216 protein-coding genes, 2 tRNA genes, 2 pseudogenes, 1 riboswitch and 1 other annotated feature (2 of these 222 running past the window's edge) are annotated in these 230,686 nt (G+C 54.4%); of the genes and pseudogenes, 81 read left to right on the top strand and 139 right to left on the bottom strand.

What is annotated here, in order from left to right; all coding sequences use genetic code 11:
- The 10 genes and pseudogenes from IPM31_08365 to IPM31_08320 all read right to left on the bottom strand — a co-directional run.
- Window positions 1-273, bottom strand: the 5' portion of a protein-coding gene (locus tag IPM31_08365) for a sigma-70 family RNA polymerase sigma factor (GenBank protein MBK9006996.1). 1,320 nt of this gene lie to the left of the window's left edge; the window shows 273 of its 1,593 coding nt (coding positions 1-273); the start codon lies at window positions 271-273; its stop codon lies beyond the left edge, outside the window.
- Between the two features lie 151 nt (window positions 274-424).
- Entirely contained in the window at window positions 425-2,380 is a 1,956-nt protein-coding gene (locus IPM31_08360; GenBank protein MBK9006995.1) for a DNA primase, read from the bottom strand.
- A 135-nt stretch (window positions 2,381-2,515) separates the two neighbouring features.
- Window positions 2,516-2,776, bottom strand: a complete 261-nt coding sequence (locus tag IPM31_08355; GenBank protein MBK9006994.1) for a hypothetical protein — start codon at window positions 2,774-2,776, stop codon at window positions 2,516-2,518.
- Window positions 2,777-2,939: 163 nt separating this feature from the next.
- Window positions 2,940-3,212, bottom strand: coding sequence for a hypothetical protein (locus IPM31_08350; GenBank protein MBK9006993.1), 273 nt, complete (start codon window positions 3,210-3,212; stop codon window positions 2,940-2,942).
- Window positions 3,212-6,262, bottom strand: coding sequence for a glycine--tRNA ligase subunit beta (locus IPM31_08345; GenBank protein ID MBK9006992.1), 3,051 nt, complete (start codon window positions 6,260-6,262; stop codon window positions 3,212-3,214). Before IPM31_08345 ends, IPM31_08350 begins: the two co-directional genes overlap by 1 nt.
- 157 nt (window positions 6,263-6,419) lie before the next feature.
- Entirely contained in the window at window positions 6,420-7,766 is a 1,347-nt protein-coding gene (locus tag IPM31_08340; protein ID MBK9006991.1) for a toll/interleukin-1 receptor domain-containing protein, read from the bottom strand.
- Complete coding sequence (locus IPM31_08335; protein MBK9006990.1) at window positions 7,763-7,990, bottom strand: hypothetical protein; 228 nt, start codon at window positions 7,988-7,990, stop codon at window positions 7,763-7,765. Before IPM31_08335 ends, IPM31_08340 begins: the two co-directional genes overlap by 4 nt.
- A gap of 184 nt (window positions 7,991-8,174) precedes the next feature.
- Window positions 8,175-8,387: pseudogene (locus IPM31_08330) on the bottom strand (type II toxin-antitoxin system HicA family toxin).
- A gap of 2 nt (window positions 8,388-8,389) precedes the next feature.
- Window positions 8,390-8,587, bottom strand: a complete 198-nt coding sequence (locus tag IPM31_08325; protein MBK9006989.1) for a type II toxin-antitoxin system HicB family antitoxin — start codon at window positions 8,585-8,587, stop codon at window positions 8,390-8,392.
- A 35-nt stretch (window positions 8,588-8,622) separates the two neighbouring features.
- The gene (locus IPM31_08320) at window positions 8,623-8,736 is read right to left on the bottom strand and encodes a toll/interleukin-1 receptor domain-containing protein (GenBank protein MBK9006988.1); all 114 of its coding nucleotides are present in this window, start codon (window positions 8,734-8,736) and stop codon (window positions 8,623-8,625) included.
- A 227-nt stretch (window positions 8,737-8,963) separates the two neighbouring features.
- Between IPM31_08320 and IPM31_08315 the strand changes: the two genes are divergently transcribed.
- From IPM31_08315 to IPM31_08300, 4 genes are read left to right on the top strand one after another with little or no spacing between them, the layout of a single operon-like run.
- Window positions 8,964-9,437 carry a hypothetical protein gene (locus tag IPM31_08315; protein ID MBK9006987.1) on the top strand — a complete coding sequence of 158 codons (474 nt, stop codon included), beginning with the start codon at window positions 8,964-8,966 and terminating at the stop codon, window positions 9,435-9,437.
- A 13-nt stretch (window positions 9,438-9,450) separates the two neighbouring features.
- Window positions 9,451-11,691, top strand: coding sequence for a tetratricopeptide repeat protein (locus tag IPM31_08310; GenBank protein MBK9006986.1), 2,241 nt, complete (start codon window positions 9,451-9,453; stop codon window positions 11,689-11,691).
- Complete coding sequence (locus IPM31_08305) at window positions 11,684-13,387, top strand: hypothetical protein (protein ID MBK9006985.1); 1,704 nt, start codon at window positions 11,684-11,686, stop codon at window positions 13,385-13,387. The genes IPM31_08310 and IPM31_08305 overlap by 8 nt, the downstream gene beginning before the upstream one ends.
- Before the next feature lie 47 nt (window positions 13,388-13,434).
- Window positions 13,435-14,415 carry a diguanylate cyclase gene (locus IPM31_08300; GenBank protein ID MBK9006984.1) on the top strand — a complete coding sequence of 327 codons (981 nt, stop codon included), beginning with the start codon at window positions 13,435-13,437 and terminating at the stop codon, window positions 14,413-14,415.
- A gap of 342 nt (window positions 14,416-14,757) precedes the next feature.
- Here the strand turns inward: IPM31_08300 and IPM31_08295 are convergent, their stop codons facing one another.
- Entirely contained in the window at window positions 14,758-15,582 is an 825-nt protein-coding gene (locus IPM31_08295; protein MBK9006983.1) for a hypothetical protein, read from the bottom strand.
- Window positions 15,583-15,853: 271 nt separating this feature from the next.
- Between IPM31_08295 and galK the strand changes: the two genes are divergently transcribed.
- The 11 genes from galK to IPM31_08240 all read left to right on the top strand — a co-directional run bounded on the left by galK (window position 15,854) and on the right by IPM31_08240 (window position 28,497).
- Window positions 15,854-17,023, top strand: a complete 1,170-nt coding sequence (galK, locus tag IPM31_08290; protein MBK9006982.1) for a galactokinase — start codon at window positions 15,854-15,856, stop codon at window positions 17,021-17,023.
- Window positions 17,024-17,034: 11 nt separating this feature from the next.
- Window positions 17,035-17,187 (top strand): hypothetical protein, encoded by a 153-nt coding sequence (locus tag IPM31_08285; protein ID MBK9006981.1) that lies wholly within the window; start codon window positions 17,035-17,037, stop codon window positions 17,185-17,187.
- Between the two features lies 1 nt (window position 17,188).
- Entirely contained in the window at window positions 17,189-17,494 is a 306-nt protein-coding gene (locus IPM31_08280) for a hypothetical protein (GenBank protein ID MBK9006980.1), read from the top strand.
- 850 nt (window positions 17,495-18,344) lie between these two features.
- Complete coding sequence (locus IPM31_08275; GenBank protein ID MBK9006979.1) at window positions 18,345-18,737, top strand: response regulator transcription factor; 393 nt, start codon at window positions 18,345-18,347, stop codon at window positions 18,735-18,737.
- Window positions 18,734-19,585, top strand: a complete 852-nt coding sequence (locus IPM31_08270) for a c-type cytochrome (GenBank protein MBK9006978.1) — start codon at window positions 18,734-18,736, stop codon at window positions 19,583-19,585. Before IPM31_08275 ends, IPM31_08270 begins: the two co-directional genes overlap by 4 nt.
- Before the next feature lie 145 nt (window positions 19,586-19,730).
- Window positions 19,731-23,390 carry a nitrate reductase subunit alpha gene (locus IPM31_08265; GenBank protein MBK9006977.1) on the top strand — a complete coding sequence of 1,220 codons (3,660 nt, stop codon included), beginning with the start codon at window positions 19,731-19,733 and terminating at the stop codon, window positions 23,388-23,390.
- 75 nt (window positions 23,391-23,465) lie between these two features.
- The gene (narH, locus tag IPM31_08260; GenBank protein ID MBK9006976.1) at window positions 23,466-24,980 is read left to right on the top strand and encodes a nitrate reductase subunit beta; all 1,515 of its coding nucleotides are present in this window, start codon (window positions 23,466-23,468) and stop codon (window positions 24,978-24,980) included.
- A 143-nt stretch (window positions 24,981-25,123) separates the two neighbouring features.
- Window positions 25,124-25,732 carry a nitrate reductase molybdenum cofactor assembly chaperone gene (gene narJ / locus IPM31_08255; GenBank protein MBK9006975.1) on the top strand — a complete coding sequence of 203 codons (609 nt, stop codon included), beginning with the start codon at window positions 25,124-25,126 and terminating at the stop codon, window positions 25,730-25,732.
- 17 nt (window positions 25,733-25,749) lie between these two features.
- A complete protein-coding gene (gene narI, locus IPM31_08250; protein ID MBK9006974.1) occupies window positions 25,750-26,424 on the top strand; it encodes a respiratory nitrate reductase subunit gamma in 675 nt (224 codons plus the stop codon).
- Window positions 26,425-26,634: 210 nt separating this feature from the next.
- Window positions 26,635-27,249 carry a TraR/DksA C4-type zinc finger protein gene (locus IPM31_08245; GenBank protein ID MBK9006973.1) on the top strand — a complete coding sequence of 205 codons (615 nt, stop codon included), beginning with the start codon at window positions 26,635-26,637 and terminating at the stop codon, window positions 27,247-27,249.
- A 174-nt stretch (window positions 27,250-27,423) separates the two neighbouring features.
- On the top strand, window positions 27,424-28,497 hold the full coding sequence (locus IPM31_08240) for a tellurite resistance/C4-dicarboxylate transporter family protein (GenBank protein ID MBK9006972.1): 1,074 nt from the start codon (window positions 27,424-27,426) through the stop codon (window positions 28,495-28,497).
- Window positions 28,498-28,513: 16 nt separating this feature from the next.
- Here IPM31_08240 and IPM31_08235 read toward each other — a convergent pair whose 3' ends face one another.
- From IPM31_08235 to IPM31_08130, 22 genes are all read right to left on the bottom strand, one after another.
- Window positions 28,514-29,053, bottom strand: a complete 540-nt coding sequence (locus tag IPM31_08235; GenBank protein ID MBK9006971.1) for a hemerythrin domain-containing protein — start codon at window positions 29,051-29,053, stop codon at window positions 28,514-28,516.
- Between the two features lie 114 nt (window positions 29,054-29,167).
- A complete protein-coding gene (locus IPM31_08230; protein MBK9006970.1) occupies window positions 29,168-30,238 on the bottom strand; it encodes a 3-isopropylmalate dehydrogenase in 1,071 nt (356 codons plus the stop codon).
- 96 nt (window positions 30,239-30,334) lie between these two features.
- Window positions 30,335-32,404, bottom strand: a complete 2,070-nt coding sequence (locus IPM31_08225; GenBank protein ID MBK9006969.1) for an AMP-binding protein — start codon at window positions 32,402-32,404, stop codon at window positions 30,335-30,337.
- A 173-nt stretch (window positions 32,405-32,577) separates the two neighbouring features.
- Complete coding sequence (gene leuC, locus IPM31_08220) at window positions 32,578-33,834, bottom strand: 3-isopropylmalate dehydratase large subunit (GenBank protein ID MBK9006968.1); 1,257 nt, start codon at window positions 33,832-33,834, stop codon at window positions 32,578-32,580.
- A gap of 228 nt (window positions 33,835-34,062) precedes the next feature.
- The gene (locus IPM31_08215) at window positions 34,063-35,916 is read right to left on the bottom strand and encodes an aldehyde ferredoxin oxidoreductase family protein (GenBank protein ID MBK9006967.1); all 1,854 of its coding nucleotides are present in this window, start codon (window positions 35,914-35,916) and stop codon (window positions 34,063-34,065) included.
- Window positions 35,917-36,170: 254 nt separating this feature from the next.
- Window positions 36,171-36,422, bottom strand: a complete 252-nt coding sequence (locus IPM31_08210) for a MoaD/ThiS family protein (protein MBK9006966.1) — start codon at window positions 36,420-36,422, stop codon at window positions 36,171-36,173.
- Window positions 36,419-37,738, bottom strand: a complete 1,320-nt coding sequence (locus tag IPM31_08205) for a 2-isopropylmalate synthase (GenBank protein MBK9006965.1) — start codon at window positions 37,736-37,738, stop codon at window positions 36,419-36,421. The genes IPM31_08210 and IPM31_08205 overlap by 4 nt, the downstream gene beginning before the upstream one ends.
- 96 nt (window positions 37,739-37,834) lie before the next feature.
- Window positions 37,835-38,476, bottom strand: a complete 642-nt coding sequence (locus tag IPM31_08200) for an indolepyruvate oxidoreductase subunit beta (protein MBK9006964.1) — start codon at window positions 38,474-38,476, stop codon at window positions 37,835-37,837.
- On the bottom strand, window positions 38,473-40,221 hold the full coding sequence (gene iorA / locus IPM31_08195) for an indolepyruvate ferredoxin oxidoreductase subunit alpha (GenBank protein MBK9006963.1): 1,749 nt from the start codon (window positions 40,219-40,221) through the stop codon (window positions 38,473-38,475). The genes IPM31_08200 and iorA (IPM31_08195) overlap by 4 nt, the downstream gene beginning before the upstream one ends.
- 56 nt (window positions 40,222-40,277) lie before the next feature.
- Entirely contained in the window at window positions 40,278-41,129 is an 852-nt protein-coding gene (locus IPM31_08190) for an amidohydrolase (GenBank protein MBK9006962.1), read from the bottom strand.
- A 78-nt stretch (window positions 41,130-41,207) separates the two neighbouring features.
- Complete coding sequence (locus tag IPM31_08185; GenBank protein ID MBK9006961.1) at window positions 41,208-42,233, bottom strand: zinc-binding dehydrogenase; 1,026 nt, start codon at window positions 42,231-42,233, stop codon at window positions 41,208-41,210.
- Window positions 42,230-42,649 (bottom strand): acyl-CoA thioesterase, encoded by a 420-nt coding sequence (locus IPM31_08180; GenBank protein MBK9006960.1) that lies wholly within the window; start codon window positions 42,647-42,649, stop codon window positions 42,230-42,232. The genes IPM31_08185 and IPM31_08180 overlap by 4 nt, the downstream gene beginning before the upstream one ends.
- Window positions 42,650-42,734: 85 nt before the next feature.
- Entirely contained in the window at window positions 42,735-43,934 is a 1,200-nt protein-coding gene (locus IPM31_08175) for a thiolase family protein (protein MBK9006959.1), read from the bottom strand.
- Between the two features lies 1 nt (window position 43,935).
- Window positions 43,936-44,703 (bottom strand): 3-oxoacyl-ACP reductase FabG, encoded by a 768-nt coding sequence (gene fabG / locus IPM31_08170; GenBank protein ID MBK9006958.1) that lies wholly within the window; start codon window positions 44,701-44,703, stop codon window positions 43,936-43,938.
- Between the two features lie 29 nt (window positions 44,704-44,732).
- Entirely contained in the window at window positions 44,733-45,188 is a 456-nt protein-coding gene (locus IPM31_08165; protein ID MBK9006957.1) for a MaoC family dehydratase N-terminal domain-containing protein, read from the bottom strand.
- 126 nt (window positions 45,189-45,314) lie between these two features.
- Window positions 45,315-46,079: an enoyl-CoA hydratase/isomerase family protein gene (locus tag IPM31_08160; GenBank protein MBK9006956.1), complete on the bottom strand. Its 765-nt coding sequence runs from the start codon at window positions 46,077-46,079 to the stop codon at window positions 45,315-45,317.
- Window positions 46,080-46,189: 110 nt separating this feature from the next.
- Window positions 46,190-47,227, bottom strand: coding sequence for an enoyl-CoA hydratase/isomerase family protein (locus tag IPM31_08155; protein ID MBK9006955.1), 1,038 nt, complete (start codon window positions 47,225-47,227; stop codon window positions 46,190-46,192).
- Between the two features lie 149 nt (window positions 47,228-47,376).
- Window positions 47,377-48,219, bottom strand: coding sequence for a hypothetical protein (locus tag IPM31_08150; GenBank protein MBK9006954.1), 843 nt, complete (start codon window positions 48,217-48,219; stop codon window positions 47,377-47,379).
- A gap of 33 nt (window positions 48,220-48,252) precedes the next feature.
- Window positions 48,253-49,080, bottom strand: coding sequence for a 2-hydroxyglutaryl-CoA dehydratase (locus IPM31_08145; GenBank protein ID MBK9006953.1), 828 nt, complete (start codon window positions 49,078-49,080; stop codon window positions 48,253-48,255).
- Window positions 49,077-49,892, bottom strand: coding sequence for a 2-hydroxyglutaryl-CoA dehydratase (locus IPM31_08140; protein MBK9006952.1), 816 nt, complete (start codon window positions 49,890-49,892; stop codon window positions 49,077-49,079). Before IPM31_08140 ends, IPM31_08145 begins: the two co-directional genes overlap by 4 nt.
- 137 nt (window positions 49,893-50,029) lie before the next feature.
- On the bottom strand, window positions 50,030-51,328 hold the full coding sequence (locus IPM31_08135) for a 2-hydroxyacyl-CoA dehydratase (protein ID MBK9006951.1): 1,299 nt from the start codon (window positions 51,326-51,328) through the stop codon (window positions 50,030-50,032).
- Window positions 51,329-51,379: 51 nt separating this feature from the next.
- Window positions 51,380-52,546 (bottom strand): 2-hydroxyacyl-CoA dehydratase, encoded by a 1,167-nt coding sequence (locus tag IPM31_08130; protein MBK9006950.1) that lies wholly within the window; start codon window positions 52,544-52,546, stop codon window positions 51,380-51,382.
- A gap of 218 nt (window positions 52,547-52,764) precedes the next feature.
- Between IPM31_08130 and IPM31_08125 the strand changes: the two genes are divergently transcribed.
- Both IPM31_08125 and IPM31_08120 read left to right on the top strand, forming a co-directional pair.
- Window positions 52,765-53,046: a type II toxin-antitoxin system RelE/ParE family toxin gene (locus IPM31_08125; protein MBK9006949.1), complete on the top strand. Its 282-nt coding sequence runs from the start codon at window positions 52,765-52,767 to the stop codon at window positions 53,044-53,046.
- 14 nt (window positions 53,047-53,060) lie between these two features.
- Window positions 53,061-53,360, top strand: a complete 300-nt coding sequence (locus IPM31_08120) for a HigA family addiction module antidote protein (GenBank protein ID MBK9006948.1) — start codon at window positions 53,061-53,063, stop codon at window positions 53,358-53,360.
- 48 nt (window positions 53,361-53,408) lie between these two features.
- Here IPM31_08120 and IPM31_08115 read toward each other — a convergent pair whose 3' ends face one another.
- The 15 genes from IPM31_08115 to IPM31_08045 form a co-directional block, all read right to left on the bottom strand.
- A complete protein-coding gene (locus tag IPM31_08115; GenBank protein ID MBK9006947.1) occupies window positions 53,409-55,064 on the bottom strand; it encodes a hydantoinase B/oxoprolinase family protein in 1,656 nt (551 codons plus the stop codon).
- Window positions 55,065-55,247: 183 nt separating this feature from the next.
- Window positions 55,248-57,326 carry a hydantoinase/oxoprolinase family protein gene (locus IPM31_08110; GenBank protein MBK9006946.1) on the bottom strand — a complete coding sequence of 693 codons (2,079 nt, stop codon included), beginning with the start codon at window positions 57,324-57,326 and terminating at the stop codon, window positions 55,248-55,250.
- A 108-nt stretch (window positions 57,327-57,434) separates the two neighbouring features.
- On the bottom strand, window positions 57,435-59,036 hold the full coding sequence (locus IPM31_08105) for a methylmalonyl-CoA mutase (GenBank protein ID MBK9006945.1): 1,602 nt from the start codon (window positions 59,034-59,036) through the stop codon (window positions 57,435-57,437).
- Between the two features lie 105 nt (window positions 59,037-59,141).
- On the bottom strand, window positions 59,142-59,549 hold the full coding sequence (locus IPM31_08100; GenBank protein MBK9006944.1) for a cobalamin B12-binding domain-containing protein: 408 nt from the start codon (window positions 59,547-59,549) through the stop codon (window positions 59,142-59,144).
- Window positions 59,550-59,647: 98 nt separating this feature from the next.
- Entirely contained in the window at window positions 59,648-60,802 is a 1,155-nt protein-coding gene (locus IPM31_08095) for an acyl-CoA dehydrogenase family protein (GenBank protein ID MBK9006943.1), read from the bottom strand.
- Between the two features lie 224 nt (window positions 60,803-61,026).
- Complete coding sequence (locus IPM31_08090; GenBank protein ID MBK9006942.1) at window positions 61,027-62,229, bottom strand: CoA transferase; 1,203 nt, start codon at window positions 62,227-62,229, stop codon at window positions 61,027-61,029.
- A 93-nt stretch (window positions 62,230-62,322) separates the two neighbouring features.
- On the bottom strand, window positions 62,323-62,757 hold the full coding sequence (locus IPM31_08085; GenBank protein ID MBK9006941.1) for a VOC family protein: 435 nt from the start codon (window positions 62,755-62,757) through the stop codon (window positions 62,323-62,325).
- Complete coding sequence (hisC, locus tag IPM31_08080; GenBank protein MBK9006940.1) at window positions 62,754-63,875, bottom strand: histidinol-phosphate transaminase; 1,122 nt, start codon at window positions 63,873-63,875, stop codon at window positions 62,754-62,756. The genes IPM31_08085 and hisC overlap by 4 nt, the downstream gene beginning before the upstream one ends.
- Window positions 63,876-63,987: 112 nt before the next feature.
- Window positions 63,988-66,324: a xanthine dehydrogenase family protein molybdopterin-binding subunit gene (locus IPM31_08075; GenBank protein MBK9006939.1), complete on the bottom strand. Its 2,337-nt coding sequence runs from the start codon at window positions 66,322-66,324 to the stop codon at window positions 63,988-63,990.
- The gene (locus IPM31_08070) at window positions 66,321-66,788 is read right to left on the bottom strand and encodes a (2Fe-2S)-binding protein (GenBank protein ID MBK9006938.1); all 468 of its coding nucleotides are present in this window, start codon (window positions 66,786-66,788) and stop codon (window positions 66,321-66,323) included. Before IPM31_08070 ends, IPM31_08075 begins: the two co-directional genes overlap by 4 nt.
- The gene (locus IPM31_08065; GenBank protein ID MBK9006937.1) at window positions 66,785-67,630 is read right to left on the bottom strand and encodes a xanthine dehydrogenase family protein subunit M; all 846 of its coding nucleotides are present in this window, start codon (window positions 67,628-67,630) and stop codon (window positions 66,785-66,787) included. The genes IPM31_08070 and IPM31_08065 overlap by 4 nt, the downstream gene beginning before the upstream one ends.
- Before the next feature lie 48 nt (window positions 67,631-67,678).
- Window positions 67,679-68,329: a 2-oxoacid:acceptor oxidoreductase family protein gene (locus tag IPM31_08060; protein MBK9006936.1), complete on the bottom strand. Its 651-nt coding sequence runs from the start codon at window positions 68,327-68,329 to the stop codon at window positions 67,679-67,681.
- A gap of 248 nt (window positions 68,330-68,577) precedes the next feature.
- The gene (gene iorA, locus IPM31_08055; GenBank protein ID MBK9006935.1) at window positions 68,578-70,473 is read right to left on the bottom strand and encodes an indolepyruvate ferredoxin oxidoreductase subunit alpha; all 1,896 of its coding nucleotides are present in this window, start codon (window positions 70,471-70,473) and stop codon (window positions 68,578-68,580) included.
- The gene (locus IPM31_08050; GenBank protein MBK9006934.1) at window positions 70,466-71,299 is read right to left on the bottom strand and encodes a ParB N-terminal domain-containing protein; all 834 of its coding nucleotides are present in this window, start codon (window positions 71,297-71,299) and stop codon (window positions 70,466-70,468) included. Before IPM31_08050 ends, iorA (IPM31_08055) begins: the two co-directional genes overlap by 8 nt.
- Before the next feature lie 87 nt (window positions 71,300-71,386).
- The gene (locus IPM31_08045; GenBank protein ID MBK9006933.1) at window positions 71,387-72,769 is read right to left on the bottom strand and encodes a TrpB-like pyridoxal phosphate-dependent enzyme; all 1,383 of its coding nucleotides are present in this window, start codon (window positions 72,767-72,769) and stop codon (window positions 71,387-71,389) included.
- 549 nt (window positions 72,770-73,318) lie between these two features.
- Between IPM31_08045 and IPM31_08040 the strand changes: the two genes are divergently transcribed.
- Window positions 73,319-73,627: a hypothetical protein gene (locus IPM31_08040; GenBank protein MBK9006932.1), complete on the top strand. Its 309-nt coding sequence runs from the start codon at window positions 73,319-73,321 to the stop codon at window positions 73,625-73,627.
- Window positions 73,628-73,672: 45 nt separating this feature from the next.
- Here the strand turns inward: IPM31_08040 and IPM31_08035 are convergent, their stop codons facing one another.
- The 3 genes from IPM31_08035 to IPM31_08025 form a co-directional block, all read right to left on the bottom strand.
- Window positions 73,673-74,122, bottom strand: coding sequence for a hypothetical protein (locus IPM31_08035; protein MBK9006931.1), 450 nt, complete (start codon window positions 74,120-74,122; stop codon window positions 73,673-73,675).
- A gap of 260 nt (window positions 74,123-74,382) precedes the next feature.
- Window positions 74,383-75,072 (bottom strand): phosphate signaling complex protein PhoU, encoded by a 690-nt coding sequence (gene phoU, locus IPM31_08030; protein MBK9006930.1) that lies wholly within the window; start codon window positions 75,070-75,072, stop codon window positions 74,383-74,385.
- A 417-nt stretch (window positions 75,073-75,489) separates the two neighbouring features.
- Window positions 75,490-76,155: a hypothetical protein gene (locus IPM31_08025; GenBank protein ID MBK9006929.1), complete on the bottom strand. Its 666-nt coding sequence runs from the start codon at window positions 76,153-76,155 to the stop codon at window positions 75,490-75,492.
- A gap of 165 nt (window positions 76,156-76,320) precedes the next feature.
- Here IPM31_08025 and IPM31_08020 point away from each other — a divergent pair, with 165 nt between their 5' ends.
- Complete coding sequence (locus IPM31_08020; protein MBK9006928.1) at window positions 76,321-78,126, top strand: hypothetical protein; 1,806 nt, start codon at window positions 76,321-76,323, stop codon at window positions 78,124-78,126.
- A gap of 143 nt (window positions 78,127-78,269) precedes the next feature.
- On the opposite strand, the gene IPM31_08015 is transcribed toward IPM31_08020, so the two are convergent.
- The 16 genes from IPM31_08015 to IPM31_07940 form a co-directional block, all read right to left on the bottom strand.
- Window positions 78,270-78,704: a type II toxin-antitoxin system VapC family toxin gene (locus tag IPM31_08015; GenBank protein MBK9006927.1), complete on the bottom strand. Its 435-nt coding sequence runs from the start codon at window positions 78,702-78,704 to the stop codon at window positions 78,270-78,272.
- The gene (locus tag IPM31_08010; GenBank protein MBK9006926.1) at window positions 78,701-78,976 is read right to left on the bottom strand and encodes a type II toxin-antitoxin system prevent-host-death family antitoxin; all 276 of its coding nucleotides are present in this window, start codon (window positions 78,974-78,976) and stop codon (window positions 78,701-78,703) included. Before IPM31_08010 ends, IPM31_08015 begins: the two co-directional genes overlap by 4 nt.
- Before the next feature lie 1,020 nt (window positions 78,977-79,996).
- On the bottom strand, window positions 79,997-80,431 hold the full coding sequence (locus IPM31_08005) for a hypothetical protein (protein ID MBK9006925.1): 435 nt from the start codon (window positions 80,429-80,431) through the stop codon (window positions 79,997-79,999).
- 89 nt (window positions 80,432-80,520) lie between these two features.
- Window positions 80,521-81,801, bottom strand: a complete 1,281-nt coding sequence (locus tag IPM31_08000; protein ID MBK9006924.1) for a hypothetical protein — start codon at window positions 81,799-81,801, stop codon at window positions 80,521-80,523.
- Window positions 81,802-81,812: 11 nt separating this feature from the next.
- A complete protein-coding gene (locus IPM31_07995; protein MBK9006923.1) occupies window positions 81,813-83,024 on the bottom strand; it encodes a DUF711 family protein in 1,212 nt (403 codons plus the stop codon).
- Complete coding sequence (locus tag IPM31_07990) at window positions 83,021-83,506, bottom strand: hypothetical protein (GenBank protein ID MBK9006922.1); 486 nt, start codon at window positions 83,504-83,506, stop codon at window positions 83,021-83,023. Before IPM31_07990 ends, IPM31_07995 begins: the two co-directional genes overlap by 4 nt.
- A gap of 14 nt (window positions 83,507-83,520) precedes the next feature.
- Window positions 83,521-84,360 carry an RNA methyltransferase gene (locus tag IPM31_07985; protein ID MBK9006921.1) on the bottom strand — a complete coding sequence of 280 codons (840 nt, stop codon included), beginning with the start codon at window positions 84,358-84,360 and terminating at the stop codon, window positions 83,521-83,523.
- On the bottom strand, window positions 84,357-84,920 hold the full coding sequence (locus IPM31_07980; protein ID MBK9006920.1) for a macro domain-containing protein: 564 nt from the start codon (window positions 84,918-84,920) through the stop codon (window positions 84,357-84,359). The genes IPM31_07985 and IPM31_07980 overlap by 4 nt, the downstream gene beginning before the upstream one ends.
- Before the next feature lie 139 nt (window positions 84,921-85,059).
- Window positions 85,060-85,401, bottom strand: coding sequence for a 50S ribosomal protein L20 (gene rplT / locus IPM31_07975; GenBank protein ID MBK9006919.1), 342 nt, complete (start codon window positions 85,399-85,401; stop codon window positions 85,060-85,062).
- Window positions 85,402-85,517: 116 nt separating this feature from the next.
- Window positions 85,518-85,745: a 50S ribosomal protein L35 gene (locus IPM31_07970; protein MBK9006918.1), complete on the bottom strand. Its 228-nt coding sequence runs from the start codon at window positions 85,743-85,745 to the stop codon at window positions 85,518-85,520.
- Window positions 85,746-85,870: 125 nt separating this feature from the next.
- Entirely contained in the window at window positions 85,871-86,440 is a 570-nt protein-coding gene (locus IPM31_07965; protein MBK9006917.1) for a translation initiation factor IF-3, read from the bottom strand.
- 238 nt (window positions 86,441-86,678) lie between these two features.
- On the bottom strand, window positions 86,679-88,673 hold the full coding sequence (locus IPM31_07960) for a serine/threonine-protein kinase (protein ID MBK9006916.1): 1,995 nt from the start codon (window positions 88,671-88,673) through the stop codon (window positions 86,679-86,681).
- 152 nt (window positions 88,674-88,825) lie between these two features.
- The gene (folD, locus tag IPM31_07955) at window positions 88,826-89,704 is read right to left on the bottom strand and encodes a bifunctional methylenetetrahydrofolate dehydrogenase/methenyltetrahydrofolate cyclohydrolase FolD (GenBank protein MBK9006915.1); all 879 of its coding nucleotides are present in this window, start codon (window positions 89,702-89,704) and stop codon (window positions 88,826-88,828) included.
- Window positions 89,685-91,049 carry a tRNA (N(6)-L-threonylcarbamoyladenosine(37)-C(2))-methylthiotransferase MtaB gene (mtaB, locus tag IPM31_07950; GenBank protein MBK9006914.1) on the bottom strand — a complete coding sequence of 455 codons (1,365 nt, stop codon included), beginning with the start codon at window positions 91,047-91,049 and terminating at the stop codon, window positions 89,685-89,687. Before mtaB ends, folD begins: the two co-directional genes overlap by 20 nt.
- A gap of 162 nt (window positions 91,050-91,211) precedes the next feature.
- A complete protein-coding gene (locus tag IPM31_07945) occupies window positions 91,212-91,847 on the bottom strand; it encodes a hypothetical protein (protein ID MBK9006913.1) in 636 nt (211 codons plus the stop codon).
- 22 nt (window positions 91,848-91,869) lie between these two features.
- Window positions 91,870-93,252: a tetratricopeptide repeat protein gene (locus IPM31_07940; protein MBK9006912.1), complete on the bottom strand. Its 1,383-nt coding sequence runs from the start codon at window positions 93,250-93,252 to the stop codon at window positions 91,870-91,872.
- Window positions 93,253-93,269: 17 nt separating this feature from the next.
- On the opposite strand from IPM31_07940, the gene IPM31_07935 reads away from it, so the two are divergent.
- The 11 genes from IPM31_07935 (at window position 93,270) to IPM31_07885 (ending at window position 106,278) form a co-directional block, all read left to right on the top strand.
- Complete coding sequence (locus tag IPM31_07935; protein MBK9006911.1) at window positions 93,270-95,690, top strand: GAF domain-containing protein; 2,421 nt, start codon at window positions 93,270-93,272, stop codon at window positions 95,688-95,690.
- Between the two features lie 3 nt (window positions 95,691-95,693).
- Window positions 95,694-96,551: a LysM peptidoglycan-binding domain-containing protein gene (locus tag IPM31_07930; protein ID MBK9006910.1), complete on the top strand. Its 858-nt coding sequence runs from the start codon at window positions 95,694-95,696 to the stop codon at window positions 96,549-96,551.
- Window positions 96,548-98,026: an LCP family protein gene (locus tag IPM31_07925; protein MBK9006909.1), complete on the top strand. Its 1,479-nt coding sequence runs from the start codon at window positions 96,548-96,550 to the stop codon at window positions 98,024-98,026. Before IPM31_07930 ends, IPM31_07925 begins: the two co-directional genes overlap by 4 nt.
- 62 nt (window positions 98,027-98,088) lie before the next feature.
- Entirely contained in the window at window positions 98,089-98,466 is a 378-nt protein-coding gene (locus IPM31_07920; protein ID MBK9006908.1) for a RidA family protein, read from the top strand.
- Between the two features lie 72 nt (window positions 98,467-98,538).
- Window positions 98,539-99,852: a DUF4147 domain-containing protein gene (locus IPM31_07915; protein MBK9006907.1), complete on the top strand. Its 1,314-nt coding sequence runs from the start codon at window positions 98,539-98,541 to the stop codon at window positions 99,850-99,852.
- Window positions 99,853-99,922: 70 nt separating this feature from the next.
- A complete protein-coding gene (locus tag IPM31_07910; protein MBK9006906.1) occupies window positions 99,923-101,155 on the top strand; it encodes an ROK family transcriptional regulator in 1,233 nt (410 codons plus the stop codon).
- A gap of 76 nt (window positions 101,156-101,231) precedes the next feature.
- A complete protein-coding gene (locus tag IPM31_07905; protein ID MBK9006905.1) occupies window positions 101,232-102,569 on the top strand; it encodes an extracellular solute-binding protein in 1,338 nt (445 codons plus the stop codon).
- A gap of 75 nt (window positions 102,570-102,644) precedes the next feature.
- Window positions 102,645-103,532 (top strand): sugar ABC transporter permease, encoded by an 888-nt coding sequence (locus IPM31_07900; GenBank protein ID MBK9006904.1) that lies wholly within the window; start codon window positions 102,645-102,647, stop codon window positions 103,530-103,532.
- On the top strand, window positions 103,529-104,347 hold the full coding sequence (locus tag IPM31_07895) for a carbohydrate ABC transporter permease (protein MBK9006903.1): 819 nt from the start codon (window positions 103,529-103,531) through the stop codon (window positions 104,345-104,347). The genes IPM31_07900 and IPM31_07895 overlap by 4 nt, the downstream gene beginning before the upstream one ends.
- A gap of 79 nt (window positions 104,348-104,426) precedes the next feature.
- Window positions 104,427-105,962: a YifB family Mg chelatase-like AAA ATPase gene (locus IPM31_07890; GenBank protein MBK9006902.1), complete on the top strand. Its 1,536-nt coding sequence runs from the start codon at window positions 104,427-104,429 to the stop codon at window positions 105,960-105,962.
- A 73-nt stretch (window positions 105,963-106,035) separates the two neighbouring features.
- A complete protein-coding gene (locus tag IPM31_07885; GenBank protein ID MBK9006901.1) occupies window positions 106,036-106,278 on the top strand; it encodes a hypothetical protein in 243 nt (80 codons plus the stop codon).
- Between the two features lie 699 nt (window positions 106,279-106,977).
- On the opposite strand, the gene IPM31_07880 is transcribed toward IPM31_07885, so the two are convergent.
- The 11 genes from IPM31_07880 to IPM31_07830 form a co-directional block, all read right to left on the bottom strand.
- Complete coding sequence (locus tag IPM31_07880) at window positions 106,978-108,069, bottom strand: RHS repeat-associated core domain-containing protein (GenBank protein MBK9006900.1); 1,092 nt, start codon at window positions 108,067-108,069, stop codon at window positions 106,978-106,980.
- A 158-nt stretch (window positions 108,070-108,227) separates the two neighbouring features.
- Complete coding sequence (locus IPM31_07875) at window positions 108,228-109,124, bottom strand: hypothetical protein (GenBank protein ID MBK9006899.1); 897 nt, start codon at window positions 109,122-109,124, stop codon at window positions 108,228-108,230.
- Entirely contained in the window at window positions 109,121-110,203 is a 1,083-nt protein-coding gene (locus IPM31_07870) for a hypothetical protein (protein ID MBK9006898.1), read from the bottom strand. The genes IPM31_07875 and IPM31_07870 overlap by 4 nt, the downstream gene beginning before the upstream one ends.
- Before the next feature lie 505 nt (window positions 110,204-110,708).
- A complete protein-coding gene (locus IPM31_07865; protein ID MBK9006897.1) occupies window positions 110,709-111,011 on the bottom strand; it encodes a hypothetical protein in 303 nt (100 codons plus the stop codon).
- A gap of 9 nt (window positions 111,012-111,020) precedes the next feature.
- Window positions 111,021-111,545, bottom strand: a complete 525-nt coding sequence (locus IPM31_07860; protein ID MBK9006896.1) for a hypothetical protein — start codon at window positions 111,543-111,545, stop codon at window positions 111,021-111,023.
- Between the two features lie 168 nt (window positions 111,546-111,713).
- A complete protein-coding gene (locus IPM31_07855) occupies window positions 111,714-112,094 on the bottom strand; it encodes a nuclear transport factor 2 family protein (protein MBK9006895.1) in 381 nt (126 codons plus the stop codon).
- Window positions 112,095-112,135: 41 nt separating this feature from the next.
- Window positions 112,136-112,948: a CPBP family intramembrane metalloprotease gene (locus IPM31_07850; GenBank protein ID MBK9006894.1), complete on the bottom strand. Its 813-nt coding sequence runs from the start codon at window positions 112,946-112,948 to the stop codon at window positions 112,136-112,138.
- Between the two features lie 98 nt (window positions 112,949-113,046).
- The gene (locus IPM31_07845) at window positions 113,047-115,032 is read right to left on the bottom strand and encodes a beta-lactamase family protein (protein ID MBK9006893.1); all 1,986 of its coding nucleotides are present in this window, start codon (window positions 115,030-115,032) and stop codon (window positions 113,047-113,049) included.
- 14 nt (window positions 115,033-115,046) lie between these two features.
- Window positions 115,047-115,589 carry a hypothetical protein gene (locus tag IPM31_07840; GenBank protein ID MBK9006892.1) on the bottom strand — a complete coding sequence of 181 codons (543 nt, stop codon included), beginning with the start codon at window positions 115,587-115,589 and terminating at the stop codon, window positions 115,047-115,049.
- Window positions 115,590-115,626: 37 nt separating this feature from the next.
- Complete coding sequence (locus IPM31_07835) at window positions 115,627-116,565, bottom strand: hypothetical protein (protein MBK9006891.1); 939 nt, start codon at window positions 116,563-116,565, stop codon at window positions 115,627-115,629.
- Window positions 116,566-116,699: 134 nt separating this feature from the next.
- A complete protein-coding gene (locus IPM31_07830; GenBank protein ID MBK9006890.1) occupies window positions 116,700-116,864 on the bottom strand; it encodes a hypothetical protein in 165 nt (54 codons plus the stop codon).
- Window positions 116,865-116,973: 109 nt separating this feature from the next.
- Between IPM31_07830 and IPM31_07825 the strand changes: the two genes are divergently transcribed.
- A complete protein-coding gene (locus tag IPM31_07825) occupies window positions 116,974-119,526 on the top strand; it encodes a tetratricopeptide repeat protein (protein MBK9006889.1) in 2,553 nt (850 codons plus the stop codon).
- Between the two features lie 105 nt (window positions 119,527-119,631).
- Here IPM31_07825 and IPM31_07820 read toward each other — a convergent pair whose 3' ends face one another.
- Together IPM31_07820 and IPM31_07815 are read right to left on the bottom strand one after the other, a co-directional pair.
- Window positions 119,632-120,276: a response regulator transcription factor gene (locus tag IPM31_07820; GenBank protein MBK9006888.1), complete on the bottom strand. Its 645-nt coding sequence runs from the start codon at window positions 120,274-120,276 to the stop codon at window positions 119,632-119,634.
- Window positions 120,269-122,017, bottom strand: coding sequence for a sensor histidine kinase (locus tag IPM31_07815; GenBank protein MBK9006887.1), 1,749 nt, complete (start codon window positions 122,015-122,017; stop codon window positions 120,269-120,271). The genes IPM31_07820 and IPM31_07815 overlap by 8 nt, the downstream gene beginning before the upstream one ends.
- 113 nt (window positions 122,018-122,130) lie before the next feature.
- Between IPM31_07815 and IPM31_07810 the strand changes: the two are divergent.
- From IPM31_07810 to IPM31_07715, 20 genes and pseudogenes are all read left to right on the top strand, one after another.
- A pseudogene (locus IPM31_07810) lies at window positions 122,131-122,371 on the top strand (sulfurtransferase TusA family protein).
- A gap of 73 nt (window positions 122,372-122,444) precedes the next feature.
- Window positions 122,445-122,969, top strand: coding sequence for a DsrE/DsrF/DrsH-like family protein (locus IPM31_07805; protein ID MBK9006886.1), 525 nt, complete (start codon window positions 122,445-122,447; stop codon window positions 122,967-122,969).
- Window positions 122,970-123,091: 122 nt separating this feature from the next.
- On the top strand, window positions 123,092-123,493 hold the full coding sequence (locus IPM31_07800; GenBank protein ID MBK9006885.1) for a DsrE family protein: 402 nt from the start codon (window positions 123,092-123,094) through the stop codon (window positions 123,491-123,493).
- Window positions 123,494-123,578: 85 nt separating this feature from the next.
- On the top strand, window positions 123,579-123,728 hold the full coding sequence (locus IPM31_07795) for a hypothetical protein (protein ID MBK9006884.1): 150 nt from the start codon (window positions 123,579-123,581) through the stop codon (window positions 123,726-123,728).
- Between the two features lie 69 nt (window positions 123,729-123,797).
- The gene (locus IPM31_07790; protein MBK9006883.1) at window positions 123,798-124,505 is read left to right on the top strand and encodes a 4Fe-4S dicluster domain-containing protein; all 708 of its coding nucleotides are present in this window, start codon (window positions 123,798-123,800) and stop codon (window positions 124,503-124,505) included.
- A 192-nt stretch (window positions 124,506-124,697) separates the two neighbouring features.
- On the top strand, window positions 124,698-125,918 hold the full coding sequence (locus tag IPM31_07785; GenBank protein ID MBK9006882.1) for a heterodisulfide reductase subunit B: 1,221 nt from the start codon (window positions 124,698-124,700) through the stop codon (window positions 125,916-125,918).
- An 85-nt stretch (window positions 125,919-126,003) separates the two neighbouring features.
- Window positions 126,004-127,047, top strand: a complete 1,044-nt coding sequence (locus tag IPM31_07780) for a CoB--CoM heterodisulfide reductase iron-sulfur subunit A family protein (protein ID MBK9006881.1) — start codon at window positions 126,004-126,006, stop codon at window positions 127,045-127,047.
- A 29-nt stretch (window positions 127,048-127,076) separates the two neighbouring features.
- Window positions 127,077-127,850: a hypothetical protein gene (locus IPM31_07775; protein ID MBK9006880.1), complete on the top strand. Its 774-nt coding sequence runs from the start codon at window positions 127,077-127,079 to the stop codon at window positions 127,848-127,850.
- 226 nt (window positions 127,851-128,076) lie between these two features.
- On the top strand, window positions 128,077-129,357 hold the full coding sequence (locus IPM31_07770) for a (Fe-S)-binding protein (protein ID MBK9006879.1): 1,281 nt from the start codon (window positions 128,077-128,079) through the stop codon (window positions 129,355-129,357).
- 95 nt (window positions 129,358-129,452) lie between these two features.
- Window positions 129,453-130,208 (top strand): electron transfer flavoprotein subunit beta/FixA family protein, encoded by a 756-nt coding sequence (locus tag IPM31_07765; GenBank protein MBK9006878.1) that lies wholly within the window; start codon window positions 129,453-129,455, stop codon window positions 130,206-130,208.
- Between the two features lie 93 nt (window positions 130,209-130,301).
- Window positions 130,302-131,240 (top strand): electron transfer flavoprotein subunit alpha/FixB family protein, encoded by a 939-nt coding sequence (locus IPM31_07760; GenBank protein ID MBK9006877.1) that lies wholly within the window; start codon window positions 130,302-130,304, stop codon window positions 131,238-131,240.
- Window positions 131,241-131,327: 87 nt separating this feature from the next.
- Window positions 131,328-133,412: a (Fe-S)-binding protein gene (locus IPM31_07755; GenBank protein ID MBK9006876.1), complete on the top strand. Its 2,085-nt coding sequence runs from the start codon at window positions 131,328-131,330 to the stop codon at window positions 133,410-133,412.
- A gap of 9 nt (window positions 133,413-133,421) precedes the next feature.
- Window positions 133,422-133,763, top strand: coding sequence for a hypothetical protein (locus tag IPM31_07750; GenBank protein MBK9006875.1), 342 nt, complete (start codon window positions 133,422-133,424; stop codon window positions 133,761-133,763).
- A gap of 68 nt (window positions 133,764-133,831) precedes the next feature.
- Entirely contained in the window at window positions 133,832-134,269 is a 438-nt protein-coding gene (gene gcvH / locus IPM31_07745; protein ID MBK9006874.1) for a glycine cleavage system protein GcvH, read from the top strand.
- Window positions 134,270-134,340: 71 nt separating this feature from the next.
- Window positions 134,341-134,787: a glycine cleavage system protein H gene (locus IPM31_07740; GenBank protein ID MBK9006873.1), complete on the top strand. Its 447-nt coding sequence runs from the start codon at window positions 134,341-134,343 to the stop codon at window positions 134,785-134,787.
- Window positions 134,788-134,855: 68 nt separating this feature from the next.
- Window positions 134,856-135,941, top strand: a complete 1,086-nt coding sequence (locus IPM31_07735; GenBank protein MBK9006872.1) for a lipoate--protein ligase family protein — start codon at window positions 134,856-134,858, stop codon at window positions 135,939-135,941.
- Window positions 135,942-136,029: 88 nt separating this feature from the next.
- Window positions 136,030-137,730 carry a polysulfide reductase NrfD gene (gene nrfD / locus IPM31_07730; protein MBK9006871.1) on the top strand — a complete coding sequence of 567 codons (1,701 nt, stop codon included), beginning with the start codon at window positions 136,030-136,032 and terminating at the stop codon, window positions 137,728-137,730.
- Between the two features lie 10 nt (window positions 137,731-137,740).
- Complete coding sequence (locus IPM31_07725) at window positions 137,741-138,364, top strand: DUF3800 domain-containing protein (protein ID MBK9006870.1); 624 nt, start codon at window positions 137,741-137,743, stop codon at window positions 138,362-138,364.
- A 224-nt stretch (window positions 138,365-138,588) separates the two neighbouring features.
- Window positions 138,589-141,540, top strand: a complete 2,952-nt coding sequence (locus tag IPM31_07720; protein ID MBK9006869.1) for a molybdopterin-dependent oxidoreductase — start codon at window positions 138,589-138,591, stop codon at window positions 141,538-141,540.
- Between the two features lie 208 nt (window positions 141,541-141,748).
- Complete coding sequence (locus IPM31_07715; GenBank protein MBK9006868.1) at window positions 141,749-142,816, top strand: DUF2270 domain-containing protein; 1,068 nt, start codon at window positions 141,749-141,751, stop codon at window positions 142,814-142,816.
- A gap of 163 nt (window positions 142,817-142,979) precedes the next feature.
- Here the strand turns inward: IPM31_07715 and odhB are convergent, their stop codons facing one another.
- From odhB to IPM31_07665, 10 genes are all read right to left on the bottom strand, one after another.
- Complete coding sequence (gene odhB, locus IPM31_07710) at window positions 142,980-144,206, bottom strand: 2-oxoglutarate dehydrogenase complex dihydrolipoyllysine-residue succinyltransferase (GenBank protein ID MBK9006867.1); 1,227 nt, start codon at window positions 144,204-144,206, stop codon at window positions 142,980-142,982.
- 1 nt (window position 144,207) lies between these two features.
- Window positions 144,208-147,000: a 2-oxoglutarate dehydrogenase E1 component gene (locus IPM31_07705; protein MBK9006866.1), complete on the bottom strand. Its 2,793-nt coding sequence runs from the start codon at window positions 146,998-147,000 to the stop codon at window positions 144,208-144,210.
- A 54-nt stretch (window positions 147,001-147,054) separates the two neighbouring features.
- The gene (locus tag IPM31_07700) at window positions 147,055-147,381 is read right to left on the bottom strand and encodes a hypothetical protein (protein ID MBK9006865.1); all 327 of its coding nucleotides are present in this window, start codon (window positions 147,379-147,381) and stop codon (window positions 147,055-147,057) included.
- 153 nt (window positions 147,382-147,534) lie between these two features.
- Window positions 147,535-147,780, bottom strand: a complete 246-nt coding sequence (locus tag IPM31_07695) for a DUF2249 domain-containing protein (GenBank protein MBK9006864.1) — start codon at window positions 147,778-147,780, stop codon at window positions 147,535-147,537.
- A 228-nt stretch (window positions 147,781-148,008) separates the two neighbouring features.
- Window positions 148,009-148,359, bottom strand: a complete 351-nt coding sequence (locus IPM31_07690) for a DUF488 domain-containing protein (protein MBK9006863.1) — start codon at window positions 148,357-148,359, stop codon at window positions 148,009-148,011.
- Between the two features lie 89 nt (window positions 148,360-148,448).
- Window positions 148,449-149,534, bottom strand: a complete 1,086-nt coding sequence (locus tag IPM31_07685) for a DNA-3-methyladenine glycosylase 2 (protein ID MBK9006862.1) — start codon at window positions 149,532-149,534, stop codon at window positions 148,449-148,451.
- Complete coding sequence (locus IPM31_07680) at window positions 149,456-149,929, bottom strand: carboxymuconolactone decarboxylase family protein (GenBank protein ID MBK9006861.1); 474 nt, start codon at window positions 149,927-149,929, stop codon at window positions 149,456-149,458. The genes IPM31_07685 and IPM31_07680 overlap by 79 nt, the downstream gene beginning before the upstream one ends.
- Before the next feature lie 226 nt (window positions 149,930-150,155).
- Window positions 150,156-150,767 (bottom strand): DsbA family protein, encoded by a 612-nt coding sequence (locus tag IPM31_07675; protein MBK9006860.1) that lies wholly within the window; start codon window positions 150,765-150,767, stop codon window positions 150,156-150,158.
- 74 nt (window positions 150,768-150,841) lie between these two features.
- Window positions 150,842-151,501, bottom strand: coding sequence for a GTP cyclohydrolase I (locus IPM31_07670; GenBank protein ID MBK9006859.1), 660 nt, complete (start codon window positions 151,499-151,501; stop codon window positions 150,842-150,844).
- Between the two features lie 18 nt (window positions 151,502-151,519).
- Window positions 151,520-152,371, bottom strand: coding sequence for an isocitrate lyase/phosphoenolpyruvate mutase family protein (locus IPM31_07665; protein MBK9006858.1), 852 nt, complete (start codon window positions 152,369-152,371; stop codon window positions 151,520-151,522).
- A gap of 401 nt (window positions 152,372-152,772) precedes the next feature.
- On the opposite strand from IPM31_07665, the gene tpx reads away from it, so the two are divergent.
- The 3 genes from tpx (at window position 152,773) to pheA (ending at window position 155,407) form a co-directional block, all read left to right on the top strand.
- Window positions 152,773-153,297 carry a thiol peroxidase gene (gene tpx / locus IPM31_07660; GenBank protein MBK9006857.1) on the top strand — a complete coding sequence of 175 codons (525 nt, stop codon included), beginning with the start codon at window positions 152,773-152,775 and terminating at the stop codon, window positions 153,295-153,297.
- A gap of 50 nt (window positions 153,298-153,347) precedes the next feature.
- Window positions 153,348-154,526, top strand: coding sequence for a pyridoxal phosphate-dependent aminotransferase (locus IPM31_07655; protein MBK9006856.1), 1,179 nt, complete (start codon window positions 153,348-153,350; stop codon window positions 154,524-154,526).
- A gap of 68 nt (window positions 154,527-154,594) precedes the next feature.
- Window positions 154,595-155,407 (top strand): prephenate dehydratase, encoded by an 813-nt coding sequence (gene pheA / locus IPM31_07650; GenBank protein ID MBK9006855.1) that lies wholly within the window; start codon window positions 154,595-154,597, stop codon window positions 155,405-155,407.
- A 142-nt stretch (window positions 155,408-155,549) separates the two neighbouring features.
- Here pheA and IPM31_07645 read toward each other — a convergent pair whose 3' ends face one another.
- The 7 genes from IPM31_07645 to IPM31_07615 form a co-directional block, all read right to left on the bottom strand.
- The gene (locus IPM31_07645) at window positions 155,550-156,371 is read right to left on the bottom strand and encodes an SDR family NAD(P)-dependent oxidoreductase (GenBank protein MBK9006854.1); all 822 of its coding nucleotides are present in this window, start codon (window positions 156,369-156,371) and stop codon (window positions 155,550-155,552) included.
- Window positions 156,372-156,381: 10 nt separating this feature from the next.
- A complete protein-coding gene (locus IPM31_07640) occupies window positions 156,382-156,897 on the bottom strand; it encodes a hypothetical protein (protein MBK9006853.1) in 516 nt (171 codons plus the stop codon).
- Between the two features lie 65 nt (window positions 156,898-156,962).
- Window positions 156,963-157,499 carry an ATP-binding protein gene (locus IPM31_07635; GenBank protein ID MBK9006852.1) on the bottom strand — a complete coding sequence of 179 codons (537 nt, stop codon included), beginning with the start codon at window positions 157,497-157,499 and terminating at the stop codon, window positions 156,963-156,965.
- 156 nt (window positions 157,500-157,655) lie between these two features.
- Window positions 157,656-158,600 (bottom strand): lipoyl synthase, encoded by a 945-nt coding sequence (gene lipA / locus IPM31_07630; protein MBK9006851.1) that lies wholly within the window; start codon window positions 158,598-158,600, stop codon window positions 157,656-157,658.
- 38 nt (window positions 158,601-158,638) lie between these two features.
- Window positions 158,639-159,946, bottom strand: coding sequence for a nodulation protein NfeD (locus tag IPM31_07625; protein MBK9006850.1), 1,308 nt, complete (start codon window positions 159,944-159,946; stop codon window positions 158,639-158,641).
- Window positions 159,947-160,113: 167 nt separating this feature from the next.
- A complete protein-coding gene (locus IPM31_07620) occupies window positions 160,114-161,091 on the bottom strand; it encodes a squalene/phytoene synthase family protein (protein ID MBK9006849.1) in 978 nt (325 codons plus the stop codon).
- 154 nt (window positions 161,092-161,245) lie between these two features.
- Complete coding sequence (locus IPM31_07615; GenBank protein ID MBK9006848.1) at window positions 161,246-161,761, bottom strand: YbaK/EbsC family protein; 516 nt, start codon at window positions 161,759-161,761, stop codon at window positions 161,246-161,248.
- Window positions 161,762-161,818: 57 nt separating this feature from the next.
- On the opposite strand from IPM31_07615, the gene IPM31_07610 reads away from it, so the two are divergent.
- On the top strand, window positions 161,819-162,964 hold the full coding sequence (locus IPM31_07610; GenBank protein ID MBK9006847.1) for an MFS transporter: 1,146 nt from the start codon (window positions 161,819-161,821) through the stop codon (window positions 162,962-162,964).
- Between the two features lie 298 nt (window positions 162,965-163,262).
- Window positions 163,263-163,841 carry a class I SAM-dependent methyltransferase gene (locus IPM31_07605; GenBank protein MBK9006846.1) on the top strand — a complete coding sequence of 193 codons (579 nt, stop codon included), beginning with the start codon at window positions 163,263-163,265 and terminating at the stop codon, window positions 163,839-163,841.
- 157 nt (window positions 163,842-163,998) lie between these two features.
- Here the strand turns inward: IPM31_07605 and IPM31_07600 are convergent, their stop codons facing one another.
- Complete coding sequence (locus IPM31_07600) at window positions 163,999-164,457, bottom strand: GNAT family N-acetyltransferase (GenBank protein MBK9006845.1); 459 nt, start codon at window positions 164,455-164,457, stop codon at window positions 163,999-164,001.
- 75 nt (window positions 164,458-164,532) lie between these two features.
- On the opposite strand from IPM31_07600, the gene IPM31_07595 reads away from it, so the two are divergent.
- Both IPM31_07595 and hutU read left to right on the top strand, forming a co-directional pair.
- Window positions 164,533-164,856: an SCP2 sterol-binding domain-containing protein gene (locus IPM31_07595; GenBank protein MBK9006844.1), complete on the top strand. Its 324-nt coding sequence runs from the start codon at window positions 164,533-164,535 to the stop codon at window positions 164,854-164,856.
- 133 nt (window positions 164,857-164,989) lie between these two features.
- Complete coding sequence (gene hutU / locus IPM31_07590) at window positions 164,990-166,642, top strand: urocanate hydratase (GenBank protein ID MBK9006843.1); 1,653 nt, start codon at window positions 164,990-164,992, stop codon at window positions 166,640-166,642.
- A 107-nt stretch (window positions 166,643-166,749) separates the two neighbouring features.
- Here hutU and IPM31_07585 read toward each other — a convergent pair whose 3' ends face one another.
- From IPM31_07585 to IPM31_07560, 6 genes are all read right to left on the bottom strand, one after another.
- Entirely contained in the window at window positions 166,750-167,946 is a 1,197-nt protein-coding gene (locus tag IPM31_07585; GenBank protein ID MBK9006842.1) for an ABC transporter permease, read from the bottom strand.
- Between the two features lie 296 nt (window positions 167,947-168,242).
- Window positions 168,243-169,502 carry an ABC transporter permease gene (locus IPM31_07580; protein MBK9006841.1) on the bottom strand — a complete coding sequence of 420 codons (1,260 nt, stop codon included), beginning with the start codon at window positions 169,500-169,502 and terminating at the stop codon, window positions 168,243-168,245.
- A gap of 190 nt (window positions 169,503-169,692) precedes the next feature.
- Entirely contained in the window at window positions 169,693-170,628 is a 936-nt protein-coding gene (locus IPM31_07575; protein ID MBK9006840.1) for an ATP-binding cassette domain-containing protein, read from the bottom strand.
- Window positions 170,629-170,826: 198 nt separating this feature from the next.
- The gene (locus tag IPM31_07570) at window positions 170,827-172,710 is read right to left on the bottom strand and encodes a tetratricopeptide repeat protein (GenBank protein ID MBK9006839.1); all 1,884 of its coding nucleotides are present in this window, start codon (window positions 172,708-172,710) and stop codon (window positions 170,827-170,829) included.
- 29 nt (window positions 172,711-172,739) lie between these two features.
- Window positions 172,740-173,207, bottom strand: a complete 468-nt coding sequence (locus tag IPM31_07565; protein ID MBK9006838.1) for a hypothetical protein — start codon at window positions 173,205-173,207, stop codon at window positions 172,740-172,742.
- Between the two features lie 235 nt (window positions 173,208-173,442).
- Complete coding sequence (locus IPM31_07560; protein MBK9006837.1) at window positions 173,443-174,024, bottom strand: P1 family peptidase; 582 nt, start codon at window positions 174,022-174,024, stop codon at window positions 173,443-173,445.
- 65 nt (window positions 174,025-174,089) lie between these two features.
- Between IPM31_07560 and IPM31_07555 the strand changes: the two genes are divergently transcribed.
- From IPM31_07555 to IPM31_07485, 15 genes are all read left to right on the top strand, one after another.
- A complete protein-coding gene (locus tag IPM31_07555; GenBank protein MBK9006836.1) occupies window positions 174,090-174,932 on the top strand; it encodes a hypothetical protein in 843 nt (280 codons plus the stop codon).
- Window positions 174,933-175,089: 157 nt separating this feature from the next.
- On the top strand, window positions 175,090-175,791 hold the full coding sequence (locus IPM31_07550) for a TetR/AcrR family transcriptional regulator (GenBank protein MBK9006835.1): 702 nt from the start codon (window positions 175,090-175,092) through the stop codon (window positions 175,789-175,791).
- A 16-nt stretch (window positions 175,792-175,807) separates the two neighbouring features.
- Window positions 175,808-177,037: an ABC transporter permease gene (locus IPM31_07545; GenBank protein MBK9006834.1), complete on the top strand. Its 1,230-nt coding sequence runs from the start codon at window positions 175,808-175,810 to the stop codon at window positions 177,035-177,037.
- A gap of 165 nt (window positions 177,038-177,202) precedes the next feature.
- Entirely contained in the window at window positions 177,203-178,423 is a 1,221-nt protein-coding gene (locus IPM31_07540; GenBank protein ID MBK9006833.1) for an ABC transporter permease, read from the top strand.
- Between the two features lies 1 nt (window position 178,424).
- On the top strand, window positions 178,425-179,114 hold the full coding sequence (locus IPM31_07535; protein MBK9006832.1) for an ABC transporter ATP-binding protein: 690 nt from the start codon (window positions 178,425-178,427) through the stop codon (window positions 179,112-179,114).
- Window positions 179,111-179,977 (top strand): efflux RND transporter periplasmic adaptor subunit, encoded by an 867-nt coding sequence (locus tag IPM31_07530; GenBank protein MBK9006831.1) that lies wholly within the window; start codon window positions 179,111-179,113, stop codon window positions 179,975-179,977. Before IPM31_07535 ends, IPM31_07530 begins: the two co-directional genes overlap by 4 nt.
- On the top strand, window positions 179,974-180,786 hold the full coding sequence (locus IPM31_07525) for an efflux RND transporter periplasmic adaptor subunit (GenBank protein ID MBK9006830.1): 813 nt from the start codon (window positions 179,974-179,976) through the stop codon (window positions 180,784-180,786). The genes IPM31_07530 and IPM31_07525 overlap by 4 nt, the downstream gene beginning before the upstream one ends.
- 318 nt (window positions 180,787-181,104) lie before the next feature.
- Window positions 181,105-182,499: a hypothetical protein gene (locus IPM31_07520; protein MBK9006829.1), complete on the top strand. Its 1,395-nt coding sequence runs from the start codon at window positions 181,105-181,107 to the stop codon at window positions 182,497-182,499.
- Window positions 182,500-182,575: 76 nt separating this feature from the next.
- The gene (locus IPM31_07515) at window positions 182,576-183,142 is read left to right on the top strand and encodes a GNAT family N-acetyltransferase (protein ID MBK9006828.1); all 567 of its coding nucleotides are present in this window, start codon (window positions 182,576-182,578) and stop codon (window positions 183,140-183,142) included.
- Between the two features lie 283 nt (window positions 183,143-183,425).
- Complete coding sequence (locus IPM31_07510; protein ID MBK9006827.1) at window positions 183,426-184,595, top strand: ATP-grasp domain-containing protein; 1,170 nt, start codon at window positions 183,426-183,428, stop codon at window positions 184,593-184,595.
- Window positions 184,596-184,795: 200 nt separating this feature from the next.
- Window positions 184,796-185,086, top strand: a complete 291-nt coding sequence (locus IPM31_07505) for a virulence factor (protein MBK9006826.1) — start codon at window positions 184,796-184,798, stop codon at window positions 185,084-185,086.
- A gap of 72 nt (window positions 185,087-185,158) precedes the next feature.
- Window positions 185,159-187,192 (top strand): DUF4445 domain-containing protein, encoded by a 2,034-nt coding sequence (locus IPM31_07500; GenBank protein MBK9006825.1) that lies wholly within the window; start codon window positions 185,159-185,161, stop codon window positions 187,190-187,192.
- Between the two features lie 171 nt (window positions 187,193-187,363).
- Window positions 187,364-188,263, top strand: a complete 900-nt coding sequence (locus IPM31_07495) for a homocysteine S-methyltransferase family protein (GenBank protein ID MBK9006824.1) — start codon at window positions 187,364-187,366, stop codon at window positions 188,261-188,263.
- A 357-nt stretch (window positions 188,264-188,620) separates the two neighbouring features.
- A complete protein-coding gene (locus tag IPM31_07490) occupies window positions 188,621-190,018 on the top strand; it encodes a right-handed parallel beta-helix repeat-containing protein (GenBank protein ID MBK9006823.1) in 1,398 nt (465 codons plus the stop codon).
- A gap of 320 nt (window positions 190,019-190,338) precedes the next feature.
- On the top strand, window positions 190,339-190,851 hold the full coding sequence (locus tag IPM31_07485) for a transposase (GenBank protein MBK9006822.1): 513 nt from the start codon (window positions 190,339-190,341) through the stop codon (window positions 190,849-190,851).
- A gap of 216 nt (window positions 190,852-191,067) precedes the next feature.
- Here IPM31_07485 and IPM31_07480 read toward each other — a convergent pair whose 3' ends face one another.
- The 8 genes from IPM31_07480 to IPM31_07445 form a co-directional block, all read right to left on the bottom strand.
- The gene (locus IPM31_07480) at window positions 191,068-191,619 is read right to left on the bottom strand and encodes a DUF1697 domain-containing protein (protein MBK9006821.1); all 552 of its coding nucleotides are present in this window, start codon (window positions 191,617-191,619) and stop codon (window positions 191,068-191,070) included.
- Window positions 191,620-191,793: 174 nt separating this feature from the next.
- On the bottom strand, window positions 191,794-192,234 hold the full coding sequence (locus tag IPM31_07475; GenBank protein MBK9006820.1) for a VOC family protein: 441 nt from the start codon (window positions 192,232-192,234) through the stop codon (window positions 191,794-191,796).
- A gap of 98 nt (window positions 192,235-192,332) precedes the next feature.
- Window positions 192,333-193,007, bottom strand: a complete 675-nt coding sequence (locus IPM31_07470; GenBank protein MBK9006819.1) for a helix-turn-helix transcriptional regulator — start codon at window positions 193,005-193,007, stop codon at window positions 192,333-192,335.
- Window positions 193,008-193,084: 77 nt separating this feature from the next.
- Window positions 193,085-193,375, bottom strand: a complete 291-nt coding sequence (locus IPM31_07465) for a DUF4287 domain-containing protein (GenBank protein ID MBK9006818.1) — start codon at window positions 193,373-193,375, stop codon at window positions 193,085-193,087.
- Between the two features lie 72 nt (window positions 193,376-193,447).
- On the bottom strand, window positions 193,448-193,816 hold the full coding sequence (locus IPM31_07460; GenBank protein ID MBK9006817.1) for a DUF1801 domain-containing protein: 369 nt from the start codon (window positions 193,814-193,816) through the stop codon (window positions 193,448-193,450).
- Window positions 193,817-193,902: 86 nt separating this feature from the next.
- Window positions 193,903-194,388 (bottom strand): SRPBCC family protein, encoded by a 486-nt coding sequence (locus IPM31_07455; protein MBK9006816.1) that lies wholly within the window; start codon window positions 194,386-194,388, stop codon window positions 193,903-193,905.
- Window position 194,389: 1 nt separating this feature from the next.
- Window positions 194,390-194,722, bottom strand: a complete 333-nt coding sequence (locus IPM31_07450; protein ID MBK9006815.1) for a winged helix-turn-helix transcriptional regulator — start codon at window positions 194,720-194,722, stop codon at window positions 194,390-194,392.
- A gap of 80 nt (window positions 194,723-194,802) precedes the next feature.
- Entirely contained in the window at window positions 194,803-195,627 is an 825-nt protein-coding gene (locus IPM31_07445; protein ID MBK9006814.1) for a DUF2877 domain-containing protein, read from the bottom strand.
- Window positions 195,628-195,839: 212 nt separating this feature from the next.
- On the opposite strand from IPM31_07445, the gene IPM31_07440 reads away from it, so the two are divergent.
- A tRNA-Val gene (locus IPM31_07440) sits at window positions 195,840-195,913 on the top strand.
- Between the two features lie 36 nt (window positions 195,914-195,949).
- Window positions 195,950-196,200, top strand: a binding site (T-box leader).
- A 250-nt stretch (window positions 196,201-196,450) separates the two neighbouring features.
- Window positions 196,451-198,262 (top strand): threonine--tRNA ligase, encoded by a 1,812-nt coding sequence (locus tag IPM31_07435; GenBank protein ID MBK9006813.1) that lies wholly within the window; start codon window positions 196,451-196,453, stop codon window positions 198,260-198,262.
- A 120-nt stretch (window positions 198,263-198,382) separates the two neighbouring features.
- Here IPM31_07435 and IPM31_07430 read toward each other — a convergent pair whose 3' ends face one another.
- From IPM31_07430 to IPM31_07380, 11 genes are all read right to left on the bottom strand, one after another.
- Entirely contained in the window at window positions 198,383-198,679 is a 297-nt protein-coding gene (locus IPM31_07430; protein ID MBK9006812.1) for a hypothetical protein, read from the bottom strand.
- Window positions 198,672-198,923, bottom strand: a complete 252-nt coding sequence (locus IPM31_07425) for a UPF0175 family protein (protein ID MBK9006811.1) — start codon at window positions 198,921-198,923, stop codon at window positions 198,672-198,674. Before IPM31_07425 ends, IPM31_07430 begins: the two co-directional genes overlap by 8 nt.
- A gap of 293 nt (window positions 198,924-199,216) precedes the next feature.
- A complete protein-coding gene (locus tag IPM31_07420) occupies window positions 199,217-199,771 on the bottom strand; it encodes a hypothetical protein (GenBank protein MBK9006810.1) in 555 nt (184 codons plus the stop codon).
- A gap of 185 nt (window positions 199,772-199,956) precedes the next feature.
- Entirely contained in the window at window positions 199,957-200,184 is a 228-nt protein-coding gene (locus IPM31_07415; GenBank protein ID MBK9006809.1) for a hypothetical protein, read from the bottom strand.
- A gap of 126 nt (window positions 200,185-200,310) precedes the next feature.
- A complete protein-coding gene (locus IPM31_07410; protein ID MBK9006808.1) occupies window positions 200,311-200,952 on the bottom strand; it encodes a hypothetical protein in 642 nt (213 codons plus the stop codon).
- 12 nt (window positions 200,953-200,964) lie between these two features.
- Window positions 200,965-201,981 (bottom strand): hypothetical protein, encoded by a 1,017-nt coding sequence (locus IPM31_07405; protein MBK9006807.1) that lies wholly within the window; start codon window positions 201,979-201,981, stop codon window positions 200,965-200,967.
- Window positions 201,982-202,212: 231 nt separating this feature from the next.
- Window positions 202,213-203,265, bottom strand: a complete 1,053-nt coding sequence (asd, locus tag IPM31_07400; protein ID MBK9006806.1) for an aspartate-semialdehyde dehydrogenase — start codon at window positions 203,263-203,265, stop codon at window positions 202,213-202,215.
- Between the two features lie 114 nt (window positions 203,266-203,379).
- Window positions 203,380-204,816: an aspartate kinase gene (locus IPM31_07395; protein MBK9006805.1), complete on the bottom strand. Its 1,437-nt coding sequence runs from the start codon at window positions 204,814-204,816 to the stop codon at window positions 203,380-203,382.
- A 332-nt stretch (window positions 204,817-205,148) separates the two neighbouring features.
- Window positions 205,149-206,429, bottom strand: a complete 1,281-nt coding sequence (locus IPM31_07390; GenBank protein ID MBK9006804.1) for an O-acetylhomoserine aminocarboxypropyltransferase/cysteine synthase — start codon at window positions 206,427-206,429, stop codon at window positions 205,149-205,151.
- A 16-nt stretch (window positions 206,430-206,445) separates the two neighbouring features.
- Window positions 206,446-207,357, bottom strand: a complete 912-nt coding sequence (gene metA / locus IPM31_07385; protein ID MBK9006803.1) for a homoserine O-succinyltransferase — start codon at window positions 207,355-207,357, stop codon at window positions 206,446-206,448.
- A 73-nt stretch (window positions 207,358-207,430) separates the two neighbouring features.
- Window positions 207,431-208,720: an O-acetylhomoserine aminocarboxypropyltransferase/cysteine synthase gene (locus tag IPM31_07380; protein ID MBK9006802.1), complete on the bottom strand. Its 1,290-nt coding sequence runs from the start codon at window positions 208,718-208,720 to the stop codon at window positions 207,431-207,433.
- Window positions 208,721-208,819: 99 nt separating this feature from the next.
- Window positions 208,820-208,939, bottom strand: a riboswitch (SAM riboswitch).
- A 227-nt stretch (window positions 208,940-209,166) separates the two neighbouring features.
- On the opposite strand from IPM31_07380, the gene IPM31_07375 reads away from it, so the two are divergent.
- The 4 genes from IPM31_07375 (at window position 209,167) to IPM31_07360 (ending at window position 212,951) form a co-directional block, all read left to right on the top strand.
- On the top strand, window positions 209,167-210,063 hold the full coding sequence (locus tag IPM31_07375; GenBank protein ID MBK9006801.1) for a class D sortase: 897 nt from the start codon (window positions 209,167-209,169) through the stop codon (window positions 210,061-210,063).
- 168 nt (window positions 210,064-210,231) lie between these two features.
- Window positions 210,232-210,393: a hypothetical protein gene (locus IPM31_07370; protein ID MBK9006800.1), complete on the top strand. Its 162-nt coding sequence runs from the start codon at window positions 210,232-210,234 to the stop codon at window positions 210,391-210,393.
- Window positions 210,394-210,474: 81 nt separating this feature from the next.
- Complete coding sequence (locus IPM31_07365) at window positions 210,475-211,545, top strand: alanine--glyoxylate aminotransferase family protein (protein ID MBK9006799.1); 1,071 nt, start codon at window positions 210,475-210,477, stop codon at window positions 211,543-211,545.
- A gap of 86 nt (window positions 211,546-211,631) precedes the next feature.
- On the top strand, window positions 211,632-212,951 hold the full coding sequence (locus tag IPM31_07360; protein ID MBK9006798.1) for a class I SAM-dependent RNA methyltransferase: 1,320 nt from the start codon (window positions 211,632-211,634) through the stop codon (window positions 212,949-212,951).
- Window positions 212,952-213,113: 162 nt separating this feature from the next.
- Here the strand turns inward: IPM31_07360 and IPM31_07355 are convergent, their stop codons facing one another.
- From IPM31_07355 to IPM31_07330, 6 genes are all read right to left on the bottom strand, one after another.
- Window positions 213,114-215,084 carry a flotillin family protein gene (locus IPM31_07355; protein ID MBK9006797.1) on the bottom strand — a complete coding sequence of 657 codons (1,971 nt, stop codon included), beginning with the start codon at window positions 215,082-215,084 and terminating at the stop codon, window positions 213,114-213,116.
- A gap of 134 nt (window positions 215,085-215,218) precedes the next feature.
- Complete coding sequence (locus tag IPM31_07350) at window positions 215,219-217,123, bottom strand: NAD-binding protein (protein MBK9006796.1); 1,905 nt, start codon at window positions 217,121-217,123, stop codon at window positions 215,219-215,221.
- Window positions 217,124-217,375: 252 nt separating this feature from the next.
- On the bottom strand, window positions 217,376-218,032 hold the full coding sequence (locus IPM31_07345) for a hypothetical protein (GenBank protein MBK9006795.1): 657 nt from the start codon (window positions 218,030-218,032) through the stop codon (window positions 217,376-217,378).
- Window positions 218,033-218,050: 18 nt separating this feature from the next.
- A complete protein-coding gene (locus tag IPM31_07340) occupies window positions 218,051-220,093 on the bottom strand; it encodes an ABC-F family ATP-binding cassette domain-containing protein (protein MBK9006794.1) in 2,043 nt (680 codons plus the stop codon).
- 110 nt (window positions 220,094-220,203) lie between these two features.
- Window positions 220,204-220,425: a hypothetical protein gene (locus IPM31_07335; GenBank protein ID MBK9006793.1), complete on the bottom strand. Its 222-nt coding sequence runs from the start codon at window positions 220,423-220,425 to the stop codon at window positions 220,204-220,206.
- Between the two features lie 3 nt (window positions 220,426-220,428).
- Window positions 220,429-220,662 carry a hypothetical protein gene (locus IPM31_07330; protein ID MBK9006792.1) on the bottom strand — a complete coding sequence of 78 codons (234 nt, stop codon included), beginning with the start codon at window positions 220,660-220,662 and terminating at the stop codon, window positions 220,429-220,431.
- Window positions 220,663-220,945: 283 nt separating this feature from the next.
- Here IPM31_07330 and IPM31_07325 point away from each other — a divergent pair, with 283 nt between their 5' ends.
- Window positions 220,946-221,176 (top strand): hypothetical protein, encoded by a 231-nt coding sequence (locus IPM31_07325; protein ID MBK9006791.1) that lies wholly within the window; start codon window positions 220,946-220,948, stop codon window positions 221,174-221,176.
- A gap of 45 nt (window positions 221,177-221,221) precedes the next feature.
- On the opposite strand, the gene IPM31_07320 is transcribed toward IPM31_07325, so the two are convergent.
- Together IPM31_07320 and IPM31_07315 are read right to left on the bottom strand one after the other, a co-directional pair.
- On the bottom strand, window positions 221,222-221,590 hold the full coding sequence (locus tag IPM31_07320) for a hypothetical protein (protein MBK9006790.1): 369 nt from the start codon (window positions 221,588-221,590) through the stop codon (window positions 221,222-221,224).
- Between the two features lie 391 nt (window positions 221,591-221,981).
- Entirely contained in the window at window positions 221,982-222,611 is a 630-nt protein-coding gene (locus IPM31_07315; protein MBK9006789.1) for a uracil-DNA glycosylase, read from the bottom strand.
- Between the two features lie 227 nt (window positions 222,612-222,838).
- Between IPM31_07315 and IPM31_07310 the strand changes: the two genes are divergently transcribed.
- Complete coding sequence (locus IPM31_07310) at window positions 222,839-224,263, top strand: hypothetical protein (GenBank protein ID MBK9006788.1); 1,425 nt, start codon at window positions 222,839-222,841, stop codon at window positions 224,261-224,263.
- Between the two features lie 197 nt (window positions 224,264-224,460).
- Here IPM31_07310 and recO read toward each other — a convergent pair whose 3' ends face one another.
- From recO to IPM31_07270, 8 genes are all read right to left on the bottom strand, one after another.
- Window positions 224,461-225,225 carry a DNA repair protein RecO gene (gene recO, locus IPM31_07305; GenBank protein MBK9006787.1) on the bottom strand — a complete coding sequence of 255 codons (765 nt, stop codon included), beginning with the start codon at window positions 225,223-225,225 and terminating at the stop codon, window positions 224,461-224,463.
- A 55-nt stretch (window positions 225,226-225,280) separates the two neighbouring features.
- Complete coding sequence (cdd, locus tag IPM31_07300; protein MBK9006786.1) at window positions 225,281-225,688, bottom strand: cytidine deaminase; 408 nt, start codon at window positions 225,686-225,688, stop codon at window positions 225,281-225,283.
- Window positions 225,689-225,744: 56 nt separating this feature from the next.
- Window positions 225,745-227,112: a bifunctional UDP-N-acetylglucosamine diphosphorylase/glucosamine-1-phosphate N-acetyltransferase GlmU gene (glmU, locus tag IPM31_07295; protein ID MBK9006785.1), complete on the bottom strand. Its 1,368-nt coding sequence runs from the start codon at window positions 227,110-227,112 to the stop codon at window positions 225,745-225,747.
- A 116-nt stretch (window positions 227,113-227,228) separates the two neighbouring features.
- Window positions 227,229-227,302 (bottom strand) — tRNA-Gln (locus IPM31_07290).
- Between the two features lie 63 nt (window positions 227,303-227,365).
- The gene (locus tag IPM31_07285) at window positions 227,366-228,496 is read right to left on the bottom strand and encodes a response regulator (protein ID MBK9006784.1); all 1,131 of its coding nucleotides are present in this window, start codon (window positions 228,494-228,496) and stop codon (window positions 227,366-227,368) included.
- A gap of 12 nt (window positions 228,497-228,508) precedes the next feature.
- Complete coding sequence (locus IPM31_07280) at window positions 228,509-229,510, bottom strand: ABC transporter ATP-binding protein (GenBank protein MBK9006783.1); 1,002 nt, start codon at window positions 229,508-229,510, stop codon at window positions 228,509-228,511.
- Window positions 229,511-229,531: 21 nt separating this feature from the next.
- Window positions 229,532-230,545 carry an ABC transporter ATP-binding protein gene (locus IPM31_07275; GenBank protein MBK9006782.1) on the bottom strand — a complete coding sequence of 338 codons (1,014 nt, stop codon included), beginning with the start codon at window positions 230,543-230,545 and terminating at the stop codon, window positions 229,532-229,534.
- A 114-nt stretch (window positions 230,546-230,659) separates the two neighbouring features.
- Window positions 230,660-230,686, bottom strand: partial view of a hypothetical protein gene (locus tag IPM31_07270; GenBank protein MBK9006781.1) — the 3' portion only. It continues 1,902 nt past the right edge of the window; only the last 27 of its 1,929 coding nucleotides appear in the window; its start codon lies beyond the right edge, outside the window; it ends in the stop codon at window positions 230,660-230,662.

Here is a 230,686-nt window from a genome sequence, read left to right as displayed (position 1 = left end):
GATCTCGCGCAGGTACAAACGCACGGGATCGTCGGCAAGTTCGGCGGCGAACGCGGGGTCTTTCAGGTCGAGCGGTTCATCCTCAAGCAACTCTTCTTGTTGCGAAAGCGCGTTGACATCGGGGTCTGGAGAATCGTCGCGCGTCAATTCAGGCAGTTCGTTCAGCATGGCGTCCATGTCCACAGGCAGGGACGAATCGGAAAATTCCGCGTCGCGCGGTGTTCGTTCATCTTTTTGGTGATTGTCCGATGCGGCCCGTTTGTGTTCTGCCATAGTCCCATTTACCAGACGCCATCTCACTTGGATTGTTACGAGTACGAAAAATCGTTTTTACCACGAAGTACACAAAGGTCACGAAGGTTTAAACCCTAAAGTTTTAAAAACTTTGTGTACTTCGTGTCCTTTGTGGTTAAAAAGCCTTTTATTATTCCAACCTTTTGACCGCCATTTTTCGGTGCGCCTGATCCAGGTCGCGCAACAGCCGCGTATGCTGTAACACCAAGTCCTGATACGACGATGCGCGCGCATCCCCGCTCTCGTGCGCCTCTTCCTGCAAAAACCGCAACTGGTTGATGTTCTCCCCCGCCGCCACCCGCCGCAACTTGATCACGCCGCGCAATAATTCCTCGAGCAATTTTTCATCCAACTGTTTTTGCCTCTCCGCCTCTTTCACCAACTCGCGCGAACGCGCCTGCAGAGACTCGGGCAACGCCTCCACCACAAAATCGTGATGCTCCGTTTTATCCTGCTCCACCGACTCGCGGATCAACCCGAACAACAACTGATTGTCGGTATAGTCAAAATCTTCGGCGGTCAACGCGATCAAGCCGAACTCCTGCAACGACCGATCCAGCCGATACAACAACTCGGGCTTTCTGAACAACACGCCGATCACATATTCCTCGACCGCTTTACTGGACGAAACCGACACTGTGACAGGCGATACGGATTCGCGGACTTCAATCTTCTCAACCTGCCTCGGTCGCCTCACTCGCGGATACTTCGACCCGCTCAGTACGCCGCCTTGAGCCTGCGTCGCCAGTAGTGAACGTTCATCCACTCTCAGCATCCGCGCCAACGCCTGACGATACGTGTCGCGTTCCAACGCGTTGGGCAAGTCTTCAATTAAAGGAAGCACCTGCGCGGCGATACCATTCTTCACCTTCGGGTCGTTGATATTTTGTCCCGCCGCGAGAGTCTCCATCACATGCGTGACGATGGGCTTCGCGCCTTCGATCAACTTCTTCCATTCATCTTTATCGCGCGCGACGATCTCATCAGGATCGAGGTCATCAGGCATGGTCGCCACGCGCAAGTCTGCTTGCAAACGCGACTCATTTTTTAGTAATCCACGCGCATCAAATCCCAACTCCCCTTCTTTATCCATGGCTGAACGCGCCGCGTCGAGTCCGCGTAGCACGGCTTTCTGTCCTGCGGTGTCAGGATCAAGCGCGAGGACGATCCGCCGCGTGAATTTTTTCAACAGTCGCATCTGGTCTTCGGTCAACGCGGTGCCCATTGGCGAGACGACGTTTTCGTATCCCGCCTGATGCAAGGCAATGACATCGAGATAGCCTTCGACGATGACCGCTTGGTCGGCAGTCCGAATCGGTTTGCGCGCGCGATCCAGCCCGTAGAGCAGGCGTCCTTTTGAGAAGATCGGCGTTTCGGGCGAGTTCAAAAATTTCGGCACGTCGTTCGGGTCCACGATGCGCGCGCCGAATCCCGCCATGCGTCCCTGCTCGTCGCGGATGGGAATCATGATGCGGTTGCGGAAGCGGTCGAAAGAACGAGACTGGAGATTGGAGACTTGAGATTCCGATTCGCGGACGGAGAGCATACCCGAATCAATTAAGTCTTGTTCGGTGTAACCGCGTTGGGTGAAATGTTTGAGGAGGTTGTCGTAGCCTGCGGGTGCGTAACCCAAGCCGAATGTTTCGATGGTTGAGTCGGTCAATCTGCGTTTTGTGCGGAGGTAATCGAGAATATCCTTGTTGTTGAACAGATGAGTCCGATAATAAATGATCGCATCTTCCAACAACTTGCGGAGATTTTCATACGCTTCTTTTTGCTCAGGCGTTTCGCGCTGGTATTCTTTTAATTCCACGCCTGCGCGCGCGGCGAGTTTTTGCAGAGCCTCTTTGAAATCCAACCCCTCGCGCTTCATCACGAACTTGAAGATGTCGCCGCCCTCGTTGCATTGACCGAAGCATCGCCACGTCCCCGTCTCGGGCCAGACGACGAACGCGGGCGAATGTTTGTTATCGTGAAACGGGCAGAACCCCGTGTAATTCTTCCCCGCGTGGCGCAGTTTGACTCCCGCCTCCGAGACGAGGTCAACGATGTCTATTTTGGATTTGATTTCATCAATGGTGGACATGGGGTTGAAGTAAACAGTTATCAGTGATTAGTAAGCAGTGGCTGAATTATAGACGCAATCGAGAGTTTGACACATTAAAAGAAGAAGGGCAGACATTTGCCTGCCCTTGCTATAAACTTTGAACTTCAACTGACGTTAATCGTCTGGACTGTCGTGGTCGCAACCACCGCCTTCACCTTGATACGAACTATCGTTATATGAATTGAGGTTCTGTTGACCAGTGAAGCCCGCGCTCCGAACGTGGCTCATGTCGGGCAACAAGCCTGCGGTGGTGAAGGCTCGCTCCCCGCTCAGACTGGCTCGCGATGCCGCCGCTTGCACAGTCGCAAACACCGCTAGAACGACCACAATACCGATCAACAGGGAAACAGCGATCCGAACTTTTGACTTGGACATGATTTTCTCCTTTTCAAAAGACGTTGCATTGACGAAGAGAGCGATGCGCGAATTGGCTGGTTGCATCCCCGTTTGACGATGACGGGATTATACCCAACAATGTCCGATTAGACAAAACTCTTAAGCATCCCTAATTTATGAAGCCTTCGAGTTTGTTCGCCTGTTAAGCGGCAATCGGCACAAAGATGCTTGGTTCGGATGTGATTTTTTCCGAAATTGATTTAACTCGCGCCAAAACAACTGGCTTGTTCTGCCTGCCATGTTTCTTGAGTAATTCGAGATTGAATAAGGTGATCTCCTGATCATCTTCAGGTAATATCACCAATTCAAAATCATCAGGCAAGACCTCAAATACTTTTGGGTGGTCAAGCAAATAACTCATAATTTGTCTTGATAAGGCGAAGTTTCGCTCAACAATTTCAGAATTTGTTGTCATTAGAACCCTTCGAGTTTGCTCAGATCGGCGATGCCTTTTGATAGCACGGCGATTTGTTGCAGTAAGCCGAGACGATTCTCCTGCAATTTCTTGTCATCTGCCATCACCAACACTTTATCAAAGAACGCGTTGATGGATGGGGTTAGTTTGACGACGATCTCGAATAGTTCGTCCACAGTTGATGGTTGATGTTTGACAGTTTTCTGGAACGCGGCGAACAAATCTTTTTCTTCTTTTTCGACAAAGGCTTTCTCGGTGACTTTGAATGTCTTTTCCTGATCGCGCGTGATGCGGACACAACGCGCAAACGCGGGCAGGATCGTGGACCAGTCCTCGCGTCCGACCCACGCTTGAAGTTGCTTCACCGCCCGAGCGGACGCCGCAGGGTTGGCGGACTGCTCCGCAAGCACGGCTTCGACCACATCGTGCTTGTAACCAGCGTCTTTCAAGACAACAGATAAACGACCAGCGATGAATTCCAAAATAGTATTTTGGGTGCCATCGTCGACCTTTATGGGCTGTGTCAGCGCCGAACGCTTCACCGCTAGCGCAAGGTCAACAGCGATATCATGTTCGATCAACGGTTGGACAATCCCAATGGCGGCGCGGCGCAAGCCAAACGGGTCTTTCGCGCCTGTGGGAGCCAACCCTGCGGCAAAAAGCCCGACGAGTGAATCGATTCGATCAGTCAGCGCAACCGCCAAACCGATCTTCGAACGCGGCGCGGTTTGATATTGTTCGGCGATCGCTTGCGCCACCTCTGGAGCCTCTCCGCTCCGCAGTGCATATTCACCGCCGATGATTCCTTGCAACGATGTCATTTCGGTAACCATTTGCGTTGCAAGGTCTGCTTTACAAAGATACGCGGCGCGTCCGAGATGCTTGATCGTATTCAAGTCGCCTTGATATCCTAACAACGCGCCGATCTCCGCGCCAAGTTTCAGGATGCGGTCCGATTTATCGAGCATCGAGCCGAGTTTGGTGTGGAAGGTCAACGAGGCGAGTTTTGGGCGGAACTCTTCCAGTTTGAGTTTGAGGTCTTCGCGGACGAAGAAGTTGGCGTCGGTGAAGCGCGCGCTCAAAACGTGTTCGTTGCCCTGACGGACGATGTCCACGCCGATGTCGTCTCCGTTGCGGATGGCGATGAAGTGCGGGAGCAAGGTTGAAGGTCGAAGGTCGAAGATCGAAGGGTCGCCCGACTTTTGACCTTCGACTTTTGACTGGACTGGAAAGTATCTCTGGTGTTTCTTCATCACCGAGATCAGCACATCACGCGGCAATGAGAGGAATTCATCGTAGAATCCGCCCATGACGGCGGTGGGCATTTCGATGAGGTTGGCGACTTCGTTGAGCAGTCCATCTTCGATGAGCGCTTCCCCACCGACCAGCGACGCGGCTTGTTTGACCTGCTCCACGATGGATGCTTTGCGTTCTTCTTTATCGAGGATGATTCCTGCTTCACGGATAATACCGAAGTATTTATCTGCCGAGGGGATTTTGATTTCGGGAGAGTCGTATGGGCGAAGTCCGCGTGAGGTGTTGCTTGAAACCACGCCTGCATATTCAAACGGAATGACCATATCACCGAACAATGCCACATACCAGCGAATCGGACGCGAGAATGAAACGCCTGAATCATTCCAGCGCATGGATTTTTCAAATTTGATTTCAGCGATGAGTTTCGGCAACGCTTCGGCTAACACTTCGGGAGTCGGGCGTCCCTTTTGTTTGACGACGGCGAAAACGTATTTGCCCCCCGCTTGCGCGTGTTCGCGGACTTGGAGGTCTTCGACGTTGATTCCGTTTTTCTTTGCAAAGCCAATCGCCGCTTGAGTGTAAGTCAAACTTCCAGTTTGACCCGCAGACAAACTGGAAGTTTGTCGTACGATGGCTTTATCCGCGGGGGGACCTTTGACCTCCTCTTCACGGTCGGGCTGAGTCGGGGAAAGTGAATCAACCGCAATGGCGAGTCGACGCGGGGTTGCGTAGATGCGGATATTTTCGTGTTCAAGATAAAGTTCGTCGAGGAGATTCGGGATGCGAGTTACGAGATACGCTTGGGCGGAGTCCACATCGGCGGCGGGGAGTTCCTCAACTCCAATTTCCAAAACGAAGGTCGAAGGTCGAAGGTCGAAAGTCGCAGGAAGGTTTTGACCTGTAACCTTTGACTTTTGACTCTCTTTCAAGAGCGGATACTCCAACTCTTTGCGCTGTTCCTCATATCCCTCCGCGACGCGGCGGGCGAGTTCGCGCATCCGTCTGAAAAACGCCTGACGTTCGGCGACAGAGATCGCGCCGCGGGCGTCGAGGATGTTGAAGGTGTGCGAGGACTTGAGGACATAATCGTGCGCGGGAACGAGCAAACCTTGCGCGAGACAGGCGTCGGCTTCGGCGGAGAAAAGATCGTACATCTGACGGGCACGCTCGACGTCGGCGACTTCGTAATAATATTTGGAATGTTCGAACTCTTCGCGGCGGATGATCTCGCCGTAGGTGACGCCTGCGCCCCACTCTTCGTCCCAGATGGCTTTGGCGTTGTTGAGCGCGATGAGGATGCGTTCAAGCCCATAGGTGATCTCGACCGAGACGGGGTTGAGCGCCACGCCGCCCATCTGCTGGAAGTAGGTGAACTGCGTGATCTCCTGCCCGTCGAGCCAGACCTCCCAACCCAAACCCCACGCGGCGATGGCGGGCTGTTCCCAGTTGTCCTCCACAAAGCGGATGTCGTGCTGACGCGGGTCAATGCCGAGCGCCTTGAGCGAGTCGAGATACAACTCTTGCGGATTTCCTGTATCGGGCTTGAGGATGACTTGAAACTGCGTGTGCTTCTGAAAGCGATTCGGGTTCTCGCCATAACGCCCGTCATCGGGGCGGACAGACGGCTCGACGTACGCCACATTCCACGGTTCGGGTCCGAGCACGCGCAGGAAGGTGGACGGGTTCATCGTCCCTGCGCCGACTTGGGTGTAGTAGGGCTGGGTGATCAGGCATCCGTGCGATGCCCAGAAGGATTGGAGGTTGAGGATGATGGATTGGAAAGTTGAAGACATGAGTTATCAGTGATTAGTGATTAGTGATCAGTTTTGGGTGAGGGGATTATAACTGATGAAAAAGACAATGGACGATTGACCGTTGGCTGTGGTTTATCGTCCATCGTTTGAAATGCGGTTCACGCTACGGGGGAGGTTGATTTTGTTCTGGAAAGTTTTACTCGGCTGATATATTCACAGTATATTCGTAAATCTTATAGCCTGCCTCGAATGTTTCTCTGCCATCGTTAATTGCCTGTGAAATGGTCATCGTCTGAGTAAATACGTAAGTCCCTGGCTTCCAATCTCGCATGACGGTCTCGTAAGTCCGACACTTCCAACCTTCATAGATGGGATCAGAATTCTCAAATATGACTGTTGCTAGCTGTTCCTGCGGAATCACCTGACCATCCGCATCAAAGATGATGCTGATCTTTGTCATGTTTTGCTCCAACACCTCGTCGGTCACTGCACACCAAAACCAGCGCCAAAGAATCGGAACATCAGTAGTCGAGTTAACCGTGAAAGGTAATGTACTATTGATTCTGTTTCGCTCTTCTGTTGAATATTTCTCAACAGCCAATTGCCCCAAAGTTCTCAAACTTGGAGCTATTTCCAATACCTCTTGTGGGTCTACGATTGTGAATTTTGGTTCAGGGGCAAATGTCACTGTTGGCGATGGAGTGGCTGGGCGAGATGTCAATGTAGCAGTGACCGTTATTGTTTCGGTTGCAGAGGGTGCGAGAGGAAACCATTCTTCAACTATCGGCGAGCCAAGCAACGCGGCAATAATTGTACCAGCCAAACCAATCAAAGCAACAATGACTGCTGTATTCGGCTTGTGTGACGGTTTTGTTTTCTTGGGTTGCTGTTTTTCAGGCTCAGTTTTTTTCTGTTCGCCAATGTTGATCACATTGCCACTGCCTGAAACGATCACACTATCAGAAACATCACCACCAACACCAACTTTATCTTGTGAAGGCTTCGGTGTCTTAATTTCAGCCTTTTCTTCTTTCGGTTCGGGAGGTTTCTTTTCTTCAACAACCTTTTTTATCTCAGCGGTCGTTTCTCCCTTTTTTGGCAATTCCACTATCGCGCGTTCCAGTTGTGAGGCGCGCAGTTTGAGCGCTTGCATCAACTTTGTGTAACCCGCCTTTTCGTACAAATTCACTGTCTGGTATTTTTTCAAACCAAAAGGCAGGTCGCAATCTTCCAGCCGCGCAGGGATGATGAAGATGCGTCCCTCGGGCATTTCCATTGCCTTGTCCAGCGCGAACTTGATCTCTTTTTGAACATATCCCTCTTTGTCCACGGAGTTGGGAGAAAGGCAAATGATGATCGCATCCGAGGAAAGCAACGCCTTGGGTATCTCCACTTCCCAATTCTGCCCAGGGATCAAATCCTCCGCGTCCAGCCACGGTTGCACGCCGCGTCGCTTCAGGGTGCGGTACAACTCGCGCACCTTCGGCTTGTCCGCGGAGGCATGGCATAAAAATACTTTCAAGGGGCGTTTTGCGTCGGTCATGTCTGTCCCGTTTTGGCGTTCAGACTGGCTAACCGCGCCTGAAGTTCGATCATCGTCCGATTGCGCTCATTCCGAAACACGGACTCGGTCTCCCGCAGCCACGGTTCGAATTCAGCCATTAACGCAAAGAATTGCCGCGCACCCTCCTGCGGGGATAAAGCGCGCAATAAACGAGTCTCTTCGGCGTGAACGGCGTCCCAATTTGCGGGAATGTTTTTCAACATGATTTTTACAATTCTATTCGTACGTTCGATTTATTATACCCGTTCAATGTTGCACGCCGCGTCGCTTCAACCCTTCGATCGCGAAGCACTCAGGGCAGGCGTGCGGTACAACTCGCGCACCTACGGCTTGTCCGCGGAGGCGTGGCAGAGGAAGACTTTGAGGGGGCGTTTGGCATCGGTCATGTTAGAGTAATTTCTTGAACTCTTCGATGGTCAACCCCGCGTCTTTGATAATTCCGCCCATCGTGAAAGCATTGATCGGGTTATTGCGCGGGATAATGATAATGCGGTCATCTTTCGCCATCGAAATATGCTTCCCTTCACGGATGACACGAAACCCCGCTTTCTCAAAAGCTTTTACGGCTCACTGGTGTTGAACTCCCGCCAATTTGGGCATGATTACACGGGAACTTCAACCAAACGGGTTTCTTTATCTCGATTCAGAATATCAATGGTTTCAAGATAAGTTTGAATCGCATCTTTGATATTTTCAATCGCTTCCAGTTCGGTTTCCCCTTGCGACCAGCAACCTGGAAATCCAGGCACCCAAACGGCAAAGCCTTCGTCCGTTTCTTCGAGTCGGATTTTGTATTTCATGGTCAAATCTCCTGAACGATGTTGCAATTATACCTCTATGAATTTCCATTTCGTAATTTTGACGCGTCCAGCCACGGTTGCACGCCGCGTCGCTTCAGCGCGCGGTACAACTCGCGCACCTTCGGCTTGTCCGCGGAGGCGTCCCGCAAGGGGATGATATGGCAGAGGCTTGTCCTGAGCCTGTCGAAGGGAAAACTTTGAGGGGGCGTTTGTCCATAAAGGATGAATTATGAAGGATGAAGGATGAAAGGCGACGCGCTCATTTCAGAGACGCGTCGCTTCAAACTCCCAGACCATCATCCCCACCGTGATTTGAACGCCTGCGAGCGTAGCGTCTCATTCCTTCCTGTGCTACAATGAATCAACAGGAGGCGTTATGTTGGATGCGATCGAACTCCCTATTTTGTTGAAAGCGATTGACTTCATATTTGATGAGGGGCGTAAAATTCTGGAGGAACGTCGGGAACGGCGGAAGGCGAAGGACGCCCCTGCCCCCGCAGAGGAAAAGCCAGCCGAAGCCGAACCAGCCCTCCCCGCCGTTCGAAACGAGTCGAAGAGTGCGATGGAGACGAAGGCGGAATCCAAAGAGGAATTGCTTTCTGTCAAAGTGGATGAGGGTCTGTGGAAGAATTACGAGGCGGAAGTCGGGCATTTGGTGAGGCTGTTGCAAACGTACTCGCAGAATTATCAGATCGCAAAAGAACAATATGCGAAATGGGGAAGCGCACTCGTGCCTCCGATCGTGGTGCATACCATGACCGAGGCGGAAGACGCCATGATCGAAACCATCGAACAACTTGAGGCGGCGCTTTCCAAGTTGTATAACAAGGATATTCGGATCATCGAGTAAACCGAGGCTGTCTATGAATCAGGAAGATATTGCTCATCGTGAAAAGATGATCGATCTCCATAAAAAGAATCTCTACGCGCTCGAAGAGATGCTCGCAAAGTACGGCGCCGACCAGCCGCTGCATCTCATCAACAGCGTTACGATGGAACGGGAGGCGATCGCGCGCTACGCCAAAGAGATCGAGGGGTTGACCTCCAGCGGCGCGCGCGAAAGAACGGACTCGTTCTCGAACCTGCCGAGACGTCATTATTTTGTCGGGCGGGAACCAGAGATCAAGACCATCCTGCAATCGCTCAGCCCCAACAGCCGCACGTTTATCATCGGCATCGAGGGCATCGGCGGCGTGGGAAAATCCGCGCTTGCCATCGAAGCGAGTCATCGTTGTGTCGAGGCGGATTTGTTCGAATCGGTCATCTGGATCTCGGCGAAGGAATCGGTGCTCACCCTGCACGGCATCGAGCCGATCATTCCGGAAGCCAAATCGTTTTCCGATATCCTGATCACCATCGGTTCGAGTTTGGGGAATCCGACGATTGGGAATATGCCGATTCACGAGCAGATCAAGCAGGCATATAACCTGCTGGCGCGGCGCACCACGCTTCTTGTTCTGGACAATTTCGAGTCGCTCTCCAAAACCGAGCAACGCGACATCCTCGACTTTTTGCGGCGTTCGCCGATCACGCTCAAAGCGCTCGTCACCTCGCGCGAACGAGTGACCGAAGGGCAGATCATCCGCTTGCAGGGATTGTCGTTCGACGAAAGCAACGCCCTGCTGAAATGGGACGCTCAACAGAAAAACATCCAATTGACCAAAGAGCAAAATAAATATTTAGCGGAACACACCGGCGGGCTTCCGCTCGCGTTGTTGTGGGTACAGGGACAGATCGCCGTGCTGGGGTATTCCGCCGCGCAAGTGCTGGATAAATTGAGCATGGACGCGAATATTCCCGTCCTGCAATATTGTTTCAATCACAGTTGGGAGTTGTTGCGTCACCACAATGAAAAGAAATTGCTATATCTCCTTGCCTTGCAACCTGAAGCCGTTTCGAGGGAGGCGTTGAGGGAAATCTCCGGCATTGAAGATGAGGACAGTTTCGAGGTCGCCGCCAGCGATCTGTTGCAGTTCACCCTCATCGAACTCGAACCGGACCGGGATTATTTCAGCATCCTGCCTCTCACGCGCAGGTATATCCGCACCCAATTTACCGGTGATCGGAAATTCATTCAGCAGGCTGAGTTGAAGATCGCGCAGTATTATGCCGCGTTGATCTCGCAACGCAGTGACTTCACCGAGTGGCGCGGGTACGACAAACTCTTAGCAGACAGGAACAACATTTTGAGCGCCGCGCAATGGTGTTACAAATCCATACAGAAGAAACTGCCCGGCACAAGTTCCTTGACCAAGAAGACGAGGGGGATTGCCGAATTGCTGGTGCAGATCGGCGCCCAGTTCGGGAGCGTGCTGTGGCAACGCGCCTACTGGTACGACCGTCTCACGCTCGCGCACGCCTCGCTCCGCGCGGCAAACCTGCTCTCCGATTGGAAATCGGTCAGCACATTTGCGCGCAACATCAGTTGGATCTATTTTTATCAGGGCGATTATCTGCGGGCTTTGCGTTGGGCGGAGGAATCGCTCTCGGCAACCACGATCACGCGGGACGGGCTGTTGATCGCGGCCGCGCAGAGATTGATCGGCACCGTGGAACTTCGGCTGGGGAATTTCGAGCGTTCGGAACAAATGTTGATGGATGCGCTCACGACCAGCGAACAACACGCCGACGACGATTATGGGATCTACAGCAAAGGCTTTGCGCAGTTTGGTCTCGGCGATCTTGAGAATGAACGAGGCAACATCAAGCAAGCCGGGGCGTGGTACCAGAAAGCGCTGGAAACGTGGCAGGACCCCGTGCGGAAAGACCCGGTGCGCCACATCAGTTACGCGTACAACGGGCTGGGCTTTGTCGCGCTGAAGGAAAAAAAATACGAAGAGGCAGAGCGTCACTTCAAAGAGGGGATCCGCTCTGCCAATGAATTCGGTCGGGTGGAGGAACTGGCGCGCGGTCAACTGGGGCTTGCCGCGGTGTATCTTGAATCGAATGCCGAGCCCAACGCCGCGCTCAGCCTGGTTAACGAATCAATGGAAGGGTTTCAACGCCAGGGGATGCAACACGAGATTCGGCTGGGACAAGAGTTCCTGCAAAAGATATTCACGTTGCATCCGCACCTGGCGGTAAATCAACAACCGCATGGATAACGAGCAAAAAATTTTTCTGCAAGCCTTCAAAGAGTTAGAGACCTTGTTCGAGGCGTTACCGATCCATGAGGCGCAACGCCAGCCTTTGAAAAGTATCCTCTCCGGCATACTGAAAAATGCCAAAAATCTGGCGTTATACGATCCCATCACGCATGCGCTCAACTCGCGCGCGGAGAAATGGCTCATCCCCGCCGGGCATACAGGCATGGCAAAGGTGGACATTTACGACCTGCGACAGGCGAACAAAGTGTATGGCGCCGCGGCGGTGGACTTGGAACTGCATAAACTGGCGTTCCAATTTATGTACATCTTTACCTCCGACCAGGGCGACTTCGTCCGCAGGTCGCCGGGCAGCGACGAGTTCCGCATCACCTCCACATCGAAGACCCCGCGAGAGATCAAACGCATGTTGTCGAAGTTGTATGCGGATCAAGAACGCGACTCTCTCCTGACGTGGGACTTTGGCGCGGGGATGACCGAAACCGAGGCGGAGCATGAACTCCAGAAACAACGCCGAGCCTACCGCCCCATCGTCGTCAGGCAGACCATCCTGGAAAGCCATACCGAAATTCCCGCGCGCATGGAGGAAGTCAATCTCCATCAAAGTTGGCATGAGTTTAATATGCCTTACGAAACGCTTATCGATAAAATTTGTTTGTTGAACCTGCCGGTCAATTTGGAACAACAGGTGATCGAACAGGTTCGAATCACGCAGAGCGTTGTGGAAAGCATCGTCACCCGCGAACCGCTCACAGACACGCTCAATGGGTTGGGCGCGAGGTGGTACGTTGAAAATAAAGCCATCCAATGCATTGCCCTGACGGACATGATCAATATGCACGAGGGGAATGCCCGCTACGGAAGCGCCGCCATAGACCAGGATCTGAGGCGATTTTCAAATGTGTTGGTGAAACACTTCCCGAAAGATGAAGGGTTCCTGCTCTTCCGCTCGGAACGGGCGGGAGACGAATTCAAAATCACTTCCACCGCCGACGATCTGCCCAAACTGGAAGACAGGCTTCGTACCGTTTGGGAAAAAGACAAAAGTCACGGGTTGCTTGCGTGGAATTACGGCGCCGGCAGGAATATCAATGAAGCGCATGTGGCTTTGTATAGGAATCGCGTGAAGGAAACCGAAATTATGAACTTGTCATCGTCAGACGGTAAATCAACCTTCATCATTGTCCGGCCCGAGAGCGAAGACTACCCAAAGTTATTCCAACTTTCAGAAGATACTGCCCGCCTGATCAACGGGACGCCGATCATGGATATTCACATGACCATTCAGGCGATCCGCAATGTGAAGGATTTTTCGGCTTTGAAGGAGCGCCTGACGGAGTATGCGCGGAACTTGCCGCCCCTTGAGATCAGCGTCAGAAGCATTGCGCGGATGAATGTGCACAGCCAAAAGGGCAGGTTATGGCTGTTGGCTGAAAAAACACCGGCGTTGGAAAAAATCTACAACGAACTTGCCCACATCGCCCAAGACATGGGATACGAAGCGTATCCGTACGCGTCCAGCGATTGGCTGCCCCACATCAAGATCGTTGATATGCCGGAGAACATGTCGCCGCAGATCAAAGACCCCACGTTTGGAACCGGGCGAGGGTTATCCTTCACCGTGAGAAGTTTCGAATGGACCGTGCAGATGGGCGCCGAACGTTGGGATCTGCTGGACCAATTCCCCTTCGGGTAATGACCGGTTGAGCCCCCGGTCTGCGCTCCTCATCCGCGAATCATAGTATGGCAATCCTTCTCATCGTTGACAAGAACCCAACGGATCGCCGGGCATATACAACATTATTGGGGAATTATGGCCATCGCTTTCTCGAAGCCGAGGACGGCGTTCAGGCTTTGGAAGTCGCGCGCGCCGAACTCCCCGATCTGATCATTACCGATATTCTCATGCCAACCATGGATGGGTTTACACTGGTGCGCCGCCTGCGGGCAGAACCGTTGCTGATGGGAATCCCTGTGGTTTTCCAAACGTCCAATTATGATGAGACGGAGATACACAAATTGGCGCGCGCCAGCGGGGTGACGCACATTCTCCGCAAGCCCGCCGAGCCGCAAGCGATCTTGCGGGCGGTGAATGACGCGCTTAAGAATCCAACGATCCCTTCCCGGTTGCCGCAAACCGGTCAACTACAACGCGAACATTTGCAATTACTTGCCGATAAACTCTACGAAAAGGTTTCCGCGCTCGAAGATGCCAATGAGCGCCTGCGAAACCTATCCCTCATAGACGGCCTGACCGGGCTGAACAACCGCCGCGGCTTCATGATCCTGGCGACCAATTTATTGAAGTTTGCGCGGCGGGCAGGGTATGCCTCCTCCCTGATCTACATTGACCTGGACAGCCTGAAAGCCATCAATGACATGTTCGGTCACGCCGGCGGAGACGCGGCTCTGGTTAACTTTGCCCGCATCTTAACTTCCACATTTCACGATTCAGACGTGAGCGGGCGCCTGGGCGGCGACGAGTTTGTCGTCCTGATCGTGGATGCGACCCATAACGATCTCGTCAACATACAAGCGCTCCTGCAAAAGAACATAGACGCATACAACCGACAGATCGAACCCGAACGCGCCTTATCTTTCAGCATGGGAAGTATCCGCGTGGAATCCGATTCCACAATTTCTATGGAAGAGTTCCTCACGCAGGCAGATGAGGCGATGTACAAACACAAACAGAGTCGCAAACGGGCAGGGAATAAAACCTAGCCACCTGATAGTTAATAGGACTTACGCAGTTGAACCTGTTGCGCCGTAGTTGCGCTGCCGCGGCGGCACGATTTGCTTGGCAAATCGAACTGCCCGCCAACTGCGTAAGTCCTGGTTAAGAAACAGCCGCTCAGAGTTTTTCTCAGACTCTCTGCGCTCTCTGTGGCAAAAGAAATGTCAACCTTCCGACTAACTACCCGACACTTTCCTTTTTTGGACGCTGACCGCGAAGCGCGCTGAAAACGCTGATAAAAACTTTCGCCCGTTTTTTGAAAAATCCGCGTTTATCTGCGTTTTCTGCGTGAATCAGCGTCCCGATTTTGAAAGTATAAGGTCATCAACTCAACCCTCTTGTTTGGACGCGTCTCGGAACCGAAACAATGACCTCAACCCCTTCCACGGATTCTCCCCGCGTAGCATCGCGCGTCCATGCAGGAACAGGCTCACTTGCGACAGACCGAACCAAAGGAAGAAGACCGTCAGCGCAACGGACGCGATATCGATCCACACAGGCAGGTTCGTTTTGGCTTCCTCCACCTGCGCGCGCCAACCTGTCACCTTCTGCTGGTATCCATTCACTTCGGCAAGAAAACCCTCCAGGCTCGCGCGCGTTTCGTCAAAGTCTCCGCTGAAAAGTTGCGAAGCCGAATCAAGCAACACCGAAGCCTGCTCGGCAAGCTCGCTCAGATCGCCGATCTTTGATTCCAACGCATCGGCGGAATCGATCAGGTCGGTCAGGGTTTTATCGGGAATGTTGACATTGATGAACGGGACGATGTTCACCCCAAGGATCGTCACGCGCGCATTTTCGAGCGTATCACGCGCCGCGATCAGGCGCTCCTTCGCCGTTTTCAATTCGGGGACGAGTTCATCATCGAGCGTGGTCTGCACATCTTCGAAGAACGCTTGCGGATCGTTCCGCGTGAAGTCGTTCAACGCCTGTTCGGTGGAATCGAGAATGCCCAACGCGCGTTCCAACTCGACGCGCGAACGATCCAACGCTTCCTCGCCCTGACGTAAGGCTGTTTCGATCTCCCCAAGCCGCGCCACCCCCTCGCGCGTCAGCGGACCGTTCAACCACCACACCATCGGAATCCCAATCATGCTCAACAGCAGGAAGAACCCGCTCAAGACGATCAACGCGCGCGATACAATGTTGCGAGCCATACAGTCCTCCGATTCTCTTGCAACCGATCCAAAATGATATTACGACCTCTCTACCGTACATTTGCACCGCTAAGTGTCGCCATGGCGCCATGCGACACCCGCAAAGAACGCAAAGAAAACCTTTTTCACTTGGCGACCTTAGCGTGCTTTGCGGTAAAAATCTTCTCATGTACGGTAGAGAAATTACGACAAATCTACAACTTGCGCAGGTTCAGGTACACTTATGGCAGACCTCGGCGCAAGCCACGCCGGGTTCACCGAATGATACACAATGGACATGAATTCCGCCACATCACAATTTAAAGATCGCTTTGGTTATTCCCCGGCGCATATTATCCGCGCGCCCGGGCGCGTTAACCTGTTGGGCGAACACGTGGACTATAACGATGGACTCGTTCTCCCCGCCGCCATCGACCGCGCCACGCACATCGCCTTCTCCCCCTCTACCGCGAATCATTCCACCATTGCGGCTGTGGATTTCGACCAGCAGGCGGTGTTCTCCGTGGATGGGTTATCCGCCAAAACCCAAAGCGACGGTTCGCCGCTCCCTGAATGGGCGCATTATCCCGCCGGCGTGATGTGGGCGCTTCGCGAAGCGGGGCTTGCCGCGCCCGCAATGGACGCGGTCTTTCTCTCGAATGTGCCGCGCGGCTCCGGCTTGAGTTCCTCCGCTTCGGTGGAAATGGCGTTCGCGTTGGCGTGGCAAACCCTCGGCGGTTGGACGCGCTCGCCCATGGAACGCGCTTTGCTTGGACAGAAAGCCGAGAACCAATATGTGGGCGTCCATTGCGGGATCATGGATCAGTTCGCTTCCGCGTGCGGGGAGGAAAACAAAGCGCTACTGCTCGATTGCCGCTCGTTGGAATACCGATCCCTGCCGTTGCCCGAAAGCGTGTCGCTGGTGGTGGCAGATACCACGGTTCGGCGCAAGTTGACCAGCGGCGAATACAACAACCGTCGGAACGCCTGCGAGGCAACCGTAAAGTTACTCAAAGCGAGCTTGCCGGGCATCACATCGTTACGCGACGTTGCATTGGAAGATTTCAATCGGCTGGCAAAGGGACTACCCCCCGAACTGGAGCGCAGGTCGCGTCACGTGGTGGAAGAGATCGGGAGGGTGAACCAGGCGCAATCGCGGCTTGAAGCGGGCGATATCCAGCAGTTTGGTCAGTTGATGAATCGATGTCACGCCAGCCTGCGCGATTTGTATGAAGTGTCCATCCCCGAACTGGATACAATGGTGGAGATTGCGCAAGGGTTGCGCGGGTGTTATGGCGCGCGCCTGACCGGCGCGGGCTTCGGCGGTTGCACGATCAATCTTGTGGAGCGCGATCAGGCTGGCGAATTTGTCGAACGCCTGGCAAATGGATATGAATCTAAAACGGGGCTTCACCCTGAGATTTATATTTGCCGCGCGTCAGATGGGGCAAGGTTGTTATAAAGGAGTGGGAAGTGAACCCTGAAATCCATCTTCGGCTGGCGGGGTTAAATCTACAGGGTATTGCGCAAATGTCGTTATGCGGCATTCCTCCGCCTCAAGCCGATCAGGCGCAAACGTCGACCGTCTACTTGGATGAGACGAAGACAGCAAAACACAAGGATTAACATGAATAATTGGTATATGAAATCGCTAGGCGATGGGATGTGGGCGCCGATGGCTTGCGCGGAGATCGAAGAGAAATTCCAGCCGATGTTTGAATCTGTTGGCAAGCCCATCACAATGGCGGTTTTTATCCGCCGCGAGGAAGGGGATGTGCATTGCGAAGTCACCGCGTTTTTTTCTCCCGCCGCGCGGGGGTTTGCTGAATCGTTCGGCGCATCGCCATGCGCCCCTCCCCCGCGCGAGGGATTGGAATTACTGGCGGGGGATAAAAATTGCTGGTCGGCGTTATTCTCCCAGTCCGATATATAAAATCGGGATTTGATTACCTTACACTTTAAGATCGAGACGCTGACCGCGAAGCGCGCAGGAAACGCAGATTTTTCTTTCTTTCAGATCAGCGAAATCAGCGTTTCCCCTGCCCTTGCGGGCGGCGCAAGGGTCTGCGTCCAAAAAGCATTGTGTCAGGTAATCAGAATTGGGATATAGTCAGGGCGCGCATTTTGTCCACTACTCTCCTCGAAATTCCATGAGAGCGGCGAAAATGCGCGAAGATGGGTGGATAGCGGATAAATCTTGGGGTGTGTGTAAATTCCAGCGATTTTGGCTCTATTGTTTCTGACGGGATTGCGACTCGCAGAAAGATTCTTTGCCACGAATTTACACGGATGTTCACGAATGTTTTAAACAATCCGTCTGATTACCTTACACTTTCAAAATCGGGACGCTGATTCACGCTGAAAACGCAGATTATTATTTTTGAATCAGCGAAAATCAGCGTTTGTCTGCGTCCCAAAAGCATTGTGTAAGGTAATCAAACAATCCGTGTGAATTGCTAAGGTTGTTGGGCTTTCCCGTTCATAACGGTCGAGCCATCCAGCGCGGCGAACGGTTGATGCGTTTTACGATCAACCCGCGTTATTCGCCGTTTCATTCAAGAACTAGTTCCCCTTTCAACAAGATTTTTTTGCATAATCACTCTTTTCTCGTTCTTAATGCGAGGGGAAGAGGTATTCGATTACGTTGCCTTTTTCTGTATTCTGAAAGTGATTTCTTTCTTCGCGGGTTGATCTGTGTTGCGTGGAGGATGGTTCGCAATGCGTGACAGGAACGGATAACACCGCATTCGCTTACGGTTGATTCCATTCATTTGAGATCGCGCATGAAAAAACATCGTGTATTGCTGGTGTGTTCGCAACATATTTTTGGCGCAGGCATGGAAGGCATGTTACGCGCCGCTGAAGATGTGGAGTTGATCGGACCATGCGGCTTGGGGGAGGATGTCTGCGCGAAGATAGCCGAAGCAAGCCCGGGCATGATCCTGATCGTAGATGAAGATTCGCACAGCGAAGCCGGCGCAAGGCTGACCTCGGTCATCATGGCATCTTACCCTAAACTTCCCATCGTCCGCGCCGGACTAACCGAGAACGTTGTGCGCGTGTATTCGGCTCACACCCTGCCTGCCCGCGGCGCCGATCTATTGGAAATCATTCGCAAATTGCCTGTCGCGGTTGAGGCGGGCAAGTTATCAGACGAGAGGAGTGAATCGGAATGATCAAGTCATCCATCCCAAAATCTTTTTTGTTTGCGCTATTGACGACAACGATATTTGTGCTTGTCACTGCCACGGTCGCTTTCGCGCAACCCTCCGCCCAAACACCGGACGGAGAAACGCTCTTCAAGACGAAGTGCGCGGCGTGTCACACGATCGGAAGCGGTGACTTGGTGGGTCCCGACCTTGCCGGTGTCGCCGATCGCCGCGACCGAGCCTGGCTGGCTCAATGGATTCTCACGCCCGATCAAGTGTTGGCTTCAGGCGACCCGATTGCCACAGAACTGCTGGCGAAATATAACAATATTCCGATGCCGAATTTGGCGCTGACCTCCGAAGAGGTGGATGCGCTTCTTGTCTATTTGGGAAGCGGCGCGACAGCGGGCGGAGGCGCAACCGGACTCCCCGCAGGCGATGCGACGAGCGGCAAGGCTTATTTTGTCGGCGATAAACGCTTCGAGAACGGCGGACCGCAGTGTATGTCGTGCCACAGTGTGGCAGGGATCGGTTCCCTCGGCGGTGGAAACCTCGGTCCCGATCTGACGACCAGCGGTTTCGTCCAATCGGATGCGGCGTTTGCATCTTTCATGGGCGCGCCATCCACGCAAACGATGGGCTCGATCTGGGCGAACACGCCACTGACGCCGCAAGAGCAAGCAGACTTGTACGCGTTCCTGAGCAAGGCAACGGTCACACAACGGGAGCCAAGCGCGTTGTTGCAGATCGCCCTGCTTGCCATTGCGGGCGCGGCGTTGTTGATAGCGCTGGCGAATTTCTATTGGGGTAAACGCCTGAGAGGCGTGCGCAAGCCGATGATCGAACGAACGTTGGCGATGAAGGCGAGAAAGTAGTGAAAACGGCAGAGTGAACTTTGCCGTACGGCAAGATTCATCTTGCCAATTGCGGCGCACAGTGAACTTTTTTAATAGCAAGGTTTATCTTGCCATATCGAGCGCACAGTGAACTTTGCGGTACGGATTAACGGAGGCATACGCCATGAGTTGGATTCAAGATTTGGTCAACCCGCAAGCCCGCCAGTGGGAGGAGTTCTATCGCAACCGCTGGCAGCACGATAACATCGTCCGCAGTACGCACGGGGTGAACTGCACGGGCGGATGTTCGTGGCAGGTCTATGTGAAAGACGGCATCATCACGTGGGAGATGCAGCAGGTGGATTACCCGCTGTTACAGGATGGATTGCCGCCCTACGAGCCGCGCGGCTGTCAGCGCGGGATCTCCGCGTCGTGGTATGTGTACAGCCCGATCCGCGTTAAGTATCCGTACGCGCGCGGCGTGTTGCTGGATTTTTGGCGCGAGGCGCGCGCGAGCGGAAAAAGCCCGGTCGAAGCGTGGAAGTCCATCATGGAAGATGACGAGAAGCGCAAGCGTATCCAAAAGGCGCGCGGCAAAGGCGGATTCCGCCGCACGAATTGGGATGAAGTGCTGGAGATCGTCGCCGCGGCAAATTTATACACCGCGAAGAAATACGGTCCCGACCGCGTCTTTGGCTTCTCGCCCATCCCCGCGATGTCGTATCTTTCATACGGCGGAGGTTCGCGCTTCTTGCAACTGTTCGGCGGCGTGAACATGAGTTTCTACGATTGGTACGCCGACCTGCCGAACGCCTTCCCTGAGATATGGGGCGACCAGACCGATGTGTGCGAATCGGCGGACTGGTACAACAGCAAATACATCGTCTCGATGGGATCGAACTTGAATATGACGCGCACGCCCGATGTGCATTTCATCTCGGAGGCGCGACACGAAGGCGCGAAGTTCGTCGTCATTGCGCCGGACTTTTCTCAGGTGGCGAAATATTCCGATTGGTGGATCCCGGTCAAGGCGGGGAACGATACGGCGATCTGGATGGCGGTCAATCACGTCATCTTGAAAGAATTCTATGTGGATAAGCAAGTCCCGTATTTCGTCAACTATCTCAAAGAGAATACGGACATGCCGTTCCTGATCGAGTTGGAAAAAGACGGCGACAGTTACAAGGCGGGACGTTACATCCGTGCGAATACGGTGAAGCGATACAAGGACGTTGAGAACGGCGAATGGAAGTTCCTTGTGCACGATGCGAAGGCGAACGCGCCGCGCATGCCCAAGGGCGCGGTGGGCGACCGCTGGAGCAAGGAAAAGGGCAAGTGGAATATCAAGATGGAAGACGGACTGGATGACGCGCCCATCGAGCCGACGCTTTCGTTTTTGGGCTCGCAGGATGAAACCGTAAATGTCCAGTTCTATGAATTCGCGGAACAGAAGACCGCGTTACGCGGCGTGCCCGCCAAATACATCGAGACCAGCGATGGGAAGACATTGGTCACGACCGTGTTCGATCTGGTCATCTCTCAATTTGGCGTGGGGCGCGGACTGCCCGGCGAGTACCCGACGAGTTACGATGAGATCGGCGCGTACACGCCCGCCTGGCAGGAAGCGTATACGAACATCGGGCGCGACACGATCATCCGCCTCGCGCGCGAGTTTGCCAACAACGCCGAAGCGACGAACGGCAAATCCATGATCATCGTCGGCGCGAGTATCAATCACTGGTACAACAACAATCTTGTCTATCGCGCGCCGATCTACGCGCTGATCCTGTGCGGTTGTTGCGGAGTCAACGGCGGCGGGATGAACCATTACGTGGGACAGGAAAAACTGACGCTGGTCGCGCCGTGGACGAGTCTCGCGTTCGCGCTCGACTGGCAGAAGCCGCCGCGTCAACAGCAATCGCCCACCTGGCATTACGTCAACAGCGACCAGTGGCGTTACGAAGGCGACTTCACCGAGTACGCCCACGTCCCGCCTGAAACGAAATGGGCGAAGGGTCACGCGATGGACCTGGAAGCGATGGCGGTGCGCATGGGCTGGATGCCGTACTTCCCCCAGTTCAAAGAGAATAACTTCGATGTGATGAAGAGAGCCGAAGCCGCAGGCGCGAAATCTGCGGATGAGGTTTCCAAATGGGCGGCGAAGCAAATCAGCGACGGCAAACTCGAACTCGCCGTGGACGATCCCGACGCAAAGGAGAATTGGCCCCGTGTGTGGATCATCTGGCGCGGCAACGCCATTCAATCCAGCGCGAAGGGACACGAGTTCTTCCTGCGCCACTACCTCGGCACGCACGATAACATCATTGCGGAGGAACACGCGAAGGATAAGGTGAAGACCGTGAAATTCACCGAGCCCGCGCCGCGCGGCAAAATGGATTTGATCGTGGACCTCAACTTCCGTATGGACTCCTCCGCGCTGTATTCGGATATCGTCCTGCCCGCCGCGTTCTGGTACGAAAAGAACGATCTCAACTCCACCGACTTGCATTCCTTCGTTCATCCGTTGGGACAGGCTGTTCCGCCCGTGTGGGAATCGAAGACCGATTGGGAGATCTTCAAAGCCTTCGCAAAGAAGATCAGCGAACTTTCGGCGGACGTTTTCCCCGAGCCCGTCAAAGACCTGGTGATGACGCCGCTCAAACACGATACGCCCGATGAACTCTCGCAGCCCGACGTGAAAGATTGGCGCGCGGGCGAATGCGACCCCGTCCCCGGCAAGACCATGCCGCACTTCCATGTGGTCGAGCGCGATTACGCCAATCTGTACAACAAATTCATCTCGCTCGGACCAAACCTCCGCAGGGATGGCATCAGCGGCAACGGTGTGCAAATCCCCATCGCGGAGTTCTACGATGAATTGATGAAGAATCCCGTCGGCGGCTCGCCCGACCCGCGTCACATGCGCTGCGTGGAATGGGGCGGGAACAGATATCCGTCGGTGGAAGACGCGCTCGACGCGGCGAATGTCCTGTTGTATCTCGCGCCCGAAACGAACGGCGAAGTCGCCTATCAGGCATTCAAACACGAGGAGGAGCGCGTTGGATTGCCGCTGGCAGATTTGGCTGAGGATGTGCGCGGCGTCCGCATGACGTTCTTCGACCTGACGCGGCAAGTGAGACGCACGCTCATCAGCCCGTGCTGGAGCGGCATCGTCAACGATGGACGCGCGTATTCGGCGTGGTGCATGAGCATCGAGCGGCGCGTCCCCTGGCGAACGTTGACGGGACGCCAGCACTTTTACATCGACCACCCGTATTACATGGACTTCGGCGAAAACCTGCCGACCTTCAAACCGAAACTCGTGGCAAAGCCCGGCGACTGGAAGAAGATCGGCGACATCGTGAAAAGCCCCGTGGACGACAAGAGCCTGATCCTCAACTACATCACGCCGCACGGCAAGTGGAACATCCACTCCACGTACAAGGACAACCATCGCATGTTGACTCTCTCGCGCGGCATGGATCCCGTGTGGATCAACGACAAGGAAGCCGAGAGCGTGGGGATTGTGGATAATGATTGGGTCGAAGTCCACAACGACAACGGTGTCGTCGTGACTCGCGCCGCAGTTAGCGCGCGAGTCCAACCTGGAACATGCCTGTACTATCACGCGGTCGAGCGGACGGTCTTCATCCCCAAGTCGCAGATTCGCAACGGAAAACGCGCGGGCGGTCACAACAGCCTGACGCGCACCCGCATCAACCCGGTACAGTTGGCTGGCGGCTACGCCCAGTTCACATACTCGTTCAACTACTGGGGACCCATCGGCGTGTTCACGCGTGATACGTATTGCGTGGTGCGGAAGATGGAAAAGTTGGAGTGGTAAGGAAACAGTACCGCAAAGTTCACTTTGCGAAATACGCAAGGCGAACCTTGCGGTACTACTCAAAGGAGCAAACACATGGACATACGCGCGCACGTTTCAATGGTCTTCCACCTCGATAAATGCATCGGCTGTCACACGTGTAGTGTGGCGTGTAAAAACATCTGGACCGATCGCAAAGGCACCGAGTACATGTGGTGGAATAACGTCGAGACCAAGCCCGGCACGGGCTATCCGACGTTGTGGGAAGATCAGGAAAAATACAAAGGCGGCTGGGAAAAGAAGAATGGGAGGATCGAATTGAAATTGCACAGCCGCCGCGGCGGGTTGACGAACATTTTTCACAATCCCTATCTGCCCACGATCGACGACTACTACGAGCCGTGGACGTACGACTACGAGAATCTTTTCAACGCGCCCGAAGGCGACGACCAACCCACCGCCCGCGCCGTTTCGATGATCACAGGCAAACCGATGGAAAGCATCGAAGCGGGACCCAACTGGGACGACGACCTTGGCGGCTCGCCCCTCTATGCCCGCAACGACGTCAATCTCGACGAACTGACCGAAGACGAGCGCGAGCAACTCAACGAGGTTGAACGCGTCGTCTTCTTTTACCTGCCGCGCATCTGCAATCACTGTCTCAACCCCGGTTGTGTGGCGGCGTGCCCCGCAGGCGCCATCTACAAACGCGGCGAAGACGGCATCGTGCTACTCTCGCAAGAGAAGTGCCGCGCCTGGCGCATGTGCATTTCAGGATGCCCGTATAAGAAGACCTATTTCAACTGGTCTTCGGGCAAATCGGAAAAGTGTATCTTGTGCTACCCGCGCCTCGAATCGGGACAACCCCCCGCCTGCTTCCACTCCTGTGTGGGACGCATCCGCTATTTGGGAGTTCTGCTTTACGACGCGGACCAGATCGAGAAAGGCGCTTCTGTCGCGGACACGGACCTGGTCGCCGCCCAGCGAGCCATGATCATGGACCCGTTCGACCCCGAAGTCATCGCCGCCGCGCAGAAGAACAAGATCTCCGACGCGATGATCGCCGCCGCGCAGAATTCGCCCGTGTATAAGTTCGTGAAGAAGTGGCAGATCGCGCTTCCGCTTCACCCCGACTTCCGCACATTGCCCATGTTGTTCTATGTCCCGCCGATGCTGCCCGTGCTGGCGAAAACGAAAGACGGCAACTACGATGTGGAAGGCTTGGACAAGGAAAACTTCCCCGCCATGCTCAGTTCGCTCGAGAAGGCTCGCATGCCGATCAAATATATGGCGAGCATGTTCTCGGCGGGCAACGTCCAAGTGGTGGAAGAGGTCTATCGCAAGTTGATCGCCGTGCGCATCTTCAAGCGCGCGCAAAAAGTAAAAGACTACCAGCAAGCCGAAGTGGATGCCGCGCTTGCCTCAGGAAAGACGAACGCCGAAGAAGTGGAAGCCATCTTCCGCCTGACCTCCCTGCCGACCTACGAGGAGCGTTTCGTTGTCCCGCCGCTGGGGCGCGAATCTGCGGTGGAGGCGTGGGAGAAACCGCTCACCCGCAAGCAGGAAGCGGGCTTCGGCATCCGCAACAAGATCGCCAAGAGGAAATTCTAATGAAACGCAAAACCATTAAACAAAACACAAAGGCTTGCACTGAGCCTGTCGAAGTGACACGAAGTACACAAAGGTTTTAAAGAATTTCCTTCGTGTCCCTTTGTGACCTTCGTGTTTAAAAAGAATTTCGTGGAGACTCACTAATGTACACCGAATTGGAAATGCGTCAGTTATATCAATGCTTTGCGCGCATGTTGGAATACCCCGCAGGCGGCACGTTGCAAGCCGCGCTCACAGCGCAGGGCTTGCTCGCGGATGAAAACCCCGAAGCCGCCGCCTTGTTGAACGACTTTCACGAGTATGCCAAATCCCTGCCGCCCGGCCGACTCGAGGAAGTGTATACCGGCACGTTCGATCTCGACGCGGCGTGTCATCCTTATGTGGGTTATCACCTCTTCGGCGAGACGTATAAACGCAGCGCGTTTTTGGTGGAACTCAAACAACGCTACAACGCGGCCGGCTTTACCTTCTCGGAGACTGAATTGCCCGATCATCTTGCCGTGATCCTGCACTTCCTTGCCATGACGAAAGACAACACGCAGGCGGAGGAGATCGCCCGCGACGCGTTGCTTCCGGTGTTAGACAGGATGACGGGTCGCGCCAAATCGGAGGGCTTCGACGAGGACGAGTCGCCGTCGGCGGAGGCAAAGCCCGAAAAGCGGAACCAGTTCCAAGTGGTGTTGGAAGCGCTGCGTTTCGTCCTGAGGAATCAATTCCAGGTTCTCAATGTGCTGGAGACCTCCAAGGTCTGACAAAGAAGGAGCTTCATATGTTCGACAACGCCTTATTCATTGGTTTCCCGTATGTTGCTGTCGCTATTGCGATCGTGGTATCCATCTATCGCTTCTGGTTCGACCCATATTCCTATTCGAGCCAGTCGTCGCAATTTTTGGAGAACCGCGTCTTATTTTTCGGGTCGGTGCCGTGGCATTACGGCATCATCATCATTTTGCTGGGGCATATCACCGCGTTGTTGTTCCCCAGTCTGTGGGGCTTGTTCACCGCGAACCAGACGCGCCTATACGTATTGGAAGTGATCGGACTTTCGCTCGCGTTGATGGCGACAGTGGGATTGGCAATTTTAATATATCGCCGCATCGCAAACGCCCGCGCGAACTCGGTCACCTCCGAGTTGGACTGGGTATTGCTGGTCGTCCTGTTGCTTCAAGTTGGGCTTGGTTTTTGGGTGGCATATTATTATCGCTGGGGCTCGGACTGGTATTTGCATACTGCCGTGCCGTGGCTGATCTCGCTCGCCAAATTTCAGCCGAACATCGCCTCTGTTGCCGCTCTGCCGTTCTGGGTTAAGTTCCATTTCGTTGGAGGGTTTGTTGTCATATTGTTGTTGCCCTTCACGCGCCTCGTGCACCTGCTCGCCTACCCGCTCTCGTATTTGTGGCGCGAACATCAAGTGGTGATCTGGAATCGCTCGCGCATGAATTGATGAAGATCGCCTTGATTCGGTTTTTGCCGCCGCGCAAATGACAAACGGGAACCGCAAAGGTTCATTTGTCATTCTCAGCGCTTCACGAAAGTTCAGGCGACAGTTCGATGTGCCTGGCAAATCGTGTCGCCTGACTTGACGCAGTACTACTGCGTCAAGAACATGTTTTCGTGACCTACTGATTCGGCTCAGATTTGCTATACTGGATACATGAAACCCCTCGACGAAATTCTGCGCGACTCTGCGACTCGTCACCGCCGCCTCTGTCCTCGACAGGTGTTGGGCGCGCGCGTGGGGATGTTTGCCGCCTCTCTCCTGACCCTCGACCTGCCCCAGTCCGACAAGCGTCTCCTCGCTTTCGTTGAAACCGACGGCTGTTTCGTAGACGGAGTCTCCGCCGCGACAGGCTGTTACGTTGGAAGAAGAACCCTGCGCGTGGAAGACTTCGGTAAGACCGCCGCCGTCTTTGTGGATACGCGCGTCGAACGCGCCGTCCGCATTGCGCCGCGCCTCGACATCCGCGAACTTTCGAAAGAATACGCCCCCGAAGCAAAAAACCGTTGGGAAGCGCAACTGCTCAGCTACCAGACCATGCCCGACGAAGACCTGCTGGGCTTCAAATGGGTGACCATGCGCATTAACATCCCCGCCTTGATCGGGCAGGCAGGCGCGCGCGTCAACTGCGATGCGTGCGGCGAAGAGATCCTCAACCAGCGCGAAGTCCTCTGGGAATCGAAAATTCTCTGCCGCGCCTGCGCAGGACAGGCATACTACGCGGAAGTGGAAAGTCACACAGCCTTCAAACTGCCGCGCGAAGCGGGATAGACCACCGTTTCGAAGGTTTGGATAAACGAGAACCTTCGGGACAGTGAGCCATTAAATGGAAGGACGCCTCATTAGGAGCGATTGTAAGGAAGAATGTCTTTTGGGGTGGTGATGAATATAACATCGTCAGGGGGGAACCTTGTGGTACAAAATAACGGACTTCACGAGAAACCCATGACCCCAAAAAACAACCCATCCCTCTGGCGCATATTCACCTCAGCCGCGGACGGACTCCCGCCCGCTTATTTTGCCCTCGTCATGGCGACGGGCATCGTCTCCATTGCGGCGAAATTGGAAGGCATGCCAGCAATCGCATGGGCGCTGTTCGGCGCCAACATCGTCTTTTATATCATCCTCTGGGCGCTGACAATCGCGCGTCTTATCCGCAATGTTTCGGGCGTTGTCGCCGACCTGACCAGTCACGAACGCGGGCATGGATTTTTCACAATCGTCGCTGGCACCTGCGTGCTTGGCAGGCAGTTTCACATCATCGGCGATAACTCCTTCATCGCCGCCCTGCTCTGGTGGCTTGGGCTGTTGCTTTACTTTGTATTGATGTACACCTTCATCGCCGCTGTAACCGTGCGGGAGGTAAAGCCCGCGTTCGAAAACGGTTTGAGCGGCGGATGGCTGCTGCTCGTCGTTTCCACCCAATCCCTCTCGGTGACGGGTGCCAGCCTGACCGAATATTTTGGACCCCTGGCAGAGGCGACCCTCTTCTTTACGCTGACCATGTTCCTGCTTGGCTTTATGCTTTACATCCTTGTGATTTCGATGATTTTTTATCGCTTCACGTTCTTTCGATTACGACCGGAAGAACTGGCGCCGCCTTACTGGATCAATATGGGCGCGATGGCAATCACCACGCTGGCTGGCTCGGTCCTCATCCTCGAGGCGAATCACTGGAAATTGATTCAGGACATCATGCCCTTCCTGAAAGGGCTCACACTTCTCTTCTGGGCGACCGCCACCTGGTGGATTCCGCTTCTCTTGATTCTCAGCGTCTGGCGGCATGGCACCAAGCGCGTCGCCATCGCGTACGAGCCTTCGTATTGGGGACTGGTCTTCCCGCTCGGCATGTACACCGTCTGCACATTTCAACTCGCCAGGGCGCTGGGGTTAGATTTTCTCTACGCCGTGCCGCAATACTTCGTGTATTTCGCCATCGCCGCGTGGACTGCCACATTCATCGGGCTTGTGATTCAACTGGCGCAAAAAATAAACGCTTCTGCCCGCTCCCAAGCCTGAAGTCGAATTTCAACAATCACGCTCCCCAACCCGCCAACTCCTCCGCCACCCTCGTATACTTCTCGCCCGTCCCGCGCTCGTCGTCGGCGCGGTGGAAGTCTTTGAGCAGTTTCGATTCCTCGTCCGCAAGAATGTTGTCTGCCATCGGGAAGAGGACGTTATCTTCTTTTTGGATATGCTCGCGCAACAAGGCGGCATAATCCTGCGCGTGTTGAACCAGCTGGGGTTTGGCGCGCGCGTCGCCCGCGTTGATTCGCTCCGCGCACTCGACCATGCCTCGTATGAATCGGCGTCCCTGCTCGTGTTCATCCATAAACACGGACACGGGGTCTTCGTTTTTTGGGAATCCATGTTCTGCGAGCGCGACGAAGAGAATGCCTTCCTCTTTTTGGTGATGCGTCCCATCGGCGAAGTTGCGGAGGAAATCAGCCGCTTTGATAAAGAACTCCATCGGCACATCATCTCCCGCAGAGAGATGGTCGGCGGCGGCTTCGAGCGCGGTCAACACTGTTTCGATGACGCGATGTTCGCTCATGAGGATGTCTGTGGTTTGCATGATGGCTCCTGATATTTTGAGGGTGTGAAACGAATTAGCCACAGAGACCACAGAGTTCGCAGAGATTTAAAAAGATTTTCTCTGTGGTCTCTGTGCGCTCTGTGGCAAAAAACTCTACGGTGCTTTCCGAACCTGCCCCACAACCATATCGCCGATCTGGCTTGTGCTCAGTCCGCTGGAGGCGTCGAGCGAGGGGATCTGCCCGCTGGCGAGCAAATGCTCCACGCTGGATTCGATGCGACCCGCAGAATCCGATTCGCCGAGGTAATCGAGCATCATGCCCGCCGCCATGATCGCCGCCAGCGGACAAGCGATGCCCTTCCCCGCAATATCGGGCGCGGAGCCGTGAATCGGCTCGAACATGGATGTCTTGCCTGGGTGCAAATTGGCGGAGGCGGCGATTCCGATTCCGCCTTGAAGCATCGAACCGAGGTCGGTGAGGATGTCGCCGTAGAGGTTGGTGGTCACGAGGGTGTCGTAATATTCGGGCTTTTGGATCATCAGCATCGCGAAGGCGTCCACATAGGCGTGATCCTGTTGGATGTCGGGATAGTCCTTCCCCACTTCGGCGAAGACGCGCGTCCAAATCTCCTGCGGGCGGATGGCGTTGGCTTTGTCCACGAGCGTGAGATGACCAGGCTTCTTGTTGCTGGAAGCGCGCGCGCGCGCGAGTTCAAACGCATAGCGCACGGCGCGTTCGATCCCGACCCGCGTATACAGGCTGGTGGATGTGGCGACTTCATCGGGCGAGCCTTTTTTGAGGATGCCGCCGATCTGGGTGTATTCGCCTTCGGTGTTTTCGCGCACCACGGCGAAGTCAATGTCTGCGGGGGTCTTGCCTTTGAGCGGGCACAAATTTTCAGCGTAGAGTTTGATCGGGCGGAGATTAATGTACAGGTCCAGACCGAAGCGCAGACCGAGGATGACCGAGCGCTCGACCAGCCCCACTTCCACTGCGGGGTGACCGATCGCGCCGAGAAAGACCGCGTCCAGCGTTTTCCATTCTTCGATCACTTTCTCTGGCACGAGTTCTTTGGTCTTGAGATAATGCGCGCCCGAATAAGGATACTCGACGAGGTTGCACTCGAAGCCCTCAGCGACGGCTCGCAAAACCTTCAACGCTTCGTTCGTGACCTCGGGACCGATCCCGTCTCCCGCGATGATGCCGATGTTGTATGTTTTCACTGATCCTCTCCACGATAAAAAGCAATTCACCACGAAGGTCACAAAGGGGCACAAAGGAAATGCCTTTAACCTTCGTGTACTTCGTGTCCTTTGTGTTTAAAGAGATCTCTCCGCCAGCCGCTCCTCCGCATAGGCGAGCAGACCGCCCACGTCAATGATGCGGCGCAGGAATTCGGGGAAGGGCGCGGCTTGATATTGTTTGCCCGTCGTCAGGTTGCGGATGACGCCCGCGGCAGGCTCGACCTCGATCTCATCGCCCTCTTTGATCCCATCCACCGCCTGCGGACATTCGAGAATGGGCAGACCGATGTTGATGGCGTTGCGGAAGAAGATGCGCGCAAACGACTTGGCGATGACCGCCGAAACGCCCGCGGCTTTGATGGTGAGCGGAGCCACCTCGCGCGACGAACCACAGCCGAAGTTTGAATCCGCCACGATCACATCTCCGCGCTTCATCTTTTTGACGAAGTCCGCGTCGGCGTCTTCCATGCAATGCAGGGCGAGCTCGCGCGGGTCGGCGGTGTTGCAGTGACGGGCGGGGATGATCGCGTCGGTATCCACGTTCTTGCCGAACTTCCAACTGTGACCGTGAATGCGCACGCGCTCGCGCAGGTATTCTTTTTGCGCCGCGCCGTCGGTCATGCGCGGGAGCGTCTCGAAGAAGAGAATGCGGTCGGGGCGGGCGTAATCGGGCAAACGCGACTCGGCGAATTCCAACACATTTCGCGCCGAAAGTTTCGCGTCGTCTTGAAGCACAATGCAGGCGCACGTCAACTCGCCATAGATGAGATCGGGCGCGCCGACCACCGCCGCATCCTTCACGCCTGGGCAGGAACGCAAAACCATTTCAACCGCGCCTGGGTAAATTTTGAACCCGCCGCGCATGATCACTTCGTCCTTGCGCCCGACGATCTTCACGGGCCCGTCCGCGTCCATCACGGCGAGGTCGCCCGTGTGAAGCCAGCCGTCCGCATCCAACACTTGCGCGGTGGCTGTCGCGTCGCCCCAATAGCCTGTCATCACGTTATAGCCGCGCGCGCACAACTCGCCCTCTTCGCCGTTTGCGAGAGTCTCGCCGTTTGCGCCGATCACTTTAATTTCCACGCCGTCCATCGCAACGCCGACCGTTTCCGTCGCGGTGATGGGACCGTCGTCGAGTTGGGTCATGGTGATGGCGGGCGAGGCTTCGGTCAACCCGTAGCCGATGAGCAATTTGAATCCCATCTCTTCGCGCGCGCGGCGGACGAGTTCGGGCGGGCAGGGCGCGCCAGCCATAATTCCCGCGCGAAGCGTGGCGCAGGCTGAAGGGTCGAAGTCTTTGTGATTCAATTCCAGCGCGAACATCGTCGGCACGCCCGAAAGAATCGTCACTCCCGTTTCCTTCACCAGCCTCAGCGCCTCACTCGGACGATAATGCGGCAGGCAGACCAACTGCGCTCCCGCCACCGCGCAGGCAAGCATGACCGCCGTGAAGCCGAACGTGTTCGAGAGCGGAACCGCGCCGAGGAACACATCCTGAGCCGAGCAATTCATCCGCTCTGCCATCTCTGCCGCGTTGCGGACCATGCCGCCGTGCGTCAACGTCGCGCCGCGCGGCTCGCCCGTGCTTCCCAGCGAGTGGATGATCGCCGCCGCGTCGCGCGGTTTGGCGGAGGCAGGCGGGAGCGCCGCCGTGTCTTTGAGCAAACTCTCCCACGCGATAACATCCTTCTTTTTATTTGATTTGGAACTGGAGACGGAGACGATAAACTCCAACTCTGGGATTTGACCCCGCATCTCCAGCGCGATTTCGAGATGGTCCACGCCGTCGAACTGTTTCGCCTCTGAAAACGCGACCAGCGCGCGCGGCTTCGTCTTTGCGAATCGCGCCAGCGCATCCGCCTTGTCGCGGCGGACGTTGATCGGCACAAGGACGAGTCCCGCTTTGGCGGCGGCAAAGACCGTGACGACGTACTCAGGCGTGTTGGGCAGGATCACAGCGAGGCGGTCGCCGGGTTGCAGACCCAGCCCGCGCAGTCCCGCCGCGAGCGAGGCGGCTTGCAGTTCCGTCTCCGCGTAAGACCAGCGTTCCTCGCCGAGGCGAAGGAAAGTCTGGTTGGGGAATCGCGCCGCCTGCACGCTGAGCAATTCGCCGATGGTTGTGTCGTGAAATGTTTCGTATGTCATAAGTTTATTTCCTGATTCTCAAAAAAGAATTAGCCACGAAGGGCACAAAGATCACGAAGGTTTAAAGCTCGCTCAACGAGATGCCTTCTTTTAGACCACCGCGCGTGATGATCTAAAACAAAAAACCGAAACCGTCACTCAAACCAATTTTGTGTACTTCGTGTCCTTCGTGTTTATAAATCTTTCGGAGAGATGATCCTCCCCGCAATGGCGGAGGCGGCGGCGACGTAGGGGTTGGCGAGATACAGCTCGCTGGAGGTGTGACCCATGCGCCCGCGGAAGTTGCGGTTGCTGGTGGAGATGCACTTCTCGCCCGCCGCCAGCACGCCCATGTGACCGCCGAGGCACGGTCCGCACGTGGGCGTGCTGACCGAGCAATTGGCGGAGATGAAGATTTCGATCAACCCTTCGCGCAGGGCGTCGAGATAGACCTTCTGCGAGCCAGGGATGATGACCGCCCGCACGCGCGGATGGATCTGATGCCCCTTGAGGATCTCCGCCGCGGCGCGCAAGTCTTCGAGGTTGCCGTTGGTGCACATGCCGATCACCGCCTGGTCGATCTCCACTTCGTTGAGTTGCGAAACAGGTTTGACGTTTTCAGGGATGAACGGCACAGCCACGAACGGCTCGAACTCCGACACGTCGAATTCATAGACCTGCGCGTATTGCGCGTCGGGGTCGCTTTGCAGGTACAAGCCGTCCTCGCGCCCGCGCGCGCGGATGAACGAACGGGTCATTTCATCCGCCGCGAACAAGCCCGCCTTCGCGCCCGCTTCGATCGCCATGTTCGCCATCGAGAAGCGGTCGCTCATATCGAGATGTTCCAGCGCCTCGCCCGCGAACTCCATCGCCTGATACCGCGCGCCTTCCACGCCGATGCGCGCGATGGTGTGCAGGATCAAGTCCTTGCCGCGCACCCACTTCTGCGGCTTGCCGTGATAGACGAACTTGAGGCTCTCTGGCACTTTCATCCACAACTCGCCCAGCGCCATCGCCACCGCCGCGTCGGTCGAGCCGATGCCCGTGCCGAACGCGCCAATGAATCCGTGCGTGCAGGTATGTGAGTCGGCGCCCGCGATCAGGTCGCCAGGGACGATCATGCCCTGCTCGGGCAAAAGGATGTGCTGGATGCCCGCCCGCCCCACATCGTAAAAGCGGATGCCGTGCGCGTTCGCAAACTCGCGGCATTGCTTGACGATCTCCGCCGATTTGATGTCTTTGGCGGGCGTGAAGTGATCCATGATGAAGACCACCTTCTGCGGGTCCCAGACGCGCGCGCCTTTGATCTTCTCGAACTCTTCAATGGCAAGCACGCCCGAAAGTTCGGACGCCATCACCAGATCCACGCGGGCGTTGATGAACTGCCCAGGGTAGAGTTCCTTCTGGTCGCATTTTTCAGCCAGGATTTTTTCCGCAAGAGTATGTGCCATACTTATCTACCTCGTTTCTACCTCGTATAAGATTCTCTTTCCGTGAAAAGAATAAAATCGGATTTTCTATCGTACAGGAAAGATTTTTTACCGCAAAGCACGCTAAGGTCGCCAAGTTAAAAAGGTTTTCTTTGCGTTCTTAGCGGTGCAAATGTACGGTAGAGAGAAATCGGAAGGATGAAAGAAAACGCAAAACGCCTGGACTCTTCATCATTCATAATTCATCCTTCATAATTTATCTTTCATCCTTCCAAAAATCAGACCGTCTATTTCCTCGATCCTCTCGGCAGAGACTCGCCCATCCGCGTCCCAGCCGCGTTCGGAATAATAATCATCGAGCATCTTTTGGAATTGCTCCCTGTCCACGTGGTGACCTTTCGTTTTGCGCGCGGGCATGGGGTCGTCGAAGTAGCGCTTGGGCAGGGTGTCGTCGGCGCGGGTCAAGCCGAAGCCCGCGTTGATGAGTCGCTCCGTGTCGAGCGTGCGCCGCCCCACGTCGCGGAGAGAGGCGGGAGTGTATTCCAGCCCTGTCGCGGCGGCGACCGAGTCGCAAAATTCCTGATAGCCCAGCAGATGCGGGCTGTTGAATCCGCGCGTGACGAAGCGGCACACGCCGAGGCAATCCGCGATGGCGTAGATGTCGTCGCCGTACGCCACGATGAGTCCCTTGTCTTTGTAGCCCGTCGGGTCGGGGTCGTTGACGCGCCCATAGACGTTCGCGCGCGCTTCGTCGGGAAGTTTGAAAACCTCCAGCGTGGGACGGTTGCGGAGGTGGTCGGCGCCGCGGCTGGCGACGGCGATGCCGAGCGCGAAGCCTTTGAAATACCTCACGTCGTGCGGGTCAGACTGCGGCAGGTTTTTGACGGCGATCAAATAATCGAGCGCCTCTTGCGGGAAGTAACGCGCCGCCTGCGTGCTTTCAGCGAGAATATCGCCGAACCCGCGCCGATGCGCGATATCTTCGATCAACGCATAGACGGTTTCGTAATCGCCCCAGACCAACGGCTTGCCTGTCAGCGAGTCGTCGATCAGCCCGCGCTGGTACAGTTCCATCGCCCAGCCGATGATCGTGCCAGTCGAAGAAGCGTCCAAGCCGAGGTCGTTGACCAGGTTGTTCAACTGGATGACCTGATCGGTGGGCGCAATGCCGATGTTCGCGCCGAGCAGGACGAGCGTCGAGTATTCGGGTCCTTCGCCGCCGAGCGTGTTGCGGTGACGGCAATGCACCACGCACGACGTGCACGCCAGCATCTTGTCGGAAAATTTTTCGACCTCTTCGCCGTTGAGCGTTTCCTCGAAAAAATTCTCCTGCGAGTTACGCGTGCGGATCGCGCCGAGTCGGTTGCTCACTTCGTACAACAGCGGCGTGCCGACCTTGCCCAACACCTGCACCACCTTCGAGTTTTTCAACTCTTCCTGTTGTTTGAGTCGCAACGCGCGTAACGTCTCCTTTTGCGCCACCTCGATCGCCGTCCCGCCGCGCGCCACGATGGCTTTGAGATTCTTGCTTCCCATCACCGCGCCCATGCCGCCGCGTCCCGCCGCGTTTTTTTGACCCGTCATGATCGCCGCCATGCGGACTTGATTCTCGCCCGAGGGTCCGATCACCGCCGAGACGGTCCCGCTTCCATGCCGCGCTTTGAGTTGGTCCTGCGTCTCGATGGCGTTCAACCCCCACAGCCCATCCGCCGCATGGAGGCTGATCTGCCCGTCTTCGATCAACAGGTAGGACGGTTTCTCGGCGCGCCCCAAAATGATGAGGCGGTCGAAGCCCGCCTTGCGCATCGCCGCCGCGAAGAATCCGCCGCAGTTGGCATCGCCGAGAATGCCGCTTTCGGGCGAACGCGCCGAGACGTTGAATCGCGCCGCGTTGGGAGCGATGGTCCCCGTCATCAGCCCCGCGCCGATGATGAGCGGATTCTCCGGACTGAGCGCATCCACACTGCGCGGGTCGCCGTGCTGGCGCAGATACTGGCGCAGGTATGCCATGTTCAGTCCGCGCCCGCCGAGATAGGCGCGCAGAAGTTCATCGGGCGTGGTCGTGATCTCGGTCTCGCCCGTCGAGAGGTTGATGATGGCAATTGGAGATGTGTAATTCAAAATTTACCTCATATTCGTACCGTACCGCAATCTTCAGATTGCGATTGCCACATGGGGCAAAGTAAACTTTGCCGTACAGCAATCTTTAGATTGCGCCTGCCAAATGGGCAAAGTGAACTTTGCCGTACCGCAATCTTCAGATTACGCTTGCCGCATGGGCAAAGTAAACTTTGCCGTACAGCAATCTTTAGATTGCGCTTGTCAAATGGGCAAAGTGAACTTTGCCGTACTGGGTCTTACCCTCCCGCCACAGGGTAGACGAAATGGGCGCGCGCGCCGTCTTGCAGGGGCGTATGCGCGTCGGCTTCCTCTTCGTCAATGAAGATGTTCGGCGGGCATTGATCGAAGTCCAGGCTCAGGCGTGGATAACGCTCGCGCAGGAGAATCAGCAGGGCGTCCACGTTGGAAGCGGGTGGGAGAGTCAGGTCAAGCTCGCGCTGTCCGACCGATCTCCAGAACGGTTCCGCGAGCCGCACATGAATGTTCATCGCAGGATCCTTTCGCGGCGGCGCGTCAACTCGTGATCGAGTTCCTCGTCGGTCACTTCCTGATGCGCGCGCTGGCGTCGGCTCATCACCGTGACGATGCGGCGCACGTCGTCTTCACCGAGCAGGTGGTTGGAGCGTTTCGCCACTTCGAGAATTTTCGTGACGTAGGCGGGGTTCTCTTCCATTTTATGTTTGCGTAAGAAGAAGCGCACGTTATGCTCGCCAGACATCGGACCGATTTCGATCTCGTGCGCGCGCCCGACCATGCTCGAAGGCACGCCGCAATAGACATGCTCCGCCAGCCACTCGTCGTTTTTGGTGAGAGCCTTGGCGATTGCCGCGGCATGAACGCCCGTGGTCGTGCGGAAGGCGTCGGCGCCGACGATGGGATAATTGAACGGGATGACCGCGCCGCATTTGTCGGCGATGACCTCGCAATATTCGGGCAGTTTCGTCAGGTCGCGGTTTCCCCAGCCGAGCAGGTTGAAGTTGACCAGCAGGAGTTCCATGGGCGTGTTGCCGCTTCGTTCGCCGATGCCCAAGCCGCAGGCGTGGACTCGATCCGCGCCCGCTTCGACGGCGGCGAGGGAGTTGGCGATCTCCAGCCCGCGATCTTTATGCCCGTGCCAGTCGATGCCCACCGTCGGGTCCACTTCATCCACCACCTTGCGGAGGAATGAGATCAACGCATGGACTCCATGCGGGGCAATGTGACCGACCGTGTCGGCGGCGCAAATGCGCTTCGCTCCCGACCTGATGGCTGTTTCGTACACCCGACGCAGAGTCTCAGGGTCGGCTCGCACCGTGTCTTCGGTGACGAACATGACGGGGATGCCGTGCTTGGTGGCAAAGGTGACGGCTTCTTCGGTTTGGCGCAACAGGAAGTCCACATCCCAGCTTTCGGCAAATCGGCGAATGGGACTCGTGCCGAGGAAGACCGCCGCTTCGAGCGGTATGCCGACCTCTTCGGAGACATCCACGATGGGGATGATATCGGCGACGACGGAACGCGCCGCGCTCTGCGGCTGGATGTCCATCTTCTGTTTGACGATTTCCTTCGCCAGCACGCTGACGTGATATTTGAACTTCTCGCCCGCGCCGCACAAACCTAAATCTGCCGCGTCCACGCCGAGGTCAGACATGAGGTATAGCAAATACACTTTGTCTTGAATCTCAGGCTGGATGACGGACGGCGATTGCAATCCGTCGCGCAGGGTTTCGTCGGTGACCATCACGCGCTTCTTCGGCGCCTCGGGCGCTTCGACGAGATTCCAATCGTAGATCAGTTCGTGCGTGTCGTTTGGATTCGCGGACATGGCTGACTCCTTTCTTCGACGCTAGAGAGCGTCTCCTACGCGCTTTCTTTTTTAACCACGAAGGCTTGCACTGAGCCTGTCGAAGTGACACAAAGATCACGAAGGTTTAAGAAATGTCTCTTTTTCCTTTGTGTACTTCGTGTCCTTCGTGTTTAAGGATTGCATCGCAACATAACCACATTCAAACGCCTGCAAATTACCGTTCAAATATTTGGCGGGGATGCGGAGCTTGAGCGTCTTATCCCACACATCCCGTTCGATGGGCAGCAGCGTGGATAACGCGCCGAGCATGACGACGTTTGCCATGCGGGCGTCGCCGAGGTCGCGCGCGGTTTGCGAGGCGGGCAGGGCGACGACTTTCATGCCCTTCGATCTGAGGAAATCAATCGTTTCGCGCGGGTAGATGCTTTCGGCGTTTGGCACCGAGCCTGGCACCAGTTCATGGTCGTTGACGAGGACCGTTCCGTGTTCAACGTTCAAGTAATGCGCGAAACGCAGGGCTTCCAATTTTTCGAGTCCGACCACCGCGTCGGCTTCACCTGGGGTGACGATGGGCGAGTGAACTTTTTCGCCGAAGCGGACGTGCGTTTCCACGCTCCCGCCTCTTTGCGAAACGCCGTGCACTTCGGTCTGCTTCGTGTCGTACCCCGCGTTGACGGCGGCGAGCGAAGTCAGTTCGGCGATGAGAAGCGATCCCTGCCCACCGACGCCCGCAAACATCAGGTTGTAGGTCTTCATGCGGTTTCCTCCGCGAGTTTGATGGCGTCCGTCGGGCAGACCTGGGCGCAGACGGTGCAGGAGGTGCATTCGTTGGCGGCGATGACGGGGAAATTTTGCGGCGTGCGCGTGATGGCGGGACACCACACTTTAAAGCAGGCGTCGCATTGCGTGCAGAGGTCTTCATGGATGAAGAAGGGAATGCGATGCGCGTGTTTGATTTCGGGGATCTGCTGGCACGGTCCACGCGCGATGACGACGGAAGGTCCCTTGAATGAAACGGCGCGGCGGATGACGTTGACGACTTCCTTGCGGTCCCACGTATCCACAACGGCGACGTTGGCAACGCCCGAGGCGCGGCACAACGCTTCGAGGTCAATTTGAGGCGCGGTCTGCCCCATCACATCCTTGCCCGAAACGGGATTGGGTTGGCTGCCCGTCATGCCTGTCGTCGAGTTGTCGAGGATGATGAGCGTGAGGCGGCTTCGATTGTAGACCGCGTCGATCAGCGGCGGGATGCCCGCGTGGATGAAGGTCGAGTCGCCGATGATGGCGACGGTGTTCTCGTGTCCCGCCTGCTCCAAGCCGACGGCGACGCCGATGCTCGCGCCCATGCAGAAGGTGGTGTGTTCCGCTTCGTAGGGATGCAACGCGCCCATGGTGTAACAGCCGATGTCCCCCGACACGGTGACGCGCAACTGCCTCAACGCGGCGAAGACGGTGCGATGTCCGCAACCGACGCAGAACATGGGCGGACGCATGATGAGGTTGACGCCGTCGTTGGTGAACGGCGCGGGCGGGTCGCCCAGCCCAAGCGTTTTCTGCAACCTGCCTGGCGAGTATTCGCCGATGACGCCGAAGAGTTCCTTGCCTGTGAGGTTTGCGATGCCCGCCCCGCGCATGAATTCTTCGATGAACGGTTCGCCTTCTTCGACGACGTACACGGTTTCGTATTGGGCGCAGAAATCGCGCAGAAGATTTGCGGGCAGGGGGTAGGTCATGCCGAGGCGCAGGACGCCCGCGTTCGGCAAAACTTCCTTCACGTATTGATACGAAATCCCCGAAGTGACCACGCCGATTTTTTTGTCCGCGCCTTCTTCGATTCGGTTGAAGGGACAGGTCTCGGCGTATTCGGCGAGAGCCGTCAGCGTTTTCTCAACTTCGGGACGGCGGATCAGGCGATAAATCGGGACAGAGAAGCGGTGGGGGTCGCGGTTAAATTCGCGGGTCTCCACTTCCTTCCGCTCGCCGACTTCCACCAATCCTTTGTGGTGCGCGAGCCTGGTCGTGGTGCGGAGCATGACGGGCGAGCGGAACTGCTCCGAGAGTTCGAGTCCTGCGATCATGAAGTCGTGACATTCCTGCGCGTCGCTCGGCTCGAGCACGGGCACTTTGGCGACGCGCGCGAGATAGCGGTTGTCCTGCTCGTTTTGCGAGGAGTGCATCCCAGGGTCGTCGGCTGAGATGACGACGAAGCCGCCGTTTGTGCCTGAGTAGGGGAAGACCATGAAGGCATCTGCCGCGACGTTGAGACCGACGTGCTTCATGGTGACCAGCGTGCGCAAGCCGCCGATTGCCGCGCCCATGCCTTCTTCAAACGCGACCTTCTCGTTGGTGGACCAGCGCGGGTTGGTTTCGGGGAAGCGCATCGCCAGCGTCTCGATGATCTCGGTGCTGGGCGTGCCTGGGTAGCCCGATACGAATTTGACTCCCGCTTCCCACGCTCCGCGGGCGATGGCTTCATTACCTAACAGGAATTCTCGCATAGTGTCTCCAGTATAGACTTTAGACCTGACAGGTTTTTAAAACCTGTCAGGTCTTTTTACAACTTCAAGATCCTTGCCGCGTTGTCGTGAAGGATTTTTTGTTTCGCTTCATCCGAAATATTCAAAGCGCGGATCGCTTCGACATTACGCCTCAGGTCGGGGTTGCCAGGCCAGTCTGAGCCGTAGATGACTTTGTCCGCGAGCATTTCGAGGCGCGGAAAATAATCCAGCAAATGTTTGGCGGGCAGACCCGAAATTTCCATGAACATGTTCGGGTGCCGCCGCGCCAGCCAGAACGCCTGGTCGTACCAGAACGGACGCCCCGAATGCGCCATCAGAATGTTCAGCTCGGGGAAGTCAATCGCCACGTCGTCGAGCAAAAGCGGATCGGCGTATTTGATGCGCGCGCCTTTGAAGACCGACGAACCCGTATGCACCATCATCGTCAGACCGAGTTCCTGCGCTTTGGCGTACAGCGGATACATGCGCGGGTCGTTGACGTAATGATGCTGGTAGGGCGGATAAACCTTGATGCCTCTGAAGTCGTATTCGTTTACAAGCCTTTCGAGTTCCGCGGCAAGATCGTTGACGAGGAATGGGTTGAGGCTGGCAAAGGGTAGCAACCGTCCGCGCGGACCTGAGGCGGGGTCGGCGATTGCGTTGGCTGACGCGCAGAGTTTGCCGACGTAGTCGTTATCCGCGACGCCTGTGGTGAGCGGCGAGACTTCCGCCAGACCGACCGCCAGGTCAATATCATGCGCTTGAAGATACTGGCGGATTCCCTGCGGGGTGAGAATGTCTCGGATGTAGGCATCGAGGTCTCCTTGATAATTCGAACGCATCCATTCCAGCACGGACGGCAGTTCGTGTTCGGGAAGCGAGAGGTGGATGTGGAAGTCTATGATCATGTGTGAGAGAGTAGTGAGCAGTGAATAGTGAGTAGTGAGCAGTGAACAGTTGTCAGTCACTGATGACTGATAACTGATCTACGGAGTAACCACCGACCGAATCCCTTCGCCTTTGCGAAGCGTATCGAACGCGACGTTGATCTGATCCAGCGGGAACTGCGCGGTGACAAGTTCCTTCACTTTGATGCGACCCTGACGCGCCAGTTCCAACACACGCGGATAATCCACCGCGCGACAGCCGAGCGAGCCGATGATCTCCATTTCGCGGTACATCACGCGCCCCGAGTCGAGCGTCATCGGTTTTTCGCTGTAACCGACCATCACGAATCGTCCGCCCGCGCGGATGCAGGAAAACGCCTGCGCCTGCGTGACGGGATTGCCGATCGCTTCAAAGCCGATGTCCGCGCCGCCGCCGCCCGCCAGTTTGCGGACTTCCTTGTCCACGCGCTCGACGTTCTTCGCGTTGACCGTCGCCTGCGCGCCGAGTTTCTTCGCCCATTCCAGTTTGGAATCGATCACGTCCACGGCGATGACCTTCGCCCCGACCGCCGAAGCGACCTGCACCAGATTCAAGCCGATGCCGCCGCATCCCACCACCACGACTGAATCGCCAGGTTTGACCTGTCCGCGATTGACGACGGCGTGATACGGCGTGGTGACCGCGTCGGCAATGATGGAACTCTCCACAAGCGGAAGTTCATCGGGCAAAGGGATCACATCCTTGGCGGGCGCGAGCACGTATTCGGCGTAACCGCCGTCCACGTTGTTGCCGAACATCATCATCTTCTCGCAGATGTTCTCGCGTCCCGTGCGGCACATGGCGCATTGACCGCATCCATACACGGCGGGGAGCAGGACGCGCGCGCCCTCCTTCCATTGCGCGACGCCCGCGCCCAAGCCCGCGATCATGCCAGAGACTTCGTGTCCCAGCACGAGCGGCGGCTTCTTGAAGGTGGGAACATCGTGGTCAATGTAATGCAGGTCGGTGTGACAGACTCCGCATCCCGCCACCTTGACGAGAACTTCGCCCGCAGACGGGGTGGGCGTGGGAATTTCTTCCATTGCCAGCGGTTGACGCGCGGCGTGAAATACGGCGGCTTTCATGAATGGCTCTCCAATGCCTTGCGAAAATTTTCGGGGACGCGCATCTTCTTCAGCGTGTTGCGCTCCGCCGTTACGACGGTGATCTCGCCTTTGGCGGTCAGGCGGTTGTCTTTGCTTTCGTTGAAAATTTCAAAATCGAAGCGCGCGCTCGAAGCGCCGACCTTTCCCGCGCGGCAGTGAATCCGCAGGAGGTCGTCGAAATAGGCGGGGGCGTGATACGAAGCGTGAGCGTCCACATACAGCATGTCGAAATCCTCTTCCAGCATTCGTTTGTAACTGAACCCGATATAACTGAGATATTCAACCAGCGCGACATCGAAGAGATTGAGGTACTGCGCGAAGTTGACGTGTCCCTGCGCGTCGGTCTCGTGGAAGCGCACCTTGAGGGTGGTTGAGAATGGATAAAGATCAGTCATCGCATAAATCTGAAACACGGAGACACTGAGTCACGGAGATTTTTTTATTCTCTGTGTCTCCGTGTCTCAGTGGTTTTCTCTTGAGTTATCCAGCGCGGACCTCCAGCACAATCGCCGCGGCGGTGTCGCCTGCCGCACAGCCTGTGAACAACCCATACCCGCCGCCGAGCAGGACAAGCTCTTCGATCATCTCCATCACCAGCCTCATGCCCGTCGGTCCCTGCGGATGACCCCAGATGAGCGACGAGCCGTAGTTGTTCATCCGATCGAGCGGAATGCCCAACTCGCGGTTGAGGAATACATCGTTCACCGCAAAGGGATTGTGAGTCTTGATCGCCTTAATGTCTTTGATGTCCACGCCCGCTTTTTTCAACGCGCCTCGCGCGGCGGGAGCGTTGGCTTTGGGCATGTATCCTTTTTCGGCACGTCCTTCGCTGAACGAAAGCAGTTGAATCTCGATCTTTGAATCTCGGCTGAGTTCGCGCGCCTTGTCCTTCGTGGTGACGATCATGCCCGCGTTGCCGTCGGCGGGATAGGTCTGCCCGCCGTAGGTGACCGTGCCATCGGGCAGGATAGGTTTCAGTTTGGCGAGTCCCTCCGCGGTGGACGGGAACACGCCTTCATCGTCCGTCACCGTAGCAACGACCTTCTTCCCCGACGGGTTGACCTCCACAACCGACATATATTTCTTATGAAACGCCGCGTCGTGTTCGAGCGCCTTTTGATATTGAGCGTAACGCATCAACATCACCTCATGTTGTTCGGCGGTGGTGATGTTGCAATCCTTCGCGGTATTCTCCGCCGTCTGGATCATGGCGTTGCCCACGAACGGGTCGCGGTTGAAGTTGTCCCACACCCAGTCTTCCGAGTCGCCGCGCGCGCCAGGGTTGGCGGGATTCGGATACAGCAGGTGAGGTCCGTTCGAGGTGCGGTCCGCCGTCACACAGAGGATCGAAGCGTCGTCCTCCGTCTCCACCGCCCGCGCCGCGCTCCCGATCACCCGCGCCGAAGTGGCGCACGCCTGCGAGAAAACGGGACCCGTGATCCCCTCCGCGCCGATCATGCCCGCCAGCCAGGGCGCTCCATAAAATGAAGCGGGCGCGGGCACGGTCATGCCGAGATAGACGTTGCTGAACGACGACGGCGAAATCATGCGCGCTTCCAACGCCTTGCGCGTCACATCCGCCGCGAATTTGATCGTATGCAAATTGGCGAAACTCCCCTGCCAGCGCGCGAACGGCGAACACCAATACCCGCCGTAGGGAATGTATGATTTCGCAAACATCTCACGCTCCCACGGTCTGACCGCCGTCCACGAAAATACATTGCCCCGTGATGAACGACGCCTCGTCGCTCGCCAGAAAAGCGTGAACCGCCGCGATCTCGCGCGGGTCGGCGAAGCGCTTGAGCGGGATGCGCTCAATCAAATTCGCCATGATGTTTTCGGGGATCGCCGCCGTCATGCGTGTCTTCGTCCCGCCTGGCGCGATGCAGTTCACCGCGATGTTAAAGCGCGCCAGTTCGAGCGCCAGCGTTTGCGTCACCGCCACCACGCCCGCCTTCGACGCCGCGTAATTCGACTGCCCCATGTGCCCAATCGCCGCCACCGAAGCCGTGCTGACGATGCGCCCATATTTCTGCTTGATCATTTCCACCGCCGCGATCTGCGAACACAGCCACGTCCCCTTCAGGTTCACCTCCAGCACCGCGTCCCATTGCTCGTCGGTCATCAACTTGACTTCGCCGTCCTTCACCCGCGCCGTGAGCGCGTCGCGCGTGATGCCCGCGTTGTTGATCAGGATGTCGAGCCGACCGTGTTCTTTGACGATCGAATCGACGACGCGTTGAACGTCCTCGCGCTTCGTGATGTTCGCCATCTCGCCTCTTACCTGACCCTGAGCCTGCCCCGCCTCTTTGAGCGTTTCCTCCAACCCAGCCTGATCCAGGTCCACTGTGACGACTTTCGCGCCATCCTGAAGAAAGCGCAGGACAATCGCCCGCCCAATGCCGTTCCCCCCGCCCGTGATCAACGCAACTTTATCCTTGAGTAACATACTGCCCTCCGATTATTTGTGCCGCAAACTTAAGTTTGCGAAACAGCCTTCATCAACAACGTCCATTCTCCCTCAACCACATTTTCATCGCGCTGGTTCTTCACGCGGACGGCAAACTTCACCACGCCCTTCTCAGGCTTGGAGGTGGGCTTCTTCTCGATGACTTCCATCTCCAGCCGAATCGTGTCGCCGAATTTCACCGCGCCTTTGTAGCGCGTCACCTGTTCCATCAGCGCAAGCGTGGTGCCTTCAAAGATGCCCATCCAGTTCGCCATGCCCGTCGCCATCGCAAGGATGAGCACGCCGTGCGCGATGCGCTCGCCCATCGGCGTGGTCTTTGCAAACTCGGCGTCGGTGTGCAGGGGGTTGAAATCGCCGGAAAGCCCCGCAAAGTTCGCCACGTCCGCCTCGGTGACGGTCCGCGCCTGCGACGGGTAGACCGCGCCCATTTCAAATTGCTCGTATGTCAGTCCGCGTGATGCCATAATGTTTCCTTTTCGTCTTTGCGTAGATTGCTTGTGTAGATTGCTTGTGTAGATTGCGCTCTCTAGCGCAATGCTCTGCGCCATGCCATCGGCGTTAGAGAACGCCGATTACGCGAGCGTCACCGATTACACGTGCTTCCAAACCGCCGCGCGTTTTTCCATGAAGGCGCTCAAGCCCTCATGCGCGTCTTCGGTCTTCATCAATTCGTCCAGATACAAGCGTTCCAGTTCCATCGCGGAGGAGTCCCACGCGCCGAAGCCGAGATGCAGGGCGCGTTTGGTCATCGTCAACGCCACGCGGCTGAGGGAGGTAAGTTTTGTTACCTTCTCTTCGACCCAGGCTTCCAACCCGTCGGCGGCAACCACCGCGTTGACCAATCCCATCTTCAAGGCTTCGTCGGCTGTCAACGCGCGACCCGTGAAGAGAATATCCGCCGCGTTGCGATAGCCGACCAACTGCGGAAGTCTCATCGCGGCGATGGGGGCGATGGCGGCAAGTTGAACTTCGGGCTGTCCGATCTTTGCGTTGTCGGTCATCACGGCGAGGTCACAGCATAGAACCAGTTCGCATCCGCCGCCGAGGGCGTGCCCGTGAACGACGGCGATCGTCGGCGCGGGAAAGTTCGCCAACGCGCGGCAGACTCTGTCGAACAGCGGAATCATGCCGCCGACTTTGTCGGGCGTGTGGTCTGCCACGTCCACGCCTGCCGAGAACATCTTCCCTTCGGCGTTCAACACGAGCACGCGAAGCGACTCGTCGCGAGTCAACTCCGCCAGCGCAGACTCGAGTTGAGTCAGGGTGGCGATGTCAAGCACGTTAAGCGGAGCCCGCTTCAAGGTCAGGAAAGAGGCGCCGTTCTTCGTCTCAACGGAAATGAATGAGTCGGTCATCTGATCTCTTTTTCACTTCTGGCGGACGCGGACGAGCGCAGATGTACGCGGAAAAAGTTTTTGAAAATCCGCGTTTTCCGCGTCCAAAATAGAAAGAGCGGCGAACTGGATCATTTCAAATCCGCGCCGCAAACGCCGCAGTGGGTGAATTCTTCGGGCAAGGCTTTCGCGCCACAGGAGGGGCAAGTCTTTTCGTAGGCGCCCCAGATGAACTCGCTGCTTTTGCCTTGCGCGGCGCGTTCGCGCAACATGCGATACCGCGCGGGGCGTTTTTCGACGAACGCGCTCATGCCTTCGAGCGGCTCCCATGAGGTGTAGTGGATCGAGAGCCAGTCGCGGGCGGGACCGATGGTCTGATGCCAGCTGAAATTCTTCCAGAAGTTGATCTGTTCTTTGGTGAAGCGGATGCACTCGGCGAATTTGTCCACGAGTTCCTGCGCGAGCGTTTCGACGGCTTCGTCGAGTTTGGAGAGGTCAATACTGTAGCCGTCGGCGCCTTTTTGGGCTTGGGCAATTTGTTCGGGCGTGGCATGTTCGATGAACGCGCCGTCCTTTTTGACGGACGGCACGACCTGATTGACGAGTCCCCATTCGAGGGCTTGGTAGGCGGGGATGCGGCGGTTCGTCATCAACATGTAGCGGGCGCGGCGGTCGCCGACGGTGATGGGCAGCCATTGAGTCGCTCCGCCCGCCGCCACGCTTCCAACTCCCGCGCCGACCTGCCCCACCCAGGCATGTTCGGCGATGACGGCGAGATCGCAGGCGAGATTCGATTCGTTGCCGCCGCCGACCGCCATGCCGTTGATGCGCGCGATGACGGGCTTGCCCGTGTTGACGATGCTTTCGATGTAGGCGCCAAAGAGGCGCATGTATTTCCAATAGTCGTGCGGCGAGCGCGTGTAGCGTTCCTGATATTCTTTCACATCGCCGCCCGTGCAGAAGGCTTTGTCGCCCATGCCCGTGTACACGATGACCGCCACTTCATCGTCGAACGCGGCTTGGCGGAACGCCTGCGCCAGTTCTTCGAGCGCGTTGGTGCTGTATGAGTTGTACACATGCGGACGGTTGATGGTGATGCGCGCCACCCAGTTCGCTTTTTCGTAGATAATTTCTTTGAAGTCGGTCTTTTTGTCTTTCAATACATCCATGCTGGTCTCCGTTTTGAAAAAAGATTCGTTCAAACCATTACCACAAAGGACACAAAGGTCACGAAGGAAAAACGTTGAAGAATAATTTCCTTTCCTTTGCGCGCTTTGTGTCGTTGTCGTGAAGCGCAAGATGAATCTTGCGTTACTTGTTATCGCGCGGGTTCGGCGGCGACGATTTCGTCCACGAACTGGTTGGCGGGTTTTTCCAACAAGCCGCGATAGTCTTCGAAGAACTTCCGCGCTTTGAAGCCGATCCAATCGGGCGGGAGCAGGGCGGCGGGCAGGTTGGGGTCTATGAGCGGGAAGCCCTGAAAATGATGCAACAGCCAGAAGCGGCTGACGAAGCTCTCGTCCATTTTTGGCGGGGTATGTCCATTGTTTTTGCGGGCGAGATATTCTTTTTCAAATTTGGCGATGAACTTTTTGTATTGAGCGGCAAGATGAGACAAGTTCCAACAGCGGCGGACGAGTTCCTGGTCTTCGGACGGTCCCATGTGGATGCCTGAAAATATCTCGATGTAGTCCTGTATCCCCAGTTCATTGCACAGCGCGAGGATGTCCGTTTGGCGGTTACGAGGCGAGATCCACATGTTCGGCGCGAGTTGACCGAACCCATACCAAGGGAGGCGCGTGCGAAAGGCATGACGCAGACTGCGCTTCTTTTCTGGCAGGGAGAAGACAATGATTTGCCACATCCCATCCCATTCTTTGACGGGACCTTCGTAGATGCGCTGTCCGCCCTGGACGAGGAGCGACCAGCCGCGCGGGGTCAGCGAGTATTGACTGCGCCGCCCGTCTTTGCGCGCCGAGAGCCAGCCTTTGCTCGTCATGCGCGAAAGCGTGAGACGCGCGGCTCGCTCTCCGACGCCGAGTTGGTCGAGCAGGCGAAGCAGGCTCGAGGTCCAGATGGAACCGCCGCGCGGGAGGATGAATTCGCCGAAGAGGGTGAATATCAAAAATTGAGTGCGGACAGATGGCGTTATCGGCGACATGACGGCGCGTCTCCTGAACTGAAAAATCGCAGGCTAAGCGCCTGCGATTGCGGGTTGTCCTTCGCTTTGAAGTTTTCCGAAGCGACGATAGCCGAGGATCGCCGCGCCGAGGGCGGAGACGTATTGCACGAGGTCGCCCTCCGCCACGTTGACTTCGGTCTTGATCTGTTCGCGCACGACATGGCTCATGGATTCGAAGCGCAGGATGCCGCCGATGAGCGTGAATTCGGGATTCATGCCGACGCGCTTGAGCAGTTGCACCGAACGCGCCACGAGCGAGACGATGGAGCCGTACATGATGTCGGACGGGGACATGCCCTGCGAGAGATGGTTGATGACTTCGGATTCGGCGAAGACCGCGCACACGCCCGAAATGGGAACCACCGTTTTGGAGACCGCCGCGAGCGTGCCGATCTCTTCGGTTTTGTAGCCCATGTAGCGGGCGGTCTTTTCGAGGAACGCGCCTGTGCCTGCCGCGCATTTGTCGTTAAGGCGGAAGGATTTGACCTTGCCGTCTTCGGTCAGTTGGATGGCTTTCATCGTCTGCCCGCCGACGTCGAGGATGGTGCGCGTTTTGGGGAAGAGGAATGCCGCTCCGCGCGCGCTGGCGTTGATGTCGGTCACGTTCACGTCGCGGAAGCCGACGAGATGGCGCCCGAAACCAGTAGTGACGAGATAGGACGAATCGGATTCGGTCAGTCCCGCCTGTTCGAGCGCGGCGTCGTAGGCTTTGCGCGCGGCTTCTTCAAGGCGGAAGCCCGTGTTGAGCATGGCGCGCGAAACGATCTCGTTGCCGTCTTTCACAATGACGGCTTTGGTGTAGGTGGAGCCAACGTCAATGCCAGTGGTGTAGGTGGTCATGCCGCCTCCTTCTCTTCGGTGGGGACGCGCCCCGCAAGGATGTGGTCGAGCGCGAAGAGCGCCGCGCCCAACGCGCCCATGTAATGCGAATCATCGCTGACGTTGAGTTTGGTCTTCAACGCCTGTTCGAGCGATTTGATCATGCCCGCGTTTTTCGTGACGCCGCCTGTGAAGGTGATCTCGTGTTCGATGCCGACGCGGCGCAGTAACGCGGTCGAGCGCGAGGCGATGGAGAGATGCACGCCCCATAAAATATCTTCGATCTTTTTGCCTTTGCCCAGCCACGAAAGGACTTCAGACTCGGCGAAGACGGTGCAGGTGGTGCTGATCTTGACGGGTCGTTCCGCTTTCATTGCCACGTTGCCCAGTTCGCCGAGCGGAATATCCAACGCCGCCGCCGCCGCGCCGAGGAAGCGCCCCGTGCCAGCCGCGCATTTGTCGTTCATGCAGAAGTCGAGCACTTCGCCCTTGGGGCTGACGCGGATGGCTTTGGTATCCTGCCCGCCCATGTCCAGCACGGTCTTTGTGCCAGGGAACATCTGCGCCGCGCCGCGCGCGTGACAGGAGATCTCCGTCACCTGCGTGTTGCCGAACGTGACGCGGTAACGCCCGTAGCCTGTGCCGATCACATATTCGACTTCCTCTTCGCGGATGCCGCTGGTCTTGAGCGCCTCGGCAAAGGCGTTCTCCGCCGCGATGACCACGTTCGCTCCTGTATCCGTCAGGCAACGACCGACGATCTCTCGGTCTTCGTTGATGATGATTGCTTTTGTTTGCGTCGAGCCTACGTCAACGCCTGCCGCGTATGCCATGAGACAGTACCTCCTAAAATCTTGAAATCGGGACGCAGATGAACGCTGAATACGCTGATTCTTTTCTTCCTTCAGAATCTACAAAAAATCTGCGTTCATCCGCGTTTATCTGCGTCCAAAAATAAGGCGTAAAGTAATCAAGACTGCGCCACTTTTGCCATCTCGCGCCGCGAGGCGAGACCTTCAAAGAAGGCGTCGGCGCGGTTCTTCATCTGCGCTTCAGAGACAACGCGCTTGTCCATCATGTCCGATTCGATGAACAGGCTGGGAACGTCCGTCGCCGCCATCATCGCCCGCCGCCCGTCGGCGAGGCCCGTCGAGACCGTGCGGCAGGATTTGATCGGGTGATAGACCACGCCGTCCAGGTCGTAATTTTTCACCCAGTCGATCACCACGCGATCTTGATGGAACATGTTATCCATCGCTTCGCGCACGCTGATCAAGAATCCCTCCGCGAGGCTTTCGATGGGACGGTTCACGTCGTATTGATAGCCGAGATTGCCGCCGCCCGAAGCAAAGTTCAAATAGGTGGAGTGGACGAAGTTGCCGCCCCATTCGGTGAACATTTCGCTGAAACGTCGGAAGATGGGATAACACGGCACGCCGACGAATCCGAGCCTGTATTTTTCGACGATCTGCGTGCCGATGCCGTGCGCGGCTTTGTATTCCATTTCTTCCACAAGGTTCTTGAAGAACTGACTGCCCTTCTTTGTTCCGCGCAGGTTATTTGAAACGCCCAGATAAACCGTGCCATCCGTCACCGCGTTGAAGAGCGACGGCTTGCTCTTGTTGAGTTCCAGCACGCGCCGCCAGCCTTCATTCATATCGTTGGCGTAACCGAGCGATTCGCGCAGGCGGTCAATGTCGAACTTTTTGCCTGAGACCTGCTCGCAGAGCGTGATCAACTCCCGAATCTGCGCTTCGACATATTTGCGGTCGCGCTCGAAATCGGAACTGCCAGGCTGGAACTGTCCGCCCGCCGCGCGCGTGGCTGGCACGTCAATGACGACGATCGGAATCTTGTAGATCCGCTCCCAGATCTCCGCCCACTTGATGTAGGTATTGCAGGCATTCGTCATCACGGCAATGGAGGGTTTGGGAATCTGCCCCATGGGATGTTGTCCACCGCGCAGTTGAACCGCAATGTCCGCTTTGACGTAGCCGCAGATATCGGGCGAGTAGCCGTAATCCTCCGCCTCCGCGAGATACGTATCCGCCACGCGCCGCACAGCGGTTTGAAGCGAAGTGATCTCAGGCAGCACCAGCGGAAAGTCGAACACGTGCAGTAATTCCGCCATACTGCCCATCACGAAGACATACGCCGCGCCCTCGCCTCGCTTTGCGTGGTCCGCCAGATCGTCAAACCACTCGCGGAACAGGTCTGCCCCTTCTTTGTTACCGCGTCCTACAAGTTCGTCTGTTTGTGTTTCGGTCATGGTTCACCTATCCTAAGACCTGACAGGTTTTAAAAACCTGTCAGGTCTCGGCTAACTAAATATCAAGTTCTCGGTAAACGTCTCCAGCTGGATTTCCATGCTGTCGAAGCTGGTCATGTTCTCTTCAAACTCGCCCACGAAATATGGGATGCCCTTTTCGTCGAGCGCCTTCGTGTACGTCACCTGATCTTCAAGCCCAGGCTCGCACATCTTCGCGGCGGTGATGATCGCCGCCTCCGCGCCCGAGTCCGCGATGCGTTGTAACAACATTTTTTCCTTCGGTTTGCGCGCGTCGTGTTGCACGGGGCTGTAACTGGATTTTTCAAGGTACGCGTCCGCCATGTTCATCAGCAGGTCGCCTTCGAGCGGAACGTCTTCGACAATCCATCTCAAGCCGATCATGAGATCGTCGTCCACGATGTAACAGGATTGCGAGATGGCGCGAATCAAATCGAGCGGAGGCTGTTCGCAGAAGCCGCCCTCGAAGACCACGCGAATCTTATCCTGACGTTTGGCGGGTCGCGCTTCGATCAACGGGATCGCCGCTTTGAGCATTTCGTTGTGTTCCTCGCGCAAAATCATCCCGCCGACGTTCATCAGCAGATACGCTTCAAACCCTGAAAGAAGCCAGGGTTGTTTACGTTTGATCTCGTAAATCTTTCGCAGGAGACTGCGATTCTCGTTATAGACCGCGATGGAATTTCTCAACGCTTCATCCGTAACCTTCGTCCCCGACAACGCTTCGATGTCGCTCTTCACCCGATCATATTCCCCCCGTAAATACTCCGCCGACGCTTTCGAGTTGGCATTCTGCGGCAGGTACAAGATCTGGCACGGATATGAATAGTTCCGCCCCCAGACCGCCGCCAAATTCCGCGCCGCGTCGCAGATGGGATGGGTGACGAACATGTCCAGTTCGACGCGGTTACTCAGGACGAGTTCAAGGTTTGTTTTGAGGATCGAGCAAAGATAGGAGCCGAAGCGCGAGTCGGAGTGAGTCGGCTCAACGGGCGCGCCGCGCATTTTGAGGGGCAGCATCCCCGCCGCGTGGGCGATCTCTTCGGGGAAGTACACTTGAAAATGCCCCAGGACTTTTCCGCCCTGTTCGCGCCAGCGTTTCACTGTGGGGAAGTCGGCGTCCTCCGACAGTTCGCGGCACTCCGCGAAGATGCCCTCCAGGGATTGGTTCTGCCATGTTTCAAACAGCCGCAGGGTCATGCAAAACCTCCAGTCTGTAAATATATCTCACTATTTTTACACATCGTAATTGAAGTGAGATATGTTTAGTATACCCCTCTTTTTGGAATTGTCAACACAACTGCCGAAATTTTAAGGAGCCAGGACGCAGGCTGTTGGTTCATTAACTGGCTCGGAGCGGCTCTCATTCAACGATTAGGCGGTTGACATTTAGCGCGTCGCGCTATAAAATGAAGACCATGATAAAAACCTTCAAGAGCGATGAAACACAGAATATCTATCAGCGTCAACGCTCCCGAAGGCTGCCCGCCGATATTCAACAAGTCGCTTTGCGTAAACTCCGCATGATAAACAACGCCGTTTCTATCAACGATTTGCGAGTTCCTCCAGCCAACCATCTCGAAAAACTGAGCGGAGATCGCGCGGGTCAGTGGAGCGTTCGGATCAACGACCAATGGCGTATCTGTTTTCGATGGGAAGACAACGATGCCTACGATGTTGAAATCGCGGATTATCACTAGATTGGCAGGTAGAAATGACCGATAAATTACATCCCGTTCACCCTGGCGAAGTTTTGCAGGACGAATTCTTGAAGCCGATGAATCTGAGCCAGAATCGCCTAGCGATTGAGATCGGCGTTGACGCGCGGCGCATCAATGAGATTGTATTGAGAACGCGCGGCGTCACGGCGGATACCGCATTGCGTTTGTCGCGCTACTTTGGCACGTCTCCGCAGTTCTGGCTTGGACTGCAGGCGGAATACGATTTAGATATCACCCTCGACGCTTTGGGCAATCGCTTGGAGCGGGAAGTGCGTCCGAGAGTTCCAGCGTAGTACTCTTGCAAACGCCGCCGAAGACGGCGGCTTGAGCGTTCGTTGGGGCTACTCAAACCCATACTCCGATTTCGCCTTTTCCTCAGACACCCGCCCTGCGCGGAGGTCTTCGGCAAGCGCGTCGCGGTCGCGTTCGGCGGGAGAGCCGTAGCCGCCACCGCCAGACGATTCCATGACGACCACATCGCCAGGGTTAAGTTTGGTCAGCCCGTAGGGATTCCCCTGCTCCCCGTTGACGAGAAATTTTGCGCGCGAGCCAGCCTGCCCGCCAGCCAATCCCTCTGGGGGTAGGCGAAAACGTCCAGATTGGATGCCCAGGCTGACGGGAGTCGGAGGCGCGTGTTCGTCGTCTGGGATGCGGAAGACGGTGCGCGTCCCCAGCCCGCCACGGAATCTTCCCGCCCCGCCCGAATCCATCAACAGTTCGCGGCGTTCGACGAGGAGGGGCGTGTCGCTTTCGAGGATTTCGATGGGCGTGTTCGCGCCGTTGGCTGGGAAGATGTAACTGTTCTCGCCGTCGCGGGCGCTGCTTGCGCCCATGCCCCCACCGCGGATGATGACCGAGTGCCAGGGTTTGCCGTTGTTGAACGTTCCGTAAAAGACGTTCATGGTGGCGGGCGTGCCGCCGCTGGAGGCGATGACGCGCTGTGGAAGCGCCTGCGCCAATGCGCGATAGATGATCTCCGCCATGAAGTGACCGATCTGCATCCGCGCGGCGACGGCGGCTGGGAAGCGGCAGTTGACCACACTGCCTTCGGGCGCGTCGAGTTTGATGACCGCGACACTGCCGTGATTGTTCGGAATGTCGGGGTCGAAGATGCTTTTGATCGCCATGTGGACGTAGGCGAAGGTGAAGTTGTATACGACGTTGCCGCCCCAACTGACCTGCGGCGAGGAACCCGCGAGGTCAACGGTGATGTCGCTGTCTTTGATTTCGACGGCGGCTTTGATGACGATATCCTTCTGCCCCTCCATCTGTTCGATGACGCCCTCGGCGCGATAGATTCCATCGGGGACTTGTTCGATCGCCGAGCGGACGCTCTTTTCACTGCGGGCGATGATCTCATCCGCAAGGTCGTCCAGCGAGTCGAGTTGATATTCTTCGAGCATCCGCTGAACCTGCGCGGCGCAGACGTGATTCGCCGCCGTCTGCGAGCGGATGTCGCCGATGACGTTTTCGGGCGTGCGGACGTTCCAGCGGATCATATCCAGCACGGCTTGATTCAATTCGCCGCGTTCGTAGAGTTTTACCAGCGGGATGAACAAGCCTTCTTCAAAGACATCGTGATTGTCAGACGCGACCCGCCCGCCGATATCCGAGTGATGCAGAACGCAAGCCGTGAAAGCGGCAAGGTTTCCTTTGTGGAAGATCGGGCTGAAGACGCAGATGTCGTTAAGATGCCCCGCCAGCGCCCAGGGGTCGTTGGTGATGAACACGTCGCCAGCCTGAAGGTCATCCGCTGAAAAGTGTTGAACCAGTTTGTGAATGCCCAGCGCCATCGCGCCCGATTGACCAGGCGTGGCGAGAGTCCCTTGCGCCAGTTCGCGCCCGTGACGGTCGGTGAACATGCAGGTGTAGTCGTGCGCGTCGCGCAGCAGGCTGGAGAACGCGGTGCGGGCGACGGTGGCGTCAGCTTCGTCCACAATGGAGATCAGCCGCCGCCAGAGGATTTCGAGGGTGATGGGGTCGAAGGTTTGGGTCATGGGTTGTTCCATTTACTGTTTCTTGATTCACTACAAAGGACACGAAGTACACGAAGTTGGGTTGAGTAATGTTTTGGCTCTTTGGTTTAGGCTCTCATGCGCGACGGTCTACAAGAAGGTGTCTAGTTGAGCAAGTCTTAACCCTTTGTGACCTTTGTGTACTTTGTGTTAGAAAATTTTGTATCACTCCCTCCGCATCTCCATCCACAAGAAGCCGAAGCCATCCACCGAAACGGTCGCGCTTTCGCCGACGATGATGGTGGATTCGCGTTCTTCGATGATGGCGGGTCCCGCGAAGGACACGCCAGGGAATAACTTGTAGCGGTCGTAGACTTTGAAGGGGATGAAGTCTTTTGCCTGACCAGAGAACGCCAGCCGTTCGCCCTTGATCGCGTTTTTCACATCGCCTTTTGTTTTGTCCAACTCTTGAAGTTTCAACGGCTGGACAGGCAAACTCGCCCGCGCGCGGAAGTTGACGAACTCGATGGGAATCTCTGGGTAGGTGCGTCCGTAAAGACGTTCGTAATTTTTATCGAAGAGACTCCGCAGTTCGTCTGGCTGAAGTTGCGTGAAAGGCTTGGGCGGCAGAAGCAGGTTCGTCTCCGAGCCTTGACCGATGAAGCGCGCGTCCACCGAGCGGGTGAAGGAAATTTCATCCGTCGCGCCCGCCGTGCGTAGGGCGCGTTCGCCTTCCGCTTCCATGGCGTGAAAAAGTTTTTCGATCTCTTCCACGTCAAGGCTTGCGAGCGGCGCTTTGTGACTGCGGACCAGATCGAAGGCGCGGGGAGCGGTGAAGAATCCCATGGCGGAGCCGACTCCCGCGTTGGGCGGGACGATCACGCGCGGCGCGCCGAGTTTGTATGCCAGCCCATAGGCATGGACGGGTCCCGCGCCGCCGAACGCCGCCAGCGTGACCACTTTGGGATTCCCGCCGCGTTCGGCGATATGTGTCTTCGCCGCCGCCGCCATCGTTTCGTTGATCAGGTCGTGAATGCCCCACACCGCTTGAATGTACGAAACGCCGAGCGGCTGGGCGATCTGTTCCTCCACGCCGCGCCGCGCCGCCTCCACATCCAGTTTCATTTCACCGCCGAGAAAATATTCCGCGTCGAGGTAGCCGAGCAGAAGGTCCACATCGGTGACGGTGGGACGTTTGCCCCCGCGCCCATAGCAGATGGGACCTGGTTCCGCGCCCGCGCTTTCAGGTCCGACTTGAAGCGTGCCGAGACGCGAGAGATGCGCGATGCTCCCGCCGCCCGCGCCGATTTCCATCAAATCCACCACTGGGACTTGAATCGTCAGCCCGCTTCCTTTCATGAACCGTTGGACTCTGCCCACCTCGAACGTTGGGACGACGCCCGCGACTCCGCCCTGGATGAGACACGACTTCGCGGTCGTGCCGCCCATGTCGAAGCAGAACATTTCGGGCAGGTTGAAGAGGCGGCTGAAATATTCGCCCGCGATCACCGCCGCCGTCGGTCCCGACTCGATGATGCGCACGGGAAACTCCGCCGCCGTTTCGACGGAGGTGATGCCGCCGCTGGAGAGCATGATGAACAATCGCCCGCTGAAGCCGAGCGAACTCAACCTCTTGGAAAGTTTTCGCAGGTAGGTTTCGGTCAGCGGTTTGACGTAGGCGTTGGCGACGGTGGTGCTGGCGCGCTCGTATTCGCGGATCTGCGGCAGGACTTCGTACGACGTGGAGATGGACACTTCTGGAAATTCTTTTGCGACGATTTCCTTGACCGCCAGTTCGTGCGCAGGGTTTTCGAACGAGTGCAGTAGACAGATGGCAATGGACTTGACGCCCTCATCCTTCAATGCGTGGACGACCTCCTCCGCCTGTTTTGTATCCAGCGCTTTCAACACGCTTCCATCGGCGCGTAATCGCTCGCGGACTTCCATCCGCAACGGGCGCGGCACAAGCGGCTTTGGAAATTCGGCGAAGACATCGTATGGCGCGTAACGGGTCTCGCGCCCAAGTTCCAGCACGTCGCGGAATCCTTCGGTGGTGATCAGCCCCGTGCGCGCGCCTTTGCGTTCGATGATGGCGTTGATGACCAGCGTGGTTCCGTGAATCACTTCCTTCATCTTTTGCGGAAGATTCGGAACGCGGCTCGTCAACGCCCGCACGCCCTCCTCCACCGCGTCAGACGGGTCGCCTGGGGTGGTGAGGCATTTATACACTTTGATCTCGCCCGTTTCATCGTCGAGCAGCACAAAGTCGGTGAACGTCCCGCCGATGTCGCAACCAAGCCGCATAGATTCTCCTAACTCAAAAAATTAAACACGAAGGACACAAAGGTCACGAAGGAAACCCTTTAAAACCTTTGTGTACTTCGTGTCCTTTGTGTTTGAATCTTTTTCCAATTACAACCGCACCTGTTCCGCATATTCGCCGAAGACTTCTTTCAGCGTCTTCGTGATCTCGCCAATGGTCGCGTATGCGCGCACGGCTTCGATCAACGCGGGCATGGTGTTCTGCCCGTCTCTCGCGGCGGCGCGGACTTTTTGAAGCGCCGAATCAACCGTCCCTGCGTCGCGAGCCGCGATCACTTCCGCTGTGCGGCGAATCGACTCCTCCGCCTGTTTCGAGTCATACGGATGCAGAGCCACGTCGCGCTTTTCCTCTTCCATGCGAAAGCGGTTCACTCCGACTTTTGGAATTGACCCATCCTGGACGCCTTTTTCAAACTGATAGGCTTGACGCGCCACCTCGCCCTGCAAGATGCCCGCGCTGACCGCCTCCACGATTCCGCCCCACTGTTCGTCCACACGCTTGATCTCGTCCGCCATGCGGCGCTCGAATTCGCTGGTCAAACTTTCGACGTAGTATGAACCGCCGAGCGGGTCCACGGTGTCGCCGATGCCCATCTCTTCGATCAGGATTTGCATGGTGCGAAGCGAGATCAACGCCGCCTTTTCGGTTGGGATGGTGTAGGCTTCGTCGTAACTGCACAGCGCCATGGTCTGCGTGCCAGAGAGGGCGGAGATGAGCGCGTAGTACGCGCCGCGCACGATGTTGTTCTCGGGTTGTTCGATGGTGAGACCGCCGCCCCCGCCGCCCGCGATCATCTTCATCATCATTGTGTTGGGATTTTTCGCGCCGAACTCGTCTTTGATGATGCGCGCCCATAACCGCCGCGCCGCGCGGAACTTTGAAATCTGCTCGAAGAAGTTGCCGTAGATATCGAAGTTGAACGAGATCTGCCCCGCGAAGTCGTCCACGCTCAAGCCGCGCCCCAGCCCGCGGCGGATATATTCGCGCGCGATGGAATAGGCATAGGCGATCTCCTGCATGGGGTTCGCGCCCGATTCGCGGATGTGGTATCCGCAGACCGAGACGGGATAATATTTCGGCGCGTTGCGCGCGCAAAATTCGATCGTGTCGCCGATCAAACGGACGGCTGGCTCGACGGGGAAGATCCACGCGCCGCGCCCGATGTATTCCTTGAGGATGTCGTTCTGCGCCGTGCCGCGCACTTGATTCAACGGCACGCCCTGCTTTTCGGCGGCGACAAAATACATCGCCATGATGGGAGCCGCCACCGCGTTGATGGTGAGCGAGACGCTGATCTGGTCAATGGGGATGCCCGCAAAAGCGACTTCCATGTCCGCGAGCGTATCCACCGCCATGCCCACGCGCCCCACTTCGCCATCCGCCAGCGGGTCGCTGGAATCGAGTCCCATTTGGGTGGGCAGGTCGAAGGCAACGTTGAGGGCGTTCTGTCCGTTTTCGATCAGGAACTTGAAGCGTTGGTTGGTCTCATGCGGCATTCCGAACCCCGCGTATTGACGCATGGTGAACGGTCGCTGGCGGTACATGAAGGGATGAATCCCGCGCGTGAACGGGAATTCGCCTGGCTTGCCGATGTCGCTCGCGGCGTCGATCTCTTTCAAGTCTTCGGGTCCGTACACGGGTTTGACGGGGATGCCCGATTCCAGAATCACATCTCGAATTTTGTCTGCCATTGGAACTCCTATGGGCAAAATTTTTTCAAACACAAAGGACACCAAGTACACAAAGGGTGGAAGACGTTTGGGTTTATTCCTTCGTGACCTTCGTGTACTTCGTGTTTAAGACACTTTATCCGCGATGCTGTTTCGTATGAACGCGGCGATCTCTTCGAAGGGACTGCCTGTGGGGAAGACGCCCGCCACGCCGAAGGAGGTCAGCGCGGGGATGTCCTGTTCGGGGATGTTGCCGCCGACGATGACGAGTTTGTCGTCCATGCCCGCTTTGCGGAGTTCGTTCATCAATTTTTCGGCGATGGGCAGATGCGCCCCAGAAAGAACGGAGAGACCGATCACGTCCACGTCCTCTTGCAACGCGCTTTCGACGATTTTGGGGACGGTCTGATGCAAGCCTGGGTAGATCACCTCAAAGCCCGCGTCGCGCAAGGCGAGTGTGACCAGTCTCGCGCCGCGGTCGTGACCGTCCAGCCCTGGTTTGGCGATCAACACTCGGATAGGTTTTTGTGTCATAAGTCAATTCCTTCTGTTTTCTTCATCCGCAGATTACGCTGATCTTCGCCGATTTTTCTTTTTTTGAATCTGCGCAATCTGTGTCATCTGCGGATAAATTATTTCCGCGACTCGGGCGCGCCCATGGCTTTGGAGATGACGTTCCTCAGCACTTCGGATGTGCCGCCGCCGTATAGTAAAAATCGCGCGTCGCGGTAATAGCGTTGCGCGTCGTATTCCATCGCGAAGCCGTAACTGCCGTAGATGCGCGTGCATTCGTCGGCGATGAAGTTGGCGGTTTCGGTGGCGAATAGTTTCGTCATCGAAGCGAGTTTGACGTCTTTATTGCCCGCGTCAATATCCTTCGCCGCCTGATAGACCAGCGCGCGCGCCGCTTCGAGACGAGTCCCCATCTCGGCGATCTTGTGCGAGACGGCTTGATAGTTTGCAATCGTCTGCCCCGACTGGACGCGCTCATTGGAATATGTGATGGACGATTTCAACGCCGCCTCGCCCAAACCGAGCGCCAACGCGCCCGTCATCACGCGGATCTGGCACAGGATGTCGCCGAGATTCTTGAACCCCGCGCCTTGTTTGCCGAGCATGTTCTCCGCAGGGACGTGGACATGCTCCAGAATCAACTCGGAGGTTTCCGAGGCGCGCACGCCCATCTTCTCGATCTTGCGCCCCACGCGCACTCCCGCGCGTTCCTTCTCGACGAGGAAAAAGTCAATGCCTTTGAAGCCAGCCTCGGGATCCGTTTTTGCGGCGACGGTGAAGAAGTCCGCCACCGTCGCGGAGGTGATCCACATCTTCCTGCCGTGAATCTCCCAGCCGCCCTCCTTTTGAATCGCGCGGGTGGTGATGCCGCCGAGGTCGGAGCCGAAGTCGGGTTCGGTCATCGCGATCGTGCCGATCTTTTCTCCGCGCAATGCGGGCATAAGCAGGCGTTGACGATGTTCGTCTGTGCCAAAGCGATGGACCAAGTCGGTGCCCATCAGCGTTTGCATGGCGACCGCCGCCCCCAGCGAGAGCGAGCCGCGCGCGATCTCTTCCATCATCAGGCAGTAGGTGAGGAAGTCCGCGCCCATGCCGCCGACGGATTCGGGATAGCGCAGGGCGAAGTAGCCGTTGGCGGCGCAGCGTTGAAACAGCGCGCGCGGAAATTCGCCCCGCTCGTCCATCTCTTGCGCGGAGGGAATCACTTCCTTATCCACAAAACTGCGGACGGAGGCGCGGAATTGTTTTTGTTCTTCGGTCAGCAATAGATCCATTGGTTAGCCTGTTGTACTTGCAGTGAAGAGCCGTCCACGAATTTTTTCACGAATACTCGAATGTGTTGCGCCAATTCGTTTATTCGTGGTTTTATTCGAGGATGGTTTTCTAGATTGTCACAACAAAATCAGGACGCTGACGCGAAGCGCGCAGAGAACGCAGATTTTCTTTTTTGAATCAGCGAAATCAGCGTTTTTCTGCGTCCCAATAAATTGCCATGCCATCAAACAACGCCTTTCTCCTTCAACTCATTCACGTCGCAACTCAACGCGCCGAATACGTTTTCATTATGCTCTCCCAAACGCGGAGGGAATCCTAGAGTCAAGCCGCGCGCGCGTAAGTGCGCGGAGATGACCGCTGGCGGCGAAATGGCGATCTCGATTCCCGAACGCGCATCGCGCGCCTTCACCAGTTGACTCGCGATCAACGGGTCGGCGCAGACTAGCGGGATGCTGTTCACACGCGAGACGGGCACGCCGATCTTGTTGCACATTTCGATGATCTCAGCCGTGGAATGCTTTTTGAAGATCGCGCTCAATTGCTCGTTGAGTTCATCCACCTCCGCGATGCGCCCCGCGTTGTGTTTGTATTTTTCATTCGCCAGCGATTCGAATCCCGCCTGCCCCGTCAACGCCTCCCATTGACGGTCGGTGCCGACGGCGAGATACACGAATCCGTCCGAGGTGGGGTAGACCGACACAGGCGCGAAGAATTGATGCGTGTTGCCGCGCCGCGCCGCCTTCACATCGAAACTATGCGAAAGCAGGACGGGCGAGACCATCCACGAAACGGCGGATTGAAACATGGAAATATCGAGCCGCGTCCCTTCACCCGTGACCGCCCGCCGATATAACGCCTTCATCACCGCGCCGTAGGCATGTTCGCCCGCGCCCAAATCCACCATCGGCAAGCCGAAGACCATCGGGTCGCCATGCGCGTCGCCCGTCAACTCCATGAAACCCGCGCGCGCCTGCAAGATGGGATCGTACGCCGCTTCGTTGCTCGTCGGTCCAAAACCCGTGATGCCCACCCAGATCAAATCGGGTTTGATCGCGCTCAGCGTTTCGTAATCAATGCCGAGCTTTTTATACGAATCGGGGCGTTGATTCGTGGCGAAGATGTCAATCGGCGTTTCGCGGATCAGGCGATGCAGGATGCGCCGCCCCGTTTCGTCGAGCAGGTTCAGGGTGATGGATTCCTTCCCTAAATTGTTCGGCAGGAAGTAGGCGTTCATCCCCGACTCGAAGCCTGTCTCGGCGTTCGAGTCGCTCAACACCTGCGGACCCACCCAACGGTTCGGGTCGCCGCGCGGAGGCGACTCAAGGCGGATGACCCGCATCCCATCCATGACCAGTTTCAAGGTCATATAAGGAAGCGTCGTCGCCTGTTCGAGAGAGAGGACAGTGAGAGAGTCGAGGGGATTCATATCATTGATTCTCCCTCACCCTAACCCTCTCCCGCAGGGAGAGGGGACTCCCTTCCCCCCGCGGGGGAAGGGCTGGGGATGAGGGCGCATTTCCTACGCCACAGCCTTCTTCTCCGCCAGATGGATCAACACGCCGAACGAATCTTTCGGATGCACGAACGCTTCGCGCCAGACCTTGCCTTCAAACGTCACGCCTTCGCCGTAGGTGTGACGATAGGCGATGCGCCCGCCGCGCCGTTCCAACTCGGCGATGGCTTCGTCGAGATCGTCCACCTCATACGTGATGTGATGCACGCCAGGTCCGCCGTTGTGTTTGAGGAACTTCGCCACAGGGCTGTCTTCGCGCGTCGGCTCGAGCAGTTCCATCAGGCTTTCGCCCACTTCAAACGGGCGATAGCGGATGCCCATGTCTGCGATGTTTTCCTCGTCGTGGAATTTTGCGTCGAACCATTGCTCGAAGAATTTCTTCGCCTCATCCAGATTTGGCACAGCCAATGCGACCCGTTCAATGCGTTTGATGTACGTCACGCGGCGACTCCTTCCGTTTCCAGCACGTGTTTGAGAGTTTTGATAAAGTCCGTATTTTCTTCCATCGTCCCCACGCTGACGCGGATGGCGTTCTTCATCCCGAACGTGGTCAACTCGCGGACGATGAATCCGCGTTGCAAAAGCAATTCCGTCAGGCGAGCCGCCCCCAGCGGCGGAGCGATGATCGCGACAAAGTTCGCCTGACTCGGAATGGCTTGCAAATCCAAATCGGCGAACGACGATTCAAAATAATCGCGCCCGTTCAAGACCGTCTTGCGCTGAAGTTCGTTGTACTCGTCGTCGTCCATGCTGGCGGCGGCGGCGCACAGGGCAATGTCGCTGGTGTTGAACGGCAGGAGCGCGTGGCGCGTGTACTCGGTCAACTCGGCGGAGGCGATCATATATCCCACCCGCAGATTCGCCAGCCCCGAAGACTTGGAAAAACTCCGCAGGACGATGACGTTGCGTCCCTGCTCGATGTACTCCAGGCTTTTCGCGTGCGCGGGATCGGTCATGTATTCGTGGTACGACTCGTCCATCACCACCACCACATGCTCGGGGACCTTGCTCATGAAACGCTCGAATTCCTTTTGCAGGATGATCATGCCCGTCGGGTTGTTCGGCGAGCAGAGAAAAACGATGCGCGTATCGTCGTCAATCGCGGCGAGGATCGCGTCGAGGTCGAAGCGGTGATGCGCGGTCAACGGGATGATGCGACACTCGCCGCCGAAGGTGGTGGTGAAGATGTGATACATCGGAAACGTCACGTCCGCCATGACGTTGTTGCCGCCGTCGAAAGTGAACGCCTGCGTGATCATTCGCAACAAATCCGTCGCGCCGTTGCCGATCAGAAAATTATCTTCGGTGAAACCGCGCCCGAACCGTTCCGCCAGTTTTCGGCGCAGGGTCACATCTCCCACGCCAGGGTAGCGATGCGCCTCCGCCATCATCTCCAGCGCGGCTTGAATCGCAAGCGGCGACGAACCCACTGGGCTTTCATTCGAAGCCAGTTTGACGATCTTCTCAAGCCCATACTTTTCGTGAATCTCTTGAATGCTCCTGCCCGCCACATACAGCGGGACAGTCAACAGGTCGGGGTTGAAGCGGGGTTTCGTCATTCTTTCTCCTTGGCTCTCGCGCGTTATACCTTCAAAATTGGACGCGGATAAACGCCAATGAACGCGGATTCAAAAAAGAAGAATCTGCGTTCTCTGCGTTTTTCTGCGTCCCCTAAAGAACCGCTCCCTTTTCTTTCACATCCAACGCCGCCAGCACGCGCTCGGGAGTCATCGGCAGTTGGATCATGCGCGCGCCCACCGCGTCGTAGATCGCGTTCGCAATCGCGGCGGCGGTCGGCGTGCCGCCCATCTCACCCACGCCCTTCGCGCCGAACGGGCCGCCAGGGTCGTCGGTCTCGATGATGTGCGTTTCGATGATCGGCATATCGGCGGAGGTGAACAGGCGGTAATCGAGCAGGTCGGGGTTCATCACTTTTCCATCTTTCACGATCAACTCCTCGGTCAACGCATAGCCCAACCCCATCTGCGCCCCGCCTTCGATCTGCCCCTCCACCGCCATCGGGTTGATCGCATGACCGACGTCGTTCGCGCACGCCAGCCGCAACACGCGCACCTTGCCCGTTTCGGTATCCACTTCCACTTCCGCCATTTGCGCGCCGAAGCCGTACGCCGCCGAAATATTTCCTTTATACGTATCCTTATCCACCAGTTGAGTCGGCGGGTCGTACCAGCCTTCGCCGAGGATAACCTTGCCGCCCTCCTTGAAATGACGACGACGGGCAACCTGTTCCAATGAGATGGACTTCCCCGCTTCATTCTTGACGGAGACCTGCCCCGCGCTCGCGGACAGTTGATCCACGCCGACGCCGAGCAATTGCGAAGCCGTCTCGAAGATTTGATTCCGCGCATCCACCGCGGCGAGGTACGCGGCATTGCCCGCGATGAACGTCGTCCTGCTGGCGTGGACTCCCACATCCCAGGGTTTGATGTCGGTATCGCTGTTCAACACCGTCACGTTTTCGATCTGCGCGCCCAGCGTCTGCGCCACGATCTGTGCCAGCACCGTCTCCGACCCCTGACCGATTTCCGTCGAGCCAGTCACCAGCGTGACGTGACCGAAGTCGTCCACTTTGACCGTCGCCCCACAGCCGTCACTGCGATAGATGCGCGCCCCGCCGCCGACGTTCAGCGTGGAGGCGAATCCGATTCCCCGTTTGATGTGCGGCGGCAGGTTTCCATTGTTGCCGAGTTCAAATGCCGAAGGTTGCTTCGCTGAAGTTGTCGGCGCTTTCTGCGCGACGCTTTGGTCCGCGCTCGCGGCGACCGCTTCGAGACATTCCTTCAACCCGCAGGAGGTGATCACCAATCCCTGCGGCGTGGTGGAGTTGGGCACGTTCGCGTTCAGGATACGGAAGTCCACAGGGTCCATGTTCAACGCTTCGGCGAGACGATCCATCAGCGTTTCGATGACGAACGTGGATTGCGGGTTGCCGTATCCGCGCATCGCGCCCGTGATGAGGTTGTTGGTGTACACGCAGTCCGCTGTGAAGCGCGCGTGAGGAACTTGATATAACGAAGCGGTGGTCTCCATCATCACCAGCGGCGTGACCGTTCCCCACGAGATGTACGCGCCCACATCCAACATACACGACACATCCCTGAAGGTGAGCGTCCCATCCGCTTTTGCGCCCGCCCGCGCGGTCACTTCCGCTGGCTGGCGGGCAGGACCCGCCAAAAATTCCTCCTCGCGCGAGAACGCCACGCGCACAGGCTGACCCGTCTTGCGCGACATCAACGCCGCGATGGGTTCGTAGGGATAGATGTCCAACCCGCGCCCGAACGCGCCGCCGACGGCGGTTTGAATGATGCGGACCGCGCTCCCAGGAATGTTCAACGCTTCGGATAGATCGCGCTGTAACAAAAACGGGATTTGCGTCGTGCTCCAAAGAGTCAAATGCTCCCGATGATCGAACTGCGCCACGACCACGCTGGTCTCCATGCACACATGCGAGACATACGGAAGCAAAAATTTCTCCTCCACCACAACCGCCGACTCGCTCTCGCCCCGCGCCAGATCGCCGTGCGAGTAGTTGTAGCGCTGGAACAAATTCGACTTGTGTTCGGGGTGAATCAACGGCGCGGATTCCATCAGCGCTTCGCGCGGCGAAAAGACATTCGGCAGAAGTTCGTAATCCACTTCGATGAGCGACAGCGCTTCTTCGGCGATGTCGGCGTCGGTTGCGACCACACCCGCGATCTCGTCGCGCAGACTTCGCGCAATATCCTTGAACGGCTTGTTATCCTTGCCGTAACCGAACAAATGCGGCGGATTATCTTTGAACGTCAACACGCATTTGACGCCGCGCAATTTCTCGGCGCGGGAGGTGTCCATGCGAACGATCTTGGCGTGCGGATACCGCGAATATAAAATGCGCCCATGCAACATGCCTGGCAGGCGCACATCGTGACCATAGGTGGTCTTGCCCGCCGCCTTGCTGGGCGCGTCCAGTTTGGGAATGCGTTGACCGATGAGCGGCGCGTCCGTCATGCTCTTCCCTCCGCAACGCTCATCACCGCTTCGATGATTTTCGCGTACCCCGTGCATCGGCAGAGATTGCCCGCCAGCCACGCCCGCGCTTCGGCTTCGGTTGGCTTGGGGTTTTCATCCAACAGCGCTTTGATGTTCATCACAAAACCTGGCGTGCAAAAGCCGCATTGAATGCCGCCCTTCTCGACCAGCGCGCGTTGAATGGGATGCAACTGCCCCTCTGTTGCGAGTCCCTCGACAGTGAGAATCTCCGCGCCGTTCCAATCTGCCGCCAGCATCATGCACGCAGTCGCAGGCGCGCCGTCTGCGATGACCGTGCACGCGCCGCAATCGCCCGAGTCGCATCCGCGGTGCGCGCCCATCAAGCCGAGTTCGTTCCGCAGAACGTCCAGTAAACTTCGGCGCGCGTCAACATACACTTCATGCGCGTCGCCATTCACCGTAAGTGTGATCAGCAATTTCATAACGTTGCCTCGATGCCTCTGCGGACCAAAACTTCCACCATGCGTTTGCGATACCACGCCGCGCTTCTCACGTCGCTGATGGGGGAACACGACTCGGCGGATATTGTCGCGGCTTGGCGGATGATCTCGCCTGTCAGCGTTTTTCCCTCCAGCGACTCTTCCCCGCTTCTCACCCGAAGTGGAGTTGGCGCGACCGCCCCCAACACGATCCGCGCCTGACGGCATTTGCCGCCCTGTTGTTGAATCCGCACAGCCGCGCCGACGATGGCAATGTCCATGAAGGCGCGCGGCGAATGTTTGAGATACGCCGTCTGCCCCTGCGGCGGCGGGACGATGATCTCTTTTAATAACTCGCCCTTTTGCAAAACGGACCTGCCAGGACCCGTAAAAAATTCGGCGAGCGGAATCTGTCGCTCGGAGGAAAGGCTGACGAGACAGGCAACCGCATCCAGCGCGATGAGAGGCGGGGCGAGGTCTGCGGATGGCGAGGCGTTGCACAAGTTGCCGCCCAGCGTCGCAAGACTGCGAATCTGCTCCGACGCCATGAGTCCCGCCGCGATGGCGAGAACAGGATAAAAGTCGCGGATGAGCGGCGAGCGGGTTAAATCCCTCAGCGTGGTGAGAGCGCCGAGGCGCAGTCCTTCATTGGAATCGAACGACAGCGCGCGCAGTTCGGGGATGCGCTTGACGTTGAGCACGGCGGCGGGCTTGAGGATATGATTTTTCATCCTGAGAAGCAGGTCGGTGCCGCCCGCGATAACGGCGGCGTTCCCATTGCGCTCGGACAGAATCGAAAGCGCTTCGGATAGTGTGGCGGGGGTGAAGTGGTCGAATGTGTTCATGATATGAGTGTGGTTCTGAAAACCTTTTAACCACGAAGGTCACAAAGGTCACGAAGGTTGTGAAGGGAAAACCCTCACAACTTGATTTTCTTCCTCCCCTTTGTGTACTTCGTGTCCTTTGTGTTTCATTTCTTCCTCGTTCATTTTCTTCCCCGCCTCGAAGCCCGCGTGGATCGCCCGCAAATTGTTCTCGCTTCCCTTTTTGGAAATTTGTTTGAGCGTTTGAATCATGTCTTCGTAGGGAAGACCCAAAACAGAAAACGCCGCGACGAACCCCGCCATCACGATATTTGCGGCGGCGGGCGAACCCAACTCGACGGCGACTGCGGTGGCGGGATAATTCAAAACGCGGATGTCCAACCGTTCGAGATGCGGCGCGAGACTCGCGTGCAACCCTTCGGCGCTGTTGACGAAGACCGCCCCGCCGCGGCGCATGAAGTCGAGGTTTTGCGTGGCTTCGCCCGCATCCAGGGCGATCATCACATCCGCCGAGCCGCGCTGGATGAGCGGCGCGTCGCTTCCGTTGATCTTGAGATGCGAGATGACCGAGCCGCCGCGTTGACTCATCCCATGCGTTTCAGAGACGACCACGCCCTGCCCAAGTTCGAGCGCGGTTTGCGAAAGCAGGCGCGTGAGAAAGACGATCCCCTGCCCGCCGATGCCCGTGATGATGACCTTGCGTTCGTTGGTTGAGTTCATGTTAATCAATGTTTCGGCGGGCTAACCCACAGGGGGCTTTGCACAGCTCTGCCTCTTTTATGAAAGAAAGTCGGATATTGTTTTCTTCTGAAAATCAAGCCATTAACCTTAACTGCACATACCAAACCACCGAGACACGGAGACACCGAGAAAAATTTATTAAAGACTCCGTGACTCAGCGTCTCCGTGGTCTATAGTGGAACGAAACACAACCCTTCATCATGATTGCAATTGGCTCTCTTTATGCTTCATACCGAACCCGCCATCTCGGCAATCTTCGGGACGATGAATCCCTTGTGGCAGGCGTCAATGCACTGACCGCAGTCCACGCAGATGGTGTAATCAATATCCACGCGGCTGCCGTCGGCGCGCAGAACCAGCGCGGGACATTCAAACGCCTCCGTGCAGAAGCGGCATCCGTCGCATTCTTCGGTGATGACGACGGGCAGCGGATTTTCCAGAATCGGCTCCTTGTCGTACAACACGCACGGGCGGTCCGCGATGACGACCGCCACGCCTCCATTCGGAGATTGCGCGTGCGCCTGCGCCTCTTTCAGGATTTCGGCGAAATCCTCCTGCTCGTACGGGTCGGTCACTTTGAGGTATTCGACCCCGCAGGCGCGAACCAGATCGGGGATGGAAACTTTGCGCGGCGCGTCGGAGCCGTCGGCGAGATAGTCGTTCGCGGCAGTCGGCTGAAAACCCGTCATTGCCGTGGTGTGGTTATCGAGGATCAACAACACAAACCGCGCCCCCGTGTGGACGGCGTTGATCAGCGGCGGGATGCCCGAATGTAAAAAGGTCGAGTCGCCGATGGTCGCCATGATGACGCGCTCGTCGTTGGCGAGTCGGTTGGCTTGGAAGAATCCGTTCGCCATCGTGATCGAAGCGCCCATATCCACAAAGGTATCCACCGCGCGGAGATTCGTCCCCAGCGTGTAACAGCCGATATCGCCAGGGTAAATGGCGCGCGGACCGAACGTCCGCTTCATGGCGTAAAAGGCGGAGCGATGCGAACAGCCCGGGCAGAGGCGCGGTCGCCTGACGGGCATGGGCAGGGTTTTGAGGAACGCGCTCAGTTCGCTGTCTGCGGGCGCGGCGTGGACTTGCATCCCCGCTTCGGTGAAGGCTTTGTGCAAAATCGCGAACATCACTTCGGGAGTCAACTCGCCCGCGTTGGGAACCGCGCCGTCGAGCCGTCCCTTCACGTTGCTGCGGTCCGCAATTTGCAGTTCGATACACGCGTCGGGTTCTTCCAGCACAATCACGGTTTTGACCGACGCGCAGAAATTTTCGATTAAAGATAATGGCAGTGGGAACGGCGTCCCGATCTTGAGCATGGGAACGCGGACGCCCAACTCGCTCAACGCCTGATGGGCGGTGTGATACGCGACGCCCGAGGCGATGATCCCGATCGCGCCGCCGTCGGCGTTGATCGTTTCGTTGTATGTGGATTTGGAAAACTCAGCGGCGATGTCGCTCAGTTTCTGGTTGAGTTCCGTATGAAGTTTGAAGCGCAGTTTGGGGGTGGCAGTCCAATGGACCGGGTCTTTCTGAAATTTGACGGAGGGGATTTTTTCATCGGGCGCGGATTCGTCCACGTCGTTCGGGCTGACGACGTGACACAAGCGCGTCGTCGGGCGCACGATGACGGGGATCTTGAAGCGCTCCGAAAGTTCGAACGCATCCTTGATCATCTCCCGCGCCTCGGCCGGCGTGGACGGGTCGAACACGGGGACTTTGGCGGTAAGCGCCAGCAATCTTGAATCTTGTTCGGTCTGGGAGGAATGCGGTCCAGGGTCGTCGGCGGGGATGATGACGAACCCGCCCTTCACGCCCGTGTATGCCGCGCTAAACAGCGGGTCCGATGCGACGTTCAATCCCACCTGTTTCATGGCGACGGCGGCGCGCAGTCCCGTCCAACTGGCGGCGAGCGCTACTTCAAACGCCACCTTCTCGTTGACCGACCACTCCGCGTACACGTCGCGGCGGAGGCGTTTTTTATATTTGATGACCCCCGCCAAAATTTCAGAACTTGGCGTGCCAGGGTAGGCGGTCACCACGCGGCACCCCTGTTCCACCATCCCCAAAGCGATCGCTTCGTTTCCAGTGATCAGTTGAGAGGTCATAATCCATTCACTCATCGAACACAAATACCGGTTCCTGATACAACCGGATCTTGTTCACCTTCAATCTCTGGCGGATGCTTTCATCCAGCCAGGCATTTTTTTCTTCAAGGGAGGTCGAATCGTCAAACTTCCCAATGGGGATATTCAACCCCAACGCTCGCCCCGGGATGAGATGCCGGGTCACCCCCATGGGAATTTTGCTCCCGTTGAGGGCGATCTCAACCACATCCGACGGCGCGTACGCGGGAAACGCAATGACCGCCGAAAGGTTGGGGTATTCCCCGATCAGGAGCGGCATGTTGATCGCCGCCGTGCGATGGACTTCCGCCTTCCCTCGATATACCGAGACCAACTGACAAAGCAGATCCGCCTTATCGCACACATCGCCCTCGCACAACACGGCGAATTGGGAACCGTTGCGCATGATGATGCAGGCTTCGATATCCCGCGCGTTCAATCGCTGAATGGCGGTCGCGTCCTCGATCGGTTCAATCGTAAACTCGTCGATATCGGCAAGGTCCGCAAGCAAATGCTCCGGAGACAAACCAACGATGATGTGGTTCCAAACGCTGAGGTCTACTGTTTCTTTGTCATACTCCACGATCTGGACCATGGCGTCGCGGAAGCCCATAGCCCTCAGCGCCGTCACGCGAGTCGCCCCGTCTAAAACAATATATTTCGATTGATATTCCGCCACAATGGGCGGATTACGCAGGAGCCCATCCCGCGTGATGGAATCAACGATCCGTTGCACGCGGTAGGGATCATCCTCTTCATGCAGTAATAATGTCTCGAGCGGCACAAACCGCAAACGGATTTCAGAAGGTTCAAGGGTACGCATAGCAAGCCAATCATCTACTGTCTGTGTTTCTGAAATATTCATTCCTCCAACTACGCAGTTGGAGGAATGAATAAGAGATTCCGCTCGTTAGAGCGCGACCTCCGGCAGTTCCTTCATGGAAGCCTCGATCTTTTCAGCGGGGTATTCAAAGCGTTGGAGGTTTCCTTTCATATATTCATCGTACGCCGCCAGGTCGAAGATACCGTGCCCGGAGAGGTTGAAGGCAATCACTTTCTTCTTGCCTTCTTCTTTGCACTTCAACGCCTCGTTGATCGCGGCGCGAATGGCATGAGACGATTCGGGCGCCGGGACGATGCCTTCCGCCTTGGAGAATATGGAGGCGCCTTCGAACGTATCTAACTGGTCGATGGCAATCGCATCAATGTGACCGCTGTCCACCAGCGCGGAGACGTGCGGCGCCATGCCGTGATAGCGCAATCCGCCGGCGTGGATGCCCTCCGGCACGAAGTTGTGCCCCAGCGTGTGCATTTTGACGATGGGCGCCATCTGCGCGGTATCGCCGTAATCGAAGGCGTATTTGCCTTTGGTGAGCGTCGGGCAGGCCGCAGGTTCGACAGCCACGACGCGCGTCTTTGCGCCTTCGGTCAGATTCTTGTGGATGAACGGGAAAGTGAACCCGGCGAAGTTGCTTCCGCCGCCGACGCAGGCAATGACCGTATCCGGGTATTCGCCAGCCATATCGAACTGCTTGATGGCTTCCAACCCAATGACGGTCTGGTGCATGAGCACGGGTCCAAGCACAGAACCGAGGGAGTATTTATACTTGCCACCGGAGGTCGCCGCCGCTTCCACCGCCTCCGAAATAGCAATGCCCAGCGAGCCGGGGCTGTTGGGATCCTCCGCCAGCACTTTTTGCCCGTATTGGGTTTTATTCGACGGGCTGGGAGTGACCGTCGCGCCGAAGTTCTCCATAATGATGCGGCGGTATGGCTTCTGGTTGTAGGAAACCTTCACCATGTAGACATGGCATTCCAGATCAAAGAAGTTGCACGCCATAGACATCGCCGAACCCCACTGCCCCGCGCCGGTCTCGGTCGTGAATCCCTTGACGCCTTCTTCTTTCGCGTAAAACGCCTGGGCAATGGCTGTGTTGGGTTTATGCGAACCGACGGGCGACACCCCTTCATATTTATAGTAAATATGGGCGGGCGTGTCGAGCGCCTTCTCGAGGCGGCGGGCGCGATACAGAGGCGACGGACGCCACAGTTTGTATATCTCGCGGACCGGTTCGGGGATATCGATCCAGCGGTCCATGCTGACCGCTTCCATGATGAATTTCATGGGGAATAAAACCGCCAGAAAGTCCGGCGTCACCGGCTCTTTGGTGCCGGGATGCAGTACCGCGTTCCAGGCGGTCTTGGCCGGGTCGACCGGCATATCCGGGTTGATGTTGTACCAAGCCTTGGGCATATCGGCTTCGGTGAGTACGTACTTATATTGGTCGCTCATGGTTACTCCTCGCTTTGTTTGATTGAATTGTTGGAAGAAGATTTCTGATTTATTGTTCATCCATAACGCTTCTCCTATTCATCTTCAATACGTCAATTGGCAGTCGCTATTGAACGTCTACTTGCGCATACCATGCGCGGGGCAACGCCCGTTTTGCAACGCGAAAAGAAAAACCCCTTGGCGGGGGATTAGGCAAAGCGATTGTGAAAACAAATTTTGGATAGACTTGCTGGAAATTAATACTCGGTCAAAAAAGATTCCCACTACTTCGAGCCAACATGATATTGTGGCGAGACCGGCGCCTTGCGCCATCTCCCAGCGTTTGGCAATTTCACCATTCAACATTCGATCCTGCCGCGCACAAAACAGACGAGCCTCCACGCAGAACCTCCAGAAGCGACCGGGTTTCATCGCTTCAAAACATATCTCACTTTTTCATCATGCCGTCAATAAAGTGATATATATTCAGTATAATGGATTATTGGGATTTGTCAACTTAAAACGACTTGGGGATGCGGCGTTCTCAAAACTGGCGCGTTGGAGTTCGCGTTGTGCCAGCAACAACCACCACGTATCGTCCGCGTCATTGCCGCGCAACCCGAAGTGATCCTGATGGACGAGTCCACATCCGCGCTCGACCCGATCGCCACCCTGCGCGTGGAGGAGTTGATCGCCGAACTCAAACAAGATTACACCATCGTCATCGTCACCCACAACATGCAACAAGCCGCGCGCGTGTCCGATTACACAGGTCTGTTCTGGCTGGGCGAGTTGGTCGAGTTTCCAGAGACCAATTCCATGTTCACGAAACCGAAGCAAGAATTGACGGAGGCGTACATTACGGGGAGGATGGGGTAGTTGCTTGCTTCAGCCGCTGTTCTCGGCGGCGTTTTGCGCGTTGTGTTAGCCCGCTTTCTTGAATAGCCATTGCGTAATCAGTAGCACGACCAAAAAGATCACCACAAGCAAAAACAAAACACCAAAAAGAAATAGCCAGATCCCACCATCGTTGAAAATGAGGTGATGGTATGGCCAGAAATATAGCATCAAGGCCCACAAGATGAAGGAAACAAACAAAGCGGGAATGATCGATTTTCGGAAAGTGGCTTCTTCTTGAACAAGTTTGTTTTCAATTTGACCCTTGTTGATCTTGCCTTGTTCAATGAGCTCGCGGAATTGTTCGATTAACTCGGGCGCGTTGCTCATCCCAGCAAGAATGACATCGCCGTTTCGAGTCTTAATACTGGTATATCCAAGATCAATGACGTCGCTATATTTTATTCTCTTTGATGGCCAAGTATATTTTTCTATATAGAAAGTAGACTGAGAAAAGACAATGCGTCGGATTAACAAATGTAGCACCCATACTACAAAAGGAACAAGCACTATTAAGCCAAATATAGTCATTGGGCTAAAACTAGTTTTTAGATAGTAGAACACGACCGTAGAGAACAAAAGAAGACCGAGCGTGATTACATCCCAGAAGTTTCTGAAAGAATACCTTGGTCTAAAAGTAGAGTTTTTCGTAATATGCGTTTTCGCCATAAGTGTGGGAGCAAGCGGGCTAACAAGTGATATCCGCGCTGTTCAATTACCAATTACCACTTACCGCCTCACGAATGCTGTCCCTTCCAAAACTCGTCATCCGTCGCTTTGATCTCTTTCATCTCACCCGTCACGATGAACACCGTCCGTTCGCAGATATTCGTCACGCGGTCGGCGACGCGCTCGAGGTTGTGCGCCACCCATAACAACCAGTTGGCGCGTTCGATGGTCTTCGGGTCCTGGATGATGAACATCATCAACTCGTGATAGACCTGATTGTAGAGCGCGTCCACTTCGTCGTCCTGGATCGGGATGGATTTTGCCGCTTCGACATCTTCATTCACAAAGGCGGTCAACGCGCGGCGGAGCATATCCGCGCCGATCTGCGCCATGCGCGGCACATCAATCAAGGGCTTGAGCAGGGGCGCATCTCCCATGCGGATGTTGATGTTGGCAATCCCTTTGGCATAATCACCCATGCGCTCCAACTCGGAGATGATCTCCATGGTGGATGCCAACAAGCGCAGGTCGCGCGCCATCGGTTGTTGCGTGGCGATGAGGACCATCAGTTTGTTTTCGATCTCAAAGCGCTTCTCGTTGATCCGCTGATCTTCCATAAAAACTTTTTCAGACGCCTTGACATCCCGCTTCTTCAGCGCCTCGACTGAATCAAGGATGGCTTGCTCCACCATCGAGCCGAGTTGAAGCACGTCGTCTTTGAGTTGTTGGATTTCATTCTCGAAGGTTTTTCGGAGCATACAGCCTCGTTTCGTTTGGCTATTATACTGCCAGATTTCCCGCCTTCCCATGAAACGGCACAAGAGCCGGGGAGGAGACCCGGCTCTTGCGCGCTGAGGAGAGAATGAAACTATTTCCTGATCGTCGGCCGCCGCTTTGCAACCTCAGCCTGCTGGCACAGGTGGGCGCTTCGCTTGCGTAAGGTATCTATGATAAAGACGATGATGAGCGTTGATGTTGCGGCGACCAGGAATATTTCCATGCGCACAGGATAGCACGGACTCCATGATTTGTGCTTTGCAGGAGGTTTGCGGACGCACAACAATTATGCAATTGGTAAAACGAACAGCGAACAGAATCGGATAGCAATACATGCCCGCCTTGGTTTCCCTATTTAGTTACGTGTTATATCGTTTCTGAACGGGTCTCGAAAGAAATCACTCTACAACCACCACTGTCCCACCGCTGGCGCAGGTGGGACTGTCGGCTCCGTGACAAACGTAGACACTGACGAAATAATTGCCGCGCTTCTCCAGTTTCAATTCAAGAGTTCCGTTTGTTTTCTGTGGATCAATAAATTGTTCCCCGTTGAAATAGACATACCAAATATAACTACAACCGCTTTTTCTGCATTCGAAGATAGCGCCATCAGGCGCGCGGACGAACGAGTCTTTGGCGCTGAGCGTAACATTGAGTGGAGCGCGTCCGCTGAATTGATTTGCCGTGATTTTGACTTGCATTCCAATTGACAATCCTGATGTTGGCGTCAATGTTGATGTGGGTGGGACAAACATGAATGTTGCAGTGGGCGTGAATGTTTCGGTAAGTGCAAATGTCGGCGTATACGTCTCAGTGAAAGTTAGGCCAGGCGCTGGTGTGTCTGGTTGGAGAGTGAATGTGTTCGTTGGCGCGGGAGAGTCAGTATGTACGGCGGTTGGCGATGGTTCTGGATCGAACATTCTTTGAAAAGGTGGAAACGCAAATAACACACCGATAATCGAAACAACTCCCGTAATTAGAGCGACCCAAATTGGTACACTCCATCCCTTATTTGTTTCGGTCTTCACATCAGTTTTCACTGGCGTCTTTTTCTTCTTGCTCATCGCTCCTCCCGATTTCGTATAAAACCAATCCGCTACTTTATGGCATTGTATTTTCATCGTCGCGCCCTGTCAAGCAATTTGACCAAGATTGAAATGAAACGCTTTCTTAACCCTCCCGCAATGATTCTTGGGTAAAATCATCCCACCTTTCCTTATCCAACACACATGGCAAAAGAATTCACTTTCACCTGGCAATGGGATATCCAGTCCTCCCCCGAGGCGATCTGGCAATATGCGGCGGATACGAACCGCTTCAACCGCGACACGGGTCAGCCGGAGGTGGAACTGCTGAGCAACGTCAAAGGGACGAAGCGGGCGCGGATGAAACTTCCCATCCTCCGCGTGGTGTGGGAGGAGGAGCCGTTCGAGTGGACGTACCCGTACTCGTTCGGCATCACGCGCCGCTACAGCAAAGGTCCGCTGGATGAGATGCGGACAAACGCCAACTTCACTCCATTGCCCGAAGGCGGGACACGCATCACTTATAGTTCCACATTCATCACCGGGAATATCCTTGCCCAACTTGGAATCCCGTTCGGGATCGGCGTCATTGCGAAGAATCGCTTCGAGCGCGCGTTCCGCAAATACGACGCGATCATCAGTCGCGGCGAATCGTTGACGGAGATGCCTCGTCAGCGCGCGTTAAGCTCGGGAGGGCGAAACAGGTTCAAGGTCCAGAGTGAAGCGGTGGTGAAGCAGGGCACGAATCCCGAATTGGTGAATCGTCTCGAAGAGTTTCTTGATCATGCCGACGAGTTGTCCATCCAACGCATACGCCCGTACTCGCTTGCCGACGCGTGGTCGCTTCGCGCGAATCGCCGCGCCGTGCTCGAAATGTTTTTACGCGCCACACGCGCGGGCATCGTGGATATGTCGTGGGATCTGTTGTGTCCATCGTGCCGCGGCATCACCGAGGGGCATAGCAACCTCGCCGACGTGCGGGGCGACTCGCATTGCAACACGTGCCAGATTGATTTCCGCGCGAACTTCGATCACAACATCGAAGTGGTCTTTCGCCCCAACGCATCGGTGCGCGCGATTGATTACGCCGCCGCGTTTTGCGTGGGAAGCCCGCAATTGCAACCGCATGTGGTGATGTCGCAAAGTTTGTCGCCGTTGCGTTCACTGCCTGTGGATGTGCATCTCGAACCGGGGCGTTACAACATGCGAGCATCAAACGCGAGCGGTTCTGTTTCCATCTTTGCGGATGCGGACGGGGCATCGAAAGCAGACTTGCGCGTGACTCAATTTGGATGGCCCCCCGAAGAACAACGCGTCTCGTTTCTTCCGACCCTCAACCTGATCAACGCCACCGATGCCGACTCTACCTTTCAGCTTGAGCGCGCGTCGTGGGGCGACCAAGCCGCCACCGCCGCCGACGTGACCGCGTTGCAAGTGTTCCGCGACCTGTTCGCCACCGAAGTGATTCGACCGGGCGAGGAAATTTCTGTCGGTTCGATCACGCTGATGTTCACCGACTTGCGCGAGTCGACTCGTCTGTATCGAAACATCGGCGACGCGCCGGCGTTCGGTCGCGTGCGCGAACATTTCCAATTGCTCGAGGATGAGATCGCCGCGGAGGGAGGCGCGATCGTCAAAACGATGGGCGATTCGGTGATGGCGGCGTTCCGTCATCCCATTGCCGCGTTGCGCGCGGTGTGGAAGGCGCAAGTGAAGATCATGGAACGCGGCGAGCCGATGCTTTGGCTGAAGGCGGGAATGCACAAGGGTCCGTGCATCGTTGTCAATTTGAATGACCGCTTGGATTATTTCGGTTCGACGGTCAACATCGCCGCGCGCCTGCCGGGCTTTTCTCAAGGCGGCGAATTGATCTTCACGGAGGAAATCTACAAAGACCCCGAAGTGCAGGAGTTCCTTTCGCAAAGCCTCAAGCCCGATGTGTTGAGTCGTTTTTCGAACAACGTGAAGGGATTCGACGATCCGTTTACGTTGTGGAAGTTGAGGGTTTAATAGTTTGGTAGTTGGATAGTTTGGTAGTGGGGTGGTTGAGCAGGAGTTAAGGATAACGAAAGAGGAAAGAAGAAAGACGCGTCGTCTCTTCTTTCCTCTTTCTTCTTTCATCGTTTTTGGGTTTGAAACATTTCTTGTTGATCCTACTCTGCGGGCCAAGGATTCATTCCTGCCTTGAGACAGGCTAGGCGAAGATCGCGGTCAAAAACGGCAAAAGCAACCGTCACGCCGAGCGTTTCCTGCCAAAGCGACGCGGCCGCAAGGTGAAGCGAGTCATATCCTCGTAATCCATGTTTCCATGCAATATCGCTTGCCCTTTCGATGATCCCCGCCGTAACGTGCAGGCGGGTAAATGTCTGCCAATGATTGAGAAAGTCATCCCAAATTTCCGTCGCCATCGCTGATGAAACAATGTCCATCCGAACTGCCTTCTGAAATGCGGCGGAAATTTCCACCTTTGTAATTACACTGCTGCCAAAAAAGTGGTCGGGTTCGTTCAATAAAGCGACGACCTTGTCCGAACCGGTTTCGCGCAAATATCTCTTTACCAGAGCGCTGGTATCGAAGTAGACGATCATCTCCGATCTTCCAGAATCATATCCGACACCAACGTACCGCTCCGATTAACGACTTTTGGCTGATATGGCGTCATTTTCTTCCCGTTCCAATCAGCCAGACCCGCATCCACCATTGCCCAGACGCGTTCTTCGATGGTTTGCTGGGGAGGGATTAGTTGGGCAACGACATTTCCGCGTTCGGTCACGATGACGGTCTGTCCCTTCTTGACGCGGCGGATATACTCGCTCAATTTGTTTTTTAATTCACGCGTACCAACTCTAACCTCGCTCATGGCAACTCCTTGATGTGGCTACATTATACACCAAGTAGCCGCATGAAGCTTTACACTGACCTATTATCTCAAATGACCAACTTCATTCATGCTTGATCACTCATCAAAACATTAACGCCTTTTGATTTGCAAGGCTTCATTGACTCCGTATATCGTGGTTGGGGTCGGCACCGTATCAACAAACACCTCGTATTGGCGGGCTGTGTCACACGCCCCCCCACGAGGTGACGGCGTTCCAGTCGAGCGTCACGCCCGTTCCGCCGATATTTGCCCCATCAAGAGGCGTGACGGCACTGGGGTTCTGTGCAACACAGCTTGGGATACACTCGTAAGTCGTGACCGTCTCCTTTTTGCACTACGTCTCTACAGGATCACAGACCTTGCAGATCTTGTTGGGGTTATTCTTGGTCGGGCACGGCTCCCACGAGCAGTTACCCCCACCAGTCTCTTCCCACTGGCAACACTCCGTATAACTCTGGGCGGTACCTGGACTCCCCCCCGTCCCCCAGGCATTGTCCCCACACAATGGCTGACATACCGCAGATTTGACCGTGGCGCTCTTGACTGTCCCTGATGGGCAGTCTTGCGGCGCAACACACGCTACAGATCCCCCGCCTCCTCCCCCACTCCCGCACGAGTTGGCAGCACAGCAGACTTGGTTGGTCTTGCACCCTCCTCCTGGCCCTTGCCCGCTACAGCCAGACGCTCCCGAGTATCCCACCCCGCAACTGAACCCCTGCCTGCACTCCCCTGGGCACGACGACCCACCGCCCCCGCCCCCAGTCCAGTTGCACGTCCCACTGCACCAGCACGAGCCAGGATCGCCATCGCAGTTATACTCCCCACAGGCTCCTGCGCTAGGCACACAGTCCATCCGTGTTAGCTTGGCATTGGCGCAGTCGCAAATTGTGTCTTTGTACTCACCACACCAAGTCGAGCCTGAGCAGCTCTGTGCACTCGCCCGCTCGCCCCTCGCAAGGAGGAGCGCTATAACAACCACTATCACAGAGAGTACTCGCCTCATCTTGCCTCCACTATCCACATCACAGGCTCAAGTCGGTTATAGAGGCTCCAGTACTTATCCTCCCCGCCCCCTATTGTGTTGTAGAGTATCTCTCCCATGAGCAGGTTGATGCCAAGCTGTGCCTTGTCCGCTCCGACCCGTCCCCACACCGCACTGTCCACATACACCGTGATCTCCCCTCCCTCATTCTTTACACAGTAAAGCGGGGGCAACCCACGCTCGACCCGTATGCACTTGTCCGTCGTCCCACTCCCCTCCTGTATGGTTACCCTCACCTCTCTCACACTCGGCACTCCTCCAGTCCAAGCCGCCACGAGCCCGCTCGCAAATACTAGTCTCCCCCATGAGAGGTGTAGGCTATAGCGCCCCGCCTGGGGAGCGACCGCAATCCACGTCCCCCGTAGTAGGGCATAGGCCACAAGCCCAGCCATAACTGCCGCAACCGCTAATAAGACTATTATCCCTCGCCTCACCTATCCCACTATATACATATTTTTACCCGCTTTCAAACCCCCGCTCGCTACCTATCCTCCGCAATCCCCCCGCCCCAGTACTTGTCCAAGTATGCCTGCAACGCCTCCGCTCCTCTAAATTTAAAGAGCTCAGGATCGCGATTGGCGCCCTGCTCGAGCAGCGAAACGTACCTGCTCGTGCGCTTGCCGCGTGGCGACTGGATCGAGAGCGTCCCGTGCACCGGGTCAAGCGCCGTGATAAACCGATAAAGCCCCAGGTTATCATACATCGTCTCCGCCGTCTCTCCTGGTTTGAGTCGATAAATACTCATAGCCTCCGTGCTATCTTCGAGTCTCCCCAGGCTCAAGACTATCCGTGAGCGGCCGCTCCCATCACTTAGTGGCACCGCCTCAAACCTTGCCCACCACATATCCCCAACTGTTGACCACCAGCCCTCAAGCATATCCTTGTCCCACATCGCCTCCATCTCCTCGTTGGTCACGAGCTTGAGGCCGATATTGCGGCAGTCTATCTTGGCATCAAACGGCACGGCATACACCATTGCGGGTAGTTGATTCGAATCATGTTCCTCGCTAAGCCGTAACTCCTCAGGCGTCATCTGTGGGAAATTATTGATATTGATTAGGTCGCCAAACGCCTGCCCTGCCATACACGCCCTGACAAACTCCTCCGCCCCCTCCGCCACCGCCTGCTTATCTTTAAAGTAATCGCCAGACTTATGATAAAACCCGCCAGGGTTCTGCCCAAAGCTCACCGCAATGTTGTAGATGACCTTGAGTAGTCCCTCGTACACTTGCGGCGATGCCTCCGCCCTTAGCACACAGGTATCCTCTCCCTCTACCTGCAGGCACCCCGCCGGGATCACCTCCCCAGGCTTCGTCGTGCCGTCCTCGTTGAGCCAGTACTCGACCTGGGTCTTTGCCTTGTTCCACCCATCTTGTCTCCACATCCACTTGCGGCCATCCGCTGTTGTTACTGTCTGCATATCGCCGCTGTTATCCACACTTGAGATCGCCAGCCACGCATCGCCAACAATGATTATTTGTTGTCCATCGCTGACGTTGTAGATGGGCAGAGCCGTGTCCGCGGCTGGCACAGCAGGCTTCCATCCGTTTGCGGCGGGATCAAAGATCAACAGTTCGTCGCCGTTTTGAATCCATAACGGCTCGGATGCGGTGGGAGGTCTCAGCGTGGGCGTGGCAGTGACAGTCGGCACAGACGTACGCGTCGAAGTGGGGACAGGCGTCAGCGTGGGCTGAGGCGTCGGCGCGGCGCAGGAAACCATCATGAACGTAGAAATAATAAGAACGGCAAACATCTTTTGCATATCTTCCTCGGTTATCTCTTCTTGATTTCAAAAGTTTCCGAACTATCAAATGGAATGCGCAGTTGTTCGCTTTCCAAGCTCATCACCTTGCTGTTAGCGAAGAAACCAAAATCAAAACTTGTCTCCTCCCCTGCCTTCTTCCCAGGGATGGGCATCAGCCGCGCGGTGAGGGGTTTGTCGAGTCGCAACGACAGCGCGGAAAGGTCGAGTAACAACGGCACAAGTTGTTCAGCCGTCGTATCTCCCGCGAGCGGAATCGTGTCCAGTCCCGTTCCGCACACAGCGGAGTAAAGCAACGCGTCTTTGATGGTGAGCGTCCCTTCTGCGGCGCGTTTCGCAAGGACGGAATCTTCCAGCACGGGTTGCATGAATCCGCTGAAGCCTGTGTGAGAGAAGTCTGCGCGGTCAATGGTTTCGGTGAGGATCGCCGCCGCGGCGAGCGAACCGTGCAATCCGATCTTTGGGATGCCCATTTTTTCGACCGCGTTTCCAAGCGAGTGTGCATCGTCGGGGAAGGGGGCGAGGGAAAAATCAATACCCAAAAACTTTCGAGAATTAGAGAGTAGAGAATTCGAGATCTTGGCGAGTTTCTTTCCGTGCTTTTCGATCTCGCTGGTTAAATTATTTCGTCCCTCTTCGATGGTCTTTGCATGTTCAAACGCTTGTACCGCCAAGTCTGCGGACTCGGTTGCGAGGGCGAAAGCAGGTTTATCTTTGTCGTGATACGCGGCGGGGAAGAACGGCGCGCCCGCAGGGACGTTTGCCAGCGCGGCGAATTGCAGGTTGGCGAATCCGTTCTGTTCGATCTGCGCGCATCTCACGATCACCTCCGCACACGCGCGGATCGCGGCGAGATTCAGTCCGCGCGTTTTATCCGCCATCACGCCGCCGAAGAAAACATTTTTCGAGACGAAGATCGCGTCGGGGATCACTTCAAAACTGCGCGGCGACTCGGGCAGGGCGGGTCCCAGCGAGACATAACTGACGCCATATTTCTCGACGGCTCCCGTGATTTGATTCGTCAACTCCATCAGTTTGCCAATATTCTCATCGCCCAACAACTTCGGGAAAGGAATCGTCGCCAGCCGCACGGTCTGCACTTCGTAGCCTGCCGCTTCGTACGCAGACTTCGCCTCCGCAAGAAACTTTCCCGCCTTTTGCAGGACTTTTTCTTCGAGTGGATACTTGGGATTGCAGAAATAAGTTACTGAACGGATTTTCATTTAGTTATCAACTTATCAATTTCAACAATTTTTTGATCAACGGAAGATTTGATTTCAATAATGATTTCCCCAAGTGATTTTTTGAATATTTTGCTATCCCCATGAAACTCATCGTGACTTGCTCCAATGAGTGAATTGAATAATCTAAGAGTGTTAGACATATCTTTGTCGTTTAGAAATAATGTCTCCCAATAATTGAATTTGTTCATTAATTCAAACATGTACTCATCAGGTGTTTGACCTTCTTTGGCTGGTCTCTCCCAATTAAAGGTAATATCTCTGCGAAGCCAGTGTAGAGTTGATCGTAAATCTCGCAACGCATCTAATCTCTTCAATTGAAATTCGCGCTGTGTTTCAATTCTCCTTTGGATTCCAAACAACCGAATACTCAGTAAATGTGCTGTAAATCCCCCAATTATTCCTGAAGCCAAGAGTTTCACAAATTCATTTTCAAATAGACTCAAAATATCTTGCCAAGTCATAGATTTACTCCTTGTTAAGAAAGTCTTTGCCTCACCACCTCAAACATCAACACCGACCCCGCCACCCCCGCATTCAGCGACTCGACATTCCCCGCCATCGGAATGCTGATTTGCTGATTTGCTATTTTGCGCGCCTGTTCACTCGCCCCCTCCGCTTCACCGCCGACGATCAACGCCAACGGATGACGAAGATCAGTCTCCCAGCAAGATTTTCCATTCATATCCGCCAACAAGATTTGCATATTCGCCGCTTTGCCCATTTGCTCATTTGCTCGATTTGCTCGATTTGCTGATTTGCTTCCTTGCTCATATGCCAATTTGCACACTTGCTCAATTTCCTCCCACCCCATCTCACGGATCGGCACACGGAAATGCGCGCCCATGCCAGCCCGCAACACCTTCGACGCAAAGGCATCTGTCGTTTCGGGCGGAATCAACACAGCCTGCACACCCGTCGCTGCGGCGGAGCGGAGCAGAGTGCCGAGATTTCCAGGGTCGCGGATTTGGTCGGGGATGAGGACAAAGTCAAGAGGAGTAGAGATTAGAGGATTAGAGAATTGGAGAATTGCGAGAATGCCTTGCGGGGTTTCGGTCTCACTGATGGATTTCATCAAGTCGGTGGAAATTTCCTCCACCTCAATTCCTTTTGACTTGAGACTTTCGACCTGCGACTTTCCTCTCTCGCTCAACGAGTCATCGTACAAAACAGTCTCCAGTCTCCAGTCTCCTTTAACTGCTTCTTCAATCAATCGCACACCCTCCACAACAAACATCCCCGCCTCGCGGCGTTCCTTTGCGCGTCCAAGCAATGCGCGGACAAGTTTTACTTTCGAGTTTTGATTTGAAGTGATCATTGTCCCCACTTGTCATTCCATGAGTTGATAAACACGTCCACACTCGATTGATCGAATAAAACAAGTTTCACGATTTTCAAATTTGATGTATTGCCCTCAAAATACTTTTCAATCGCCGAAAAAATGATCCCCGCCGCTCGGTCTTTTGGAAAGCCGAAGATGCCCGTTGAAATCGCGGGGAGGGCAATCGAAGAACACTTCAATTCATCCGCGACGCGCAGGGAACCTGTCACAGCATCGGATAATTTTCTATCTTCATCGCCATCGCCCCACACGGGACCCACAGCGTGGATGACGAATTTCGCAGGCAGAGTCCCGCCCGAGGTCCACGCAGGATGTGAGTGGGAGACGGGTCCGTGCTGGAGAACCCAGTCATCCGATTCGGATTGAATCGCCGCTCCACCCTTTTTCGAGATCGCCCACGCCACTCCGCCTCCGTGTTGCAGATTCTCATTCGCCGCGTTGACGATGGCATCCACATTTTCAATTGTGATGTCGCCTTGTGCGATCTGAATCATCTGACCTGTCGGCAAGACGCGTTCAACAATGACGGTATTCATGCCGCTATTCTACAACAAAACGTCCGACGAGATTTATCACCTCATCGGACGTTCTTGCCAATTTGCTCTCTTGCTAATTTGCTCTCTTGCTAATTTGCTCTCTTGCTAATTTGCTAATTTGCTCTTTTGCTTAATTGCTTTATTTTGCCATCGCAACCACTGCGGCGAATGCCTGCGGGTCGCGGACTGCCATATCGGATAACATCTTGCGGTTGAGCTCGATGTTCGCCTTCTTCAACAGCGCCACCAACTTGCTATATGTGGTTCCGTTGAGGCGAGCCGCGGCGTTGATGCGGGCGATCCACAACTTGCGCAGGTCGCGCTTGCGCACGCGGCGATCACGGGTCGCGTACCACAGGCTTTTCAGCATTGCCTCGTTGGCTCGCTTGAACAGACGGTTCTTCGCGCCGCGCTGTCCCTTCGTGATCTTCAAAATCTTCTTATGACGTTTGTGCCCCTGAGGTCCACCTTTAACTCTCATGTTCTACTCTCCTGCAAACTCGCGGGCGTCGTCAAGCGATTAGCGTGACAGTTGTGTACACCCGAAAGCCGCAACTAAAAAATTTGGATACGACGTACGGCAAAATTAATTTTGCCCTACATATTCGGCGCAAGGCGCTTAATGCGCTTGATGATCTTGCGACCCTTCACATCGTGCATCTCAGACAACTGCGCCTTTGTGCGCTTCGACGTGTTTCGGCGCAAGTGGCTCTTGCCGCCTTTGGTGCGCATTAGTTTGCCCGAGCCCGTCAAACGAAAACGCTTCGACGTTGCCTTGTGGGTCTTGAGTTTCAACTTACCTTTAGCCTTTGCTTTGCGAGGCATTCGCTATATCTCCTTTCAAAAATTTGCAATAAAAACCGCGGGACTAAACTTTCTCGCCCGCGGACTTTCTCAATCTTTGGGACTTACTCGTAGCGCTTCGGATTGCGGACTTAAGTCCGCACACCTCACGACGCTTCTTTCTCAGGGACAGCTGGTTCGCCCTTCTCCTTCTTTTTCGCGCCGCCTTTGCTGGGAGCCAGCACCACGAGCATCGTTCGCCCTTCCATCTGAGGCGCCGCCTCCACCACGCTGACGTCCGCGAGAGCCGCGGCGATCTCTTTCAGGTCTTCCAGCGCGATCTCGGGGTAATCCATCTCGCGCCCACGGAACTTGATCGTCACCCGCACCTTGTTGCCGTGCAATAACCAGCGACGGGCATCGTCCACTTTGAAACCGCGGTGCGCTTCATTGGTCTTGGGGCGCAGGCGAATTTCTTTGACCTCGATCTTCGTTTGCGACTTCCTCGCTTCGCGTTCCTTCTTGGCGCGCTCATAAATGAACTTGCCAAAATCCATCACGCGGCAAACGGGGGGAGTGGCGTTGGGTGAGACTTCAACAACATCCAACTCGGCATCGCGGGCGATTTGAAGCGCCTGCTTCATCGAAACCACCCCAACGTTTTCACCGTTGGGACCGATCAAACGGACTTCGGGAACCCGAATACCTTCATTAACTCGAAATTCTGCGGCGCTGATATGCTTCTCCTATTACATGACAAATCCAGCCAACGGCTGGGTTAAAGTGGGCGAATGATACCATGCCCGTCGGGGAATCGTCAATAAAATGACGCTTGCGCCATTACGAATACTATGAGGAGGCTATCCGCGCGAGCGGAGCGAAGTCGAAGCGAAGACGGGTTGTCGCTTTTACAGTTCCTTCGCCCTCCGCGCAACCAACTTGCCCTCGAAAGGTTCATTGCGGGGCGAGTGATGTTTATTGCGCGGGTCTCAACGCGGGTTGAGGCTTATCGCGCGGGGCGAAAAATGCGTTGGGGAGTTCAATGGGCGCGAGCGGGTTGCCCGCTTGAATATCCTCCAGCGAGGCGTAATACATTCCCATATCGTTACTGTCGAAGCGCTGGAAGATGAACAAGATAAATTTCCCATCCGGGCTGAAACGGGCATCGCGATAACAGCAGTCGCCATCGATCGGGTTGATGATCGTCTCCTGGCGGGTCGCGCTATCGTACAGATACAGATCGCCAAAGCCGTCGTTGCGAACGGAATCATTCAACAGGAAGAGGGTATCGCCGTTCCAATCATAACTGGCGATGGTCTTCAGGCTTTCCTTGTGAGTGAAGGCAAAGTTCAAGCCTGGGAATTTGTCGATGCGGGTGAGACCGACATTGGCGCAATTGAGAACATCAGCGCTGAATAAAACGATCTGATCTGAATTGACCAGTTCCGTATCCACGATGCGGGCGGCGAGGCGCATCTCATCTTTCGACCAAAGAACATCGCGGAACGGGAATGCGGAAAAAAAACAATTGTCCCTGCGGGCGGTAAGGTTGAAGCGCGTGTCCATCTTTTTCAAGGCTTCGATATCAAAGGGCAGGATGTTCAAGGTGCGTTGGATGCTGATCGCCACATAATCGCCGCGCGGGGATACGCGAAATCCCTCGAGCGTTTCGTCGAGATTGAAACACGCCAGCTGTTCCACTTGTTTTGTCGCGCCATCCACCATGAAGGCGCAATTACGAGACAGATAGACGAGGCGGTTTCCGGTGATCCATTGCAGGTTCGATTTGGAGGAATTATCGGTGCGGATCTGGATCAGCCCGCCGCCGTTGAGGTTCATAAAGTACAACTCATTTCCGGAGAGGAAGGCGATCTGGTCTGCGTTGCCGGGCGGGGGTGGGACGGTTGGCGTGATCTGCGTTATGGCAGGCGTGAGGGTTGGCAAGGGAGCGGGCGTGTCGGTTGGGGCAATCGTGGCAGGGTTAGCGACCAGGCTTCCCGTCGGGGTGGAGGCGGGCGCCAGAAAGGGGATTTGTCCTCTAAAGGCGAAGATCCCTATGAGCGCGATCAATAAGGCGAGGGTGGCGCCGATCCAAAAATTTCTGCGGGGGGTGGCGCGCCGGTCGCTGAGTCCCACAATGGCTGGGATGGTGCGTTCATCGCCAAAGGCGGCATGGTTCAAGGCGCGGGCGAGGTCGAGGGCGGTGTTGTAGCGCTGGGTCTTGTCTTTTGCCAGGGCTTTTTTGATGATGGCGTCGACTTCGGGCGGCAGGTCGGGTCTTTCTTTTAAAATATTCGGAACAGGTTCGTTGACGTGCTGGAGGGCGATGCCGATGACGGTTTCTCCGCTAAAGGGGCGGTTGCCAGTCAGCATTTCGTAGAGGATGGCGCCAAGTCCGTAAATGTCGGCACGGTGGTCAACGGCTTCGCCGCGCGCCTGTTCGGGGCTGATGTAGGCTGGGGTGCCGATCACTTCCTCCCCGGTGGCAGAGATGGCTGATTCGGTTAACTTTGCCACGCCGAAATCGGAAAGGTATGGGTTGTGGCTTCCGTCGAAAAGCACGTTATCGGGTTTGATGTCGCGATGGATGATTTTTCTGGCGTGCGCGTGGTCGAGCGCGGCGGCGAGTCGTTCGATGATCAAGGCGGCGTCTTGTAGTGAAAACTTTTCCTTTTTGATCATCTCGGTCAGCGAGCCGCCGGACATGTAGCGCATGACGAAGTAGGGCTGGCTATCGTCGTCTCCCACATCGTAGACCGGCACAATGGCGGGGTGTTCCAGGGTGGCAATCAACTTAAGCTCACGCTTGAAGCGTGAGCGGGTGAGCAAGTTATGCATCATTTCGCGGGGCAATACTTTGATCGCCACTTCGCGGTTGGAACTGGGGTCGAGGGCGCGATACACGGTTGCCATGCCGCCGCGCCCCAGTTCCGACTTGATCTTGTATCTTCCTACCTTCTCCGGGGACATGGGTCAAGTATATCAAATACGCTGTTGTGATAAAAAGTGCAAAAGCCTGTTAAAAGCCGATTCGTTGGAGTTCACTGGGAAAGTCCTTTATGCGTGGGTTGGGCAGACAATGTGGAATTTTTTTGAGGAAATGGAGAAAGTTCAAGCGCACGTTACGGGTCCTGAATTTCAGCGGCTCGCAGGGTATTCCGCATGAGCATGGCGATCGTCATGGGTCCCACCCCACCGGGCACCGGCGTGATGAAACCCGCCGTTTCTTTCGCTTCGTCAAAATTGACATCACCCACGAGCCGGTAGCCGCTCTTCTTCGTCGCGTCGGGCTTGGTGTTGATGCCTACATCGATGACCGCCGCGCCGGGTTTGATCCAATCGCCGCGCACGAATTCGGCTTTGCCGATGGCAACGATGAGGATATCCGCCATGCGCGTTAGGGTGGGCAAATCTTTTGTGCGCGAGTGACAGACCGTCACTGTGGCATTCCGCGACATGAGCAACAACGCCGCCGGCATCCCAACGATGTTCGACCTGCCCAGCACAACCGCGTTTGCGCCTTCGATCTGCGCGCCGGCTTGATCGAGCAGATACAGACATCCGTATGGCGTGCAGGGAACGAATAACGGCTCGCGCCCTCGTTGCGCCAGCCGACCGATGTTGATCGGCGAGAATCCATCCACGTCTTTTTCGACGCTGATGAGTTGCAGAATGCGCTCTTCATTCAAATGCGATGGCAGGGGAAGTTGCACGAGAATCCCATGCACGGTTTTATCGTCGTTCAATGATCCGACGATTCGTTCCAATTCTTCCTGTGCTATATCGCCGGGCAAATTCTGGCTGACCGAACCCATGCCCAACTCGGCGCAGGCTTTTTGTTTGGAGGCAACATACGCGGCAGAGTCGGCGCGGTCGCCGACCAGCACGGTGGCAAGTGTGGGTTTGGATTTTCCTGCGGCGATCCGTTTTGCCACTTTCGCGGCGACCTCTTCGCGCACCTGTCCTGCGATCATTTTTCCGTCAATGAGTTGTGCGGTCATGGATCATTTCCTCGTTCAAAATTTCGCCTCGCACTTGATTCGATTCGCAATCGGTCAAAGCGACGCGGTCGATCTCGTTCCAGCGCGGCGATTCGGCGAACGCCTGCGCGCGCAGATAATTTTCGGTGAACCCTTCCATCAGCCAGCCGCGCTCGCCCATCTCGGATGTGGACTCCCACAGCACGAACATCGTCTGCCCGATGAATTTCTCGCGGTAGGATTTTGCGGATTCTTCCAGCGCATCGTGCAAGATATGATTCCGTTTCTTGCGGACTTCGGACTGGATCTGCCCTTTCATCTTCGCCGCCCCTGTGCCGGGACGAGGCGAGTACGTGAACACATGTCCACCGGCGAAGTTCATCTCGTTGACAAAATCAAGCGTGTGAGCGAACTCCTCGTCCGTTTCACCGGGGAAGCCAGCGATGATGTCTGTTGTGATAGCAACATCAGGAATCGTTTCGCGCGCAGATTGGATCAACTCGCGGAACGAATTCGTCGTGGTGTTGCGGCGCATCCGCTTGAGGGTCGAGTCGCTCCCCGCTTGGAGAGGCAGATGCAAGTGCGGCATGAGGCGAGAACTTGCTCTGAGCGAAGTCGAAGAGTCCCAGAGTGAAAAGAAGTCCGCGTTCAAATCCCAGGGTTCGAGCGAGGAGAGTCGCAAGCGCGGGACATCTGTGTGATGAAGAATCGCTTTGATGAGTTCAGCGAGATGCGACTCGAATTCATAACCCCACGAGCCGAGATGAACGCCGGTGAGAACGATTTCTTTTGCGCCACCATCGAGCGCGAATTGAATATCCTGGATCACGTCAGCGACGGTTCGGCTCCGCGCTTCGCCGCGCGCGACGGTGGTAATGCAAAACGTGCATTGATTGTTGCAACCGTCCTGCACTTTGATGAAGGCGCGCGTGCGGCGATGAAGACCGGGAAGCGGGATGCGAGTGAGAGGCTCAAGATCGAAGGCTTGTCCTGAGCTTGTCGAAGGATCAGGTCGGAGGTCAAAGGTTTCAGGTTGAAGGTCAAGAACATCAGCAACAAGGTGATCCTTGCGATCATTTGAAATGACACGTGTGACATTTGTCAGCTCAAGCGCGCGCTCGGGTTGGAGTGTCGTCCAACAACCTGTTGCCACGATGTCAGTCACGCCCGCGCGCGCGATCTGTCGAATCTTGCCGCGCGACACGGAGACGGCATCGTTCGTCACCGCGCAAGTGTTGACCACCGCCATCTCAGCCAGTTCGGCAGACGCGACGATCTCATGCCCCGCCGAGCGGAATCCATGCGCCATGTGTTCGATCTCCGCTTGGTTGAGTCTGCATCCGATGGTGTCGAGGTAGATTTTCATAAAAGGACAGGGGGGGGTAGATGATTAGAGATTGGATGATTAGAGATTAGATGATTAGATGATTAGATGTTGAATGTTTAGAAAGTGGAAAGTGGAAAACGGCAAAAGACTACTTTCTACTCTCTACTCTCTACTCTCTACTTTCTACTCTCTACTTTCTACCTACGGTTGCATCACCACAAAATTATCGAACAACACATCCACGCCGGGTTGGGTGAAGGAGCCAGCCAGCAGACCCACATCCCCGGTAGCCAGTTCGGCATCGCTTGCGCCGGCGGTCAATTGATAATTCACATAGAAGACAAGCGAGTCGCCAATACAGTCGGCGCGGAGGTGGTTGACGGAATCGGGCTGGATCATTTCGGAGGCTTGCATTTCACTTTGCCCAAGCAAAGTTACCTGCCCGCCGACAAACTTACCAATGGCGTAATAGCCGTCATTCGAGATGATGAAGAAATAATAATTGCCGTTTTGGTAGCGGCACATCACGCCGGCGCGATTTTCGGCTGGACCGCTGAGTTTGGTCACATCCGCCTCAATGCGGGCGTCGCGCAAATTCAACTCGGGGGTCGACCAGAAATTGAGTTGCGGCTGGCGGATCAACATGCGATAGCCGCCCTCATCGTAATCCATGATGCCGCCGTCGTTGGCAAGGCGATCCCATCCGCTGGCGTTTGATTCGAATTCATCCTGAAACAACACTGTTCCCGAAGGCTGGGGCGGCGCGGTGGCGGTCGGTGAGGAGGCGCACCCAGCCAGGAAAACAAGGAACGATACCAGAGGGACGAGTTTTTTCACGATTGGGATTGTATCATGGCGGCTATGGAAAAAATTGCTTCAAGTACGCATCTGCTTCGTCGTTCCCCAGATCGCGGGCAAGGGTAAATTCATCGAGGGCGCGAGCGCGGTCATTCGTCTGTAAATAGACCATGGCCAAATGCAAATGAGCCGACGCGTTTTGCGCGTCCAGTTCGAGGGCGGTGAGCAGGTGCCGTTCGGCGGTTTCAAAATCATCATTGAGGTACCACAGCCAGCCCAGCGTATCCTCCGATGCGGAGTTTTTCGGGTCGAGCGCCACAGCGCGTTGCGCGGCAGGGATGCCGATATCGTTCAAGTGAATACCGAGGCGGCCGCAAAACTCCGCGAGCGCGCGCCAGGCGTTGGCATCCTCAGGCGCGAGGCTGGCGGCATATTGATAGGCCTCCAACGCGCGGATCAAGTCGCCGTTGAGCGCGTACGCGTTGCCCAGCGCGAAATAGCGCTCGGGGGTGTCCGCATCCAGCGACGCGGCGGCTTGATGTTCGGTGAGCGCTTGCGAATAATTTCCGACGCGCTCGAAATACAACCCGCGCAACCCGCGGACAACCGCAGAGTTGGGATTCAACTGGAACGCGCGATCCAACGCCTCGCTTCCCTCCGACCCTGTGTGCTGGCTCGCCTCCCCCAACCATGCCCACGCCTCGGCGTTTGACTCATCCGCTTGCACAGCGGATTCGAATGCGGCGCGCGCCAACTGCCATTCATTCACCAACCCCAGCCCGGCGCCGAGGATGACAAATTGTTCGGAGGGCGCTTCGCTCAGCGACGCCAAACTCAAAGCGGAACGCAGAGTCTGCGCTGGCGGGTCAAATTGAGGGTCCAGTTGTGAAGCGGCGAGGAGTTCCGTCCACGCGGAGGGCGAGTCGGTCAACGTCAACAACAGCCCGAGGCGGTAATGCGCGGCGGCATCGTCGGGGTCGCGCTCAAGGTGGGCTTGAAAATAATCTGCCGCAAGAGAAAATTTTCCCTGCTCTTCCATTGCATACGCCAGCCGTTGATACAGCCCGGGTAAAAATTCAGTCTGCTCGAGTCCTTGTTTCCAGATTTCAATGGCGCGTTCCGTATTGTCGTTCAAGAAATTGGCATCGCCCCACGCCGCCCAGCCCGCCGGGGTGAGGGCGTTTTTTTCGCGGGCGGCGCGATACATGGCATCGGCGCGGGCAAAATCGCGGTCGTGAAAATAAGCATGCCCGGCGAGTTCATACAAATCGGTTCGCCAGGGTAACCGCTGAGCCGCGCGCACATAATGTTCCGCCATCTCGGGGTATGACTGCGCCTCAGCCGCTTTGCGAATCTCCGAGTTTCCGTCCACAAGGATTGGGATGGCAACCGCAAGAAGAATTAAGAGAAGAACGAGGGTGATACGCAGACCTGCCCGGGACATGTGTGGAATTATAGCCCGTGAATTTAAACGACGTTAACGTTCCTGTAACTCTGGCGGTTGCTCCGGAAACCGCCAACTGGAATATAATCGTCATTGTCATGTTCGATTTAATTGCCAACACATTCAATTTTTTCACCACACCCAGCGGGAGTTTGATCTATCATCTCGTGCTGTTGTTTTCGGTGATCTGGGCGTTGGCTTCCGCGTATTTGCTTTGGAAGTCGAGCGAATTCCCGCAGGCGCGGCGCACCATGTTTGGGCTTGCCCTGCTGTTCATCGCGCGCATCGCCCTCTTTGCGGTGACGTTGGCAGGCAACGGCGGATTGGTCAATTTTTCAGTTGTGCTTCCCCCATTGGATCGAGCCATCACGCTCTTTTCATTAGTATGGGTGATCTGGCTGTGGAATTTTCCCGAGCCAAGCCGCGCCGCCGACGCGATCACCGGGCTGGCAAGCGTTCTGCTGATCGCCGCGCTGGGGCTCAGCCTCGTGGCGTACGCGCAGGATTTCACCCGCCCCGACTATAACCGCACCACCAATGACGGCATCTGGCAGTTGGCAAGCATTGCCACCGCTTCATTCGGTTTATTGTTGTTAGCCATTCGCCGTCCGAACGGTGCGGTCTATGGGTTGGCATTCTTGATCCTTGCGATCGCTGGGCATGTGATTTATGTCGTTTTGGGGCGTTTCGATGGCAATTTTCCCGGCGCGGTTCGGCTGATGTATATTGCGGCGTTTCCATTATTGACCACCCTGCCCCAGAGGTTTCCCGCTCCCTCCAAGGGGCCGATCTCCGTCAAACTGCATGCGCCAGTGGACGAACGCCGCCGCTACAGCACCGACCCGAAAACTTTCCACGCCCTGCTTGCCCTGGCGGGTGAATCAAGCGTGGACCGGTTGAGCCAAGCCATCACCCGCGCCATCGCGCAGACGATGCTTGCCGACTTGTGTTTTTTGATCTACCTTACCGATAACAAGAATCAGATTCAGGTCGCCAGCGGGTACGACCTCATCCGCGAGGAAAATTTGGATGGTGGAAGCCTGAACAAAAGCATGATCCCCATGCTCACCAATGCCCTGCAACGCGGGCGTCCGTTGCGGTTGCCGTCATCCAGCACATCAGCCGATATCAAAGGGTTGAGCGACCTGCTCGGGCTGGCAAGCCCAGGTCACATTTTGAGCGTGCCCATCGTCACGCCGGAGAAAGATTCCCTCGGCGGCGTGCTGTTGCTCTCACCCTATTCCAACCGTCTGTGGAGCGCGGAAGACCAGGCGTTCCTTTCCAACATTGCGGTCGCGCTCGTTCCGATCATCCAGCGCGGAAACAAGATGACCTCGCTCGAACAAAAAGGCGAACAAACACGGCAGGCGCTCGATGTGGCGCAGGATCGCATTCTCGAACTCGAACGCCGCAATGAAGACCTGCTCAAACAAATGGAAGCAGTGCGCGCCGACGCCGCGCAGGGATTATCGCAAGCCGAAGACCTGGCGGCGCTCACCCGCATGCAGGAAGATTCGCAAAAAGCCATCGAGCGCCTCAAACAGGAAAATGAAACGTTGCGCTCCGGCAAGGGACATGTGGGCGCCTCGCAACAAGTGGAAGGCGAGTTGCGCCTGACGCTGGAAGAAATTGCCCGCCTGCAAAACCAACTGGCGGGGGCAAATATGCGCGTGGCAGAACTGGAAATGGGTTCAGCCACTATTGCGCGACCCAGCGAGCAAGCCGAAGTGGTCGCGTCCATCTCACAGGAACTGCGCCAGCCCATGTCCTCTATTGTGGGGTATACCGACTTGCTACTCGGCGAATCGGTCGGCATTCTCGGCGCGTTACAGCGAAAATTTGTCGAGCGTATCAAAGCCTCCACCGAGCGCATCGGCAACCTCGTAGACGACCTCATCCAGGTGACCACGCTCGAGACCGGGCTAAATGAACTCAAGCCCGAAGCCGTAGACTTAAACCTCATCATCGATAATGCCATGTCGTATACCAGCAGTCAGGTAAGGGAAAAAAATATTTCCCTGCATCTCGACCTGCCGAAAAACATGGCGCCCATCCATGCCGACCGCGAAGCCCTGCAACAGATTGTGATCCACCTCCTGCAAAATGCCGGCTCTGCCTCCCCGGTGGAAGGCTCCATCCACTTGCGCGTGCAGACGAAATCGGAAGGCGGAGACGAATACGTCCTGATCCAAGTCAAGGATTCCGGCGGAGGCATCCCCTCCGAGGATCTTTCGCGCGTGTTCACGCGTTTGTATCGCGCCGATAATGTCTTGATCCAGGGTGTCGGCGATACCGGCGTGGGGCTGTCGATCGCCAAGACCCTCACCGAAGCGCAACGCGGACGAATTTGGGTAGAGACCGACGCCGGCGTCGGCTCGACCTTCAGCGTGCTCCTGCCGATCGCCAAAAACATCCTCTCGCGTGTGCCGGAGATTTGATCCATGCAAGCCTTGCGCCAGTTGGGGGGAGGCGTCATCATCGCCATCGTTTCCATCGTTCTGGTTATCGGGGGAGTTTCGCTCGCCATCGCCGAATCCGCTTCGCCGCCCACGCAATCGATTCCCGTCTTTATTTCACCCACCGCGCCTGTGACCCTTTTCACCCCAACGTTGCTTCCGCTCCCCACCTCGTCTGAAACCTCGACCAGCGCGCCCGCATTGACAAACACGCCAGCGGCAACGTTTACGATCATTGCGCCTTCAGCCACCACCTGCCCGCCGCCCCCAAGCGGCTGGACTCCCATCGTTGTCTCTTTTGCCGATACCATTTATACCCTCGCGCAAAAATACGCCACCACCGAAGACGCTTTAAAGAACGCCAACTGCCTTGCCTCGGTGAACTTACAACTCGGCGCAACTCTCTATGTTCCGCCGGTGGCATCGACCGCCGTCGTTGTCACGTGCAGTCCGCCATTTAACTGGGTGAAGAGACACGTCGTGCAACCCGGCGAAAATTTATACCGCATCGCCCTCGCGTATGGGTTGACCTACCCGCAGTTACAACAAGGCAATTGCATGGGCGCTTCCATTACTATTTATGTTGGGCAGTTATTATGGGTTCCCAACATCCCCACACTCACCCCGCTCCCCGGCGCAACGGCGACCATTCGCCTCTCCACCTCTACCGCCTCGCCAACCCCGACCCAAACCTTCGTCTCCACTGCCACCCAAATGCCTACCCTCACCGCAACATTTATGCCAACGGCATCGTCTCAACCGACGATCACAAACACCGTTCCTCCCGCGCCCACAGTCACGCCATCTCTCACCCCATTCCCTTCGCCATCGCCCTCCCCATGAACTTCAGCCGACAGATCATACTCGCGACACTGTTGCTCGCCGGGTGTGGGACAACCGCATCGCCGTCGCCGACCCAACCTTCCTCGTTTTTCGATTTGGTGACGCCCGCGCCCAATCCATCCGCGACCCCGACTCCCTTCCAGCCGTTGCCGCTCGGCGCGACAAGTTTTTTCATTCCCGCGAACGACCCGCTTCTTCTCACCAGTGCGGCTGATTCAGCCCTTGCCACATCATCCCTGCCCCCGGAGACTCCCACCCTGCTCCCCACCATCGACGCAGTTGTGTTGAACAACACCATTGCGCCACAACCGACCTTCGATAGTCAGATCTTCAACAATGGGCAAAATACGATCAATTTTTTGCTGATCGGCTCCGATCGCCGTTCTCTTACCGGTTCGACGCGCACCGACACCATGGTCATTGCGATCCTGCACCCCACCGAGGGACAGGTCTCGCTTATTTCCATTCCGCGAGATCTGTGGGTTTCGATCCCGGGCTTTGAAAACAACCGCATCAACACGGCGTATCAGGTTGGGAAATCCACCGACTACCCCGGCGGCGGACCCGGCTTGCTCAAGGAAACCATTCAGTACAACCTCGGCATCCGCATCGATCACACTGCCCTCGTAGACTTCAACGGCTTTTCCGATATCGTCAACACCCTGGGCGGCGTGGATGTGCCCGTCTCATGCGCCTACACCGATTGGCGGCTGATCGACCCAAGTTACGACCCTGAAAATGAAAACAACTGGTACTTGCACACCGCCGAGCCCGGCGTCATTCACATGGATGGCGACCTTGCCCTGTGGTATGCCCGCTCGCGCCAAAAATCGAATGATTTCGACCGCGGGCGCAGGCAACAGGAAGTCCTGCGCGCGTTGTTCACCCAAGCCTTGCAAGCCGGAACGCTGACCCGCATCCCTGAACTGTACGAAAACCTGAAGGATTCGGTTGAGACCGATCTGGGCTTGGGAGATCTTCTACAACTCTCAGTCTACACTCCCAAGATGACGAATGCCGACATCCGCAGTTACTACATTCGCCCGCCTTACGTTAGCTCATGGATCACCGACGGAGGAGCGTACGTGTTGTTGCCAGACAAAGACCGGCTCTCGCAATTGATTACCGAAGCGCTCTCCCCTCCGGTGAAGGTCGCAGAGAGGCAGGCAGTCACAATCGAGGTGATGAACGGCACCTCCATCCCCGGTTATGAAACGCTCGCGGCGACGCGTCTCAATTACGCCGGCTACGAAACCCGCATCATCCCCTCCGACCGGCAGGACTATGGCTCGTCGGTCTTGATCGATAAGACCATTGTGCAGGATACCGCCTTTAGCGCCCCGATCCTCAGCGTGATGGGATTACCGCCAAACAGCCTGATCTCCGGCGCAGACCCAAACAGCGGCTCGAACTTCCTTTTGATTTTAGGGTACGATTACGAACCATGCTTCAAACCAGAGAGTTTGGGGCAATAAACGCTTTGATAGACGCTTCCCTATTTCCGAGACAATCCATTCCATAACCAGGAGACATTACCATGACCGATAAACAAGCCATACTACCGGAAGGCGCAAACCCCATGGGACCTTATTCGCCGGGCATCGTCAGCGGCGGATTTTTGTTCGTGGCCGGGCAGGTGGGGCGCGCACCCGATGGAACCATCGGCGCGACCATCGAAGAGCAAACCCGTTTCACGCTGGAAAATATGCGCGCTGTCTTGCATGCCGCAGGGTGTGACCTCAAGGATGTTGTGAAGGCGAACGTTTACATCACCAAGCCGGAGTACCTGCAAGCGTTCAACCCGATCTACATGGAATATTTCCCCGTGCCGCGTCCCGCGCGCGCCACCGTGGTCGCCGCCCTGGTGGATGAACAATTTCTGATCGAGATCGAAGCCATCGCAAAGTTGCCGTAAAGCGGCGCATCGAGAAGGCGGTTGCCCGAAGCGACCGCCTTCTTTTTTTCTCAGGATGATAAGATACCAAACATGGATGCAAATCGTTTTGCTACACACAGCCTCAACGACCCGCGCATCTTGCGAATCTTGTCTGCGGCGTTGAATGCGGTTGACCCATACATTGCGGTAAAAAGTCATTTGCCGAGTGTGGCGGGCGATGTGTACGGTCTCGCCGTTGGAAAAGCCGCCGTTCCGATGATGACCGCCCTAGCCGAATCGATTCCGCTTGCGGGCGCGCTCGCCATTAGCAAGCACGCTTCATCCGCTTCGACTTCGGTCTTCGTCTCCGCTGTCGCTCCGCTCAGACCTCCGCTCAGCGCGGAAATGAGCCAGTTTCCCCTCCTCCTCAGCGGACATCCCATCCCCGACGCGCGATCCGTCCACGCGGGCGAACGCGCGCTTGAGTTTGTTGCTTCTTTAAAAGAAGAAGACACACTCATCTGTTTGATCTCAGGCGGAGGCTCGGCGCTGATGACCGCGCCGGTGATTCCGCTGGAGGAGTTGCAAACGCTCACCGCTTTGTTATTAGCATCGGGCGCGACCATCAACGAGATCAACACCATCCGCCGCCACTTGGACCGAGTCAAAGGCGGAGGCTTGGCGCGCGCGACGAAAGCCAACATCATCAGCCTGATCCTCTCGGATGTGATCGGCAATCCGCTCGAGGCTATCGCCTCAGGTCCCACCGCCCCCGACCCAACCACACGCGAAGATGCTCGCGCAATTCTTGAAAGATACGCGCTTATCCAACCAACAATTCTCCAATTCTCTAATTCTCTTTTTGAAACTACTAAACCCAATCACCCAACATTCTCCCGCGTCCAAAACATCATCATCGGCGACAACAGACTCGCCGCGCAAGCCGCGCTCGAACAAGCGCAACGCGAAGGATTTGATTCGGAAATACTCACGAACGAATTGCAAGGCGAAGCGCGTGAAGTTGGCGTGATGCTGTCAACTAAACTGCGCGACGAAGCGACGAAACGCCCGCGTCCGTTTTGCTTGATCGCGGGCGGAGAAACAACTGTAACCATTCGCGGTAATGGCAAAGGCGGGCGGAATCAAGAACTGGCGTTAGCCGCTATCAATGAATTGCGCGATGTACCCAACGCGATGTTGATCGCATTAGCAACCGACGGCGAGGACGGTCCCACCGATGCGGCGGGCGCGGTTGCCACAGGCGAATCGGCTGAAAGGGCGATGAGGCTGGGGTTGAGCGAGGCAGACAGCCTGTCGAGAAATGACGCGTTTCCGTTCTTCGAGTCGCTTGGCGATTTAATCCGCACACATCCGACAGGCACAAACGTCAACGATTTAGTTTTCTTATTTTGGGCGGGTGGGTAAATCGGAAAATCTTCATTGACAGGGTTCTAAGGGTGGGCTATGATTAGTTTGTTGCCCCAACATACTAACAATGAAGAAAACAACTGATCAAGCCTTCTTTCGAGAGACGAATTTATCTCTGGTTCTGAGGAACATTCATAATGACGCGCCTCTTTCGCGCGCCAAGTTGGCAGTGATGACCGAGTTGAACAAGTCGACTGTTTCGAGTTTGGTCGAGGATTTACTTGCGCGCGGGTTGATCCATGAGATCGGAACGGGCACGATCGGCACCGGGCGCCCCGCCACCCTGCTGGAGATCAACCCCAAGGCTGGGGGAATTATCGGCGTGGAGTTGGGTGTTGATTTTGTGGCTGTGGCATTGATGGATTTTGTCGGCACAACGCTCTGGAGGCGCAAAGAAAAGGCGGACCCTTTCGAGGAGAAGACCAAAACCATCAAGCAAACGTTGGACCTGGTGGATGAGGCAATGACTCGTTGCCGCGCTTTAAACCTTCGTTTATTGGGCTTGGGGCTTGCCGCGCCGGGCACCGTGGACTTGAAGGAAGGGGTGATGGTTTTTTCGCCCAACTTGCGCTGGCATAATGTTCCATTGAGAAAAATTTTCTCCGAGCATACGGGGCTCAAGGCATATATTGAAAACGATGCGAATGCCGCTGGAGTAGCGGAGCATTTATTCGGCGTGATGAGGCAGACAAAAGATTTTCTTTTCATCTATGCCGGCGTTGGGGTGGGAGGCGGTCTCTTTTTGAACGGCAAGTTGTATCGCGGTCACAACGGGTATGCCGGTGAGATTGGTCACATCCCCACCCTGTCGGAGGGAACGGGTGAAGTGTGCCTGTGCGGCAACCCAAGTTGTTGGGAAACACGGGCGAACCAGCGCGCCCTGATTCGCCGCGTGGAGGCGGGTTTGAAGAATGGACGCTCCAGTCTTGCGCAAAACCTGATGTTGGAAAAAAACGAACCGGCGCTTTCTGTGGAACTCATCAAACAAGCCGCTGATGGCGGCGATGAGGTGGCGCGCGAATCGTTTGACGAGGTCGGCCGCGCGATGGGGCAGGGAATCGCCGGGCTGGTGAATATCTTCAACCCGGAGAAGGTGGTCATTGGCGGCACCTTGAGCGCGGCAAGCGGGCATTTGCTCCCCGCGCTGAAAGAAGCCATCTCGCAACGTGCTTTGAACGATGTGTTGAAGAAGACGGATGTGATCCCATCTGTGTTTGGAGACGATGCCAGTTTGTTTGGCGCGGTCGCGATTGTTGTGGAAGATATCATGTGGAATCCATCGAGTGTTGAAAGGAGGTGATGTTGAGGCGTGAGGAAGAACTTGAGCGTATCCGTGTCGATCAATCGTGTTTCCAATTTAGATTAGGAGAAGAAGTATGAATAAGAAACTGTTTTACCTATTGAGCGCGTTGATGATCGTTTCCATCGCGCTGTCATCCTGCGCGCCCGCGGCCACCGAGGCGCCCCCAGCCGCAACGGAGGCGCCCGCAACGGAAGCGCCTGCGACCGAAGCGCCCGCCACCGAAGCGCCCGCCGCGGCCGATGAAGTGGAAGTGTTCTCATGGTGGACCGGCGGCGGCGAAGCGGCTGGTCTCGAAGCCATGATCAAAGTGTTCAACGGCACAGACCCGAACATCGAATTTATCAATGCGGCTGTAGCCGGCGGCGCAGGCACGAACGCGCGCGCGGTCCTTGCGACCCGCTTGCAGGCTGGCGATCCGCCCGATTCGTGGCAGGGTCATGCGGGTCAGGAACTGATCGGCACTTATGTTGCCGCCGGTCAGATCGAACCGCTGAACGATCTGTATAAAGCCGAAGGCTGGCTCGATGTGATGCCCGAAACGTTGATCCCATTGATCTCGCAGGATGGCAATATCTATTCCGTGCCGGTCAACATTCACCGCGCGAATGTGCTGTGGTACAACCCGGGCTTGCTCGAAGCCAACGGCGTGGCAGTGCCGACCACCATGGATGAATGGTTCGCGGCTATGGATACCCTGCAAGCGGCAGGCGTTCAGCCTCTCGCGCTCGGCGAACAATGGACGAAGATGCACCTGTTCGAAACCGTCCTGCTCGGCACGCTTGGTCCCGATGCCTACAACGGTCTGTGGGATGGCTCCACCGATTGGGCCAGCCCAGAAGTAAAGACCGCTTTGGAGAATTACGCCAAAGTGTTGAGCTATGCCAATAGCGATTCCGCTTCGTTGACGTGGCAGGATGCCTCGCAACTTGTGGTGAACGGCGAAGCCGCGTTCAATGTGATGGGCGACTGGGCGGCTGGCTACTTCATTGAGTTGGGCAAGACCGCCAACACCGATTACGGTTGGGCGGCGACTCCGGGCGCGAACGGCGTCTTCCAGTTCCTCTCCGATTCCTTCGTCCTTGCGGTTGGCGCGCCTCATCACGATGCCGCGCTCGAATGGTTGAAGGTGGCAGGCTCAAAGGAAGGTCAGGAAGCGTTCAACCCGGTCAAGGGTTCCATCTGCGCCCGCACCGATTGCGATAAATCGCTGTTCGGCGAATATCTGCAATCTGCCATGGACGATTGGTCCTCCAACACCGTGGTCGGCTCGTTGACTCACGGCGTGGTTGCCAACGACTCGTGGAAGACCGAGATCGATACGGCGCTCGGGCTGTTCCTCGCCAGCGGCGATGTGGACGCGTTCCAGTCCGCGCTCGCTGCGGCTTGCGCCAGTTCTGGTCCCTGCAAGTAGGTCTAGTGTTAGAATTGCTGAGGCTCCACGCGGAGCCTCAGCAATTTTTTATCGCCACCAAGGAATGGATGCGCTATGACAAAAGACAAAGACCGCGTTCTGAACATCATCCTTGTTTCCCCGTCCATTTTGGCGGTATTGATCTTCGTCTATGGATTCATCGCCTGGTCGGTGCGGGTTTCGTTGAGTAAATGGAAAGGCTTGAACCCGGACTATACATGGAACAGCATCAACAATTATATTGAACTGTTCAAAGACCCGCGCTTTGCCGTGGATGTGAAGAACACATTGATCTTTACGGGGGTATTCGTGATCGGCAGTCTGACGCTTGGATTTTTACTTGCCGTCATGCTCGACCAGGGTTTGAGGGGCGAAGGGTTCTTCCGCAGTCTGTTCCTTTTTCCGATGGCAATTTCTTATATCGTGACCGGCGTCGTCTGGCGCTGGTTGATGAATCCCGCCATGGGTTCGCGCATGAGCGGGTTTAATTTGTTATTTACAAATCTCGGGTTGGATTCTCTGGTCAACGCGTGGCATACCACTCCGCAGTGGGGCATGGCGGCGATCGCGCTCGCGGCGATCTGGCAGATGTCTGGTTACACCATGGCGTTATACCTTGCCGGGTTGCGCGCCATCCCGCAGGAACTCAAAGAAGCCGCGCGCATCGATGGAGCCAGCGAAGCGCAGATCTATCGCCACATCATGATTCCCCTTCTCGCGCCCGTGACGCTTTCCGCCCTCATCATTCTGGGGCACATGTCGTTGAAAGTGTTCGACCTCATCGTGGCGATTGCCGGGAAACAACTCCAACTCGACGTTCCCGCCATTTATATGTGGCAGGCAACCTTCGACGGCCTCTTCTATGGGCGCGGCGCGGCGATCGGTATTATCCTGCTTCTCAGTGTGGCGATCCTCATCATTCCCTACATCCGATACACCCTCAAAACGGAGGCGCAATCATGAAATCTCTACGCCTTTCCAAGAACTGGTTGTACCTTCCGTTGATCGGCATGGCGATCTTTTACCTGATCCCCATGTATGTGATGATCATCACCGGCTTCAAGGCATTCGATGAAATTAGCCTGAAGACCATGTGGGACCTGCCGCGCGGCATCGCCTTCGATAACTATATTGAAGCGTTTGCAAAATTATCACCCTCGCTGTGGAACAGTTTTTTGATGGTGATCCCAGCCACTCTCATGTCGTCCGCGCTTGGGTCATTGAACGGGTTCGTCCTCGCCAAATGGAAATTTCGCGGCGCAGACGTGATCTTCCCGTTTATTTTGTTCGGCATGTTCATTCCGTATCAAAGCATTCTCATTCCACTTGTGCAGTTCATGAACGCGGCGGGCATCACCGGCTTGCCCGGGCTGGCAATGGCGCACATCATTTACGGCATTCCCATCACTACGCTTACATTCCGAAATTATTACGCCAGTCTGCCGCAAGAACTCCTCGAAGCCGCCAAAATAGACGGCGCGAGCATGTTGGGAATTTACCGATACATTCTCCTGCCGATCTCGCTCCCAAGTTTTGTGGTGGTGTTGATCTGGCAGTTCACCTCCGCGTGGAATGACTTCCTCTTCGCGGTGGTGCTGACCGGCAACACCGAATGGCCCATTACAGTCGCATTGAACAACATGGCAGGCAGTCAGATCATCGCGTGGAATGTGCAAATGGCAGGCTCGCTTCTCGCCGCGTTGCCGACGCTGTTGGTCTATATCTTCCTCGGCAGATATTTCCTGCGCGGCTTGCTGGCTGGATCGCTGAAAGGCTGAAACACGATCTCGAAAACAGAAGACCTCGCAAGGGGTCTTTTTGTTTGACATTTCATCCTGCCTCGTCTACACTTCCGCCATGCTTGCTCGCGTTTTCTCATGCGCCGTGATTGGGTTGGAAGGCGTCATCGTCGAAGTCGAAGTGGATTATTCGAACGGCTTGCCCGCCGTTATCATCGTCGGCTTGCCCGATGCCGCCGTGCAAGAGAGCCGCGAGCGCGTGCAGACCGCCGTCAAAAATGCGGGCTTGCATTTTCCCCGTCATCGCATCGTTGTCAATTTATCGCCCGCGTCGATCCGCAAAGAAGGACCCGCGTATGATTTGCCCATCGCGCTCGGCGTGATCATCCTTTCGGGTCATCTGCCGCACGACGTTGTTGAGAACACGCTCATCGTCGGCGAACTTTCGCTCGATGGAGTCGTGCGCCACACGCGAGGAATTCTCCCGATGGCGGCAACCGCGCGCGCTAATGGATACAAGCGGATGTTCGTGCCTGAGGCGGATGCGGGCGAAGCGGCTTTGATCCCCGATCTCGAAGTGTTCCCCGTGCGGACGCTTGCGGATCTTTACAACCATTTATCTGGTCGCAGTTTACTTCAGCCTTATCAACCCTCGAGCAGTGACGCGCTCGAGCCGTTGTACACGCCCACAGATTTTTCCGAGATCAAAGGACAAGACCACGTGAAGCGCGCGCTCGAAGTCGCCGCGGCTGGCGGACATAATGTGTTGATGGTTGGCTCGCCCGGCGCGGGAAAAACTTTATTGGCGCGCGCCATGCCCGGCATTCTGCCTGAAATGTCCATCGAAGAATCGTTGGATGTGACGCGCATCTATTCGGTCGCCGATCAACTCCCCGCAGGGACTCCGCTCATCAGACATCGTCCGTTCCGTTCGCCGCATCACACCATTTCACACGCGGGTCTGGTGGGCGGCGGGAACATCCCCAAGCCCGGAGAAATATCGCTCGCGCACAGGGGTGTTTTGTTTTTAGACGAGTTCCCCGAATTCGGAAGCCGCGTTCTCGAAGTGATGCGCCAACCCATGGAAGATAAAGTCGTCACCATCAGCCGCGCGAAAGGCTCACTCACTTTCTCCGCAAACTTTCAATTGATCGCGGCGATGAATCCATGCCCGTGCGGCTACTATGGCGATTCGCAAAAGCCCTGCACCTGCGCACAGGGCGTGGTGACCAAATATCAAAAACGCATTTCAGGTCCGATGCTCGACCGAATTGACATCCACATCGAAGTCCCGCGCGTGGATTATGAAAAGTTAAGCGGAGATCGTCTCGGCGAATCCAGCGAATCGATTCGCGCGCGAGTCCAAGCCGCGAGAGACATTCAACAAAAACGTTTTGCGAATAGCAAATCCGATATTATTTGCAACGCCGATATGCGCGTGGGCGAGATTCGTCAGTTTTGCAAGTTGCAGGATGAAGGTCAGAGTTTGATGCGAGCGGCGATGAGTCAAATGAATCTATCGGCGCGGGCGTATCATCGCATCCTCAAACTCGCCCGCACGATCGCGGACTTGGCGGGGAGCGAAGACATCCAATCCGTGCATTTGGCGGAGGCGTTGCAATACCGTCCGAAGTTGATGCAAGGCGTGGGGTGAGGGGATGAGTCACAAGGTCAACGATCTGTTGCCTATGAAGCAGGTATAATCTAATTCAATAACAGGAGATACTATGCTGACCAGCGTTCAAGGAGTGTATCGTAAGGGCAGGATTCAATTGACTCAAAAGCCGAAGAATATCAGCGATGAGACCGTTGTCATCGTGACGTTTCTCGATTCCAAGCCAATTGACTTGCGCAAGCGCGGCATCACCAAGGCAAAGGCGCGCAAGTTACGCGCGAAGTTGGCAACTTTTGCAGAAGATTGGGAAAGCCCTGAAATGAGCGCGTATGACAACTACCCCATTAAAGCCTGAACGATGAGAACGATCTACAAGGCATTGAAACACACGCTTGGTTTGTGAAGCGGTCATTCATACAAAACGGTCTCGCGGACGTTACGCCGGAGACCGTTTTCATTTCGACTCGTCCACTTCGACAGGCTCAGTGCGACGTCCACTCTCCACAAATCCGACAATTGCAAAGCTATATTCATTCTTCTTAACCATCGACATTTAACATACTTCTGAAACAAACTTACAATGATGGGGTAGGACTCTTCACAATGCTTACTTGTCAAAGACTTTAGCAAAGTACAAAATGCTGTAGATCAATCCGTTAAGCAAAGAAAACAAGTTCTCAGATGGCGCCAGGACTGATGTATATGTTTTCAAAGTTGCATAAGTTACTCCCCATAACAGGAAGAAAATGATAATAGCCTGCAGAACATTCACAAGTGTCACTTGTTGGTCTTCATAGAACGCTGGAAGTGGTTTCTTCAGAGGTTCCCTTTCGGCTTCAGTCATGGAATAACGTTTGTAAAGACCTCTATAGACCACTATGTAAAAAAACAACCATATCAATATTCTCATCAACACAGGCTCATTCGATGGCGCTAACAGTACCACACCAAACGCAATACTTACCAGGAATACATAGTAGCGAACTATGTTTCTTAATGCTTTTTCGAAAGTCATCAATTACCTGCCGCTTTATCTTATTTTGCTATCAAATATTTACCTGTCAAAAATAGTTATACTTTTACCAGCGCCTCCCCCCGCATAACAACAACCAGATCCACCTCCAATATATAAAGTCGTGGGGACCATCCCATAAGCTGGATCGACATGAAGCATAGTTCCATTATCATGCATTGGTGCCACAACAGATACTGACACTGCGGGACCAGCGGCAACCGTACCTCCAAAGACTTCAGCTTTTCCTGCTGTAACATCTTTGACATTAGACGAACCCCAACCGAACAAAACTCCACCCGAAAATGAAATCTCTCCACCAAACCCGCCGGAATACGGTTCCAATGTGAAATCTGCATTGCTGTCGTTCTCTCCAGATCGGAAATTGTGTATCCAGTTCACACCTAAGGCGCCTGAGGGACCCCAAGGTGTACCAGTAGGAATTGAGAATTCTCCTTGAAGCCGAAAACCAAAGTGGGTTGGAATAATCACATCAAGCATAGCTCTAATATCTCCATCAAAGGCTCTGTCCATGACAGTTGGGCTGGTAGTTGCACTTTGATCTTGTTGAAAAGTGGGAGGTGTAATTAGAAATAAATCCTCAACAACCTCTTCTCTTGCCTTTGGCTTGTAGCCGTCTTTTTGTAGCTGACAGGTTAATTCGCCAGGATAACAAGGGATACCCCCACCAGCCTCGTCATATTCTTTATGTCCCGTCGGGTCACTGAATCGAATCGGGTTATTCAGCACATACCCGAATCGGTTCATGCTTTGTGGATTCGCAGGATTCGGAATAATCGAATCCGGCTGCAAGAACCTCCCCAACCCAACCGAATAAAACCGCGCCTTGTAATCCATAATCCCGCCCATGCCGTCGTCCAATTTGCGTTGACCGGTGTAGGTAAAGTCCGTGCCAAGGATGGGAGAGTTGGGAATCGTCCGCGCCGCGCCGAAGGGGAGATACCTCTGTTGGGATGTTAACGTGCCAGATTGATTTGTGACTGCGACGGTTGAGCCGAGGTGGTCGGTGAGCAGGTATTGTAATCCCGTTCCATCGTGGACGGCAACCATCATCCCTGCGATGGAGTAGTATTTCTTGGTTGCGCCATCCTTTACTTCGAACTGTCCACCCATGAAATAGGAAGTGGTCGAGTCGGGCGTTCCACTCGTCCCTGTGAAGTGGGCCGTGCTGACGCGGACTCCATCCCCATCATAGGCAAACGACCACGATTCGACGATGGTTCCCGTGGCGCAGTCGCCGGTCCGCTTGGCGGATGTAGCAATTGCCTACCTCACGGTAATTGAAATCTTACATTAGTTGGCGCACAAGCAGTACCTTGACTGCGAAATGTTTCGTAGAATTGACTTATATCTGTATTCGTAAGTGTATCTAAAGGTTGGAATTCTATATGTGGACGAACAACGGAGAGAATCTCCATCATCTGATCCGGCGAATAAGTATCTGACTGGAACAAATACAGATCAGGCGATACATTTCTTGGGCAGATATGAATGATTGAATTGATAGGCGTCCCATTCGCGGAAAGAATTGCAAAGAAGCCTTGGCGTGGATATAAGAGAGCTAGATTAAACCATGTGGTGAGATCAGCAGTTAGGGGTATTATTTCGATCTGAATACCTTCTGGCATCCCGTATTCCGTAAATAGTTGATTAATCCGATAAGGTGTGGTGAGTCCGGGATCAAGATGGATGCTTTTTACCAAACCATGTTCTAACGAAAAGGAGATAGAAGCTGGCGATTTGTAATATTCAACAACTACGCCTCCTAATGATTCGCTTCCGTCATACCATTCCCCAAGAGGAGCCAAAAAACGTTTAGCCGCATACTGGCTTGTTTTTCCCGGAATAATGCTTCCCCAACAGGGCAACTTGCACCTCGCGTACAAGGAATCTATCATAGCGGTAATACTGTCAGACTCGATCGTTGGCAAGTCGGTTTGGACGGGCAGAGGTGTACGGGTAGAGGCAAAAGTTGCAGTTGGCTTTCTTGTGGGTGGCGCTGTGGCTGTACGAGCCAAAACTGGTGTTGAAGAGGCTTGTGGCGAAGAGGCAGTTCCTACTGGATTCGTATCTTCTGTGGGAGCGGAGAGGCATCCAAGTGGCGATGTCGCTGTTACGATCACCAAGATGACAATTATTATTCTATGGGCAGTTGGCTTGTTAATCATGGCAAATATCCAGGCATGTATTGATTTAGCCAATCAATGCGTGCGTTCGCAGCGGTCTGAGATGATATACTATCAGTTGCCCATCCGCCTTGGATCCAGTGAACAAACATGTCAGCAAATATTTCACTCTGTGAAATATCGTCACTATGCTGATAGACCCACTGTGTACCGAACCCGTCCCGATTGGCAGCCAAATCTGTTGTCAACGACCATGCGGGTCCATAAGCTCTTCCGCTTCGATCCGATACCCAGGTATTTAGGTTATTGAACATGTGCCCAAGCTCATGAATCACCAAGTTGGTATTTTTTAACTGAGTATCTCCGGTCTGATAAAAATCTCGGAACATAATTGTATGTTCTTTTTTCCCTGATGTTATGCCTAATCTCTCGCAGCCTGAACACCCCCAAACAAAATCTATTCCATAGTGATAGGATTCTTTGAATGCATCCGATGTGGAAATTGGCGCCGATTGTGAACATGTTGATGTAGGTCCGCTCATATTTTCCAGGCAAGATTGATAAGCGCTGTCTGCGGCTGAATTTCTTTCATTTTGTAGCTTCTTGGCAATATTGTAAACAGCCAGCATAGCTATAGCTCTATTTGTGACACTCCAACCCGGGTTGAAGCTAATGCCATAAAGTTCCGCCATATCATCAACAGTGTATTGCCTTCGCCCAAGGTTCTCTTCACAGCTCTCATCACACATATAGGTATGACCACTAGGATCTCTGTAGAAGATCGGCCGATTTAATACATATGAAAATCTATTGAAGCTTTGCGGGTTCACTGGGTCAGGGATTATGCTATCCGCCTGCAAGAACCTCCCCAACCCAACCGAATAAGACCGTGCCTTGTAATCCATGACCCCGCCCATGCCATCGTCCAGTTTGCGTTGACCGGTGTAGGTAAAGTCCGTGCCGAGGATGGGAGAGTTGGGAATCGTCCGCGCCGCGCCGAAGGGGAGATAGCGTTGTTGGGATGTTAATGTGCCAGATTGATTTGTGACTGCTACGGTTGAGCCGAGATGGTCAGTGAGCAGGTATTGTAATCCCGTTCCATCGTTGACGGCAACCATCATCCCTAGGGTAATCGCATTTGAAAATCTCGAGGCTCAAAACACGGTGTTTTGCCTTCGAAACCGCTAATCTTCGCCAGTCTGCGCGAATTTTTCCGAGATAGATTAGCGTGAATTCGTGAGGATTAGCGGACAAAAAATCCAAATGCGATTGCCCTACCATCATCCCTGCGATGGAGTAGTACTTCTTGGTTTTTCTCTACCGTACAAGAATGAGGGTTTCCAAAGGATGAAAACGGAAAAGTGGCTGAAAATCGAGGCGTTGTTCTAAAGCATAAAGGACATGGATACGTTGAAATTCCGCCCTGTCGGGTTTATGCCCGCCAGATAGAGAACAAAGGCTAAAAGAGCATGGACACCCCTTGTTAGGGGTGTTCTCGTTTAATACGTTCTCGCGCCAATCTATCTTCTTTTTGCTTCAGTTTGATATAAGTGAGGATGTGCCAGATGAATCTATCCGCGCGGGCGTATCATGGGACGGCTTTTCCCTCACAATCAGACATTCAACTCAATCCACCACGATCACTTCATACGCCGCCGCTGTGGATTCAAACGCCAACAGCGACTCGCGCTCGCCGCGAAGGGATTCGGATTTCAATTGCGGATCGGCGAAAGCGTCCAACGCATCGCGCGACTCCCAAAACGAGAGCAGGATGATGCTGGTAAATTCATCCTGCGGCTGCCGCAACACCCACACGTCACGGCAGCCGCTCGCGGCGCGATAGGCGGGGATCACCCGTTCACTCACATAGTGAAAATATTTTTCAATGACAGACGTGCGGGCGATCCCGCGCCAAATTCGCGCAAACATCGGTTGGACCTACAGATAACGCGCGACAGCCATTCCCAGCATGGCGACGATGAGCAGGACGAACTCGAACCGATACGCCTTCATCAACGACGACTGCAAGCGGTTCATCTCCTGGACTTGAGATTGATTCGGCGCGCTCTGCGCAGACTCGATCTCCGCCCCGAATTTTGCGATGCGTTCCTGCATCCTGCCGAAGACCGCCACTCCCAGCGCGTACGAGGCGAGCGCCGCCACTGCGCCGACGGTGAACGCGAAGCCTGCGCCCGTCGTCCAGATGAAACTGATCCCGCCCGCGAAGAAGCGCGCGTACAGCAACGCGCCCGAAAGCACGGTGACCGTGGTAACGAGTCCCATCATCGCGCCGAATTTCGGACCGAGCGTTTGCAGGAATTTCTGTCCCGCAGGATGAAGCGAACGCGCAACGGGGATGAGCAACAATAGGTAGAGCGTCGCGCTCCCCACCCACATGATTCCCCCGCCGATGTGTAACACGCGCAGGATGAGGATGACATAGAGGTTGGATAGGATAGCCATGAGTTTTCTCCTTTGGTAATTTTTTTCGATGCGCGCATTATGGCATTCCCGTTCAACCTTTTGGTCTGGATTATCCCCACAAAAAACCGTACAATTTTTGTGCCGCAAAGTTCACTTTGCGAGGTGTGCGAACTTTGCGATGTGCGCACAAGATGAATCTTGCGGTACTCACACCTCGCGCGTACGCCACCACTCGCGGAAGGTTTGACACAAACCATCGTCGTCAAACTCAACGATGAACACACAATCCAGCGCGAGGCGTTTGCCCGATTCGATGACCGTGAATTGCGATTGCCAGCGAGCCATACCCGAATGACCGTTCACGGAGAGAATCTCGAAGGTGGATTCTTTGTCCCTCAAATTTTGCGCGCCTTTATTCCAATAATCGAAGATGGCATCGCGCCCAATCATGGGTTCAGCGAAGGGTGTTTCGTAATACGCGGCATCCTTCGCAAAAAGATTAGCCGACGTAAACGGATCATCCTCCGCGCTGGCGCGGCCATACGTTTCCATCCATTGCTGAAAGTGAGCGTGAGTCAAAATGTTCATATGGTTACTCTTGATCACGCCAAGCCGAGGACGAGTCCCATCTACCCGCCTGCCAATCCGAGGATGACCAGCGGAACCATCACCAAACCTGGGAGTCCTTCCACGCCATGCACGATGACCGCCATCCAATTACTGCGAAAGCGTCGCGCGGGCCAACTGTATGCCATGTTCGTGAGGATGACGCTGGGGAGCGCCCAGGGTTTGTGCAGGTGATAAAAGCCGAAGAGAACGGCGTTTGCCGCCCAATCGTACTTCCCGAAGACTCCCTGCATTTTGGGCAACAGCACGCCGTGCCAGAGGAACGCCTCACCCAGAAAATAGTTGAAGAGATGACTGACGAGCAACACGCCAAACAGCCACCATTGACCATGAAATTCGGGCGTCGCCAGTTGACTCATTTCATAGGGAGGCTTGAGTGTTGGGAACAGCCAGCCCATGGGCGCGTCCACATACCCGATCAGCACAAAGCCAACCACGCCGTTGTAAATCAGGGCGGGAATCAACCACCAATACAATTTTGGATTCGGCTTGTCGGTCTTCGGGTCGCGCGGAGTTTGAAGCCATAACCGCTGGCGGATGGCGCTCCAGCGCAACGTGCCGAGTTCGCGATATGTGATCGCGAGCGCCACGACGAACTGCCACATCATGCCCACGATGATCAATAACCAATACGTGACGCCAGGATGCAACGGCACGCGAGGAATGACGATGGGAGAGACCACCCAAACCAACACTACCATTGGCAGAGTGACGAGCGCCCAGATTCCGAGGATCTGCCAGAGGGTGTATTGATCCGTCGTCGCAGTGGAAACTTCCTGTACTTTGTTTGTTGAAGCGAGTTCTTGCGTTGACATTTGATTCTCCTTTTTGTTTTACATTTTGTGTAGTTGGCGTTCTCTAACGCCAACAGGCGCGTAAGAGAACGCACGCAAAGTGAACTTTGCGGTACGCCTTAATATCTCCAGCCCAACAAATTCCATTGATTCAAAAACCAGACAAACGCAACGGCAGCGAGAGTTACTAGCGTGTAATAGATTCGGTAGGCGGAGCCCCAGTAGCGATCTTTCCAGGCAAGGATGCAATAGACTACTGCGGCGACGGTCAGCAGGGCGGAGAGGACGCCGAGTCCCAGCGTGAGTTTGTAGGCGAACGGGATTCCGAACACGATCTGCTCGCCCCACATCACGTTGCCGACGATGAACAGCAGGTTGAGGAGGCTGACGCCAACGATGAGTCGCGTGGCGACGCGGATGGAGGGAGAGAAAGGCTGAGGGTCAGCGACCAGCCGTCGGTCCCGAATGAAGCGGATCAACGTCACGATGAGCATGGAGAGGAACAACAGCAGGCTGATCATCAGCAAGGGCATGTTGAATCCGAGCGTCTCGTACCACGGAACTTTTTCGAACGACATCATCGGCGTGAGATCGGTGAAGAGGTAGACGATGCGCCCCTGCTCGTCTTCGCGAAACGCCACGTGATAGGCGCTGTCTACAAAACGGAAGTAAAGCGGCTCTTCCTCGACGATGCTCCAATTGCCGAACGGCGACTCGAGCAGTAACGTGCCGTCGCCAGGATTTTTGACGTTGATGGTCGGACCCATGAGGGCGAAATATTTTTCGAGCGTGGTGTATGAACTCATCGTCCATTTGTACGCGCCGACGAAGCGGTCAGCGCGTTCGTTGAAATCGGCTGGCGGTTGAATCGATTCGACGGCGGGCGCGGGATAGTAATGATCGAAGAACGCGCGTTGAAATCCGAAATGCTGTCGGTTGAGTTCGCCCGCGCCGAGACTGTTGTACGCGACAAACACGCCGAGGTTCTCGTCGGGCAAAAGCAGCAGCATGGATTCCATCGGCTCGCCGCTTCCGCTGTGACCGATCACGCGTTGACCGTTATCGTTGAATTCAAAAAATCCATAGGCGTTGCCCAGGATACGCGGGTCGGGAGCGAATAAAACGCTTTGCATTTGCCGCGCCGTTGATTCTTCCAAGATACGAATCTCGGTGGATGCGTCGCCGTAGAAGCCGCCCTGCAAGTGCATGATCATGAAGCGCGCCATGTCTGTTGCGGTGGAGCGCATGACGCCAGCGGGGAAGAGGTCTTCGGGAGATAACAATTGTGGAAATATTTGATACGCGTCCTCCTCGTACATGTATCCCAACGATTCACGCGCGAGCAATTCGGGCGGCGTGGGATATTGCGCGGTCGTGCCGTTCATGCCCAATGGGGCAATGATGTGTTCCTGCACATATTCGCCATACGATTGTCCCGACACGCGCGCCACAATGTATCCTGCCAGCGCGGCGTTGTAATTCGAATACGCCGCAACTTCACCAGGCGGACGAACCCGCGCAGGGATGTGCGACACCAGCCACTCGCGCGGCGACGCCAGATTTTCTTCATCCAACTTCACCAAATCCGCATGAATATCTTCAAAGCCCGATGTGTGAGTCATCAAATGGCTGAGCGTGATCGGTTGCGGATACGTGTCCGCGATGCGAAAGTCAAGATACGTGTTGATGTCCGCGTCCAGATCCAGTTTGCCCTGCTCCACGAGTTGCATCACCGCCGTCCACGTGAACAGTTTGGTGATCGAGCCAAGTTTGAACATCGTCTGTTCGGCGTCAACAGGGATTTGATTCTCAAGATCAGCGTAGCCATAGCCTTTGGCGAAGAACAACTGACCATCTTTGACGACTGCGACCGCCGCGCCTGCGATGTGATTCTCTTCCATGTGACGCGCGAACAGTTCGTCCATGAACGCTTCCATCTCCGCCGCGTCGCTCGGACCTTGAGCCTGATTCGGCGAAACGAACATTTTCTTGCCCTCAGCGACTCCGTCCGCCGCGACGGGCGCGGTCAGCGACATCAGCAACACAACTAAAAGCGTAAGAACATAAACCTTATGTAACACTGTGGATTGATTTTTGATTTTCATTTTCATATTCCTGCTTATGAGAGAACGCCAAACGCGGACAACGCGCCCAACAGCGACAACAGCACAATGACGGCAGTTACGATACCCAGCGACCAGTTGAGCCAGCGCTTCTCAGGATGGTTGACCCAATAATGAGTCGTGAAGGCGAGCAAACCCGATTGGATGAATATCTCAGGGAAGTTGACCACATGGAACCAGGAGGGCAGAACGGTGTAGATCATCCCTTCGATGGAACTCGGCGCGGCGCCAAAGGGCGAGAGAATGCCGACGACGGTCAGCGCCAGCCACAACGTCAGCCAGCCGCGCTTGTGCGGAAAGACGCTCTCACGCAGGGCGTAGAAAACAATCCCGAACAGAAGTCCGCGCAGGATTTGAAAGAACGGTCCCGCCATCACCAGCGGATGATCCGTCTGGCGTAAATAGCCCGCAACTGCGGGGTCGGCGTATTTTGCGGTGTAATCAAGAAGAAAGAACGACAATACGCCGACGATGAAATATGTGACCGTATGAACAGCGGCAGTTTTCAGCGTGATGGATGCGAATGATGGTTGTTTCATTGATTCTCCTTAGCAGTGAATGTGTAGTGGGCGTTCTCTAACGTCCGCCTATCTGGGTCGGCACGAACCACGCGCACAACGCGCCGAAGATTCCAGTGGAGATCGAAGTCTCCCAAAAGTGAGACAGGCTAATTTCCGCAGGCATGAGCGGATTGGCAAACGACAACTGCGCGGTGGGAAGCAATGCGAGCGCGAACGCGGAAAGCGCGACCAGTTCCACGCGTCCGCCAGAGAAACCTTTGAAGAGCGGAATCAGGCACAAAATCCAGACAAAGCCGCGGGCATATTGGAAGAAGGGCATCTCAGGCTTCGACATCAACGTAGTCAGAATCTGATTCGAAAAGGAATTCAACTCGGCGGGACCTCCGTAGAAGAGGCGCAGTTCCTGCGACTGCCATGCGACGTAATATCCGAACAGCAGGTAAATGATGAAGTAAATCCCTGCCAGCCACGCGCCTGCCTTGACTGTCTTATCCGCAACGACGGTGAAGTTTGTTGAAGCGCGTTCCTTGCGCGAGAATCCGCCCGTCATCCAAACGAGCAAAAGGACGAAGAGAGCGGACGAGATCGCGCCGCGCAGGATGATGTGATACAACTCAAAGTTGCCGTGCAAAAGCGGAAAGGCGGAGATGAAATAACCCGTCTCGATTTGCGTCTGGAAAGTTTGCGCGCCGAACAAGAGGACGAACAATTGACCGAAAAGCGCAAATCTCTTTAGGCTGGAACGCCGTGCCGCCCACAACAGGACAGCCGCGATGACAGCGCCAGTGAAGAGCATCGCCGCGCCCTGCGGCATGAATCCTGATTCGGGAATCTCCTGCATGATGAACGCGGGGAGCGGAGAAAGCATGTCCGCAATGATCATGCTGGCGATGAAGCCGACGGACGCGCCAAGCCATTGAAAGAACACAGCCAGCAACGATTTGAATGAAGATGTTTTTGCGACGGGCGTCGATTCGAGCGAGATGGTTTTCATGGGTACTCCTTTTGGTTCTGTAAAAATTCTCTTCAACCACGAAGGACACGAAGTACACAAAGGGATTGAATCTGTTTAGCTTTCGATAGGCTCAGGACAACCCTTCGTGACCCTTGGTGCCCTTTGTGTTTAAGTCAGTTGTCCTGCAAACTCACGAGCGCCAGCGCGGCGAGTCCCATGCCGAGCATGGACACGCTCGTGTTGACATCCAGCGTCTTGAGCGTGGACATTACAATGACGGCAACGCCCATCGCAAGCGCAACGCCTTTCAATGCGATCTTGGTGATATTTTTAGCCATGAGATTCTCCTTTGCCATACTCGCATTAAAGCATTCTCCCTATCTCGTTTGGTCAGAGTTGCCCGTACAAAAAGCCGTACAAAATCCCAAAATAAATTAAAATGCTCATATGAGCGAAGACCTGCCCTTCGGTCTCTGGCTAAAGAAACGCCGCAAAGCGCTCGACCTCACGCAGAGCGCCCTGGCAGACCGCGTCGGATGCTCGCTCGCCACCATCGAAAAAATCGAATCGGAAGAACGCCGCCCCTCGATGCAGATCGCGGAGTTGCTGGCAGACGCGCTGGAGATTCCGACGAACGAGCGCGAAACTTTTTTGCGGATCGCCCGCCGCCTCAAATCTGACGTTGGGCTGGCTTCTGTTTCCCCGATCCTTTCCCCGCCCCCAAAAACGAACGTCCCCATCCCGCCCACGCCGTTGATCGGACGCGAATCCGAACTCGACGGAATCCGTCACCTGCTGGCGAATCCCGAATGCCGCCTCGTCAGCCTCACTGGTCAAGGTGGAATCGGCAAGACGCGGCTTGGGATCGAGTTTGCGATCCGTCAGCGCGATTCATTCCCAGGCGGAGTCTATTACGTGGCGCTGGCTTCCATCAAAACCCCCGACCTGATCATCCCCGCGATTGCCGACGCGTTCTCCTTTTCATTTTCAGGACCGCTCGACACGAAGGAACAATTATTCAATCACCTCGCGCGGACGGCGAATCAACCAGCGTTGCTGGCGTTGGATAATCTCGAACACCTGCTGGGAGAGTCATCCGTTGCGACAGATTTAATCGCCGAGATTCTCCAGCGATTTGCAACGATCAAAATTCTTTGCACCTCGCGCGAACGGCTCAACCTGCAAGGCGAGTGGATGTTCGACCTGCGCGGCTTGCCCGTGCCGCCGCTGGAACACCTCGATCAAATGGAAGAGTACAGCGCGCCCGCGTTGTTCGTCAACTCGGCGCGGCGCATCAACCCCAAATTCCAATTGACCGACGCGGACAAGCCCGCGCTCTTCCGCATCTGCCAACTGCTGGAGGGGATTCCGCTCGCGCTCGAACTCGCCGCGGCATGGACGGGCATGCTCGCCTGCGCGGAGATCGCCCGCGAGATCGAATCGAACATGGATTTCCTCGCCACGTCCATGCGCAACATCCCCGAACGGCATCGCTCCTTACGAGCCTCCTTCGACCATTCATGGCGGCTCATCTCCGATGCGGAGCGCGACGCGCTCAGCCGACTCTCCATCTTTCACGGCGGCTTCGACCGAACTGCGGCGGAAAAAGTCGCGGGGGCGAATCTGCCTCAGTTGTCGTCGCTCGTCTCAAAGTCGCTGGTGATGCGGGATGAGTCGGGACGATACAGTCTGCACGAAGCGATTCGTCAATATGCCTATTCCCATCTCGAAGAAGCCGAGCCGTGTTGCTGCCAGACCTGCGATCGTCACAGCGACTTCTATTTAAATTTTGCCGCCGAATATGAATCGAAATTGAAAAGCGCGTTACAACAAATCTCCATGCGCGAAATGACCGCCGAGTTGGATAACCTGCGCGCCGCATGGGAGTGGGGCGTCAACAATAAAAAGTTTGAAACGCTTGGGAGATCCGTCCGCGCCTTTGGCTGGTATTACGAAGTCTCAGGCATGATCCGCGACGGCATCACGCAACTGGCGCTGCTCGCTAAGGCGCTGAACGAACAGGAACGCGGCGCGCAAGCCATCAGGACTCTCGGCGCGTGTTATGTGCAACAGGGCTTGCTGTATTTCCGCAGCGGGCAATTCGCGCAAGCGCAGGGACATTATGATCAGGGTATTGACCTTCTTCGTTCAGTGGACGCGCAATCCATCCTCGCCGACGCGCTCATTTTCAGCGGCGCGCTCAAACATCTCAACGGCGATTATCTCGAAGCCAAAGCGCAGATCGTCGAGGGACTGGCTTACGCCCGCGCGATAAAAGACGACTGGTTCACCGCCTATGGCATTTACAATCTCGGTCACGTGGACAGTTTGATGGGCGATTGTCAAAAGGGCTACGATCAAATGATCGAAGGTCTCGCGCTCTTCCGCAAAATCGGCGACCCACATTCCATTTCGCTCGGCTTGAACTTTCTTGTAGATACGCAGATCGCGCTCAAAAAATATGAAGAAGCGAAAGCATCCATGCGCGAGAGCATCGCCCTGTGCGAGCAGACGCAAAACCGCTGGGGCAAAGGCACGGCGCATCGTTATCTCGGCCTCGCCATGCTCGCCGACGGTCAATACGACGAAGCGCGCGATTGCTTCCAAAAGAGTCTCGAGGTCTTCGGCGAATACTTCGAAGGCTGGGACATTTCCATCACCCTCACCTATCTCGCCGATGCGACCCTGCTCTCAGGCGATGAAACCGAAGCGAAAACAATTTACCTGGACTCACTGCGACACGCGCGCCGAATCAACTCCGCCCCGCTGATGCTGCTGAACCTCGCGGGACTCGCCCAACTCGAATCCCGCCTCTCTCCCGATGTCTCGACGCGGCTCGACACAAGCGTTGCGGCTGGGTGGCTGACCCTCATCCTGAATCACCCCGCAGCGACTCAGGAAACCCGTCAACGCGCGCGGGAGCTGCGCGCGAAACAAAAACAGCGCGTCTCTGCGAACGCGCTGTCGTTGGATGATACGGTGAATGCGATCTTGAAGTGATTGCGCGAAAAAAATTCCTAAAGCGGCGATCCAGTCCGCGCATTTGGCGGAGGCGTTGCACGCTTCGTGTTCGTCCGAAGCGGGCAGCAGGGTAAGTATCTAGTATTACCCGTTCAACTTGATCAACTTCATTTTCATAGCGGAAAGTACCGCCTGGGTCCGGTTGGGCTGTTTCATCTTCTCGAGGATATTCTTGGCATGACTACGCACCGTTTCCTCGCTGACGCCCAATTGAACAGCGATTTGCTTATACGTGTTGGGGGTCGCCATCCAATCAAGGATTTCCATTTCGCGCGGTGTAAGCAAAAGAAACGGCGCGATCTGCGGTTGAATTTTCCCCAACACTTTTTTCATGACAGCAGGATGCAAGTATGCCTCTCCATTTACCACCGCATGGATGGCGCGCACCAGTTCGGCAGGTTCGATATTTTTGAACACGTAGCCTTCGATGCCAACAGAGAGGAGGTCGAACACGCGGTCATCCACTTCTGTACCGGTCAACATCATGATCTTTATTTGTGGATCCGATTTTCGCAACGCGAGCGCCATCGCCTGCCCATCCATTTCAGGCATGACCAGATCCACAAGAGCGATATCAGGATGGAGGCTTAGCGCGGTTTCCAAGCCGACTCGTCCGTTCTCCGCATCGCCCACCACATCCAGATCTGGTTCCAAACGAAGAACCATCGCCAACCCTTTGCGGACGACGGCGTGATCGTCCACAATGAGGATGCGGATCGAGTCAGGCATGCTGATCATCTCCGTTGATGGGCAGGTTGATCATGATGCGCGCGCCATTGTTTGTCTGGCTGGCGATCTCGCAGTCGCCGCCTAACGCGCGGGCTCGCTCTTGCATGCCTTGCAAGCCAAAATGTTCGCGGCTCTGACTGCGCGACAATGCTACGGTCGGGTCAAAGCCTTTGCCTTGATCAGAAATATCGAGGAACACTTCGCGGCCGGCAATGGTCAGGCATAGACGCGCCGAGTCTGCCCCTGAATACCGCGCAGAATTTGCCAAAGCCTCCTGCGCCATTCGATAGATCGCGCGGCGCAAGCCCGAGGGCAGGGAATTGAAATCGCCGTGATGGTTGAAGATGATGCTGAACGAACGCGGACGACAGCAACTGCTGATGTAGTTCGAAAGGTCAGCCATGAACAATTCAATGGTCAATGCAGAGGGCCACAAGTTAAAGATGGAACGACGCACTTCTTCATGCGCGCTGTTTGCCAGCGCGCGCAACTCGATTAGTTCCTTTTTTACATCGTCCGCTTTCTGCGGAAGCATGGTTACGCACGCGTCGAGCGAATAGATGATGCCGAAGAGCGATTGCGCGACCGTATCATGGATATCGCGCGCGATGCGGTTGCGTTCGGTCTCGACGGCGAGGCGCCGGGCGCGGTCGATGCACAAGATGGTAGTACCAAGCGCAAGAGCGGCCTGATTCGCAACCATGGTGATGGCCTCTTCGCGTTGGCGCGTCAATTCCGTCCCCTTTTCCAGTTCCACCAGTAAAATCCCAACCGCATGTTCGCGAAGTGAAAGAGGGTAAACGTACCATTGACAGGTTTTCAGCCAAGAATTCAGCGCAATTTGGTTGATGAGTATTTCGCCGCTTGTTCCCGTTGTAAACGATTTTCGATCCAACAACGCCTTGAAGATCTCGCCGTTTTCTGATTTGAGCGGGAGGGGATCAATGGATGGAAAGGATGAATTAACGGGATATAGCATCCAGCCACCCATTTCTTCGCGAGCAGGGTCAACCACGCTAACAACCGCTCTACGGAAGCCTAATCCGGTTGTCACCGCGCCAAGCACTCGTTGCTGCACAGAGATCAAATCGGGCGCGGCTTGAAGCAGAACGGTCAGGTCGTGAATGACCTTTAATTGGCGGTGAGCAATGGCAAGGTTTTCATGCTTTTCCGCAAGTTCATCGCGCGCGGCGGATAGTTCGTCGCAGGCACGATCTACCTCGCTGAGTAAAACTGCTGGATAGGCAAACAAAGCCGGGATCAACCAGATGCCTGCCAGTTGCGTGATGAGCGTAACGCTTTCAGGAGGTCCCGAGTCGGTTAGGCGGCGTGTAATGGCATCGGCGGCAAAATAGAGAGGCGTAAAGGATGCCGCCGCTCCGAGCGCCCCGCGCACCTGAAAAAAGAATGCGCCTGCCAACAACGGGCTGAGTGTGTATAAATAATAGGGACTACGCGAGCCGCCGCTGATTGCCAGAACGAGAGCGCAGAAAATCAGATCAATGCCTATGACGAACGGTTGCTCTGTGACAAGCCTGTTTAGCGAACGATTAAAGAGGGTGATGATCAGATTGACAAGGACAACCAATAGAAAAGTCCATAGTGGTGAAAAGACGGAATGCGACTCGCTCCCTCTTCTTTGAATTAGGATCAGCAGCGCGGGGATGAGCGAAACCCAGCGAAAGAACACGAGGAACGGGAAGATGCGGTACGAGTGGAAGAGCATCTTAATCTTTGCCATGATATGGAGATTATATTCTCAATCCCCCGCGCGGGGGAGGCGTGGCTCACTCGTTAACGGGATGGCGCGAAGCCGCCGGCGAGGTTATCATCGTGGCAATCAAGGAGACTGCAATGGATGTGATTAAAGAAGATCAAGTTCTCGACTGTTCAGGGATGCTTTGCCCTATTCCTGTGGTGAAAACATCCAAGGCGATCAAGGCGATGGAGGTAGGACAGGTATTGAAGATGATCGCCACCGACCCGGGCGCGCCGCCCGATATGGAGAGCATGGAGCCGTCAGACGGGGAATGAATTACTGCGCTCGATGCAAGAGGACGGCAAGTTTGTTTTCTACATCAAACGAATGAAATAACCTTGAGGCTTGCGCGGGCGTTCTCTCACGCCCGCTACACATTTTACCTAGATGAAAGCCAAAGGAGGCTGACATGTCGAAATCCGATCCGAACGCCCCGAAGCGACTCGCCCTCATCGCTTCAAAAGGGACCTTAGACTGGGCTTACCCCCCGTTCATTCTCGCAAGTGCGGCAGGCGCGATGGGTTGGGAGGTAGGTATCTTCTTCACCTTCTATGGGCTGACGCTTCTCAAGCCGGACCTCACGGCTGCCGTCTCGCCATTGGGCAACCCCGCCATGCCGATGAAGATGCCGTTTGGTCCCGAAGGTTTCCAAAATGTCGCCTGGCCCATGCCGAACATTCTGATGGCAAATGTGCCTGGCTTCGAAGCGCTGGCAACCACATTAATGAAGCAGACCTTCAAAAACAAGGGCGTCGCTTCCATTCCCGAACTGCGCGATATGTGCATTGATCTCGACGTGCGCATGATCGGCTGTCAGATGACGATGGACGTCTTTGGCTTCAAGCGCGAGGACTTCATCAAGGAGTGCGAGATCGGCGGCGCGGCAACCTTCCTTGAATACGCGGCGGACGCGGACGTGCAGTTGTTCATTTGATGCGCAACGGACGTTCTCTAACGTCCGTTCTCTGATGGATCGGGCGCGTACACCTGCCTTGGCGGGCGGCGCCAGAGAGAGAATGCGCCCTACGCTTGATATGTTTTGGAGAAATCTCAACCATGAGCGTCTGGAAGACGAACGACCCCGATGTGAAAAAGATCCTCTACGTTCAGACTCACGGGGAGGCTGATCCTGAACGGACGGCGACTCCCTTCTTTCTTGCCACGGCGGGCGCGGCGATGGACAATGAAGTGTGCATTTACTTCACCATGAACGGTCCGCAGTGCGTGGCGAAGGACAACGGCGACAAGATCATCATCCCGCGCAAGGGAGGCGGCGGCAAAGAGTTGAAATTCTTCATCGAACAGGCGGCGGAAATCGGCGTGCGTTTTCTCGTCTGCCAGCCTTCGCTTGACCTGCACGGCTACACCATGGACGATATGATCGAAGGCGTGGAGATGATCGGCGGCGCGGCGTTCAACGACATGGCGTGCGATGCGGATGCGGTGATCGGGTTTTAGGCGTAACGCAAGATTCATCTTGCGCGCCACGCAAAATAGCGGATAGATCGAGTTTGTGCTGCCCTGCTCAGTGCGTAGGGGATGAGTGGTCAGTCTGGCAACCGCGAACGGACGCGCGATCGCCAAGTCGTTGAATGTGATGTCGGTGCCGACGGTGTTTGTCAATGAGACGCGGTTTGTGGGCGTCCCGAAATGGGATGATCTGCTGGAAGCGGTGAAGCAGGAAAAATCTTAGCGGCGCTGCGCCGCAAGATTTGTCTTGCGCCTTCGCAACATGAATGTTGCGGTACTTCGTGGAGTTTCTATGCCAACCACTCTTGAAAATTGGAATCCAGGCAAGGCGGTAGACCGTCACCCCGAGGCGACGTATGCAGAGAAGGAGAAACTCTTTCTCGAAGTCAAAAATGACGTGCGCTACTCGGACTTTCTCTACGGCTGTTACGAGTGCGGCATTTGCGTTTCGACCTGCCCCTCGGCGCGGTTCTATGACTTTAGCCCGCGTGTGATCGCGCAGGCAATCGCGCGCGAAGATGTCGAACGCGTGTACGACATTCTCACCGAGGATATTTGGAACTGCGCGCAGTGTTTCTCGTGCGTGCGCTGTCCGCGGCAGAACAACCCTGGGGGATTGGTCACGATTTTGCGCGAAGTTTCTCTCAAAAATGGATTACAAGAATCAAAGGATGCCCTGCAAGGCTACAGCCGCGTCATTTACAAAGTCATGCTCAAAGGGAATCAAGTCTCGCCTGATATGCTCCAGCCCGATTTCTTTCCCGATTGGGGTCCGTGGGTAACAAATTTTTCCCAGAACATGCACGTCTGGCGCAAAGCCATTCCCATGGATTCGATCCGCGGTCTGACCGATGTCGCCTGGCGCACGGATCGAAAGACTCTGCTCGAGCTGTATACGATCTGGTTCGAGTCGGGCAACATGGACATCATCAAAGAGTTGGATGAAAGTTTGTATGATCTGTTGGTTGAAGTGATGCAGGAAGAATTGGAAGAAGGATAGTTCGGTGGTCGAGTAGACGGCGGAAATCGTTTCGTCTTTGCAAATCAACTTTCCTCCGCCGTCGTACCGAGACCACAAGTAAGCAAAGTATATTTGTTATTGGTTTATTTCTGGTAACTGGTGGTCTCGATACGCCCCTCAAAAAGCATTCGGGGCTACTCGACCACCGAGATGGAATGAAATTGGAGAATCATGATGACCGAACTAACCACCGTCGAACAGATCCTCGAACGAAAATCGCATCCTGTAATTCGCGACGCAACGGTCGCGCCGACCGACGATATGCACGACCGCCTGCTGGAACTCGAAGCGAAGGGCGAGATCGTCCTGCAAAGGATGAAAGGCGACTATATCGAGTTCCCCACAAAGTATGGACGGATGAAAAAGATTCCCATCGAGCATACCTGGCATCACAAATCCTGCGGTCACTGCGGACACATCCCAGGCTATGCTTCATCAATCCTGTGGCTTCATCGTCAGTTCAATCTGGATTATCACGATCCCACCGACCAGACCTCCTGCACGGGCTGGAACTATTACGCCTCCGCCGCCTCCAACGCGGTGGGACAAGCCGCGGTGATGAGCCGCAACTTCGCCGCCGCCTATGAGACGGGATACTTTCCGTTGATCCACTGCGGCACGTCGTTTGGACATTACAAGGAGATCCGCGAGCAACTCGTCCATCACAAAGAACTGCGCGATGAAGTCCGCCGCATCCTCGATAAGATGGGCAAACCGCTGGTCATCCCCGAAGAGATCGTCCATTACAGCGAGTGGGTCTATGCCATGCGCGACCGCTTCAAGGAACGCCAGCTCGTGGACATGAGTCCGATCACAGCAACGGTTCATCCTGCCTGTCACTACTACAAGATCGTAGCCGAAGATGCGATCTATGATCCAGAAATTTACGGCGGACAGCGCACTGCTGTTGTCACTGCCATGCTTGAGTCTCTCGGCATCCACGTCGCGGACTATTCGACGTGGTTCGATTGTTGCGGCTTTGGTTTTCGTCACGTTCTCGTTCAACGTGATTTCACGCGTTCCTTCGCTGTGCTTCGCAAGATCGAAACAATGAAGAATGAAGTCAACCCCGACCTGACCGTGACTCACGATACAGGTTGTGTGACCACGCTCGATAAGAGTCAATTCGCCGCGAAAGCGCATGACCGCAAAGTTGGCATCCCTGTGTTATCCGACGCGCAGGTTGCGGCGCTGGCGATGGGCGCGCATCCCTTCCGCGTGGTGCAGTTCCACTGGCACTCGACGGATTGGCGGCCGTTAATGGAGAAACTCGGAATCAACTGGCAGAAATATTGGGATGAATTTCAGGCTGACCTCGACGCGATCCGCGCGGGGACGAAATCTGGGATCACGTGGCAGGATGCGGATCAACCCATTCATTTGACGGCGTAACAATGATTTGGGTAGTGGATGCTCTCTAGCGTCCACGTTGGCGTAAGAGAACGCCAACTACGCAAGATAAATAGGAGGAACACACATGTCAAACAAAGTCTTGGTCATCGGCGGGGGACCAGCGGGACTGGAAGCGGCGCGGTCTGTGGCTGAACTCGGCGGGGAAGCGATACTCATCGAAAAGCGCGAACGTCTCGGCGGCACGCCCGACCGTGAGTCTTACGCCAAGTTGACTCATCATTGGCGCGACGCGTCGGAAGCGATGGCGGAACTTGCCGCGTCGGTCACGAGTCACGCCAATGTGCAGGTGAAGTATCAAGCCGAAGTGAAGGGAATGTCGGGGAGCGCTGGCAACTTCACCGTCGAGATCGAAGCGGGCGGGGTTGCCGAGTCGCTCAATGTTGGATCGGTCATCATCGCCACGGGCTTCCAGCATTTCGATCCAGGCCGCGCGACGCAATACTACAATTATTATTCGTTCCCCGATGTCATCACGCTGACCGATCTCGAAAAAATGTTGAAGGAACACAAGGTCGTGCGTCCGTCGAACGGCGAAGCGCCGAAGAAGATCGCGTTCATTCAATGCGTCGGTTCGCGCGACAGGCAAATTGGAAACGAATATTGTTCGAAAGTTTGCTGCGGCATTGCAAGCAAACAAGCCATCGAGTTGCGCGAGCAATTGCCCGACAGCAAAGTGATGATCTTTTACATTGACATGCGCATGTATGGGTATTGGGAAAATGAAATTTACTGGCCTGCGCAGGAAAAATATAAAGTCAATTATGTGAAGGGCGTCATCAGCGAAGTGTTGAAGAAGGGCGATCAACTTTTGATTCGCGGCGAAGACACAACGATGAGCCGCCCGATGGAAGTGACGATGGATATGGTCGTGTTGTCGGTCGGCATGGAGCCGAGCGCAGGCACGCGCGCCATTTCGCAGTTGATGGGTGTTCAGCAAAATAAATACGGCTTCATCGAAGCGGGCGGCGCGGGCGGACTCGATACGGTCGCCACATCCGTCCCTGGAATTTTTGTCGCGGGCGCGGCGGCGGGCCCCGCCGATCTGAACGACTCGATTTCATCCGCTGGTCTTGCGGCGGCGCGCGCGATGGCGTTGGTGAGGGCGTAGCGCAAAATTAATTTTGCGGTACTAAAATCATGCTCCCTCAACGACAGAGTCACATCATCAAGCAAAAGACGGGACCTGATGATCCCGAACTGCAAACAAATTTGCAGGATGCGCTCGCGCAAGTATCGCCTGAAGATGTGATCGCGATTGCGGATGAATTGGCGGAACGTCACGCCCGCCTCTTTTCCGACCTTCGGCTTGACTCTGCTTCGTTGACATCTTCCTTCGCTGACGTCGCTTCCGCTGTCGCGCACACAAAAGCGAACGCGCGAACAATTACTAATTACTTTATGCAAGGCGATTACTCGCTCGTCCAGCAATTACTAAACGGCGAATCGCCAACTCCCGTTCGAGTTGCATCCTTCGTTGAAAAGTTGAGCGCGCTCGATACTCGTCTCGCGCTCGAACTCGCTACTGGACTTTTACACAATACAAATCCAAATGAACACTGGCTGTGGACTCGCTGGCTGTGGGATCCGACCGTCGGCACAGGGATTCTGCCGCTGCTGGCGGGAAGCACGCACAACTTACTCGCGGAGAATCTCGCGGACGGCTACGCCCGTGTGGGAGCGGTCAGCGCGATGAGTATCAAATTCGGCGAAGGGACAGGCTTGTGGTCTGAAGAATTGACCAGCGATGAGAGATGCGCTCCCTTTGCGAACAGCGCTTTTCTGGCGTGTGCCTATGGCGTTTACATGTATGGCTCGACCAGTTGGCGTTTGAGCCGCGACTTCAACGGGCTGCTGCCGTCCCTGCCGAATATGGCGCGGAGGTTGTTGGGATTGAGGAAGGCAAGAGATTAGAGGATTAGAGAACTAGAGAACTAGAGAATTAGAGACTAGAGATTGGAGATTGGTGAGTCGCTGTGGAGATTGTGGTTGCGAATAACGTTGATTCGACGGGAAAATCCCTGCCTCGTCTCAAGCGGACGTTAAATATGTCTGAGTTGCACGGTAAATCACGGACACTGTGGCGCAAACAACTAATCTCCAGTCTCCAATCTCCAATTACCACGAACCAGGAGTCTTCATGGCACCTAAGTATGAAAAAGCAAAAGCGATAGAAAGAGAAAACGTCATCGTAGACGGTATTGACGTTTCGGGACATTGGAACCGCATGTTTGAACAGCGGGTCATCACCGAGTACACACCCGAGCTGATCGAGAAGATCGCGGACATCCCGAACGCGGAGTCGTTTGCGAATTGTTATCAATGCGCCAAGTGCGTTGCCGTCTGCCCTGTAGATGTGGTCGGGAATTACGGTCCGCGCAAGTTGTATCGCTACGCCCAAACAGGCATGGACTTGACCGAAGCGCCCGAACTCTGGCTTTGCACGACGTGCGCGAATTGTCTGCGCGTGTGTCCCAAAGAAGTGAACATGGTCAAGATCATGCCCGCCGCGCGCGAACAGGCGATCCTTGACGGAAAATTTGTCCCGCCCGAATTACAGCAGGCATTCGAGAACACCGCCAAGAGCGGCAATCCGCTTGGACAACCTCAACGCAAGCGCGATGCGTGGATTCAAAATGCGGGCGTGCCTGTGCCGATCATCAAAGATGCGGCGCGTCCTGTGGATGTGCTTTGGTATGTCGGCTCGTATCCTTCGTATCATCCGCGCGGCATTGACGCGGCATCGGCGGCAGCGAGAATCTTCAACGCGTTGGGAATTGATTTTGCAATTTTAGGCAAAGAAGAAAAAGACGACGCCGACTCCCAGCGTTTGGCTGGCGAGAAGGGTCTGTTCGAGATGATGACCGAGTACAACATCGAGACCTTCAATAAGTACGAGTGGAAGGAATTGGTCGTCACGGGACCTCACGAACTCAATGCGTTCAAGAACGTGTATCCGAAATATGGTTTCGAGCGCCCCGTGCTTCATTACACAACTTTCCTCGTTCGTTATCTCGATCAACTCAAGCCGATGTTGAAGCACCCCGTCAATAAGAAGATTACCTATCACGATCCCTGCTATCTCGGACGTCACAACGGCGAATACGAAGCGCCGCGTCAACTGCTGGAAGCCATCCCTGGCGTGGAACTGGTCGAGATGGGACGCAACCGCGAAAACGGTTACTGTTGCGGCGGGGGCGGCGGCGGCATGTGGATGGACTCGTTCACCGCCAAGCACACCACCATGCGTCTCTCGGAAAAACGCGCGATGGAAGCCGCGTCCACGGGCGCGAACGTGCTGGCAGTCGCTTGTCCCTTCGAAGTCTCGCGCTTCACGGATGCGGTCAAGTCCACGGGCAATGAGCATGTGGATGTGCTGGATATTTTGGAGTTGTTGGATAGGGCGATGAGGGGTGAGTGATCAATTCGTCGAAGGTCAAAAGTCGAAAGTCATTCGACCTTTGACCTTCGACTTTCGACGTGAATTTGTAACTCAATCATAGGAGAGTGATTTTCATGAACATAGTTGTAGCCATCAAACACATCCCCAGCATTGCCGATGACCTGCCCGTCAAAGGCAATAACGTGGATTTCGACTCGGTGGATTTTGTCCTCAATGAATGGGACGAACATTCCATCGAGCAGGCGGTGTTGATCAAGGAAGCCGTCGGCGGGACGGTGACCGTGATCGGCGTGGACTTGATCGGGGAGTTGGACAATGCGCTTCATCTCGCGCTGGCAAAGGGCGCCGATAAAGTGGCAAAGATCACCGCTGACGATCCCGCCGCAGATTCGCATACGCAAGCCAAATGGCTGGCGGAAGCGGTCAAAGGCATGGGCGCGGATATGGTCTTCGCGGGCGTGCAGGCGTCGAACGATATTGACGGGCAGATCGGCGCGATGATCGCGGCGTATCTCGACATGCCCTACATCGGCGGGACGAGCGCGATCGAAGTCTCTGGAAGCGCGGCGACGGTCTCGAAGGAATTCCCTGGCGGTGTGGGGATGAAGTACTCGATCACGCTTCCATTCGTGGCGGGGGTGCAGTCCGCGCCGAAGCCGCCGCGTTATGCGCCCGTGAGCAAGGTCCGCCAAATGGCGCAGACTGCCACGGTGGAGAAGATCGCGCCGACGGGTGAGGCTTCATCGGGACTCGCGTTTAAGAAGATGGCTCCGCCTGTGGCGACGGGTCATGCCGAGATGATCGAAGGTTCGTCGAAGGAAGTGGCGGCGAAGATCGTGGAGTTGTTGAAGAGTAAGGGATTGGCGTAGAAGAGCAGAGATTAGAGAGTAGAGAATAGTGAGTAGTGAAGACGACTAATCTCTAATTATCTAATTATCTATTCTCTCTCCGAAGGAGATAACATGAGCAATGACATTCTTGTAATCACCGAACATATGGACGGAAAATTTTCGGATGTGTCGTTTGAGTTGGTGGGAAAAGCCAAAGAGTTGGCGAAGGCTTGGGGCGGGCAGGCAGTTGCCGTCGTGGTGGGAAGCGGAATCGCATCCAACGTGTTCGCGTCCGATTCGACGATCCACATTGACGACGCGGCGTTGAGTCATTTCAATCCCGAAGCGTATGGGAAAGTTGTTGAAGCGCTGGTCAAAGAAAGATCGCCGAAGCTGGTGATGTTCGGCTGGACGGTGACGGGCATGGACATGGCGGCGTGGTTGTCGGCGCGGCTGGGTGTGGCGTGTGCGGCGTATGTCAAAAATATCGGCGCGGATCTGACGATGAGTTGCGCGGCGTACGGCGGAAAGTTGACGGCGGAGGTCGCGCCCGAAGGCGGCATGGCGATCGCGGCGTGCCTGGCGGGTTCGTTCCCTGTGGAAGCGGGGCAGGGTTCGACGGCGGCGTCGGCGATAGCTTCGCCCGTTGATCTGAGTTCGTTGAAAGTGAAATTTGTGGAGGCGACCAAACCCGCTGGCGGCGATGTGGACATTACGTCGCAAACGAAACTGGTTTCGATCGGGCGCGGCATCGGCGGAAAAGAAAATGTGGAGTTGGCAGAGGAACTCGCGCAGAAGTTAGGCGCGGCGGTGTCGGCTTCGCGTCCCGTTGTGGATGCGGGCTGGTTGCCGCGCACGCGGCAGGTCGGCAAATCGGGACTCAAGGTCAAGCCGAAGTTGTATCTCATGCTCGGTATCTCTGGCGCGCCTGAACATCTCGAAGGCATGCAGAGCGCGGAGTTGATCATCGCGGTCAACACCGATAAGAAGGCGCCGATCTTCAACGTGGCGCATTACGGCGCGACAGCGGATCTGTTTGAAGTGGCTGAGGCGATGGTGGAACTACTTTAGATGAGTAGAGAATAGAGATTAGAGAGTAGTTGAGTTTCACTACTTATCTAATCTCTAATCATCTAATCTCTTTTCTGGGAGGGTACGTTGCTGACACTGATTGAAAAAATCATCTTCATTGCGCTGGCGTTGATTTCGGCAGGGTTTACGTTTCATGGATTCAAAGTCATCATCGACTCGATCCGCAAGGGACGCCCCGCGCCTGAGTTGAAGAATGTTCCGCTGAGCCTGGTCAAAGCGGCGATTACCGTTTTGTTCCAGCGCACGATCTTCAAGGCGCGCAAAGGTCTCAGCGCGATCCACATGGGATTGTTCTTCGGTCTCATCACGTATGCGTTCGTGAATCTGTTCGACGCGCTCGAAGGACTCGTCCCTGGCTTCGATCTGGTCTACGGCGGCAAACACATCCCCAACGCGCCAACTGGACTCGTCAACGCGTTCAATCTCATCGCCGACGTGATGAGCGTGTTCCTGCTTATCGCCATCACCGTATTTTTCGCGCGCCGCTTCATCGTCAAAGACAAGGCGCTTAACTATCGCGAAAATGTTTTGTTGAATCCGAAAGTCAAAGCGGGCGGGCAGGCGCGTGATTCTCTCATCGTGGATGTGTTCGTCGTCATGCACGTCATCGCGCACGTGTTGAGTCAAGCCTATCGCCTCACCGACGGCGCCGATCCGTTCATGCCGTTCGCAAGTTTTCTCAATTCCATTTTCGGCGCGTCCGAAACAGGCGTTCACGTCGCGTGGTGGGTCAGCATTGGCTGGGTGATGTTCATCATCCCGTATCTTTCGCGCAGTAAGCACACGCATTTTTTCATGTCGCCCATCAATCTCGGACTCGCAAAACAAAATCCGCGCGGTCAACTCGACCCTGCGATTCCGCTCACGATGATCGAAGGACAAAAGTTCGATCCTGGCGCGAAACACATTCACGATCTTTCGTGGAAGCGCGTTTTGGATTCGTATGCCTGCGTGCAATGCAATCGTTGTCAGGATGTCTGCCCTGCGAATTTTTACGGGAGACCGCTTTCGCCTTCGGCATTGGAGGTGAACAAGCGTTATCTTCTCAAGGAGGCGACCTTCGGTTCACATCCCGACCGACTCCTGCTTCCGCTTACGGAAAGTGTTATCTCCCCTGAGGCTGTTTGGTCTTGCACAACCTGTTACGCCTGCGTCCGCGTGTGTCCCGTCGGCAATGAGCCGATGGCAGACATTGTGGACATCCGCCGCCGCATGTTGATTGACGGTTATGAAATTGACAGCGGCGTGCAGAACGCGCTTCAATCTCTCGCGACGAACGGCAACTGGATGAGCAAAGGCAAACGTCTGCGCGGACGCTGGGCGAAGGAGATGCAGTTCCCCGTCAAGAACGCGACCGAGGAACCCGTTGAGCATTTGTGGTTTGTCGGCGATACGGCTTCGTTCGATGAGCGCGTCATCCCGAACACAAAACTGGTGGCACAACTCTTCCATCAAGGCGGCTTGGACTTCGGCATTCTCTATCAAAGCGAATCCAACGCGGGCAACGATGTCCGCCGCGTGGGGGAGGAAGGTTTGTTCGAGCAGTTGGTCGAGCAGAACATGGAAGCGTTCGGCAAAGCGCAGTTCAAACAGATCGTGACGACCGATCCGCATTCGTTCAACACGCTCAAGAACGAGTATCCGCAATTCGGCGGGACGTTTGAAGTGAAGCATTACACTGTGACCCTGCTCAAGTTAATTGAAGAGGGCAAACTCACGGTCAAGAATAAGTTGGCGAACTACAAAGTCACCTTCCATGACCCGTGCTATCTCGGACGCTACAACGGCGGATTCACCGCTCCGCGCAAACTGCTCGAACTTCTCGGCGTGGAATTCGTCGAAATGCCGCGCAACTGCGAGAACTCGTTCTGTTGCGGCGCAGGCGGCGGTCAGATATGGATGGGCAAGGTCGCGCCTGGCGAACGTCCCGCAGAGAATCGAATCAAGGAGGCGTTGTCCACGTTTGGCGAAGGCGCAGGCGACAAAACTCAACTCTTCATCGTCACCTGTCCGAAGGACATGATCATGTACTCCGACGCGGTCAAGACTACAGGCAACGAAGGCAGGATCGAAGTCCGCGATATTATCCAGCTGGTGGCGGAAGGCGTCGGCGTGGAAGAGGCTGTGGCGGCTGAATCCATTTCGGTTTAAGAGAGAAGAGTGGTCTCGATACGCCGCAAAAATCAAGAGCGCGGCTACTCGACCACCGATAAGATCAAAATGTTCAAGTGTCCCTATTGCGAGTTTAGCGGTAAGCGTTCCGAAGTCCATAATCACCTTGCGGAGACTCACGGCGATACGCTGGGTGTGCGCGTGGACGAATTCACGGGTCATACGTTTTATGTGATCACTTGTCCCGTGTGCGGCGCGAGTTATGAACAGGTCACGAAGAAAGCGCGCCGCGATCCAAATTTTGTGTCAGAATATGAGCATGAGATTCGGATGGTCGTTTTTGATCTGCTTTTGTATCATTTGCAAGGTGAGCATCAAATTGATGCGTAAGCGGCGCTCTCTTGCGCCGCCGCCGACGTTAGAGAACGTCGGCTACGCAATAACATCGGAGGCACAACATGGCAACTGTTCGTGGATGTAACATCCCTGAAGACCGCTTCTATTGGGTGGAGAAACATTGTTGGGCAATGCTCGAAGCGGACGGCACGGTGAGGATCGGCATCACCGACGTGGCGCAGAATCTGGCGAAGGGAATCGTCAACGTCACGCCGAAAGAGACGGGGCGCACCGTGCAGAAAGGCAAAAGCGCGGGGACTTTGGAAAGCGGCAAATGGGTGGGTCCTGTCACGTCGCCTGTGACGGGCGAGATCGTCGAGGTGAACGAAGCGGTCAAGGCGAAGCCGTCGCTGATCAACTCCGACCCGTACGGCGAAGGCTGGTTCGTCAAACTCAAGCCGACGGATTGGGCGGGCGAATCAGGCTCACTTGTCACGGGCGAGGCGGCGGCGGAAGCGTATCGGAAATTTATGGAAGAGCAGAATTTGAATTTCGAGTAAATGAGTTGGAAGGTTGAAGGTTGCAAGTTGAATGTTTGACCTGCAACCTTCAACCTTTGACCTTCAACCTCATGATCTTCTACGCCTGCGACATTCCCGAAGACCTGACCTACGACATCGAACGCGATGTGTGGATTCGATTCGATGGCGACTTTGCGACTCTCGGCATGACCGACGTGGCGCAGACGCGTTGCGGAAAATTTGCGGCAGTTAGTTTTCGGAGCGTCGGAAAAAAGGTGGAGCAGGGCAAGGCATTGGCGACAATTGAATCCGCCAAGTGGGTGGGACCGTTCCCCGCGCCGTTCTCGTGTGAGATCATCGAGACGAACGAAAGCGGTTTTGCGAGAGATATTTTGTTAGCCAACAAAGAGCCGTACACAACGGGCTGGCTCGTCAAGGTGAGACCAATGAATCTCGAAGCGGAATCCAGCCATCTCGTCACGGGTGAAGCGGCGGCAGAGAAATATAAAGAGAGAATCAAGGAATTGAAAGTCAACTGCCTCAGGTGCATTGATTGAACTGTGTACGTGTGTACTTGTTTACCTGTGTACCTTTTACCAACCCTGCCATCAAAAGGAGAATCCCAATGTCCAAGAAAATCCGTTTGCTCTACATGGAAGGCGTATCCCCACTGCGTTCGCAGACCGTTTATCACGCGGTCGGATATGCGATGAAAGAAGACACGCCGAACACCATCATCATGGTCTCGCCGAACGGACCGTATGTCTCGATTGGCTATCATCAGGATATACAAAAAGAAGTTGATCTCGATTACTGCGAAAAACACAACCTGCCCGTTTATCGTCGTGAAGTGGGCGGCGGCGCGGTGTTTTTGGATAACGGTCAACTCTTTACGCAATGGATCTTCCACAAGGAAGACCTGCCCGCCACGCTCGAAGAACGCTTCAAACTTTACATTGACCCGCTCGTGCAAACCTATCAGGCGCTGGGCGTCAATGCGAATCATCGCCCGATCAACGATGTGCATGTCAACGGCAAGAAGATCGGCGGCACGGGCGCGGCGCAGATGGGCATTGCGGAAGTTCTTGTCGGCAGTTTGATGTACACCTTCGACAAGAAGACCATGTCGCAGGTGTTGAAAGTCCCGTCCGAGAAAATGCGCGACAAGATTTTTGAATCGCTCGAAGCCTACATGACCACCATGACCGAACAACTCGGCTCGACTCCCGACCGTGCTATGGTCAAGGATTTGTATATGAAGAAAGTCTCCGAAGCGCTGGGCATGGAAGTGTACGAAGGCGAATGGACGGAGGAGGAGGAAGCGATGGCAAAAGAGATCGACGCGCGCTTCGTCTCCGATGAATGGCTGTATCAAAAAGGTCAACTCAAACAGCAGGGCGTGAAGATCCATCAGGATGTGCACATCGTCGAAGCGGCGTTCAAGTCGCAGGGCGGTCTGATCCGCATCATCGCCCGCCTGCGCGAGGGACGCATTGACGACGTCGCCATCTCTGGCGATTTCACGCTGCTGCCCGTCTTCGCATTGGGCGCGCTCGAACAATCGTTGCGCGGTGTCGCCGCCACGCCAGAGAATCTCAAATCCAAGATCGAAGAAGCGTATTACCGCCTCAACATCCAATCCCCTGGCGTCACGCCGACAGATTTCACAACGGCGATCATGAATGCGGTCACACCTCCGCAAGCCACTTAAAAAATTAACCGCGAAGAGCGCTAAGAACGCGAAGATATAAAAATTTTTTCTTAGCGACCTTTGCGTGCTTCGCGGTTCAAAGGTTTTCATGACTCAAAACTACGGCTTCCTCATCGACCAAAGCAAGTGCATCGGCTGTCATGCGTGTTCCACCGCGTGCAAGTCCGAGAATCAAGTTCCACTCGGCGTGAATCGCACGTGGGTCAAGTATGTGGAGACAGGCGCGTACCCTGACGTGCGCCGCCGCTTTCAGGTGACGCGTTGTAATCATTGCGCCAACCCGCCGTGCGTGCGCATCTGTCCAGTCACGGCGATGTATCAACGCGATGACGGCATCGTCGAATTCGATCCGAGCATTTGCATTGGATGTAAATCCTGTATGCAAGCCTGCCCGTATGATTCGATCTATCTCGATCCCGAAACGAACACTGCCGCGAAATGTCATTTCTGCGCGCATCGTTTGGATGTGGGACTCGAACCCGCCTGCGTCGTCGTCTGCCCCGAACACGCCATCCTCGCTGGAGATTTGAACGACCCCGCTTCAGAAATAAGCCGACGCCTGTCCACTGCGCAAGCGACCGTTCGCAAGCCCGAGCAGGGAACCGCGCCGAAATTGTTTTACATCAACGGCAACGATTGGTCGCTGCATCCCTCCGCCGCGCAAACGCACAATTCATTCATGTGGGCGGATAAGGTCACGGAGCAAAATGTTTCCGCGTTCGCGTTGCCCGTATTACAGCCATCGTCATCGTCATCGTCAGCGTTAGAGAACGCTGACTACGCGGGTGGTGGGCGTAAGCGACGTTCTCTAACGTCGCATTCAGGCACACCCATCCGCACGCCGCAGCCACAGGGACAACCGCTCAACGGTCCGATCCAGATCGGCGGACGCGTCGCGGAGCACATGGTACAAACCGCGTACAACGCACAGCATAAAATCCAATGGCATTGGGAACTGCCCGCGTATCTCGTCACAAAAAACATCGCGGGCGGATTGTTCATGTTGTTGAGTCTTGGCGCGATGTTGAATCTCTTCCGCTTCGACTCAGCAACCTTCCTTGCCGCAGGATTTACCGCGATGCTCTTCATGTTCATCACTGTGATTTTGCTGATCAAAGATTTGTCACAACCCAAACGTTTCTTGAATATCTTGTTGCGCCCGCAATGGAAGTCGTGGGTAGCGAGAGGCGCGTTCATTTTGGTCGGCTTCACCGCCATTGGGGGGCTGTGGTGGCTGATCGAAGGTGCGGCATCCATGAATTGGATTTCAAAAGATTTGGTCTTTGCACTTCGTCCCGTCGCCGCGTGGATAACGCTTCCGCTGGCATTGTTTTCTGTAATTTACACCGCCTTCCTGCTCGGTCAAGCCGAGGGACGCGACATATGGCAGAACAACCTATTGCCGTTTCAACTTTTCTCCCAATCCATGATGACCGCAAGCGGAGTATTCCTTGCGCTGAATCTCTTCGTCAACTTCCCCGCTGATCTAACTGCTTTGCTGACCGTTCTCTTCCCAATAAGCATCGCCATCAATCTCCTCTTGACCTTCGCTGGCAAACTCAATTCCTTTCCGACCGATACCGCCATGCTCGCCTCGCGCGAAATGACGCACGGAAAATTCCGCAATCATTACTGGTGGGGCGGGATCGCGCTGGGACATGTCATGCCGCTTGTGCTGATGATCTTCTTCGCATCCGCGTTGCCTGTTGCCGTTCTCGCCGCGCTGATCGGCTTGTTCTTCTACGAATACGCCTTCGTGATGGCGCCGCAGTATATTCCGAATTCGTAGGTTAATAGTCGTGATCACTCTTACTTTTGCTGGAGACGAAGCAGGCGACGTAAGTCTGAGTTTCAATAAAGGCGCATCGCGGTATTTCGTGCCTGCTTTTATCTCCACCCAATTCCCCGACGATTTAAGGCAAACTTTGTCTAACCTGCGCCAAACGCTGGATTTACGTGAAACACACGAATTCAAATTTCATAAAATGGCATCGGCTGAAGTCCGCAATCAGGTGTTTTCAGCGCTTGCACACGCCAAGTTTGACGCATGGGCTTTGATCGTGGATAAGACTCGCCTGCCGAAAATTTTCGAGACGACGGAAAGCATTGAAATTTATACACATTTCATCACGGAATTGCTTGACATCATCCCTGCCGAATTGCAAAAGGGCGCCACCCTAATTCTCGATGAGTTCGGCTCGACCCCCGACCTGCGCACCGAGTTGCGCCGCGCCATGCTCAAACGTCACATGCCGCGACTCTTCAAACGGGTAATTGTCCGCAGTTCGCATCGCGAATCTCTGATTCAAGTCGCTGACCTTGTGGCAGGCGCGGTCATGCGCAGGGATTCGCAAAACGACTCGGAGGCATTTGACATGATTTCAAGGAAGATCAAACGACTGGAGTTATACCGCCCTTATTAAAATAACCCGCCTCGCTAGCCCGTATCCTTCAACAGAAGGGGGCAGGCAGCCACATGGCTGCTTTTCGCGAGACAGGATGAGCGATCAAAACGCTTTTGACCGTTGGACTTCGTCCGCTGGCAAATTCATTATATACCCGTATGACTGCTGTTTGCAAGATGGAAATTGCCCTAAAAACCAAATTTGAAATTACATAACTTGTATCTCGTAACCTGGACTTACCCATGACCCTCACCCCTCCTCAAACCTCCGCAGGCACCGCCCTCCCTCACTTCGCGGACTCTGACCGCAAGCCCGTCAAACTGACCGAGGTCGTCCACCCCGATGGGCGCATCAGCCAGTATCCGCCTCCCGAAGTATGGGATGATTGGACAGAGTGGGATGGAAAAGAGTGGCCCAAGCGCGTAGCGAGAAATTACACTCTCGTGCCCACCGTCTGCTTCAACTGTGAATCCGCCTGTGGACTTCTCGCTTACGTGGACAAGGACACCTACGAGATTCGCAAGTTCGAAGGCAACCCCGTCCATCCTGGCTCGCGCGGACGTAACTGCGCCAAGGGACCCGCCACCCACAATCAAGTCTATGACCCCGAACGGATTTTGTATCCGCTGAAACGAGTCGGCAAGCGCGGCGAAGGGAAATGGGAACGCATCAGTTGGGAACAGGCTCTCACAGAGATCGCGGAGAAAATGCGCGAGAGCAAACTCCGCCGCCCGAATGGAATTGTCTATCACGTCGGTCGTCCAGGTGAAGACGGATACACCAACCGCGTCGTGCAGACCTGGGGCATGGATGGTCACAACAGTCACACCAACATCTGCTCGTCGTCGTCACGCGCGGGCTACAACTTTTGGATCGGACAGGACAGACCGAGTCCCGACTTTGCAAATGCCAGAGTCATTCTGCTCATTTCGAGTCATCTCGAAACGGGACATTACTTCAACCCGCACGCGCAGCGCATCATCGAAGCGAAAACCGACGGCGCGAAACTCATCACCTTCGATCCGCGTCTCTCGAACACCGCTTCCATGAGCGATGTCTGGCTCCCGACATATCCTGGCAGTGAAAATACAATTCTCCTCGCCATTGCGAATCACTTAATCCAAAATGATCTCTACAACAAAGACTTCATGCGGAAATGGGTTAACTGGAAGGAAACACTGAAAGCAGTCGCCGAGGGAAAGTTGTCAGTAAACAGCGACCAGCTATCGGCGGAGATTCGAAGCGCACTCGCTTCCACCGACCTGACACCTGAAACCTGGAACCTGAAACTTTTCCCGCTCTTCGACCGCCTCCTTAAATCCCTCTACTCCGAATACACCTTCGAACGCGCCGCGCAAGAATCCGAAGTCCCCATCGAACGCATTCAGGAGACCGCGCGACTCGTCGCCAACTGCGAAGGGAAACTTGCCACGCACGTTTGGCGTTCCGCCAGCGTTGGCAATCTCGGCGGATGGCAGGTTGCGCGTTGTCTCTTTTTCCTCAATGTCTTAACTGGAAGCGTTGGCAACAAGGGCGGCACATCCATGACCAACTGGAATAAATTTGTGCCGAAGCCGTTCAAGGGCGCGCCCGCTCCTGAAACGTGGAACGAACTGCATTATCCAATCGAATATCCGCTCGCGCATTACGAGATGTCCATTCTTTTGCCGCACATGCTCGAAGAAGGTCGCGGCGACATTGACGTGTATTTCACGCGCGTCTACAACCCGCTGTGGGTCAACCCCGACGGCTTCATGTGGCTCAAGGCGCTCAAGCGCGAAGACTCAAAAATAAAATGTTATGTCGCGCTCACGCCCACGTGGAATGAAACCGCATGGTTTGCGGATTATGTTTTGCCCACAGGTCACGGACCCGAACGCCACGACCTGATGAGTCAGGAAACACACAACAGTCAATGGATCGCATTCCGCCAGCCTGTGCGGCGCGTGGCGATGGAACGCGCGAGCATCAACGTTGATTTCACCTATCAAGCCAACCCTGGTGAAGTGTGGGAAGAGAACGAGTGGTGGATTCAACTTTCCGCGCGCATGGACCCCGACGGGTCGCTCGGCATTCGTCAGTGGTTCGAGTCGCCGTATCGCAAGGGCGAGATCATCACTGTGGACGAATACTATCAATGGATATTTGAAAACTCCGTGCCTGGACTCCCCGAAGCCGCCGCGCGCGAGGGCTTGACTCCGCTCGCGTATATGCGGAAGTATGGAGTCTTTGAAGTGAAGAAAGAGAATTATTCTCCCTTCGACAAAACGCTTCAGACTCAGCCTCAGGCTGGATTCGCCTCCGATGAGCATGATCGCGCCTTAGACTCTTCTGGCGCAATCGTCGGCGTGATGGTGGACGGACAACCGAAGGCTGGCTTCGACACTCCATCGAAAAAACTCGAATTCTTCAGCGACACGCTCGCCAATTGGGGCTGGAGCGAAAAAGAAAACGTGATTCCCTGGGCAGTGAAGAGTCATGTTCATCCCGATACCATTGACCGCGAAAAAGGCGAGATGATCCTTCTGCCCAACTTCCGTTTGCCGACACTGATCCACACGCGCAGCGCAAACGCGAAGTGGCTGTATGAAATCTCGCACAAGAATCCCATCTGGATGAATCCCGAAGACGCGCGCCGCCTCGGGCTTGAAACAGGCGACCTCGCCAAAGTGGAGACGGAGATCGGTCACTTCGTGGATTCTGTTTGGGTCACCGAAGGAATCAAGCCTGGCATCATTGCCATTAGTCACCACTTGGGACGCTGGCGTTTGAACGAAGACTCAGGCGTGAACAAAGGCTCATCGAATCTCGTTGAACTGCACGACGATGGCAAAGGCGGATTCCTCATGCGCGTCATCCACGGCGCAACGGCGTGGACTTCGTCCGACCCCGACACGAGTCGCATCTGGTGGAGCAACGTCGGCGTGAATCAGAACCTCGCTCACGCCGTTCACCCTGACCCAATCAGCGGAGTCCATTGCTGGCTGCAAAAAGTATTCAACGTCCGCAAAGCCGAAGCGGGTGAAAAAGCGGGCGATCTCTTCGTGGACACGAATAAGTCCATGGAAAAATATCGCGAATGGCTGGCAATGACCCGCCCCGCGAATCAAGTCAGCCCCGATGGAAATCGCAGACCGTATTGGTTAACGCGTCCGCTCAAACCGACGAAAGAGGCGTATAAGTTGAAGAAGTAACGCGAAATTTATTTCGCAAGTCTGTTGCTGTGGCTTGCGCGAGATTTTGCCATAGAGCCAATCCCGAGGGGATGATCGGACTCTAGAATCATGGCGTGCCATTCCGAATCCCAAAGGGATGACATGATTCACGCGAATGTAAGGTTCGCTCTGGCGAAACAGAATCAACTCAAGGTGAGTCTGAAGCCTCATCCAGAAAGAATATCCTATGCCAATCAAATCTACGAAAGCAAAAAAGAATCCAAAAGTGGAAGGGTCCGAAGAGCCCGTCTGGACGTATCGCGGCTATCAACTCAAATCCAGCGAATTTGTGACGGCGATGGTGCATTTCTTTCGCGCCGAAATTCAACGCGCCAATGTCTGGCGTCAACGGCTGGATACGACCACAAACTGGGCGGTGGTTGCCACAGGCGCCACGTTGTCCATCGCGTTCAGCCAGGCATCCGTGCATCACGCCATCATCCTCCTGAACACATTGTTGGTGTTGTGGTTCCTGTTCATCGAGGCGCGGCGCTATCGTTATTATGAACTATGGAGTTACCGCGTGCGCTTGATGGAAACGGATTTTTACGCGGCGATGCTCGTGCCGCCGTTCCATCCCTCCCCCGAATGGGCAGAGAGCCTGGCGGAGAATCTGCTTTCTCCCAAGTTCCCCATTTCGATCTGGGAGGCGTTTGGCCGCCGTCTGCGTCGGAATTATTTTTGGATCTTGCTCATCCTGTACGCGTCATGGGCGGCGAAGATCTGGTTGTTTCCAGAGCCTGCGAATTCGTTCGCCGAATTCGTCAATCGCAGCGCCATCGGACCTGTGCCGGGACAGATCATGATCTTGTTTGGCGTTGTTTTTTATTTAACGCTCACGGTCATTGCCCTGGCAACCATCACAATGACGCGCGCCACAGGCGAGATCCTCCCGCGTTTTGGGGATGATGCTACAGTCCATGGCTTATCTGCCGCCGAGGAAAAGCCCAAGGGTCTACGCGCGTTTCTCGCGCCGCGTAACCGCCGCAGGCAATTGCTCGCGCTCGTGATCACCAGCCAGGCAGAGGCTGTTTCGAAACGCATCCTCGCCGATCTGAGGCGCGGCGTGACCGCGATGCAAGGCAAGGGTATGTATACGGGAAGCGAGCGTTCGATCCTCGTGTGCGCGCTCACGGTCACCGAAGTCCATAACTTGAAAGCGGCTGTCGCCAAAGAAGACCCGCGCGCATTCGTCATCGTTTCTCCCGCGCAGGAAATTTTGGGGCGCGGCTTCAATCCGTTGGAGGAGAAATAAAATAGGTTCTTGACGCAGTTGCCCGGCGTCAAGGTAGGCGGCGCGATTTGCCAAACCAATCGAACTGTCGCCTAGCCTTCGTGAAGCGCTGTCAACAAAAACATGTTGCTCCCTAACAACTGGGGAGCAACATGTTTAGTTTCGGAAAGAATCAGTTTTACCCTCACCCCTCCACCAACATCCACGCTGGATCCTCGAGCAACTCTTTCACCTGCACCAAAAACTGCACGGCTTCGCGTCCATCCACGATGCGGTGATCGTAACTGAGCGCCACGTACATCATCGGGCGGATCACGACCTGTCCATTTTCGGCGATGGGGCGTTCCTCGATCTTGTGCAAGCCCAGGATTCCAACTTGCGGCAGATTCAAGATCGGCGTGCTGAGCATCGAACCGAACACGCCGCCGTTCGTGATCGTGAACGTCCCGCCGCGCAAATCTTCAACCGACAGCGAGCCGTCGTTCGCCTTCCCCGAAAAAACTTTCACCTGTTTTTCGATCTCGGCAAACGTGAGACGGTCCGCGTCGCGCAACACTGGCACGACCAAACCTTCCTCCGCGCCGACCGCGATGCCGATGTCGTAATAATTTTTCAGCACGATCTCGTCGCCCTGAATTTCCGCGTTCAAGCGCGGGAACGATTTCAACGCGCTGATGCTCGCCTTCGTGAAGAACGATGTGAATCCCAATTTGATTCCATGCCGCGCCTGAAACGCCTCGTTGCGTCGGCGGCGCAAGTCCATCACCGCGCTCATGTTGATCTCGTTGAACGTCGTCAGCATGGCAGTGGATTGACTCGCTTCAAGCAGACGCTGCGCGATCGTGCGCCGTCTGCGGGACATGCGCTCACGCTCTTCCCGCCGTTCAGCGGATTCGACGCCCGCGGCTTGACTCGGCTTGGACAGCTGTTTCGCCGCCTCGCTCCCCGCCGACGATTGCTTCTGCGCATATTGTTGAACATCCGATTTTGTGACGCGCCCATCGGGACCCGTGCCGCGCACTTTCGATACATCCACGTTTTGTTCGCGCGCAACTCTTGATGCGACAGGAGTCACCTGCGGCTGGACGGTTTGCGGTTTTTCTTGAGGCGTGGGTAAAGGCTCAGGTTTTGGCGAGGCGGGCTGAGGGTCGGGTTTTGAAGCGGGTTGTTTTGCATCCGCATTGATCGAGCCAAGCACGTCGCCCACTTTCACATCCTGCCCTTCAGCAACTTGAATCTTCGCCAACACGCCCGAGGCTTTCGCGCCGACTTCGAGATTGACCTTGTCCGTTTCCAACTCGACGAGCGCTTCGCCCGCTTCGACAAAGTCGCCCTCTTTTTTCAGCCACGCGCGGACGGTGGCTTCGATGACCGATTCTCCCATTTCGGGGACGATGATTTCGATGGACATGTTAACCTCTCTCGATGCTCACGCTTTGCACATGCGCCTGCTCTTCAAATTTGAGCGCGCGTTGCACCAAAGCCTTTTGATTGATTCGATACAGCGTGGACGAACCCTCGGCAGGACTCGAACTTTCGGGTCTGCCGACATAATACAACGGAATTTTTCCGAGCAGTTGTTTCAAACGCGGGCGGAGGAAATCCCACGCGCCCATGTTCATCGGCTCTTCCTGAACCCAGATCACTTTTTCAAGCGACGAATATCCATTCAATAATTCTTCGATGGCTTGCAAAGGAAGCGGATAGAGTTGTTCCATTTTAACGATGGCGGTGTTCTTGCTGTTCTGCCGTTCTTCATCGCTGACGAGATCGAAGTACACGCGACCACTGCATAGAATTAAATTCTTGATGGCTTTATTGTTTCGTTTGGTCGTCGGTTCTTCGAGCAATGCCTGCCAACTTCCATTGACAAGTTGATTCGGAGTCGAAGCCGCAAGCGAATGCCGCAAGAATCCCTTCGGCGTGAAGATCGTCAACGGCAATGGATCGGTCTTCAACAGTAATGCTTGTCGTCGCAACAAATGGAAATATTGCGCCGCAGTCGTTGGGATGGCGACGCGCATGTTTCCCGCCGCGGCAAGATTCAAAATGCGTTCGATGCGCGCGGATGAATGATCGGGTCCCATGCCTTCGTTGCCATGCGGCAGCAGCAAAACGAGCGAGGGAGTCAGCCCCCATTTTGCGCGCCCTGAAAATAGGAACTCATCCACCACCGTTTGAATGTTGTTGGCGAAGTCGCCGTATTGCGCTTCCCACAACACCAACCGCTCGGGAGCCTGAAGGTTGTAGCCGATCTCAAAACCAACGGGACCCGCCTCGCTGACGGGTGTGTTGTAAATTTCAAAGGAGGCTTTCGCCTGTGGGATGGATTGCAATGGCGTGTAACTTTGATTCGTTTCCGCATCGTAAAACGCGGCGTGACGCTGGCTGAATGTGCCGCGCACCGAATCCTGTCCCGTCATGCGGATCGGGATGCCGTCCTCTAAAATGGAGGCGAAGGCTAACTCTTCGGCGGTCGCCCAATCCACGCTGGAGGCGTCGGCGTCGTCCAACACGTGGCGGCGTTTCTCGGTAGCGCGAAGCAATTTGGGATTCGGGTGGAAGTCTGCGGGGAATTGCAACAGCGACTCGTTCAGGCTTCGCAGACGTTCGAGCGGGACCGACGTGTGCGCCTTTTGCGCCGCTTTCGGCGGGGGCATCGTCGGGACGGGTTCTTGCAGGGCGCGTTCCGCGTCCAGTTTTTGGTTGACTTCTTGCAGTTCGTTCAAATATTTTTGCAGGAGCTGTTCCGCCTCGGCGGCTTGGATGCTTCCTTCTTTTTCCAACTTCTCCGCCCATAATTTCCGAACAGGAGGATGCGACTCGATCTTGGCGTACATCGTCGGCTGGGTGAAGCGCGGCTCGTCGCCTTCGTTGTGTCCGTGGCGGCGATAGCCGATCAGGTCAATCACAAAATCTTTGTGGAATTTCTGGCGATAGGCGATGGCTGTGTATGCCGCTTCAAAGCACGCCTCGGGTTCATCGGCGTTGACGTGGATGACGGGAATCTCGAATCCTTTTGCGAGGTCGCTGGCGTGCAGACCACTGCGCGATTCATGTTCCGTGGCGGTGAACCCGATCTGATTGTTGGCGATGATGTGCAAACATCCGCCTGTGGTATACGCCGACAATTGGGATAAGTTCAACGATTCGGCGACGATTCCCTGTCCGATGAACGACGCGTCGCCGTGGATGAGGATCGGCAGGGACTCGTTCGGCATCATTTGCGGCGCGCCGCGGGAATCCATTTTGCTGTTCGCGGCGCGCGACATGCCTTGAATGACGGGGTCAACCAATTCGAGATGACTCGGGTTGGCGAGCATACTCACGACCAAGCCGACATGGTCCGCGCCTTCGATGGCTTTGGATGCGCCCGCGTGATATTTCACATCGCCCGTCCAGCCCATTTCGTCCCATGTGCGCGAGCGGTCTTTCGGGTCTTTGAACTCCGCCAGAATTTGCTCGTACGGTTTTTGGAGGATATGCGCCAGCACGTTCAAACGTCCGCGATGCGCCATGCCGATCATCACCGCGCGGATGTCTTCACGGTCCGCTTCACGGATGACCTCGTCCAGCATCGGGACGAGCATGTCGAGTCCTTCGATGGAGAAGCGCGTCTTGGCGGGATAGATGCGGTTGAGGAACACCTCGAAGGCTTCCACCTGGCTGAGGCGGTCGAGGAGGCGGGTCGCATCCAGCGTCTGTTTTTGCGGATGGAAACGCCGCGTCTCGGCAACTTGTTGAAGCCAGTTGCGTTCCTCAGGGTTGCGGATGTGACCGTACTCATACCCGATCGCGCCGCAATAGATCGAGCGCAATTTTTCGATGGCTTGCGAAGCGTTCTCTGCCTGATGATCGCCGCGCAGTTTCACCACGTCTGCTGGGAGTTGGGAGAGATCGCCCTGATTGAGGTCGTGGAAATCCAACGTCAGAGTCGGATACGTCGCTGGGGATGCGCTTAAAGGATCAAGTTTGGCGACCAGATAGCCCTGCGAACGAATCGCGTGGGCTAGGTTCACCGCGCCGATGAGTTGGCGCAGGTCAATCCCGGATTCAATCGCGGGTTGCTGGACGGCGGGAGGAGTCCATTGGCTGAATAAGCGGCGGGTGGATTCGTCTACCGAATCGGGATCCCTTTGATAGCGGTCGTACAGTTCGAGGATGTACCCATAGTTGGGACCGAAAAATTCGTGTTCGAGATTCATATGTATGTTGCACCTGCCGAATATTTTACCCCACGATAAAACAAAACCAGCCGATTATTTCTGCGCGAGCGGCGCGCCGTGCAAAATACCGAGAAAGACCAATTCATCCAGCGCGCGGATGGAGTGGTTTTCGCCCGCGTCGAATACCAGGAGCGTGTTCGGTCCGCAGGTGCGCTCGACGCCGTCGCCGCCGGTGAAGATGCCTTGTCCTTGGAGCGTGACCACGAAGAACGGCGAACTCGGCGCGTTATGTTCGCGGATGAATTGACCCGCTTTGAGCGTAAAAAGGATCGCGCGTCCTTCACGGTCAACATGCAGAGGCTCGGCGCGAGGGTCTTTCTCGTTGAACTGGACTTCTTCGAATATGTTTGCAATTTTCATGTTCATTCCTTTCTTGTGCTGTCTGATTGAGAACCCGAATCGTTGACCAAACATCCTGAAGGTTGTCCAAACCGTAAGCGGTGTGGATTAAAACCTTCAGGATGTTTTTTTGTTGGCTTCGATGAGAGTCTTCCGCTTCGGTCTTTCCGCTATTCAGGCGGAGGCGGCGACGCGGCTGATCTTCACGCGCCAGACTTCGGGACCTTCTTCAAGGTATTCCCAGCCGAACAATCCGCCGCGCTCGTGCGAGAATTGATAGAAGAGCGGCTTCGGGTCGTGGTCGTTGACCAGCGTGAAGAACTCGCCTTCTTTCAGCGCGTCGAAGGTTTGGAAGATCTTCGGGTGACGCTCGCGCGGGGGAATTTCGCGGACGTCTAACGTGGTTGTGCTTTCGGACATGGTGTATGTCTCCTTTTGGGTTGTGTTTTTAAAATCGGCGTTTCGCTTGGCGAAGCCGTTTTTAACCAGTAGTGTGCGGCAAGGTTCACGTTGCCATTTTACGCAAAGTAAACTTTGCGGTACGACAAGGTTCACGTTGTCATTTGTCTCGTCGCAAAATGAATTTTGCGGTACGGTCTCGCGTGCGGCAAGGTTCACTTTGCCATGTAACGCAAAATGAATTTTGCGTTACTTCAAGCGCCTTTCCAAAAACGCTTTAAGCGCGAGAGCGTTGTTGTGTTCCGTATCGTGCGCGCTATACAATAAAGTCACATCGCCTTTTTTGGCGGCATCTACAATTGGCTGCCACTCGGCGGAGTTGGCTTTCAGTTCGGCTTGATAGCGCTTCTGAAACTCCGCCCATTTGAGCGGATCGTGCGCGAACCAGTTCCGCAAGTCGGCGCTGGGCGCGACGTTCTTCAGCCAGGCTTTCATTTTCAGCGTTTCTTTTTTCATGCCGCGGGGCCACAACCGCTCGACGAGAAAACGAGTCCCGTCGCTTTTTGCGGCGGCTTCATATACGCGTTTTATCTTCAACATGATCACTCCTTATTGATAAAACCTACATACCGGATTGCGGACTTCCAGTCCGCCTAAAGAGCGGACTCAAGTCCGCTCTCCGGGGTTTTTCAAATCGACACCAAACCTTTCTCTGCCAGACTTTTTAACAGCAGATGGAAATAGATCAGCCCGCCGAATCCGTCCCAACGCATCAACGCTTCGCGTGTGTTGGCATAGGTCATCTTGCCAGGCAGTCCCAGCCACTTTTGCAGGTTGTTGCGCGCGCCCACATCGTCGGCGGGGAAGATGTGCGTGCGACCCAGCCCGCGCAGTAAAACGTATTCCGCTGTCCAGCGTCCCACGCCTTTCAATTCGCACAGACGCGCAACCGCTTCTTCATCGTTTAATTGAGCGAGCGCATCCAAGTCAAGTTCGCCATCCATAATGAGGCGCGAGATATTCGTAATGTAGCGGGCTTTCTGATAACTGAAACTCATCTCGCGTAAATCTTCCAAATCGGCAGTGACTAAATCCTGCGGGCGCGGAAAAGCGTGGACGATTCCATTTTCCGTTTTGAGCGCCATGCCATATGCTTCGGTGAGGCGGTTGAGCAGGCGAATGCCCATCGTGAGCGTCAACTGCTGACAGGCGACGGCGTTGATCAGCGCTTCAAACGGACTCAACAAACGCGGCGGCTTCATGCCTTGAAATTGACTCGCAAGCGGCTTGAGCCAGTGATCTGTTTTGCTCAGGCGATAAAACTTTTGCAAATCAACGTTGAGTCCGAGCAAACGCTCCAGCGCGGCGGTGACAGTTGTCTTGACCGAAGAAGTTAATCTCGTTCCATTTATTTCAACACGCAAGTTTTTTGATTCCGCGTATTGAGTCACTGCGATTTCAAACGGCTTATCATCTGCAATCAACACGCGCCGATACGTTGTGCCGTTCCAGCGGTCGAAGAGATTGTCGGGGCGGCGGCGCAGAGTCCAAACGGCGAGATCGAGTCGAAACGGCGAAACAGGCTGAAGGTCGAATGAAGCGTTCTGGTCAAGCAAGTCAAGCCTCTCAAAATATCGTCCCGAAGGTTTCCTTGAAAACACATCGTTGAATCCAGTCAACCTTCGGGACGTTTTCTCTAGCCCTTCTTCACGGCTGGATGATCGGGCTGATACGATCCCGCCAGCGAGCGGAAACTGACCGCCAGTCGATTCCATGAATTGATAGCGATGATGCCGAGAGTCAAATCCACAAGTTCTTTTTCGCTGAAATGTTTGCGCGCTTCGGCATAGATTTCATCTGGCACATGGTCTTGGCTGACGAGCGTGACGGCTTCGGTCCAGGCGAGGGCGGCGCGTTCGCGGTCGGTGTAAAACGGCGCTTCGTGCCACGCGCTGACTCCGTACAAACGCTGTTCGCTTTCGCCGTTGGTGCGCGCATCTTTGGTGTGCATGTCAATGCAATAGGCGCAACCGTTGAGTTGTGAGGCGCGCAGTTTGACCAGTTCGAGCAGACTGTGTTCCAAGCCCGATTTGCGGACGTAGCCTTCGAGTTTGCTCAGCCCTTCCACACCTTCAGGCGAGACTTTTGAATAATTGAGACGCGGTTCCATTTTGTTTCATCCTTTGAGTTTTGATTTTTTTCTTAACCACGAAGTGTCACGAAGGACACAAGGTTTTTTTTGTAACTACTTCGCCATGTCGTTGCGAGGCGGGCATTTGCTCTTTCCGCCGAAGCAATCCCATATCATTAGGAGCCTGCTTCGGCAAAGAACAAGAGCGCCTTATAGAGACCTAATGGAAGGTGTGGCTGGCGGCTGAGCAGTCAGATCTTTTTATTTATTTTACTTCCTGCGCGAGCGCTCTTTCAAACATTTGGCGCGTGGCTTGATAACAGCCTTCGCCGCAACACGGCAATTTTCCAATCGAAACAATTTTATAATTTTGGATCTTTGGGTACGACATCTTATGGACGAGTTTCGTCCCGTCGTTCAACATGACGGTGGGTGTGCCGCGCACGCCAAATTTTTCTTTGCCGAGTTTGCCTTCTGCAAGCACGGCGGCGCGCGGTTCAGCGCTGTTGAAGAGACGAGTGAAATGATCCATGTCTAAATTCGCTTCGCGGGCGAGGTCGAGCATCACTTCGGGCTTGCCGATGTTGCGCCCTTCGGCAAAAAACGCGCGGCGGATTCGCAAGTCAAAATCGCGTCCGACGGATTCGCCTTGTTGAAACGCGCACCAAGCCGCGTCGAAAGCGGGAAGCGTGGTCGTGGGGAAATCATCGCTGAACGGTTTGAACGTCGCCGCTGGTTCTTGTAATGCCGCAAGCCAGATTTCCAATTCGAGTTCTTTGCGGTCGGGCGGGCCGCCGCCGTACACTTCCAATGGAAAAGCCCGCTCCACCAAACGGACGCGCCCTTCATATTCAGGCGCAATTTTTTGCAGGCGCACGGCCGCAACATAACACCACGGTCAATAATATTCAGCCCACTCCAAAATTTCGGGTATTTCACCTTGTCGCATTGTCATCTCTCATTCCTTTGTAAACCGCATGCGGTAAAAAATTCCGAGCGAAGCGCCGCGTCTTCCGCGAAATGTCCGCGCCAGACCGTGGTGCGTGTGATCGGCGAGACCTCGCGCACGCCGCGCATTTCCATGCACAGGTGATGCGCTTCGAGATAGACTGCCACTCCATGCGGATGGAGCATCGTCTCGAGCGTGTCGGCGATTTGCTGACCGATCCGTTCCTGCACGGAGAAGCGTTTGGCAAAGAGGCGCACGAGGCGCGTCAATTTGGAAATACCGACGATGTTCTCATGCGCGATGTATCCGACATACGCCATCCCATAAAACGGAAGCGCGTGATGTTCGCACAACGCAAAGAATGGGATCGGGCCCTCGATCACTTGACTCAAGCGGCAATCGGGTTCGCCGCGGCATTCGGTATCGAAAACGCGCAATAATTTCGGGTCGCCGTCATACCCCTCTGTAGAGTCGAACAGCGCTTTGATAAAGCGGCGCGGCGTATCTTTCGTGGCGGGCGTGTTCAAGTCCAGCCCAAAGGCGGTAAATATTTCCGCGGCATAGCCTTCGAACTTGTGAAACTGTTCGTCCGATATCTGGCGCGACTGAAGTTTCATGGCGGTTTGGTATTCGAGATCTTCAGGGTCGTCGTGGATGTTCATTGATAAATCCTTTCCTGTTTATTTGTTGAAATAACGATTCACCTCAACGTAGGTCGGGATGTCGCGCGCGAAACTGTACGTGCCGTGTTGTTTCAACTCGTCCGCGATTTTTCCCACCAACGACATCGTCGCCCGCATCGGAATGGACCCGAAACTGACTCGCGCCACGCCAAGTTCTTTCAACTCTGCGATGGTCGGGCTTCCGTGCCTAGCCAGAACGTTGATCGGCGCGTTGATCTCGCGGACAAGTTCGGCGATGGTCTGCTTGTCGTCCACGCTGATCACGAAGACGCAGTCCGCGCCTGCCTCGCGATACGCATTGCCGCGCTGGATGGCTTGCGCCAATGCGGCCTTGTCGCGCTTATCGGATTTTTCGTATACGTCCGTGCGCGCGTTGATGACCAACGGGACTCCGAACGTCCGCGCGGCTTCGCGCATGGCTATTATTTTTTCCGCTTGAAGCGCGATGTCTTCCAATGGATAAGGTTTGTTGATCGTCCCATCTTCCAGATTCAACCCAACGGCGCCCGCTTCAAGCGTGAGACGCGCGGTCTCGGCGACTTCGGCGGGCGTCTCGCCGAACCCCGCTTCCATATCCGCTGTAACAGGCAGTTCAACCGACTTTGCGATTCGCTGAACCACTTCCAGCATTTCAGCGCGGCTCATCATCTCGCCATCAGGATAACCATAAGAAGAAGCGATTCCCGCGCTGGTAGTGGCGATCGAGTCAAAGCCCGCCCGCTCAAACATCTTGGCAGAGGCGGCGTCCCAGGCGTTGGGCAAAATCAGGATCGAACCGTGATGAAGGTTGCGAAAATCTTCCGCCTTCTTGATTTGTTCCTCTTTGCTGACAGTGTGTTTCGCGTTCATGAATCGGTACCTCCGCTTTGATTTCAAAGCCAATCATACCACAATATTTATGATATTTAATATAAAAATATGACTTATTTGTCGTATTTTCAAGATTTCGCATTAGCGTGCTTTGCGGTAAATATTTTTCACGCATGGTAAAGAATTTACGGCTCTCCCCTTTCTGAGGGGATTACGACTCGCAGGAAGATTCTTTGCCACGAATTTACACGGATGTTCACGAATTTTTTAAACAATCCGTGTGAATTTGTGAAATCCGTGGCTAAGGTTTTTGGGCTTTCCCGTTAATAACGGTTGAGCCGAATTTACTTTCTCGATTAGACACTCCCCGTCAAGACTTCGTTTCACTTGCGTGATTTATCTAGTACAATAACGCTCATCAATCAATTGGAGAGAATCAAATGGTTACTGTTCGTTCGGATGTGTTCAAGATCGGCGAAAATTTCGCCACGTTGTTGGGCGATGAGGTCAAAGTGGGCGATACGGCTCCCGCCTTCACGTCAGTTGTACCGGGGTGGGGACGCGTGAATCCGCTGGAGGAGTCGAAGGGGAAGGTGATTATCCTCTCGGCAGTCCCTTCGCTCGATACCGACGTCTGCGACCGCGAGACGCGCCGATTCAATGAAGAAGCCGCGAAACTCAGCGAGGAGATTATCATCTACACCATCAGCACCGATTTCCCGATGGCTCAAAAACGCTGGTGCGGCGCGGCGGGCGTGGAGAAAGTGAAAGTCGTTTCGGATGTGGTGGATGCGGAGTTCGGAGTCAAATACGGCGTATTGATCAAAGAGCGGCGTTATCTACGCCGTTCGGTGTTCATCGTCGGGCGCGATGGAAAACTCACCTACGTGAACTATCTGCCCACTCTGGGAGAAGAACCGAATTACGACGAAGTGATTCAAGCCGCGAAGCAGGCGTTAGGATAATCTATTCAGCCCTCGCTTATGCGGGGGCTTTTTTCAAACGGAGTCACAACATGAATCTCAATGAACAGTTCGAGCATTTCCGCCAATCACCCACAGTGGCGATGGGCGACCGCATCTCCGCGCTCAAAGCCAGCGGAAAAAAAATCATCGGTTTGCAACAAGGCGACCCCGATTTTTCGACATCGCAAGCGGTGATCGACGTGGCGTGCAAAGCCCTGCAAGAGGGACTGACACACTACGGACCCTCGCGCGGCAGACCGGAGCTCCTCTCTGCCATCGCCAGCAAGTTGATGCGCGACGAAGGCGTTTCGTACGACCCCGCCTCCGAGATCATCGTCACGCACGGCGGCATCCACGCGTATTTTTCGGCGATGCAATCCATTTTGAATCCCGGCGACGAGGTCTTGATCCCCGACCCCACATGGGCGACTCACGTCAATTTAGCGATGATGCTGAGAGCGGAAGTGACCCGCGTCCCTGCCCCCGTGGAGGCTGGATTCATCCCTTCGTTCGACTCGTGGGCGCGGGCTGTTTCGCCAAAGACCCGCGCCATCGTCGTCAACTATCCCTCCAACCCGACGGGCATCGTCCCTTCGCGCGAGTATCTGCAAAAATTGCAGGACTTTGCGAAAGCGCGCGACCTGTGGGTCATTACAGATGAAGTCTATGACAGTTTATATTTTGAAGAAAAGCCGACCTCGCTTGCCTCCTTTGAAGGCGCGAAAGAACGGACATTGATTATTCAAAGCCTCTCGAAAACCTACGCGATGACCGGCTGGCGCGTGGGTTTTCTCGCCGCGCCCAAGCGCGTGATTTCGAACGCGGTGAAGGCGGGACAGAACAGCATCACATGCGTTGCGCCGTTCATCCAAAAAGCTTCCGCGTTCGCGTTGACGGATCCCGGCGTGCAACAAGAAACGGCGAAGATGCGCGAGGCATACACGCGGAGGCGCGCGTTGGTGATGAAATTATCCGCTGAGCTGGAAAGCGACAAAGTCCGCGTGACGCCGCCGCAGGGCGCGTTCTACTGCTTCCTCGATCTGCGCGCGTTGAAGATGAACGACGTGGAAATGTGCGAACGGATTCTCGAAGAGAAAAGCGTGGGGCTTGTCCCCGGCTCCGCGTTCGGCGAACTGGGCGAGGGATTCATCCGCATGTCCATCGCCGCGTCGGATGAGGAAGTGGAGACGGGGTTCAGGAGGATCGTGGAGTGGGCGGAAGAACAATAGTTTCAAGTTCAAGGTTTCAGGTTTCGCAACTTTCGACATTCAACCTTTGACCTGAGACTGGAGGTTTTATGAAGATTGCATTTCAAGGCGAGCATGGCGCGTATAGCGAGCAGGCGGTGTTCGATTATTTCGGGGAGGTCAAGTCGCTCCCCTGCGAGTCGTTCGACGCGGTGTTCGAGGCAGTCAACAGCGGGCGGAGCGACGCGGCATTGATCCCCATCGAAAATTCGCTGGCGGGGAGCATCCATCAGAATTACGACCTGTTGTTGCGAAACGACCTGCGCATCGTAGGCGAGTATCCATTGCGCGTGCGGCATTGTTTGATCGCGTTGCCTAACGTGAAGATGGATGAAATCAAAAAAGCCATCAGCCATCCGCAGGCGCTGGGGCAGTGCGCCGAGTATTTGCGAAAGCGCGGCATCCAAGCGGAGCCTGTGTACGACACCGCGGGGAGCGTGAAGATGCTGAAAGAGTCGGGCGCGCGCGACACGGCGGCGGTCGCTTCGCGCCGCGCGGCAGAAATTTACGGCATGCAGATTCTGGAAGAGGGAATTGAAGATAACGCGGAGAACTACACGAGGTTCCTCGCCATCCAAAAAGAAGCAGTTGTCCCGGCGGGCGAAGCGAAGACGTCCATCGTGTTTACGTTGAAGAACCAGCCCGGCTCGCTGTTCAAGGCGATGTCGGTGTTTGCCTTGCGCGACATTGACCTGACCAAGATCGAGTCGCGCCCGTTGCAGGGCAAGCCGTGGGAATATCTGTTTTATATTGATTTCATCGGTTCGGCGAACGAGGAAGCCTCGAACCGCGCGCTCGACCACCTGAACGAATACGCGCTGACACTGCGCGTGCTGGGGTCGTATGCGAGGTTTAGGGGGTGATGAAAATTGCCCTGAAAGGTTAGTAGTCCCCTTGCAGAAGTAAGTTTTACTTCGCAAAAGGTCTATTATCCATAGATCACGAAAATAGTTCTTGACGCAGCGCAACTGACGCCTGAACTTTCGTGAAGCGCCGACTATTGTTTCAATGAATAGCGCCCACTTTCAATCCGCTCAGCAAATCTGACGCCTGCTCATCGTTGATCGAAGTTCGAATTTCTTTCACGGTATTGTTCTGCAAGTAAATTTGGGTTTTCCCAAGATGTTCTTCTCCAAACGCCGCGCGGTAAAGCAGTTTGGCTCCGTGCTGAGGATGTTTGTAAAATAATGTCACAAGAGGTTTCATCCAAATCGGCATTCCTTTGCCCATGGACATCTTTGTTTTGTTTCCGCTGGGTGAAACGTTTATCACTCTGATTCCATCCCTGCGGAATTTTTCCGAATTGCGCTTCATTAACAGCGCGAGAGCAAGCTTCGAGTACAGGTACATGCCCATTGGGGGTTGGTTGTCTTTGGGGTGGAGGAGTTCGCCGACTTTGATCTTTGGGATCTGATGTAACCCATCCGTTGCGGTATTCACCACGAGCGGATCGGCGGATTGGGTCAGGGCTGGTTTCAAACTCTGAGTTAATAGATATGGGGAAAGCGTGTTCACCTCAAAGTGCATTTCGTTGCCCTGTTTCGACTTGACGATTTTTTCCAGCAACACTCCCGCGTTATTGAACAGAATATCCACCTTGCCAAGTTTTTCCCGAATCATCGTGGCAACATTGACGACCTCCGATTGGACGCTGAGATCGGCGATAAAAATCTCCAGGTTGGTTGAATGAAAATTATTTTGAAGTTCATCTGATTGCTCTTGGTTTCTCACAACAACAGCAACCCGATGTTCTTTTTCCAACAGAATCTTCAGCAATTCCAATCCAATCCCAGACGACCCGCCAGTCAAAACAATTTGCTTTGTCACTTTGCGCTCCTCATTGATCGAATACGAACCAACAGATCTCATTTCGCAACTTCTGGTCGTCAAGCACAAGAGCGCGGATGTCATTTGGAAGTTGCGCGCGCTGCCACTCGCATTCGAGACGCCCCGCTTCTTTTTCCTGACCCTCAACTGCCGCCGCCATCGCGGCTTTGATCGCATATGCCGCCGCGCCAAGTTCGTGTGCCGCGACGTGCGCCGTCACTGCCGCCTGCCCCGCAGAAAATGCGGCGAAACGCGCGGCTCCACGCAAATCCCTCCCTGCACCCATTGCATGACCGCCCAGTGCGCGTGTTTCCATCATTTTGAATTCCCCGCGCGCCCACGCGCGAGTCGCTTCGATGGCGCGGCGCGGACGATCATCATTGGGTTGAATCTCCTCGAACAGATGCAATACATGCCCTGCGCAATCCGCCGCCCAAACCGCAAGCAGGTGATGATCCGAGTCTGTGAGCGTCCCGCCGCGACGGGTGGTGATGAATCGAGGGTCTCGTTTTTTGGGTAAGATCATTTGTTAGTTCGTAAGCGATTCTTCTGCCTAACGCTTTCTTAGGCAGTCTAATTAAAGTAGAATCCTCATCGTCCACTGCGCGTTTGTTTTACTGCGTCTTCATGAAAAAATGTTTCCAAATTTTGCTTGCATTCACTCGCAGGGTCAAACAAGCTCATTTCTTCTTCCGTTGGAACCTGAATCATCTCTGCCCACCGCAAAACATCTTCACGTTTTATTGGTGGATTCTCCATGTTTCGGCGCTGAATGCGCTCGAAAAGAATTTCAGGAGGCGCATACAGGTAGTGCAGTTCGACAGCAGCGCCAAGATTACGAGCGCCTTCACGCAATGCATCACGCTCAGATTTTCCCCATGTTCCCCATTCAATAATGACCACAAGACCAAGTTCAAGCAGTCGTTGACCTAACTTCCATTGGAGCGATTCAATCCTTGCTCGAGTTTCTTCGTCATAAAGATCAATGGAGAGCGCATCCATCCACTCGTCTGGCGATAGGCGAACAGCGTGCAGGTCATCCTCAAGGCACTTTGCCAAAGTTGTCTTTCCTGAGCCAGGCAGACCACAAACGATAATTAATCTGGCAGAACTGTTTGACTTTTTCATTGTGTTGATAAGACCCAACTCATATGGGCGACGAAGCCCAACTACCTTTGTACAAATTATACGCTCAATTCAAACCGAGAAACCAAAAACTCCCGCCGACGATTCGCCAGCGGGAGTCTCAATCTCCAGTCTCCAATTCTCTAATCCTCTAATCCTCTAATTCTCCACTCTCTCCCCATACAACTTCCGATGCACCACACTCAACGCCCTCACCTGCTCCGCCGCGTGATACGACGACCTCACCAGCGGATTCGACTCGACCCATTTGAAACCGATCTCTTTGCCGTAGTCGCGCAGTTCGGCGAACTCTTCCATGGTGTAATATCTCGAAATGGGCATGTGCTTCTTGCTCGGTTGCAGGTATTGACCGATGGTCAAAATGTCCACGCCCCATGAGCGTTGATCGCGCATCACGGCTTTGATCTCGTCCATTTCTTCACCGAGACCGACCATGATTCCAGACTTGGTCAACACATCGGGGTCGAGTTTCTTTGCGTTCGAGAGAGTCGCCGCCGCCCAATCGTAGTTATCCTGCGGTTGGACTTGCTTGAACAAGCGCGGCACGGTCTCCACGTTGTGATTCAAAATTTCAGGTCGCGCGTCCATCACAATTTTCAACGCCTCAATCGAACCTTTGAAATCGGGGATCAACACTTCGATGGAACAGCCTGGCAGAACTTCTCGAATGCGGCGAATCACCATAGCAAAAATCGGAGAGCCGCCATCCCGCCTCTCATCACGATTCACCGATGTGATGACCGCGTGTTTCAACTCCATGGATTTGACGGCTTGCGCCACGCGTTCGGCTTCGCCCCAATCCATCATCGTCGGCTTGCCGTGTTTGATGTCGCAGAATCCGCACGTGCGCGTGCACACGTCGCCGAGCATCAAAAACGTGGCGGTGCCGCTCCCCCAACATTCGCCGAGGTTCGGGCACATCGCTTCTTCGCACACGGTATGCAACGATTTCGAGCGCATCAACGTTTGAATGCGTTCGTAATTTTCACCCGCGGGCGCGCGCACCTTGATCCATTCGGGGCGGCGCAGAGGGCGCACGTCGCTGGGGGGGATGATTCGGTCTCGAGTTGGTGTAACAGACATAATGGGGGTTGAAGCGTGGAGCGGGATGGTATCCCGCTTTACTTCTTTCTCACTTTCAATCGGATTCCGCTGACTTCGACGACTTCCACTTTATCTCCCTTACTGATTTTTTCAGATTCGTTCACTGATGACGCGCTCCACAACTCGGACTCTAACTGGACTTGCCCGCCCGCTTCATCCCAACTTCGAACTGTTCCTATTTTTCCCGCGAGCGACTCGACCCCCACGCTGACCGGCACGCGCAACGCGCGTAACGCGTACACGAGGATGCCGAAGAAAAACAGACCCAGCAAAATACCGGTGGCGATCACCAACGGGACAGACACGCGTTGGAATTGCGGCGTGCCCGGCGAATTGAACAGCACCAACGCGCCGACGATGAACGACGCGACTCCTGCCGCGGTTAACGCGCCGTGAGTCGGCGCTTTGATATCGAGGATGAATAAGACGAACGCGGTTGCCATGAAAATAAATCCGAACCAATTGACGGGCAACACGCCCACGCCGTACGTCGCCAGCGTGAGGCAGACGACGCCGATGAATCCCGCGACCCATCCGCCCGGGCTGGAGATTTCGATGAGCACGGCTTGCACGCCGATGGCAATTAAGAGGAACGCAATGTTCGGGTCAATCAGCAGGAGGATGAAGCGCTCGATGAAACTCATGTCCAGCGGCTGGACATCCGCGTTTTCTGTGTTCAACACGCGCGGCCCATCGCTCATTTGCACGGTGAAACCGTTGAGCGATTCGAGCAGGTCGTCAATGTCGTCCACAACAAAGTCTATGAACCCGGCTTCGAGCGCCTCCTGGTTAGTGACGGCTTTGGCTTCCACGATCATTGCCTCGGCAAGCTTAACGGCTTCAGCGCCGCGTCGTTCGGTCAGAGTACGCGCAAGAGATGTAAGCGCCTCCATCTCTTTTGCCTTCATCGTTTCGCCAAGATCCTCTCCCGAGCCGCCCACGGGGCTGGCAAAACCGATGACGGTTTCAGGAGCCATTGCCGAAGCATGACCCGACATAGTTACGAGCGCGCCGGCGCTCCCTGCCCATGCGCCGCGCGGCGAAACGTACACGATTACAGGCACATCGCTGGCGCGTATGATCGCAACGATAGATTTCATTGTGCTAATGAGCCCGCCCGGCGTGTTGAGTTGAATAATGAGGACTTCGGCGTTCCTTCGTTCTGCCGTTTCAACCCCGCGTTTGATGTACTCGTACATCGGCGGCATGATGGGCCCGTCGGCGGTCATCACCAGCGCGAGCGGCTCGTCGCTTTGCGCGCGCGCAGGCTGGAAGACGCTCATCACCGCACCAAGAAAAATTAGAAGTAAGCCGATCCGTTTCATGGCGTGGATTATAACCCCCAAACCTTAACCCCAATTATGACTATGCCGTTTTTAATGGGAGAACCTTTTTAAACACAAAGTACACAAAGGTCACGAAGGGGCAAACCTATAAACCAAGCTCTTTTCCCCCTTTGTGTTCTTTGTGCCCTTCGTGGTTAGATGTTTTTTTACTCTTCTGCCACCACATTCAACTCTCTCGAATACCGATCCAGCCAGCGGTTCGACCAGCCCCAGAGCGTGGCGTCACGCACGATGCGTTTCACTTCCTCGCGCGACATTTTTGCCTCCGAGTTGAACACGTCCGTGTTGCGGCGGCTGATGGCGAGCGTGCGGATGGCGAACATGAGTGGGAAGATGCACGCGAGACGGATGCGGTGCTGCCAGCGTGGAAGAGTTTTTACGCAAGTGAGTGCCGCGTGTAAGTGACGCTCCGCCTTGTCGGCAAGCATGTCCAACACTTTGATCGCCTCGGCGCGGTTCTCTGGCAGGAATAATTCATGCGCCGATAAATTCACCGCTTCCAAAAACTTTTTCGGGATGTACACCCAGCCGCGCTCGTAGTCTTTCCTCAAGCCGCGAATCACGTTGACGGTTTGCAGAGCCAGCCCGAATTCGCGCGCGAGCGGGAGCAACTCCTTGATGCGGAAACGGATGAACAACGAATACCACGCGAACAGATGCGTGAGCAAATAGCCCACGCGCCCCGCCACCTCGAACATGTAATCGTCCATGTCGGCTTCGTCGTTCACTTGCGGTCCGCGCGCCACCCAACGCGCCATGCCCTGCGTGCTGTGAATCACATGCGGCGTGATGATCTCGCGCACCTCTTTTGGGAGTAGCGCCAGCCGCGCCAGAATATCCTCCGCATGCTGTGCCACCACCGCGTCTGGGTTCGATGTGTCGGCGTCTTGAATCCGACTCGTGAGATCGCTCACGTTTGCCGAGCCGTTCAGCACATCCGCCCACAGATTCAACAGTTCGATCTTTTTCTCCGCTGGCATCTCCTCGTTGTCCTCCAAATAATCGGACACGCGCAAGAGCAGGTATGCCACCGTTCCCGCGTCGCATAACACGGCGGGCAATTGTTCAATGCCGATGGCGAACGTGCGGCTCGCCATCCTCAACAGGTCTTTCAATGGGATCATGATCGCCTCAAATAAACCGAAAAATAAAACCCTGTCATTTTACACCGGATGCGAACGTAGGACTTACGATGGAGAGTCATCTCCCTGTTTGGGATGCAGTTGTACTGCATCCCGCTCGCAGTGCAACTGCGAGCGAACAAACATATAGAAATTATTAATTTACCGACCCTTGCGATGGAGAGTCCTCCGCGAGTGCAACGACTTCCGCGTCTTTCAACGCGCGACGAAGATCCTCGCTCTTCATGATGATCGCCGTATTGCGGACTCCCGACCCGATAGAGACTTCATCCTCTTTCAACACGCTCGCGTCAATCATGACCTCGAACTGACTCGCCACCCCAAACGGACTCACCGTCCCGACTCGGTAACCCGTCACTTCCAACACTTCCTCCTCGGTTGCCATGCGGATGCGCGAACGTTTGACGAGGTCGCGCAGTTTTTTCCAATTCACCTGCACGGGTCCTGCGATTAGCACCATCACAAATTCGCCTGCTCGTATCTGAAACAAAATACTGCGGACAACTTGCTCAGGTCGCTGGTTTCGGGCGGACGCGGCTTCCTCGAAGGATGAAACAGCCGTCCCGTGGACAAAGAGGCGGTGTTCGATGCCCAGAGAATCCAATGCGAGGCTGGCGGGCGGTTTCACGCTGAGCGGAGACGAAGCATCCATCGTGTAAAATCATACCATGCCCCAAAGCCATTACATCGTCAATAAGGAAAAATCTTTGTGAGTTACTTCAAACTCGTCACGTTCACGCTCATCCGCGTGATCCTCAACACGCCGTATCGGATGATCTATCCGTTCATCACGGTCTTTGCAAGCAGGCTTGGCGTGGATCCCCACGCCATCTCGGAGTTGATCGCGCGGCGCGCCATGGTTGGCGCATTCGCCGCGTTTGTCATCCCGCTCATCGAAGCGCGCGGACGTAAATTCGGTATGTTGTTGGGTCTGGGTTTGTTCGTGAGCGGCGCGGCAGTGGTGGCGATATCGCCCACCCTAACAACGCTCGGCATTGCGCTTGTTTTCGGTCTGTTGGCTAAAGCATTCTTCGATCCGTCGTTGTCCTCGTACATTGCCGACCATGTGGCGTATGAAAAACGCGGCACGGCGCTTGCGGTGACTGAGTTCGCGTGGTCGCTGGCGTTTGTGCTTGGAGCGCCGTTGGTGGGATGGACCCTTTCCCGTTATACATGGTCGACGCCCTATTTGATCTTCGGTTTGTTGGGCTTGCTCGCTTTCTTATATATCGCATTCACGCTGACCGATTCAACAAAGCCCGTTCATCACGAAGACGGGTTGTTTGGCAACTTGAAGCAAATTCTCAAATCGCCTGTGGTGTTGATCGCGTTTATGATCGGTTTATCCATCACGGCTGGGAATGAAGTGATCAACGTCACCTTTGCCTTGTGGTTGGAGGATTCATTCAAACTGCAGATCGCCGCGCTGGCGGGCGCGTCGGTATTCATCGGCTTGTCGGAATTGGGCGGGGAGGGATTCGTCGCGTTGTTTGCCGACCGCGTGGGCAAAGTGCGCGCGGCGGGGATCGGCATCCTTGCGAACTGCGCGGCGGCGATCCTCCTGCCGTTGATCGGTCGCACGCAACTCGGAGCGTTGACGGGGTTATTCCTGTTCTATATCACATTTGAATTTACAATTGTCAGCATCATTCCCCTGATGTCGGAAGTGATGCCTTCGGCTCGCGCGACAACCTTGTCGCTGGCAGGCGCGGCTCATTCGGTTGGGCGTGTGCTCGGGGCATTGCTTGGACCCGCGTTATATGCTGTCGGTTTTTCGTTGGTGACCAGCGTAGCGATACTATTCAATGTACTCGGGCTGGCGGCTGTGTGGTATGTTTCGCGCCATCATGATTGATCGCGCTTTTCCATATAATCGGGCAATACACCTAACCACTCCCGAAAAAGCATCGGGACGGGCGAGGCACAGAGACGCTGAGAACTTGTATTGAGCCTGCCGAAATAAACCAATTTAAAAAGCCCGTGACTCAGCGACTCCGTATTTCAAAACAGAGCGCAAGGATTGCTCGGTTAAATTCTTAATCTAGGACTTACGCAGTTGAACCTGTTGCGCCGTAGTTGCACTGCGGCGGCGGCAGTCCAACTGCCCGCCAACTGCGTAAGTCCTGTAATCTACAAAAGCGGACTCAACTACCATGATCATCCTAATCCTCTACGGCTTCTTCCTCTTTCTCTTCCTCCTCGGCTTGCTATGGGTCTTCATCCCCGCATTGTATGGATTGCCCTCGCGTCCCACGCATCCAGACCGAATCCGCAAGGCGTTGAAGTCCGCGAACCTTCAGCCGAATGAAACTCTCTACGATCTCGGCGCGGGCGATGGTCGCGTGTTGTTGATCGCCGCGCAAGAATTTGGCGCAAAGTCTGTTGGCATCGAAGTGGGACCTGTCCAATGCGCGTTGATCTGGTTGCGGATTGTCGCAAGCGGGCTTGGGAATAAAATTCAACTCAAATGGGGAAATTATCTCAAAACGGATTTGAGCGAGGCGGATGTTATTTTCATCTACGCCACATCGAGGGAAGTTACGCGGCTCGCTCCGTATTTGGAGAAACAGATGAAGCGCGGATCAAGGCTGGTTTCGATCTCGGCAGATTTCCCTGAGTGGGAACCGTCCCTGTTCGACGAGCCTGACCTGTTCTTCATCTATACCATGCCGCCGCAACATGGAAGTTTGACAACGTATCTGTTGAAACATACCCCTCTCCCTGATGATTGATGGTGGGTAAGCTTCAATATTTACCGCTAAGAGCGCGAAGAACGCAAAGAAGGAATTAAAATTTGGCGCCCTTAGCGTGTGTCGCATGGCGCCATGGAGTCACTTCGCGGTTCAAGAGATCAAATTGAGTATCGATCCTGAACTTCTTGAAGGCAAGTTACTCCAATTTCAAAACGAACTCATCCACCAACACACCTGCTGGATTAGTGTACGAATCCTCCCCAATGACCTTGAATCCATTCTTCTCCAGCACGCGTTTCGACCCAACATTGTGCTTCGCCACATGCGCGGATAATGGACGTATCTTTTCAACCTCCAAATATTGCGTCAATGCCTGCGTCGCGATTCCCTTCCCCCAAAATTCCCTTCCGATCCAATACCCGACTTCGCGGTGACTTTCCATTTCCCAACTGCCGATGCTTCCCGCCACTTGCTCATCGTGGACAATGATTCTGAAGATCACCGACTCGTCCGCCATGATCTTTTTTGTATGAGCGTAAAACGCCTCTTCATCCCGTGCTGGGAACGCCGCCATCGTCGTCGCTTCGGGGTCGAGTTGTTGCTTGTAGAGGATGGGTAGGTCAGAGTCGGTGGCGGGGCGGAGGAGGATGGGCATGACGGGAGTATACCCGTTGTTCACGTGCTATAATGCGCTTGTTGTTCGATCTCATATTTTTCAAGGAGACAAATCATGTCCTACACAATCGAAGGTCTAATTGCAATGGCTCCAAAGAGTTTTCAGGTCGACCAGGCAAAAGGGGTGAACGCTTCCGTTCAATTAAATGTGACTGGTTCCCAGGCGGGTCAATGGAACGCTGAAATCAAAGACGGCAAGGTTACGATCAACAAGGGCGTTCATGCCTCCCCTGATTTCAAAGTCACCGCCGATACGGACGATATTCTGGCTGTGGCGGAAGGAAAACTCGACCCTGCCAAGGCATTCATGATGGGCAAAGCCAAGGTGGAGGGCGATATGACTGAAATCATGAAGTTGTTGCCGTTGTTCAAGCGCTGATCGACTTCGTTTCACTGAGCAAGAGGATGCCGAACGCATGGCATCCTCTTTTTGTTTGGATGCCCAATGTTTTGGAACATGAATCCCCTCGGCTATAATTGCCGACAGATCATTATTAACAAGGAGACGCGTCATGTCTGCACCTCGAACTATCCGCGCGCCGCGCGGCGCTCAACTCACCTGCAAAGACTGGCTCAGCGAAGCGGCGTATCGCATGATCCAAAACAACCTCGACCCCGAGGTGGCGGAAAAGCCCGACGATCTCGTCGTCTACGGCGGACGCGGAAAAGCCGCGCGCGATTGGGAGTCGTTCGACGCGATCCTCGAGTCGTTGAAAAATCTTGAAGCGGACGAAACGCTCCTTGTGCAATCGGGGAAGCCTGTCGTTGTTTTCAAGAGTCACAAAGACGCGCCCAAAGTGTTGATCGCCAATTCGAACATTGTGCCGCACTGGGCAACGTGGGAATACTTCGATGAGTTAGCCAAAAAGGGACTCATCATGTACGGGCAGATGACCGCTGGCTCGTGGATCTACATCGGCACGCAGGGAATTTTGCAAGGCACTTACGAAACGTTCGGCGCGTTGGCAAAGCTCAAAGGCTGGGGATCGCTGAAAGGCAAATTTGTTCTCACGGCCGGTCTCGGCGGTATGGGCGGCGCGCAACCGCTGTCCATTACCATGAATGAAGGCGTGGGGCTGATCGTTGAAGTGGACCCCGAACGCGCCGAACGCCGCCGCGCCATCGGCTACGTGGATATGGTCGTGGATAATCTTGAGGAAGCGATGACCCTTGTTGAAGAGTTCAAGGAGAAGCAAATCCCAAAATCCATTGGGTTGATCGGCAACGCGGCGGATGTGTACGACGAACTCTCGAAGCGTGGAGTCGTCCCCGATGTGGTGACAGACCAAACGTCGGCGCATGAGGCGCTGTTCTATGTCCCGACGGGTGTATCGATCGCCGCGGCAGACGAGTTGCGGAAGTCGAATCCAGAAAAATATAAAAAGATGGCGATGGATTCGATGTCGAAACATGTGCAAGCCATGCTGGCATTTCAACGCGCGGGCGCGGAAGTGTTCGACTATGGAAATAACTTGCGGCAACAAGCGTTCAATAACGGCGTAAACGACGCGTTTGAGTTTCCTGGATTCGTTCCCGCATATATTCGCCCATTGTTTTGCGAGGGCAAGGGTCCTTTTCGCTGGGTGGCGTTATCAGGCGACACGGAAGATATTTACACGACCGATCAAGCGATCATGGAGTTGTTCCCCGAGGATGAGCATTTGCATCGCTGGTTGAAGATGGCGCGCGAGAAAGTTCCGTTTCAGGGATTGCCCGCGCGGATTTGCTGGCTGGGTTACGGCGAGCGAGTCAAAGCCGGGTTGAAGTTCAATGAACTGGTTGCGAGCGGCAAAGTACAAGCGCCGATCGTGATCGGACGCGACCATTTGGATTCGGGCTCGGTCGCTTCTCCGAACAGGGAAACCGAATCGATGAAAGACGGTTCAGACGCCATTTCAGATTGGGCGATCCTCAACGCGCTGATCAACGCCGTGGGCGGGGCAACCTGGGTATCGTTCCATCATGGCGGCGGCGTGGGCATGGGGTATTCGCAACATGCGGGCCAGGTGATCGTGGCAGACGGGACGCCGGAAGCGGCTCGCAGGTTGGAGCGCGTGCTGACGACTGACCCGGGCATGGGGGTTGTCCGTCATGCCGACGCCGGGTATGAGATTGCCCTCGAGGCGGCGAAACGTCACGGCATTAAAATGCCGATGTTGAAGTAAGCGAAACAACCAAGCCATCAAAAACATGAACTCACCCCCAAATGCATCTTTCGCGGGTGAGTTCATGTTTGCGCGCAACTGAAAATCATATCTGTTTGCGCCCAGTGTTACTCGTACTTAAATCTCCAAACTCCCACGCTCAAGAAGATCGCCGCGAAGACCAGCAAGACTCCCGCTTCGGGAAGAATATCAACCAAGCCTCCGCCGCGCGCAACGAGATCGAGCATGCCCTGCATTGCCCATGTGGTTGGCAACACTTTCACCGCGCTTTGAATCGCCGTCGGGAATAGTTCCAGCGGATACCAGCATCCGCCCATGAGCGCCATGACCATGCCGAACATGATGCTCACCCCACTGGCTTGCGCTTCGGTCTTGATGAACGTTCCCAGCGTGGCGCCGAACGCCGCCGCCGCAAGCGCCGAGGCAAGCAGGATGACGAACAACGCGAGCGGATCGCGTCCCCAGTTCAATTTCATCGCCAGAATCGCAAAGCCGACCAGCAGGAACATTTGAATCAATGCCATCGCCACCTGCCCCGAGATCGTGCCGAGCAGAAATGTCGCTTTCGTGGTTGGCGTGGTGAGCAGGCGGCGCAGCGTTCCCCCTTGTCGTTCGCTTGCAAACAGGGCTGAAATCCCAAAGAGCGGAATGAACACCCACGTGATCAATTGTCCCGCCGAAGAGTTGGCGCGCGGGTCATAATTCACCCGGTCGGGCGTCGTCCCTTCGATGACGGTCACTCGTTCGGGCGCGTCGGCTTGAATGTCCTGCGCCAGCGTGAGCGAACTTTCGAAATAGGCTTGTTTCTCCGCGTCGGAGGCAAAGGCTTGTTTCGCTTCGCGTTGCCTCACCGCATTCTGGGCGGCGGAGACCGAACTGCTCACGCGGCGGATGGCGGTGAGGATGGCGCGTTGCGCGATGCCCGCGTTGAGGTTGCTGGGTTGTTGGAGCATCTCCACTTGGGCGGAACCGTTTTGCAGCGCCTCGATGTCAACACCCGCGGGGATGATGAACACCGCGTCGGCGCGACGGTCGTCGAATTGACTCTGCGCCTCGGCGCGCGTCACCACCTCGGGACGAACCGCCGTCGAATTCTCCAATTCGTCAATGATCTGTTGCGAAACGGCTGTCTGCGATTCATCCACGACCGGTACACGGATGCGGTTGTCGTCGTCGTTCGAAGGCGTCCCACCGGCGAGCAGGAAGGTGAACACGATCGGGAGGATGATGAAGAACAACAACTCCGATGGGCTGGCAAAGCGGACGATGGCGTCTTTCCATGCGATGGCGAAAATTTTCTTCATGGTTGTTTTTGACCTTCTTGCCACAGAGACACCGAGACTCGGAGATTCTTTTTTTTCTCCGCGTCTCTGAGAGTGTTTCTTAAGTCAGAACTTCCGCAGTTGGCGGGCAGTTGTACTGCCGCCGCCGCAGTGCAACTACGGCGCAACAGGTTCAACTGCGTAAGTCCTATAAGTCTTTTTTTTGGACACGGATAGCACGGAGTTCACGGAGAAAACCATTTAAAAATCCGCGTTTGATCGTGTAACCCGTCAAATCCGTGTACTTAAGAAACAGTGTCTGAGACTCTGCGTCAGATTTACTGTTGCGCGATCCCATTCCGATTGAACAACACGACCGAGGCGGCGAACAACAACGCGCCCATGATGAGCAATGCGGTGACGGGTTCGGTTAGATTCTTCAACGTGCCGCCGAGGGCGAGGGTGACGAAACCGTCCATGCCCCAGGCGTTGGGCGTGATCTTGCTGAGGGTCTGCATGAACGGCGGGAAGTTTTCAAGGCTCATGAAACTTCCGCCGAGGATGCCGAAGATGAGCATGACCGCCGCGCCTGTGCTTCCCACTTGCGCGGGCGTGCGGGCAAAGGCGGTGATCAACATGCCCCAGCCCGTGGCGCCGAAGACTGCGGCGAGGATCAAAACCAAAACGCCAAGCGGGTCGCCCCATTGCACCTGAAAGAAGATCGAAGAGGCGAGGATCAAAACGCCGACCTGCGCGACGCCCATCAAGAAGATTCCCAACACCTTGCCGCCCAACACCTGCGCGTTGGAGGTGGGCGAGATCAACATGCGCGGAAGAGTGCCTTGCGAGCGTTCGGCAAGGATGGAGCGTCCGCCGTACGAGACGGTGTACATGAGGAACATCAACGCCATGCCCGGCGCGAAGTAGGCAAGCAGGTCGAACTCAACGGCTTCCGCGCCTTGGGTGTCGGTCTTGAGCGTGATGGCGGTGGATTCGGATTCGTCCACGTTTGCGAATAACTCTTGCGCTTCGCTCGCCACGTCCTGCGGATTCAACAGTCCGCTTTGCATCAAGCCGACGAGGGAGGTCGTGCCGCTCACGCGCCCTTCTTCGACGCGCGAGAGGAATTCGTCTACGATGGCTTTGATGATGCCCGCGCCTGTCGGACGCGATGGGTTGGCGTACACTTCGATTTGAACGGGAGCAGGCTGAACGGCGGTTGAGTCGAACGTTGTCCCCTCGGCAGGGATGACGCTGTCGGTGAATCCTTGTGGGATGACGATGGCGGCTGAGGCTTGGTCGCTGTCGATTAATCGGCGAGCCGCCTCGGGGTCGGATGAAGTGGTCGGTTCCACCAGGTCTGCCAGATCGGCGGAGTTGAATAATTCTTCGAGCGCGTTGCCCAACTCCTTTTGATCCAAATTGACGATGACGACGGGAATGTCTGAAAGCCCGGTCGAGCCGCCGCTGAAGCGACCCGTCACAAATCCCAGTCCGATGGTGAGCAGGAACGGCGCGAGGAGCATGAAGATGAGCGCGGCGCGGTCGCGGAACATGAGTTTGAGGTCTTTGATGCCGATGAGGAGGAGTTTGAGCATGAGGGGGATCCGGTTGTTAGGAGTTCGGAGATAGGAGATAGGAGATAGGAGTTACGAGTTACATAGTGTGTTGAGGGTTTCAGGTTTCAGGTTACGTGCCTACGTGTTTACGTGTGGAATGTGTGAGGGCTGGAAAGTGGACAGTAGGCAGTGGAAGGTGGAGAGCGGGTCAATCTCTACTTTCCACTCTCTAATCTCTCAGCGCTCTCCCTGTTAAGTGAAGAAAAACCGCTTCAAGATTCGGCTCGCGGATGTCAATCGAGCGGATCTTGATGCCGCGCTCGTTGGCTTTGCCAACCACCGCCGCGAGAATGTCTTTCGCATCGGATGTGATGACGCTGACCTCGTGATCGGTCACATCCGCTTTTTGCACGCCTTCGACTCCGCTCAATGCTTTGGCGAGCGCGTCGGGGTCTTCGTTTTCGCCGATATGCAAAATAAGTGTTTCAGTTTCGCCGACTTGTTTGGTGAGTTCGTCCTGCGTGCCGAGCGCGATGAGTTCGCCATGATCTATGATGCCGACGCGGCTCGAGAGTTCGGCGGCTTCTTCCATGTAGTGCGTGGTGTAGAGAACGGTCATGCCATGTTTGTTGAGGTCTTTGACCGTATCGAGAATCGCCCGCCGCGATTGCGGATCAATGCCGACGGTGGGTTCGTCCATGAACAGCAGGCGCGGCTTGTGAAGCAGACCCACGCCGATGTTGACGCGGCGCTTCATCCCGCCCGAATAGGTTTTGACTCGGTTCTTGGCTTTATCGGTCAAACCGATCTGCTCCAACACTTCATCCACGCGGCTGTTGAGGGACTTGCCACCGAGTCCATACATCTGCCCCCAGAAGACGAGATTCTCTTTTGCGGTGAGGTCTTCGTACAGAGCCAAATCCTGCGGCACGACTCCGATCACGCGCTTGACCGCCATCGGGTCTTTCGTCACGGAATGTCCGCCGATGGTTGCATCGCCAGACGTGGGCGCGTATAACGTGGACAGCATCGAGATGGTCGTCGTCTTCCCCGCGCCATTGGGACCGAGCAGGCTGAAGATCTCTCCCTCTTTGATGTCGAAGGTGATTCCTTTGACGGCGGTGAAGTCTCCGTATTTTTTGACGAGATTTTGGGATTCAAGGATGTTGGGCATGAGAACTCCATGGAATGAACACTACAAACACATACGGAGGGTGGGACAATAGGTTTCAGAAAGAGACAAGGAATCTTCCTCTTGCACGTTTATTCGCCGATGATTGATCTTCAAGTTAGAATCCCCTTCGACTTATTATTCAGTTCGTAAACTGCTTGACGAAATTGCTTCACATAAGGTGATGCCAGATCATTGCTCTCTTAATTTCTTTAATTCATCTTCAGCATGTTTTCTCAACTCTATATCGTTGGAAATTTCCAAAATACGCTCAAAATCTTTGATGGCATCTTCTGTGCGCCCTAACTTCGCGTAGACTGAAGCGCGACTATCGAGAATGTAGTCTGTATCTGGTGCGATGGCTACTGCTTTTTCGCAATCGGGTAATGCGTTGTTGTAATCGCCCAAAGTATAATACTCCCAGCAACGACCATTGTAAGCATCAGGATTATCTGGATTAAGTTTTATTGCATTTGAGTAATCAGCAATAGATTGGTTATGGTCACCCATGTAAGAATAAGCCAGCCCGCGGTTCATGTAGGCGTTGGCAGAATTTGGATTTAGTTCAATTGCTTTGTCGTAGTCTACAATTGCTCGATTATATTCGCCTTGTCTGGCATAAGCAGTCCCGCGGTTAAGGTAAGTTGTAGCAAAATTTGGATTTAATTCAATCGCCATACTGTAATCAGCAATAGCTTGGTCAAGGTCGCCCTTGCGAGAATAAAGCAGCCCGCGATTGTTATAGGCTTCAACAAAATTTGGATCTAATTCAATTGCCTTATTGTAGTCGGCGATAGCTTGGTCGTAACTCCCTTTGACCAAATAGACGTTCCCGCGATTGTAATAAAACTCTGCAGAATTTGGATTTAACTCAATCGCTCTGTTATGGTCAGCAATGGCGCGATCATAATCACCTTTGGCTAAATAGGCATTCCCGCGGTTTGAGTAAGTTTTTGCTGAATTCGGATTTAGTTCAATTGCCTTGTCGTAATCAGCAATAGCCTGGTCATGGTCATTTTTGTAAGAATAAACCAGCCCGCGATTATTGTAAGCTATGTAATAATTTGGGTTTAATTCGATTGCTTTATTCTGATCCGAAAACGCCTTCTTATATTCGCCTTTGTAAACATAAGCCATTCCGCGATTAGTGTATGCTTCAGCATAATTTGGATCTAATTCAATTGCATTATTACTGTCTGTAATAGCGCGGTCAAAGATTCCTTTATTAAAATATGCAATCGCGCGGTTGTTATAGGCTGGCGCATAATCTGGATTTAATTCGATTGTCTTATTGTAATCGGCAATAGCGTTGTCATCTTCTGCCGTGTGAAGAAAGGCGTTTCCGCGAATAAAATAAGCCTCTTCAGTGCCGATTGCCTGTTCGCCGCTTTTGTCAGCAAATTCAATTGAGTTGTTCATGTAAATTATTGCGTCATCAAATTGTTCGTTGAAATATTTATCTGCTCCAAGCGTGAACATGGCTAAATACCCAGCTTGAGCGGGCAATTCCGCAGTGAATATCTTGCCAAAAGTCACGTTATCAGGTTCGGTAAGGCTTAATTGCGCACCTTCCCGATTGGAAATATCGCCTTTTAATATTTTTATGCGTTCAATACGTGGCGTTATAGTTAATGAATCGTACCATCCCCAAACCATCAGTGTAGCGTTATATGCTTCTCCAACAGGTTTTACTGTATTGTCGTTAACCACCTCTTGCAGGCGTTCAACTCTTATGTCTAATTTATCTTTTTCCGCTTGTACCCTCAATTGTTCGTAAATGTATTGTGCTGGGTCAATTCCCTCATATTTTCCATCACTACGATTATCAAAATCTGCTATGATAATAAGCGATTGGTCAGTAGACGCAGTCGCAAATGGAGGTTCTGTGGGAATAAATGTTTGCAATGTTGGTATATTGAACATTGCAGCAAAAGTACATAAGCCAATCGAAATAACAATTGCTCCAATTACCCACGCCCATGACGGTAAATGAATGACCGCTTGAATCACATTCTTGACGACACCATGCTCCACCTTGATTTCCTGTTTTGTATGATCATCATTTTGTGAATCCATCATTACCTCCTTTATCACTACTAAAGAATCTACTTTTTAATTTGTTTGACGCCTTGAATTCGACTGTTATTATCTGCTTTAATAGTTTGCTCGCCGCTTCCGTTTATTTTTTGTGTCACATCTTTGACCCAGCTTTTGCGATTAGCTAAAACTCTTTGCACAGCACTTTGTCCCCCCAATAGATCAAATAACTCTTGTGCCAATTTTGGATTCTCTTTCAACTTTTCTGTAAGTGCAACCGCCAATAAAGTTTGTCGGGATTCGTCTTTTGGTTTTGCAGAAACCATAAGAGCTGCACCTTTTATGTCTGCATCATTTTCAAAATAGATTTTTATCTTGTTCCATAACTCTTGCGCCAGATTCCAGGCTTCTTCCCCGCTTTTTTCGCTTACAACGTCTACTATTTTCTTGCTTGTTGTCGCTCCAATTTCAATCAGAAACGGCATAAAAGGCGCCAACGCGGTTGTAATCGCTGCTGCAATTAATTCAATGTTCATAACATAATCTCCTCTTTCATTAGGTGAGACATCTTCAAGATTGATTAGTGTGTACTAACAACTCAAATTAAGTATGGTTTTTTGCGACACAATGTGTTTCTAATCAAGCCAAAGTACATTGGATTTTGTAAGGTAAATGCCTGATAATCCCTCGATAAATCTTTATGTACACACCTACATATTATATACCCGTGGAAAGTATACGACAATTGAATACTATCGAAAACTCCGCCGATTATTTACTTAACCTATTGTACCTCCTCAACACCTCCCTCGCCTCCTCATGCGGCAGAGCCTTCACCGTGAAACCGTTATGCCCCGTCATATCCTCCGCCGCGACCATTGAATTGATGATCGCCTCCTCTGTCGCAAAGACCGACGCGGCGAACAGCGGATTGAGATGCTCGTTATCGAGCGCGCGCAGATCGGCGAGTCCGTTTTCTTTGCCGAGCGCGATGTTCGGGTTGGCGGTCGAGAACGCGAAAAAAATATCGCCCGAACCGTTGCCGCCCAGCGAGCCCGTGCGCGCCATGCCGAGCGTTGCGCGTTTTGCGATCCGCTTGAGTTGATGCGGCAACAGCGGCGCGTCCGTCGCCAGCACGACGATCAGCGAGCCGTCATCGTGATACGGGTTTTCGCCGCCCGACCACACCGCGCCCTCTTTCAAATGATTCCCAACGGGCGCTCCCGCCACCGTGAATTGAAACCTCGACCCAAAATTGGATTGCGCGAACGCGCCGACAGTCCACCCGCCGAATTTTTCAGGAAGTTTTCGGGATGACGTCCCGCTCCCGCCTTTGAACTCGTAACAGATCATCCCCGTCCCGCCACCGACGCTTCCTTCCGCGATTGAGCCTTCATCTCCCTGCTATAATCCCGCCCATGTCCACGCTTCGCAACACGCTTCGCAACTTCTGGACGCGCGACTCGTCCATACTCCTCGGCGGGTTCATCCTCACGGTCTTCCTGATCGTTTACATCTGGTGGCCCCTTGCGGAAGAATACCTCAAGTACGTGGATTGGAACGGCGCATGGTGGCGAACCATGGACTGGCTCTTGCTAGGCATCTTTGGGTTCATGTCGGTGACGATCATCGCGCGGGCAAACCTCAAAACCGACCTGCTCATTATCTTCGTTGGCATCTGCGGCGGGCTGGCAATCGAATCGTGGGGCACACAAACGAATCTCTGGCATTACTACACCGCCGAACGTCCGCCGTTGTGGATCATCCCCGCCTGGCCCATCGCATCACTCTCGATAGACCGCATCACACGCGCAATTCTTTTTCTTACCACAAAGGACACAAAGGTCACGAGGGATTTAAAAAAGAATTCCTTTGTGTACTTCGTGTCCTTTGTGTTAAATTTTAAAACACTGTACTGGATCGTTTTCGCCTCCTTCCTGACCTTGATGCTGGTCTTCGTTGCCCCAACATTCGACAAGTCTTTCACCTGGCTCGCGCTACTTCTCTCCATTCTCCTCATTCTCACACCAACCGATCACCGCTATGCCATCCTCACCTTCATCGCTGGCTCAGGGCTGGGATATTATCTCGAACTGTGGGGAACCACGCGCGAGTGCTGGACGTATTACACGTTTCAAACTCCGCCGCTGTTTGCGGTCCTCGCGCATGGGATGGCGGCGGTTGCGTTTTGGCGGGCGGGGTTAACGGTGAAAACGGCGTGGGGAAATTTGCGCAAAAAATTCTCCCTGGGCGGCGCATAGCGAGAGAGCTATCAGGCGTGAGACGATGGGCGGAAAACGAGCGCGGTCTGCCGTCTGTGGGCGGAGGCGAGGCAATAAATCCGCGGGCGGACCAGGGGTCAATCGGAAAAGACGCGGGAACGTATCCCCTTGACACACACACGAATCGTCGTAGAATGTGACCATCAAGTCACATGACCACGAGGTCATATCCGCGATGCCCAAGCAGACCTTCCACAACCTCCCCAACGAAAAGCGCGAGAAGATCGTCAACGCCGCCATCGAAGAATTCGCCGAGTACGGTCTGGAGAACGCCTCCACGAACCGCATTGTGGCGAATAGCGGAATCGCCAAGGGAAGTTTTTATCAATACTTTGCGGACAAACTGGACGTTTTCAATTATTTGATGGATGTGGTGGCGCGTGAAAAAACGGAATTTTTCAAAGACAAGCGCCCGCCCGGCAGGAACCTGGACACCTTCGAATATTTCCGCTGGATGATCAAGGCCGCCATGGAATTCAATTCCGCTTACCCTCGCATGGCGCAAGCCGCCAGCCGCGTGTTATTCGTCGAAGGCTTGTATTACGGGGCAAAATTTGCCGAATACCACGAGCAAGCGAAAGAGGCGCTGACGGCGATGATCAAGCAAGCCATGAAGAACGGCGAAGTGGACCCGAGTGTGGATGTGGAATTGGCGGTGATGATCATGGAAACATGGAGCAACGCCATCACGACGTATATCATCAGCGAAGGCATGAAACAAAAAGATATTATCAAATGGGTGCGTTCGGCGAAGACACGGGAAAAGATCGATAAGATGCTGTATGTGATGGAATACGGTTTACGCAAAACCGAATCGGAATTCAAAAAGAGTTTTTAGCAAAAGGAAACACATCATGACTCTTTATCTCCGCCTCGCCTGGCGCAACATTTGGCGACACCGCCGCCGCACGGTCATCATTGTTTTGGCAATGGGGCTGTCGCTCGCGTTGATGATGTTCTACGATGGTTTGCTGGACGGCTTCAACAAAGCCATTGCCGGCAACGCGGTGCGCGTGCTGGGCGGCAATGTGCAAGTCCATGCGCAAGGCTATCGTGAAAAGGTGGATAGCAACCCGCTTCTTCCATTGAAGGATGATTCATCTGTCGTGGAAGCCGCGCTAGCACAGCCGGATGTAACCGCCGCCTCGCGTCGCATTCAGACGGGCGGGCTGGTCAGCAACCCTGAGGGCGCGTTCCCCCTCAACGTGATCGGCATCGAGGCGAGCGCGGAGGCGCCGGTCAGCTTGATCGCCGAACACATCGACGAGGGTCGCTGGCTCGCAGACGATGACCGAGATTCGGTCTTGATCGGGCGCGGGCTGGCGGAGGCGCTATCCATCATGCTCGGCGACCGTATCACCGTGGTGGGGAGCGACATCCACAAACAGAACCGACAGCGCACGATGACCGTGATCGGGATTTACGATATCGGCTTGCCGTCGTTCGAAAAAGGCGCGGTGTATATTTCGCTCGCCGAGGCGCAAAGCCTGTTCAACTTACGCGGACAATCCACCGAGGTGCAGGTCACGCTCGACCAGGTCGGCTCAGAATCACAGGTGGTCGCCGCGCTTTCTTCATTCCTCTCGGGGTATGAAGTGGAATCGTGGGAACAAAATTATCCCGAACTGGGGAATGCCATCGGGCAGAAAACCGCCGTGATGGATATTTTCAGCGTGGTGATCGTGATGATCGCCGGCATCGGCATTTTGAATCTCCTGCTTATGGCGGTCTACGAGCGGACGCGCGAGATCGGTCTGCTGGGCGCGATGGGATTCAAGCCCCGCCAGATCGCTGCCACCTTCATTATGGAAGGCGCGCTGATCGGCATAGTCGGCGCGATGGCTGGCATCGTCCTGGGGCTTTTGATCAACGGGAGCATGGCGCAGGTTGGCATGGATTACAGCCAATTTGCCGGCATGACCGAATATATGGCGCTCATCAGCGGCAAGGTTTACCCCACCCTCGGGGTGGACAACATCGGCAACCGCGCGATGGTCGTTGTTGTCATCGCTATTGTTGCGGCGTTGATTCCGGCTGTCATCGCCTCGCGGCGCGAGCCTTCCGAGGCGTTACACCACGTGTAAGGATTTGCTTCTTCCTTCTTTCGCGCAATCGATCACCGAGGGCGCGCGCTGTTCCGAAGGGTTGGGCATAAGCCCAACCTGATTCACGAGAACCTTCGGGACGTTCCGCACAAGGCGAGTCAACGAAAGAAGAAAGAGGAAAGATACCAAAGCAAAGAGATTCTTATGATCCAACTATTCAAACTAGCCTATCGCAACATCGGGCGCAATAAGACCCGCTCCCTGCTTTCCTCGCTTGCCGTCGCCGGTGGGATGGCGTTACTGCTCCTCATGGTCTCGGTTCTCGAAGGCGAAATGCGCGGCGCGCTGGATAACACCATCCGCTTGCAGAGCGGGCATTTGCAGATTCGACCCGCATCCTACGAAGAGGGAAAGATCAGCCTGAAATGGGATGACCTGATCGCCGACCCGGAGGCTGTGGCGCAAACGATCAAAACGCTTCCCGAGGTGATCACCGCCACGCCGCGCCTGATCGCCAGCGGGATTCTCTCTCTCAGCGATGAATCGAAAGGCGTGCAAATCATCGGTATCGACCCGACTTCGGATGCAAACCTGCCATTCCGCGAGGGCTTGCTCGACGGTGAATTTATCCATCCTGACGACCGCGAGGGCATCATGATCGGCAACACCCTCGCCGAAAAATTGAAACTCGTCGTCGGCGACGCGGTCAACCTGCTGGTCAACACCTCCAACGGCGATATAGACGAGCAATTGTTCACCGTGCGCGGCATCTTCACCACGCGCACGCCCGGTTTCGACGAACTCAATGTGCTGATGCCGATCTCGAAGGCGCAGGCATTCACTGTGACAGAAAATCATGCCAGCACAATTTTTGTCCTGTTACAGAAGAACGAACAAGCGGAACCGGTGGCGCAGGCGCTACAATCGTCGCTCTACAAGGCGCTCACCTGGCAGGACCAGAATGAATTCATCACTCAATTCGAGGATTATGCCGGCGCATTTATGATCGTGTTGTACCTGATCGTGCTGGGCATCACTGCCACCGTCGTCACCAACACCCTCGTCATGGCGGTGTTCGAGCGCGAGCGCGAGATCGGCATCCTCGCCGCCATCGGCATGAAGGGGCGCGGCATTATGGCGCAGTTCCTCGCTGAAGCCGCCCTGCTCGCCACCGGCGGCGTGATCGGCGGACTCCTCATCGGCGGCGCAATGGTCGCATATTTCACAGTCAATGGAGTTTATATCGGCGACTACGGAATCACCGGCGTGCTCTTTGAAGATCGCATCTATGCCCACCTGACGCTCGAAAACACAATTGTGCTGGGCATTGTCACATACCTCATTACGCTTGCCGCTTCGTTATATCCTGCCATGCTCGCCGCGCGTATGGAACCTGTCGAAGCGTTACATGGAATGGGAGGCTGAAATGGAAGTCACAAAAGTAATCGACGCGACGCGCGTCTACAAAATTGGCGAAGTGGAAACGCGCGCCCTGCGCGGCGTCAACCTCTCCATCACAAGCGGAGAGTTCTCTGCCCTCGTCGGTCCATCGGGCTCGGGCAAAACCACCCTGCTTCAACTCATCGGCTTGCTCGACCAGCCCACCAGCGGACAAGTCTTCGTCAACGGGCAGGACGCCACGCACTTGAATCGCAACCAACGCGCCGACCTGCGAAAACATTCCATCGGGTTTGTCTTTCAATTTTTCGCGCTCATCCCAACGCTCACCGCTTACGAAAACGTGGAGATGCCATTGTTATTGAACGGCGCCAAAGGCGGAGACCGCAAGCGGCGCGTCAACGAAATGCTGGAGGCGGTTGGACTCTCTGACCGCGCCCATCACCGCCCCGATCAACTTTCAGGCGGACAACAACAACGCGTCGCCGTCGCCCGCGCGCTTGCCACTCGCCCCACGCTGATCCTCGCCGACGAGCCAACAGCAAACCTCGATACCGAGAACGGCAAACAAGTGATGGATATCATGCAACGCTTGAATCAAGAGACCGGCGTCACGTTCGTGTTTGCCACGCACGACCCGCGCGTGATCGGTTACGCCAACCGGGTGATCACGCTGGAAGACGGTCTCATCGTGAAAGACGCCGGGATCACAACATGAAAACATCAACTCGACGCGCAGAGCGGCGGAACAGCGCCCCTCTTTCATGCACTCGAAACGCGCTCATTGTGATCGTCATTCTCCTTGGGTGGGTTCTTTCAGCCTGCGGTTCGGCATCTACACCCGCGCCCATTCCCACCATCGCGCTTGATGGCGGCAACACGCCGCCGGATCAACAAACGGAAAGCGGAAATGCGATCGACGCGTCGGGAATCATCGTCCCTGTTCGTCAGGCGCGGCTGTCGTTTCCATCTGTCGGCAAAGTGGCGGAGGTGAAGGTCAAGGTTGGCGACGAGGTCAAAGCGGGCGATGCGCTGGTCGCGCTCGACGCATCGCTGTTGCGAGCAAAGGTCAAAGAGGCGGAAGCGAATCTGGAGGCGGCGCAGGCTCACGTCCGATTTTTGACGCGGAATAAAACGGATCAAGTCCATCTCGATCAAGCCCATGCCGAAGTCGAACGGATGCAAGCGTTGCTCGATTCAGCCAACGCGACACTCAACGCGCAATCCACGCTCCTCGCGCCGTTCGATGGCGTGATCGTGGATGTGGATATTGCCGTTGCAGAGATCGTCACGCCGGGGCAGATCGTGATCGTGCTGGGCGATCTCTCGGGTTTTCACATCGAAACAACCGACCTGAGCGAACGCGACGTGACGAGGATACAGCCCGGCGATTCAGCCTCTATTTTTATCGAGGCGCTGAACGAAGAATTCGCCGGCGCAGTGATCGGCATGGACCGCATCGGCTCGACGCTCGGCGGCGACGTGGTTTTCACGGTGACGATCGACTTCAACGACCAGCCGCAAGGCTTGCTCTGGGGCATGAGCGCGGATGTGGAAATTCAGGCGAGCGAGCAAGAATGAAGCAAACTCGTTTGGTTATTCGTTTTGTTTTGATCGTTGCCTTGGCAATGGGTATGCTCCCAATGCGCGGCGTTTTCGCCTTGCCGTTGGCGCAAGGATCGATCGTTGCCTCGGCTGTGTTCGTCCCCGCGCAAGTTTCAAAATTGGGATTCGTTGCATCGGGCTTGGTCAAAGAAGTTTTGATAAAAAAAGGCGATTCGGTGAAGGCGGGTGATGTGTTGATCACGCTCGACGCGCCAGAATTGCAATTCACCGTCACCGCCGCCGAAGCCGCGCTCCGCTCCGCGCAGATCAACGCTGAACTTCAACGGTATGGCCGCATCAAAGAACAGCGCAACGGAAAAATTTTTTGGACGCAACTGCCCAAGGAATACATCGAGATCGCGGATATTCAAGTAAAGCAAGCTCAAGCCGCGCTGGAAATTGCGCAAGCCGCTTTGGCGCAAACCAGCCTCGCCGCGCCGTTCGAAGGAGTTGTCGCTTCAGTGGATATTGCCCAAGGTGAATTCATTGAACAGGGGCGAGTCGCCGTCACACTTGCCGCGTTGAACGACCTGCGCGTCGAAACCACAGATTTGAGTGAACGCGACATAGCGAAAGTGAACGTCGGCGATTCGGCAACAGTATTTGTGGAATCGTTGAATCAAACGGTTAACGGAACGGTGATCGCCATCTCGCCTGTCGCAAACACAGTCGGCGGCGATGTGGTTTTCAAGGTCGCGATTGAATTGGACGAACAGGTTCAAGGCTTGTTGTGGGGCATGACCGCGGAAGTAACGATCGGTGAACAAGTAGCCCGCGAGCAGTGATCGTCAACCAGATATACCGCGCACGGTCACAAATTGCGGTCTTGTAAAACGGAAAATTGAACCGCGAAGCGCGCCAAGATAAAGGCATTTACTTTGCGTTCTTTGCGGTCTTTGCGGTAAGAACAAAGCGCAGAAAGCGACCGTGGTTCAGTATAGCAGTGGCGCGGCTGATTTATAATCAGCGCGTCTCTTTTTGTTCTCTCTCTTGCGAAAGTCTCTTTGTCACAGTAAAAAAAGAGATTTTCTCAATGGACTTTGCGACGAAATAAAACTGATGTATACAAGAGATCTATTCTGAAACTTGAAATTGGAGCACACATGACCCTCCCCACCAAGATCACCGTCATCGGCGCAGGCTCGGCATCGTTCGGCGAGAACACGCTCTCCGCCATCATGCGCTCGCAAAAACTCAAAGGCTCCACGCTCGCGCTCGTGGATCGCAACGCGGACACTCTCGACATCGTCCAGCGGCTCGCGGAACGCCTCAACCGCGAATGGGATTCGCAGTTCACGATCACCGCGCACACGAATCATTTGGACGCATTGAGCGATTCAAATTTTGTCGTCAATGCCATCGAAGTGGGCGCGCGCGAAAATTTATGGCAACGCGATTTTGAGATCCCAATTCAATATGGCGTGCGTCAGCCCTACGCTGAAAACGGCGGACCAGGCGGCTTCGCGCACGCCGCGCGCAACATCGGTCCCATCATGCAGATCGCGCGCGATATGGAACAGGCTTGCCCCGACGCGTGGTTCGTCAACTTCACCAATCCGATGATCCGCATTTGCGACGCGGTCAATCGTCACAGCAAAATAAAAAGCGTCGGCTTGTGTCATCAAATTTATGCGGGCTATGTGATGGTCGGCGTTGCGTTGGCGAAAGACCTCGGCATCGAAATCCCCGAAGGGCTCACGGGCGTCCATGCGGCGGTGGATCAACATCCGCTGCAACAACGCGTGCGCGAGCAGATCGTTCCCCTCATTGACATCCGCGCGGCGGGATTGAATCACTTCACGTGGATTCTCTCCATGCACGACAAACGCACGGGCGAGGATTTATATCCGCTCTTCAAACAACGCTTCTTTCAACTCGACGGGCAGTTTGAGCCGCTGACCCGCGACATTTTCTCAGCCTTCGGCTTGTTCCCCGTCCCCGGCGATACTCACCTCTGCGAATACCTCCCCTGGATGAGCGACTCGCAAACCAAACCCTGGGAACATTACAACATCCGCCTCTACGATTGGGAGTTGTTCGAATCGGTCCGCGGCTTTCAACTACATCGCCTCGATGAAATGGCGAAAGGCGACGCGACCATCGAAGGCTTGCTAAATACCGACAGTGAAGGCGCGTTGGAAATGATCGAGAACATCGCTGGCGCGGGAAGTCATTATCACCTCGCCGCGAATCTTCCTAACGTTGGGCAAATTGCCAATTTGCCGTTGGGCGCATCCGTTGAAACGCCCGTGCAAGTCAACGGCGCGGGGATTCATCCCGTCCACGTCGGCGCATTACCCGAACCCATCGCAGAATTATGTCGCCGCGAAATCACTGTCGCGCAATTGTGTGTTGATTCGGTTGTGGAAGGAAATCGAGAGAAAGCATTGCAATGTCTTCTGCTCGACCCCGTCATTACAGACATTGATACGGCAAGAAAAATACTTGACGATTATCTAACGAGTTACAAAGAATATCTTCCACAGTTTTGGAAGTAGGCCGTATGTCGTGCTGAGCGTAGCGAAGCATCTCTGCTGATAACGCCAGAGACTCTTCGCTGGCGCTCAGAGTGACATGCCATCAAATATGAACATCATTACCCCACAATCCACCGACAGGAAATTTATTCAACAAGCTGCCCAACTCCTTGTAGATGCTTTCCGCGAACATTGGCCCGACGCCTGGCCCACGATGGAAGATGGGTTGGAAGAAGCAAACGAGTTGTTTGAAGAAGGAAATATCTGCCGCGCGGCGGTGGGTAATGATGGAAACCTGCTCGGCTTCATCGGCGGCATCCCGCAATACGACGGTCATGTGTGGGAACTGCATCCGCTGGCGGTTCAGCCATCGGAACAAGGTAAAGGCATAGGCAGGGCTTTGGTGAAAGACTTCGAGTCGCGGGTCCGCGAGAGAGGCGGGTTGACGATCACGCTTGGGTCGGACGATGAAAATAATATGACTTCGTTATCCAATGTTGATCTCTATGAAAATCTTTGGGATCAAGTCAAGAACATCAGGAACATCAAAGGTCATCCGTTCGAGTTCTATCAAAAGATGGGATTCGTGATCACCGGCGTGATGCCCGATGCGAACGGAAGAGGCAAACCCGATATCTTGATGTCAAAAAGAGTCGAACGATAGGCGATGAACAATTGACTTGGTTGATTGTTGACACGGCAAAGAATATCTTCGTCGGTTTCGAAACGATCAAACTATTCATTTGCAAAAATGACCGCCGCGCAAATTGCGCGGCGGTTTTTATTTCGACATTATGTTGAACACAGCGGAATCGAATCATATACCATTTCTTTTTATTGATCAATGCGCTTACACATGACAACATCACAAAAGACTTACAATATTTTAAACAATTTCATGCTCGATAACCCTTTACATAAAACGAATAATAGATATACAATCTATATTGTTATGGTTCATCATCATACGATTCAATGAAGTTAACTTTGAATCAATATCGATCAACAAAGATAACAATGATGAATCAAACAACGCGATCAAGAAAACGCCAGCAACAGACACGAACAACTTGATCGATCGCAAAAGAAAAGGACTCGACATGTATCTCTGTGTGTTATCAAGCCTGCCGGATGATCCGAACGACAAGCCCTACGATCCATCCCCTCACATGAATGGATTCAAATGGAAACATCATCCGATGCGCCCGAAAGGCGTGGAAAAACAGATCCGCGAATTGATGGACGAAGGCGTGGATGTGTTTGTGAATCTCGTAGACGGCACGCCCGACGACCCGCTCTCGGGAATCGGTCTTGTCACGCTGATGGAAAAACTCGGCGTGGCATTCACCGGCGCCGATTCGAAATTCTTCGATCCCTCGCGGCAGGAGATGAAAGCCTATGCCAAGAAATCGAACGTCCCCGCGCCGAATTGGGTGATGGTGGACCGAGTCGAAGATGTGGAACGCGTCGCCAAGCGTTTGCGCTTCCCGGTGCTGGTCAAGCCGCCTCACGGGTATGCGAGCGTCGGTATCACGCGCGAGTCACGCTGTGAGGATGTGGACCAGCTCAAAGTCCAAGTAGGACGCGAGATCGAGGTGTTCGGTCGCGCGCTGTTGGAAGAGTTCATCGAAGGACGCGAGTTCACGTGTCTCGTTGCGGAAAATCCCGACGATGCGAACAACCCGATCACCTTCAAACCTGTGGAATTTATTTTCCCCGACGGCGAGTCATTCAAGCATTACGACATGAAATGGGTGGATTACGAGAAGATGTCGGTGGCGGCGGTGACCGATAGGCGCATCGAAAAAACGTTGCGTGAACAAACCGCGCGCTTGTTCAAAGCGATGAACGGAAACGGATATGCGCGTTGCGACTATCGCATGGCGGCAGACGGCACGCTGTACATGTTGGAGATCAACCCAAACTGCGGAATCTTCTATTCGCCCGAGGAACCCGGCTCGGCCGATTTCTCATTGATGAACGATAAATCGTACAACCATCACAAGTTCATGAAGTTGATCATCCGCTCCGCGCAGAACCGACGCGACAACATGATCGCCGCGAAGTTGCTGAAGAAGATGAAGAAGCAACGGGCGCCGGAGATGGCGTACTCGTAACAGCGAGAAAGTAATCAGTGATCAGTCATCAGAGTGAGCGGACAAATCGTCCGCTCATTTTGTTATCTCTTATGGTAGTTTGCATGCTCAAAAAGAAAATCGTGTTCATTAGCTCTGACACGATACAGAAGCCATTGACCACACTGATAACCTACCGTAGAATAGGCGGATAGATTATATATAATTCCGCAAAGGTTCACATGGCTAAATATCGCATCATGTACTGGAAGCACATCCCCCAATCCATCACCGTCGAGGGCGATGGGCGCACGATCAAGAAACAACTTTCAGACAAGATCCAAAACAAAATCGACGCGTACGCGATGGCGGAGGGACTCACCTCCACATCGGATTACGCGAGTCAATACAAACGCGGGGATTGGATTCAACGCGACGGCGCGCCCGAAGAGGTGGCAGATGCGCTTCTTTTGGACCTTGAGGCTGAGTTCGCCAAAATAGAGATTCCGCGTCGGGAAGCGAAAACCGTTTAACCACAAAGGCACGAAGGGACACAAAGGTTTTAAAAAATCCGTGTTGTCCGTGAAATCCGTGTACAAAAATCAATGAGCCAAAAGCACACCATCATCCTCCAACCTTCTGGCAGACGCGGACAAGTGGACGAAGGCACGTCCGTACGCACTGCCGCACGTGAGTTGGGCGTGGAGATCGAATCCATTTGCGCGGAGAATGCCACGTGCGGCAAGTGCTTGGTGCTGATCGAGGAAGGTCGCTTCGAGAAGTACAACATCGACTCGCAACAAGCCAACCTCTCCCCTGTTGGCGTGGAAGAACGCGCCTATCTCGAACGCAGACCGAAGTTGTTGAAAGACAAAGGCTGGAAAATCGGACAAGTCCGTTTATCGTGCCAGTCGAAGATTCTCGGCGATGTGTTGATCAACGTCCCCGAAGAGAGTCGCGGCAACAAGCAGATCGTCCGCAAGAGTGCGAGCAACCGCCCGATTGAGATCAAGCCAGCGATCCGAAAATATCTGGTGACGATGACTCCGCCCAATCTCGAACGCCCCATCGCGGACTGGGAACGTCTCGCCAAGGGACTCGAAACGTCCATGCAATTGGTTCGCGGCGTGGACGCGAAGGTCCCGCGTTGGTTTGACATGAACATAGATTATCAGTGTTTGCGAACGCTATCGAAAACTCTGCGCGACGCGAAGTGGAGCGTCACAGTCACGGTATGGAATGACAAAGAAGTGATCGCCGTTCAGGGAGGCTACCATGAGGAAAGTTATGGCGCGGCAGTGGACATCGGCTCGACGACGGTCGCGTTGTATCTTTGCAATTTACGAACAGGAGAGTTGCTCGCGGCTGAATCCGAGATGAATCCACAGATCGTGTACGGCGAAGACGTGATGTCGCGGATTCAATACGCGATCGAGCATCCCGACGGCTTGGACAAATTGCACAAAGCGATCATCTCCACGTTGAATAAGTTGTTGAGTAAAGCCGCACATGAAGCCAAGATCAAGTTGACCGAAATCCTTGAGATGGTGTTGGTCGGAAATTCAACGATGCACCACGTTTTGTTGAACCTGCATCCGAAAGATTTAGGGCTGGCGCCGTTTGTGCCCACCATACACAAATCGGTGGACATCAAAGCGCGCGAGTTGGGATTGCATATCAACCCATCGGGGAATATTCATGTTCTGCCGACCATCGCATCCTTTGTCGGCGCGGACACGAGCGCGATGATCCTTGCGGAGGAACCGCACAAACAGGATGAAAACTGGTTATTGATTGACGTTGGCACGAACGCGGAACTCGTGCTTGGGAATCGCAAGCGGCTCGTCTGCACATCCACGCCGACGGGTCCCGCCCTCGAAGGCGCGCATGTTGAATATGGAATGCGAGCCGCGCCTGGCGCAATGGAACGTATCGTCATTGACGAGACTACGCTTGAACCGAAGTACAGAGTCATCGGCGTCGAAGGTTGGAACACGGATCACGCCGAGTTCAAAGGTCAAGTCAAAGGGATATGCGGATCCGCCATCATTGATGGAGTGGCAGAATTATTTCGGGCAGGGATCGTCGATTCGAGGGGCAAGTTCAAGAAGAACTTAGAGTCGAAGCGTGTTCGACAGGGCGAGTCAGGCTGGGAGTATGTGATCGCTTGGACGGAGGAGACCTCCATCGGACGCGACATCCCAATTACACAACAGGATGTGCGGCAGATCCAATTGGCGAAAGCCGCGTTGTTCACCGCCGCGCGCACGTTGTTGAAACGGTTTGGTTTGCAAGACCCCGATAAAGTTATTTTGGCGGGCGGGTTCGGAAGTTTTATTGATAAAGAGAAGGCAATGCTCATCGGGCTGATCCCCGATTGCGACTTGGAAAATGTGTACGCGGTCGGCAATGCGGCGGGCGATGGCGCGCGCATCGCGTTGTTGAACATCGAGAAGCGGAATGAAATCGATTCGGTCACGCGCAACGTCGAGCGATTCGAATTGCCCACCGACCCCGATTTTCAAAATCAGTTCATGCTCGCCACGAGTTTCCCGCACATGAGCGAGCCATTTCCGCATATCGCGCATTTGATTCCCAATCGCGTGGTTGACCCGATGGCGAAGAATTTTATGAAGTGAAAAAATTCGGTGGTCGAGTAGTCCCGCGTGCAGTTCACGGGACGTATCGAGACCACCACGCCGTAAAGCAGTTCTTGTTACAAAAATTTTTCTGGTTATTGGTGGTCTCGATACGACACTCGCTATCGCTCGTGTCTACTCGACCACCGAGGTAACAAAAAAGGAAATTCTATGAACAAATTTCTTGAACGACTCAACTCAGGCGAAATTCTCGTTGCCGATGGCGCGACGGGATCGAACTTGCAAAAGATGGGACTCAAGCCTGGCAAGCCGCCCGAGGACTTGATCATTGACGATCCCGACACCCTCCTAAAACTCGCATCATCCTTCGCCGAGGCTGGTTCAGATATCATCCTCACCTGCACCTTCGGCGGGACGCGGATGCGGATGAAGGATTCAAAATATCAAGATCGCACGCCCGAAGTGAACATCCGCGCGGCGGAGATCGCCCGCAAAGCCGCCTCGCTCAACAGCGGACTGGTGGCTGGCTCGATGGGACCCGTCGGCGCGTTGATCAAGCCGTATGGTCCGCTGGAGTTTGATGAAGTGAAAGCCACATTCGCCGAACAGGCCAAAGCATTAGCCGATGGCGGCGTGGACTTGTTGCTCATCGAAACGATGTTCAGCATCGAAGAAACAACTGCGGCATTCGAAGGCGCGAAGTCTACAACTGATTTGCCAATCGTTGTTTCATTTAGTTACGACCGCGGCACGCGCTCGATGATGGGCGTCAAACCAAAGGATGTGATCAAGAAATATTCCGAGATGGGCGCGACGCTCGTCGGCGCGAACTGCGGGACAACGCTTGACAACATGGAAGCAGTGGTCAAAGAATATTCGACGACCCTGCCGAACTTCCCATTGTGGGTGAAGCCGAACGCAGGCGTTCCGCACATGGACATCGAGACCGAGCAGGGAGTCTACGACATGGGTCCCGAAGATATGGCAAAGTTTTCAAAGAAATATGTTGAGTTGGGCGCCAAAGTTGTTGGTGGCTGTTGCGGGAACACCCCCGAACACATCGCCGCGATCGTGAAGGCGGTGAAGAAGACAGAACAGGCTGGAGCGTGATGCTCCAGCCTGCTTTTTTCATTAATCCTATTCAATAGCACAGGATGTATTTATTACGCAAACTGTGATTTGCCCTTCCCCCACCCCATATAATGCTCTTTCGTCTTCTTATCCATCTTCTCCAGCTATTCAGCGAAAGAACCGGAGATCTTTTCGGATGTCTTTGAGAAATCTACAATATTATGGAGCGATGAACGCGGGAAATTAAAAAGATAATCGCTCAGATTTGATACAATCCTCGCGCAAAATAAGCGACTCGATCGGAAATGGCTTTGAGGCGTAGAAAAATCTGCGTTGTCCGCGTCAATCGGCATCCAATATATTTTTTATCAAATACACACATGGAGAAATCTGACGATGAAAAACAAGAATCATTGGGTTGTTCTATTAATATTGGCTCTTCTGTTGACCGCTTGCGCCAGCCCGAGCAACCCGACCAACGCTCCCACGTTGGAAGCGCCAACCCTCACTGCGACTCAACCCGCCCCGACTCAAACCCCGACCAGCGAACCAATGCCGCCGACGATCGCCGCGAAAAGTTGCTCGCGCGACGATGTTCAAGAAGCGCTGACCAACTCTCCCGACGGAGGAATCGTCATCATCCCCGCAGGCGAATGCGATTGGGGCGACGCGCCCGCCGTGACGCGGCAGGCAGGCGTCTGGCTCAAAGGCGCGGGCAAAGATCAAACGATCATCAAACGAAGCGCGCCTGTTTTCCCCTTGCCATATGACGGCGTGGAATGTGTCCCCGAATTGTATTATGACGAAAACGGCAACGTTCAGCGCGTTCCCTGTGATGGCAACCCGCCGCCGCAACAATATCTGATCGAGTTTGACTGCGCCAACGGCAAGCCCGTGGAAGTTTCAGATTTGACGCTGATCGGCAACGACGACGATCAAAGCGAACTCGAACGCATCTTCGATGGGGACAACGGGCTGGGACTGCTTCATGGCTGTATGGATTTCAAAATCCATGACGCGGCGTTCAACAAATTTTCAAATGCGGGGATATCGGTTCGAGATGGCGGGCGGGGCGTGATCTATCAGAATGAATTTTTCTCCAACTTCAAATGCCAGGATGAAAATACGCTCGTTCCGCGCGAGGATGGCACAAATTGGAAGTTCACAGAACCAATTGCCTGTTTAGGCTACGGCGTAGCAGTGTATGGCGACGATACTTGGTCCGCGACGATTCAACTCGGCACGCCGAACGCGGTCTTCATTGAAGATAACGTATTTTCCGATAACCGCCATGCGATTGCTTCCAACTATGGCTCGAACTATGTTGTGCGTTATAACGAAATCGCCCACACCGAACGCGCGCGTAATTTCGGCATCGTGGACGCGCACGGATCCAGCGAGTATGGTCACGGTTCGCGCTCGTGGGAGGTCTATCACAACACGCTGATCGATAACACCACAACACAATGGAACACCACTGGCATTCTCATGCGCGGCGGCGACGGCGTGGTTTTTGACAATATCGTTCCTTCAACGTTTGGGTGGGGTATCGGGCTGACCACCGAAGACGATTGCGATACCGCGGTAGATTATCCGCAGGAAGATCAAACCCGTTCGGCATACATCTGGGGCAACCACGCGCCCGATTCGGATATGCTGGAATTACCGACAATTCCATTTGAAAGTTACGCTCCCGCCTGTTTGCAAGAAGGACGCGACTTCTTCATGTTTGAAATGCCGAATTATGTTCCTTATCTTTACCCGCACCCGTTGCGAGACCAACCGCTATTTTGACAAGACGAAGATACAAGACAAACAGCCGCCTCTTTCTTACGGGACGGCTGTTTCTATTTCATCGGCATTTTCTTTGTCTGACGGTTTCGTAGTCACATTCGTAGGTCACGCTTGTAGCGTGACAACTACATTAATGAAATTTGTCAGGCTAAAAGCCTGACCTACAATGTTACAGGGTGGTTGATTCAGTCTCATCGGCATTTTCCTCCTCTGGTAGGTCACGTTCGTAGTCACGCTTGTAGCGTGACAATCTCGTTAATGAAAAATGTCAGGCTGAAAGCCTGACCTACAAGCCTGACCTACGATGCTATAATCCCCTCATGAACTTTCGTCGTTACTACATCCCAGGTTCAGCCGTCTTTCTGACGCAAGTTGTAGAAAACCGCGAGCCTGTCTTCAAAGACGAAAACATACTTGAATTACTGCTTGCAGTCTTACGAAAAGTAAAAGAACTCCATCCATTCACCATGCTGGGATATGTCTTTCTATTTGACCATTTTCATTTGCTCATTCAATTAACTTCGGGGGACAATTTCAGCCAGATCATGCACTCCCTCAAACCAAATTTCACCAAAGAATACAAAAAAAGACTCGGGCTTTCCGCCTCCGACTCAATGAAGTTCTGGCAAAAGCGATTTTATGACCATGTCATTCGAGACAACCGCGACTTTGAAAACCATTTGCATTACATTCACTTTAACCCCGTAAAACATGGCTATGTTACCGACCCGCGCGCATGGAAATATAGCAGTTACATCGAATGGGAAAAGCGCGGCTTATACCCGCCAGCCTTTGATTGGAACGAACCCAACGATATTGATTTTGGCGAATAGACTACCTGTAGTGTCACGCTGAAAGCGTGACACAGCAAATTAATAACACTCGTCACGCTACAAGCGTGACCTACAAATCTGACCTGTGGTTTGCTTTGTCAGGTGAATCAAAGGCTAAATGGATAAGCGAATCAGCCGTCCCCTTGGAGCGCGATGCGTTGAGTTTGTCGAAACGAAGCGTTTGTAATTTGTCAATAAATTGTTTGGCAGTCATCGCTATCCATCTTCCATCAACGCCAGCAGTTTCGTCGTCGTGTTCCAATTGCGGATGGTCATGTATTGATACATCGGTGTTGAAATAATTTTTGTCAAGTGACTTGAGGAGGCTCTGGCGGTGAGACGTGAAAAATACAACACGTCTTTTCCAGCGGATCCGCTATCCACGCCTTCTTTCATGCTGACGTTTTTCATCGCTTCTTTCGCGGTGAGCGGCTCTTTGAGGAAGATCACATCGCATTTGAATTTATCGGGCTGTTTGCCAAACCCGTGCGGGGACTCGTCCACGGCTTGTTTGAGTTGCTTGTGAGAAATCACAACCAGCCGCGCCTCATAATTGAAGCGTTCAGAAAGCCCGACTTCAATCTTCTTCGTCAGTTTGGCTTTATCTTTCTCCGTAGATTTGAAGATCACATTCCCGCTTTGAATGTAGGTGACCACGTCGGTCATGCCCATGCTTTCAAAGCACGCTTTCAAATCCGCCATTTTGATGATGTTGTTGCCGCCGACGTTGATGCCGCGTAGCAATGCGAGGTATTGAGTCTGTGCCATAGTTTTACCTTATTCACTCACGTTACTCAGAACGTCCCGCAGGCTTGGATGAGTGAGTTGTGTTTTGCGCGAAAACCTGCGGGACGGTACGTACAAACAAAAGGCGACCCTTTCAATGTTGATCGAAATACATCGGGTCGCCTTACCTATTTACGTGTCTACTTGTTTACCTATCTATCCCCCATTATACGCCTTCTGCAAATCTGCCACGATCATCTTGTTCATCTTCAACATGGCATCCACCACGCGCTTGGCTTTGACCTGGTCGGGGTCGCCCATCAACTCGCCGAGTTGTTTCGGCACAACCTGCCACGACAAACCGAACTTGTCCTTGCACCAGCCGCATCTGCCTTCTTCGCCGCCGTCGGCGATGAGTTTGTTCCAGTAGTAATCCACTTCCTTCTGGTCTTCGCAGTGGATGTAGAACGAAACCGCTTCATTGAACTTGAATTCGGGTCCTGCGTTCAAGCCCATGAATTCCTGTCCGTCCAACTCAAACTGCACGGAATAAGGCGAGGAACTGATCACCTTCGAGTTCTTGAAGATGGAGACGTAGTAGTTCATCGCCTCTTCAGCCTGCGACTCGAACCATAAAAACGGGGTAACTCTTTTCATTGTATTTTCTCCTTGTTACTTTCTAAAGTATTGTTGTATCAACACCCACATAATAATTCAACGCAGGAGCGGCGTCTTGTACAAAACGGCAAGCCTACTTAAGGCTGACTCGCCTGGGCAATTTGAGCGGGCGTGTACCCAATGAATTGTTTCAGCGAACGGGTGAGATGCGACTGGTCGAAGTAGCCCGTCTCATAGACCGTATCAAGGATCGAAACGCCCTGTTGTAACAATGATTTCGCCTGTTGGGCTTGTTTCATTTGGAAGATACGGCTTCGGGTCAGACCTGTGGCGCGGAGGAAATGATGCCGCATCGTGCGGGACGAGATGTCTGGCAGCTGATCCTTCAGCACGGCGTCCACGACAGGGTCGAGCGTCAAAATTTCATTACGCACAAGTTTATCCACGAACGTATCAATGTTTTCAAAATTCGGTAATTCCCAGGCGGCGCTCTTCAGCCAAAAAGATTTGCTCGAGGCCTCTTGCAGGGGTCTTTCCGAATCCAAAAAATCCTGCACGGGCACATGAGGCATGAACACGCCGAGTTTGAACTTGACCCACAGAATTTCAGCGCCCGCGCCCCACTCTGCCTTGCCCGCAGTCGGGAGCGGACCCACAACCAGTGAATGTGTACGTCCCTGCGCCTTCACAAACACCATGTGCCAATTCGATTCGGCGGGACGAATGGACGAGCCTTCGCTCAGAGTCCAGCCGTGAGTGACCGTTTCCACATACGGCGAGTCGGATAATCGTTGTTCGTGGGAGATGCTCATCGTCTGCTCGTGTTATGACCATGGACGATAGACCATTGACCACTTTTCATGGTCTATCGTCCATGGTCTATCGTCTATTACTTCTTCTTCGCAACCGCTTTCTTCTGTTTCGCCTTGCCTTCCAAATTCAACGTGCCTGAAGCATCACGATGAACGCCTGTCGTGTGCTTCAACCCAAATTCTGCGCCATTACGAATCACATAGGCAATCGCGCGGGCATGGCCTGTTCCCAAATCGTAATCACGCTTCAGCCAGGCAATGATGTCTTTGAATTCAGTGATCTTCAATTTCTTGGCTTCGGCAATGAATTGCTTGGGCGTCTTGCCAGTTTTCTCTTCTATGTTATCGAGATAGGCTTGGAATGACATTTTATTTTCTCCTTTTAGGGACGATAGACCGCCGACGATTTTATGGTCTATCGTCTATCGTCAATGGTCAAGTTATTTTTGATTCTTCAATTGATCCGCCACGCGATATTTCACCACCTGACGAATTAATTTCAACGGAAGCGGCTGATCGAGCGGGAATTGGATCGTCCCTTTGCCAGCGGTATATTTCGAGACGGCTTTGTTGAACGCTTCACTCCCCGCTGGAATTGGGTACATCGAAACATGCTTTTTCCACGCCGAATAATGGACGAGATTCTTTCCGTTCAACTCGAAGCACGCGATCTGATAACTGATCTTCTCTTTGGCAGTCGGCACAACTTCTTTGATCGTTGTCCGCATTTCTTTCAACACCTTTTGCACATCAGGCGGAAACGAGCCGATGTATTCAGCCACCGAAGCAAAACCTTTTTTCGTCGCCATGAGAATCTCCTTTCATCAAAGGACCGTCCCGCAGGTTTTCTTGAAGACAACACAACCTGCGAGTCCAACCTGCGGGACGGTTGACATTACTTCATCCCCGCCAACAGATCATCCAATCGTTCATAGCCATCGCGCACGCCGCCTTCCATTCCAGAGGCGACCATGCCGTCGCGGTCGGCAACAGATTGAAAGACGGAATGAATCGTGATCTTTGTCCGATCGTTGGGCAGTTGCTCGAGTCGCATCGTGTCGAGAGTCACATGCCCAGGTTCGGGCAGTCCCTCGAACTCGAAAGTTTGGATCATCAACTCTTCGCTCATGGTGTGGAACGTGCCGTGAAAGGCATACGCATTGCCTTCTTTGTCCTTGTGGATATAACGATACTTGCCGCCGCTCACAGGCTCGAACGTTTCGAGAACGACCTCGTAGCCATGCGGACCCAGCCACTGCGCGTACAGATTCGCGTCGGTGTGCGCCTTGTACACCAACTCGCGCGGCGCATCGAATTCGCGCGTGACGAACAACTCCTGCTTGCCTGGTTCTGCGGTAACAACGGTTTTATTTTGTGACATGTCATTGCTCCTTTTTCATTTTTTCCAATACGACATCCAACCGATCAAATCGCTCACTCCAAATTTTCTCGAACGGCGCGACCCACTCAAAGATCGGCTTGAGACGTTCGGCATTCACCCGATACATTCTCTGACGACCGACACGCCTCTCTTTCACCAACCCAACCTGCTTCAACACCCCCAAGTGTTTACTCACCGACGGCTGGTTCCAGCCAAGCAGTTCGACCAACTCATTGACCGAATATTCCTGCTCGCCCATCGCCTGAATAAGTTGACGTCGCCTGGGCTCGGCTACTGCGTTGAATGGATCATGAGTCGTCGGTGTTCGCGCCATACCAAGTATTATATTCCTATATAGGAATATGTCAAGAGAGAAATTCGGAGATTAGAGACTGGAGATTTGTTACTTGTTCCTTAACTTTGTCGCCAACAGGCTATCGTTTCGAGAAATCCTGCCAGCGCGTCTGACCCCGATGTTTCGCCGACGGAAAGTATTTTGCTCATCGGTAAATAGATGTTTTTATCTTCGATCAACGCATCGAAAAATTCATGCCACAACTCCCCCGCCTCGCCCTTCGCCGCCGACCTCAACCACGCCCCCGAAAGCGAGGTGGTTAGCGGCACAGCAATATCAGCAATTTCTTCTGTAATGTTCTTCGCCAACTCTTGCGGATGAATCATCCAAGCCGCATACATGGCGCCCATGAGGAAGTCATCGCCCGCGGGCGTGAGTCCGATTCCCAAGCCAGCGAGTTTGGATGAAATAGTTTTTGTTGTTGGAAAATCCGCTTTGATGATTGCGGTTGTTAGAGAATTAGACGCTTCGACAAGCTCAGCGCGGCGGAATTGGAGAATTGATTCGTTTTCGTTGTCAATTTGCAATAGGGCTAAACGATTTGTGATTTCATCTTTATTTGTTCGTAGGTTGTCCCATTTCGGCGCGGGGTTCCATGTCTGCGCGTTTGCAAACGAGATGGTGATGTCTCCAAGCGATAACTGTTCATCATGAATAGACACTTTCGATTCGACGGCGAGATGCCTGGCGAATATAACGGGTTCATCCACAACGAGATTAAAGGGACCGTTTCCAATCTCCGCATGAACAATTGAGAGAATTTCTCTTCTTTCGTTGATCAAGTTACACACCTCATCGAATACATGCAAAACTACAGGCTGGTTGGAAAGCGCCAGCCAACCGGCTAAAGACGGGGACTGAGACAGCGCGCGAATATCATACATACGTGTAGTTTACTTCAATACTTCTTCCCTTGCCTGCGATGCGTGTAGCGTGAGGTTCATAAAGGAGATGGATTTTCCTCCGCTGTTTTATGGAAAAGTCTCTTGTGTCCGCGCGATCCGTCTCTAAAGAGGCGGCTTTATAAGAAGACCCTGAATCCTCGCGAATAAGGCATTGTCATTTCTTGAGCCTCTCGTTATAATGTCAGTCTTTCGGGCGGGTAGCTCAGTTGGTTAGAGCACTGCTTTGACATAGCAGAGGTCGTAGGTTCGAGCCCTATCTCGCCCACTGGGTTCGTAGACAAGTAAACAGGTATCCATACACCAAAACGCATTGACCGAGACGAGTATGTGGTCACATCCCTGACAGGGAGAAGAGAACGAAGATTGAGAGTCTCTTCAAGGGAAGTCCACAGAAAACCACTCGCGAGCGTTGAGTTGAAAAGTGATCAGTGAGAAGTGATCAGTGAGTAGATGATACGGGTTGCTCCGTTAGAGGCTGAAGAGATGTGCGACAAAATTAATTTTGTCGTACAAATCGGGTGGAACCGCGTGAAGAAAATTCTCGCCCCGTGTGTGGGCGAGTTTTGTTTTAACTCCCTCCGTCCTTCGGACACCTCCCCCAAAATCCGACGAACCCCAGTCGGATTTTGGGGGAGGTAGGTGGGGCGAAAGGAGATCGCGATGACTGAAGACAGCGCCAACACTCATCAGCGGCTCGGAGGATTTGCTATTGCTTCCCTCTGAGGCGCGAGGATGTCCACGAAGCAGTAGCAGGTAAAAGCTTGTACTGAGCGAAGTCGAAGTATCAAGAAAGGAAGCGAAAATGTCGCAACAAGTTCAGGAAAAGTACGAAGAGTCAAATCTGTACAAGATCCGTCATTCGGCGGCGCATGTGATGGCGCAGGCGGTGATGGAGATGTTCCCCGATGGGAAGATCACGATCGGTCCGCCTGTGGAGAACGGGTTCTATTACGATTTCGACCTGCCGCGCAACCTCACGCCCGAAGATTTGGAGCAAATCGAAAAGCGGATGAGACAGATCGTGCAGGGCAAACACGAGTTCAAGAAGACGGTCATCTCAGCGGAGGAGGCGAAGAAAATTTTTGCGAACCAGCCGTACAAGTTGGAGTTGATCGAGGGACTCGAAAAAGGCGGACTCGATGAGTACGGAAATCCGCTCAAAGAAAAGCCCGAGATCTCGATCTATCAGCAAGACACGTTCGTGGATTTGTGCCGCGGTCCGCATGTGCAAAGCACGAAAGAGATCAAACAGGATGCGTTCAAGTTGATGTCTATTGCGGGCGCGTATTGGCGCGGCGACGAGAAGAACAAACAGTTACAGCGCGTCTACGGCACGGCGTGGGAGAGCAAGAAACAGCTCGAAGAATATCTGCACCAGCTCGAAGAGGCGAAGAAGCGGGACCATCGCAAACTCGGCAAAGAGCTGGAAATCTTCACGTTCGACGACGAGATCGGTCCTGGCTTGCCGTTGTTCCTGCCGAACGGCGGAGTGATGATCGAAGAGTTGGAGAAACTCGCCAAAGAGATGGAAGAGAAGGCAGGCTATGTGCGCGTCCGCACGCCGAACCTGACGAAAGAAGATTTGTTCATTCGTTCAGGTCATCTCCCCTATTACGCGGAGAGCATGTACCCGCCGATGGAACTCGAAGGCGTGAAGTATTACGTCAAGCCGATGAACTGCCCGATGCACCACAAAATTTTCGGGTCGAAGCCGCGCTCGTATCGTGACCTGCCGATTCGTCTCGCGGAATATGGAACGGTCTATCGCTACGAAAAATCAGGCGAGTTGTTTGGTCTGATGCGCGTGCGGTCTTTGCAGATGAACGACGCGCACATGTACGTGACGGAAGATCAATTTGAGCAGGAGTTCCTCGGCGTCGTTGACCTGTATCTCAAATACTTCGAGTTGTTCGGCATCGAGAAATATGTGATGCGACTGTCCCTGCATAGCAAAGCAGGGCTCGGCAAAAAGTATGTGGACAACGAACGCCTGTGGCTCAAAACGGAAGACATGGTGCGCCGCGCAATGGACAATGGCGGAGTGCCATATGTGGAAGCCGAGGATGAAGCCGCATTTTACGGTCCCAAAATTGACGTGCAGATCTGGTCGGTGATCGGCAAGGAGTTTTCGCTCGCCACGAATCAAGTGGACTTCGCCCAGCCCGAACGCTTCGACTTGAAGTACATCAACAAGGATGGGCAGGAAGAAGTGCCGCTGTGCATCCACCGCGCGCCGCTCTCCACGCACGAACGCTTGATTGGGTTCCTGCTGGAGCATTACGGAGGCAACTTCCCCGTGTGGCTTTCGCCTGAGCAGGTGCGCGTCATCTCGATCACGGACAATCAAAACGAGTATGCGGAGAATATCGCAAAGCAACTGCGTGAGAATGGCGTGCGCGCTCATGCGGATCTGTCGTCGCAACGCATGAATGCCAAAATCCGCTCGGCGCAGTTGATGAAAGTGCCGTATATGCTGGTGGTCGGCAAGAACGAGATGGAAGCGGAGCAGGTGTCTCTGCGCGTGAGGGATGGAAGCCAGCAGAACGGCATCGCCTTAAGCGAATTTATTGCGCGTGCGAAGGACCGTATCGAAAAACGAGCAGGTGAGTTATAAACCTGACGGCGGACGATACAATACAGGCGGAGGATTTTCCTCCGCCTGTATTATTTCACCAGCGCGTTGTTGAGTTGCGGGATGCGCGCGATCTCTTTGATTTCGAATCATGCGCTTCCTTCAATACAATAACGAGGCGCCTTCCAGCGGGAGGGTATCGAATATTCGAGGAACGGCAATCAGTAGATCACGAAAAAAGGCAAGCCACTCAGAAGGCGTGGATTTTGGGTTGACGATATTCAGCCATGAATAATCGTCAGGGTTAGGGACATCGTAGCCCTTACTTCGTCCAGCCTGCAACTCGCTTCTGACCGCTTCGGGTATCCAAACCTCATCGAATAATTTAGGAAGCCAGTCAATACCGCCAATGCGATAAAGATAAAGAAGCGGCGACGTATTGCTGACGGCTTTAGGCATGAGCGTTTTCTAAATCTTCAAGTTCGGCGGCAAAAGGGAAAACCTTGTAGCGATTCAAACTGAGCAGAAATTCCACTCTGGACATTCCTGCCAGTTCAGACGCTCGCCCCGAAGAAAGCCTGCCCATTTCATATAACTTAACCGCCGCCAGCATGCGGATTTCACGCCCAAAAGACTCAGCATCGGTCTTTTCGGCAAGAAGCACCTTGTCTGGAATTTCGATCGTAACTTGTTGGAGTGTCATTTTTGCTCCTTTGTTCCACCGCTAATTTTACTTCGCTTCGACTGATTTTTTCATACGGATTTTGTTTCGCATGGGTCATGCCAACGGCTGGCGAGAACAGCGAAGCCACCCGTTCGCAACAACCGCACTCGAACACAAACCCGAGCGCGGCTCTAGAAGATTGACTGTAGGTTGAATTCCTGCTTCAAAACCGCCCTGAAAAAGAAAAAGCCCAACGTCTTTTGTTAGACACGAGGCTTTTTAGATCGAGTTTTCCTCAACCCTTGACACTGCTGTTCATCGGTAGCCCGTTTTTATTTTTGACTCATTATCTTTTCGATCAACTCGCCCAATGCTTCTTCAAATTTCTGCTCTGTAATATCTCCTGAGTCAAGTGCCTTTTTCAACTCATCAACAGATTTTTCAAGGGCTTCAAGTCTTTTGGGATATTCCTTTGAAAGCATTTCCTCTAATTTTGACATAGTTTCTTTGTCAAAAGAAGTATCCATCATTCTAGCAATAAGGTTTCCCGGCTTTAAGTTGGTTAGTAACTCCTGATACTTTTTATAGCGACTAATGACTTCTTCAGGATTTTCGACACCCTTAAGAATTTCTGTTCTGACCTGATTGCTTTGTTGTTGAGTAGCCTGTTTTTCAAGTTCCAACAATTTTTGATTGAACTGAATTTCAAGCAAACTTTTTTCTTGCTCAAATCTTTCTTGAAGTTTTTCTTTTTCTCTTTGCCAAGCAAGATTTTCACGCTTTATCTGGAGACGATGAGTGTACCAAGCGCCAATACTTCCGAAGATTAAACCAATCAATCCAGATATTATCCAGTTAAATAATGCGGTTGTATCTAACGTTGGCATAAAGACCTTTTTGCAGTGCGAATGATGATTAACTCAAAATATATCGCTGTGTCAAAGCGATGGGCTAACCACATCTTAATCCTACTTTCCGCCGCATAAAACGCCGCAAGGGATAGTTATATGGCGGATTCTTTAAAACCACTTATCTCCTCGCCATTGTACACCCAAAGACTGCCCTCCACGCCTCACAACAAATTCTCGTTCACCAGCAACTCCGCATTATAGATCGAGCCGCCTGCCGCGCCGCGGATGGTGTTGTGCGAGAGGACAACGAACTTCAAATCCAAGATCGGATCGCGCCTGACTCTGCCGACGACGGTTGTCATCCCTTTGCCTGCCAGGCGGTCGAGGCGCGGTTGTGGACGGTCGGTTTCCTCGCGGACTTGAATCACAGGTCGCGGACTCGACGGCAACTCGCGCGCGTTCGATGAATTGAGTCAATACACGTCCGCGTTGCGCGTGCTTGGGTCGTATGCGAGGTTTAGGGGATAGCGAAAACTGTTCTAAAAAGAAAAAGCCCCGACGACTCGGGGCTTTCTTCATTTATTTTTTATCTCCACCTTTGACGCGCTCGTTGTATATCGGTGACGCGCCTTTCTCTTGGTAAGAAATGCTGAAAGTTCATCAACACTCTTGATTTGCAGTTTGTAATCTGATGCAAAATTTTCATTTGTCGATTTCCGAAATGAGTTTCGAGTAAAACCATCATAACCAATTTCGATTTGCATTTTTTTCGCTACTTCAAAGCACCACCTTTGAATTTTCTCTATTTCATTGCAAAGTTGGCGTGCAGTTAAACTATGTCCTGTTGGTTGCCCATGAAATATCTTGTTACGAAAGCTATTTATGCCGTCAAGGTCTGCTTTTAACAAATCATAGGATGATCCAATTATGTCTTTGTAAGTTTTTGGATACAAACGATTAAATTTGTCTATAAAATCGTTGAAGTATAGATTATTATTTGAAGCAATGGTTTGAATGATAGATGGCACATCTTTTTTCTCAAATATGGGATATTGATAAATCAGGTATGAGAAAATCCGCCTAACTTGTCGCTCACTCTTTACCCAAGCAATTACAAAGGCATCAGTTCGCCCTGTCGTGTAGGGTGAATTCACCAATATTTCGACAGTTCTAAATTCATTGTAGATGCTGTTAGGAAATTGCTTATTGTGAGACATGAAAACACAGCCTTATTTAAGCTTAGTATTGATGGTCGTTTGACCTTGTTCAAAATATTGGCCGGCTGTGCTCATTAATACTCCAATCCATTCGTCAACCCATTTAACCTTTGCAAGTTCAGGATTAGAGTTGGTGTAATCGGTACATTCTTTTAGCAAGGTGCTATTTTCTGGCAGAAATATGAACGGATATGCGCTGTCGGCTAAACCATAATCCCATACTTCAAGCGTTAATTCCCAACCTTTGATCGCTTCGTCAAACATGTTTTTTTCTGTGTTCAATGATGATGGCCACGAGCCATTCAAGAGAGAGTAGGCACTTTTCACTTCTGCGAGTTGATTTCTGTAATCGTCATTGGATACGCCCTGTTCTGTCATAACGTTTAGTTTTTCTGCTTCTATTAAAAAGTTGTTGAGATTTGATCTGAACTCTGCTGAAATTCCGCTACCACGAAGAAGGAGGAAGCCAATTACACAAATAACGGCAAGAAGCAACGCGCCACCTATACCCGCAAAGGCAAAAATAACTTTCTTATCAATTGTGAAAGCGTTTTGTTGTTTGTTAACGGGGGATTGCGCTTGAGGCGAGTTGATAAACTCAGGCCTGTATTGTGATTGGGGTCGTTCAACTTGAGACGATATAATTTTCTTGCTTGTTTCAGCAAAAAATCCTCTGGCGCTGTATTCTGGATGACTTGTGATTTTCCAAAAAACGAAATCAATGGGCCAGAATTCAAAACCTTTGATGGCGATGAACCGTTCTGAACCTCTTAATACCCAAGAACCGCCAAATTCATGACGCATTATTTCTCCTAGATAAGTCCCCCAAATATTGGCTGTTCTGGAAATAGCAAGATTTGTTTTTTCGTCTTTCATTCGACTAGATAGGTTTTGATAAGCCTGAGACAATAGGTCATCCAATTTACCTATGCTTCGCTCTGATATGTCTAAATCCTGCCCAAACTTTTCTTTGGCTAATTTAATCGCATAATCGGTGGTTGCTTTCATTTCATCTTTGACATTAGTCATGATGTCTCCATGTGACATTAATTTATACCGTAAGAAGATGGCTAATTAGGAACAGACAGTGGCGTCTCCGTATACCATCCTAACTTATTTGGGATGGTATACCGCCAAAGTCGGAAACTTTATAACCTCTTACTCTTTTCCATTGTACTCCCGAAAACTCCTATCCAACTTCCTCACGGTATGTTTTTGTCATCTTGTTAAGTTCAGGAGTTCCGATTTTTTACTCATACCTCACAACAATCCCTCGCTCACCAGCAACTCCGCATTATAGATCGAGCCGCCTGCCGCGCCGCGGATGGTGTTGTGTGATAGGACGACAAACTTCAGATCCAAGATCGGATCGCGCCTGACCCTGCCGACGACGGTCGTCATCCCTTTGCCTGCCAGGCGGTCGAGGCGCGGTTGTGGACGATCCGCTTCTTCGCGGACTTGAATCACGGGTCGCGGACTCGACGGCAACTCGCGCGCGGCTGAGGCGGCGGAGAAATCTCGCAGGATCGCCTCCGCAGTTTGAGGGTCGGTGGGACGCGTCAACTCCACGCTGGCGCAGACGAGGTGACCATCCGTCACTGCTACGCGGGTGGTATGCGCGCTGAATCGGATATCCGCCAGATCAATTTTGTCTTTGTTGAATTTGCCAAGCATCTTGCGCGGCTCCCATTCCACTTTTTCCTCTTCGCCTTTGATGTTGGGAATCACATTGTCCGCGATGTCGAGCGAGGCGACGCCAGGATAGCCCGCGCCCGAAAGCGCCTGCAACGAGACCGCGAAAACTTTTTTCACGCCGAACGCATCGTCGAGGGCTTTGAGCGCGATGGTTAACCCCGTGCTCGTGCAATTCGGATTCGTGATGATGCAACCGCTATAGTTTTTGTTCTTGCGTTGTTGTGTGACGAGATGGATGTGATCCGCGTTGATCTCGGGGAGGAGCAGTGGCACATCGTCGTCACGGCGATAGGACGATGCGTTGGAACACACCGCCATGCCCGCGCGCGCGAACTGCGGTTCGAGGTCTTTGGCGATCTCGTTGTGCAACGCGGAGAAAACAATTTTTGCCTGCGCCGATTCGACTGTGGCTGGCACGACGATCATGTCTTTGGCATAGTCGGGCATCGGTTCGTTCAAGATCCAGCGCGTGGCTTGCGAATATTTTTGCCCGACCGATTTATCGGACGCGGCAAGCGCGACGACTTTGAACCAGGGGTGATTGTCTAATAACGAAATAAATCTTTGACCAACTGAACCTGTTGCGCCGAGGACGGCTACGGGGATGGGGGAGGGCATGGGAGGGAGTCCTTTTGAGGTGTGAGATAGAGATATGGGATACGGGATATGAGATATGAGATATGAGATATGGGATACGGGTTACTTACTTCGTACTTCATATTGCCTATTTGCCTATTTGCTCATTTGCCTTCTTGTCGACTTGTTAACGATCAACCCATGCAACGCTTTCACCGCATGTTCCGTATCGCGCGCGTCAACGACGAGACTGATCGAAACTTCCGACGAGCCTTGCGCGATGGCGAGCACGTTGACGTCCTCCTCGCCGAGTCGGCTGAACACCTGTCCCGCCACGCCGGGCGTATGGAGCATTCCCGCGCCGACGACGGTGATGATGGAAACCTCATCGGTAGACCAGACACGGTCAATGTCATTGTCTTCGATCTCGCGCGCAAACGTCCCTTCGAGCGCCGAGACAACCGACGACGCGGCTTCGGCAGGCAAAGCAAAACAAATGGATTGCTCCGACGAGGCTTGCGTGATCAACGGCACACTCGTGCCAGTGGACGCCACCGCGCCGAACGCGCGCGCCGCCACGCCAGGCACGCCCAACATACCGCGCCCTTCGATGGTCACCAATCGTTGTTTGCGGATCGCGGTCACCGCTTTGATGACGCGCCCATTCTTTTTTCCATTCGACGTTAATCGCGTGCCCGCATGAGTCGGGTTGAACGTGTTGCAAATCCGCAGTCCAATGCCCGCCTCCACCACAGGTCGAATCGTTTTCGGGTGCAACACTTTCGCGCCGTAATACGCGAGTTCCGCAATTTCGCCATAACTAATTTCAGCCAACGTCTGCGCCTCTTTCACAATACGCGGGTCGGTCGTCATCACGCCGTCCACGTCGGTCCAGATCCACACCTCATCGGCGGGCAAGGCTTTGCCGATGATCGCGGCGGAATAATCGCTCCCTCCGCGCCCCAACGTGGTGACGATTCCATCGGGTGTCGCGCCGATGAACCCCGTTGTGATCGGCACAATGCCCGCATCGAGGATTGGATTCAACGCCGCGCGCGTCTTCTCTGTCGTGACTTTGAAATCGGGATTCGCGTTCTGGAAGTGAGCGTTCGTGACGACAAATTCGGCTGATTCAATCCATTCGGCTTTTATCCCCGCCTCGTTCGCCACCGCCGCCAGCAAGCGGACGCTCATCCGCTCGCCCAGCGACGCCACCGCATCCAACGCGCGCGGGCTGGCTTCGCCGATCACGGCGATCGCGTTGCATAAATCGATAAGCGCGAGAATCAGAGAGTTGATTTCGATTTTTGTTTGCTCGCGGAGTGTTTCATCCTTGACGAGCGAATCAAGCGCGGAGAAGTGTTTTTGCCGAAGCGTGGATTCGGCCTCCGCAAGCGAATCAAGCTTCCCCTGCGCGGCGAGCGAAGCCGATTGGAGCAGAAGGTCGGTCACGCCGGACATCGCCGAGGTCACGACCACGACGCGCGCCCAATCCTTCTTCGCATTGCAAATGATCTGCGCCGCGCTGACGAGCGCATCCGCAGAACCGACGGACGTCCCGCCGAATTTCATCACGAGTGTTTTGCTTGACATACTCTTCTCCTTGAACTTAAGACCTGACAGGTCTTCTAAGCGTATTGGTCTATCCTGAGGCTTGCGCGGACAAAGATCACTGACGAGCGAACTTTTGCGGAGACCTGTCAGGTCTATGTTTCGAGATAAAAAAACGCCCCACGTTTCCGTGAGGCGTTGCGCATTTCGAGATAACTTTTGTGCGAGTTACTTCATCCATCCAAGCGCAAATTCCTCACGGAGAGTTCCTGAGGTAGTAGTAGTCATGGTGGTGAAGCAAGCGTGTTGCATGTTGGGCGGTATTCTATGCGAGGCATGAGATTGAGTCAAGTGACGAATTTCGAATTCGCCATCTACTTGAGCGCCTGGTCAATGTCCCAAAGAATATCTTCGATATCTTCGAGACCGATCGACAGGCGGATAAAATCGGGGCTAACGCCGGCGGCGAGCTGTTCTTCTGCCGAAAGTTGCGAGTGGGTGGTGCTGGCGGGATGGATCGCCATGGATTTCGCGTCTCCCAAATTGGCGACGTGGCTGAGCAGTTGCAACTTGTCGATGAAACGCGCGCCCGCTTCTTTGCCGCCGTGAATGCCGAAGCCGAGCATGGCGCCCGAGCCTATGGGGAGATATTTTTTTGCCTTTTGATGATCGGGATGCTTTGGTAAACCTGAATAGGTGACCCACTTAACTTTTGGATGATCCTCTAAAAATTCCGCTACGCGTTGCGCGTTTTTACAGTGTTGTTCCAAGCGCAGGGAGAGGGTCTCCAATCCTTGCAGGAACCACCAGGAAGCGATGGGCTGTTGACACGCGCCGAAATCGCGCAGGATGCCCGCGCGGGCTTTGGAGATGAAGGCGGCGGGACCGAAGTCGTCGGCGTAGACTACATGATGATAGGAAGGATCGGGTTCGGTAAAGTTTTTGAAGCGCCCGCTTTTTTTCCAATCGAAATTTCCCTTGTCCACGATCGCGCCGCCGATGGCTGTGCCATGCCCGCCGATGAATTTGGTGGTGGAGTGGGTGACGATGTCTGCGCCCCATTCGAACGGGCGGCATAAATACGGCGTGGCAAAGGTGTTGTCGATCATCAAGGGAATGGCAAACTCGCGCGCGATGGCGGCGGCTTCTTCAAACGGAAAGATATTGACGAGCGGGTTGGAAATGGTCTCGCCGTAAATAATTTTGGTGTTGGGTTGAATGGCGCGCCGAAAATTTTCGGGGTCGCTGGGGTCAACCAACGTGACCTGGATGCCCAATTTGGGAAATGTATATTTGAACTGTGTGACCGTCCCGCCGTATAAAGTGGACGGCGCGACGATATGGTCGCCCGCTTCGCAAATGGTCAAAATGGCGGTGGCTTGCGCGGCATGGCCCGAACTGGTCTCCACGGCGCCGATGCCGCCCTCTAAACTGGCAATCCGTTCTTCAAACACGCTCGTGGTCGGGTTGGAGATGCGCGTGTAAATGTGACCCGCTTCTTGCAAGGCGAACAACCGCGCGGCGCGTTCCGTGCTTTGCAGATCGTACGCGGCGGTCTGATAGATCGGAACGGCGCGGCTGCCGGTCGCCGGGTCGGCTTCGTAGCCCGCGTGTAACTGCCGTGTGGAAAAACCGAATGTGCGAATATTCTTCATTGCGTTATGTTCCGTACTATCGCTCCACGTCAAACGCCGTGTTTTGATAGACGTAATAGTTCAGCCAGTTTGAATACAACAAATTGGCATGACCGCGCCAGCGCACGTTTGGAACTTGAGACGGGTCGTCATTGGGGTAATAATTTTTAGGGACGTGGATCGGCAAACCCTTGTTCACATCGCGGTCATACTCGCCTTTCAATGTGAGCGGATCGTATTCCGAGTGACCTGTTACGAAGATGTGCTTTCCATCCTTCGAGCCGACGATGTACACCCCCGCCTCCTCCGACTGCGCCAAAATTTGGATCTCGCTCACTTGGGCAATATCTTCGCTGCGGATTTCCGTGTGGCGCGAATGCGGCGCGAGGAAAAGATCGTCGAATCCGCGCAATAAACTTTCATTGGGCGCCAAGACGCGATGCTCGAACACGCCGAACATTTTGCGCGGCAAATCATATTTCGGAATCCCATAGCGGTGATAGAGCGCGGCTTGCGCTCCCCAGCAGATGTAAAAGTTGGATTCGACGTTTGTCTCCGCCCAATCTAAAATTTGGGTGAGTTCATCCCAATAATCCACATCTTCAAACGGCATTTGTTCGATCGGCGCGCCGGTGATGATCAACCCGTCAAACTCTTCGTTTTTTATTTCCTCAAACGTTACGTAGTGATTAAGCAGATGCTCGGCGTCCGTGTTTTTCGACTCATGCGTGGCGGTGTGCAGTAAAGTGATCTCCACTTGCAACGCGGAGTTGGACAACAGCCGCAGTAACTGAGTTTCCGTCGCGATCTTGGTCGGCATCAGGTTCAGGATCGCCACGCGCAAGGCGCGGATATCCTGGCGGAGCGCGCGGTCCTCGTCCATGATGAACACGTTTTCATGTTCCAGCGTGGCGCGGGCGGGAAGGGTGGCGGGAATTTTTACAGGCATGGGAAAAGAAAGGATGAATTCAGAAGGATGAAGGATGAAAATTCATCCTTCCTATTTCATCCTTCATCCTTTCTTAGTTGAGCGCTTGCTCCAAATCCCACAAGATATCGTCAATATCTTCGAGACCTACACTCAAGCGCACGAAGTCGGGTTTCACGCCCGCGCCGAGTTGTTGTTCCTCATTCAGTTGGCTGTGGGTGGTCGAGGCGGGGTGGATGGCGAGACTGCGCGCATCGCCCACATTGGCAAGATGGCTGAACAATTGCAGGCTGTCAATGAACTTTCTGCCCGCTTCCAAACCGCCCTGGATGCCGAAGCCCAAAATCGCGCCGGCGCCCTTCGGTAAATATTTTTTCGCGCGCGCATAATCGGGATGGCTCTTGAGTCCGGGGTAGGTGACCCACGAGACCTTGGGATGCTTCTCCAAATATTCGGCAACGGCTTGCGCGTTCTGCACGTGACGCTCCATGCGCAAACTGAGCGTTTCGAGTCCTTGAATGGTCTGCCATGCATTGAACGGAGCCTGGCACGCGCCAATGTCGCGCAGCACATGCACCCGCGCTTTGATGGCGAACGGAGGCAAGCCCGCGCCCGTTAAACTGGAATACACCAAGCCGTGATAGGAAGGATCGGGCGTGTTGAAGTTTTCAAACTTGCCGTTGCTCCAGTCATAGTTGCCGCCGTCCACGATGACGCCGCCGATGGTGGTCCCGTTGCCAGTGATGAACTTGGTGGTGGAGTGGGTAACGATGTGCGCGCCCCACTCAAACGGACGGAAGAGATACGGTGTGGCAAAGGTGTTGTCGATCAGCAGTACGAGGTGATGTTTTTTGGCAATTTCAGCAACTTCTTCAAACGGGAAGACGGCAATATCGGGATTCCCCAACGTTTCGCCGTAGATCACTTTGGTGTTCGGCTTGATCGCCGCCTCGAAATTCTTCGGGTCGGTTGGGTCCACGAACGTGACTTCGATTCCCAGCTTCGGCAGGGTATACGCAAACTGGTTGTATGTGCCGCCATACAAGTGCGATGAAGAAACGATATGGTCGCCAGCGCTCAGCAAAGTGAAAATAGCTTGCGCTTGCGCCGCATGACCCGAACTTGCGGCAAGAGCCGCCACGCCGCCTTCGAGCGAAGCGATACGCTGTTCCAGCACGTCGGTGGTTGGGTTCATCAAGCGGGTGTAGATGTTCCCCAACTCCTTGAGCGCGAACAGATTCGCGGCGTGTTCGGTGTTCTTGAACTGATAGCTTGTTGTCTGGTACAACGGCACGGCGCGGCTCCCGGTGGTTGGGTCGGGCGAATACCCGGCGTGCAACTGACGCGTGCTAAAACCATATTGACGTTCGACGACTGTGGACATGAAACTCTCCTTGAGTATGATTTATCCGCCCATCAGGAGAAGTTTAAAAAATTTACCTCTCCTGAAAGCACAAGAAGAGGCATCATTGACGATTCCGTCCTCTCATCTTCCAGATGTGAATGGCCGTTGCCATTCATATTTGCCGAATTTGGCACCATAACTTTTGGTTTGGTTGCCGAAGCATCAAAGGGTCGGTCCCTCCGCTTCTCTGGATAAGAGCGAATATTTAATTGCGCGTGTTATATCACGGTGAATCGAAATGTGTCAAGAGTTAAATGTGTTTTAGTCATGGGTTTCCCAGGAAAGCGCGCGACGTGTTCCAACGAATGACACGGATCGTGGCTTTGCAATAGACATAAAAGAGAACGTTTACACACTGGTTCGCCATATCCGAGCGTTCCGTCCTTGAAAACGCCATAGTTGAGTGCGGTATAATCCCAACCGCAATGGCTCGAAGAAAATCCCCCGAAGATTTATCTGTTGAAGAATTACGCCGTTTGTTGATCGAGAAACGGCGCGGCGCGCGGCGTGAACGGCTGGAGCATTTTAAAAGAACAGGCAGGGTCGTTGCGGTGGAACCGGACGCGCTCGAGTCGTCTGCTCCGGTGGTGGAGACGCTTGAGGAAACCGGCGACCAGCCTCAAGTTCCGGAGTCGAAGCGGCGGCGTGCCATGGACCGAGTCCTGTTGGCGGTGGAAGTCCTCGCGGTGGTGGGACTCGTCGGAGTCCTCATCAGCGGGTTCGGGGTCTTGCGCGATCTCAATGAAGAAGTCGCATCGGCGTTCGTGCAGGTGGAGTTGACGCCGACGCCGTTGGTGATGGCGGTGGTGCTTCCGTCGGGACATGTGCCGCCCGACGCGCAGGGAAACACGCGCCCGAACGTGGAGGAGATCCCCGAACATCTGCGACCGATGGTGCAGTCGCTGGAAAATTTGCCGATCCCCACATCCGCGCCTGATCAGGCGATCCGTTTGCAGATCCCCGCGTTGAGCGTGGACGCGCCGATCGTGCAGGGCGATGGTTGGGAGCAACTCAAAAAAGGAGTTGGGCAAAATCTCGCATCGGCGAACCCGGGCGATAATGGGAATGTGATCCTTTCGGCGCACAACGATGTGTACGGCGAGTTGTTCCGCTATCTGGATAAACTTGTGCCCGGCGATCAGATCATCATTTATACTCAACAGCGGCAGTATGTGTATGTGGTGGACCGCACGGCGGTCGTGGAGCCGACGGCGGTGGAAGTGATGGCAAGCACAGGAAGCCCAACCGTGACGTTGATCTCGTGTTATCCGTATTTGGTTAATGATGAGCGGATTGTTGTGTTTGGAAGGTTACAGAATTAATTGTTGATGTGCTGGTCGAGTAGCCCCGTGTAAGTCGGGGCGTATCGAGACCAGATTGTCAGTAAGCAAAACAATTTTCAAAACAAGAATTTGTGGTCTCGGTACGCCCTTCGCAACTAACGCTCAGGGCTACTCGACCACCGTATGAAATAAAAAGGAGTACATCAAATGGCAAAAAATAAAAGACCGATCGTAAACATGGCATCTTCGCAAAAGACCGTCGAGTTTAACCCCGACTACACTCACGTCAAAAAAGATCTGGCGCGTATCGGAACCCTCGCGGGGTTTTTCGTCGTCGTGTTGATCGTGTTGTCGTTCTTTCTCAAATAAATTTTTGCCACTGATTTCACGGATTTTTACAGAAATTTAAAATCCGTGTGAATTCGTGAAATCCGTGACTAAAGAGGTTTTATGTCGCGCATGTTTGTCCCCGGTCCCGTTGACGTTGCCGATGAAGTTTTGCAAGCGCAAGCCGCGCCGATGCTTCCACACCGAAGCAAAGAGTTCGAAGCCATCTTTCGCCGCGCTTCGGAAAAATCGCAAGGACTTTTTTATACCAAGTATCGCGTCTTCCTCAGCGCCTCGTCTGGGACGGGTTTGCAGGAAGCTGCGATTCGCAACTTTGTAAACAAGCGCGTCCTTTCCATCGTCAACGGCGCGTTTGCCGATCGTTGGTACGAAGTCGCCGTGTCAAACGGAAAGGATGTCGAGAAACTTTCTTTCGACTGGGACAAACCCGCTTCGCCCGACCTTGTGGCTGATTCAGTCAAACGCGGCGGATTCGAAGCCCTGACCGTCGTCCACAACGAGACGTCTACCGGGTTGCAGAATCCCGTGAAAGAGATTGCGGAGGCTGTCCGCGCGGTTTCGCCAGAGACGTTGATCCTCGTGGACGCGGTTTCATCCCTCGGCGGCGCAAAGATCGAAATGGATGCGTGGGGACTCGACATGGTTCTCACCTCGTCGCAAAAATGCCTCGCGCTTCCACCGGGACTCGCGCTTGGAGCCGTCTCAGACCGCGCCATGGAAAAAGCCAAGTCGGTCGAGAATCGCGGCTGGTACTTTGACCTCGTCCGCATGGAGAAGCATCGCGTGAAAGATTCCTCTCCCGCCACCCCGGCGATGTCGCTCATCTTCGCGCTCGATTTCCAACTGGATCGAATCTTCGCCGAAGGACTTGATAATCGCTTCGCGCGTCACTCCGCCATGGCAAAACGAGTCCAAGATTGGGCGGACGCGCACGACCTCTCGATGTACGCGCCCGAAGGCTATCGCTCGCAAACGGTGACGACGATCAAGAACGAGCGCGGCATCAACGTCTCTGAATTGAACGCCTTCCTCAAACAGCGCGAGATGCGCATCGCGGGCGGATACGGTCCGATCAAGGAATCCACCTTCCGCATCGCGCACATGGGCGAGATCCAAATGGAAGACATCGAGAAACTGCTTGTGGCGATGGAAGAGTACTTGAAGAAAAGTTGAAAGTTGCAGGTTGGAAAGTTGAAAGTTGAGAGTCTGGCAGATTTTGATTTCTTGCCCAGACTCTTTTTTATTTATAATCAGGCAACATGGATTCGAAACCTGTGACCTTTGACCTGCAACTTGAAACAATGATCTATGGCGGCGACGCGATGGGACGCCTGCCCGACGGTCGCGCGGTCTTTGTCCCGTTTGGGTTGGCGGGAGAAAAAGTCCGCGCGAGGTTGACGGAGGAGAAGAAAAATTTTGCGCGCGGGCAAATTCTCCAAATTCTCGAACCCTCAAAAGATAGAATTCAGCCCAGATGCAAACATTTCTTTTCTCCTCTCGCGCTGAGCGGAGCGCTAGCGGAGACGAAGCGGGGAGAGGGGACAGGGGTGAGGGCTTGCGGAGGATGCCATTACCAGCACCTTCCCTACGAAAAACAACTTGAGATAAAAAACGAAATTCTGATTGACCAACTCAAGCGCATCGGCAAGATCGAAAACCCGCCCGTTCAGCCGATGATTGCGTGTCCCACTCCATGGAATTATCGCAATCACATGCAGTTCTCGCTGGATGAACACGGCAAACTTGGTTTTCAAGCGCCCAACTCAAACAAGATAATTCCTATCGCTGAATGTCACCTTCCCGAACCAAGCATCAACGATTTCTGGCATCAACTTGAATTCGAGCCTGAAACAGACATCGAGCGAGTCTCTCTTCGCGCGGGAAACGATGATGACTTGATGCTCGTCCTCGAATCGGATTCTCCTGAGCCGCCTGAACTCGAGATCGAAGCGGGGATTTCCATCGCGCACGTGTACGAAGAAAACTCCGTTGTCATCGCGGGGAATGACCACATCCTCATCCGCGTGCTTGACCGCGATTTCAAAGTCTCCGCCGCGTCGTTCTTTCAAGTGAACACGGTCATGGCAGGGAAGATGGTCGAACACTTAATTACCCAATTACCAATTACGAATTCATCTACTTTACTCGACCTCTACTGCGGCGTCGGTCTCTTCAGCGCATTCTTCGCTCCCAAATGCGGACGCGTGATCGGCGTGGAAGCCTCCTCATCTGCTTGCGAAGACTTCACGGTGAATCTCGACGAGTTCGATAACGTGGAGTTGTACGAAGGCGCTGCGGAGGAAATTTTACCGAGCCTCGTGGGGCGGATTGGTAATCCGCCCGATTACGTGATTGTTGATCCTCCCCGCGCGGGCATCGAACGTCACGCGCTGGACGCCATCGTCCAATTGAAGCCGCAGAAAATTGCGTATGTTTCCTGCGACCCGTCCACGCTGGCGCGGGATGCGGCGAGGTTGATCCAGGGCGGATATACGTTGAAAGAGGTGACTCCCTTCGACCTGTTCCCGCAGACGTATCACATCGAATCCATTTCGTTGTTTGACCTCTTGCATATGTGACTCTTGCTCTGCCACAGAGTCCACAGAGACTTTTGAGAAAGGCTTTTTTTCTCTGTGTTCTCCCCTGGCGCCGCCCGCCAGGGCAGGTGTGTGGCGAAAAGGACTTTCGCAAGAGGTCTATTTGAAAAAAGAAGAGCGACCCGATTGGGTCGCTCTTGTGATTTACGCCTTCTTATCTTGATCCGTCTTGTTCGTCATACTCTTGCGGATATCAGAACGGAGTTGCTCCGCTTCCTCCGAGCGTTTGCCTTGCGCTTCATTCGAGAGCGCGCCGAAGCGGTCCGAGAGGAGCATGGCGAGCAGGGCTTCCATGATATTGCCCGAGCCGCTCTCTTTATCCGCGCCGACAACCACGCGTGGGACCACATCCACTTTGGATTGTTGGATGGCTTCGGCAAAACGATTCAGCACAGTTTGCGTCACCTGGAACTGCGGCCCGCCATACGCGCGGACTTGTTCCTCGGTGGCTAACGCCTGCGCGATACCGATACGCGCTACCTTCTCGGCTTCCGCTTCTGCCAGCGCGCGGATTTGCGACGCCTGCTGGATCGAGCGTTGATATTCGGCTTTACCCTGATTCGACTGGATCTCGATGTTGAGTTCAGCCTGCGTCATGTTCGTTTGCATCTCGGCGCGGGCTTCGGCTTCGCGGAGTTCGCGTTCTTTCACCGCGGCTTTTTCCTGTCGGTCATACGTTTCAATTTGTTCCGCCGCGATCTGCCGCGAGCGCAACTGCGTGAGGATCGTTTCGATCTGCGTGTCGTTCTCAGGTGACGACGGCGTGCCGATCAACACTTCTTCCAACTCAAGATTGTAGTGCCTGAACTTTTCTTTCATCTCTTCGCTGGCAATGCGTTGAATGTCACTGCGTTCTTGCAGTAGCTGAATCAATGTGCGCGTCTGACCGATGTTCTTGAAATATGCCGCCACCATGGGGTCGAGCGTCTGCTCGACGAGACGTTTGATATCGCCGAAGCGTTGCACGACCAGCGGGGCTTTCTGATAGTCAATGTGTACGACTACCGACAAAGGTAGCGACGGCTCGAACGCGTCCTTTGTGATGAGCGAAACTTCGCTGAGGTTCTCATCGAACTTGTGCGCGCCTGTCTGGTTGCGGATCCATTTGAGAATGAAGTTGGTGGTCGGCACGGGAACCACGTTGCCCGCGTAGGTGTTGAACGCATACTTGCCGGGGAGCAGCGCTTCCTCCCACACGCCGCGTTGACCTCGCGCCACCAACTCGCCGTGACGATATTCCTTGCCCGAAAGGTCTTCGCCTGTCGCGCCTGTATACGAAACGACCACGCCGACACTGCCCACATCAATGATCGTCTTTTTGATCATTTCCACAGTGGCAAACAAGCGGTTGACGTAATAGGTGCCTTCCACCAACACTTGCAGTTGACGCCCGCGGAAGCCGCCCGCTTTCAAAAACTTATCGGGGTCTTGAAATTTATTGTGATACGTCGCGTCATTTTTCGGGTCGTCGCCGACCACGGGAGCGATGATCTCGCCCTGCGCCAGCGACGGTCCATCGTGGACGGTGGCAATGCCGATCTTGTCATCGGTGTCTTTGATAATGACCGGCACAAACCCGCCGCGTTCGGCGATCACTTGCGCCATGCCTTGAATCACTCCCATTTCTTCACGCGATAACGGCATCGAGTACACGCGCTCATCCGTCAGCACGATGAACTGCACGAGATTGATGGCAAACGTCCCTTCGCGTAAGACGCGGCGTTGCGGTCCGCGTTGACCGCCGTTCTTGAAAAAAGATTCCACGTCTTGAAAATCGAAAGCGGTCTCATTGGTCGCGAGCGCCTGCGTTGGTTCGAGCAGTTTGCCGTCGCGCGCAAAGATATAGCCCATCTTTCCCTGCGGAATGGTCACCAATGGAACCAGCCTCACCACATATTGGATCGGCATCAGGTAATGCAGACCGCCGCGCAAGACCTTCGGTTGAAAGCCTGCTTCGCCGTTGAGCGCGATGAACCCGCTTTTCACCGAGCCTTTGAAACCGAATCGCTTTTCTACGATACCGATGCGCGTGTTGGGGATGAATCGGATTCCCAAAAGCAGGAAGAGAACTACGAAGCCCATCAATCCCGCGCCTACTAAAAGCAAACCTGTCATTTTGACCTCCTTTGGTCACAACTGTATCTACGCAATCACCGCCCCGCAGGTTTCGTTTAGAACCTTGCCGAAAAACATGCGAGGCGTTAGTTCATCCAGCAGTTCAACTGCCGGATGAACTTTGGGTATTTTCGCTAATCTTCCGCGATCACGATCACTTTATCCTCGGATGAAAAGACAACCGCTTCAGACTTCTTTGGGTTTGTGTGCACGCCGTACGCCTTACCCGCCATTTTGGCTTCGCCGACAAGCCGGTAGCCGAGCGCAGTTTCCCCGCGCCTTCGCGCCGCCTCGACCACCGTATAAAAGTTGACCGCTTCGCCGAGAGTCACATAATCGCTGATGGGTTTGAGATAGATCTCCGCGCCTTCGGGGTCGAAGATGTCGGTGAACACATGGAACAGTTCGCCGTTCTCTGAAAGTTGCGACATCATCAAACTGACAAGATGTTCACTGACGATGAAATCGTCCACTTGTGTGGCTTCGGCGAGTTCGCGGTTGCGCAGGTCGAGCATCTCGCTGACGATGGAGAACGGCGTTTCGTCTTTCTCAGCCATGTCGCGCAGATGCAGTAATGTGACGAGCGTCTTCGCGTCCGCTTCTTGCGGCTCCATGGTGCTGTACGCCAGAACAATGACGTGATCGTATTCTTCCACGCCGAGTTTGTTGAGCAGATCGCGGTCGGTGGTTTCACCTTCCATCACCACGAGTTTTTGATTCTTCAACTTGCCGCCTTGCGCGCGGATTTGTTTTTCGATGTTGTAAATATCCGCCACGACGGTCACCTGCGAACCTTTCGGCACATAGTGATCGAGTTCATGCACGATGGTCGTGCCGCTTCGGTTCCAGCCAAGGATAAGACATTTTTCAGGCTTGGGTTTTAGCGGTTGTCGGCTCGAGTGGATGAGCGCGTTGTTGATCTGAGCCAAGCCTGATGTGGGAGAGACGCGGATCGTGTCGTCATCTGCCGAGAGGGCGAAGATCTGATCATCTTTTTCGATTCGCGAATCCATAGGCGGGCTGAGAAGGATCGTTCCATTCGTTTTACGCAAACCCATCACACATGAATCTTCAAAGGCGAGCAACGCCTCGCCAAAGGTTTTCCCCGTCAGCGCGGGTTCATTTCTAAAATAAATTTCATCGCCGCCGAAGTTCATCAGTTCGGTGTACACCATCGAAAGCCCCGATTGGCGCGAGGTTTGCGCCACGACTCGCGCAATGAGATCGCCGGTGAGGATGGCTTGCACTTTGTCTTTTTCGCCGACGAGTTTCAACACTGCCATGTTCTTCGCATGGCGGATCTGCGTGATGATGTGATACGGCGCGGCGCGGCGAGCGGGATTGTTGGTGATCGCCAGCGCGGTTTTGATCACGTCGGTATCGGGGTCTTCATTTTCGGGCGGCAGGATGATGATGGCTTTCGCATCATGCGGGCTTGTGATCTCAAGATCGTTCGGGTCTATCGGGCTACCGTTGCGGCAGATGATGCGCGTCTTCCCTTTGACTTCAACACGCTCGCGGATCTCATCTTCCATTTCCACTTTGTCTTTATCTGCCATGACCACGATGCGCGCGTTCGGTTGATTTTCATTTGCCGCCATCAACTCGTTCAACACCGTAAAGACCTGCGCCGACCAACCCAGCACGAGGGTGTGATTCGATTCTAAAACTTGCGACCGTCCCTTTCGCAGGCGTTCCATTTGCCCCTCGATGGCGTTGTTCAACACGCCGATCAACGCGCTGACGATGAAGATGCCGCCCAGCGTGACGAGCAACATGACAAGGCGATAGCCTGTGCCTGTGTCGCCGCCCATCGTGCCCGAATCCAGCGTGCGCATTAAACTTTCCCATGCCGCTTCTATAAATGGGATGCGTTCAGTCTGCCCTTCCTGCACGAACCCCGCGATCGAAATGATCGCGCCAGCCACCAGCACCACCGCCAGCGACAACACGAACAACATGCCGATCATGGCGGGCGTGCCGCGCGACATCTGGTTATCGAACCAATATTTGAACTTTTGACGGAACGTGGGTTTCATGAATCCTCCGCAATGAAATGATGGGGGCGATTATAAAACCAATTTGCAATTGCATCTCCCCCTGATGGCGGATTTACTTTATTATCCCGTTGCCTGAGAACACTTCTGAGAGGCTCGGGCCCTTTTGTTGTCGAATCACGGCATCATTGCTTTTAGGATGGGGTCTAGGTTCTGTCGGGAGATTCTCTTTTTGAATGGATTTTCCTAATGTATTTATGATTTTCAGAATTCTCTTGGCAGTTTATCAGCTACTTATAATCGTCTTTTGAAGATTCTTTTGTTCAACATTCCGAACAGAGTACCTTTTCCTGAAACTATGTTCCGACAAGTTTTTTCAATGGTTTGCATGATTGCTTCAAGCCTAAGATTTATTGGATCTTCGGTCTCTATACCTTCCCAAAAGATTGCCTCATATTTTTCAACTTGAGCTAAATGCTTTTCATATTGTTCATCTGTTCTGAAATGATTCCTAGGCCAAAGTTGAGCGAGCCTGCGGGCGGCAATAAATATTTCATGCACTAATTTTTGTAAATCATCGAAAGGCTCCGCTTCTTTTACGCCTATTTGAGCCATAAATCGGTAACGTATGGAGTATAGCCTGTTAAAAACCTCCTGATGCTCAGCATATCTCTTGTACACGATACTTGCATTTTTTCTAGAATCAAACTGTGCATCTGTTTCGTTAGAATCGCGCTCAATATCTGCAGTTTCACTGTTAAAGCTGAATATGCTTCGCATATGAATAATTGCATCTCTCGCCTCATAGAACAAAGCTAGTGTCTCTTCTGCTAATTCTATTTCCCGCCTTCCCTTTAGTTCGCGTCGCCAAGAATCGATGCCGTATATTGCTAACCATACTCCCAGTAGAATTGAAAGATTTTTTATGGTTTCGAATAAATTGTCAAACATTTCTCCTCCGTATCCTAATCATCCTTGCATCCTCTCCCATTCACCTAGTTTGGCATCCATTTCCCTCTGCACGCGCTCGTACTCTGTTCCCAGCGTGGCGGCTTCGGCGGGTTTCACGAAGGGACTCTCCAACTGCGCGCCAAGATTCGCCAGCGTCGCTTCTAGTTCGGCGATGGCGTTTTCCAATTCTTGCAACTGCGCTATCTTTCGTCTTTCCTCTTTCGTTTCTTTATTCTTTGCATTCTTCACATTTCGAGAATTTGAGAATTGGAGATTGGAGACTGGAGATTGGAAACTGGTTAGCCGCGCCGCTTGTTTCTCGCGTTCTTCTTTCATTTGCGAATACGTGCCGTTGAACACGCGCAAGACCTCCGAGGTCTGAGAGACCTCGGAGGTCTCCCCGCCGATCTCCCAGATTTGGGTGGCGAGCGCGTCCACGAGATAGCGGTCGTGAGAGACGAGCAGGATCGTGCCTTTGTACGAATCCAACACAGATTGCAAAATTTCCTGTGAGGGAATATCAAGATGATTTGTTGGCTCATCGAGCAATAACAAGTTTGTGTCTTGCAAGGCGAGTTTGGCTAGGGCTAATCGTCCGCGTTCGCCGCCTGAGAGCATGGACACAAGTTTGAACGCGTCGTCGCCAGAGAAAAGATATTTGCCGAGATAGTCGCGCGCTTGATACGGCAACATCCCTGATGCGGCGGTGATCTCATCCAACACAGTTTTCTCGGGGTCGAGTCCCTCGTGCGCCTGCGCGAAATAGCCGACGTGTAGACTCGCTCCCAGGATCGCCTCACCAGCCAGAGGGGCAAGGGAACCGAGTATCGTCTTGAGGAATGTTGATTTGCCCGCGCCGTTCGGTCCGATCAATGCGGCGCAGTCGAGTCGTCTCAATTCGATGTCGGGCGCGGCGAATAAAAATTTTTCGGGCGTTCCGTTTTCGGCGGCGTATCCCACCTTCAAATTTTTTGTGCGGATGACGAGATCGCCCGAACGATTCGTCGAACGCAGATGCAAATGCAGATCGGGCGTAACGCGCTGAGGAGGTCTCAGCGCGCGGACGCGGCGCTCGGCCTCCTCGACGCCGAACGGCGATTGCGTGGTTTCCACATCGAGTTGCGACCAATTCATGTTGACCGCTTCGATGCCTGCCTGTTCGATGGCTTGCACAACGCGCGTGAGCCGTTTGAGTTTACCTTTTGCCTGCAACGTGTTTTGCCCCGCAATATTTTTCTTGATGTATTCCATGTCTTTGAGCAGTTTTTCTTTTTCGCTTTCGAAAATTTCAAAGCGATGATTCCAGCGGATCTCGCGCTCGTTCAAATACGTTGTGTAATTGCCGCGATAATATTCCGATCCGCTGACCGCCATTTCAAGCAGAGCGTTGCAGGCGTGATCTAAAAAATAACGATCATGCGAAACGATGATCGCCGCGCCGTCCCATTGCGTGAGATAACTTTCAAGCCACTCAACAGCTTTGATGTCGAGATGGTTCGTCGGCTCATCGAGCAACAATAGATCGGGGTTCGACAACAACAATCGTGCCAGATGCGCGCGCGTGCGTTGTCCGCCTGAGAGATGATCGAGTGACATGTGAAAATCGGGTTCGTCGAATCCCAAACCAGTGAGCACTTGCTTGATGCGGATGGGATACATGTATCCGCCGCGCTCTTCGAACGTGTGTTGCACGCTTCCATATCGGACCAAAGCCTGATCGCGCGTCGTTGGGTCGGACATCTCATCTTCAAGTCTTTTCAGTTCGCCTTCCATGCGAATCAACTCGGCGAACGGCTCGAGGCACACATCCCATAACGCGCCCTGCAATTCAAAGTCCGCTTCTTGCGAGAGGTAGCCGATGCGGAGATTCTTGGCGCGCGTGATCGTCCCGTCTGAAGGTTCTTCCTGCCCGACGAGGATGCGCAACAGAGTCGTCTTGCCGATTCCGTTCGGTCCCACAATGGCAAGCCGCGCGCCTTTGGCAACCGAAAAGGTGACGCCAGAAAATAGATCTTCCGCGCCGAAGGATTTGGAGAGGGAACTTACAGTAATCAGTGACATAGTGAGCAGTGATCAGTATTGCGTATTGCGTACTTCGTAATTGTCCCCGAATTATAAAACAAGCGAGCGGACGTAGAGTCCGCTCGTGAGGATTTTTATTCTAGAACCTGTTATACCGCAACCAAGGCTTTTTCCACTTCCGCTGGGAGGTGGATAAAAACGAAGTGGCCGGTGTAATACAGGTAATCTTCCCCGCTTTCATCAATCACGCGAATCAGATCATCCTTTTCCGCTTGTTCGTCAGGGATGACTTCGTAGACTTTCCTCGTGATCAAAGACGCTTCGTAGTCTGTATTGTCAATGCAAAGGACAAATTGCTTTTTATTGTTCATAGGTCAATCCAAATATCGTTTGATCTTGATGTCTTTTCGACCGATCCCATGCGCTTCATACCAGTGAAGTTCAACATGGCGTATGTTGCCGTTTGGCAATTTGATACGGGCAAAGCCCTTGAGTTTCCTCCAACGTCCGCGCCCATGCATTTTTTGTAAATATGCAAGGTCACGAATTTTGGATCCGACAGCGATGGTTTCAATTCCCTCGATTTCGTCAACGATCTCAAATTTCACACTTGGAGTCTAGCACTTATCAGGTGACGACGCAAGTCGGATTCCGATGAGAGAGCGAGCAGCCGCCCCCCATCCAGCCTCCTCCCAATCCGACGATGAAAATTTTGTATGTGGATTCAATGTATGAATTGTCGGATTTGGAGAGGGAAGGGACGGTGATGAGGGGTGGCGATCAGTATTGTGTATTTCGCAATTGTCCCCGAATTATAAAACAAGCGAGCGAATTACAGGCTTGACACTCCTAGAGTTGGATGTATGATGAGAATACTTGGAAGGAGTAAGAATGTTAGACTCCAAAATTGAGCATGCCGCAACTGCATGGACGACAGTATCCGAAATCCTGTACTTTCCTCATACAGAAAAGGAATATCAGGAAGCTGTTCGCTTGCTTGATAACTTGATTGACGCAGTTGGGGAAAATGAAGAGCATCCGCTTGCTTCTCTGATGGAGGTTTTAGGAATTCTGATCGAGAAGTATGAAGATGAACATGTGCCAGAAATAACCGAACTTTAAAAGTTAAAGTCCCCGATCAATCATCAGGGATTTTTTGTTTCACACTCACGCATCCAGCGAAGCCATATACCTGTGATACGCCTCCGCCAAATTGCGTTCGATGTCGGCGTGGAGCGGCGTCTCCTTGAACGGATTCTTCGCCGACTCTTTGAAGATGTAATTGGCGCAGGTGTTACAGAGAAAATACCCGATCAACACCCCGCGCGGACGGTACATGAAGCCATTGATGGATAGCGCATCCTTGCCCTTGTATTTCATTGGGTCAATGGGGCGCGCCATGCAACCCGGGCAAAGGTCGTCGGTGTAGAGCCAGAACGACTTCATCGCATTGCCGAATTGAGCCTTTCCTTGAAGGTACATCATTTCGAGGATCTTTTCCGCCTCCGATTTTGAATCGTTCGCGTTGGGTCTCATGGACGTATCTCCTTTGGTGGATGTGACAGTCAATTTTAAATTGACGGTCACCTTGCGCATGATCAATACTTCTCGAAAGCTCAAGCGACAGTTCGATTTGTTTGGCAAATCGTGTCGCCTGCCGTGACTCAGACACTGTTTCTTAAGTACACGGATTTGACGGAGTACACGGTCAAACACGGATATTGAAATGGTTTTCTCCGTGACATCCGTGTTACCCGTGTCCAAAAAGACTTAAGAAACAGTCTCTCAGCGCAACTGCGTCAAGAGTCTAGTTGACCGTCACTTTGCTCATTATAAACAAAACGAGCGGACGGTTTGTCCACTCGTCAAAATACAACAAGCCACAATATAACGCCCGCGCGTTATCTCATCTTTTTCCATGACCTCTTCACAGCGAACCCACCAGCTCATCATACTTCCTGCGCGCTTCCTTGATATCCTCCCACATCAGCGCTTTGGGCGAGCCCGGTTCACGCGATTGATTTCTCAACAAATAGGAAGGGTGAAAGATCGGCATCAGCCAACGACCCTCCAAGCGAATCCATTGTCCGCGCATGGAGGTGATACCGGTCTTTCTCAAGACCGATTGACACGCCACATTCCCGGTCAACAAAATCACCAGCGGATCGATCAACCGAATGATCTCAAACACAAACGGACGGTAATACTCAACTTCCGCGTCCGTTGGCTTGCGGAAGGACTTGCCATCCGTCCCCGGCGGCAAGCGGAAGACCGAGTTGGTGATGTACACATCCCGCTCCGGGTCGAAGTTCCCGCCCTGCAGGATCTTATCGAGCAGTTGCCCTGCCGGTCCCACGAACGGCTTACCCTTGATATTCTCCTGCGGACCCGGCGCCTCGCCGATCAACAACAACTTCGCATTCGGGTTGCCGCGGCTAATGACCACATTCGTCCCCGCATTGGCAAGCGGATCGTCCTTCATACCGCGTATGGCGGATAGCGCTTCATCCAGAGAACGAAAAGAATTGGAAGAATCGAGCACAGTGGATTGCGTCATGCGCCATTTATATCATCAACTCACATTAAGCAGAACGTCCCGAGGGTTCTCGTGAACCAGGTTTGGTTTTTATCCAAACCTTCGGGACGGCGCGCAAGATCAGCCATTCACTCATCGCGCCCGAACTGCAAGGTTCACCTTGTCATACAAAACGCCGCGCAACATACCGCGCGCTCGGTACTATAATCGAACCATACCTGTCAAACAAACGCACCAAGGAGATTGCCATGCTCGTCATCATCAGCGACTTGCATTTAGGGGATGGAACCACCGGCTCATCTATTCCAACCAGCGCATTCCAACTATTCGCCAAACGCCTCCGCCTCGACGCGCATTTTGCTTCGGCACAGGGCGAACGATACCGCCCCATCGAAGACCTGGATGTCATCCTGCTTGGCGACATTCTTGAAACGCTTCACTCTAATCGTTGGCTGTACGCGGTTGGGGATGAAACTCGCGCCCGCATGACGCGCCCCGGCGAAGCGGACTATATCCGCCCGTGGAGCGACCCGAGCGACCCAAAATACGCGGCAAAATTACTTGAGGTGACGCGCGCCATCCTCGAAGCGAACAAAGATTCCTTCGAGATCATGCGCAAATTGGCGGGCGGCGAAGCGATCGAATTCGATGCCCCTGATGAACACGGCAACCGTGACCGCAACAGCGATCAAAAAATTCCGCTCAAGGTCCGCTTTCACTACATGGTGGGCAACCACGACTGGCACTACTATCTCAAGGGCGAGTCGTTTGATGCCATCCGCCGCGAGATCATACAAACCATGGCATTGAGCAACTCGCCGGAGCCGTTCCCCTTCGACCTGCGAAAAACGGACAAGAACCTCCCCTGGCAGGAGGATAACGCGCCCGCTATTCGCAAACTGTTCGAGGAATACAGGGTCTTCGCCCGTCACGGCGACCTGCACGACAAATTCAACTTCAACCGCGAACGAGGGCGCGGCCACCCCACACTTGGCGATGCGCTTGGAGTTGAGGTGATCAACAAATATCCTGAAGTATTGAAAGCCATGCCCGGGATCGATCCGCTTTTTGTGCAAAACCTGAGCGAGATCGCCAATGTGCGGCCCGGCTTTGCCACGCCGCTCTGGGTAAACGCCCAACTTCGCTCGCTTGCCGAACAGAACCTCGTGGATGCGATCACAGAGAATGAACTTAAAAATGTATGGGATAAACTCGCTTCCGAATTTCTCGAACTCGATTTTGTGCGACAAGCCAACAAAAAGTTCAGGTTAGATATAGTAGACGCGTTGCAGGCGGGTATCAAACTATCGAGCCTCGTTTCATTCGAGACCATCGACAAACTCACCCTCAAACTTCAGGGCGGCAAAAAGCGCGGCGACATCTCCTTCGCCAAACATGCCCTGCTCGAGCCATCCTTCCTCGATGGCTCGGCGCGCTACATCGTATACGGACACACGCATTCTCCCGAAACCGTCGCGCTCGAAAATAGCACAACACGCGGCGACCAAATCTACTTCAACTCCGGCACATGGCACACCTATTTCGACCTCGCGCGCAAAAACCCCAGCGAGAAAAAATTCGTGCCTTACAAAGGGATGACCTATCTCACCTTTTATAAAGACGGCGAACGCAAAGACCGCCGCTTCGAAACGTGGAGCGGTATGTACGCGTAAAGTTTTAGGCTCTACCGTTTTTAACGGGAAACCATTTTTCAAACACAAAGGACACGACGGTCACAAAGGAAAAACACAAGGAATCTAGGCTCTTTTCCCCCCTTTGTGTCGCTTCGACGAACTCAACGCAAGACTTTGTATCCTTCGTGGTGAGGCTCTTTCCCGTTGATTACGGGACACCCAAGTTTTAAAACAGGCTATGCTTTAATTTTTTTCAAAAACCCCGGTGTATTCAATTCGCGTTCTAGCAGATAGGTGAAATATGCCTGCATGATGGATTCGGTTTCGCGCTGCACATCGTCATCGGGACGGGCGCGCGAGGCTTCGGCATAACTGCTCCGTTGAAAGTGGCGGAGGTACTTCAACGCTTCCACTGAAATCGAATGCAGGTGTTTCAATCCCTGCCCACAGCGCAGACAAATGACTCCGCCCGCGCTGAACGAGAAGAATTGGTCTTCGGGTTGAATCGCGCGCCCGCAGTTGACACACTCGAAGAGTTGGGGACGAAAGCCGAGTTGGTCGAGGAGGCGCATCTCGTAGAAGCGGAGGACCAGCCACACGTCCGCGTTGGAGGCGAGGCGGGAGAGGGTCTCCGTCAGCAAACGGAAGATCGTCGCGTTTTCGGTTTCATCCTCATAGGTAAAACGGTCCAGCAATTCCAACACATACGCGGCGTGGCTGGTGAGAATCAGATCGTCGCGCAGAGGCAGGTAGGCGTCTATCGTGTCGGCTTGGGTGAGGATGAACATCTCGCGCGCGGCGGCGAGTTGCAGTTTGACGTGCGTGAACGGTTCGATGTGACCCGCCTTGCGCGAGGCGATCTTGCGCGCGCCTTTGGCGATGACGCGCATCTTGCCGCGCTGGCGCGTGTACAGCGTGAGCAGTCGGTCGGCTTCGCCGTAATCGCTGTGACGAAGCACCACCGCATCCACGCGCAGGGAACGGAATTTTGGTTGGGGCATGGGGATGTGTAGGAGCGGGATTTTCCCGCCCATGCGCAGCGAGATAAATCTCGCCTTACGTTTTCAATTTCTCCGGCGTAAACGCTTCGGGCAAAAGTTCATTCACGGTTGTTTCTTTCACAAGATTTCCATTTTTATCCGCCAAGAGAACAATCGTGTCGAGTCCAAACTCTGCCATTACCTGACGACATCCGCCGCAGGGAGAACCGCCGTTGTCTGTCACCACAGAAATAACTTCAAACTCTTTCTCGCCCTCTGAAACCGCTTTGAAGATGGCGACACGTTCCGCGCACATGGTCTGCGGATATGCCGCGTTCTCGATATTTACGCCGGTGTATGTTTTGCCGGTCTTCGTCCGCAGCGCCGCGCCGACAGGGTAATGAGAATACGGCACATAAGCCTGCTTCCGCGCTTCGTTGGCAAGATCAATGAGAGATTGTTTGTCGTGTTGAGTGATTGTCATAACGTTGTCCTTACGCAATACGAAGTACGAAGTATCGCGTACTGCGTACTGCGTGATTACTTGCCCTTCTTTTTCTTTCTCTCCACTTTCTTGATGGGACGCGCGGGCATGCCGACGACGAGCGTGTCTTCGGCTACATTCTTGGTGACGATCGCGCCTGCTCCCGTGCGCGCGCCATCGCCGAGTTTCAGCGGCGCGACCAGCATCGTGTCCACGCCGATGAAGACATCCTCGCCGATCTCGGTGGGAAGTTTATTCTCGCCGTCGTAATTCGCGGTGACGGTTCCCGCGCCAATGTTCGTGTTCGCGCCGATCTTCGCGTTGCCGATATACGAGAAGTGTCCCATCTTCACACCTTCTTCGAGCGTGGAATCTTTCACCTCGCCGAAGTTGCCCATGTGGACGTGACTCTTCAAATGCGCGCCCTTCCTCAACCGCGCGAACGGACCCATATCCACGTCGTCTTCAAGTATTGCGCCTTCCAGCACGGATGCGAGGACTTTACAGTGATTCCCAATCTTCGTATCGCGGATGATCGTGTTGGGTCCGATCACGTTCCCTTCGCCGATCTCCGTCGCGCCGTGAATGTGCGTGTTCGGCATGATGGTCGTATCCTTGCCGATCTTCACGCCCGCGTCAATGTACGTGGAAGAAGGGTCGGTCATGCTCACGCCGTTCAACATGTGTTCGCGGTTGATCCGCATCCGCATGGCTGATTCAGCCTCCGCAAGATGAACGCGCGTGTTGATTCCAATCGTCTCGCTAAAATCATCGTGGACAACAGCCTGCACGGGCAGGTTATCTTTCACCGCGAGTTCGACTACATCGGTCAAGTAGTATTCGCCTTTCTTCTCGTTCTTCGGGATGCGATGCAGGGCGTCCCACAGCCAATCCGCGTTGAAGCAGTACGCGCCGACGTTCAACTCTTTGATTTTTTGCTGTTCCGGCGTGGCGACATATTCTTCGACGATGGCTTGCACTGTCCCATCGGCGTTTCGCAGGATGCGCCCGAAGCCGTGAGGATCGTCGGCGAAAACGGTGATCAGGCTGAACGGTCCGGGGTTGAGGCGTTGAGTCTCCACGAGGCGCGCAAATGTTTCGCCGCGCAAGAGAGGCATGTCGGCATAGGTGACGATGACCAAGTCCGTTTTGTTTTTGAGCAGAGATTCGGCTTGCAGCGCCGCGTGACCCGTGCCGAGTTGCGGTTCCTGCAACACGCAATCCGCTGAATCCCCCAAATATTTTTTCACCTCATCCGCGCCGTGACCGATCACCACAACCGGCGTTTCGGTCGCGGCTTGCTTCAACGCCTCAAGCGCGTGCCACACCAGCGGCTTGCCGCAAAATGGATGCAACACCTTCGGCAGGGAAGACTTCATGCGAGTCCCCTGCCCCGCCGCAAGCAATACAGCAGTAACTTTCATTACAACTCCTACTCCCCTCTCCTTGAGGAGAGGGGTTGGGGGTGAGGTCAAATAAAAACAGGCTCACCGCAATGTGCGAAGCCTGTTTAGAAAAGAAGCCCCGCGCTCGCGGGAATTGGCAGGGGCGCCTGGACTCGAACCAAGATCCACAGCTCCAAAGGCTGGTGTGCTGCCGTTGCACCACGCCCCTGTAAGGCGCACATTGTATCATAGCGAAATTCGCGGGGCAACACCTGCGCGCAGGCGCAATGTCTCACTTCTTTTTTGCCGCGCTCATCTTCAGCGTGCCGGTCACCGGGCGGGGGATCGTCGCGCCCGCTTTGCCGGGCGTCAGTCCCAGCTTATCGGCTTCTTCAAACGTGATCACATCCGGATTGAGCGGAATGTTGCCCGCCTTTTCCACCGCGTCATCCCAAAACGCGTCCACATCTTTAACTTTGGATTTCTTCTCGGCGGAGGCGAACAACGCGTCCACATCCACTTCCGGCTCCGGTTCGGATTCTTCCTCGATAATAAACGGAGGGACATACCCACCCGCCTCCTCCGCAGGGACAGCTGGTTCAGTGATCGCGACAGCCGGCGCCACCCCCAGCGACTGCAAGATATTCTCCACATCGCCGCGCACAAACAGCATCCCCTCCACAGTATTCATAATTCGATCTCTGTCCGCGAGTTCCTTGCCAGCCAACAGCAACGCATGAGACGTATTCACCGGGATGAGGATCAAATCATGGTCGCCGCCGCGAAAGACGTGATAATTTTCAAGATGCTCCTGCCGGATGAAGCGCGAGACCTTCAACCCCGCGCTGTAAATTCCCATCAAGGCGGAAAGCAAAGACACTTCCATACTGCTATCGTACAGATCGCCGGCGCGGGCAAGCACGCGCCCACGATCGTTGATGAGGAACACCGCGTCGGCTTTCACTTTTTGACGGAACCCGGTCAGCAACTCGGAAAGGGTCTGGCGATGCTCCTCGATCTCTTTTGCGGCTTCCGGAGGAAAGATGGTGCGCACCAGCCCCAAACCGCGTTCGACCGCGTCCAAAAAATCTGCCAGCGGGATGGGCTTGTTGAAGATCGCCATCGCCCCAGCCGAGAGCATTTCATCGCGGGCTTTGCGTTCGCTCATGCCGGAGATGAAGATCACTTTCAACTCGGGGTTGCGCGCCTTCACCTTGCGCATCAATTCCACCCCGGAAATGCCCGGCAAGAGATAGTCCGACACGAGCAAATCCACGTTGCGGCGGGAGGCTTCGAGCAGCGCTTCCTCCCCGGAGGGCGCGTCGACAATATCCAGCGTGTGCCCCAGCGTTTGCAGGGTGGAATGCAACAGCCGGACTATGTCTTTCTGATCGTCAACAAGTAAAACGCAGGGGTGTGCCATAATCAATGACGGTTATTTCAAATTCTGTTCGGCGACCCAGCACGCCACCCAATGATCGGGTCGGAGTTCCTTGAACTGCGGCTCATCTTGCGAACAGCGTTCGATCGCCACCGGGCAACGCGGGTGGAAGCGGCATCCCCTCGGCGGGTTGAGTGGACTGGGCACATCGCCCTTGAGGATGGTGCGCTCGCGTTTCAAACGCGGGTTCGGCACCGGGATGGCAGACATTAACGCCTTGGTGTACGGATGCAGGGCTTCGCGGAACAAGTCGTCGCGCGTTGCCAGTTCCACCATTTTGCCGAGGTACATCACCGCCACACGGTCCGACACATGCTCGACCACCGAAAGGTTGTGCGCAATGAACAGGTAGGTGAGACCAAATTCCTTTTGCAGGTCCTTCAAAATATTCAACACCTGCGATTGGATCGACACATCCAGCGCGGAGACCGGCTCGTCGCAGATGATGAACTGCGGGCGCAACGCCAGCGCGCGCGCTATGCCGATGCGTTGGCGCTGACCGCCGGAAAATTCGTGTGGGTACCGGCGGGCGTGATAATCCTCCAGCCCCACTTTCTTGAGGGTTTCGAGCATGATGCCCACGCGCTCTTTGGGCGTGCCGATGCGATGGATATGCAATCCCTCCATCACCGATTCGCCGATGGGCACACGCGGGTCGAGCGAGGCGTACGGGTCCTGAAAGATGATCTGCATGTTGCGGCGGACCGGCTTCAACTCATTTTGTTTGAGCGCGAACACATCCTTGCCGCCGAACTTCACCGACCCCGAGGTTGGTTCGACCAACCGCAGCATCGTTCTGCCGACAGTGGTTTTACCGCAACCGGATTCGCCCACCATGCCAAGCGTCTCGCCTTTGCGCACAAAGAAACTGACATCGTCCACGGCTTTCACATGGTTGACTACGCGCTGGAGCAAACCAGCCCGCACCGGAAAATATTTTACGAGATTGTTTACCTCAACGAGGGTTTCCCCTTTTTGGCTGGCGTTGTTTGACATGAAATTTTCTCCAAGAAGGGGTTACTTCAACGGCGCGGAATGCCCCGCCCCATTTTGATACAACCAACAGCGCGTCATATGCCCGGGTCTCACATCTTCAAGCTCGGGTTTGGTTTCAGTGCAGATGGTCAGCGAATATTTGAGGCGCGCCTGACAGCGCGGCGCAAAACGGCACCCGGGCGGCAGGTTGACGAGGTTGGGAACGGAACCGGGAATCACATCCAATTTTTCTTTAATCTCGCCCAGGATTGGAATCGAACCGATCAAGCCTTGTGTGTACGGATGCAACGGTTCATCGAACAGCGAATTGACGTCGGTCTGTTCCACAATTTCGCCGGCGTACATCACTGCCACGCGGTCTGCCATTTCAGCCACCACACCGAGATCGTGCGTGATGAGGATGACCGCCGTGCCCATTTCGCGGCGCAGGTCGCGCATCAAGTCCAGGATCTGCGCTTGAATGGTTACGTCCAGCGCGGTGGTGGGTTCGTCTGCAATGAGGAGTTCGGGCACGCACGCCAACGCCATGGCGATCATCACGCGCTGCGCCATACCGCCGGAAAGTTCATGCGGGTACGCGTGCGCGCGTCGTTCGGGATCAGGCACGCCAACCATTTTCAACAATGCGACGGCGCGGTTCCAGCCGGCTTCTTTGCCCATATCCTGGTGCACATTCAGCACTTCGGAGAGTTGGTCGCCAACTTTGAATACGGGGTTTAACGCCGATTGAGGCTGTTGGAAGATCATCGACACGCGGTTGCCGCGTATCTTGACCATTTCATCTTCGGGAAGTTTGAGCAGGTTATTTCCATCGAGCAGTATCTCGCCCCCATCCACCCTGCCAGGCTTGGAGACCAACCCCATAATGGATAATGAGGTGACGCTCTTGCCGCATCCTGATTCTCCCACCAGCCCAAGCACTTCGCCGGGAAACACTTCAAAATTCACGCCATCTACCGCGCGGACTACGCCGTCTTCGGTATAAAAATATGTCTTGAGGTCTTTCACGGCAAGCAGAGGCTGGCTACTGGGCATGAGGAGCAACTCCAACGAGCAGGGATGGGCGCATTATAGCAAATTACTGCGCGAGAGAAAACACTTTACAGGGTTGGAATCAGACGCACTGGCGGAATGAAGCGGGTTCATCCGCTAGGGTGTACAACCGGCCCCATCATC

The sequence above is a fragment of the Candidatus Defluviilinea gracilis genome, from assembly GCA_016716235.1.
In the GTDB taxonomy this organism is placed as follows: Bacteria; Chloroflexota; Anaerolineae; order Anaerolineales; family Villigracilaceae; genus Defluviilinea; species Defluviilinea gracilis.
Note: the sequence above shows the minus strand (reverse complement) of the source record. Positions and strands in the feature narration are given on the sequence as shown.

Bases quoted from the DNA above. Each gene is read 5' to 3' on its own strand.
- IPM31_07765 (MBK9006878.1), top strand. From the start codon at position 129,453: ATGAACATAGTTGTAGCCATCAAACACATCCCCAGCATTGCCGATGAC.
- IPM31_07985 (MBK9006921.1), bottom strand. From the start codon at position 84,360: ATGATCACTTCAAATCAAAACTCGAAAGTAAAACTTGTCCGCGCATTG.
- recO (MBK9006787.1), bottom strand. From the start codon at position 225,225: ATGCCCCAACCAAAATTCCGTTCCCTGCGCGTGGATGCGGTGGTGCTT.
- IPM31_07325 (MBK9006791.1), top strand. From the start codon at position 220,946: ATGTTAGACTCCAAAATTGAGCATGCCGCAACTGCATGGACGACAGTA.
- IPM31_08155 (MBK9006955.1), bottom strand. From the start codon at position 47,227: ATGGATGTATTGAAAGACAAAAAGACCGACTTCAAAGAAATTATCTAC.
- IPM31_08305 (MBK9006985.1), top strand. From the start codon at position 11,684: ATGGATAACGAGCAAAAAATTTTTCTGCAAGCCTTCAAAGAGTTAGAG.
- IPM31_08210 (MBK9006966.1), bottom strand. From the start codon at position 36,422: ATGAACATTCATGTGCGGCTCGCGGAACCGTTCTGGAGATCGGTCGGA.
- IPM31_07865 (MBK9006897.1), bottom strand. From the start codon at position 111,011: ATGTTTGCGCGAATTTGGCGCGGGATCGCCCGCACGTCTGTCATTGAA.
- IPM31_08165 (MBK9006957.1), bottom strand. From the start codon at position 45,188: ATGGCATCACGCGGACTGACATACGAGCAATTTGAAATGGGCGCGGTC.
- folD (MBK9006915.1), bottom strand. From the start codon at position 89,704: ATGACCGCACAACTCATTGACGGAAAAATGATCGCAGGACAGGTGCGC.
- IPM31_07895 (MBK9006903.1), top strand. From the start codon at position 103,529: ATGAAATCTCTACGCCTTTCCAAGAACTGGTTGTACCTTCCGTTGATC.
- IPM31_07585 (MBK9006842.1), bottom strand. From the start codon at position 167,946: ATGAAGAAAATTTTCGCCATCGCATGGAAAGACGCCATCGTCCGCTTT.
- IPM31_07500 (MBK9006825.1), top strand. From the start codon at position 185,159: ATGAGCCAAAAGCACACCATCATCCTCCAACCTTCTGGCAGACGCGGA.
- IPM31_07840 (MBK9006892.1), bottom strand. From the start codon at position 115,589: ATGAAACAACCATCATTCGCATCCATCACGCTGAAAACTGCCGCTGTT.
- IPM31_07505 (MBK9006826.1), top strand. From the start codon at position 184,796: ATGGCTAAATATCGCATCATGTACTGGAAGCACATCCCCCAATCCATC.
- IPM31_08325 (MBK9006989.1), bottom strand. From the start codon at position 8,587: ATGAAATACAAAATCCGACTCGAAGAAACGGACGAAGGCTTTGCCGTT.
- IPM31_07905 (MBK9006905.1), top strand. From the start codon at position 101,232: ATGAATAAGAAACTGTTTTACCTATTGAGCGCGTTGATGATCGTTTCC.
- IPM31_08090 (MBK9006942.1), bottom strand. From the start codon at position 62,229: ATGAATCCCCTCGACTCTCTCACTGTCCTCTCTCTCGAACAGGCGACG.
- IPM31_08000 (MBK9006924.1), bottom strand. From the start codon at position 81,801: ATGCAAAAGATGTTTGCCGTTCTTATTATTTCTACGTTCATGATGGTT.
- IPM31_08075 (MBK9006939.1), bottom strand. From the start codon at position 66,324: ATGACGGACGCGCCGCTCATCGGTCAACGCATTCCCAAACTGGACGCG.
- IPM31_07860 (MBK9006896.1), bottom strand. From the start codon at position 111,545: ATGGCTATCCTATCCAACCTCTATGTCATCCTCATCCTGCGCGTGTTA.
- IPM31_08110 (MBK9006946.1), bottom strand. From the start codon at position 57,326: ATGCGGCTTGGTTGCGACATCGGCGGGACGTTCACCGACTTTGTGCTG.
- IPM31_08235 (MBK9006971.1), bottom strand. From the start codon at position 29,053: ATGCAAACCACAGACATCCTCATGAGCGAACATCGCGTCATCGAAACA.
- IPM31_07930 (MBK9006910.1), top strand. From the start codon at position 95,694: ATGCAAGCCTTGCGCCAGTTGGGGGGAGGCGTCATCATCGCCATCGTT.
- IPM31_07815 (MBK9006887.1), bottom strand. From the start codon at position 122,017: ATGGCAAAGATTAAGATGCTCTTCCACTCGTACCGCATCTTCCCGTTC.
- tpx (MBK9006857.1), top strand. From the start codon at position 152,773: ATGGTTACTGTTCGTTCGGATGTGTTCAAGATCGGCGAAAATTTCGCC.
- IPM31_07350 (MBK9006796.1), bottom strand. From the start codon at position 217,123: ATGAAACCCACGTTCCGTCAAAAGTTCAAATATTGGTTCGATAACCAG.
- IPM31_07740 (MBK9006873.1), top strand. From the start codon at position 134,341: ATGATCTTCTACGCCTGCGACATTCCCGAAGACCTGACCTACGACATC.
- IPM31_07625 (MBK9006850.1), bottom strand. From the start codon at position 159,946: ATGAAACGGATCGGCTTACTTCTAATTTTTCTTGGTGCGGTGATGAGC.
- fabG (MBK9006958.1), bottom strand. From the start codon at position 44,703: ATGTTACTCAAGGATAAAGTTGCGTTGATCACGGGCGGGGGGAACGGC.
- IPM31_07615 (MBK9006848.1), bottom strand. From the start codon at position 161,761: ATGGATGCTTCGTCTCCGCTCAGCGTGAAACCGCCCGCCAGCCTCGCA.
- IPM31_07530 (MBK9006831.1), top strand. From the start codon at position 179,111: ATGAAAACATCAACTCGACGCGCAGAGCGGCGGAACAGCGCCCCTCTT.
- IPM31_07910 (MBK9006906.1), top strand. From the start codon at position 99,923: ATGAAGAAAACAACTGATCAAGCCTTCTTTCGAGAGACGAATTTATCT.
- IPM31_08200 (MBK9006964.1), bottom strand. From the start codon at position 38,476: ATGAAGACCTACAACCTGATGTTTGCGGGCGTCGGTGGGCAGGGATCG.
- IPM31_07920 (MBK9006908.1), top strand. From the start codon at position 98,089: ATGACCGATAAACAAGCCATACTACCGGAAGGCGCAAACCCCATGGGA.
- IPM31_07715 (MBK9006868.1), top strand. From the start codon at position 141,749: ATGCCAATCAAATCTACGAAAGCAAAAAAGAATCCAAAAGTGGAAGGG.
- IPM31_08180 (MBK9006960.1), bottom strand. From the start codon at position 42,649: ATGACTGATCTTTATCCATTCTCAACCACCCTCAAGGTGCGCTTCCAC.
- IPM31_07670 (MBK9006859.1), bottom strand. From the start codon at position 151,501: ATGAACATCCACGACGACCCTGAAGATCTCGAATACCAAACCGCCATG.
- IPM31_07535 (MBK9006832.1), top strand. From the start codon at position 178,425: ATGGAAGTCACAAAAGTAATCGACGCGACGCGCGTCTACAAAATTGGC.
- IPM31_07515 (MBK9006828.1), top strand. From the start codon at position 182,576: ATGCCATCAAATATGAACATCATTACCCCACAATCCACCGACAGGAAA.
- IPM31_07570 (MBK9006839.1), bottom strand. From the start codon at position 172,710: ATGGATTCACAAAATGATGATCATACAAAACAGGAAATCAAGGTGGAG.
- IPM31_07520 (MBK9006829.1), top strand. From the start codon at position 181,105: ATGACCCTCCCCACCAAGATCACCGTCATCGGCGCAGGCTCGGCATCG.
- odhB (MBK9006867.1), bottom strand. From the start codon at position 144,206: ATGTCCATCGAAATCATCGTCCCCGAAATGGGAGAATCGGTCATCGAA.
- IPM31_08135 (MBK9006951.1), bottom strand. From the start codon at position 51,328: ATGACCGAAACACAAACAGACGAACTTGTAGGACGCGGTAACAAAGAA.
- IPM31_07855 (MBK9006895.1), bottom strand. From the start codon at position 112,094: ATGAACATTTTGACTCACGCTCACTTTCAGCAATGGATGGAAACGTAT.
- IPM31_07835 (MBK9006891.1), bottom strand. From the start codon at position 116,565: ATGAAAACCATCTCGCTCGAATCGACGCCCGTCGCAAAAACATCTTCA.
- IPM31_07890 (MBK9006902.1), top strand. From the start codon at position 104,427: ATGCTTGCTCGCGTTTTCTCATGCGCCGTGATTGGGTTGGAAGGCGTC.
- IPM31_07680 (MBK9006861.1), bottom strand. From the start codon at position 149,929: ATGGAACCGCGTCTCAATTATTCAAAAGTCTCGCCTGAAGGTGTGGAA.
- IPM31_07990 (MBK9006922.1), bottom strand. From the start codon at position 83,506: ATGACTTGGCAAGATATTTTGAGTCTATTTGAAAATGAATTTGTGAAA.
- asd (MBK9006806.1), bottom strand. From the start codon at position 203,265: ATGCCCTCCCCCATCCCCGTAGCCGTCCTCGGCGCAACAGGTTCAGTT.
- IPM31_07275 (MBK9006782.1), bottom strand. From the start codon at position 230,545: ATGCCCAGTAGCCAGCCTCTGCTTGCCGTGAAAGACCTCAAGACATAT.
- IPM31_07460 (MBK9006817.1), bottom strand. From the start codon at position 193,816: ATGGCGACGAAAAAAGGTTTTGCTTCGGTGGCTGAATACATCGGCTCG.
- IPM31_08130 (MBK9006950.1), bottom strand. From the start codon at position 52,546: ATGACCCTGCGGCTGTTTGAAACATGGCAGAACCAATCCCTGGAGGGC.
- rplT (MBK9006919.1), bottom strand. From the start codon at position 85,401: ATGAGAGTTAAAGGTGGACCTCAGGGGCACAAACGTCATAAGAAGATT.
- IPM31_08245 (MBK9006973.1), top strand. From the start codon at position 26,635: ATGAAACCCCTCGACGAAATTCTGCGCGACTCTGCGACTCGTCACCGC.
- IPM31_08145 (MBK9006953.1), bottom strand. From the start codon at position 49,080: ATGACCACCTACACCACTGGCATTGACGTTGGCTCCACCTACACCAAA.
- IPM31_07455 (MBK9006816.1), bottom strand. From the start codon at position 194,388: ATGTCACAAAATAAAACCGTTGTTACCGCAGAACCAGGCAAGCAGGAG.
- IPM31_07850 (MBK9006894.1), bottom strand. From the start codon at position 112,948: ATGTCAACGCAAGAACTCGCTTCAACAAACAAAGTACAGGAAGTTTCC.
- IPM31_07845 (MBK9006893.1), bottom strand. From the start codon at position 115,032: ATGAAAATCAAAAATCAATCCACAGTGTTACATAAGGTTTATGTTCTT.
- IPM31_07665 (MBK9006858.1), bottom strand. From the start codon at position 152,371: ATGAACGCGAAACACACTGTCAGCAAAGAGGAACAAATCAAGAAGGCG.
- phoU (MBK9006930.1), bottom strand. From the start codon at position 75,072: ATGCTCCGAAAAACCTTCGAGAATGAAATCCAACAACTCAAAGACGAC.
- IPM31_07315 (MBK9006789.1), bottom strand. From the start codon at position 222,611: ATGACGCAATCCACTGTGCTCGATTCTTCCAATTCTTTTCGTTCTCTG.
- narH (MBK9006976.1), top strand. From the start codon at position 23,466: ATGGACATACGCGCGCACGTTTCAATGGTCTTCCACCTCGATAAATGC.
- IPM31_07685 (MBK9006862.1), bottom strand. From the start codon at position 149,534: ATGGAATCGACTGGCGGTCAGTTTCCGCTCGCTGGCGGGATCGTATCA.
- iorA (MBK9006935.1), bottom strand. From the start codon at position 70,473: ATGAGTGAATGGATTATGACCTCTCAACTGATCACTGGAAACGAAGCG.
- IPM31_07600 (MBK9006845.1), bottom strand. From the start codon at position 164,457: ATGCCCATCCTCCTCCGCCCCGCCACCGACTCTGACCTACCCATCCTC.
- IPM31_07900 (MBK9006904.1), top strand. From the start codon at position 102,645: ATGACAAAAGACAAAGACCGCGTTCTGAACATCATCCTTGTTTCCCCG.
- IPM31_07560 (MBK9006837.1), bottom strand. From the start codon at position 174,024: ATGATCTGTTACGAGTTCAAAGGCGGGAGCGGGACGTCATCCCGAAAA.
- IPM31_07605 (MBK9006846.1), top strand. From the start codon at position 163,263: ATGATCATCCTAATCCTCTACGGCTTCTTCCTCTTTCTCTTCCTCCTC.
- IPM31_07405 (MBK9006807.1), bottom strand. From the start codon at position 201,981: ATGACTAATGTCAAAGATGAAATGAAAGCAACCACCGATTATGCGATT.
- IPM31_08060 (MBK9006936.1), bottom strand. From the start codon at position 68,329: ATGAACTCAACCAACGAACGCAAGGTCATCATCACGGGCATCGGCGGG.
- IPM31_08295 (MBK9006983.1), bottom strand. From the start codon at position 15,582: ATGGCTCGCAACATTGTATCGCGCGCGTTGATCGTCTTGAGCGGGTTC.
- IPM31_08005 (MBK9006925.1), bottom strand. From the start codon at position 80,431: ATGGCTGGGCTTGTGGCCTATGCCCTACTACGGGGGACGTGGATTGCG.
- IPM31_08280 (MBK9006980.1), top strand. From the start codon at position 17,189: ATGAATAATTGGTATATGAAATCGCTAGGCGATGGGATGTGGGCGCCG.
- IPM31_07565 (MBK9006838.1), bottom strand. From the start codon at position 173,207: ATGAACATTGAATTAATTGCAGCAGCGATTACAACCGCGTTGGCGCCT.
- IPM31_07700 (MBK9006865.1), bottom strand. From the start codon at position 147,381: ATGAAAATTGCAAACATATTCGAAGAAGTCCAGTTCAACGAGAAAGAC.
- IPM31_07320 (MBK9006790.1), bottom strand. From the start codon at position 221,590: ATGAGACCCAACGCGAACGATTCAAAATCGGAGGCGGAAAAGATCCTC.
- IPM31_08175 (MBK9006959.1), bottom strand. From the start codon at position 43,934: ATGTTTGCGAAATCATACATTCCCTACGGCGGGTATTGGTGTTCGCCG.
- IPM31_08340 (MBK9006991.1), bottom strand. From the start codon at position 7,766: ATGACCGACGCAAAACGCCCCTTGAAAGTATTTTTATGCCATGCCTCC.
- IPM31_07695 (MBK9006864.1), bottom strand. From the start codon at position 147,780: ATGTCCGAAAGCACAACCACGTTAGACGTCCGCGAAATTCCCCCGCGC.
- IPM31_08125 (MBK9006949.1), top strand. From the start codon at position 52,765: ATGATAAAAACCTTCAAGAGCGATGAAACACAGAATATCTATCAGCGT.
- IPM31_08140 (MBK9006952.1), bottom strand. From the start codon at position 49,892: ATGGCATACGCGGCAGGCGTTGACGTAGGCTCGACGCAAACAAAAGCA.
- IPM31_07580 (MBK9006841.1), bottom strand. From the start codon at position 169,502: ATGCTCAAACTCCTCCTCATCGGCATCAAAGACCTCAAACTCATGTTC.
- IPM31_07450 (MBK9006815.1), bottom strand. From the start codon at position 194,722: ATGGCGCGAACACCGACGACTCATGATCCATTCAACGCAGTAGCCGAG.
- gcvH (MBK9006874.1), top strand. From the start codon at position 133,832: ATGGCAACTGTTCGTGGATGTAACATCCCTGAAGACCGCTTCTATTGG.
- IPM31_08300 (MBK9006984.1), top strand. From the start codon at position 13,435: ATGGCAATCCTTCTCATCGTTGACAAGAACCCAACGGATCGCCGGGCA.
- IPM31_08190 (MBK9006962.1), bottom strand. From the start codon at position 41,129: ATGATCATAGACTTCCACATCCACCTCTCGCTTCCCGAACACGAACTG.
- IPM31_07635 (MBK9006852.1), bottom strand. From the start codon at position 157,499: ATGAAAAAGTCAAACAGTTCTGCCAGATTAATTATCGTTTGTGGTCTG.
- IPM31_07875 (MBK9006899.1), bottom strand. From the start codon at position 109,124: ATGATTAACAAGCCAACTGCCCATAGAATAATAATTGTCATCTTGGTG.
- IPM31_07735 (MBK9006872.1), top strand. From the start codon at position 134,856: ATGTCCAAGAAAATCCGTTTGCTCTACATGGAAGGCGTATCCCCACTG.
- IPM31_07880 (MBK9006900.1), bottom strand. From the start codon at position 108,069: ATGGGTGGACAGTTCGAAGTAAAGGATGGCGCAACCAAGAAATACTAC.
- IPM31_08335 (MBK9006990.1), bottom strand. From the start codon at position 7,990: ATGTTGAAAAACATTCCCGCAAATTGGGACGCCGTTCACGCCGAAGAG.
- iorA (MBK9006963.1), bottom strand. From the start codon at position 40,221: ATGCGAGAATTCCTGTTAGGTAATGAAGCCATCGCCCGCGGAGCGTGG.
- IPM31_07720 (MBK9006869.1), top strand. From the start codon at position 138,589: ATGACCCTCACCCCTCCTCAAACCTCCGCAGGCACCGCCCTCCCTCAC.
- IPM31_08120 (MBK9006948.1), top strand. From the start codon at position 53,061: ATGACCGATAAATTACATCCCGTTCACCCTGGCGAAGTTTTGCAGGAC.
- IPM31_07335 (MBK9006793.1), bottom strand. From the start codon at position 220,425: ATGAACAATAAAAAGCAATTTGTCCTTTGCATTGACAATACAGACTAC.
- IPM31_07760 (MBK9006877.1), top strand. From the start codon at position 130,302: ATGAGCAATGACATTCTTGTAATCACCGAACATATGGACGGAAAATTT.
- IPM31_07410 (MBK9006808.1), bottom strand. From the start codon at position 200,952: ATGTCTCACAATAAGCAATTTCCTAACAGCATCTACAATGAATTTAGA.
- glmU (MBK9006785.1), bottom strand. From the start codon at position 227,112: ATGAAAGTTACTGCTGTATTGCTTGCGGCGGGGCAGGGGACTCGCATG.
- IPM31_07310 (MBK9006788.1), top strand. From the start codon at position 222,839: ATGCTCGTCATCATCAGCGACTTGCATTTAGGGGATGGAACCACCGGC.
- IPM31_08205 (MBK9006965.1), bottom strand. From the start codon at position 37,738: ATGTCCGCGAATCCAAACGACACGCACGAACTGATCTACGATTGGAAT.
- hutU (MBK9006843.1), top strand. From the start codon at position 164,990: ATGTCTGCACCTCGAACTATCCGCGCGCCGCGCGGCGCTCAACTCACC.
- IPM31_08270 (MBK9006978.1), top strand. From the start codon at position 18,734: ATGATCAAGTCATCCATCCCAAAATCTTTTTTGTTTGCGCTATTGACG.
- IPM31_07970 (MBK9006918.1), bottom strand. From the start codon at position 85,745: ATGCCTCGCAAAGCAAAGGCTAAAGGTAAGTTGAAACTCAAGACCCAC.
- IPM31_07655 (MBK9006856.1), top strand. From the start codon at position 153,348: ATGAATCTCAATGAACAGTTCGAGCATTTCCGCCAATCACCCACAGTG.
- hisC (MBK9006940.1), bottom strand. From the start codon at position 63,875: ATGACGAAACCCCGCTTCAACCCCGACCTGTTGACTGTCCCGCTGTAT.
- IPM31_08350 (MBK9006993.1), bottom strand. From the start codon at position 3,212: ATGACAACAAATTCTGAAATTGTTGAGCGAAACTTCGCCTTATCAAGA.
- IPM31_07820 (MBK9006888.1), bottom strand. From the start codon at position 120,276: ATGCCTGACTCGATCCGCATCCTCATTGTGGACGATCACGCCGTCGTC.
- IPM31_08355 (MBK9006994.1), bottom strand. From the start codon at position 2,776: ATGTCCAAGTCAAAAGTTCGGATCGCTGTTTCCCTGTTGATCGGTATT.
- IPM31_08100 (MBK9006944.1), bottom strand. From the start codon at position 59,549: ATGACACAAAAACCTATCCGAGTGTTGATCGCCAAACCAGGGCTGGAC.
- IPM31_08020 (MBK9006928.1), top strand. From the start codon at position 76,321: ATGGCAAAAGAATTCACTTTCACCTGGCAATGGGATATCCAGTCCTCC.
- IPM31_07770 (MBK9006879.1), top strand. From the start codon at position 128,077: ATGGCACCTAAGTATGAAAAAGCAAAAGCGATAGAAAGAGAAAACGTC.
- IPM31_07390 (MBK9006804.1), bottom strand. From the start codon at position 206,429: ATGAAGAATATTCGCACATTCGGTTTTTCCACACGGCAGTTACACGCG.
- IPM31_08070 (MBK9006938.1), bottom strand. From the start codon at position 66,788: ATGAAATTGCTGATCACACTTACGGTGAATGGCGACGCGCATGAAGTG.
- IPM31_07870 (MBK9006898.1), bottom strand. From the start codon at position 110,203: ATGATGGTTGCCGTCAACGATGGAACGGGATTACAATACCTGCTCACT.
- IPM31_07785 (MBK9006882.1), top strand. From the start codon at position 124,698: ATGATGACCGAACTAACCACCGTCGAACAGATCCTCGAACGAAAATCG.
- narJ (MBK9006975.1), top strand. From the start codon at position 25,124: ATGTACACCGAATTGGAAATGCGTCAGTTATATCAATGCTTTGCGCGC.
- IPM31_07380 (MBK9006802.1), bottom strand. From the start codon at position 208,720: ATGTCCACAGTCGTCGAACGTCAATATGGTTTTAGCACGCGTCAGTTG.
- IPM31_07360 (MBK9006798.1), top strand. From the start codon at position 211,632: ATGGATTCGAAACCTGTGACCTTTGACCTGCAACTTGAAACAATGATC.
- IPM31_07595 (MBK9006844.1), top strand. From the start codon at position 164,533: ATGTCCTACACAATCGAAGGTCTAATTGCAATGGCTCCAAAGAGTTTT.
- IPM31_08115 (MBK9006947.1), bottom strand. From the start codon at position 55,064: ATGACCCAAACCTTCGACCCCATCACCCTCGAAATCCTCTGGCGGCGG.
- cdd (MBK9006786.1), bottom strand. From the start codon at position 225,688: ATGACAATCACTCAACACGACAAACAATCTCTCATTGATCTTGCCAAC.
- IPM31_07915 (MBK9006907.1), top strand. From the start codon at position 98,539: ATGGATGCAAATCGTTTTGCTACACACAGCCTCAACGACCCGCGCATC.
- lipA (MBK9006851.1), bottom strand. From the start codon at position 158,600: ATGTCTGTTACACCAACTCGAGACCGAATCATCCCCCCCAGCGACGTG.
- IPM31_08095 (MBK9006943.1), bottom strand. From the start codon at position 60,802: ATGGATCTATTGCTGACCGAAGAACAAAAACAATTCCGCGCCTCCGTC.
- IPM31_07395 (MBK9006805.1), bottom strand. From the start codon at position 204,816: ATGTCAAGCAAAACACTCGTGATGAAATTCGGCGGGACGTCCGTCGGT.
- IPM31_08185 (MBK9006961.1), bottom strand. From the start codon at position 42,233: ATGAAAGCCGCCGTATTTCACGCCGCGCGTCAACCGCTGGCAATGGAA.
- IPM31_07280 (MBK9006783.1), bottom strand. From the start codon at position 229,510: ATGTCAAACAACGCCAGCCAAAAAGGGGAAACCCTCGTTGAGGTAAAC.
- IPM31_08265 (MBK9006977.1), top strand. From the start codon at position 19,731: ATGAGTTGGATTCAAGATTTGGTCAACCCGCAAGCCCGCCAGTGGGAG.
- IPM31_07800 (MBK9006885.1), top strand. From the start codon at position 123,092: ATGAGCGTCTGGAAGACGAACGACCCCGATGTGAAAAAGATCCTCTAC.
- IPM31_07370 (MBK9006800.1), top strand. From the start codon at position 210,232: ATGGCAAAAAATAAAAGACCGATCGTAAACATGGCATCTTCGCAAAAG.
- IPM31_07620 (MBK9006849.1), bottom strand. From the start codon at position 161,091: ATGATCCCATTGAAAGACCTGTTGAGGATGGCGAGCCGCACGTTCGCC.
- leuC (MBK9006968.1), bottom strand. From the start codon at position 33,834: ATGGCACATACTCTTGCGGAAAAAATCCTGGCTGAAAAATGCGACCAG.
- IPM31_07485 (MBK9006822.1), top strand. From the start codon at position 190,339: ATGAACTTTCGTCGTTACTACATCCCAGGTTCAGCCGTCTTTCTGACG.
- IPM31_08065 (MBK9006937.1), bottom strand. From the start codon at position 67,630: ATGAACACATTCGACCACTTCACCCCCGCCACACTATCCGAAGCGCTT.
- nrfD (MBK9006871.1), top strand. From the start codon at position 136,030: ATGACTCAAAACTACGGCTTCCTCATCGACCAAAGCAAGTGCATCGGC.
- IPM31_07480 (MBK9006821.1), bottom strand. From the start codon at position 191,619: ATGGCACAGACTCAATACCTCGCATTGCTACGCGGCATCAACGTCGGC.
- mtaB (MBK9006914.1), bottom strand. From the start codon at position 91,049: ATGAAAATCTACCTCGACACCATCGGATGCAGACTCAACCAAGCGGAG.
- IPM31_07470 (MBK9006819.1), bottom strand. From the start codon at position 193,007: ATGAGCATCTCCCACGAACAACGATTATCCGACTCGCCGTATGTGGAA.
- IPM31_07375 (MBK9006801.1), top strand. From the start codon at position 209,167: ATGGCTCGAAGAAAATCCCCCGAAGATTTATCTGTTGAAGAATTACGC.
- IPM31_08345 (MBK9006992.1), bottom strand. From the start codon at position 6,262: ATGTCTTCAACTTTCCAATCCATCATCCTCAACCTCCAATCCTTCTGG.
- IPM31_07345 (MBK9006795.1), bottom strand. From the start codon at position 218,032: ATGTTTGACAATTTATTCGAAACCATAAAAAATCTTTCAATTCTACTG.
- IPM31_08105 (MBK9006945.1), bottom strand. From the start codon at position 59,036: ATGGCAGACAAAATTCGAGATGTGATTCTGGAATCGGGCATCCCCGTC.
- IPM31_07465 (MBK9006818.1), bottom strand. From the start codon at position 193,375: ATGTCATTCCAAGCCTATCTCGATAACATAGAAGAGAAAACTGGCAAG.
- IPM31_07805 (MBK9006886.1), top strand. From the start codon at position 122,445: ATGTCGAAATCCGATCCGAACGCCCCGAAGCGACTCGCCCTCATCGCT.
- IPM31_07780 (MBK9006881.1), top strand. From the start codon at position 126,004: ATGTCAAACAAAGTCTTGGTCATCGGCGGGGGACCAGCGGGACTGGAA.
- IPM31_07790 (MBK9006883.1), top strand. From the start codon at position 123,798: ATGCCAACCACTCTTGAAAATTGGAATCCAGGCAAGGCGGTAGACCGT.
- IPM31_08310 (MBK9006986.1), top strand. From the start codon at position 9,451: ATGAATCAGGAAGATATTGCTCATCGTGAAAAGATGATCGATCTCCAT.
- IPM31_07420 (MBK9006810.1), bottom strand. From the start codon at position 199,771: ATGCCAACGTTAGATACAACCGCATTATTTAACTGGATAATATCTGGA.
- IPM31_08360 (MBK9006995.1), bottom strand. From the start codon at position 2,380: ATGTCCACCATTGATGAAATCAAATCCAAAATAGACATCGTTGACCTC.
- IPM31_07490 (MBK9006823.1), top strand. From the start codon at position 188,621: ATGAAAAACAAGAATCATTGGGTTGTTCTATTAATATTGGCTCTTCTG.
- IPM31_07495 (MBK9006824.1), top strand. From the start codon at position 187,364: ATGAACAAATTTCTTGAACGACTCAACTCAGGCGAAATTCTCGTTGCC.
- IPM31_08050 (MBK9006934.1), bottom strand. From the start codon at position 71,299: ATGCGTACCCTTGAACCTTCTGAAATCCGTTTGCGGTTTGTGCCGCTC.
- IPM31_07340 (MBK9006794.1), bottom strand. From the start codon at position 220,093: ATGTCACTGATTACTGTAAGTTCCCTCTCCAAATCCTTCGGCGCGGAA.
- IPM31_08010 (MBK9006926.1), bottom strand. From the start codon at position 78,976: ATGAGCGAGGTTAGAGTTGGTACGCGTGAATTAAAAAACAAATTGAGC.
- IPM31_07445 (MBK9006814.1), bottom strand. From the start codon at position 195,627: ATGTATGATATTCGCGCGCTGTCTCAGTCCCCGTCTTTAGCCGGTTGG.
- IPM31_07690 (MBK9006863.1), bottom strand. From the start codon at position 148,359: ATGTTGAAGATAAAACGCGTATATGAAGCCGCCGCAAAAAGCGACGGG.
- IPM31_07775 (MBK9006880.1), top strand. From the start codon at position 127,077: ATGCTCCCTCAACGACAGAGTCACATCATCAAGCAAAAGACGGGACCT.
- IPM31_08160 (MBK9006956.1), bottom strand. From the start codon at position 46,079: ATGACCGACTCATTCATTTCCGTTGAGACGAAGAACGGCGCCTCTTTC.
- IPM31_08025 (MBK9006929.1), bottom strand. From the start codon at position 76,155: ATGAGCAAGAAGAAAAAGACGCCAGTGAAAACTGATGTGAAGACCGAA.
- IPM31_07475 (MBK9006820.1), bottom strand. From the start codon at position 192,234: ATGAAAAGAGTTACCCCGTTTTTATGGTTCGAGTCGCAGGCTGAAGAG.
- IPM31_07980 (MBK9006920.1), bottom strand. From the start codon at position 84,920: ATGAATACCGTCATTGTTGAACGCGTCTTGCCGACAGGTCAGATGATT.
- IPM31_07640 (MBK9006853.1), bottom strand. From the start codon at position 156,897: ATGATCTTACCCAAAAAACGAGACCCTCGATTCATCACCACCCGTCGC.
- IPM31_07525 (MBK9006830.1), top strand. From the start codon at position 179,974: ATGAAGCAAACTCGTTTGGTTATTCGTTTTGTTTTGATCGTTGCCTTG.
- IPM31_07435 (MBK9006813.1), top strand. From the start codon at position 196,451: ATGTCGCAACAAGTTCAGGAAAAGTACGAAGAGTCAAATCTGTACAAG.
- pheA (MBK9006855.1), top strand. From the start codon at position 154,595: ATGAAGATTGCATTTCAAGGCGAGCATGGCGCGTATAGCGAGCAGGCG.
- galK (MBK9006982.1), top strand. From the start codon at position 15,854: ATGGACATGAATTCCGCCACATCACAATTTAAAGATCGCTTTGGTTAT.
- IPM31_08315 (MBK9006987.1), top strand. From the start codon at position 8,964: ATGTTGGATGCGATCGAACTCCCTATTTTGTTGAAAGCGATTGACTTC.
- metA (MBK9006803.1), bottom strand. From the start codon at position 207,357: ATGCCTGTAAAAATTCCCGCCACCCTTCCCGCCCGCGCCACGCTGGAA.
- IPM31_08150 (MBK9006954.1), bottom strand. From the start codon at position 48,219: ATGTCGCCGATAACGCCATCTGTCCGCACTCAATTTTTGATATTCACC.
- IPM31_08225 (MBK9006969.1), bottom strand. From the start codon at position 32,404: ATGACATACGAAACATTTCACGACACAACCATCGGCGAATTGCTCAGC.
- IPM31_07940 (MBK9006912.1), bottom strand. From the start codon at position 93,252: ATGTCCCGGGCAGGTCTGCGTATCACCCTCGTTCTTCTCTTAATTCTT.
- IPM31_07285 (MBK9006784.1), bottom strand. From the start codon at position 228,496: ATGGCACACCCCTGCGTTTTACTTGTTGACGATCAGAAAGACATAGTC.
- IPM31_07885 (MBK9006901.1), top strand. From the start codon at position 106,036: ATGCTGACCAGCGTTCAAGGAGTGTATCGTAAGGGCAGGATTCAATTG.
- IPM31_08015 (MBK9006927.1), bottom strand. From the start codon at position 78,704: ATGATCGTCTACTTCGATACCAGCGCTCTGGTAAAGAGATATTTGCGC.
- IPM31_07960 (MBK9006916.1), bottom strand. From the start codon at position 88,673: ATGTCCCCGGAGAAGGTAGGAAGATACAAGATCAAGTCGGAACTGGGG.
- IPM31_07545 (MBK9006834.1), top strand. From the start codon at position 175,808: ATGACTCTTTATCTCCGCCTCGCCTGGCGCAACATTTGGCGACACCGC.
- IPM31_07825 (MBK9006889.1), top strand. From the start codon at position 116,974: ATGAGCGAAGACCTGCCCTTCGGTCTCTGGCTAAAGAAACGCCGCAAA.
- IPM31_07365 (MBK9006799.1), top strand. From the start codon at position 210,475: ATGTCGCGCATGTTTGTCCCCGGTCCCGTTGACGTTGCCGATGAAGTT.
- IPM31_07430 (MBK9006812.1), bottom strand. From the start codon at position 198,679: ATGCCTAAAGCCGTCAGCAATACGTCGCCGCTTCTTTATCTTTATCGC.
- IPM31_08045 (MBK9006933.1), bottom strand. From the start codon at position 72,769: ATGAGCGACCAATATAAGTACGTACTCACCGAAGCCGATATGCCCAAG.
- IPM31_08240 (MBK9006972.1), top strand. From the start codon at position 27,424: ATGACCCCAAAAAACAACCCATCCCTCTGGCGCATATTCACCTCAGCC.
- IPM31_07425 (MBK9006811.1), bottom strand. From the start codon at position 198,923: ATGACACTCCAACAAGTTACGATCGAAATTCCAGACAAGGTGCTTCTT.
- IPM31_07830 (MBK9006890.1), bottom strand. From the start codon at position 116,864: ATGGCTAAAAATATCACCAAGATCGCATTGAAAGGCGTTGCGCTTGCG.
- IPM31_07555 (MBK9006836.1), top strand. From the start codon at position 174,090: ATGTCCACGCTTCGCAACACGCTTCGCAACTTCTGGACGCGCGACTCG.
- IPM31_08275 (MBK9006979.1), top strand. From the start codon at position 18,345: ATGAAAAAACATCGTGTATTGCTGGTGTGTTCGCAACATATTTTTGGC.
- IPM31_07995 (MBK9006923.1), bottom strand. From the start codon at position 83,024: ATGAAAATCCGTTCAGTAACTTATTTCTGCAATCCCAAGTATCCACTC.
- IPM31_07925 (MBK9006909.1), top strand. From the start codon at position 96,548: ATGAACTTCAGCCGACAGATCATACTCGCGACACTGTTGCTCGCCGGG.
- IPM31_07705 (MBK9006866.1), bottom strand. From the start codon at position 147,000: ATGAATCTCGAACACGAATTTTTCGGTCCCAACTATGGGTACATCCTC.
- IPM31_07355 (MBK9006797.1), bottom strand. From the start codon at position 215,084: ATGACAGGTTTGCTTTTAGTAGGCGCGGGATTGATGGGCTTCGTAGTT.
- IPM31_07540 (MBK9006833.1), top strand. From the start codon at position 177,203: ATGATCCAACTATTCAAACTAGCCTATCGCAACATCGGGCGCAATAAG.
- narI (MBK9006974.1), top strand. From the start codon at position 25,750: ATGTTCGACAACGCCTTATTCATTGGTTTCCCGTATGTTGCTGTCGCT.